The organism is Burkholderia cepacia, from assembly GCF_029962485.1.
In the GTDB taxonomy this organism is placed as follows: Bacteria; Pseudomonadota; Gammaproteobacteria; order Burkholderiales; family Burkholderiaceae; genus Burkholderia.
Genome location: NZ_CP073637.1, coordinates 57,672 through 287,403 on the forward strand (window position 1 = coordinate 57,672; position 229,732 = coordinate 287,403).

Annotated in this window: 197 protein-coding genes, 2 tRNA genes, 2 pseudogenes and 3 riboswitches (2 of these 204 only partly in view); of the genes and pseudogenes, 120 read left to right on the top strand and 81 right to left on the bottom strand. The window is 66.2% G+C overall.

Annotation, left to right across the window (positions count from 1 at the left end):
* A protein-coding gene (locus KEC55_RS00245; protein WP_282506278.1) for an efflux transporter outer membrane subunit crosses the window boundary here: on the top strand, nt 1-227 show its 3' portion. The gene continues 1,345 nt to the left of window position 1, outside the view; 227 of the gene's 1,572 nt are visible here — the last part of the coding sequence; the start codon falls outside the window, past its left edge; the stop codon is at nt 225-227.
* 21 nt (nt 228-248) lie between these two features.
* On the opposite strand, the gene gspN is transcribed toward KEC55_RS00245, so the two are convergent.
* Genes gspN through gspG form a run of 8 tightly spaced genes read right to left on the bottom strand, consistent with a single transcriptional unit; the run spans nt 249 to nt 6,244 of the window.
* Nucleotides 249-1,037 carry a type II secretion system protein N gene (gene gspN, locus KEC55_RS00250; RefSeq protein ID WP_282506279.1) on the bottom strand — a complete coding sequence of 263 codons (789 nt, stop codon included), beginning with the start codon at nt 1,035-1,037 and terminating at the stop codon, nt 249-251.
* 35 nt (nt 1,038-1,072) lie between these two features.
* On the bottom strand, nt 1,073-1,579 hold the full coding sequence (locus KEC55_RS00255; protein ID WP_282506280.1) for a type II secretion system protein M: 507 nt from the start codon (nt 1,577-1,579) through the stop codon (nt 1,073-1,075).
* Nucleotides 1,576-2,949 carry a type II secretion system protein GspL gene (gene gspL / locus KEC55_RS00260; protein ID WP_282506281.1) on the bottom strand — a complete coding sequence of 458 codons (1,374 nt, stop codon included), beginning with the start codon at nt 2,947-2,949 and terminating at the stop codon, nt 1,576-1,578. The genes KEC55_RS00255 and gspL overlap by 4 nt, the downstream gene beginning before the upstream one ends.
* Nucleotides 2,950-2,975: 26 nt before the next feature.
* A complete protein-coding gene (gene gspK, locus KEC55_RS00265) occupies nt 2,976-4,109 on the bottom strand; it encodes a type II secretion system minor pseudopilin GspK (RefSeq protein ID WP_282506282.1) in 1,134 nt (377 codons plus the stop codon).
* 2 nt (nt 4,110-4,111) lie between these two features.
* Nucleotides 4,112-4,771: a PulJ/GspJ family protein gene (locus tag KEC55_RS00270; protein ID WP_176049170.1), complete on the bottom strand. Its 660-nt coding sequence runs from the start codon at nt 4,769-4,771 to the stop codon at nt 4,112-4,114.
* A gap of 7 nt (nt 4,772-4,778) precedes the next feature.
* Complete coding sequence (gspI, locus tag KEC55_RS00275) at nt 4,779-5,186, bottom strand: type II secretion system minor pseudopilin GspI (protein ID WP_415877969.1); 408 nt, start codon at nt 5,184-5,186, stop codon at nt 4,779-4,781.
* Nucleotides 5,183-5,752 (bottom strand): GspH/FimT family pseudopilin, encoded by a 570-nt coding sequence (locus tag KEC55_RS00280; RefSeq protein ID WP_282506283.1) that lies wholly within the window; start codon nt 5,750-5,752, stop codon nt 5,183-5,185. Before KEC55_RS00280 ends, gspI begins: the two co-directional genes overlap by 4 nt.
* A 39-nt stretch (nt 5,753-5,791) precedes the next feature.
* Nucleotides 5,792-6,244, bottom strand: a complete 453-nt coding sequence (gene gspG / locus KEC55_RS00285; RefSeq protein WP_282506284.1) for a type II secretion system major pseudopilin GspG — start codon at nt 6,242-6,244, stop codon at nt 5,792-5,794.
* A gap of 174 nt (nt 6,245-6,418) precedes the next feature.
* On the opposite strand from gspG, the gene KEC55_RS00290 reads away from it, so the two are divergent.
* Nucleotides 6,419-6,829 carry a type II secretion system protein N gene (locus tag KEC55_RS00290; RefSeq protein WP_034188199.1) on the top strand — a complete coding sequence of 137 codons (411 nt, stop codon included), beginning with the start codon at nt 6,419-6,421 and terminating at the stop codon, nt 6,827-6,829.
* Nucleotides 6,830-6,860: 31 nt separating this feature from the next.
* Here the strand turns inward: KEC55_RS00290 and gspF are convergent.
* The 3 genes and pseudogenes from gspF to gspD form a co-directional block, all read right to left on the bottom strand.
* Nucleotides 6,861-8,076: pseudogene (gspF, locus tag KEC55_RS00295) on the bottom strand (type II secretion system inner membrane protein GspF).
* A 4-nt stretch (nt 8,077-8,080) separates the two neighbouring features.
* Nucleotides 8,081-9,580, bottom strand: coding sequence for a type II secretion system ATPase GspE (gene gspE, locus KEC55_RS00300; protein ID WP_176049163.1), 1,500 nt, complete (start codon nt 9,578-9,580; stop codon nt 8,081-8,083).
* Nucleotides 9,577-11,910, bottom strand: a complete 2,334-nt coding sequence (gspD, locus tag KEC55_RS00305) for a type II secretion system secretin GspD (RefSeq protein ID WP_282506285.1) — start codon at nt 11,908-11,910, stop codon at nt 9,577-9,579. The genes gspE and gspD overlap by 4 nt, the downstream gene beginning before the upstream one ends.
* Nucleotides 11,911-12,277: 367 nt before the next feature.
* Between gspD and KEC55_RS00310 the strand changes: the two genes are divergently transcribed.
* Together KEC55_RS00310 and KEC55_RS00315 are read left to right on the top strand one after the other, a co-directional pair.
* Nucleotides 12,278-12,730, top strand: a complete 453-nt coding sequence (locus tag KEC55_RS00310) for a lytic transglycosylase domain-containing protein (protein WP_282506286.1) — start codon at nt 12,278-12,280, stop codon at nt 12,728-12,730.
* A 159-nt stretch (nt 12,731-12,889) separates the two neighbouring features.
* A complete protein-coding gene (locus KEC55_RS00315; protein WP_282506287.1) occupies nt 12,890-14,203 on the top strand; it encodes a GTP-binding protein in 1,314 nt (437 codons plus the stop codon).
* Between the two features lie 129 nt (nt 14,204-14,332).
* Here the strand turns inward: KEC55_RS00315 and KEC55_RS00320 are convergent, their stop codons facing one another.
* Nucleotides 14,333-14,611, bottom strand: a complete 279-nt coding sequence (locus KEC55_RS00320) for an HU family DNA-binding protein (protein ID WP_006401505.1) — start codon at nt 14,609-14,611, stop codon at nt 14,333-14,335.
* A 388-nt stretch (nt 14,612-14,999) separates the two neighbouring features.
* Here KEC55_RS00320 and mnmC point away from each other — a divergent pair, with 388 nt between their 5' ends.
* From mnmC to KEC55_RS00355, 7 genes are all read left to right on the top strand, one after another.
* The gene (gene mnmC, locus KEC55_RS00325) at nt 15,000-16,928 is read left to right on the top strand and encodes a bifunctional tRNA (5-methylaminomethyl-2-thiouridine)(34)-methyltransferase MnmD/FAD-dependent 5-carboxymethylaminomethyl-2-thiouridine(34) oxidoreductase MnmC (RefSeq protein WP_282506288.1); all 1,929 of its coding nucleotides are present in this window, start codon (nt 15,000-15,002) and stop codon (nt 16,926-16,928) included.
* Between the two features lie 671 nt (nt 16,929-17,599).
* The gene (locus tag KEC55_RS00330) at nt 17,600-18,814 is read left to right on the top strand and encodes a cation:proton antiporter (RefSeq protein WP_176049151.1); all 1,215 of its coding nucleotides are present in this window, start codon (nt 17,600-17,602) and stop codon (nt 18,812-18,814) included.
* Between the two features lie 14 nt (nt 18,815-18,828).
* Complete coding sequence (locus tag KEC55_RS00335) at nt 18,829-19,944, top strand: YbdK family carboxylate-amine ligase (protein WP_006490006.1); 1,116 nt, start codon at nt 18,829-18,831, stop codon at nt 19,942-19,944.
* A 507-nt stretch (nt 19,945-20,451) separates the two neighbouring features.
* Nucleotides 20,452-21,090 (top strand): MarR family winged helix-turn-helix transcriptional regulator, encoded by a 639-nt coding sequence (locus tag KEC55_RS00340; protein ID WP_043184842.1) that lies wholly within the window; start codon nt 20,452-20,454, stop codon nt 21,088-21,090.
* A 28-nt stretch (nt 21,091-21,118) separates the two neighbouring features.
* Nucleotides 21,119-21,829, top strand: a complete 711-nt coding sequence (locus KEC55_RS00345) for a glutamine amidotransferase (RefSeq protein ID WP_282506289.1) — start codon at nt 21,119-21,121, stop codon at nt 21,827-21,829.
* A gap of 213 nt (nt 21,830-22,042) precedes the next feature.
* Nucleotides 22,043-23,155: an NADH:flavin oxidoreductase/NADH oxidase gene (locus KEC55_RS00350; RefSeq protein ID WP_282506290.1), complete on the top strand. Its 1,113-nt coding sequence runs from the start codon at nt 22,043-22,045 to the stop codon at nt 23,153-23,155.
* Nucleotides 23,156-23,334: 179 nt separating this feature from the next.
* Nucleotides 23,335-23,865 carry an SET domain-containing protein gene (locus KEC55_RS00355; protein ID WP_282506291.1) on the top strand — a complete coding sequence of 177 codons (531 nt, stop codon included), beginning with the start codon at nt 23,335-23,337 and terminating at the stop codon, nt 23,863-23,865.
* A gap of 143 nt (nt 23,866-24,008) precedes the next feature.
* Here KEC55_RS00355 and KEC55_RS00360 read toward each other — a convergent pair whose 3' ends face one another.
* Together KEC55_RS00360 and KEC55_RS00365 are read right to left on the bottom strand one after the other, a co-directional pair.
* Nucleotides 24,009-25,493: a sensor histidine kinase gene (locus KEC55_RS00360; protein WP_282506292.1), complete on the bottom strand. Its 1,485-nt coding sequence runs from the start codon at nt 25,491-25,493 to the stop codon at nt 24,009-24,011.
* 118 nt (nt 25,494-25,611) lie between these two features.
* Complete coding sequence (locus tag KEC55_RS00365) at nt 25,612-26,304, bottom strand: response regulator (protein WP_006401494.1); 693 nt, start codon at nt 26,302-26,304, stop codon at nt 25,612-25,614.
* 122 nt (nt 26,305-26,426) lie between these two features.
* On the opposite strand from KEC55_RS00365, the gene KEC55_RS00370 reads away from it, so the two are divergent.
* Nucleotides 26,427-26,657 (top strand): DUF3717 domain-containing protein, encoded by a 231-nt coding sequence (locus tag KEC55_RS00370; protein WP_034183818.1) that lies wholly within the window; start codon nt 26,427-26,429, stop codon nt 26,655-26,657.
* 92 nt (nt 26,658-26,749) lie between these two features.
* Here KEC55_RS00370 and KEC55_RS00375 read toward each other — a convergent pair whose 3' ends face one another.
* Nucleotides 26,750-27,058, bottom strand: coding sequence for a 4a-hydroxytetrahydrobiopterin dehydratase (locus tag KEC55_RS00375; protein ID WP_034183819.1), 309 nt, complete (start codon nt 27,056-27,058; stop codon nt 26,750-26,752).
* Between the two features lie 122 nt (nt 27,059-27,180).
* Nucleotides 27,181-28,074, bottom strand: coding sequence for a phenylalanine 4-monooxygenase (phhA, locus tag KEC55_RS00380; protein WP_282506293.1), 894 nt, complete (start codon nt 28,072-28,074; stop codon nt 27,181-27,183).
* A 139-nt stretch (nt 28,075-28,213) separates the two neighbouring features.
* Between phhA and KEC55_RS00385 the strand changes: the two genes are divergently transcribed.
* Nucleotides 28,214-28,699: an Lrp/AsnC family transcriptional regulator gene (locus tag KEC55_RS00385; protein WP_006408082.1), complete on the top strand. Its 486-nt coding sequence runs from the start codon at nt 28,214-28,216 to the stop codon at nt 28,697-28,699.
* A gap of 64 nt (nt 28,700-28,763) precedes the next feature.
* On the opposite strand, the gene KEC55_RS00390 is transcribed toward KEC55_RS00385, so the two are convergent.
* Both KEC55_RS00390 and KEC55_RS00395 read right to left on the bottom strand, forming a co-directional pair.
* Nucleotides 28,764-29,297, bottom strand: coding sequence for a class IV adenylate cyclase (locus KEC55_RS00390; RefSeq protein ID WP_176049141.1), 534 nt, complete (start codon nt 29,295-29,297; stop codon nt 28,764-28,766).
* Nucleotides 29,298-29,427: 130 nt separating this feature from the next.
* Nucleotides 29,428-30,327: a LysR family transcriptional regulator gene (locus KEC55_RS00395; protein WP_282506294.1), complete on the bottom strand. Its 900-nt coding sequence runs from the start codon at nt 30,325-30,327 to the stop codon at nt 29,428-29,430.
* A 184-nt stretch (nt 30,328-30,511) separates the two neighbouring features.
* On the opposite strand from KEC55_RS00395, the gene KEC55_RS00400 reads away from it, so the two are divergent.
* The 25 genes from KEC55_RS00400 to KEC55_RS00520 all read left to right on the top strand — a co-directional run bounded on the left by KEC55_RS00400 (nt 30,512) and on the right by KEC55_RS00520 (nt 60,126).
* Nucleotides 30,512-32,197 carry a GMC family oxidoreductase gene (locus KEC55_RS00400; protein ID WP_282506295.1) on the top strand — a complete coding sequence of 562 codons (1,686 nt, stop codon included), beginning with the start codon at nt 30,512-30,514 and terminating at the stop codon, nt 32,195-32,197.
* 433 nt (nt 32,198-32,630) lie between these two features.
* Complete coding sequence (locus tag KEC55_RS00405) at nt 32,631-33,410, top strand: ABC transporter ATP-binding protein (RefSeq protein WP_282506296.1); 780 nt, start codon at nt 32,631-32,633, stop codon at nt 33,408-33,410.
* Nucleotides 33,407-34,162: an ABC transporter ATP-binding protein gene (locus tag KEC55_RS00410; RefSeq protein WP_175904900.1), complete on the top strand. Its 756-nt coding sequence runs from the start codon at nt 33,407-33,409 to the stop codon at nt 34,160-34,162. Before KEC55_RS00405 ends, KEC55_RS00410 begins: the two co-directional genes overlap by 4 nt.
* A 77-nt stretch (nt 34,163-34,239) precedes the next feature.
* Nucleotides 34,240-35,439 carry an ABC transporter substrate-binding protein gene (locus tag KEC55_RS00415; protein WP_176049133.1) on the top strand — a complete coding sequence of 400 codons (1,200 nt, stop codon included), beginning with the start codon at nt 34,240-34,242 and terminating at the stop codon, nt 35,437-35,439.
* 128 nt (nt 35,440-35,567) lie between these two features.
* Nucleotides 35,568-36,452: a branched-chain amino acid ABC transporter permease gene (locus tag KEC55_RS00420; RefSeq protein WP_034188182.1), complete on the top strand. Its 885-nt coding sequence runs from the start codon at nt 35,568-35,570 to the stop codon at nt 36,450-36,452.
* Nucleotides 36,452-37,426 carry a branched-chain amino acid ABC transporter permease gene (locus tag KEC55_RS00425; RefSeq protein WP_176049131.1) on the top strand — a complete coding sequence of 325 codons (975 nt, stop codon included), beginning with the start codon at nt 36,452-36,454 and terminating at the stop codon, nt 37,424-37,426. The genes KEC55_RS00420 and KEC55_RS00425 overlap by 1 nt, the downstream gene beginning before the upstream one ends.
* Before the next feature lie 1,068 nt (nt 37,427-38,494).
* Complete coding sequence (locus KEC55_RS00430) at nt 38,495-39,652, top strand: ABC transporter substrate-binding protein (RefSeq protein WP_282506297.1); 1,158 nt, start codon at nt 38,495-38,497, stop codon at nt 39,650-39,652.
* Nucleotides 39,653-39,852: 200 nt separating this feature from the next.
* Nucleotides 39,853-40,908: a branched-chain amino acid ABC transporter permease gene (locus tag KEC55_RS00435; protein ID WP_282506298.1), complete on the top strand. Its 1,056-nt coding sequence runs from the start codon at nt 39,853-39,855 to the stop codon at nt 40,906-40,908.
* Between the two features lie 4 nt (nt 40,909-40,912).
* Nucleotides 40,913-42,697, top strand: a complete 1,785-nt coding sequence (locus tag KEC55_RS00440; protein ID WP_176049127.1) for a branched-chain amino acid ABC transporter ATP-binding protein/permease — start codon at nt 40,913-40,915, stop codon at nt 42,695-42,697.
* Nucleotides 42,697-43,452, top strand: a complete 756-nt coding sequence (locus KEC55_RS00445) for an ABC transporter ATP-binding protein (RefSeq protein ID WP_176049126.1) — start codon at nt 42,697-42,699, stop codon at nt 43,450-43,452. Before KEC55_RS00440 ends, KEC55_RS00445 begins: the two co-directional genes overlap by 1 nt.
* 1,028 nt (nt 43,453-44,480) lie before the next feature.
* The gene (gene mnmG / locus KEC55_RS00450) at nt 44,481-46,451 is read left to right on the top strand and encodes a tRNA uridine-5-carboxymethylaminomethyl(34) synthesis enzyme MnmG (protein ID WP_176049124.1); all 1,971 of its coding nucleotides are present in this window, start codon (nt 44,481-44,483) and stop codon (nt 46,449-46,451) included.
* Nucleotides 46,448-47,134 carry a 16S rRNA (guanine(527)-N(7))-methyltransferase RsmG gene (rsmG, locus tag KEC55_RS00455; RefSeq protein WP_282506299.1) on the top strand — a complete coding sequence of 229 codons (687 nt, stop codon included), beginning with the start codon at nt 46,448-46,450 and terminating at the stop codon, nt 47,132-47,134. Before mnmG ends, rsmG begins: the two co-directional genes overlap by 4 nt.
* 51 nt (nt 47,135-47,185) lie before the next feature.
* Nucleotides 47,186-47,965 (top strand): ParA family protein, encoded by a 780-nt coding sequence (locus tag KEC55_RS00460; RefSeq protein ID WP_176049120.1) that lies wholly within the window; start codon nt 47,186-47,188, stop codon nt 47,963-47,965.
* Between the two features lie 31 nt (nt 47,966-47,996).
* The gene (locus KEC55_RS00465; RefSeq protein ID WP_176049119.1) at nt 47,997-48,890 is read left to right on the top strand and encodes a ParB/RepB/Spo0J family partition protein; all 894 of its coding nucleotides are present in this window, start codon (nt 47,997-47,999) and stop codon (nt 48,888-48,890) included.
* Nucleotides 48,891-48,900: 10 nt separating this feature from the next.
* Nucleotides 48,901-50,031: an SLC13 family permease gene (locus tag KEC55_RS00470; RefSeq protein WP_282506300.1), complete on the top strand. Its 1,131-nt coding sequence runs from the start codon at nt 48,901-48,903 to the stop codon at nt 50,029-50,031.
* Nucleotides 50,032-50,600: 569 nt separating this feature from the next.
* Complete coding sequence (locus KEC55_RS00475; RefSeq protein WP_282506301.1) at nt 50,601-51,125, top strand: ATP synthase subunit I; 525 nt, start codon at nt 50,601-50,603, stop codon at nt 51,123-51,125.
* 109 nt (nt 51,126-51,234) lie between these two features.
* Complete coding sequence (gene atpB / locus KEC55_RS00480; RefSeq protein WP_069746380.1) at nt 51,235-52,086, top strand: F0F1 ATP synthase subunit A; 852 nt, start codon at nt 51,235-51,237, stop codon at nt 52,084-52,086.
* Nucleotides 52,087-52,161: 75 nt separating this feature from the next.
* On the top strand, nt 52,162-52,431 hold the full coding sequence (atpE, locus tag KEC55_RS00485; RefSeq protein ID WP_006482730.1) for a F0F1 ATP synthase subunit C: 270 nt from the start codon (nt 52,162-52,164) through the stop codon (nt 52,429-52,431).
* A gap of 129 nt (nt 52,432-52,560) precedes the next feature.
* Complete coding sequence (locus KEC55_RS00490; protein WP_174380344.1) at nt 52,561-53,031, top strand: F0F1 ATP synthase subunit B; 471 nt, start codon at nt 52,561-52,563, stop codon at nt 53,029-53,031.
* A 2-nt stretch (nt 53,032-53,033) separates the two neighbouring features.
* Nucleotides 53,034-53,573: a F0F1 ATP synthase subunit delta gene (locus KEC55_RS00495; RefSeq protein ID WP_059232796.1), complete on the top strand. Its 540-nt coding sequence runs from the start codon at nt 53,034-53,036 to the stop codon at nt 53,571-53,573.
* Between the two features lie 44 nt (nt 53,574-53,617).
* A complete protein-coding gene (gene atpA / locus KEC55_RS00500; RefSeq protein ID WP_021160444.1) occupies nt 53,618-55,159 on the top strand; it encodes a F0F1 ATP synthase subunit alpha in 1,542 nt (513 codons plus the stop codon).
* A gap of 69 nt (nt 55,160-55,228) precedes the next feature.
* A complete protein-coding gene (atpG, locus tag KEC55_RS00505) occupies nt 55,229-56,104 on the top strand; it encodes a F0F1 ATP synthase subunit gamma (protein WP_282506302.1) in 876 nt (291 codons plus the stop codon).
* 66 nt (nt 56,105-56,170) lie between these two features.
* On the top strand, nt 56,171-57,565 hold the full coding sequence (gene atpD, locus KEC55_RS00510) for a F0F1 ATP synthase subunit beta (RefSeq protein WP_174940224.1): 1,395 nt from the start codon (nt 56,171-56,173) through the stop codon (nt 57,563-57,565).
* 153 nt (nt 57,566-57,718) lie between these two features.
* Entirely contained in the window at nt 57,719-58,144 is a 426-nt protein-coding gene (locus KEC55_RS00515) for a F0F1 ATP synthase subunit epsilon (RefSeq protein ID WP_006477288.1), read from the top strand.
* 254 nt (nt 58,145-58,398) lie between these two features.
* Nucleotides 58,399-60,126: an AMP-binding protein gene (locus KEC55_RS00520; RefSeq protein ID WP_282506304.1), complete on the top strand. Its 1,728-nt coding sequence runs from the start codon at nt 58,399-58,401 to the stop codon at nt 60,124-60,126.
* A 733-nt stretch (nt 60,127-60,859) separates the two neighbouring features.
* Here KEC55_RS00520 and KEC55_RS00525 read toward each other — a convergent pair.
* Complete coding sequence (locus KEC55_RS00525) at nt 60,860-61,660, bottom strand: transporter substrate-binding domain-containing protein (RefSeq protein WP_282506305.1); 801 nt, start codon at nt 61,658-61,660, stop codon at nt 60,860-60,862.
* 149 nt (nt 61,661-61,809) lie between these two features.
* Here KEC55_RS00525 and hemE point away from each other — a divergent pair, with 149 nt between their 5' ends.
* From hemE to KEC55_RS00545, 4 genes are all read left to right on the top strand, one after another.
* Nucleotides 61,810-62,904, top strand: a complete 1,095-nt coding sequence (gene hemE, locus KEC55_RS00530; RefSeq protein WP_282506306.1) for a uroporphyrinogen decarboxylase — start codon at nt 61,810-61,812, stop codon at nt 62,902-62,904.
* Nucleotides 62,905-63,355: 451 nt separating this feature from the next.
* Complete coding sequence (locus KEC55_RS00535) at nt 63,356-65,617, top strand: primosomal protein N' (RefSeq protein ID WP_282506307.1); 2,262 nt, start codon at nt 63,356-63,358, stop codon at nt 65,615-65,617.
* A 358-nt stretch (nt 65,618-65,975) separates the two neighbouring features.
* Nucleotides 65,976-69,908 carry a trifunctional transcriptional regulator/proline dehydrogenase/L-glutamate gamma-semialdehyde dehydrogenase gene (putA, locus tag KEC55_RS00540; RefSeq protein ID WP_282506308.1) on the top strand — a complete coding sequence of 1,311 codons (3,933 nt, stop codon included), beginning with the start codon at nt 65,976-65,978 and terminating at the stop codon, nt 69,906-69,908.
* An 84-nt stretch (nt 69,909-69,992) separates the two neighbouring features.
* Nucleotides 69,993-71,132: a branched-chain amino acid ABC transporter substrate-binding protein gene (locus KEC55_RS00545; RefSeq protein ID WP_166963881.1), complete on the top strand. Its 1,140-nt coding sequence runs from the start codon at nt 69,993-69,995 to the stop codon at nt 71,130-71,132.
* 114 nt (nt 71,133-71,246) lie between these two features.
* Here the strand turns inward: KEC55_RS00545 and KEC55_RS00550 are convergent, their stop codons facing one another.
* Nucleotides 71,247-72,755, bottom strand: coding sequence for a class I adenylate-forming enzyme family protein (locus KEC55_RS00550; RefSeq protein WP_282506310.1), 1,509 nt, complete (start codon nt 72,753-72,755; stop codon nt 71,247-71,249).
* A gap of 50 nt (nt 72,756-72,805) precedes the next feature.
* Entirely contained in the window at nt 72,806-74,458 is a 1,653-nt protein-coding gene (locus KEC55_RS00555) for an acyl-CoA dehydrogenase family protein (protein WP_282506311.1), read from the bottom strand.
* 119 nt (nt 74,459-74,577) lie between these two features.
* Here KEC55_RS00555 and KEC55_RS00560 point away from each other — a divergent pair, with 119 nt between their 5' ends.
* The 4 genes from KEC55_RS00560 to KEC55_RS00575 all read left to right on the top strand — a co-directional run bounded on the left by KEC55_RS00560 (nt 74,578) and on the right by KEC55_RS00575 (nt 78,906).
* On the top strand, nt 74,578-75,246 hold the full coding sequence (locus KEC55_RS00560; protein ID WP_282506312.1) for a TetR/AcrR family transcriptional regulator: 669 nt from the start codon (nt 74,578-74,580) through the stop codon (nt 75,244-75,246).
* 211 nt (nt 75,247-75,457) lie between these two features.
* Nucleotides 75,458-76,612, top strand: a complete 1,155-nt coding sequence (locus tag KEC55_RS00565) for a pyridoxal phosphate-dependent aminotransferase (RefSeq protein WP_282506313.1) — start codon at nt 75,458-75,460, stop codon at nt 76,610-76,612.
* Between the two features lie 61 nt (nt 76,613-76,673).
* The gene (locus KEC55_RS00570; RefSeq protein WP_176049093.1) at nt 76,674-77,462 is read left to right on the top strand and encodes an ABC transporter substrate-binding protein; all 789 of its coding nucleotides are present in this window, start codon (nt 76,674-76,676) and stop codon (nt 77,460-77,462) included.
* A 13-nt stretch (nt 77,463-77,475) separates the two neighbouring features.
* Complete coding sequence (locus tag KEC55_RS00575) at nt 77,476-78,906, top strand: FAD-binding oxidoreductase (RefSeq protein WP_282506314.1); 1,431 nt, start codon at nt 77,476-77,478, stop codon at nt 78,904-78,906.
* 45 nt (nt 78,907-78,951) lie between these two features.
* Here KEC55_RS00575 and KEC55_RS00580 read toward each other — a convergent pair whose 3' ends face one another.
* Together KEC55_RS00580 and cadR are read right to left on the bottom strand one after the other, a co-directional pair.
* Complete coding sequence (locus KEC55_RS00580) at nt 78,952-79,524, bottom strand: PadR family transcriptional regulator (RefSeq protein ID WP_282506315.1); 573 nt, start codon at nt 79,522-79,524, stop codon at nt 78,952-78,954.
* Nucleotides 79,525-79,592: 68 nt separating this feature from the next.
* A complete protein-coding gene (cadR, locus tag KEC55_RS00585) occupies nt 79,593-80,024 on the bottom strand; it encodes a Cd(II)/Pb(II)-responsive transcriptional regulator (protein ID WP_011546785.1) in 432 nt (143 codons plus the stop codon).
* An 81-nt stretch (nt 80,025-80,105) separates the two neighbouring features.
* Here cadR and KEC55_RS00590 point away from each other — a divergent pair, with 81 nt between their 5' ends.
* Together KEC55_RS00590 and KEC55_RS00595 are read left to right on the top strand one after the other, a co-directional pair.
* Nucleotides 80,106-82,718, top strand: coding sequence for a heavy metal translocating P-type ATPase (locus KEC55_RS00590; protein WP_282506316.1), 2,613 nt, complete (start codon nt 80,106-80,108; stop codon nt 82,716-82,718).
* Nucleotides 82,719-82,728: 10 nt separating this feature from the next.
* A complete protein-coding gene (locus KEC55_RS00595; RefSeq protein WP_282506317.1) occupies nt 82,729-83,106 on the top strand; it encodes a zinc ribbon domain-containing protein in 378 nt (125 codons plus the stop codon).
* An 83-nt stretch (nt 83,107-83,189) separates the two neighbouring features.
* Here the strand turns inward: KEC55_RS00595 and KEC55_RS35030 are convergent.
* A pseudogene (locus tag KEC55_RS35030) lies at nt 83,190-84,018 on the bottom strand (AraC family transcriptional regulator).
* A 312-nt stretch (nt 84,019-84,330) separates the two neighbouring features.
* Here KEC55_RS35030 and KEC55_RS00605 point away from each other — a divergent pair.
* The 4 genes from KEC55_RS00605 (at nt 84,331) to eutC (ending at nt 89,695) form a co-directional block, all read left to right on the top strand.
* Nucleotides 84,331-85,794: a mechanosensitive ion channel gene (locus KEC55_RS00605; protein ID WP_176049082.1), complete on the top strand. Its 1,464-nt coding sequence runs from the start codon at nt 84,331-84,333 to the stop codon at nt 85,792-85,794.
* A gap of 187 nt (nt 85,795-85,981) precedes the next feature.
* Nucleotides 85,982-87,394, top strand: coding sequence for an ethanolamine permease (gene eat / locus KEC55_RS00610; RefSeq protein WP_282506320.1), 1,413 nt, complete (start codon nt 85,982-85,984; stop codon nt 87,392-87,394).
* A 112-nt stretch (nt 87,395-87,506) separates the two neighbouring features.
* On the top strand, nt 87,507-88,904 hold the full coding sequence (locus KEC55_RS00615) for an ethanolamine ammonia-lyase subunit EutB (RefSeq protein ID WP_282506321.1): 1,398 nt from the start codon (nt 87,507-87,509) through the stop codon (nt 88,902-88,904).
* Nucleotides 88,901-89,695 carry an ethanolamine ammonia-lyase subunit EutC gene (eutC, locus tag KEC55_RS00620; RefSeq protein WP_282506322.1) on the top strand — a complete coding sequence of 265 codons (795 nt, stop codon included), beginning with the start codon at nt 88,901-88,903 and terminating at the stop codon, nt 89,693-89,695. Before KEC55_RS00615 ends, eutC begins: the two co-directional genes overlap by 4 nt.
* A gap of 88 nt (nt 89,696-89,783) precedes the next feature.
* Here the strand turns inward: eutC and KEC55_RS00625 are convergent, their stop codons facing one another.
* Nucleotides 89,784-90,668: a LysR family transcriptional regulator gene (locus KEC55_RS00625; protein WP_282506323.1), complete on the bottom strand. Its 885-nt coding sequence runs from the start codon at nt 90,666-90,668 to the stop codon at nt 89,784-89,786.
* A gap of 155 nt (nt 90,669-90,823) precedes the next feature.
* Between KEC55_RS00625 and KEC55_RS00630 the strand changes: the two genes are divergently transcribed.
* On the top strand, nt 90,824-92,437 hold the full coding sequence (locus KEC55_RS00630; RefSeq protein ID WP_282506324.1) for an MFS transporter: 1,614 nt from the start codon (nt 90,824-90,826) through the stop codon (nt 92,435-92,437).
* Between the two features lie 99 nt (nt 92,438-92,536).
* Here the strand turns inward: KEC55_RS00630 and KEC55_RS00635 are convergent, their stop codons facing one another.
* Nucleotides 92,537-92,965, bottom strand: coding sequence for a pyridoxamine 5'-phosphate oxidase family protein (locus KEC55_RS00635; protein WP_282506325.1), 429 nt, complete (start codon nt 92,963-92,965; stop codon nt 92,537-92,539).
* A 322-nt stretch (nt 92,966-93,287) separates the two neighbouring features.
* Here KEC55_RS00635 and exaC point away from each other — a divergent pair, with 322 nt between their 5' ends.
* The 3 genes from exaC (at nt 93,288) to KEC55_RS00650 (ending at nt 96,779) form a co-directional block, all read left to right on the top strand.
* Nucleotides 93,288-94,814: an acetaldehyde dehydrogenase ExaC gene (exaC, locus tag KEC55_RS00640; RefSeq protein ID WP_282506326.1), complete on the top strand. Its 1,527-nt coding sequence runs from the start codon at nt 93,288-93,290 to the stop codon at nt 94,812-94,814.
* A gap of 179 nt (nt 94,815-94,993) precedes the next feature.
* Nucleotides 94,994-95,539, top strand: coding sequence for a hypothetical protein (locus KEC55_RS00645; RefSeq protein WP_282506327.1), 546 nt, complete (start codon nt 94,994-94,996; stop codon nt 95,537-95,539).
* A gap of 205 nt (nt 95,540-95,744) precedes the next feature.
* Nucleotides 95,745-96,779: a helix-turn-helix domain-containing protein gene (locus KEC55_RS00650; RefSeq protein ID WP_282506328.1), complete on the top strand. Its 1,035-nt coding sequence runs from the start codon at nt 95,745-95,747 to the stop codon at nt 96,777-96,779.
* A 49-nt stretch (nt 96,780-96,828) separates the two neighbouring features.
* Here the strand turns inward: KEC55_RS00650 and KEC55_RS00655 are convergent, their stop codons facing one another.
* Complete coding sequence (locus KEC55_RS00655; protein WP_282506329.1) at nt 96,829-97,926, bottom strand: glycosyltransferase family 9 protein; 1,098 nt, start codon at nt 97,924-97,926, stop codon at nt 96,829-96,831.
* Nucleotides 97,923-99,626, bottom strand: coding sequence for a thiamine pyrophosphate-binding protein (locus KEC55_RS00660; protein WP_282506330.1), 1,704 nt, complete (start codon nt 99,624-99,626; stop codon nt 97,923-97,925). The genes KEC55_RS00655 and KEC55_RS00660 overlap by 4 nt, the downstream gene beginning before the upstream one ends.
* Nucleotides 99,627-100,042: 416 nt before the next feature.
* Here KEC55_RS00660 and KEC55_RS00665 point away from each other — a divergent pair, with 416 nt between their 5' ends.
* Nucleotides 100,043-100,279 carry an antitoxin gene (locus tag KEC55_RS00665; protein ID WP_176049249.1) on the top strand — a complete coding sequence of 79 codons (237 nt, stop codon included), beginning with the start codon at nt 100,043-100,045 and terminating at the stop codon, nt 100,277-100,279.
* Nucleotides 100,279-100,680: a type II toxin-antitoxin system VapC family toxin gene (locus tag KEC55_RS00670; protein WP_282506331.1), complete on the top strand. Its 402-nt coding sequence runs from the start codon at nt 100,279-100,281 to the stop codon at nt 100,678-100,680. The genes KEC55_RS00665 and KEC55_RS00670 overlap by 1 nt, the downstream gene beginning before the upstream one ends.
* Before the next feature lie 87 nt (nt 100,681-100,767).
* Here the strand turns inward: KEC55_RS00670 and KEC55_RS00675 are convergent, their stop codons facing one another.
* From KEC55_RS00675 to KEC55_RS00710, 8 genes are all read right to left on the bottom strand, one after another.
* On the bottom strand, nt 100,768-102,156 hold the full coding sequence (locus KEC55_RS00675; RefSeq protein WP_282506332.1) for an L-serine ammonia-lyase: 1,389 nt from the start codon (nt 102,154-102,156) through the stop codon (nt 100,768-100,770).
* Nucleotides 102,157-102,186: 30 nt separating this feature from the next.
* On the bottom strand, nt 102,187-103,323 hold the full coding sequence (locus KEC55_RS00680) for an alginate lyase family protein (RefSeq protein ID WP_282506333.1): 1,137 nt from the start codon (nt 103,321-103,323) through the stop codon (nt 102,187-102,189).
* A 151-nt stretch (nt 103,324-103,474) separates the two neighbouring features.
* Complete coding sequence (gene gcvP, locus KEC55_RS00685) at nt 103,475-106,402, bottom strand: aminomethyl-transferring glycine dehydrogenase (RefSeq protein WP_282506334.1); 2,928 nt, start codon at nt 106,400-106,402, stop codon at nt 103,475-103,477.
* Nucleotides 106,403-106,462: 60 nt separating this feature from the next.
* Complete coding sequence (gene gcvH, locus KEC55_RS00690; protein ID WP_048247841.1) at nt 106,463-106,843, bottom strand: glycine cleavage system protein GcvH; 381 nt, start codon at nt 106,841-106,843, stop codon at nt 106,463-106,465.
* Between the two features lie 117 nt (nt 106,844-106,960).
* Nucleotides 106,961-108,079: a glycine cleavage system aminomethyltransferase GcvT gene (gcvT, locus tag KEC55_RS00695; RefSeq protein WP_282506335.1), complete on the bottom strand. Its 1,119-nt coding sequence runs from the start codon at nt 108,077-108,079 to the stop codon at nt 106,961-106,963.
* Nucleotides 108,080-108,162: 83 nt separating this feature from the next.
* Nucleotides 108,163-108,296: riboswitch (glycine riboswitch) on the bottom strand.
* Between the two features lie 34 nt (nt 108,297-108,330).
* A riboswitch (glycine riboswitch) is annotated at nt 108,331-108,433 on the bottom strand.
* Between the two features lie 122 nt (nt 108,434-108,555).
* The gene (locus tag KEC55_RS00700; protein WP_011350564.1) at nt 108,556-108,918 is read right to left on the bottom strand and encodes a hypothetical protein; all 363 of its coding nucleotides are present in this window, start codon (nt 108,916-108,918) and stop codon (nt 108,556-108,558) included.
* A gap of 155 nt (nt 108,919-109,073) precedes the next feature.
* Nucleotides 109,074-110,126, bottom strand: a complete 1,053-nt coding sequence (locus KEC55_RS00705; protein ID WP_282506338.1) for an oxidoreductase — start codon at nt 110,124-110,126, stop codon at nt 109,074-109,076.
* 261 nt (nt 110,127-110,387) lie between these two features.
* Nucleotides 110,388-111,095, bottom strand: coding sequence for an SGNH/GDSL hydrolase family protein (locus KEC55_RS00710; RefSeq protein WP_282506339.1), 708 nt, complete (start codon nt 111,093-111,095; stop codon nt 110,388-110,390).
* A 286-nt stretch (nt 111,096-111,381) separates the two neighbouring features.
* Here KEC55_RS00710 and KEC55_RS00715 point away from each other — a divergent pair, with 286 nt between their 5' ends.
* Nucleotides 111,382-113,469 (top strand): UvrD-helicase domain-containing protein, encoded by a 2,088-nt coding sequence (locus KEC55_RS00715; RefSeq protein WP_176049047.1) that lies wholly within the window; start codon nt 111,382-111,384, stop codon nt 113,467-113,469.
* A 99-nt stretch (nt 113,470-113,568) separates the two neighbouring features.
* Here KEC55_RS00715 and KEC55_RS00720 read toward each other — a convergent pair whose 3' ends face one another.
* Entirely contained in the window at nt 113,569-114,453 is an 885-nt protein-coding gene (locus KEC55_RS00720; protein ID WP_282506340.1) for a c-type cytochrome, read from the bottom strand.
* 252 nt (nt 114,454-114,705) lie between these two features.
* Here KEC55_RS00720 and KEC55_RS00725 point away from each other — a divergent pair.
* The 4 genes from KEC55_RS00725 to KEC55_RS00740 all read left to right on the top strand — a co-directional run bounded on the left by KEC55_RS00725 (nt 114,706) and on the right by KEC55_RS00740 (nt 118,882).
* A tRNA-Arg gene (locus tag KEC55_RS00725) sits at nt 114,706-114,781 on the top strand.
* Nucleotides 114,782-115,321: 540 nt separating this feature from the next.
* Nucleotides 115,322-116,446 carry an acyltransferase family protein gene (locus tag KEC55_RS00730; RefSeq protein ID WP_282506341.1) on the top strand — a complete coding sequence of 375 codons (1,125 nt, stop codon included), beginning with the start codon at nt 115,322-115,324 and terminating at the stop codon, nt 116,444-116,446.
* A gap of 406 nt (nt 116,447-116,852) precedes the next feature.
* Nucleotides 116,853-117,182 carry a helix-turn-helix domain-containing protein gene (locus KEC55_RS00735; protein ID WP_282507466.1) on the top strand — a complete coding sequence of 110 codons (330 nt, stop codon included), beginning with the start codon at nt 116,853-116,855 and terminating at the stop codon, nt 117,180-117,182.
* Between the two features lie 140 nt (nt 117,183-117,322).
* Nucleotides 117,323-118,882, top strand: coding sequence for a TIGR04222 domain-containing membrane protein (locus KEC55_RS00740; RefSeq protein ID WP_282506342.1), 1,560 nt, complete (start codon nt 117,323-117,325; stop codon nt 118,880-118,882).
* A 187-nt stretch (nt 118,883-119,069) separates the two neighbouring features.
* On the opposite strand, the gene KEC55_RS00745 is transcribed toward KEC55_RS00740, so the two are convergent.
* The 3 genes from KEC55_RS00745 to KEC55_RS00755 all read right to left on the bottom strand — a co-directional run bounded on the left by KEC55_RS00745 (nt 119,070) and on the right by KEC55_RS00755 (nt 122,576).
* A complete protein-coding gene (locus tag KEC55_RS00745; RefSeq protein WP_282506343.1) occupies nt 119,070-119,369 on the bottom strand; it encodes a flagellar protein FliT in 300 nt (99 codons plus the stop codon).
* Nucleotides 119,370-119,390: 21 nt separating this feature from the next.
* Nucleotides 119,391-120,893, bottom strand: a complete 1,503-nt coding sequence (gene fliD / locus KEC55_RS00750) for a flagellar filament capping protein FliD (RefSeq protein WP_282506344.1) — start codon at nt 120,891-120,893, stop codon at nt 119,391-119,393.
* A 168-nt stretch (nt 120,894-121,061) separates the two neighbouring features.
* Complete coding sequence (locus KEC55_RS00755) at nt 121,062-122,576, bottom strand: flagellin (protein ID WP_282506345.1); 1,515 nt, start codon at nt 122,574-122,576, stop codon at nt 121,062-121,064.
* Here KEC55_RS00755 and KEC55_RS00760 point away from each other — a divergent pair.
* Entirely contained in the window at nt 122,575-122,769 is a 195-nt protein-coding gene (locus KEC55_RS00760; RefSeq protein ID WP_282506346.1) for a hypothetical protein, read from the top strand. The genes KEC55_RS00755 and KEC55_RS00760 overlap by 2 nt on opposite strands.
* 326 nt (nt 122,770-123,095) lie before the next feature.
* The gene (gene rpsU, locus KEC55_RS00765; RefSeq protein WP_006401410.1) at nt 123,096-123,308 is read left to right on the top strand and encodes a 30S ribosomal protein S21; all 213 of its coding nucleotides are present in this window, start codon (nt 123,096-123,098) and stop codon (nt 123,306-123,308) included.
* A 157-nt stretch (nt 123,309-123,465) separates the two neighbouring features.
* On the opposite strand, the gene KEC55_RS00770 is transcribed toward rpsU, so the two are convergent.
* Nucleotides 123,466-125,589 (bottom strand): TonB-dependent siderophore receptor, encoded by a 2,124-nt coding sequence (locus KEC55_RS00770; protein WP_282506348.1) that lies wholly within the window; start codon nt 125,587-125,589, stop codon nt 123,466-123,468.
* 229 nt (nt 125,590-125,818) lie between these two features.
* Here KEC55_RS00770 and KEC55_RS00775 point away from each other — a divergent pair, with 229 nt between their 5' ends.
* Nucleotides 125,819-127,054: a PepSY-associated TM helix domain-containing protein gene (locus KEC55_RS00775; RefSeq protein ID WP_282506349.1), complete on the top strand. Its 1,236-nt coding sequence runs from the start codon at nt 125,819-125,821 to the stop codon at nt 127,052-127,054.
* Between the two features lie 114 nt (nt 127,055-127,168).
* Here the strand turns inward: KEC55_RS00775 and KEC55_RS00780 are convergent, their stop codons facing one another.
* Complete coding sequence (locus tag KEC55_RS00780) at nt 127,169-127,771, bottom strand: DNA-3-methyladenine glycosylase I (protein ID WP_282506350.1); 603 nt, start codon at nt 127,769-127,771, stop codon at nt 127,169-127,171.
* A gap of 143 nt (nt 127,772-127,914) precedes the next feature.
* Between KEC55_RS00780 and KEC55_RS00785 the strand changes: the two genes are divergently transcribed.
* Nucleotides 127,915-128,796, top strand: a complete 882-nt coding sequence (locus tag KEC55_RS00785) for a BadF/BadG/BcrA/BcrD ATPase family protein (protein WP_282506351.1) — start codon at nt 127,915-127,917, stop codon at nt 128,794-128,796.
* Nucleotides 128,797-128,932: 136 nt separating this feature from the next.
* Nucleotides 128,933-129,757 carry a Cof-type HAD-IIB family hydrolase gene (locus KEC55_RS00790; RefSeq protein WP_282506352.1) on the top strand — a complete coding sequence of 275 codons (825 nt, stop codon included), beginning with the start codon at nt 128,933-128,935 and terminating at the stop codon, nt 129,755-129,757.
* Between the two features lie 132 nt (nt 129,758-129,889).
* Here the strand turns inward: KEC55_RS00790 and aqpZ are convergent, their stop codons facing one another.
* Nucleotides 129,890-130,633 carry an aquaporin Z gene (aqpZ, locus tag KEC55_RS00795; protein ID WP_282506353.1) on the bottom strand — a complete coding sequence of 248 codons (744 nt, stop codon included), beginning with the start codon at nt 130,631-130,633 and terminating at the stop codon, nt 129,890-129,892.
* 300 nt (nt 130,634-130,933) lie between these two features.
* Here aqpZ and KEC55_RS00800 point away from each other — a divergent pair, with 300 nt between their 5' ends.
* Nucleotides 130,934-131,230: an H-NS histone family protein gene (locus tag KEC55_RS00800; protein ID WP_174384121.1), complete on the top strand. Its 297-nt coding sequence runs from the start codon at nt 130,934-130,936 to the stop codon at nt 131,228-131,230.
* A gap of 103 nt (nt 131,231-131,333) precedes the next feature.
* Here KEC55_RS00800 and KEC55_RS00805 read toward each other — a convergent pair whose 3' ends face one another.
* Entirely contained in the window at nt 131,334-132,398 is a 1,065-nt protein-coding gene (locus KEC55_RS00805; RefSeq protein WP_059232704.1) for a glycosyltransferase family 4 protein, read from the bottom strand.
* 663 nt (nt 132,399-133,061) lie between these two features.
* Between KEC55_RS00805 and flhD the strand changes: the two genes are divergently transcribed.
* The 25 genes from flhD (at nt 133,062) to metF (ending at nt 158,702) form a co-directional block, all read left to right on the top strand.
* A complete protein-coding gene (gene flhD, locus KEC55_RS00810; protein ID WP_069746442.1) occupies nt 133,062-133,382 on the top strand; it encodes a flagellar transcriptional regulator FlhD in 321 nt (106 codons plus the stop codon).
* A 93-nt stretch (nt 133,383-133,475) separates the two neighbouring features.
* Nucleotides 133,476-134,030: a flagellar transcriptional regulator FlhC gene (gene flhC, locus KEC55_RS00815; RefSeq protein WP_011655680.1), complete on the top strand. Its 555-nt coding sequence runs from the start codon at nt 133,476-133,478 to the stop codon at nt 134,028-134,030.
* 190 nt (nt 134,031-134,220) lie between these two features.
* The gene (gene motA, locus KEC55_RS00820) at nt 134,221-135,081 is read left to right on the top strand and encodes a flagellar motor stator protein MotA (protein ID WP_175930900.1); all 861 of its coding nucleotides are present in this window, start codon (nt 134,221-134,223) and stop codon (nt 135,079-135,081) included.
* Between the two features lie 13 nt (nt 135,082-135,094).
* Nucleotides 135,095-136,114, top strand: coding sequence for a flagellar motor protein MotB (gene motB / locus KEC55_RS00825; RefSeq protein ID WP_176048949.1), 1,020 nt, complete (start codon nt 135,095-135,097; stop codon nt 136,112-136,114).
* Nucleotides 136,115-136,143: 29 nt separating this feature from the next.
* Entirely contained in the window at nt 136,144-136,521 is a 378-nt protein-coding gene (locus KEC55_RS00830; protein ID WP_282506355.1) for a response regulator, read from the top strand.
* A gap of 33 nt (nt 136,522-136,554) precedes the next feature.
* The gene (gene cheA / locus KEC55_RS00835) at nt 136,555-138,789 is read left to right on the top strand and encodes a chemotaxis protein CheA (protein WP_282506356.1); all 2,235 of its coding nucleotides are present in this window, start codon (nt 136,555-136,557) and stop codon (nt 138,787-138,789) included.
* Nucleotides 138,790-138,840: 51 nt separating this feature from the next.
* Nucleotides 138,841-139,356: a chemotaxis protein CheW gene (gene cheW, locus KEC55_RS00840; RefSeq protein ID WP_166963782.1), complete on the top strand. Its 516-nt coding sequence runs from the start codon at nt 138,841-138,843 to the stop codon at nt 139,354-139,356.
* Between the two features lie 37 nt (nt 139,357-139,393).
* Nucleotides 139,394-141,349: a methyl-accepting chemotaxis protein gene (locus tag KEC55_RS00845; RefSeq protein ID WP_282506357.1), complete on the top strand. Its 1,956-nt coding sequence runs from the start codon at nt 139,394-139,396 to the stop codon at nt 141,347-141,349.
* A 3-nt stretch (nt 141,350-141,352) separates the two neighbouring features.
* Complete coding sequence (locus KEC55_RS00850) at nt 141,353-142,345, top strand: CheR family methyltransferase (RefSeq protein ID WP_282506358.1); 993 nt, start codon at nt 141,353-141,355, stop codon at nt 142,343-142,345.
* The gene (gene cheD / locus KEC55_RS00855) at nt 142,342-143,121 is read left to right on the top strand and encodes a chemoreceptor glutamine deamidase CheD (RefSeq protein WP_282506359.1); all 780 of its coding nucleotides are present in this window, start codon (nt 142,342-142,344) and stop codon (nt 143,119-143,121) included. The genes KEC55_RS00850 and cheD overlap by 4 nt, the downstream gene beginning before the upstream one ends.
* Entirely contained in the window at nt 143,118-144,209 is a 1,092-nt protein-coding gene (locus KEC55_RS00860; protein WP_282506360.1) for a protein-glutamate methylesterase/protein-glutamine glutaminase, read from the top strand. The genes cheD and KEC55_RS00860 overlap by 4 nt, the downstream gene beginning before the upstream one ends.
* Nucleotides 144,210-144,276: 67 nt before the next feature.
* Nucleotides 144,277-144,672: a chemotaxis response regulator CheY gene (cheY, locus tag KEC55_RS00865; protein ID WP_006485893.1), complete on the top strand. Its 396-nt coding sequence runs from the start codon at nt 144,277-144,279 to the stop codon at nt 144,670-144,672.
* 1 nt (nt 144,673) lies between these two features.
* Entirely contained in the window at nt 144,674-145,405 is a 732-nt protein-coding gene (cheZ, locus tag KEC55_RS00870) for a protein phosphatase CheZ (protein ID WP_282506361.1), read from the top strand.
* 260 nt (nt 145,406-145,665) lie between these two features.
* Nucleotides 145,666-146,169 (top strand): DUF2844 domain-containing protein, encoded by a 504-nt coding sequence (locus KEC55_RS00875; protein ID WP_124456924.1) that lies wholly within the window; start codon nt 145,666-145,668, stop codon nt 146,167-146,169.
* Nucleotides 146,170-146,185: 16 nt separating this feature from the next.
* Nucleotides 146,186-147,421, top strand: coding sequence for a DUF3443 family protein (locus tag KEC55_RS00880; protein ID WP_282506362.1), 1,236 nt, complete (start codon nt 146,186-146,188; stop codon nt 147,419-147,421).
* 162 nt (nt 147,422-147,583) lie between these two features.
* Entirely contained in the window at nt 147,584-148,081 is a 498-nt protein-coding gene (locus tag KEC55_RS00885) for a VOC family protein (RefSeq protein WP_282506363.1), read from the top strand.
* Between the two features lie 298 nt (nt 148,082-148,379).
* Nucleotides 148,380-148,760, top strand: a complete 381-nt coding sequence (locus KEC55_RS00890; RefSeq protein ID WP_282506364.1) for a DUF805 domain-containing protein — start codon at nt 148,380-148,382, stop codon at nt 148,758-148,760.
* A 320-nt stretch (nt 148,761-149,080) separates the two neighbouring features.
* Nucleotides 149,081-150,280, top strand: coding sequence for a flagellar biosynthesis protein FlhB (gene flhB / locus KEC55_RS00895; protein WP_282506365.1), 1,200 nt, complete (start codon nt 149,081-149,083; stop codon nt 150,278-150,280).
* Nucleotides 150,277-152,376 carry a flagellar biosynthesis protein FlhA gene (gene flhA, locus KEC55_RS00900; RefSeq protein WP_282506366.1) on the top strand — a complete coding sequence of 700 codons (2,100 nt, stop codon included), beginning with the start codon at nt 150,277-150,279 and terminating at the stop codon, nt 152,374-152,376. The genes flhB and flhA overlap by 4 nt, the downstream gene beginning before the upstream one ends.
* Nucleotides 152,373-154,148, top strand: coding sequence for a flagellar biosynthesis protein FlhF (gene flhF / locus KEC55_RS00905; RefSeq protein ID WP_282506367.1), 1,776 nt, complete (start codon nt 152,373-152,375; stop codon nt 154,146-154,148). The genes flhA and flhF overlap by 4 nt, the downstream gene beginning before the upstream one ends.
* Nucleotides 154,141-154,959 carry a MinD/ParA family protein gene (locus tag KEC55_RS00910; protein ID WP_282506368.1) on the top strand — a complete coding sequence of 273 codons (819 nt, stop codon included), beginning with the start codon at nt 154,141-154,143 and terminating at the stop codon, nt 154,957-154,959. Before flhF ends, KEC55_RS00910 begins: the two co-directional genes overlap by 8 nt.
* Before the next feature lie 22 nt (nt 154,960-154,981).
* On the top strand, nt 154,982-155,716 hold the full coding sequence (locus KEC55_RS00915; protein ID WP_176048920.1) for an RNA polymerase sigma factor FliA: 735 nt from the start codon (nt 154,982-154,984) through the stop codon (nt 155,714-155,716).
* Between the two features lie 87 nt (nt 155,717-155,803).
* Nucleotides 155,804-155,931: riboswitch (S-adenosyl-L-homocysteine riboswitch) on the top strand.
* 32 nt (nt 155,932-155,963) lie between these two features.
* A complete protein-coding gene (gene ahcY / locus KEC55_RS00920) occupies nt 155,964-157,382 on the top strand; it encodes an adenosylhomocysteinase (protein WP_282506369.1) in 1,419 nt (472 codons plus the stop codon).
* Nucleotides 157,383-157,483: 101 nt separating this feature from the next.
* A complete protein-coding gene (locus KEC55_RS00925) occupies nt 157,484-157,837 on the top strand; it encodes a phage holin family protein (RefSeq protein WP_006477367.1) in 354 nt (117 codons plus the stop codon).
* 34 nt (nt 157,838-157,871) lie between these two features.
* Entirely contained in the window at nt 157,872-158,702 is an 831-nt protein-coding gene (metF, locus tag KEC55_RS00930; protein ID WP_175904793.1) for a methylenetetrahydrofolate reductase [NAD(P)H], read from the top strand.
* Nucleotides 158,703-158,796: 94 nt separating this feature from the next.
* On the opposite strand, the gene KEC55_RS00935 is transcribed toward metF, so the two are convergent.
* Together KEC55_RS00935 and KEC55_RS00940 are read right to left on the bottom strand one after the other, a co-directional pair.
* Nucleotides 158,797-160,275, bottom strand: a complete 1,479-nt coding sequence (locus KEC55_RS00935; protein ID WP_282507467.1) for an amidase — start codon at nt 160,273-160,275, stop codon at nt 158,797-158,799.
* An 81-nt stretch (nt 160,276-160,356) separates the two neighbouring features.
* A complete protein-coding gene (locus tag KEC55_RS00940; RefSeq protein WP_282506372.1) occupies nt 160,357-161,049 on the bottom strand; it encodes a dienelactone hydrolase family protein in 693 nt (230 codons plus the stop codon).
* Nucleotides 161,050-161,272: 223 nt separating this feature from the next.
* On the opposite strand from KEC55_RS00940, the gene KEC55_RS00945 reads away from it, so the two are divergent.
* Complete coding sequence (locus KEC55_RS00945; protein ID WP_282506373.1) at nt 161,273-162,352, top strand: NAD(P)H-dependent flavin oxidoreductase; 1,080 nt, start codon at nt 161,273-161,275, stop codon at nt 162,350-162,352.
* A 419-nt stretch (nt 162,353-162,771) separates the two neighbouring features.
* Nucleotides 162,772-163,914, top strand: a complete 1,143-nt coding sequence (locus tag KEC55_RS00950; protein ID WP_176048914.1) for a branched-chain amino acid ABC transporter substrate-binding protein — start codon at nt 162,772-162,774, stop codon at nt 163,912-163,914.
* A gap of 103 nt (nt 163,915-164,017) precedes the next feature.
* On the opposite strand, the gene KEC55_RS00955 is transcribed toward KEC55_RS00950, so the two are convergent.
* Nucleotides 164,018-165,235, bottom strand: a complete 1,218-nt coding sequence (locus KEC55_RS00955; protein ID WP_176048912.1) for an MFS transporter — start codon at nt 165,233-165,235, stop codon at nt 164,018-164,020.
* Nucleotides 165,236-165,458: 223 nt separating this feature from the next.
* Between KEC55_RS00955 and KEC55_RS00960 the strand changes: the two genes are divergently transcribed.
* From KEC55_RS00960 to KEC55_RS00970, 3 genes are all read left to right on the top strand, one after another.
* On the top strand, nt 165,459-166,118 hold the full coding sequence (locus KEC55_RS00960) for a HugZ family protein (protein WP_282506374.1): 660 nt from the start codon (nt 165,459-165,461) through the stop codon (nt 166,116-166,118).
* A 356-nt stretch (nt 166,119-166,474) separates the two neighbouring features.
* Nucleotides 166,475-166,768 carry an H-NS family nucleoid-associated regulatory protein gene (locus tag KEC55_RS00965; protein WP_006491875.1) on the top strand — a complete coding sequence of 98 codons (294 nt, stop codon included), beginning with the start codon at nt 166,475-166,477 and terminating at the stop codon, nt 166,766-166,768.
* A 241-nt stretch (nt 166,769-167,009) separates the two neighbouring features.
* Nucleotides 167,010-168,167, top strand: a complete 1,158-nt coding sequence (locus KEC55_RS00970; RefSeq protein WP_282506375.1) for a cation diffusion facilitator family transporter — start codon at nt 167,010-167,012, stop codon at nt 168,165-168,167.
* Nucleotides 168,168-168,209: 42 nt separating this feature from the next.
* On the opposite strand, the gene KEC55_RS00975 is transcribed toward KEC55_RS00970, so the two are convergent.
* The 3 genes from KEC55_RS00975 to KEC55_RS00985 form a co-directional block, all read right to left on the bottom strand.
* Nucleotides 168,210-168,680, bottom strand: a complete 471-nt coding sequence (locus tag KEC55_RS00975) for an Lrp/AsnC family transcriptional regulator (RefSeq protein WP_006477376.1) — start codon at nt 168,678-168,680, stop codon at nt 168,210-168,212.
* Between the two features lie 79 nt (nt 168,681-168,759).
* Nucleotides 168,760-169,419 (bottom strand): exonuclease, encoded by a 660-nt coding sequence (locus KEC55_RS00980; RefSeq protein WP_282506376.1) that lies wholly within the window; start codon nt 169,417-169,419, stop codon nt 168,760-168,762.
* On the bottom strand, nt 169,416-170,060 hold the full coding sequence (locus KEC55_RS00985) for an MBL fold metallo-hydrolase (RefSeq protein WP_176048906.1): 645 nt from the start codon (nt 170,058-170,060) through the stop codon (nt 169,416-169,418). Before KEC55_RS00985 ends, KEC55_RS00980 begins: the two co-directional genes overlap by 4 nt.
* Before the next feature lie 656 nt (nt 170,061-170,716).
* Between KEC55_RS00985 and KEC55_RS00990 the strand changes: the two genes are divergently transcribed.
* On the top strand, nt 170,717-171,325 hold the full coding sequence (locus tag KEC55_RS00990) for a septal ring lytic transglycosylase RlpA family protein (RefSeq protein WP_176048904.1): 609 nt from the start codon (nt 170,717-170,719) through the stop codon (nt 171,323-171,325).
* Nucleotides 171,326-171,424: 99 nt separating this feature from the next.
* Here KEC55_RS00990 and rsmI read toward each other — a convergent pair whose 3' ends face one another.
* The gene (rsmI, locus tag KEC55_RS00995) at nt 171,425-172,303 is read right to left on the bottom strand and encodes a 16S rRNA (cytidine(1402)-2'-O)-methyltransferase (RefSeq protein WP_282506377.1); all 879 of its coding nucleotides are present in this window, start codon (nt 172,301-172,303) and stop codon (nt 171,425-171,427) included.
* A gap of 46 nt (nt 172,304-172,349) precedes the next feature.
* On the opposite strand from rsmI, the gene KEC55_RS01000 reads away from it, so the two are divergent.
* From KEC55_RS01000 to KEC55_RS01030, 7 genes are all read left to right on the top strand, one after another.
* Nucleotides 172,350-172,778 carry a YraN family protein gene (locus KEC55_RS01000; protein WP_282507468.1) on the top strand — a complete coding sequence of 143 codons (429 nt, stop codon included), beginning with the start codon at nt 172,350-172,352 and terminating at the stop codon, nt 172,776-172,778.
* Between the two features lie 126 nt (nt 172,779-172,904).
* Nucleotides 172,905-173,489 carry an SIS domain-containing protein gene (locus KEC55_RS01005; protein ID WP_282506378.1) on the top strand — a complete coding sequence of 195 codons (585 nt, stop codon included), beginning with the start codon at nt 172,905-172,907 and terminating at the stop codon, nt 173,487-173,489.
* 17 nt (nt 173,490-173,506) lie between these two features.
* On the top strand, nt 173,507-174,304 hold the full coding sequence (locus KEC55_RS01010; RefSeq protein WP_282506379.1) for a BON domain-containing protein: 798 nt from the start codon (nt 173,507-173,509) through the stop codon (nt 174,302-174,304).
* The gene (locus KEC55_RS01015; RefSeq protein WP_282506380.1) at nt 174,301-174,663 is read left to right on the top strand and encodes a c-type cytochrome; all 363 of its coding nucleotides are present in this window, start codon (nt 174,301-174,303) and stop codon (nt 174,661-174,663) included. Before KEC55_RS01010 ends, KEC55_RS01015 begins: the two co-directional genes overlap by 4 nt.
* Nucleotides 174,664-174,729: 66 nt before the next feature.
* Nucleotides 174,730-174,805 (top strand) — tRNA-Ala (locus KEC55_RS01020).
* A 165-nt stretch (nt 174,806-174,970) separates the two neighbouring features.
* Nucleotides 174,971-175,408, top strand: coding sequence for an Arm DNA-binding domain-containing protein (locus tag KEC55_RS35090; protein WP_432625884.1), 438 nt, complete (start codon nt 174,971-174,973; stop codon nt 175,406-175,408).
* Between the two features lie 9 nt (nt 175,409-175,417).
* Nucleotides 175,418-176,629, top strand: a complete 1,212-nt coding sequence (locus KEC55_RS01030; protein ID WP_282506381.1) for a tyrosine-type recombinase/integrase — start codon at nt 175,418-175,420, stop codon at nt 176,627-176,629.
* A gap of 203 nt (nt 176,630-176,832) precedes the next feature.
* Here KEC55_RS01030 and KEC55_RS01035 read toward each other — a convergent pair whose 3' ends face one another.
* The 9 genes from KEC55_RS01035 to KEC55_RS01075 form a co-directional block, all read right to left on the bottom strand.
* Nucleotides 176,833-178,908, bottom strand: a complete 2,076-nt coding sequence (locus tag KEC55_RS01035) for a phage/plasmid primase, P4 family (protein WP_282506382.1) — start codon at nt 178,906-178,908, stop codon at nt 176,833-176,835.
* A 355-nt stretch (nt 178,909-179,263) separates the two neighbouring features.
* The gene (locus tag KEC55_RS01040; RefSeq protein ID WP_282506383.1) at nt 179,264-179,533 is read right to left on the bottom strand and encodes a helix-turn-helix transcriptional regulator; all 270 of its coding nucleotides are present in this window, start codon (nt 179,531-179,533) and stop codon (nt 179,264-179,266) included.
* Nucleotides 179,534-179,693: 160 nt separating this feature from the next.
* A complete protein-coding gene (locus tag KEC55_RS01045; RefSeq protein ID WP_282506384.1) occupies nt 179,694-180,392 on the bottom strand; it encodes a transcriptional regulator domain-containing protein in 699 nt (232 codons plus the stop codon).
* A 446-nt stretch (nt 180,393-180,838) separates the two neighbouring features.
* On the bottom strand, nt 180,839-181,432 hold the full coding sequence (locus KEC55_RS01050) for a hypothetical protein (protein ID WP_282506385.1): 594 nt from the start codon (nt 181,430-181,432) through the stop codon (nt 180,839-180,841).
* Nucleotides 181,432-181,725, bottom strand: a complete 294-nt coding sequence (locus KEC55_RS01055; RefSeq protein ID WP_282506386.1) for a hypothetical protein — start codon at nt 181,723-181,725, stop codon at nt 181,432-181,434. The genes KEC55_RS01050 and KEC55_RS01055 overlap by 1 nt, the downstream gene beginning before the upstream one ends.
* A 1,116-nt stretch (nt 181,726-182,841) precedes the next feature.
* Nucleotides 182,842-186,102, bottom strand: coding sequence for a type I restriction endonuclease subunit R (locus KEC55_RS01060; protein ID WP_282506387.1), 3,261 nt, complete (start codon nt 186,100-186,102; stop codon nt 182,842-182,844).
* A gap of 21 nt (nt 186,103-186,123) precedes the next feature.
* Entirely contained in the window at nt 186,124-187,410 is a 1,287-nt protein-coding gene (locus tag KEC55_RS01065) for a hypothetical protein (protein WP_282506388.1), read from the bottom strand.
* Complete coding sequence (locus KEC55_RS01070) at nt 187,410-189,524, bottom strand: type I restriction-modification system subunit M (RefSeq protein WP_282506389.1); 2,115 nt, start codon at nt 189,522-189,524, stop codon at nt 187,410-187,412. Before KEC55_RS01070 ends, KEC55_RS01065 begins: the two co-directional genes overlap by 1 nt.
* 470 nt (nt 189,525-189,994) lie before the next feature.
* Nucleotides 189,995-190,570 carry a recombinase family protein gene (locus KEC55_RS01075; RefSeq protein WP_282506390.1) on the bottom strand — a complete coding sequence of 192 codons (576 nt, stop codon included), beginning with the start codon at nt 190,568-190,570 and terminating at the stop codon, nt 189,995-189,997.
* Nucleotides 190,571-191,127: 557 nt separating this feature from the next.
* Here KEC55_RS01075 and KEC55_RS01080 point away from each other — a divergent pair.
* The 3 genes from KEC55_RS01080 to KEC55_RS01090 all read left to right on the top strand — a co-directional run bounded on the left by KEC55_RS01080 (nt 191,128) and on the right by KEC55_RS01090 (nt 194,394).
* Nucleotides 191,128-192,483: a DUF262 domain-containing protein gene (locus KEC55_RS01080; protein ID WP_282506391.1), complete on the top strand. Its 1,356-nt coding sequence runs from the start codon at nt 191,128-191,130 to the stop codon at nt 192,481-192,483.
* Nucleotides 192,476-193,624: an AAA family ATPase gene (locus KEC55_RS01085; RefSeq protein ID WP_282506392.1), complete on the top strand. Its 1,149-nt coding sequence runs from the start codon at nt 192,476-192,478 to the stop codon at nt 193,622-193,624. The genes KEC55_RS01080 and KEC55_RS01085 overlap by 8 nt, the downstream gene beginning before the upstream one ends.
* Before the next feature lie 200 nt (nt 193,625-193,824).
* Nucleotides 193,825-194,394: a hypothetical protein gene (locus tag KEC55_RS01090; protein WP_282506393.1), complete on the top strand. Its 570-nt coding sequence runs from the start codon at nt 193,825-193,827 to the stop codon at nt 194,392-194,394.
* Between the two features lie 336 nt (nt 194,395-194,730).
* Here KEC55_RS01090 and KEC55_RS01095 read toward each other — a convergent pair whose 3' ends face one another.
* From KEC55_RS01095 to KEC55_RS01110, 4 genes are all read right to left on the bottom strand, one after another.
* Nucleotides 194,731-195,042: a hypothetical protein gene (locus KEC55_RS01095; RefSeq protein WP_282506394.1), complete on the bottom strand. Its 312-nt coding sequence runs from the start codon at nt 195,040-195,042 to the stop codon at nt 194,731-194,733.
* A 126-nt stretch (nt 195,043-195,168) separates the two neighbouring features.
* Nucleotides 195,169-196,566 (bottom strand): enolase C-terminal domain-like protein, encoded by a 1,398-nt coding sequence (locus KEC55_RS01100; RefSeq protein ID WP_282506395.1) that lies wholly within the window; start codon nt 196,564-196,566, stop codon nt 195,169-195,171.
* Nucleotides 196,567-196,628: 62 nt separating this feature from the next.
* On the bottom strand, nt 196,629-197,969 hold the full coding sequence (locus KEC55_RS01105) for an MFS transporter (RefSeq protein ID WP_176048892.1): 1,341 nt from the start codon (nt 197,967-197,969) through the stop codon (nt 196,629-196,631).
* 212 nt (nt 197,970-198,181) lie between these two features.
* The gene (locus tag KEC55_RS01110) at nt 198,182-199,156 is read right to left on the bottom strand and encodes a LysR family transcriptional regulator (RefSeq protein WP_282506396.1); all 975 of its coding nucleotides are present in this window, start codon (nt 199,154-199,156) and stop codon (nt 198,182-198,184) included.
* A 40-nt stretch (nt 199,157-199,196) separates the two neighbouring features.
* Here KEC55_RS01110 and KEC55_RS01115 point away from each other — a divergent pair, with 40 nt between their 5' ends.
* The 3 genes from KEC55_RS01115 (at nt 199,197) to KEC55_RS01125 (ending at nt 202,016) form a co-directional block, all read left to right on the top strand.
* Nucleotides 199,197-199,928: a glutathione S-transferase family protein gene (locus tag KEC55_RS01115; protein ID WP_282506397.1), complete on the top strand. Its 732-nt coding sequence runs from the start codon at nt 199,197-199,199 to the stop codon at nt 199,926-199,928.
* 123 nt (nt 199,929-200,051) lie between these two features.
* A complete protein-coding gene (locus KEC55_RS01120; protein WP_282506398.1) occupies nt 200,052-200,666 on the top strand; it encodes a DUF2239 family protein in 615 nt (204 codons plus the stop codon).
* Between the two features lie 15 nt (nt 200,667-200,681).
* Nucleotides 200,682-202,016: a carotenoid oxygenase family protein gene (locus KEC55_RS01125; RefSeq protein ID WP_282506399.1), complete on the top strand. Its 1,335-nt coding sequence runs from the start codon at nt 200,682-200,684 to the stop codon at nt 202,014-202,016.
* Between the two features lie 13 nt (nt 202,017-202,029).
* Here the strand turns inward: KEC55_RS01125 and KEC55_RS01130 are convergent, their stop codons facing one another.
* From KEC55_RS01130 to KEC55_RS01145, 4 genes are all read right to left on the bottom strand, one after another.
* Complete coding sequence (locus tag KEC55_RS01130) at nt 202,030-203,196, bottom strand: ABC transporter permease (RefSeq protein WP_282506400.1); 1,167 nt, start codon at nt 203,194-203,196, stop codon at nt 202,030-202,032.
* Nucleotides 203,197-203,486: 290 nt separating this feature from the next.
* Nucleotides 203,487-204,641, bottom strand: coding sequence for an ABC transporter permease (locus KEC55_RS01135; RefSeq protein ID WP_282506401.1), 1,155 nt, complete (start codon nt 204,639-204,641; stop codon nt 203,487-203,489).
* Between the two features lie 21 nt (nt 204,642-204,662).
* Nucleotides 204,663-205,361 (bottom strand): ABC transporter ATP-binding protein, encoded by a 699-nt coding sequence (locus tag KEC55_RS01140; protein WP_176048879.1) that lies wholly within the window; start codon nt 205,359-205,361, stop codon nt 204,663-204,665.
* A 5-nt stretch (nt 205,362-205,366) separates the two neighbouring features.
* A complete protein-coding gene (locus tag KEC55_RS01145; RefSeq protein ID WP_282506402.1) occupies nt 205,367-206,572 on the bottom strand; it encodes an efflux RND transporter periplasmic adaptor subunit in 1,206 nt (401 codons plus the stop codon).
* 359 nt (nt 206,573-206,931) lie between these two features.
* On the opposite strand from KEC55_RS01145, the gene KEC55_RS01150 reads away from it, so the two are divergent.
* Nucleotides 206,932-207,165 (top strand): hypothetical protein, encoded by a 234-nt coding sequence (locus KEC55_RS01150; protein ID WP_043185133.1) that lies wholly within the window; start codon nt 206,932-206,934, stop codon nt 207,163-207,165.
* A gap of 77 nt (nt 207,166-207,242) precedes the next feature.
* Here the strand turns inward: KEC55_RS01150 and KEC55_RS01155 are convergent, their stop codons facing one another.
* Nucleotides 207,243-208,013, bottom strand: a complete 771-nt coding sequence (locus tag KEC55_RS01155) for a Mut7-C RNAse domain-containing protein (protein WP_282506403.1) — start codon at nt 208,011-208,013, stop codon at nt 207,243-207,245.
* Nucleotides 208,014-208,109: 96 nt separating this feature from the next.
* Here KEC55_RS01155 and KEC55_RS01160 point away from each other — a divergent pair, with 96 nt between their 5' ends.
* Nucleotides 208,110-208,979 (top strand): NAD(P)-dependent oxidoreductase, encoded by an 870-nt coding sequence (locus KEC55_RS01160; protein ID WP_282506404.1) that lies wholly within the window; start codon nt 208,110-208,112, stop codon nt 208,977-208,979.
* 71 nt (nt 208,980-209,050) lie between these two features.
* Nucleotides 209,051-209,692: a LysE family translocator gene (locus tag KEC55_RS01165; RefSeq protein ID WP_282506405.1), complete on the top strand. Its 642-nt coding sequence runs from the start codon at nt 209,051-209,053 to the stop codon at nt 209,690-209,692.
* A gap of 90 nt (nt 209,693-209,782) precedes the next feature.
* Here the strand turns inward: KEC55_RS01165 and KEC55_RS01170 are convergent, their stop codons facing one another.
* Nucleotides 209,783-211,066 (bottom strand): MFS transporter, encoded by a 1,284-nt coding sequence (locus KEC55_RS01170; RefSeq protein WP_282506406.1) that lies wholly within the window; start codon nt 211,064-211,066, stop codon nt 209,783-209,785.
* A gap of 97 nt (nt 211,067-211,163) precedes the next feature.
* Between KEC55_RS01170 and KEC55_RS01175 the strand changes: the two genes are divergently transcribed.
* Nucleotides 211,164-212,093 carry a LysR family transcriptional regulator gene (locus KEC55_RS01175; protein ID WP_282506407.1) on the top strand — a complete coding sequence of 310 codons (930 nt, stop codon included), beginning with the start codon at nt 211,164-211,166 and terminating at the stop codon, nt 212,091-212,093.
* Between the two features lie 184 nt (nt 212,094-212,277).
* On the opposite strand, the gene KEC55_RS01180 is transcribed toward KEC55_RS01175, so the two are convergent.
* The 7 genes from KEC55_RS01180 to KEC55_RS01210 all read right to left on the bottom strand — a co-directional run bounded on the left by KEC55_RS01180 (nt 212,278) and on the right by KEC55_RS01210 (nt 219,772).
* Complete coding sequence (locus KEC55_RS01180) at nt 212,278-213,111, bottom strand: OmpW/AlkL family protein (RefSeq protein ID WP_176048865.1); 834 nt, start codon at nt 213,109-213,111, stop codon at nt 212,278-212,280.
* 18 nt (nt 213,112-213,129) lie between these two features.
* Nucleotides 213,130-214,371, bottom strand: a complete 1,242-nt coding sequence (locus tag KEC55_RS01185; protein ID WP_282506409.1) for a DUF2957 domain-containing protein — start codon at nt 214,369-214,371, stop codon at nt 213,130-213,132.
* 148 nt (nt 214,372-214,519) lie between these two features.
* Nucleotides 214,520-215,938: a DUF2957 domain-containing protein gene (locus KEC55_RS01190; protein ID WP_282506410.1), complete on the bottom strand. Its 1,419-nt coding sequence runs from the start codon at nt 215,936-215,938 to the stop codon at nt 214,520-214,522.
* Nucleotides 215,939-216,371: 433 nt separating this feature from the next.
* Complete coding sequence (gene argC / locus KEC55_RS01195; RefSeq protein ID WP_282506411.1) at nt 216,372-217,322, bottom strand: N-acetyl-gamma-glutamyl-phosphate reductase; 951 nt, start codon at nt 217,320-217,322, stop codon at nt 216,372-216,374.
* Between the two features lie 161 nt (nt 217,323-217,483).
* A complete protein-coding gene (locus KEC55_RS01200) occupies nt 217,484-218,056 on the bottom strand; it encodes a flavodoxin family protein (RefSeq protein WP_282506412.1) in 573 nt (190 codons plus the stop codon).
* A gap of 192 nt (nt 218,057-218,248) precedes the next feature.
* A complete protein-coding gene (locus KEC55_RS01205) occupies nt 218,249-218,845 on the bottom strand; it encodes a YbhB/YbcL family Raf kinase inhibitor-like protein (RefSeq protein WP_282506413.1) in 597 nt (198 codons plus the stop codon).
* Between the two features lie 240 nt (nt 218,846-219,085).
* Nucleotides 219,086-219,772, bottom strand: coding sequence for an orotate phosphoribosyltransferase (locus KEC55_RS01210; protein ID WP_006482887.1), 687 nt, complete (start codon nt 219,770-219,772; stop codon nt 219,086-219,088).
* Nucleotides 219,773-220,232: 460 nt separating this feature from the next.
* Between KEC55_RS01210 and KEC55_RS01215 the strand changes: the two genes are divergently transcribed.
* A complete protein-coding gene (locus tag KEC55_RS01215; RefSeq protein ID WP_282506414.1) occupies nt 220,233-222,503 on the top strand; it encodes an NADP-dependent malic enzyme in 2,271 nt (756 codons plus the stop codon).
* Between the two features lie 153 nt (nt 222,504-222,656).
* Here the strand turns inward: KEC55_RS01215 and KEC55_RS01220 are convergent, their stop codons facing one another.
* On the bottom strand, nt 222,657-226,247 hold the full coding sequence (locus KEC55_RS01220; RefSeq protein WP_282506415.1) for an indolepyruvate ferredoxin oxidoreductase family protein: 3,591 nt from the start codon (nt 226,245-226,247) through the stop codon (nt 222,657-222,659).
* Nucleotides 226,248-226,577: 330 nt separating this feature from the next.
* Between KEC55_RS01220 and KEC55_RS01225 the strand changes: the two genes are divergently transcribed.
* Entirely contained in the window at nt 226,578-226,772 is a 195-nt protein-coding gene (locus KEC55_RS01225; RefSeq protein ID WP_046547411.1) for a hypothetical protein, read from the top strand.
* 131 nt (nt 226,773-226,903) lie between these two features.
* On the opposite strand, the gene hppD is transcribed toward KEC55_RS01225, so the two are convergent.
* Entirely contained in the window at nt 226,904-228,001 is a 1,098-nt protein-coding gene (gene hppD, locus KEC55_RS01230) for a 4-hydroxyphenylpyruvate dioxygenase (protein ID WP_176048851.1), read from the bottom strand.
* A 211-nt stretch (nt 228,002-228,212) separates the two neighbouring features.
* Between hppD and KEC55_RS01235 the strand changes: the two genes are divergently transcribed.
* Nucleotides 228,213-228,737, top strand: a complete 525-nt coding sequence (locus tag KEC55_RS01235; RefSeq protein WP_059528294.1) for an Lrp/AsnC family transcriptional regulator — start codon at nt 228,213-228,215, stop codon at nt 228,735-228,737.
* Between the two features lie 57 nt (nt 228,738-228,794).
* On the opposite strand, the gene KEC55_RS01240 is transcribed toward KEC55_RS01235, so the two are convergent.
* Nucleotides 228,795-229,442, bottom strand: coding sequence for a GNAT family N-acetyltransferase (locus tag KEC55_RS01240; protein WP_282506416.1), 648 nt, complete (start codon nt 229,440-229,442; stop codon nt 228,795-228,797).
* A 234-nt stretch (nt 229,443-229,676) separates the two neighbouring features.
* Nucleotides 229,677-229,732 carry the end of a TetR/AcrR family transcriptional regulator gene (locus KEC55_RS01245; RefSeq protein WP_282506417.1) on the bottom strand. It continues 550 nt past the right edge of the window, so only the last 56 of its 606 coding nucleotides appear in the window; its start codon lies off the right edge, out of view — the gene reads right to left on this strand; it ends in the stop codon at nt 229,677-229,679.

Consider the following 229,732-nt stretch of genomic DNA (forward strand, 5'->3'; position numbering starts at 1 on the left):
CCGCGCAGACCACCGCGTTCACCGCGCAGCAGAAGCTCGCGACGATCGCCGGCCAGCGGATGGTATCGTCGGTCGGGCTCGTGAAGGCGCTCGGCGGCGGCTGGGATGTGTCGGACATCGCGCGCGAGAACGGCGGCATGGCGGCGCCGGCACCCGTGCCGGCGTCCGGTGCGGCCGCGCCCGCAGCCACCGCACCGTCGGTCGCGACGCCGCTCGCGCAAAAGTAAGGGAAGCGTGCGACGCGCGCGTCAGCGCTGCGCGTCGCCGAAGATCAGCGACACCTCGTTGTTTCCGATCGGGTGGCCGAGCAGATTCAGCAGCCCGGCGAGGTTCGCCTGCTGCTCGGGCGCCGCATGCGCGGTGCCGCGGAACGATCCCTGGCCGGGACCGAAGTTGCCGTGCCCGTCGAGGAACAGCGGGCCCTGCGTCGTCGACACGTCGAGATCGGCGCCCGCGCCCTTCGCCTGCAGCACCGCGAGGTACGAACCGAGCGGCTTCACGCGCGACACGCGCGAACTCATCGAATCGATCGTCACCGTCAGCTGGCCGAACGCGTTGTTGCCGAACAGGCGCCAGTCGCTCCAGCCAACCCGCACGTCGCCCTGCAGGTCGAGCGTGTTGAACGGCGTGCCAAGCCCGGCGAGCAGCGACGCGGGCACGGCCATCGTGCCCGCCGACAGCACCGCGCCACGCCACGTCGCATCGAGCGTCACGGCATCGGGCATCGCCTCGGTCTGCCGCATGCGCATCTGCACGCGCCCGGTCAGCAGCGGCCAGAAGCGCGTGGTCCATTCGACCCGGCCCGGCAGCAGCGTCGCCGCGCTCTGGTCGGCACCCGGCGCGAGCATCAGCGTGCCCGAGCCGTGCCACAGCGACCCGTCCGGGTCGACGAGATTCACGTGTCCGCCGGTCGCGCGCGCGAACTGCGGCGCGATCCACGCGGCCGGTGCGAGCGCGACGAGTGTCACCGCCGTCGCCAATCCGCCCGCCAGTACCCACGGCAATACGGCGGTGAGCCGCTTCATCCCCGGCCTCATCGGCCGACCGCCGCTTGCGTCATCCACTGCGTCATTTATTTCTGTACGGAAGGTTGCATCACGGCCGTCAGGTCGACCTGGCCGTCGTCCTTCAGCGCGGTCGCGTGCGCCTCGCCGACCTGCACCTTGAACTGCCGGCGCGCATCGTCGAGCCACTGCGTCCACGCCGGGAACGACACGTTCTTCATCTGCACCTGCACACCGTTGCCGACGATCTGCACCTGCGCACCCTGCAGCCCGTGATCGGACAACGACGCGGTCAGCGCGTCCTTCAGCGCGAGGCCGGTCGGCGCGACGCCTTGCGCGGCGGCCGCCAGCGACTTCGCCTCGTTAGCCTGTGCGGTCATCTGCGCGAGTTCCTGACGCATCGCCGGCAGCGCGCGCTGGATCCGGGCGCGGCCTTCCTGCGCGGGCGACCACAGCACCGAATACGCAATCGCGACGGCCAGCACGGCGCCGCCCCAGCCGAGCAGCGTCTTCTCGCGCGGCGAGCGCTCACCCCAGAACTGGGCCAGCGTCTGGTTCAGTTGTTCGGTTTTCATGAGCGGCTCCGGATCGTCCATTTGCCCGTGTTGCTGTCGACTTCGCCGGACAGGCCGTTACGCGCGAGGCGCTGCGTGAAATCGGGATCGACCTTGACCTCCGGCTTGAAGCCGACATCGAGCCGCCGGTCGTGATAGTCGAGCGACGCGATGCCGTTCAGCGGCAGCGCGCCCATCGAACGCGACAGCCCGCTCGACAGCGAGAGGAAATCGTTCGGCGACAGCTCGCCGGCCGCGAGCCGAAGCTGGTCGAGCTGGCGCTGCATCTGCGCGGGCGGATCGAGCACCGTCGTCGTCTTCGGGAAGGCGGACAGCAGCGTTTCGGTGATCTGCGCGGACAACGCATCGCGCTCGCGCGACAGCTTCCACCAGTGCAGGTTCATCCCGATCACCGCGACACCGAGCGTCGCCGCGACGAGCGCGAGCGGCACGCGCAGGCGCTTCACCGTCGCGCGGTCGAAGCGCCACGGCTGCGACTCGAATTCGAACTGGCACAGATCGAACTTCTCGGCGAGCGCACGACGCGCAAACGTGTCGAACGGCAGCGGGGCGGCGCCCGGCAACAACGCCGAGTCAGATCGGCTGACCGACGCGAGCCGCGGCTCCGCGCCCGGTTCGCCGAGTTCGTACAGTTCGACGTCGCCGCCACGTGCGAGCGCGGTCAGCGTGCCGGCCGCGCGCGCCGCGGGCGCCACGAAGCCTTCGCCGAGTGCGCCACGCGCCACTGCGAGTTCCAGGCGCGGCGCACCGGCCACGGCCGGCTGCGCGCCAGCCTCGACGAGCACCGGTTCGACCGACGTCGCGAGTCCGAGCACCGCGGCGACCGTCGCCGGACGGGCGGCCGGCTCGGCGGCATCCTTGGCGAGCGCGGCAGCGTCGGCGCGCTCGCCGTCGGCCGGCGCAATCAATGCCGTTTCCGCCGGCGCGCGCGGCGCCGGCAGGCAGCGCGTTGCGGGCACCGCGCTCAGGTGCCGGTGGCCGGCCGCCGTGAACGCTTCGCAGATCGTGCGGAACCACGCGCGATCGACGACGGCCAGCACGCGGCGCCCGTCGGGCAACGCGGCCGGATCGAGCGCGATGTGGCAGCCGAGCGGATCCTGGATCAGTTGATCCTCGACGATGTTCGGCAGCGCCTGGCGCAGCTTCGGCCCTTTCAGCGGCGGGACGGTCGCGGCCAGCAGCAGCACGTCGCGCGCGGCGACGATCAGGACCGTCGCGTTCGCGCGCGGCAGCAGCGCGAGCGCGGCGCGGCCGGCGCGCTGCACCTGGCCGGCCTTGTCGACGAGCGTGAACGGCAGCTCGGGCCACTGCCATTCCTGCAACGGCACGGCAGGCTCGCGCGGCGGCAAAGAAACAATCAACGTGCTCACAAGAGCTCCTCTCCCGATTGGCGTCGTTATAGCTGGTCGCGGATACGCACGACCCGCGTCGAGTGCGTGGTCGGATCACGATACACGAGCGAGGTGCGGTCGACCTCCGCGCGATCGTGCTGGATCCGGCCATGCACGATGAAATAACTCGAATTGACGTCGACGAGGCTCGAATCGATCGTCACGTTCGGCGCGCCGGCGCCGCGCAGCGCAAGCTGCACGTCGCCAACGTTCCGGAAAAATACGGTCTCGCGGCGCGACACGAGCGCCTGCGCGGACGACACGCTCATCCCCGGCACCAGCGACGCGATCACTTCGGCCGGTGCGGTGTTCATGTTCACCGGCGTCGTGGTCGGCAGCACGGTGACGAACGGGCGCAGCCGCGCCACCATCTCGGGTGTCACGCCATCGACGTCGAGCAGGCTGTCGACGCTCGTCATCATCAGCGGTGCGGGCCCGCGATCGCCGCCGGACATGCCGGGGTCGTCGGTGAAATCGCCGCCGCCCTGCTGGTCGGTCGTGACCGGCGCGGTCGCGGCGTTCGCCGCGGTACCGCCGCCGCCGGGCAGGTTCGGCATCTGGAAGCGCGTCGCCGAATGCAGCAGGCCCGCGCGCACCTGCAGCGCGATGCGCTTCGCGAACGCGCCGTCGTAGCCGAGCGTCGTCAGGAGGCGCTGGAACGCCTGGAGTTGCGTGACGTTCAGCTGCAGCACGCCGGGCGCCGGCGACGACACGAGGTTGCGCAGGTTGAACTTCGCCTGCGCGTCCTCGATCGAGCCGGAGATATAGGTGTCTTCGCCGCCGCCATCGTTGGGCGCGCCGATCCGGCCGAGGAAATCCGACAGCTTCGTCTTCGCGATCGGCACGCCCCAGATCCCGCCGAGATAGGTGATGCCGGGCGCCGTGTCGCCTTCGGAGCGCAGGATCATCCGCGTCCAGTCGAGCGCGCCGCGCGCGACCCACTGCGCCTGCGCGATCACGCGCTGGTTTTCGATGCGGCGGATCTGCACCTGCTGGCGCCACAGCATCCCCGAGACGAGGATCGCGGACAGCGCGACGACGAGCAGCGCCGTGATGATCGCCGCGCCACGCTGGCGGCGGGTACGCGCGCGACCGGCGGCGCGGTTGAAGAAGGGGGGACGGAAAGGGCGCGCGCGCATCGTCATTCCCCGACGAGGAAGATGCGCGTGACCGGCACGCGCAGCGACGTCGCGCCGATGCTGACCTGCAACCCCGTCACCGCGCGGGTGGGCGGCGCGTTGCCGATCTGCGGCACCTTGAGCGCGTCGTTGTTCTGCGCGAGCGCGTCGTCGGCCGTCTGCAGGTTGGTGGTCCAGCCCACGCGCGGCACGTACAGCTTCGCGTCGATCGCGCCGACGCCGCCCATCAGCGCGACCCAGCTCCAGCCTTCGACGCTGCTGTCCTTCAGCGTGCTGCGCAGCCGGTTCGCGTCGTCGATCGGCGGTGATGCATAGCGCACGACGCGCCCGCCGGCGATCCGGTAGCGGACCACCTGCAGCCGCGGCGCGGCGCCCGGCACCTCGAGTTCGCGCACGATCTGCAGCGTATTGCCGGCGACGCCGATCGCCGGCTGGCCGGCTTCATCGTCGGTCGCGGCGAGCCGCGCATCGATGCGCATCTGGTCGAACATCTGCGCGAACACGCGCTCGTCTTCCATCGCGGACGCCACCTTGTCGCGGCCGCGCATGATCTGGTCGAGCCCGCGCCACGCGAGGATCGCGACCACCGCGAGAATCGCGATCGCGATCATCAGCTCGATCAGTGTGAAGCCGCGGGCGCGGCGGGCGGACGGGCGTCGCATCGGCATGTCAGAGCGGACGGCTGGTTTCATTCGCGACCACCGTCACCATCTGTGCAAGCACGCCGGAATGGCCGGGCATGCTCACCGAAATCCGGACGCGCCGGAACACCGGGTTCGGCGTCGTGCTTACGCGCTGCGTGCAGACGAGCTGCACGTTGCCCTGCGAGCAGTCGAAGCTCTGCTCGCCGACCTCCGGCCATGCGTGCGTGAGCCGCAACTGCGCGAGCGCGTTGTCGGCGCTCCAGCCGGCCAGCAACCGGCGGTGCAGGTCGGACGCGTTGGTCGCCATCGTGCCGACCGCCCGGATCGACGCGGCGAGCGCGACCGCGATGATCGCGAGTGCGACGAGCACCTCGATCATCGTGAAACCGCGCGATGAGGAAATGGAAGAGGGCAGGCGACGACGCATCGTCATTGCACCTCGTAGCGGCCGTTGCCGGTGCCGACGATCGTCGCGCTGCCGACGGCCGAGTGCAGCGTCACGCGCACCGGCGTGTCGATGCTCTCGGTGCCGAACACGACGCGGCTCGCGTGCGTGTCGGAACCCGGATAGTCGATGTCGGCGCCGGTGACGCCGCCGTCCCAGTCGCGCGGGCGCAGCAGGTCGTCGCGCAGCGTGCGCCAGCCGTCGGGCGAGCTCACGTCGAACCGGAAACCGTGCGCGGTCGGCTGCCATGCGATCGGCCGCGCGCGCACCTGCGCTTCGTCGCCGGCCGTCTCGAACAGCAGCGCGACGCGTTGCGCTTCTTCACGCAGGTCGGTGCGCGGATTGCGCGTCAGCGACAGCGACGCGAGCGACACGAGCAGCCCGGCGATCATCAGCACGACCAGCATTTCGAGCAGCGTGAAGCCGTGCGCGCGATGACGCGGCGCGCCGTGCTTCATCGGCCCGCCGTCGGCTCGCGCCGGTATGGACGACACCGCGCCGCGACGCACACGGCGATCGCGACCGCAGCGGGAGGTCGTGCGAATGGCGGGCATGAAGAACGGGAATGGAACGTCGGGCCGATCAGTGCCGGCTTACTGCCACGAACCGATATCGGAATCGTTGCCTTCGCCGCCTTCCTTGCCGTCGGCGCCGTAGCTGAACACGTCGATCTCGCCGTGCACGCCCGGGTTCAGGTACTTGTACCCGTTGCCCCACGGGTCGTTCGGCAGGCGTTCAAGATAGCCGCCGTCCTTCCAGTTGTTCGGGATCGGATCGGTGGTCGGCTTCTGGGTCAGCGAATTCAGACCCTGCTCCTGGGTCGGATAGCGGCCGTTGTCGAGACGGTACAGCTTGAGTGCCTGCATGATCGTGCCGATGTCCTGCTTCGCGGCGATACGGCGCGCCTCGTCCGGGCGGCTCATGATCTTCGGCACGATCAGCGCCGCCAGGATCCCGAGGATCGCGACCACCACCATGATCTCGATCAGCGTGAAACCGCGCTGACGACGCACGGCCGCGTTGCGGCAAGTGATCCACGTTTGCATGACTGACTACCTCTTCCAAAAAATGTCGTCGATTGAGTGACGCATCCCGCGCACCGGGCGATTGCCTGACAGCAAGCTTCCGGTCCCGCGGGCGCGGAGCACGCATTGTAAGGCGCGCATCGTCGAGGGCTTTCACCCAACGCAAATTTCATATACATCCGTACAATAGCGCGCATGAACGCGCTCTCGATCCGGATCCTTTCCCTAGCCCTCTTCGCGGGTTTGTGCGCGACGGCCACCTACTGGGTCGTCACGCTGTCGGCCCGCGAAGCGCCGCTGCCCGCCGCTGCCGCGCGGCTGCCGATCCGCACCGAGGACGCGGCCGCGCTCTTCGGCGGTCAGCTCGACAAGAATCCCGTCCAGGACATCCACCTGTTCGGCATTCTCGCGCTCGATCACGGCGGTGCGGCGATCGTCGGCGTCGGCGGCGAACCGCCGCGCGCCGTGTCGCTCGGCGCGGACGTCACGCCCGGCGCGAAGCTCGCCGAAGTCCGCCCGCGCTCGATCATCGTCGACCGCAACGGCGCCCGCGCCGAAATCCAGCTCCCGGCGAACACGCCGTCCCCCGCGATCTACATGCGTTGAGCGGCGGCGGCCTGACAGTCAGGCCGTCACGTCACTGCACCATGTTGTTCAGCTCGATGATCGGCAGCATCACCGCCAGCACGATCACGAGCACGATGCCGCCCATCGCCAGGATCAGCAGGCTCCAGCAGGCTCGTCAGGAACATCGTGCGGCGTTCGAGCTCGCGCGCTTCGCCTTCGGCCGCGCGATCCAGCATCGTCGTCACGTCGCCCGTCGCTTCACCCGAACGGATCAGGTGCACGAGCACCGGCGGAAACGTCTTCACGTTGTTCAGCGCGCGCGACAGCGCGGAGCCTTCGCGCACGCGCACGATCGCGTCGTCGATGTTCGCGCGCATCGCGCGGTTCGACAGCGTCTCGCCGGCCGCCTGCAACGCGCGCAGGATCGGCACGCCGGCCGCGGTGAGAATGCCAAGCGTGCTCGCGAAGCGCACCGTGTTGTAGCCGCGCACGAGCTTGCCCGCGAGCGGCGCGGTCAGCACCCAGCGATCGAACGCGAGCCGCGGCCCGTCGCGCGACAGCGTCGCCTTCACGAACCACACGACCAGCACGAACGCGATCAGGATCGCCCACCACCAGTGCCGCACGAAATCCGACAGCGCCATCATCACGACCGTGAGGACAGGCAGCTGCTGTTTCGTACTCGCGAACACGTTGACGACCTGCGGGACGACGTAACTCAGCAGGAACGTGACGATGCCGAACGCGATCAGCGTGACGATCCCCGGATAGGTGAACGCCAGCAGGATCTTCTGCTTCAGCGCGTTGCTCTGCTCGATGTAGTCGGCCAGACGCGACAGCACGATACCGAGCTTGCCGGTGTGTTCGCCGGCCGCGACGAGCGCGCGGTAGATTTCCGGAAAATCGCGCGGATGCTGGCCCAGCGCATTCGCGAGCGAATGGCCGCCGAGCACCTCCGCGCGGATCGCGGCCATCAGTTCACGGATGTAGTCGCGCTCGGCCTGCTCGGTCAGCACGCCGAGCGCCTCGTCGAGCGGCAGCCCGGCGATCAGCAGGCTCGCGAGCTGGCGCGTGAGAATCGCCTGTTCGCGCTGCGACAGCTTGCGGCCGAACGCGAGCCGCTGCGAACGCGCCCCGCGCGTCGCGCTGGCGGCTGGCTCGACGACGAGCGGCGTGAGTCCCTGCGTGCGCAGCTGGCCGCGTGCGGCGCGCGCGCTGTCGGCGTCGATGACGCCTTTCTGCGCGCGTCCCGCCGAATCGATTGCTTCGAAACGGAATGCCGGCATCGCGCTATGCGCCTCCCGTCACGCGCAGCACTTCCTCGAGCGACGTCGCGCCGGACGCGAGCCAGCGCTCGGCGTCGTCGCGCAGCGTGCGCATGCCTTCCGCACGGCCGGCGGCGAGAATCTCGGCATCGGCCGCGTTGCGGTGGATCAGCGAGCGGATCGAATCGTCGACCAGCAGCAATTCGTAGACACCGCGCCGGCCCGAATAACCCGAATGCCCGCACTTGTCGCAGCCGACCGGATGCCACACGGTGCGGCCGTCCTCGTGCCGCTCTTCCTTGCAGACGGGGCAGAGCTGGCGCACGAGCCGCTGCGCGAGCACGCCGAGCAGCGACGACGCGAGCAGATACGGCTCGACGCCCATGTCGGTCAGGCGCGTGACGGCGGAAGCCGCATCGTTCGTGTGCAGCGTCGCGAGCACCAGGTGGCCCGTCAGCGACGCCTGCACCGCGATCTGCGCGGTCTCGAGGTCGCGGATTTCACCGATCATGATCACGTCCGGATCCTGGCGCAGGATCGAACGCAACGCACGGGCAAAGGTCATCCCGATCCGCTCGTTCACCTGCGTCTGGCCGATGCCGCCCAGGTCGTATTCGATCGGGTCCTCGACGGTCATGATGTTGGTCGTCGCGGTTTCGAGCCGCGACATCGACGCATACAGCGTCGTCGTCTTGCCCGAACCGGTCGGACCCGTGACGAGCACGATGCCGTGCGGGCGGCCGATCAACTTGTCGAACTGGACAAGCGTGTCGCGGCCCATCCCGAGCGCTTCGAGGTTCAGGCGCTGCGCATCCTTTTCCAGGAGACGCAGCACCGCGCGCTCGCCGTGCCCGGTCGGCAGCGTCGACACGCGCACGTCGACCGGCCGGCCGCCGACGCGCAGCGTGATGCGGCCGTCCTGCGGCAGGCGTTTCTCCGCGATGTCGAGCTGCGCCATGATCTTGATCCGCGAGATCAGCGCGCCATGCAGCGCCTTCTTCGGACGCACGACGTCGCGCAGCGTGCCGTCGACGCGAAAGCGCACGACCGACGCATTCTCGAACGGCTCGATGTGGATGTCCGACGCATGTTCTCGCGCCGCTTGCGTGAGCAGCGCGTTGATCATCCGGATGATCGGCGCGTCGTCTTCCGACTCGAGCAGATCCTCGACTTCGGGGATGTCCTGCATCAGCCGCGACAGGTCGACTTCGCCTTCGACCTCGCCGACTACCTGCGCGGCGCTGCCGTCCTGGCGCGCATATGCCTGGTTGATCGCCTGCGCGAGTTCGTCGGCCGGCACGTGGTGCACGGCGATCGAGCCGAAGTTGCGCGCGATCTCCGCGAGCGCGGCATCGCTCGTGCGTTCGCTGATCCACACCTCGAGCGTGTCGTCGAGCTGGTGCGCGATCAGCACCTGGCCGCTCTTCGCGAAGCCGTACGGCAACAGCCGCGCGGCAAGCGGCGACGGCGGCTGGCGTTCGCCCGGCGCGCCGTCGTGGGCGGAAGACGCGAGCACGTCGCTCACTGCGAGGCTCCCGGCGTGGCGGTCAGCGGCTGTTGCGGTACCGCTTGCTGCGGCACGCCCTGCGACTGCACCGGTTCCGGTGCGGGGACCGGCGCCGGCGCGGGCGCGGGTGCCACCTGGCGCTGCAGCTGCTGACGGCGCATCTTGTCGAGGTCGAACAGGTTGCCGGCCGGCGTGCCGCCCTGGCTCGGACCCAGCGGCATCGGCGGAACGATCGGATCGTCCTTGTCGCGGATCACGTTGTTGTCCGACTTGTACGCACCTGTCACGCCCTGGATGTAGTCGTAGCGGTTGGCCGTGACCTGCTGCGCGGTGCTGCGATCGGAGATGATCACCGGGCGCAGGAACACCATCAGGTTGGTTTTCTGGCGCTGCTTCGATTCCGAACGGAACAGCTGGCCGATCCACGGAATGTCGCCGAGCAGCGGCACCTTGCTGTTCGACACCTGGTAGTTGTCCTGCATCAAGCCGCCGAGCACGATGATCTCGCCGTTGTCGGCCAGGATCGTCGACTGGATCGAGCGCTTCGTGAAGGTCGGGCCCGTTTGTGCGGTCGTGGTGCTGCTGACGACTGCCGAATCCTCGGTGTAGAGCTGCAGCTTCAGGATCCCGCCGTCGGTGATCTGCGGCTTCACGTGCAGCGTCAGGCCGACGTCGCGACGGTCGTACGTATTGAACGCGTTGCTCGTCGTGCCGCTCGTCAGGTTCGAATACGAGCCGGTTGCGATCGGCACGTTCTGGCCGACGACGATCTTCGCTTCCTCGTTGTCGAGCGTGATCAGGTTCGGCGTCGACAGCACGTTCGCGTCGCTCACGCCCGCGAAATACTGCAGCAGCGCGCCGAGGCCCTGCACGCCGAACATGTTGTGCAGCCAGCCGACGTTGAGGCCCTGGTTCAGGTTCGCGAGATTCGCCGCGAGGCCGGCCCCGGTGGTGCCCGCCGTGCCCGTCGTCAGGTTGATGATGCTGTTGCCCGCGACGGAGCCGGCCGTGGCCGCCAGGTTCGTGCCGCCGAGAAACTGGCCGCTCGCCACCTGCCATTGAATCCCGAGGTTCCCGGACGTCGTCGAGTTCAGTTCGACGATCAGCGCTTCGATATAGACCTGCGCGCGCCGTGCGTCGAGCTGGTCGATCACCGAGCGCAGGTTGCGGTAAACCGGATCGGACGCGGTGATGATCAGTGAGTTGGTCGCCGCGTCGGCCTGGATCATCCCGCCTGGCTGGTTGTCGTCGCCCTTGTCCTTGTCGCCGCCGAGCAGGCCGCCCGTGCCGAGGCCGCCGCTACTGGACGAGCCGCCGTACGACGACGAAGACGACGAGCCGCCGAGGCCGCCCGACGGCAGCGGCGGGGTGCCGGACGAGCCGGTCGAGAAGTTGCCGCTCGACGACGAGCCGCCATTCTGGTTGAAGCTGTTCGCATCGTTGGACGACGCCGACGAGCCGCTGTCGTTACCGCCCTTGCCGAGCATGCCGCGCAAGGTCTTCGCGAGCTTCACCGCATCGGCGTTGCGCAGCGGCACGACGTGCATGTTGCCGGGCACGCCGCTCGGCGCGTCGAGCTGCTGCACGAGGCGCTTCGCGGCCGCGAGGCGCGACGCGCTCGACGCGCGCAGCATCAGCGAGTTGGTTCGCGGGTCGGCCGTGACCGACACCTTCAGCGTCGCGTCGCTGTTGCCGATCGCGCCCGGGTCGAGCATTTTCTGCAACTGCGCGGCGAGGTCGATCGCGTTCGCGTTGCGCAGCGTCACGACCTGCACCTGCGCGCCGGCGGCGCTGTCGACGCCCGAGATGATCTGCGCGATGCGGCGCACGTTGTCCGCATAGTCGGTCACGACGATCGTGTTGTTCGCCGGGTAGGCCGTCACCGTGTTGTTCGGCGAGATCAGCGGCCGCAGCACGGGCAGCAGGTTGTTCGCCGATTCGTTGTGCAGCTCGAACACCTGCGTGATCACCTGGTCGCCGCGGGCCTGCGGCGCGTTGCCGACGTAGGTCGGCACGCCCTGCAGCTTCGCATCGGCTTCCGGCACGACCTTCAGCACACCGTGATCCTGCACGAGTGCGAAGCCCTGCATGCGCAGCGCCGACTGCAGCGTCTTCAGCGCCTGGTCTTCCGGCACCGGACGTTCGGCCACGAGGTTGAGCTGCCCCTTCACGCGGGGGTCGACGATGATGGTCTTGCCGGTTGCGGCGCCGATCGCTTTCGCGACCTGGTCGATATCCGCATTCACGAAGTTGAGCGTGACCTGAGCGTAGGCGGCCTGCGAGACGATGATGCCGGCGACGAAGAGGGTCGTGGCAATGCGCCGCATAACGAAGCGATTTCTTGTCATGGATGAATGGGTCGATGCCGGCTCAGGCCACTTCCGGCGGTAGTGCTGGGATCCAAGTCCGAAAGAGGCGACATTAGCAGTTTTTCATGTCCGAAATATCACATTGATCCGAGGACTGTCTCACATACGACATGTGTCCGGCGAATCGTATGCAATATGTAAGAATGGGCGCGGCCCTTCGCATGCCGGCCATCGCCCCCGATTCGCGATGAACCGACATGGAAATGCGGTATAACCGGGCTGCCGTATTCCTGCATGTCGCAATCTGACGGTCTGCCGGTATGATACGGGCGGCGCGTTTCTCGTCGCACTAATAACAGGCACGGGTTTTCCCGACCTTCGCGCAATTCCTTTTCGTTTTCGCACGATGAACAGACGACGGTACGCTTCGATCGCGTTGATCGCCGCTGGCGCGTGGTTCGCCAGCGCAAACGCTCGTGCGGATTGTTTCGACGAAGCCGCTAAATATCAGCAGGTCAATCCGCTGATCCTGCGCGCCATCGCGTGGCAGGAATCGCGCAACCGGCCCGGCGCACTGAACAAGAATACGAACGGCTCGGTCGACTACGGCCTGATGCAGATCAATTCGATTCATCTGCCCGCGCTGTCGCGCTACGGCATCGGCCGCGACACGCTGATGGAGCCGTGCAAGAACGTCTACATCGCAGCGTGGCATCTCAAGCAGAAGATGAACCGCTACGGCAACACCTGGCAAGCCGTCGGCGCCTATCATTCCGAAACGCCGTCGTTGCGCGACAAGTATGCGCGGCAGATCGCCGGCATCCTGTCGCAGTGGAAGCTGCTGCCGCCCGTGCAGTGACGTTGCGCCGCATTGCGGCCTGACGCGGTGCCGGCCGGCCGGCGCGCGTTTGATGCACAATGCGGATCTCACGCCGCAACTTCGCCCGTCCGCGGGCCGATCGCGCCCCGGAAGGGCGCCGCGGCCGCTTTTTCATCTTTTCCGTTGGTGCATATCATCATGAATCCGGCAATGAACCAGCCGTTGCCCGTCACCGTGCTGTCCGGCTTCCTCGGTGCCGGCAAGACCACGCTGCTCAACCACGTCCTCGCGAACCGCGCCGGCCTGAAAGTCGCCGTGATCGTCAACGATCTCGCGGCGGTCAACATCGACGCGTCGCTCGTGCGCGACGCGCAGGCGCTGTCGCATGTCGAGGAACGCCTCGTCGAAATGTCGAACGGCTGCATCTGTTGCACGCTGCGCGACGACCTGCTCATCGAGATCCGAAACCTCGCATCCGAAGGTCGCTTCGACGCGATCATGATCGAATCGACCGGTATCGCGGAGCCGATGCCGATCGCCGAAACGTTCACGTTCGTTGACGACGACGGCGCGTCGCTGTCGACCATCGCGCGGCTCGACACGCTCGTTACCGTGGTCGACGCGTACAACTTCCTGCGCGACTACGGCTCCGACGACGCGCTCGCGACGCGCGGCATCGCCGCGTCGGAAGACGACGACCGCACGCTCGTCGAGCTGCTGATCGAGCAGATCGAATTCTGCGATGTGCTGGTGATCAACAAGGCCGATCTCGTCAGCGCCGACGATCTCGCGCGCCTGCAGCACATCCTCGCGCGACTCAATCCGCGCGCGCACCAGGTCGTGTCGACGTTCGGCAACGTGCCGCTCGACGAAGTGCTGAACACCGGCCGCTTCGATTTCGACGAAGCCGCGAACGCGCCGGGCTGGCTCGCATCGCTCGATCACGATCACACCCACTGCGACGATCCCGACTGCCATGACGAACATCATGCGCACGTGCACGGCGAAGCCGACGAATTCGGCATCGGCAATTTTGTTTACCGCGCGCGCCGGCCGTTTCACCCGGCACGACTCTGGGCGCTGCTGCATCAGGAGTGGCCGGGCGTGCTGCGCAGCAAGGGCTTCTTCTGGCTCGCGACCCGCAACGACATCGCGGGTTCGCTGTCGCAGGCGGGCGGTGTCTGCCGGCATGGCCCGGCGGGTCTCTGGTGGGCCGCGCAGGATCGCGCGGAATGGCCGGACGACGACGAGCTGCTCGGTGAAATCCGCGCCGAATGGCTCGGCGATCTCGACGATCGCACGGTCGGCGATCGCCGTCAGGAACTCGTGCTGATCGGCATCGCACTCGACGCCGATGCGTGGCGCGCAAAGCTCGATGCATGCCTGCTGACCGATGCGGAATTCGCACTCGGCGCGACGCAGTGGATCGCGTTCGACGATCCGTTCCCGGCGTGGGATGTCGATTCGCACGACGACGACGATCACGGCGACACGCAGATCGTGCACGCTTGAGCGCGTCGTAACGGCTTGTAAAAGTAACCGTTAACTTTTGCAAGAGCGGCGCGGACTGTGGCAAAAATGCCGCGCGCGCCCAACAAAAAACCCGCCGAAAGGCGGGTTTTTCTTGGAACAGGCGCTGGTTTAACGCTTGTTGACGGCGTCCTTGAACGCCTTGCCAGCCGTGAACTTGACCGTCTTGGCTGCCGGGATCTTGATGGTTTCGCCGGTCTTCGGGTTGCGGCCCGTACGTGCTGCGCGCTTGCCCGAACCGAAGCTGCCGAAGCCGATCAGCTGAACCGCATCACCCTTCGACACGGCCTTCTTGATGACTTCGAGCAGCGTGTCCAGCGTTTCGCCGGTTTGAGCCTTGCTGGCGCCCGTTTGGGCGGCGACGGCGTCGATCAGTTCCTGTTTGTTCATTAAGGTTCCTTTATCAGGTTAGGTTGACACGAACAGCGCGAACGCGCCGATTATACGTGCGCGAACCGTGCCGTCGAGAGTCAGACTCCGACGGCACAGCGCCGAATCCTGGCCCGCGCGACGTGCCGTCCGGCTTGCCGGCGGCCACCCCGCGGTACGGCGTTGCTATGATAGCGCAGCGCAAACCCAATAACGACAAGGGTTTCAAAGATTTTCATCGGTATTTCGCCGAATGAATCGTCGATTGCCCGTTTTTTGACCTGCGCCAACCGGACAGGATACGCAGCGCCGTCCGCCCATGCGCCGCCCCGTTGCCCTTTTCCAACGGCCGGTCGGACGGCTCCGCGCAATCCCTTGCCAGGCTTGGCTGCCACGTTTTTTGTTTCGCATGCCCGACCGACTTGTACCCGCCACGCTCGCGCTTCGCGACGACGGCACGCTCGTCTCGCCCGAGTTCGGCGAGCTCCATCGCAGTGCCTCGGGCACGCTCGCGCATCACGCGTTCGTCGCGGAAAACGGGATGCCGGCGCGCTGGCAGCAGCGTCGCACGTTCACGATCGTCGCGACGGAATTCGGCGCGGGCGCCAGCTTCCTCGCAACCTGGGCCGCGTGGCGCGACGATCCCGTGCGCTGCGAGCGACTGCATTTCGTCGCGGTCGAACCGCATCCGTTCTCACGCGAAGACTTGCGTCGCGCGGTTTCCCATATGGTTGCACACACAACCATATCGGCAGACGCCGATGCATTGATCGACGCATGGCCGATGCTCGTGCCGGGCCTGCACCGGCTCGAATTCGACGAAGGGCGCGTGGTACTCACGCTCGCGTTCGGCGATGAGGCGCTCGACCTGTTGAAGAAGCTCGTCGTGCGCGCCGATGCGTTCTATCTCGATGGCGCGACGTCATCGACCGACGTGATCCGCGCGCTCGCGAAGATGGCCGGCGACGATGCAACGTTTGTCTCGCATGCACGTTCCGACGACATAAAGCACGCATTTGGCGAAACAGGTTTCACGTGTCGCGAAGTCGACGATCGTCTCGTCGGCGAATATGCGCCGCGCTGGCGTTCGCGCCGGCACGAACCGCCGCGCGCACTGCCCGTTACGACGCGTCGCGCGATCGTGATCGGCGCGGGCCTGGCCGGTTGCGCGGTCGTCGAACGCCTGGCCGCGCGCGGCTGGGACGTCACGCTGATCGAGCGGCACGAACGGATCGCGAGCGAAGCATCCGGCAATCCTGCCGGCGTATTCCATCCGCTGATGACACGCGACGACAACGTCGCGAGCCGGCTTACGCGCAGCGGCTTCCTGCACGCGATTGCACGCTGGCGCGCACTCGAACGCGCGGGACATGCGTTCGCGCGCAGCACGCACGGGATGATGCATCTCGCCGAATCGGCCGACGACTTCGCGCGGATGCGTGACGCATTCGATGCGTTCGGCGCACCGTCCGACTATGTGACGCTGCTCGATACCGATGCCGCGCGTGCGCATCTGAACCTGCCGGTCGCGCATGGCGGCCTGCTGTTTCCGCACGGTGGCGCCGTCTGGCCGGCCGGGCTGTGTGCCGCGCAATACGCGGCGGCCGGCGAGCGCGTACGCCTGCTTGCCTCCACCGGCGTGGCGCGGCTCGAGCGGCGCGGCGATGCATGGCATGCACTCGACGATGCAGGCGGCACGCTGGCCGAAGCGCCCGTCGTCGTGCTCGCGAACGCGGGCGACGCCGCGCGTCTTGCCGGGTTGCAGCATGTCGCGCTGCAACCGGTACGCGGCCAGCTCACGCTGCTGCCGCCGGGCACCACGGCGCCGCTGCCATGCCCGACGATCGGCGACGGTTACGCGGTGCCGCTCGACGACGGCACGCTGCTGATCGGCGCCACGTTCGAACCCGACGACGTCGATCCCGCGATGCGCACGGCCGGCCACGTCGAAAACCTCGATCGCGTTCGGCACCTGCTGCCGGGCCTGATCGGCGACCTGCCGGATCCGGCCACGCTGGGCGGCCGCGTCGCGTTCCGCTGGGTCGTCGGCGACCGCCTGCCGCTCTTCGGCCCGCTCGCCGACGAAGCGCAGGCCCTCGCGAACGCACGCGCGCTGGGCGGTGCGCAGGCGCGCGATTTGCCACGAACACCCGGCCTCTATGGCGCATTCGGCTTTGGCTCGCGCGGCCTCGTATGGGCCGCACTCGGCGCCGAACTGATCGCGTCGCAACTCGAAGGCGAGCCGTGGCCGCTCGAGCGCGAACTTGCCGACGCCGTCGACCCCGCACGCTTCCTGATCCGCGCCCTGCGCGCGCGCCGCGTCGGTTCCGCCGGCTGACCGGCACGCGAATCGCTCACAGTCTCCCGATTTTTTCGCGCAAGGTTATCCACGCCACGCTGTGGATAACCGCGCGGAATCCGCGCGCAGTTCGTGTGCAATCACAGTGGACGTAAACTGGGCAACTCGGCACAGCTGTGAAGCGGCCCGAAAGTTGCTCAACTCAAATGTCTGTGCACGAACAGCCTGTGCAACCGGTTATGGTTTCGCCAAGGCCTTGATCCGTCAGCGTAAACCGAAGTTATCCACAGAACTGTGCGCCCTTTGTTAACTTCTACTACGTATATATACAAGTAAACCTTTGAAACCAAAGACCTGCGGTGCCGCACAGGGCCGCGAGTCGATTCAATCGGTTCCAGAGCGAAAAAGCTGTGGCACAATCGGTTTCCTTCGCGATCGTTCGGCCAGGCGCCGGACATGCTTCAATGGAACGGTCGGCACGATTTCGAATCTGAATCTTCGAGACTGCGCAGTCCGTTCACACACCAGGCCGACAATCCAGATCGGCAACCTGTACGACGTTCCGCCCGATGGCGGAACAGGCGGATCCCATGTACCGCCGTCGTCGACCACAACAATCACATTCGGGGCGATTCCCAGCCGGCGCGCATCCATTTCTGACGCTTGACCCCGTGTCGCTGGCGGTTGCTTCCAAAGGAGAAGTCACCACGATGAAGTCGGCGTTCTCATTCCTGCCCAACTGGCCGCTTGCGCCGGATGCCGTGTTCTGGGCCGGGCTCGCGCTGTTCGCGGCCGGCCTGTGTGGCGAGCTGTGCTACCGCGCGTGGCGTCTGCCGCGCATCACCGGTTACGCGGTGATCGGTCTGATTGCCGGTTCGTTCGGATTCGGCGTGATCGATGCCAGCACCGACGAAACGTCGCGGCTGCTGATGGATGTCGCGCTCGGCCTGCTGCTGTTCGAACTCGGCAGCCGCCTCGACCTGCGCTGGATCCGGCGTAATCCGTGGCTCGTCGCGTCGAGTCTCGCGGAAGCCACGCTGACGTTCGTGCTCGTGCTGTTCGTGATGCTCGCGCTCGGCGTGTCGGGGATGGTCGCGCTCGTGCTGTCGGCGATCGCGATCGCCACGTCGCCGTCGATGGTGATCCAGCTCAAGACCGAGCTGCGCGCGGAAGGGCAGGTGTCGCAACGTCTCATCACGCTCACCGCGCTCAATAGCGTGTACGCGATCGTGCTGACCAAGCTCGTGACGAGCTGGCTTCACCAGGAAGCGTACGGCAACGTTTTCGCGACGATCCTGCAACCGCTCTACCTGATCGCCGGTTCGTTCATCGTCGCGTATCTCGTCGCGCGTTCGTGCAACTACCTGTTCCGCCACATGACCGCGACGATGCGCGACGAGCATTCGTTCGTCGCGCTGTTCGGGCTCGTGATGCTCGCGATCGCGGTCGCACAGGCATTGAAGCTGTCGACGCTGCTCACGCTGCTGCTCGCCGGCATCATCGTGAAGAACCTCGAAGCGCGGCCGCAGCTGTGGCCGGAGCATTTCGGCACGGCCGGCTGGCTGCTGACGGTGGTCCTGTTCGTGCTGACGCTCACGTCGTTCACCTGGGGCGACATCGCGCTCGGCGGGCTGCTCGCGATCGTGCTGATCGTCACGCGGCTCGCCGCGAAGCTGGCCGGCGTCGTCGCGTTCGCGAAGCCGAGCGGCCTCGGGATGAAGCAGGGCATTGCGCTCGGCATCGCGCTGACACCGATGTCAGCACTGTCGTACCTGCTCGTCGACGATACGTACCAGCTCTACCCGAATTTCGACCCGCACCTGCGCGCGATCGTGATGTGCTCGATCGTGATCCTGCAGCTCGTCAGCCCGTTCGTCGTCTACCGCTGCCTGTCGGCGGTCGGTGAACGCAGCGACAGCAACTGATTCCGGAACCTGCCATGGCACTCGAAACCTTCGTCAATTCCGAACCGTTCACGTTCGGCGTCGAACTGGAGATCCAGGTCGTCAACACGCACAACTACGACCTGACCAAGGCTGCATCCGACCTGATGCGCCTGATCCAGGGCGAGACCTTTCCGGGCAACATCACGCCGGAAATCACCGAGAGCATGATCGAGCTGTCGACCGGCATCTGCCATTCGCACGAGCAGGCCGTCAGCGAGCTGCATGCGATCCGCGACGTGCTCGTGAAGGCGGCCGACCAGCTCAACGTCGGGCTTGCCGGCGGCGGCACGCATGCGTTCCAGCAATGGAGCGACCGGCAGATCTACGATGCGCCGCGCTTCCAGTACATCTCCGAGCTGTACGGCTATCTCGCGAAGCAGTTCACCGTGTTCGGCCAGCACGTGCACATCGGCTGTCCCGATCCGGACAGCGCGCTGTTCCTGCTGCACTCGATGTCGCGCTTCATTCCGCACTTCATCGCGCTGTCCGCATCGTCGCCGTTCGTGCAGAACGTCGACACGGGCTTCCATTCGGCACGCCTGAATTCGGTGTTCGCGTTCCCGCTGTCGGGCCGTGCGCCGTTCGTGCTGACCTGGGACAGCTTCGAGGAGTACTTCACGAAGATGGTGAACACGGGTGTCGTCAATTCGATGAAGGACTTCTACTGGGACATCCGCCCGAAGCCCGGCTACGGCACGATCGAGGTGCGCGTGATGGATACGCCGCTGTCGGTCGACCGCGCGGCGGCGATCGCCTGCTACATCCAGACGCTCGCACGCTACCTGCTGACCGACCGGCCCCTGAAGCTGTCGGAGGACGATTACCTCGTCTACACGTTCAACCGTTTCGAAGCGTGCCGCTTCGGGCTAGAGGGCACCTGCGTGAATCCTCAGACGGGTGAGCGCCGTACGATCGCGGAAGACATCCTCGACACGCTCGACCGGATCGCGCCGCATGCAGCCGCGCTCGGGTCGCGCGCGGCGCTCGACGAGATCGGCGCGCTCGCGAAAGCACGCGTGAACGACGCATCGTGGTTGAGAACCGTTTTCAAACAGGAAAAATCGCTGAACGAGACGGTCCGGCAGCAGTGCTTACGTTGGCGTGAGTGAAAAAATGTTTTGCAGATTGCAGGCTCGACCGCGTCGCGATTCGCTGAACGCCGGTTGGCGCCATTTCAGGCCGTAATCGTTGCCAGGCGTCCTGAAAATCTGTGGATAACCCGATATTCCGCTGCAAAGTCAACGATCTGTGCGCGGGATAACCCGGTGGATCAAACCCACCGGATCGATGGCCGATCCGAACAGGAAAATGCTGGCGCGCCCCGTTCCGCGGGCGCGCGGCATAACAGGCACAACGAAAAATTTCAGTTATCCAGCGATTTTCCACAGAATGCAGGGGATAACTTAGCTGTGCGATTTTCCGCTCTCGCTTAGAATATCGGCTTTGCGGACACCGGAACGACGCGTGTCTCTCCGGTCGCCGCGAACGCGACCGCCGCGTGTGCCTCGCGACGGCCGTGCTGACGCACTCGAGAGAGCGCGTCTGTTTTGAGATAGACATTCGATCTCCACACTACGGCCGCTCGGCAACCCGGGCGGCGGCAAAGCGAAAAGACTATGAGCGAAGGCGTTTACGGGAACCAGGCTTCGGGACGTGTGACCCACAGCCTGCTGCGGTTGAGTACGGCCATGCGAAGCCAGGCATGGGATTGGGCGGAGGGCGCTGGCCTCACGCCGACGCAGGGCGAGATTCTCGTGCTGCTGCTGCAGCGCAAGGGCCCGATGCGGCTCGGCGAGATCGCGCGCGAGACTCAGCTCACCGCGGCAACCACGAGCGATGCGGTCAGCACGCTCGAGACGAAGGGGCTCGTCGAGAAGCGCCGTGCGCTGGACGACGGCCGTGCACTGGCCGTGCGTCTGTCGGCGCGTGGCCGGACCGCCGCGAAGAAGGCGCTGCAATGGCCTGAATTCCTGACGAAGGCGGTCGGCAAGCTCGGCGCGGACGAGCAGGGCGCGCTGTACCGCGCGCTGCTGAAGACGCTGCGCGAGCTGCAGGTGGCCGGTGCGACGCCGCCGCAACGCATGTGCGTGACGTGCGCCCACTTCCAGCCGGGCAAGCTGTCGAAGAAGACCGTGCATCACTGCGCGGCGCTCGACATCTCGATGTCGGACAGCGATCTGCGTCTCGACTGCTCGGTGCAGGAAGAAGCCGACGCGGCGACGCAGAAGAAGACCTGGAAGATTTTCGCCGGCTGACGTCCGTCGATCGACCGGGAGGCCGATGATGAACGCTGAAGTCGTGGCGATCCGCCATGTGCATTTCGAGGATCTCGGGAGCTTCGAGCAGGTGCTCGGCGAACGGGGGAGGCGGGTGCGCTATGTCGACGTCGGATCGTCGCGGGTCGAGGTGCTCGACGTGCTCGAGCCGTCGCTGTTCGTCGTGCTCGGCGGGCCGATCAGCGTCTACGACGATGCGCAGTATCCGACGATCGCGCCGCTTCTGACGCTCGTCCGGCAGCGCATCGACGCAGGGCTGCCGATCCTCGGCATTTGCCTCGGCGCGCAGTTCATCGCGCGGGCGCTCGGTGCACGCGTCTATCCGGCCGCGCAGCACGAACTCGGCTGGGCGCCGCTGGCGCTCACCGATGCAGGCCGCGCGTCGCCGCTGCGTCATCTCGATGGCGCGGCGACGTCGATGCTCCACTGGCACGGCGATACGTTCGACCTGCCGGGCGGCGCGATCCATCTCGCGTCGACGCCGGCGTGCCGCCACCAGGCATTCGCTTGGGGGCAGCACGTGCTGGCGCTGCAATGCCATCCGGAAATCCGTACCGACCGTTTCGAACCCTGGCTGATCGCGAACGCCGGAGAAATCGCGGCGATGCCCGGTATCGATGCACGCCAGTTGCGTGCCGATACCGCGCAGCACGGCCCCGTGCTCGAAACGGCTGCGCGACGCATGTTCGGGGAGTGGCTCGACAGCGTCGGGCTCTGACGCCGCGCGCGGCGCTGTTTGCCGCGAAGGTCCAGCCCGGCCTGCATCGATTGCAGGCCGGCGCCTCGCTGTACGCCGCGCATTTGACGCATCGCCGGCCCCCCTTCACTTGCCCTGCCTGACCATCCGCTTACTGCCGGTTGCGCCATCTGCAGGCTTTGGGGCTGCGTGCTACGCTCGTCCGCTCATTCCCTTTCCAGGCGAGCGGCTTCCATGACTGCGCTGTTTTCTCCATTCACGCTGCGCGGCGTGACCCTTCCGAACCGGATCGTGATCTCCCCGATGTGCCAGTACTCGGCCGAACGCGGTGAAGCGACCGACTGGCACATGATCCACCTCGGCCATCTCGCGCTGTCGGGCGCGGGGCTGCTGTGCATCGAGGCGACGGCAGTGGAACCCGACGGGCGCATCACGCACGGCGACCTCGGTCTCTGGGACGACGTGACCGAAGCCGCGCTGAAGCCCGTGCTGGCCGCGATCCGCAAGCATTCGCCAGTCCGCGTCGCGATGCAGCTGTCGCATGCTGGGCGCAAGGCGTCGAGCGCCGTGCCGTGGGAGGGCGGCCAGCTGATATCGGTTGCCGACGGCGGCTGGCTGCCGCACGGGCCGTCGGCCGTGCCGCACAAGGACGGCGAGACGCCGCCGCTCGCGCTCGATGCCGCGGGCCTGAATCGCATCCGCGAAGCGTTCGCGGCGTCGGCGAAGCGTGCGGCACGGCTCGGCATTGACGCGCTCGAAGTACATGCGGCGCACGGCTATCTGCTGCACCAGTTCCTGTCGCCGCTCGCAAACCAGCGTACCGACGAATACGGTGGCTCGCGCGAGAACCGGATGCGTTTTCCGCTCGAAATCTACGAGATCGTGCGCGCGGCGTTTCCGGAGGACCGGCCGGTTGGCGTGCGCGTGTCCGCGACCGACTGGGTCGAAGGCGGCTGGGAGCTCGACGATACGATCGCGTTCGCGCACGAGCTGAAGCGGCGCGGCTGCGACTGGATCGACGTGTCGTCCGGCGGCGTGTCGCCGCTGCAGAAGATTCCGCTGTCGCCCGGCTACCAGGTGCCGTTCGCGCAGGCGGTGAAACGCGCGGTCGGCATGCCGACGATGGCGGTCGGCCTGATCAACGAGCCCGAGCACGCGAACCGGCTGATCGAAGCCGGCGATGTCGACTTTATCGCGATGGCGCGCGCGATGCTGTACGACCCGCGCTGGCCGTGGCATGCGGCGGCCGAGCTCGGCGCGCAGGTGACGGCGCCGCCGCAATACTGGCGTTCGCAGCCGCGCGAGCACAAGGCGTTGTTCGGCGACATCGCATTCGGCCAGCGTTGAGCGTCCGGCGTGCAATATTGCGCGCGATGTTGAACGAAGCAATCGTGAACGTGTAGGATGCGGGTGATTCGCCGCATGCCCCGACGCGGCACCAACCGGTGCCGCGTTTTCGTTTGGCGCGACGCCAGGCCGCGATCGCGGCCGCTTTCATTCAAGTCGTCTTCACAAGGATTCGTTCGATGAGTTCACGCAGGATCGCGGTGCGCCGCTCGGGAGTACACGGCAAGGGCGTGTTCGCCGTGGCGCCGATCAAGGCCGGCGAGCGCGTAGTGGAATACAAGGGCGAGCGAATCTCGTGGAAGGAAGCGCTGCGCCGCCATCCGCACGACCCGAGCGAACCGAACCATACGTTCTACTTCGCACTGGACGAAGGCGGCGTGATCGACGGCAAGATCGACGGCAACAGCGCGCGCTGGATCAACCATTCGTGCGCGCCGAACTGCGAAGCCGAGGAAGTCAAAGGCCGCGTGTTCATCCACGCGCTGCGCGACATCGGGCCGGAAGAGGAGCTGTTCTACGACTACGGCCTCGTGATCGACGCGAAGCTGACGAAGACGCTCAAGCGCGAATACGCGTGCCATTGCGGTGCGGCGTCGTGCCGCGGCACGCTGCTCGCGACGTCGGATGAAGGCGGGAAGAAGAAAAAGAAGAAGGACAAGAAGGACGGCAAGTCCGAGTCCAGGTCGAAAGACAAGAAGAGCAAGAAGTAAGGCAGGCGGCGGCGCACCATGCGCCGCCGTTGTCGTTTTGGCGGGCGGTTGCCGCGCCGTGATCGTCCTTCCTGCTTCCCGTATCCGGCGGGCGGCCCGGCCAACGGGCCGGCGGTTGCCGCCGCGAATCGTTCAGCTCAAGCTCAGTGCGTCGACGCCGCAGCGGGCGTTTCGCTGGCCGGCTTCTCCGTCTGCAAGGCGAGCGGCACGCGCACCACGAAGCGCGAACCACCCTCCGACGCGTCCTGGTACGACACGGTGCCACCGTGCATCGCGATGATGTCATGCACGATCGCCAGGCCAAGCCCGGCACCCGTCTCGACGCCGTTGCCGCTTTGCGCGTCGCCGCGGAAGAAGCGCTTGAACAGGTCGGCCTGCTGGTTCGCGGGCACGCCGGGGCCGTTGTCTTCCACGACGATCTCGGCAGCCGGCTGGCCATCCTCGAGCGCGCCGCGCGCGACATTCACCGTGATCCGCGCACCGTCCGGCCGCGCGAGCGGCACGTATTTCAGCGCATTGTCGAGCAGGTTCGCGATCACCTCGCGCAGCAGCACGGGGTTGCCGCGCACGGTCAGCTTTTCGTCGTCGTCCGCGCCGTCGGTGCGCTGGAAGCCGAGATCGACATGCGACGCGAGCGCGCGCGGCACCCATTCGGCACCGGTCTCGAACGCCATCGCCGCGAGGTCGACGTCGACGAAGCGTGCGGCCTGTTCGCCGGGTTCCGCGCGGGCGAGCGACAACAACTGGTTGGACAGGCGCACCGCACGGTCGGCGGCCGCGCGCAACTCGCGCACCGCGGCGAAGGTCTGGTGCGGATCGCGCGCGACGGCGGCCTGCTCGGCATGCAGCTTCACGGCCGTGAGCGGCGTGCGCAGCTGGTGCGCGGCATCGGCGATGAACTTGCGCTGCGCGTCGAGCGCGGTCTTCAGGCGGCCGAGCAGGGCGTTCATCGCGCTCGTCAGCGGCCGGATTTCCAGCGGCACCTCGGTTTCGTCGACCGGTTCCAGCGACGTGTGGGTCTGCCGGTTCAGCGAATCGGCCAGATGCGTGAGCGGGCCGAGCTGCTGGTTCACGACGCGCCACACGATGCCCCAGCCCGCGAGCAGCAGCAGCAGCAGCGGCATCATGATCGCGACGAGGAATTCGGCCGCGATCCGGTAGCGGTGCCGCACCGGCTGCGCGACTTCGACGACCATCGGCTTGCCGCCCTCGACGTCGTCGACGCGCACCTGCGCGACGCGCACCGCGCGGTTGTCGTACTCGGCCTCGAACACGTACGCGTGATGCATGCGGCGCACGTTGATGCCCTGCAGCGGCAGCTTCGGATCGCCGGCAAGTTCCTGCTCGCCGTCGCTGATCCGGTAGATCAGCGCTTCGGCGGGATCGGAGAACATCGCCTGCGCGAGCGGCGGCACCGTGAACGGCGCGTCGGGGCCGGCGATCTGGATCTGTTTGGAGATGGCGGTGGCGAGATCGGCGAGCGAGCGGTCGATCACGTGCTGCGTGTATTGCCACGCGAGCCAGTAGGCGATCAGGCCGCTCATCAGCGCGAGCATCGACAGCGGGGCGGCGAGGCGCCGGAGCAGCGAGCGGCGCAGGCTGGTGGTCACAGCCGGATCAGGAGACATTTCGACGGGCAAATGGATAAGCGCCGCTCACGGGGAGCGGCGCGGTCGTGCGCCGGGCGGCGACGCGGAGCAGGGCGCACACGCCGGCGGCACGCGGCCGGCCGGCGCGCGGCGCCGCTCAGACGCTCGCCGTCTGGCGGATTTCCTGCAGCAGGTAGCCGAAGCCGCGCACCGTGACGATTTCGACACGGCACTGCTCGAGTTTCTTGCGTACGCGGTGCACGTAGACTTCGATCGCGGTGTCGCCGAGATCGCCGCCGAAGTGCGTGAGGTGATCCTGCAGCTGGGCCTTGCTGACGACGCGGCCGTGGCGCAGCAGCAGCATCTCGAGCACCGCGAATTCGCGCGGCGACAGCTCAAGCGGCTTGTCGTCGTTGAAGATGCGGCGATCGACGCCCGACAGGCGGACGCCGCCGAGCGACACTTCCGGGCGCGGCATGTCGCTGTGCGGGCCGCTGCGGCGCATCACCGCGCGGATGCGCGCCTCGAGCTCGGCCGGCTCGAACGGCTTGAGCATGTAGTCGTCGGCGCCCGAGTTCAGGCCCTGGATCCGGTCGTTCAGCTCGTCGCGTGCGGTCAGCACGATGACGGGCGTGTGGCGGTTGGTCTGGCGGAAACGCGTGAGCAGCGTCATCCCGTCGATGCCCGGCAGGCCGAGGTCGAGGATCACGAGTTCGTGGCGGTTTTGTGCCAGCGCCTGTTCGGCAAAAATGCCGTCATGCACCATGTCGACGGTGAAGCCAGCCTGCTCGAGGCTGCTCTGGATACCGCGTGCGATGGGGCGGTCGTCTTCGATCAGAAGGAGTCGCATGAAGTTCGCTCAAGTACAATGGGTTGGCGGTTCAGGCACGCGGACAGCACGAAGCCGTTTCCACAGGGGCGCCGCATCGCGTGACATCAAGCATGGCGGCCAGCGAACGATTAAATCCAATCATGTCCGATATTTCGATCAACGACCTTGAAGCCGCGATCAATTTCTGGCGCGCCCGCTCGCCGTCGAGCGGCGACGAACTCAAACTCTGCGAAGAGGCCAGCGCGCTCTCCAAGCCGTATGCGCTGCTGATTGTACAGCGCGAAAGCGCGCTGCAACTGGAAGGTTTGGACCCCAAGGCACGGAAAGCATACGAGACTTACGTGCGCCTTAAGGATGGCTTGGAAAGCTGAAGGCTTTCGCTGACTACATCCTAGAAAACGTTCATCGAAATGAAAAGTTGACGCGCCGCGCATCGAAAGACGCGCGGCGGTAGAGGAAAGCCTCAGGCGGCCGGTTTTGCGTGCGCGCCGGCACGATCGATGAACAGGGCCAGTTCGATATCGCGTTCGGTCAGGCCGTCGGCGTCGTGGGTCGACAGCGTGACGTCGACGCGGTTGTACACGTTGAACCATTCCGGATGGTGGTTCATTTCCTGCGCCTTGATCGCCACGCGCGTCATGAAGCCGAAGGCTTCGTTGAAATCGGCGAAGCGCAGGCTGCGCTGGATCGCGTCGCGGCCCGGCACGGCCGTCCAGAGCGGCAGGCCCTCGAGCCGTGTCTTGCGTTCTTCTGATGTGAGCTTGTGGATCATCTTGCACCTCTCGTTCGGTAGCGGCGCCCGCGCACGGCTGCGCCGCGCGGCGAAGCCGGCACCGGTCATTGTTTCATAGTTGCGGGAAGGGTGACGGGCGCCGGCCTCGGCGCCCTGAAGCGTCACGCGTCGGCGTCGTCGGGCCAGCCTTCGCCCGTGCCGCGGTGCAGCACGCGATCGGTATCGAGCACCGCGCCGGCCGCGAACTCGGGCAGCGCCGCCAGCCGGTCGGCCAGCGCGCGGCCGTCGACGTCGGCGAGCGCGAACAGTTGCGCGAAATCTTCGATCACGAAGTAGGTCTTCTGGAACGTGTCGATCCGGTACTTCGTGCGCATCACGCGCTCGAGGTCGAAACCGAGCCGGTTCGGCGCCGCGCTTTCGAGGCTGTACAGGCTTTCGCCCTTGCTCGACACGATCCCGGCGCCGTAGATCGACAGCCCGTTCGTGCCGCGCGGGTCGCGGATCAGCCCGAATTCCACCGTATACCAGTAGAGCCGCGCGAGCCGCGCCAGCGCCGCTTCGTCGTCGGCGACCGCGAGCGCGGTGCGGCCGTACGCCTGCATGTAGTCGGCGAACACCGGGTCGATCAGCAGTGGCACGTGGCCGAACAGGTCGTGGAAGCAGTCGGGTTCCTGCAGGTAGTCGAGCTGGTCGGGGCGCCGCATCCACCAGGTGACCGGGAAGCGCCGGTTCGCGAGGTGCTCGAAGAACACGCGATCGGGCACGAGGCCGGGCACCGCGACGATCTCCCAGCCGGTCGCGGGCTTCAGCTGGCGGTTCACGTCGGCGAACGACGGCACGCGGTCGGCCGGCAGGTCGATCTTGCCCAGCCCCGCGACGAATGCGTCGCACGCGCGACCGCGCAGCAGCGCCGACTGGCGTGCATAGAGCTGCTTCCACACCGCGTGGTCGACCTGGCCGTAGCGCTGCAATGGCTGGTCGATGGTGAAATCTGCACGGGTTTCGAGGCCCGCGTCGAACTGCTCCTGCAGTTTCGCGGTGACGACGGTGGACATGATCAGGCTCTGCACGCTGTGGTGGGTAACCATGCAAGTGTAGAGCGGGCCGTGCGCGGAATGGGCGCATAGTTGGCGTTGATTTGCCGGTTGATGCGATAATCGCGCATCAACTCACGAATCAATGCGGAGAATGCTCATGCTGGAACTCGATCACTTCGATCTCGCGCTGCTGGACGTGCTGCAGCGCTTCGGTCGCGCGACGCATCAGCAGCTCGGCGAGGAGGTGCCGCTGTCGCCGTCGCAGATCGGCCGGCGGCTACAGCGGCTCGAGGCGGCCGGCGTGATCGAAGGCTATCGCGTGATGCTGCGGCCCGAAAAGCTCGGGCTTGGCGTCACAGCGTTCACCAGCCTGAAGCTCAAGCACCACGGCGATTCGATCATCGAGCAGTTCCAGCAGCAGATCGACGTGCTGCCCGAAGTGCTCGAATGCCATGCGGTGGTGGGCGATGCCGACTACCTGCTGCGGATCGTCGCGCCCGACCTGAACGCGCTGTCGCAGTTCGTGATGAAGAAGCTGATGCGCGTGCCGGGCGTCGACAGCGTGCGCTCGAACATCGTGCTGACGACCTTCAAGCGCAACGGCGCGCTGCCGCTCGCGCACTTGGCGCCCGGCGCCGCTTGAAGCAGTGATGAGGCGGCGGCAGGGCTGAAGGCGGCCGTGCCGCACCGCCCGTCGTGGGGACGGATCAGGCCGGTTCGTGCTGCGTGTCGGCGTTCAGCAGGTCGACGTATGCAACCGCGACGAGATCGTCCTGCGCCACGCCGAGCTTCGCGAACACGTCGTGCGCTTCGGCTTCGCCGCCGGCTTCATCGTCGTCCGGGCCGAGCACGACTTCCAGTTCGATGAAATCGCCGAGACCGTCCACGCGGTCGAGGTGGATGCGCGTGCGGCCCGCGAGGTACACGTGCCGTTCCTTCGTCACGATTCCGCGCGTGGTCAGCGCGGTCGCGAGCAGCGAATGCATCGCGTCGGGGTTCGTCACGGGGCTGCGCGTGTAGTACGACGCCTTCGGGCCGTCGCGGTCGTCGCGCTGATAGAAGATCAGCTCGGCCGGCGTGCCGTCCTCGAAGCGGCGCAGCTTCAGCCGGCCGCGCGGCACGTCATAGAAGAAATCCTGCTGGCGGTAGAACAGCGGCGCTTCGGTCGCGAGCTTGGCAGCCTGTTCGCGCAGCCGGTCGAATTCACGGGCGCGGGCTTTGATCTCGATGTTGCGGGCCATGCGGGTCTCCTTCAATCGGGGTCTCGCGGTGTGCGAACGCACAATCTAGCAAAAACGCGGAGACGCTGGCGTGACGGCCGGTGTGGCGCGATGACGCGTCCGCGCGCGGAAGCTGCTTCATCAGCGCCGCTCATATCGCCCACTGGGCCTCGATCAGCCGCAGCGCGGCCGCGATCGCCGGTTCGTCGCGCCGCTCGGCGAGCGTCACGAACGTTAGCTCGGTGGGCACCGTCACGCGCTCGACGATCGTCAGTGCGTGCGCGTGCGCTTCGGCCAGCGCGGTCGAGTCGCGCGCGAGCGTCAATCCGATCCCCGATTTGACGAGGTCGAGCATCGACTGCTCCTGGTCGACTTCGGCGACCTTCACCGGTTGCGCGCCGGCATCCGCGAAGCGCCGCGACAGCAGCCGGTGGTGCGCGGACGCCGGCGGCGTCCAGATCCACGGCAGCGTGGCGAGCGCGCGCCAGTCGTGCGCACGCTGCACGCGCTCCTTCCAGCCGGCCGGCGCGAGTACGCGGTACTGGAAATGCGTGAGCGTGACGGTGTGGAACAGTGTGCCGTCGAGCGAATCGTCCTCGCCCGGACGGCCGATGTAGTAGCCGACGTCGAGCGCGCGTGCGCGCACCTGTTCGATCACCCAGCCCGACATCCCGTGCCGCAGCGCCGTCTCGATCTGCGGATGGGTTTCGACCAGCGCGCGCAGGAAGCCGCCGAGCCGCAGGAAGCCCGGATCGAGGATCGTGCCGACACGCAGCCGGCCGCGCACCTCATGCCGCAGCGCAGCAGCGGCGCGCTGCACGTCGGCGGCCGCGGCGAGCGCGCGTTCCGCGTGCGGCAGCAGCGTCTGGCCGTCGCGCGTGAGCGCAAGCCCGCGCGACGTGCGCGTGAACAGCGTGACGCCGAGCAGTTCCTGCAGATGCTTGATCTGCAGGCTGACGGCCGGCTGCGTCAGGTGCAGCTGCGCGGCGGCGCGCGTCAGGTTGCCTTCGCGCGCGACCGTCGCGAACGCGCGGAGCAGGGTGAGATCCATCGTCGTGATATGAGCGCAGCTTATAACGCAGTTCAGCATAACTCATTGGATCGGCGGCCGGCGGCGGGAGTACGCTTCCTCGGGTCGCGGCGCGCGGCCGCCAGCGCGGCCCGCGACGCACTATGCTGAAAATGCGCGCGGCACCGCGCCGCGCGCCGTACAACAAGGAAGAAGGGGACACGCCGTGAGTACTCCACGCACGCTCGAAGGCGAATTCGATTACGTGATCGTCGGCGCGGGCACCGCGGGTTGCGTGCTCGCGAACCGCCTGACCGAGGATCCCGACATCCACGTCCTGCTGCTCGAGGCAGGCGGCAAGGACGACTATCACTGGATCCATATCCCGGTCGGCTATCTGTATTGCATCGGCAACCCGCGCACCGACTGGCTGTACAAGACGCAACCCGAAGCGGCGCTCAACGGCCGCGCGCTGTCGTATCCGCGCGGCCGCGTGCTCGGCGGCTGCTCGTCGATCAACGGAATGATCTACATGCGCGGCCAGTGCGAGGATTACGACAGCTGGGCGGAGGCCACCGGCGACGCCGGCTGGTCGTGGGACAGCGTGCTGCCGATCTTCAAGCGCAGCGAGGACCACCATGCGGGCGCGAGCGATGCGCACGGCGCGGGCGGCTACTGGCGCGTCGAGAAACAGCGGCTGCGCTGGGAAATCCTCGAATCGTTCGCGCAGGCCGCGCAGCAGACGGGCATCCCCGCCACCGACGATTTCAACCGCGGCGACAATACCGGGGTCGGCTATTTCGAGGTGAACCAGAAACGCGGCGTCCGCTGGAATACGTCGAAGGCATTCCTGCGTCCCGCAATGGCCAGGCCGAACCTGACCGTGATCACCGGCGCTCAGGCGCAGCGCGTGATCTTCGAGGGGCGGCGCGCGGTCGGCGTCGAGTATCGCGGCGGCGGCACCGATTACGTCGCGCGGGCGCGCTCGGAAGTGCTGCTGACGTCCGGCGCGGTGAATTCGCCGCAACTGCTCGAACTGTCAGGGATCGGCGACGGCCGTCGGCTGCAGGCGCTCGGCATCGACGTCGTGCAGGATTTGCCGGGCGTCGGCGAAAACCTGCAGGATCACCTGCAGTTGCGGATGGCGTTTCGCGTCGAGGGCGTGCGCACGCTCAATACGCTGTCCGCGCACTGGTGGGGCAAGCTGATGATCGGCGCCGAATATGCGTTGCTGCAGCGCGGGCCGATGTCGATGGCGCCGTCGCAGCTCGGCGCGTTCGCTAAATCCGATCCGGATGATCCTGCGCTCACGCGCCCAGACCTCGAATACCACGTCCAACCGCTGTCGCTCGAACGCTTCGGTGAGCCGCTGCACAGCTTCAACGCATTTACGGCGTCGGTCTGCCATCTGCGGCCGACATCGCGCGGCAGCGTGCATGTCACGAGCGCCGATCCGGGCATCGCGCCGGCGATCGCGCCGAACTACCTGTCGACCGACCACGATCGGCAAGTCGCCGCGAACGCGCTGCGCCTGACGCGCCGGATCGCATCCGCGCCGGCGCTCGCGCGCTATCGTCCCGCGGAAATCCTGCCGGGCACGCAATACCGGAGCGAAGCCGAGCTGATCGAGGCGGCCGGCGCGGTCGGCACGACGATCTTCCATCCGGTCGGAACCTGCCGGATGGGGCGTGCCGACGATGAGCGCGCGGTGGTCGACAGCCGGCTGCGCGTGCGCGGCATCGCCGGGCTGCGAATTGTCGATGCGTCGGTGATGCCGTTCATAACCTCGGGCAACACCAATTCGCCGACGCTGATGATTGCCGAGCGCGCGAGCGACATGATCCGCGCCGATCGCCGTGCGGCGCGCGATGCGACGACGGTGCGAACCGAGCCGGCGGTGACAGCCGCGTGACGGCGCGCTGACACGCGCGACAGCGGGCCGTCATGAAAGCGCCCGCTGATTCGCTATGCGAAACAAGCTGCCGTTGCGTTTGTTCGAACGGCACGCACCTTGCAAGCCGCGCAATCGCGCGGCTTTTTTCATCGTTTGCGTGCCGTGCATGTCGGAAGGTCAACGCGCGATGATGCACGTGTCAAAAAAGCATGGCGAAAAATCGCGCACAGCCGCATGCGACAGGGCGGCCAGCCCTATAAGTGCAAATCCCGATGATTGCACTGCACCAACGGCGCGACAATGTTGCGCAATGTGCATACGCGTCGGCGCGGGAGACCAACCCTCGAGGCGTACCACGGCGCCCGGGGGCAGCCCGCTGATCCGCTGACCTGTTCGCGGCCGCTTGCGCCAGGCATCCCGGTGCTTCGCCTGACTTCGTACGGAAGGGAACATGATTCTCGGCGACACGATTCTGGAAACACGCGGACTGACAAAAGAATTCAGGGGCTTCACCGCCGTGAACGGCGTCAACCTGCGTGTGCGTCGCGGCGCGATCCACGCACTGATCGGGCCGAACGGCGCGGGCAAGACCACCTGTTTCAACCTCCTCACCAAGTTCCTGACGCCGACGGCCGGCCAGATCGTCTTCAACGGCATCGACATCACCAACGAGCGGCCCGCGCAGGTTGCGCGGCGCGGCATCATCCGCTCGTTCCAGATCTCGGCCGTGTTCCCGCACCTGAGCGCGCTGCAGAACGTGCGTATCGGCCTGCAGCGCGCACTCGGCACCGAATTCCATTTCTGGCGTAGCGAAAGCACGCTGAAACGGCTCGACGATCGCGCGATGGATCTGCTTACGCAGGTCGGTCTCACCGATTTCGCGCATGTGCCGACCGTCGAGCTCGCGTACGGCCGCAAGCGCGCGCTCGAGATCGCGACGACGCTCGCGATGGAACCCGAACTGATGCTGCTCGACGAGCCCACGCAGGGGATGGGCCACGAGGACGTCGACCGCGTGACCGCGCTGATCAAGAAGGTCGCGAACGGCCGCACGATCCTGATGGTGGAGCACAACATGAACGTGATCGCGGGCATCTCCGACACGATCACCGTCCTGCAACGCGGCGAGGTGCTGGCCGAGGGCTCGTATGCGGAGGTATCGAAGAATCCGCTCGTCATCGAGGCCTACATGGGCAGTGCCGACGCGGCGCTCGCGGGGGCGCACGCATGAAGCACAGCGAACGGGAGGAACGCGAATTGAGCGGCGTCGAGAGCGGTACGCCCGCGCTGGAGATCACGGGCCTGGAGGCCTGGTACGGGGAATCCCACATATTGCACGGTGTCGACCTGACGGTGCATCGCGGCGAGGTCGTCACGCTGCTCGGCCGCAACGGCGCGGGCCGCACGACGACGCTGCGCGCGATCATGGGCCTCACGGGCCGCCGCAGCGGGTCGATCAAGGTCGCGGGCAACGAGACGATCGGCCTCGCGACGCACCGCATCGCGCATTTCGGCATCGGTTACTGCCCGGAGGAGCGTGGGATCTTCTCGAGCCTGTCGTGCGAGGAGAACCTGATGCTGCCGCCGCTGATCGGGCCGCGCGAGCACGCGATGTCGCTCGACGAGATCTACGCGATGTTCCCGAACCTCGCGTCGCGCCGGCAGAGCCAGGGCACGCGCCTGTCCGGCGGCGAACAGCAGATGCTCGCGGTCGCGCGGATTTTGCGCACCGGTGCGAACCTGCTGCTGCTCGACGAGATTTCCGAAGGCCTCGCACCGGTGATCGTGCAAGCGCTCGCACGGATGATCGTCGCGCTGAAGGCGCGCGGCTACACGATCGTGATGGTCGAACAGAATTTCCGCTTCGCCGCGCCGCTTGCCGACCGTTTCTACGTGATGGAGCACGGCAGCATCGTCGAGCATTTCCAGGCGGCCGAACTGGAAAGCAAGATGCCGACCCTGCACGACCTGCTCGGGGTGTGACGCCGCCCCGTTTCCCTTGCCGCTAGCCGTGGCGGCCCTCGAATAACCACAACGCATCAGAACAACAGGAGACGTCAATGAAAATGAAGACCCTCGCACAGGCCTGTCTCGCGCTCGCGACCGCCGCGTTCACCGCCGGCGCCGCACACGCGGCGGATACCGTGAAGATCGGCTTCATCACCGACATGTCGGGGCTTTACGCGGATATCGACGGGCAGGGCGGCCTCGAAGCGATCCGCATGGCGGTCGCCGACTTCGGCGGCAAGGTGCTCGGCAAGCCGATCGAAGTCGTCTACGCCGACCACCAGAACAAGGCCGACATCGCCGCGTCGAAGGCGCGCGAATGGATGGACCGCGGCGGGCTCGACCTGCTGGTCGGCGGCACGAACTCGGCCACCGCGCTATCGATGAACCAGGTCGCGGGCGAGAAGAAGAAGGTCTACATCAACATCGGCGCGGGCGCCGACACGCTGACCAACGAGCAGTGCACGCCGTACACGGTCCACTACGCGTACGACACGATGGCGCTCGCGAAGGGCACCGGTTCGGCGGTGGTGAAGCAGGGCGGCAAGTCGTGGTTCTTCCTGACGGCCGACTACGCGTTCGGCAAGGCGCTCGAGAAGAACACGTCGGATGTCGTGAAGGCGAACGGCGGCCAGGTGCTCGGCACCGTGCGCCACCCGCTGTCCGCATCGGATTTCTCGTCGTTCCTGCTGCAGGCGCAGGCGTCGAAGGCGCAGATCCTCGGCCTCGCGAACGCGGGCGGCGACACGATCAACTCGATCAAGGCCGCGAAGGAGTTCGGCATCACGAAGACGATGAAGCTCGCCGCGCTGCTGATGTTCATCGACGACGTGCACAGCCTCGGCCTCGAGACGACGCAGGGCCTCGTGCTGACCGACAGCTGGTACTGGAACCGCGACGCGGCGTCGCGCCAGTGGGCACAGCGCTACTTCGGCAAGATGAAGAAGATGCCGTCGAGCCTGCAGGCGGCCGACTATTCGTCGGTGACGACCTACCTGAAGGCGGTCCAGGCCGCCGGCACGACCGACTCCGACAAGGTGATGGCCGAGCTGAAGAAGATCAAGATCAACGACTTCTACGCGAAGGGCTACATCCGCACGGACGGCAGCATGATCCACGACATGTACCTGATGGAAGTGAAGAAGCCGTCGGAATCGAAGGAGCCGTGGGACTACTACAAGGTGCTCGCGACGATTCCGGGCGAACAGGCGTTCGGGACCAAGCAGGAAACGCGCTGCGCGTTGTGGAAGTAAGCAGGGCGTAGCGGCGCGCACGGGCGCGCCGCTCGGCGGCGGCCGCAGCGATGTGCCCGCTGCGCCGCCCGCGTGCATGATGCAGAAAGGTTGCGCACGCAACGAAACTCATTCTGACGGCTAAGTCGATGGAAATCTTTGGCATTCCGTTGCCGGCGATGCTGAGCCAGTTGCTGCTCGGGCTCGTCAACGGCTCGTTCTACGCGATCCTGAGCCTCGGGCTCGCGGTGATCTTCGGGCTGCTCAACGTGATCAACTTCGCGCACGGCGCGCTGTTCATGCTGGGTGCGATGCTTGCGTGGATGGGCCTGTCGTACTTCGGGCTGCCGTACTGGGCGATGCTCGTGCTCGCGCCGCTGGTGGTCGGCGCGTTCGGGATCGCGATCGAACGCTCGATGCTGCGCTGGCTGTACAAGCTCGATCACCTGTACGGGCTGTTGCTCACGTTCGGCCTCACGCTGGTCGTCGAAGGCGTGTTCCGGTCGATCTACGGATCGTCGGGCCAGCCGTACGACGTGCCGTCGCAGCTGTCCGGCGCCACCAACCTCGGCTTCATGTTCCTGCCGAACTATCGTGCGTGGGTCGTCGTCGCGTCGCTCGCGGTGTGTCTCGCGACGTGGTTCGTGATCGAGAAGACGCGTCTCGGTGCGTACCTGCGCGCGGGAACCGAGAACCCGAAGCTCGTCGAGGCGTTCGGCGTGAACGTGCCGATGATGATCACGCTCACCTACGGCTTCGGCGTCGCGCTCGCCGCATTCGCGGGCGTGCTGGCCGCGCCGGTGATCCAGGTGTCGCCGCTGATGGGGCAGCCGATGATCATCACCGTGTTCGCGGTGGTCGTGATCGGCGGGATGGGCTCGATCCTCGGCTCGATCGTCACGGGCCTGCTGCTCGGCGTGATCGAGGGCTTCACGCGCGTGTTCTATCCCGAAGCGTCGGCCACGGTCGTGTTCGTGATCATGGCGATCGTGCTGCTGTTCCGCCCGGCGGGCCTCTTCGGCAAGGAAAAATGATGCAGAGAAAAGTGCTCTACGGCCTGCTGCTCGCCGCACTGCTCGCCGCGCCGTTCATCGGCGCGTACCCGGTGTTCGTGATGAAGGTGCTCACGTTCGCGCTGTTCGCGGCCGCGTTCAACCTGCTGATCGGCTATACGGGGCTGCTGTCGTTCGGCCATGCGATGTTCCTGGCGACAGCCGGCTACGCGACCGGCTATTCGATGCAGACACTCGGTTTCACGCCGGAACTCGGCGTGCTGACCGGCACCGTTGCCGCGACGCTGCTCGGGCTCGTCGTCGGGCTGTTCGCGATTCGCCGGCAGGGCATCTACTTCGCGATGATCACGCTCGCGTTCGCGCAGATGGTCTACTTCATCTACCTGCAGGCGCCGTTCACGCACGGCGAGGACGGCCTGCAGGGCGTGCCGCGCGGCCACCTGTTCGGGCTGCTCGACCTGTCGAACGACGTCGCGCTGTATTACGTGGTGCTCGCGGTGGTCGTCGCCGCGTGCGCGTTCATCGTGCGGGTCGTCCATTCGCCGTTCGGCCAGGTGCTCGTCGCCATCAAGGAGAACGAAGCGCGCGCGATCTCGCTCGGCTACGACACCGACCGCTTCAAGCTGCTCGCGTTCATCCTGTCGGCGGGGCTCGCAGGGCTGGCCGGCTCGCTGAAGGTGCTCGTGCTCGGCTTCGAGACGCTGTCGGACGCGTACTGGACGATGTCGGGCCTCGTCGTGCTGATGACGCTGGTCGGCGGGATGGGCACGCTGTTCGGGCCGCTGCTGGGCGCGGCGCTGATCGTCGCGCTGGAGGACCGGCTCGGCGATATCGGCGAATGGCTCGCGTCGACGACGGGCGTCGCGTGGTTCCACTCGCTCGGCGAATCGGCGACGATCGTCACGGGGCTGATCTTCATCGCGTGCGTGCTTGCGTTCCGGCGCGGCATCGTCGGCGAGATGGTCGCGCGGATCAAGCCGCTCAGGGCGTCCTGAATGCGTGCGGCGCGCGTCACCGGGGCGTTGATGCGAAGCACCATCCGGCCCGCTCCGGAAGGGCGTTGCAGCGGGCTCGGGCCGGCGCCGCGCGGCCCGCTGATGCCCCATTTTCGTGCGGCGATGCACCATAGGGGTAAATGCTAAGTTGCCGCGGTGCTTAAGCCTCTTTAAGATTCACCCTAGTTCTGATGCACCGCGAAACGAATTTGCAGGTGGAGAACGAGGAGACAATCGAGGCACAAAGTGCCCGGACCCCAAAGCGCTGTTGGACGGAATCCAACAGCGCTTTTTCATTTGCGTGCACGGATTTCCCCCGATGGTGCATCGGCCTGCGCGATCATCCTGTCGCGCGCCTGCATTCGCACCGCCTCTCTTCCGCGCTTCGCGTCGTCCCTCCGCTTTTCCCGTTGCCGTTATTCGTTCGCAGACAGCACGCCATTGCGCACACGCTGTCCGGGCTTACCCGGTTGGCGTGCGCGAAACGCGTCCGTTACACTCAGCTTTCGCCGACCGAGCGGTCGGGAAAACGGTCGGCAGTTCTCCTACAAGCAGAATGCAGAAGAGGGAGTACGGTTGGATGAGCAGCGCAGGACGATGGTTCGGGGCAGGAGGGGCGGCTGGCGCCGCTCGTTCGTCGCGGGGTGTGGGACGGGCTATCCCGGGCCGTTCTGCGGCCTGTATGCGCGTTGCGACGCCATCGCGGGTCGTTGCGCTCGCATCCGTATCCGCATCCTCATGACCGGCCGGTTTTCCGACGTTTCGCCGTTCGCTGGCCCGGCCCCGTCCGGCCGGATCGGCGTGCCTTCCCGCTATCGTTGCGCCCGCATCGATCTCCCGCACGATCCTGCATTTCTTCGCCTTCTTCATCCTGACGACATTGCTGTTGCGCATCGTGACGGTCGAACGACCGTTTCGGCCGGCAAGGGGCGCATGGGTGCGGCGTTTCACGGGAAAACGAGCATGGGCGCGGCTGAGCGAGATAATTAAGATATTAAATTGTTTTGGGGACCGGGAGCCGCCCGAGCGACCCGTGGCTTTTTCGAGCAGCGTTTGGAGACAACGTAAATGAAGATGAATCGATGGATGGAGGCCGTGCTTGCCGCGGGCCTCGTGTGCGCGGCGGCAACGGCGTCGGCGCAGGTGAAGATCGGCGTGACGCTGTCGGCCACCGGGCCGGCCGCATCGCTCGGGATTCCGGAAAAGAACACGATCGCGTTGCTGCCGAAGGAAATCGCGGGCAAGAGCGTGCAGTACATCGTGCTGGATGACGCCTCCGACACGAGCCGCGCGGTGCAGAACGTGCGCAAGCTGATCGACGAGGATCACGTCGACGCGATCATCGGTTCGTCGGTCACGCCGAACTCGCTCGCGATGCTCGATCCCGTGTCGCAGGGCAAGACGCCGACGATCTCGCTCGCGGCGAGCGCGCAGATCATTGCGCCGATGGACGCGAAGCGTGCGTGGATGTTCAAGGTGCCGCAGAACGACCAGCTGATGGCCGACGCGATCGCCGGCTACATGGCGAAGCACGGCGTGAAGACGGTCGGCTTCATCGGCTTCGCCGATGCGTACGGCGACAGCTGGTACAACACGTTCAACGCGGCGGCCGCGAAGAACGGCCTGAAGGTCGTGTCGAACGAGCGCTTCAACCGCACCGACGCGTCGGTGATGGGGCAGGTGCTGAAGCTGATGGGCTCGAACCCGGATGCGGTGCTGATCGCCGGCTCGGGCACGCCGGCGGCGCTGCCGGCGAAGACGCTGAAGGAGCGCGGCTACAAGGGCAAGGTGTACCAGACGCACGGCGTGGCGAACAACGACTTCCTGCGGGTGTGCGGCAAGGATTGCGAAGGCGAGATCCTGCCGGCCGGCCCGGTGCTCGTGACCGACCAGCTGCCCGATTCGAATCCGGTGAAGAAGCCGGCGCTCGGCTACAAGGCCGCGTATGAGAAGGCCTACGGCGCGGGCTCGCTGGCGACGTTCGGCGGCCATGCATGGGATGCGGGGCTGCTGCTGCAGCGTGCGATTCCGGAAGCGCTGAAGAAGGGTCAGCCGGGCACCGAGGCATTCCGCGAAGCGCTGCGCGCGTCGCTCGAAAACGTGAAGGATCTGCCCGTGTCGCACGGCGTGATCAACATGACGGCGACCGATCACAACGGCTTCGACACGCGTGCGCGCGTGATGGTGCAGATCGTCGACGGCAAGTGGAAGCTGCAGGCCGAGTAAGCATCACGTGAAACCGGCGTGCGCGGCGCGAACGGCGCCGCGCATGCCGTCGGCAGGGCGCCGGGCCGGATGGGCCCGCACCCGTGCCGCCTGGAACGTCCGGGGCCCGGCACATGGCGCGTGACGCGCCTGTCGTGTCGTCCGCGCCCCGGCCGTATCCGTCTTTCGTTTCTCCGCAGCATTCTCGATACACGAAACGTATGGATCTCTCGATTGCGGCGATCCTCGCGCAAGACGGCATCACGACCGGCGCCATTTATGCATTGCTGTCTCTGGCGCTCGTGCTGGTGTTTTCCGTCACGCGGGTGATCTTCATTCCCCAGGGCGAATTCGTCGCCTACGGTGCGCTGACGCTAGCCGCGTTACAGACGCAGAAATTCCCCGCCACCTGCTGGCTGCTGTTCGTGATGGGCATCGCGTGCTTCCTGCTCGAAGTCGGCGGCCTGATTCGGCATCGCGAACGCCGCCATCAACTCGGCCGCACGCTCGCGACGCTCGGTAGCCGCTACATCCTGCTGCCGCTCGCGGTGTTCGCGATCACGCGCAGTTTTGCCGCGCAGCCGATGCCGATGCTTGCGCAGATTGCACTGACGCTCGCGATCGTCGTGCCGATGGGGCCGTTCGTCTACCGGCTCGTCTACCAGCCGATCGCCGAAGGCACGACGCTGCTGCTGCTGATCGTGTCGGTTGCCGTCCACTTCGCGATGGTCGGCCTCGGGCTCGTGATGTTCGGCGCGGAAGGATCACGCACCAACGGGTTCTCGGATGTGTCGCTCGCGATCGGCAGCATGACGGTGTCGGTGCAGAGCATCTTGGTCGTCGTCACGGCGCTCGTGATGATCGGTGCGCTCTACGTGTACTTCGGCCGCACGATCGCCGGCAAGGCGCTGCGCGCGACGTCGGTGAACCGGCTCGGCGCGCGGCTCGTCGGCATCGGCACGACCGAAGCGGGGCGGCTCGCGTTCACGTTCGCAGCGGGGCTTGGCGTGCTGTCCGGGATCCTCGTCGGCCCGCTGACGACGATCTACTACGACTCGGGTTTCCTGATCGGCCTGAAGGGCTTCGTCGGCGCGATCATCGGCGGGCTCGTCAGCTATCCGCTCGCGGCCGCCGGCTCGCTGCTCGTCGGCGTGCTCGAATCGTATTCGTCGTTCTGGGCGAGCGCGTACAAGGAGGTCATCGTGTTCACGCTGATCATTCCGGTGCTGCTGTGGCGGAGCTTCGTGACGCCGCATGCGGAAGAGGAAGAGGAGTGACGCGATGAAGACCATGGTACGCAACAAGACCTTCTGGGTGTTTCTCGTGGTGCTGTTCGCGTTGCCGGTGCTGCCTGGCGCGCTGCAGGTGCCCGAGTACTGGATCACGCTGCTGAACTATATCGGCCTCTATGCGATCGTCGCGATCGGGCTCGTGCTGCTGACGGGCGTCGGCGGGATGACGAGCTTCGGTCAGGCTGCGTTCGTCGGCATCGGTGCATATGCGACCGCGTTCCTGACGACGCGCTACGGCGTGTCACCGTGGCTCGCGCTGATCGTCGGCGTCGTATTGACGGCGATTGTCGCGCTCGTGCTGGGCGCGGTGACAATGCGGCTGTCCGGCCACTTCCTGCCGCTCGGCACGATCGCGTGGGGCCTCGCGCTGTTCTACCTGTTCGGCAACCTCGAACTGCTCGGCAAGTACGACGGGATCAACGGGATTCCGGCGCTGAACCTGTTCGGCATCACGCTCGAAAGCGGCCGCAGTCTGTACTTCCTGATCTGGGCCGTCGTGCTGGCCGCGATCGTGTCGGTGCAGAACCTGCTGAACAGCCGCCCGGGACGCGCGATCCGCGCGCTGCGCGGCGGCGGCGTGATGGCCGAGGCGATGGGCGTGAACACCGCGTGGATGCGCGTGGTGATCTTCGTCTACGCAGCGGTGCTGGCAGCCGTGTCGGGCTTTCTGTACGCGCATCTGCAGCGTGCGGTGAACCCGACCCCGTTCGGCCTGAACCACGGGATCGAATTCCTGTTCATGGCCGTGGTCGGCGGTGTGTCGCACGTGTGGGGCGCGGTGCTCGGCGCAGCGATCCTCACCGTGCTGCAGGACTACCTGCAGACGCTACTGCCGAAGCTGCTCGGCTCGGAGGGCAACTTCGAGATCATCGTGTTCGGCGTGCTGATGGTGCTGCTGTTGCAGTACGCGCGCCAGGGCGTCTGGCCGTTCGTTGCGAGGCTGTTCCCGCGCGGGCCGCGCGCGCACGTGCCCGAGCAGGCCGATCCGCTGCCGCAACGTGCGAAGCCGGTGGCCGGCGAGCCGCTGCTCGTCGTCGACAACGCGCGCAAGCAGTTCGGCGGGCTCGTGGCCGTCAACGACGTCAGCTTCGATGTGAAAGCGGGGCAGATCATCGGGCTGATCGGCCCGAACGGCGCCGGCAAGTCGACCACGTTCAACCTCGTGACGGGCGTGCTGAAGCCGACGGGCGGCACGATTACGTTCCGTGGCGAGCGCATCGACGGGCTCACGTCGCGCCAGATCGTCCGCCGCGGCATCGGCCGTACGTTCCAGCACGTAAAGCTGCTGCCGGCGATGACGGTGCTCGAGAACGTCGCGATCGGTGCGCATCTGCGTGGCCATACGGGCGTCTGGCGCAGCATCGCACGGCTCAACGCACACGAGGAGGCGCAGTTGCTGGCCGAAGCCGCACGCCAGATCCGCCGCGTAGGGCTTGAAAAGCACATGTACGACGAAGCGGGCAGCCTCGCGCTCGGCCAGCAGCGGATTCTCGAAATCGCACGCGCGCTGTGCTGCGATCCGACGCTGCTGCTGCTCGACGAGCCGGCTGCGGGGCTGCGTTACCAGGAGAAGCAACAGCTCGCCGACCTGCTGCGACGGCTAAAGGCCGAAGGCATGAGCGTGTTGCTCGTGGAACATGACATGGACTTCGTGATGAATCTCACCGACAGGCTGGTGGTGATGGAATTCGGCACGCGGATCGCGGAAGGGCTGCCGCAAGATGTGCAGCAGGATCCGGCCGTGCTCGAAGCGTATCTGGGCGGGGTGGAGTGATGACGGGCACGACAATGCCGATTCTCGAAGTGCGCGGGCTCGCGGTCCGGTACGGGAAAGTGGAAGCACTGCACGGCGCGGCGATCAAGGTCGGCGCCGGGCAGATCGTCAGCGTGATCGGCCCGAACGGCGCCGGCAAGTCGACGCTGCTGAACGCGATCATGGGTGCGTTGCCGGTGACGGGGCACGCGTCGGGTGCGGTCGTGTATCGCGGCAACGATGTCGGCGCGTTGCCGGTCGAGCAGCGTGTCGCGCGCGGGATGTGCCTCGTACCGGAAAAGCGCGAGCTGTTCAGCACGATGACGGTTGAAGACAACCTCGTGTTGGGTGCGTATCGGCGCAAGCTGGCTGGCGAATCGAACTTCCTCGACCAGCTCGATCACGTGTTTGCCCTGTTTCCGCGGCTGAAGGAGCGCCGCAAGCAGGCGGCCGGCACGCTGTCAGGCGGCGAGCGGCAGATGCTCGCGGTCGGCCGCGCGCTGATGGGCAAGCCCGACCTGCTGATGCTCGACGAGCCAAGCCTCGGGCTCGCGCCGCTGATCGTGAAGGAGATCTTTCATATCATCAGCGCGTTGCGCGGTACAGGCGTCGCGACGCTGCTGATCGAGCAGAACGCGCGGGCTGCGTTGCAGATCTCGGACTACGGCTATGTGCTGGAGACTGGTGAGTTTGCACTGGAAGGGCCGGCTGCCGAACTCGCGCAGAATCCGCGCGTGATCGAAACGTACCTTGGGCTGGCGAAGAAGACGGCTTGATGGTTGGGCAGTTGGCGGGAAACGGGCGGCGTGTTTCACGTGAAACACGCCGTTTTTGTTTGTGGGGCGCCGGTACACGACGGCTAGTGACCGGGGATAAGTGCCAGGGAAACAGTCGAAAGTTCTGTGTAATAGCGCTGGTCGAGGCGCCTACAGCGCGGATGACGGTTCGACGCATCGTTCGCGGAGGGCTGCCGCTTGTTCCGCAGGCCGAGGATGTGCCGGGCCACAGGGGACAAGTGTCGGGCGAACCGTCGGAAAATCTGTGAGGAAGAGGGCGGGCGCGGTCGCACTGGATGTTCCGTCCGGGTTGTCGTGCGGAGCACGGGCATAGTCGTGCCCGGGGGATAAGTGGAGGGAAGCAACCGGAAGTTCTGTGCAATCGCACTGTTCGAGGCGCCCACAGCGCGGATGACGGCCCGACGCATCGTTCACGGAGGGCTGCCGCTTGTTCCTCGGAACGAGGATGTGCCAGGTCGCACAGGGTGTTCCGTCCGAGTTGTCGTGCGGGGCACAGGCATAGTAGTGACCGGGGGATAAGTGCGAGGGAAACAGTCGGAAGTTCTGTGCAATCGCACCGTTCGAGGCGCCCACAGCGCGGATGACGGCCCGACGCATCGTTCACGGAAGGCTGCCGCTTGTTCCTCGGAACGACGATATGCCAGGTCACAGGGGATATGTGCCGAGCGAACCGTCGGAAAATCTGTGGGGAAGAGGGTGGGCACGGTTGCACAGAATGTTTCGTTGGTGTTGTCGTGCGAGGCCCGGGTATCGAATGGGTGTGTGTTCCACGTGGAATTTCCCGGCAAGCGAATCTTCGCACAGGTGCCACAATGTGCTGATGATGGGCTGGAAGCGTTGCCGGAGCAGGCTCTGCGCCACAGATTCATCGGCCGATGACCGAAAAATCGACGAAATGCACAGACCCTACCATTCGGACGGCATTCGGGTGAAAAGCGAACCCGCTATAATTCGCCCCATACATTTCTCTGATAGGTTCGTGCGCAGCTCTGCGTGCGGAATCCACCATGCTTTTTCCCACAGAATTTGACGTCATCGTCGTCGGTGGCGGCCATGCCGGCACTGAAGCCGCGCTGGCGTCCGCCCGTATGGGCGCGAAGACGTTGCTGCTGACTCACAACATCGAAACGCTCGGGCAGATGAGCTGCAATCCGTCGATCGGCGGTATTGGCAAGGGCCATCTGGTCAAGGAAGTCGACGCGCTGGGCGGCGCAATGGCCGCGGCGACGGACGAGAGCGGTATTCAGTTCCGGATCCTCAATTCGTCGAAAGGCCCGGCCGTGCGGGCGACGCGTGCACAGGCCGACCGCATCTTGTACAAGGCGGCAATCCGCCACCGGCTCGAGAACCAGCCGAACCTGTGGCTGTTCCAGCAGGCCGTCGACGACCTGATGGTCGAAGGCGACCGTGTGGTGGGCGCCGTCACGCAGATCGGCATCCGCTTCCGCGCCCGTGCTGTCGTGCTGACCGCCGGCACGTTCCTCGATGGCAAGATCCACGTCGGCCTGAACAACTACACGGGCGGCCGTGCAGGCGATCCGGCGGCCGTGTCGCTGTCGTCGCGCCTGAAGGAGCTGAAGCTGCCGCAGGGCCGCCTGAAGACCGGTACGCCGCCGCGCATCGACGGCCGGACGATCGACTTTTCGCAGCTCGACGAGCAGCCGGGCGACCTCGATCCGATCCCCGTGTTCTCGTTCCTGGGCCGCGCGGAGCAGCATCCGCAGCAGTTGCCGTGCTGGGTTACGCACACGAACGAGCGCACGCACGACATCATTCGCGGCGGCCTCGACCGTTCGCCTATGTATACAGGCGTGATCGAAGGTGTCGGGCCGCGCTATTGTCCGTCGATCGAGGACAAGATCCATCGGTTCGCATCGAAGGAATCGCACCAGATCTTCCTCGAACCGGAAGGGCTGACGACCAACGAGTACTACCCGAACGGGATCTCGACGAGCCTGCCGTTCGACGTCCAGCTCGAGCTTGTGCATTCGATGCGCGGCCTCGAGAACGCGCACATCCTGCGCCCCGGCTACGCGATCGAGTACGACTACTTCGACCCGCGCGCGCTGAAGGCGTCGCTCGAGACGAAGGCGATCAACGGGTTGTTCTTTGCGGGCCAGATCAACGGCACGACGGGCTACGAAGAGGCGGCAGCACAGGGCCTGCTGGCCGGTCTCAATGCGGGCCGCTACGTGCAGGAGAAGGACGCGTGGTGTCCGCGTCGCGACCAGGCCTACCTGGGCGTGCTGGTCGACGATCTCGTGACGCGTGGTGTGGCCGAGCCTTATCGGATGTTCACGAGCCGCGCCGAGTATCGCCTGAGCCTGCGTGAAGACAATGCCGACATGCGCCTGACCGAGATTGGCCGCGAACTGGGGCTCGTCGACGACGCGCGCTGGGACGCATTCAGCCGGAAGCGCGACGCTGTTTCACGTGAAACCGAACGCCTGAAGTCGACGTGGGTCACGCCGAAGACGCTGCCGCCGGAAGAGGCGACTGCGCTGCTGGGCAAGGCGATCGATCACGAATACAGCCTCGCCGAGCTGCTGCGCCGCCCGGGCATCAGCTACGACGGTGTGTGCGGCCTGAAGGGTGGTGAGTGCGGCCCTGCGGAGCCGCTGAGCGACGATCCGGTGCTGCTCGAGCAGATCAAGGAGCAGGTCGAGATCGGCATCAAGTATCAGGGCTATATCGAGCGCCAGGCATCCGAGATCGAGCGCAACGATGCGAACGAGAACACGCGTTTGCCGGACGGCATCGATTACCGCGAAGTGCGCGGGCTGTCGTTCGAAGTGAGCCAGAAGCTGAACGAGTTCCGGCCGGAAACGATCGGGCAGGCTTCGCGTATCTCGGGCGTCACGCCGGCGGCAATCTCGCTGCTGATGGTGCACCTGAAGCGTCGCGGCCTGGGCCGCCGGAATGGCCCTGCCACTGAGGCAACGGAGCAGGGGGACGGCGCTGTCCCGACGCAACAATGACGGCGCGTCGCGCGCCGGCGGTTAATCGGGACGTACTGGAACAGATGCTTGTCGAAGGCACGACGGCGCTCGGCCTCGCGCTGACGGATGCACAACGCAACCAGCTGCTCGACTATGTCGCGCTGCTCGGCAAGTGGAACGCGGTCTACAACCTGACCGCGATCCGCGACCCGAAGCAGATGCTGATTCAGCACATCCTCGATTCGCTTTCAATCGTTCCGCATCTGCGTGGCCGCGCATCGGCACGCGTGCTCGACGTCGGCTCGGGCGGCGGGCTGCCGGGCATCGTGCTGGCAATCGTCGAGCCCGACTGGCAGGTCACGCTGAACGATATCGTGCAGAAGAAGTCTGCATTCCAGACGCAGATGCGCGCGGAGCTGAAGCTGGCGAACCTGTCGGTCGTCACCGGCCGGGTCGAATCGCTGCAGCCAGGTGTCGAAGTGCCAGAAAAATTCGACATGATCGTATCCCGCGCTTTCGCGGATCTATCCGACTTCGTTAAACTTGCTCGACATCTCGTCGCGCCGGGCGGATCGATCTGGGCAATGAAGGGCGTTCACCCGGATGACGAAATTGCGCGCTTGCCGGAAGGCAGCCGCGTGAAGCAGACGATACGGCTGGCGGTGCCGATGCTCGATGCCGAACGGCATCTGTTCGAAATGGCCGTCGACGACGCGAATTGAAGGCGCGCGGTAGCGCGCCGTTTGTTTGAAGGTAAAGGGAACACACCAACGATGGCAAAGATCTTCTGCGTTGCGAACCAGAAGGGGGGCGTCGGCAAGACGACGACATCGGTCAATCTCGCCGCAAGCCTTGCAGCGCAGGAGCAACGAGTCCTGTTGATCGATCTCGACCCGCAGGGCAACGCGACGATGGGCAGCGGGATCGACAAGGCCGCCTGCGAATCGACCGTGTACGAAGTGCTGATCGACGGCGTGTCGGTGACCGACGCGCGCATCCGCCCGGACGGCGTCACCTACGACGTCCTGCCCGCGAATCGCGAGCTGTCGGGTGCCGAGATCGAACTGATCAGCATCGACAACCGCGAGCGCCGGCTGAAGGCGGCGCTCGAGCACGTGGCCGACGACTACGATTTCGTGCTGATCGATTGCCCGCCGACGCTGTCGCTGCTGACGCTGAACGGGCTGTGCGCGGCACACGGCGTCGTGATCCCGATGCAGTGCGAGTACTTCGCGCTGGAGGGGTTGTCGGACCTCGTCAACACGATCAAGCAGGTTCACGCGAACATGAATCGCGACCTGAAGATCATCGGCTTGCTGCGCGTGATGTTCGACCCGCGTATCACGCTGCAGCAGCAAGTCTCCGATCAACTGAAAGCGCACTTTGGCGACAAGGTGTTCGACGCGGTGATTCCGCGCAACGTGCGCTTGGCGGAAGCACCGAGTTACGGGTTGCCGGGCGTCGTGTTCGACCGCAACTCGCGTGGTGCGCAAGCGTATCTCCAGTTCGGTGCCGAGATGATCGAGCGCGTGCGCGCGTTCGAGGTGTCGTGATCCGGACATGAGCGAAGCGAGGAAGAAAGACATGAACGCGGTACCAAAGAAGAAGGGCTTGGGACGTGGCCTCGAAGCGCTGCTCGGCGGCAGTGCCGATATCACCGAAGCGGTGAAGATCGAAGGGGCGCCGAACACGCTCGCGCTCGGCAAGCTGCAGGCCGGCAAGTACCAGCCGCGGACGCGGATGGACGAGGGTAGCCTGCAGGAGCTCGCGGCGAGTATTCGCGCGCAGGGCGTGATGCAGCCGATCCTGGTGCGGCCCATTTCATCAGACAAATACGAGATCATCGCGGGCGAGCGGCGTTTCCGCGCGGCGCGCCTGGCCGGCCTCGATGAAGTGCCGGTGCTCGTGAAGGACGTATCCGATCAGGCCGCCGCCGCGATGGCGCTGATCGAGAACATCCAGCGCGAGGATCTGAACCCGCTTGAAGAAGCGCACGGTATCCAGCGCCTGCTCGACGAATTCGGTTTCACGCACGAACAGGCGGCCGAATCGGTCGGCCGTTCGCGCAGCGCGGTGTCGAACCTGCTGCGCCTGCTGAACCTCGCGTCGCCGGTGCAGACGATGCTGCTGGCCGGCGATCTCGACATGGGCCACGCGCGTGCGCTGCTCGCCGTCGATGCGGCGACGCAGATTACGCTCGCGCATCAGGTCGTCAACAAGCGCATGTCGGTGCGCGAGACCGAGAAGCTGGTATCGCACACGACGAAGGAAGCGCCGGCCGTGAAGGCACGCGCGAAAGACGACGGCGGCCGCGACACGCGCCGTCTCGAGGAGGAGTTGTCTGACCTGCTCGCGTCGACCGTGAAGATCAAGCTCGGCCGCCGCGGGCGCGGGCAGGTATTGATCGACTTCGGCAGCCTCGACGCGCTCGAGGGCATTCTCGCGCGGCTGCGCGGCAACGTCGCAACCGAAGAGTAACGCGGTGCCGATGGAGAAGGCCGGCGCACCTGCGCCGCGCCGGTGGCTCGGCTGGCTTGCGCAGGAACCGGTTCTGTCGGTGCTTGCGCTCGGCCTGATCGTGCTGCAATGGGTGCGCCCGCAACCATTTGCGGTACTCGCCGGTCGCGTCGACTGGCAAACCGTCGCGACGCTCGCGGGCCTGTTGATGCTGACCAAGGCACTCGAGTTGTCCGGCTGCCTGATGTGGCTCGCACATCGCATCGTTCATCACGTGCACTCCGAACGCGGACTCGCGATGCTGCTCGTCGGGTTCGCCGCGGTGCTGTCGATGTGGCTCACCAACGACGTCGCACTGTTCGTCGTCGTGCCGTTGATGGTGTCGCTGCGTGCACTGACACCACTGCCGTTCCGGCGCCTCGTGATCGTCGTCGCGCTGGCCGTCAATGCAGGGTCCGTCGCGACACCGCTCGGCAATCCCCAGAATCTATTCCTGTGGCAATTGAGTGGCGTGTCGTTTGGCCGTTTCGTGGTCACGCTCGGACCGCTCGCGCTCGCGCTGATGGGGCTGCTGCTTGTGCTGACCGCATGCGTGTTTCGCGCGAAGCCGCTCGACCTGTCCGGCGACGCCACCGCGTTGCCCGTACAACGCATGCACGCGCTGATCGCGGCGGCGCTGTTTGCGGCGTTCGTGCTGCTCGCCGATGCGCATCATCCGCTGCCCGGTCTCGTCGGTGTCGCCATCGTGCTGCTCGCCGTCAAACGCGACGCAGTCCTAAAGATCGACTGGCTGCTGCTGCTGATTTTTGTACTGATGTTCGTCGTGCTGCGTACTGCGGCTGCGCTGCCCGTCGTGCACGACACGATTGCGAATGCGCAACTCGATTCGCCGCTGCGTGTCTATGCCGCCGGCGCGCTCCTGTCACAGGTAATCAGCAATGTACCGGCCGCGATCCTGCTGTCGGAATTCACGCACGACTGGCGCGCGCTCGCATTCGGCGTATCGGTCGGCGGTTTCGGTTTCGCGATCGGCTCGCTCGCGAACCTGATCGCGGTGCGTCTCGCGAAGGAGCCGCGCATGTGGCTGCCGTTTCATCTGGTGTCGATTCCGTTCGCGCTCGTGAGCGCGATACTCGGTGCGTGGCTGCTCGTTCACGGTTGAGCGAGGCGGGTGCGCGCGGCACAGATGTGCGAGTCGGGTGGTTGGGAGGAGGGCACAGCGTTCGCTGTTGCTATAGGTTGTTGATAAGTGCCGCAACCCACAGTCGAGCATCTGTGGCGGCGCGACAACTGATTGGACTTATCGATGCATGAGCGTCGGATCGAAATTCGCACGTTGCGTGCGGTCGATCGGTCACAGCCTTTCGTGTGTTCCGGGGCGTCGCGCGGCGTCATTCCGGATCGCTGTTCCACCGCACGTTTCCCGCGGCGATCGCGCCGCTCCGTCCGGGCCCGCATCGGACGTCGTTTCCCTGTCATTCCCGCCGTCACCGGCTTTTTTCGTGCAAGAAATACCGGTGCAAAAAATTGACCTTACAACTGTCATCGTACGTCGTCGAATCGGGCGTTTTTTCACATGATGAGGCGTCGTTTTATGCAGGTTTTTGTCGCTTCTAAAGCCTTGAATCACTTGCAACTATCGCTTACAATCGCCCGGATTTGTTAGCTAGGCACCCCTGAAAGCTTTCAGAAAGCTTGGGGTCGGGTTCAAGGACTTTGCGGAAGATTGCGATGGCGGGTCAGGCGCCGGACGACAGGCACGATGATCAGCGCACGCAACGCACCGCTTCGGCGGCCGGCGAGTGGCGCGAATCCGACGATGACTGGGATGTCGAGCAGCAAGATAACAACATCGTTCCGCTTACACGGACAGAAGCCGAGAGGCTGTTCGGTCCGGACGTGAGCAAGCCCTCGCGCGTGACCCCCTATAAGGTGGTGTTCGCGCAAGTGGTCCTGTCCCTGGTTGCAACGCTGGCGTGGTGGCTGTTTTCGAGGTCGCCGGGCGCCGCTGCGCAATCCGCGTTTCTGGGCGGAGCGATCGGCTGGGTGCCAAGTGCGGTATTCGTGGCACGACTGAAGGCAGGTGGCTCGGCCACCGTGATGAGCTGGGTGATGGGCGAAGCCCTGAAGCTCGCTCTGACGATCGGGATGTTCACTGCAGTGGCGTTCGGCTGGGCCGGCGTGCACTGGGTGCCGTTCCTCGTCACGTACCTCGTCGTGCTGAAGACGTACTGGATCGCGCTGGCCTGGCGGTAAGGAACAAGCAGCGTGCGGTTTCGACAACGAACCGCACCGGCCCGTTCCCGCAATAGCGTGTTGCGGAACAGGCAAAACGATTTTCGACAATTTGGGTGGCATTAACGATATGGCAGCTAGCGAAGGCACGCGCGGTCCGGATCCGTCCGAGTACATTGCGCACCACTTGCAGAATTTCTCCACCTCGCATCAGACGTCGATTTTCGACATTCACGTCTGGAATCTCGACACGCTGTTCTGGTCGATCGTTTGCGGCATCGTGACGTTCGTCCTGCTGCGTCTGGCTGCCCGCAAGGCGACGTCGGGCGTGCCGGGCCGTTTCCAGTGCGCAATCGAGATGCTCGTCGAAATGGTCGAAGACCAATCGAAGGCCATCGTCCACGGCAATCGTACCTTCATCGCTCCGCTCGCCCTCACGGTGTTCGTGTGGGTCGCGCTGATGAACGCCCTCGACTTTCTCCCGGTCGACCTGCCGGGCCGCGTGATCGGCCTGCTGGGTCTGTCGGACGTGATTTCCCACCATCGCATCGTCCCGACTGCCGACCTGAACGGCACGCTCGGCATCGCGCTCGGCGTGTTCGTCCTGATGATCTACTACAGCATCAAGATCAAGGGCGCGGGCGGCTTTGTGCATGAGCTGCTGTCGGCCCCGTTCGGCGCCCACCCGCTGCTGTGGATCCCTAACCTCGCGCTCAACATCGTCGAATATCTCGCAAAGACCGTCTCCCTCGGTATGCGGTTGTTCGGCAACATGTACGCGGGTGAGCTGTTGTTCCTGTTGATCGCCCTGCTCGGCAGCATGTGGAGCTTCGGTGGCGATGCAACGTTCCTCGGCTTCGTTGGCCACGTGATCGCGGGCAGCGTCTGGGCAATCTTCCACATCCTGATTGTTCTGTTGCAGGCATTCATTTTCATGATGCTGACGCTGGTGTATCTCGGCCAGGCGCACGACAAGCACTAAGCGCGGCGTGCAAGAAAGAGTTTCCGTTTTAGTTTTTTAAATCTCAGTTCCAAGTCTTTTCACAAAGGAGTGATCATGCAAGCTTACATCGCCAACATCCAGGGTCTGACCGCCATCGGTATCGGCATCATCATCGGCCTGGGTGCAATCGGCGCCTGTATCGGTATCGCGCTGATGGGTGGCAAGTACATCGAAGCCTGCGCACGTCAGCCGGAACTCATCAACCCGCTGCAAACGAAGATGTTCCTGCTGGCTGGTCTGATCGACGCGGCATTCCTGATCGGCGTGGGTGTTGCAATGCTGTTCGCGTTCGCGAACCCGCTCCTGTCGAAGCTCGCAGGCTAAGGTTCCTCGGAAATATGCGTCCGGCGCAAGCCGGCGCAGGGCGGAACGGAGACTTGGGGCGCTGATCGAATGCAACTCGATGAGCGCCTTACCGTTTCATTTTTCCGGAATAGCAGATAAGGAAACACCGTGAATCTCAACGCAACTCTGTTTGCGCAAATGGTCGTGTTCCTGGTCCTCGCGTGGTTCACGATGAAATTCGTGTGGCCGCCGTTGATCAACGCCCTCGACGAACGTTCGAAGAAGATCGCCGACGGCCTCGCCGCCGCCGAAAAGGGCAAGGCGGAACTCGACGCAGCGCACAAGCGCGTGGACCAGGAACTCGCGCAGGCCCGCAATGACGGCCAGCAGCGCATCGCCGACGCTGAAAAGCGTGCCCAGGCGGTCGCCGAGGAAATCAAGGCCAACGCCCAGGCTGAAGCCGCCCGCATCGTCGCTCAGGCGAAGGCGGAAGCAGAACAGCAAATCGTGAAGGCGCGCGAAACGCTGCGTGGCGAAGTCGCCTCGCTGGCCGTGAAGGGCGCCGAGCAGATCCTGAAGCGCGAAGTCGATCAAACGGCCCACGCCCAACTGCTGAATCAACTGAAAGCCGAGCTCTGATCATGGCCGAACTTGCAACCATCGCCCGCCCTTACGCAGAAGCGCTGTTCCGCGTGGCCGAGGGCGGTGACATCGCCGCCTGGTCCACGCTCGTGCAAGAGCTGGCCCAGGTTGCGCGTCTGCCGGAAGTGCTGTCGGTCGCGTCGAGCCCGAAGGTGACGCGCACGCAAGTAGCCGAGTTGCTGCTTGCTGCGGTGAAGTCGCCGCTCGGGGCTGGCGCCGAAGCGAAGAACTTCGTGCAGATGCTGGTCGACAATCATCGCATCGCGCTGCTGCCGGAAATTGCCGAGCAGTTCGAGGCGCTTAAGAACGAACGTGAAGGTGCAGCCGACGCCGAGATCGTGAGCGCGTTCCCGCTGAACGGCGCGGATCTCGACAGTCTCGTCTCGGGCCTCGAACGCAAGTTCAAGCGCAAGCTGAAACCGACGGTCGAAGTCGATTCGTCGCTGATCGGCGGCGTGCGCGTGACGGTCGGCGACGAAGTGCTCGACACCTCGGTTCGCGCGCGCCTCGCATCGATGCAGGCTGCCTTGACCGCCTGAGCGCCACGCCGGCACGCAACAGAATTGACTATCAGGAGCGAATAATGCAACTCAATCCCTCTGAGATCAGCGAGCTGATCAAGAGCCGGATCCAGGGCCTTGAAGCGAGCGCAGACGTTCGCAACCAGGGCACCGTGATCTCCGTGACCGACGGTATCGTGCGTATCCACGGCCTGTCGGACGTGATGCAGGGCGAAATGCTCGAGTTTCCGGGCAACACGTTCGGTCTCGCGCTGAACCTCGAGCGCGACTCGGTCGGCGCGGTGATTCTCGGCGAATACGAACACATTTCGGAAGGCGACATCGTCAAGACGACGGGCCGCATTCTCGAAGTCCCGGTTGGTCCGGAACTCGTCGGCCGCGTGGTCGACGCGCTCGGCAACCCGATCGACGGCAAGGGCCCGGTCAACGCCAAGCTGACCGACGCGATCGAAAAGATCGCCCCGGGCGTGATCTGGCGTAAGTCGGTGTCGCAGCCGGTGCAGACGGGCATCAAGTCGATCGACGCGATGGTGCCGATCGGCCGTGGCCAGCGTGAGCTGATCATCGGCGACCGTCAGTGCGGCAAGACCGCGGTGGCGCTCGACGCGATCATCAACCAGAAGGGCAAGGACCTGATCTGTATCTACGTCGCGATCGGCCAGAAGGCTTCGTCGATCATGAACGTGGTTCGCAAGCTCGAAGAAACGGGCGCGATGGAATACACGATCGTCGTCGCCGCTTCGGCTTCGGATTCGGCAGCGATGCAGTACCTCGCACCGTACGCCGGCTGCACGATGGGCGAATACTTCCGCGACCGTGGCCAAGACGCGCTGATCATCTATGACGACTTGACCAAGCAAGCCTGGGCATACCGTCAGATCTCGCTGCTGCTGCGCCGCCCGCCGGGCCGTGAAGCATACCCGGGCGACGTGTTCTATCTGCACTCGCGTCTGCTGGAACGTGCGGCTCGCGTGTCGGAAGAGTACGTCGAGAAGTTCACGAACGGTGAAGTGAAGGGCAAGAGCGGTTCGCTGACGGCACTGCCGGTCATCGAAACGCAGGCTGGCGACGTGACCGCGTTCGTTCCGACGAACGTGATCTCGATTACCGACGGCCAGATCTTCCTGGAAACCGACCTGTTCAACGCAGGCATCCGCCCGGCAATCAACGCCGGCGTGTCGGTGTCGCGAGTCGGTGGCGCCGCTCAGACGAAGGTCGTGAAGAAGCTGTCGGGCGGTATCCGTACCGACCTCGCGCAGTATCGTGAACTGGCCGCATTCGCGCAGTTCGCATCGGACCTCGACGAAGCGACCCGCAAGCAGCTCGAGCGCGGCCGCCGCGTGACGGAACTGCTGAAGCAGCCGCAGTACCAGCCGCTGCAGGTCTGGGAACTGGCCGTGTCGCTGTACGCCGCGAACAACGGCTACCTCGACGACCTCGACGTCAAGCAAGTGCTGTCGTTCGAGAAGGGCCTGCGCGAAAACCTGAAGACCAGCCACGCTGACCTCATCAAGCGCATCGAAGACACCAAGGATCTCTCGAAGGACGACGAAGGCGCACTGCGCTCGGCGATCGAATCCTTCAAGAAGTCCGGTGCCTATTGATCCGCGAGTGACACACTGAGGCGGCGCGGGTGCTGAGGCGCCCGCGCCGCTTCGGTCAAGGAGCAAGCTATGGCTGGAATGAAGGAAATTCGCGGCAAGATCAAGAGCGTGCAGAACACGCGCAAGATCACGAAGGCGATGGAGATGGTGGCCGCATCGAAGATGCGTCGCGCGCAGGAACGCATGCGCGCCGCTCGTCCGTATGCAGACAAGGTCCGTGCCATCGCCGCGCACATGAGCCGCGCGAACCCGGAGTACCGCCACCCGTTCATGGTGGCGAACGAAGGCGTGAACACGGCCGGCATCATTCTCGTCACGACGGACAAGGGTCTGTGCGGCGGTTTGAACACCAACGTGCTGCGTGCGACGGTTCAGAAGTTCAAGGAGCTGGAAGAGAAGGGCCAGAAGCTCGAAGCCACCGCGATCGGTAGCAAGGGCCTCGGGTTCCTGAACCGCTTCGGCGCGAAGGTGATGTCGCAGGTCGTGCACCTCGGCGACACCCCGCATCTGGACAAGCTGATCGGCGCCGTGAAGACGCAGCTCGATCTGTACTCGGAAGGCAAGCTGTCGGCGGTTTATATCGCTTACACGCGCTTCGTCAACACGATGAAGCAGGAAGCTGTGATCGAGCAGCTGCTGCCGCTGTCGTCGGAACACTTCGAAGCCGATGACGGTACGCCGGCCACGTCGTGGGACTACATCTACGAGCCGGACGCGCAGGCAGTCGTCGACGAACTGCTCGTGCGTTACGTCGAGGCGCTGGTGTACCAGGCCGTCGCGGAAAACATGGCGTCCGAGCAATCGGCGCGCATGGTCGCGATGAAGGCCGCGTCCGACAACGCGAAGACGGTGATCAGCGAACTGCAGCTCGTGTACAACAAGAGCCGTCAGGCCGCGATTACGAAAGAACTGTCGGAGATCGTCGGCGGCGCAGCCGCTGTTTAAGCGCGCGCCACGGACGACAACTGCGCCTTTGCGCGAGTAAAGAATCAGGTATTTAAAGGAAAAGCGATGAGTACTGCTGCTTTGGTAGAAGGCAAGATCGTACAGTGCATCGGCGCCGTTATCGACGTGGAATTCCCGCGCGACAGCATGCCGAAGATCTACGACGCGCTCATTCTCGATGGCTCGGAACTGACGCTCGAAGTCCAGCAGCAGCTGGGTGACGGCGTGGTCCGTACCATTTGTCTGGGTGCATCCGACGGCCTGCGCCGCGGCCTGACCGTGAAGAACACGGCAAAGCCGATCTCGGTGCCGGTCGGCAAGCCGACCCTCGGCCGGATCATGGACGTCCTCGGCCGTCCGATCGATGAAGCTGGCCCGATCGAAAGCGCAACGACGCGTTCGATCCACCAGAAGGCTCCGGCGTTCGACGAACTGTCGCCGTCGACCGAACTGCTCGAAACGGGTATCAAGGTTATCGACCTGATCTGCCCGTTCGCAAAGGGCGGCAAGGTTGGCCTGTTCGGCGGTGCTGGCGTGGGCAAGACCGTCAACATGATGGAGCTCATCAACAACATCGCGAAGGAACACGGCGGTTACTCCGTGTTCGCGGGCGTGGGCGAGCGTACCCGTGAAGGGAACGACTTCTACCACGAAATGAAGGACTCGAACGTTCTCGACAAGGTCGCGCTGGTGTACGGCCAGATGAACGAGCCGCCGGGCAACCGTCTGCGCGTCGCGCTGACCGGCCTGACGATGGCCGAGCACTTCCGTGACGAAGGCCTCGACGTGCTGTTCTTCGTCGACAACATCTACCGTTTCACGCTGGCCGGCACCGAAGTGTCGGCACTGCTCGGCCGTATGCCGTCGGCAGTGGGCTATCAGCCGACGCTGGCTGAAGAAATGGGCAAGCTGCAAGAGCGCATCACGTCGACCAAGAAGGGCTCGATTACGTCGGTTCAGGCCGTGTACGTCCCTGCGGATGACTTGACCGACCCGTCGCCGGCTACGACCTTCGGCCACTTGGACGCAACCGTCGTTCTGTCGCGTGACATCGCTTCGCTGGGTATCTACCCGGCGGTCGACCCGCTCGACTCGACGTCGCGCCAGATCGACCCGAACGTGATCGGTGAAGAGCACTACTCGATCACCCGTCGCGTTCAGCAGACGCTGCAGCGCTACAAGGAACTGCGCGACATCATCGCGATTCTGGGTATGGACGAACTGTCGCCGGAAGACAAGCTGTCGGTCGCGCGCGCTCGTAAGATCCAGCGTTTCCTGTCGCAGCCGTTCCACGTCGCTGAAGTGTTCACGGGCTCGCCGGGCAAGTACGTGCCGCTGAAGGAAACGATCCGCGGCTTCAAGATGATCGTCGACGGCGAGTGCGACCACCTGCCGGAACAGGCGTTCTACATGGTCGGCACGATCGACGAAGCCTTCGAAAAGGCCAAGAAGATCTCGTAAGGGACAGGCGTAACGCAGCGGGCGCCGGTCCGTTCGTGAGGGATACCCTGACGGTATCCGTTCGCGAACAGGCGCTCACGTAATACGCTCAACCCGCCGTGCATGGGATCGGAGTAAGCGCTAAAGCGTGCACTCCGATCGACAGGAGTCGATATGGCAACCATCAAAGTAGACGTCGTCAGCGCGGAAGAGCAGATCTTCTCGGGCGAGGCGAAATTCGTCGCGCTGCCGGGCGAAACGGGTGAGCTGGGCATTCTGCCGGGTCACACGCCGCTGATCACGCGGATTCGTCCGGGTGCGGTGCGCATCGAAGTCGAGGGCGGCAACGACGAATTCGTGTTCGTCGCGGGCGGCATTCTCGAAGTGCAGCCGGGCGCCGTGACGGTGCTCGCCGATACCGCGATCCGCGGCAAGGACCTCGACGCGGCGAAAGCCGAGGAAGCGCGCAAGCGTGCCGAGGAAACGCTGCAGAACGCGAAGTCGGATCTCGACCTCGCGAAGGCGCAATCCGAGCTCGCGACCGCAATGGCGCAGCTCGAAGCGATCCAGCGTCTGGCGAAGATCCGCAGCCGGCACTAAGCCGCGCCGCGTATCCCGCGAAAGAAAGCAGCCTCCGGGCTGCTTTTTTTTCGCCTGTCGTTTTCGTCTGTTTTTTGCGGGCCGGATCATTCCGTCCGGTCGTGCTATTTCACCCGTCTGCCGCGATTCGATGTCAGAGTGTCGTCAGCGGAGCGCGGCATCATCCGCGGTGAGGCTGTCCGTCGCGATCAGGCGGCGGAGGCGCGCGCAGCAGGCGCGCGCGGGCCGATCAGACAAAAAGGACGGAGACATTCATGGCAGCAGACCTTGGCGTGGGCGCGCTGATCGCGCCCGAGAACGGCTTGTCGTACGTGCGTGGCGCGACCGACGTACCGCTATCTGAAGCGACGATCGGCCGGTTCCTGCGCGATACCGCCGGCCGCTTTCCCGACCGTCCGGCCGTCGTGTTCCGCGAGCAGCAGGTGCGCTGGACCTGGCGCGAGTTCGCGAACGAGGTCGACGTGCTCGCGGCCGGCCTGGCCGCGCTCGGCATCGTGAAGGGCGACCGCGTCGGCATCTGGTCGCCGAACCGCAGCGAATGGCTGCTCACGCAGTTCGCGACTGCGCGGATCGGCGCGGTGCTCGTCAACCTGAATCCGGCCTATCGGCTCGCCGAGCTCGAATACGCGCTGAACAAGGTCGGCTGCAAGGCCGTGATCACGGCCGAACGCTTCAAGTCGTCGGCCTACGTCGAGATGCTGCAGACCATCGCGCCGGAGCTCGCGACCGCGACGCCGGGCGACTTGCACGCGGCACGCGTGCCGAGCCTGCGCACGGTCGTGTCGATGGGCGACGTTGCACCGGCCGGCATGTTCCGTTTCTCGGACGTGATGACGCGCGGCCGCCAGGCGGTCGATCCCGCGTTGCTCGATGCGATCGGCGCGACGCTCACGGCCAACGAGCCGATCAACATCCAGTTCACGAGCGGCACGACGGGCAGCCCGAAGGGCGCGACGCTCACGCACCGCAACGTCGTCAACAACGGGCGCTCGATCGCGACCGCGATGCGTTTCACCGAGCAGGACACGCTGTGCATTCCCGTGCCGCTGTACCACTGCTTCGGGATGGTGCTGGCCGTGCTCGCATGCGTATCGAAGGGCGCGGCGATGGTGTTCCCGGGCGAAGCGTTCGACCCGGTCGCGACGCTCGCGGCCGTGGCCGGCGAGCGCTGTACCGCGCTGCACGGCGTGCCGACGATGTTCATCGCGGAACTCGATCATCCGGAGTTTTCGAAGTTCGACCTGTCGACGCTGCGCACCGGGATCATGGCCGGCTCGCCGTGCCCGATCGAGACGATGAAGCGCGTCGTGTCGCAGATGCACCTGTCGGAGATCACGATCGCGTACGGGATGACGGAGACGAGCCCCGTGTCGTTCCAGAGCTCGACCGATGATCCGCTCGAGAAGCGCACGACGACGGTCGGCCGCATCCAGCCGCACCTGGAAGTGAAGATCGTCGATGCGAGCGGCGACATCGTGCCGGTCGGCGCGACGGGTGAGCTCTGCACGAAGGGCTATTCGGTGATGCTGGGCTACTGGGACGACGACGCGAAGACGCGCGAGGTGCTGGTCGACGGCTGGATGCATACGGGCGACCTCGCGACGCTCGATGCGGACGGCTACTGCAACATCGTCGGCCGCCTGAAGGACATGGTGATTCGCGGCGGCGAGAACGTCTATCCGCGCGAGATCGAGGAGTTCCTGTTTCGGCATCCGAAGATCCAGAGCGCGCAGGTTTTCGGCGTGCCCGATGCGAAGTACGGCGAGGAGCTGTGCGCGTGGATCGTGCTGCGCGCGGACGAGCAGATGACGGAGGACGACGTGCGTGCGTTCTGCAGCGGGCAGATCGCGCACTACAAGATTCCGCGCTACATCCGCTTCGTCGACGAGCTGCCGATGACGGTGACGGGCAAGGTGCAGAAGTTCGTGATGCGCGACCGGATGATCGAGGAACTGAAGCTCGACGTGCAGAAGACCGCTTGAAGCGGTATGGCGGCGGGAAACCTGCGGGAAAAACGTGGCGGCCTGCGGGCCGTTACGCTTTCGATGGACGAAAAAAAGCGGGCTTATTAGCCCGCTAAAAACCACACGCTACGGGGTTAGCGCGAGGAGACCAAAGATGAAACCGAATCCGGCGGGGGGCCGGAAACGACTCCAACAAGGATGCCCCTCGGAAGGGCTTCGGTACGTGACCGACTGGCTCGCAGCGCTTCGCGTCCGCTCACACTTGGCACACGAGACCGCATCCGTGTTGAAACCGTTGAGGCCATTGTGGGCGAATTAATGACCCGTCGCGGTAACAAAGTGTTTCAGGTTGTAACGCCCGCCAGATAAGGCTTGGCGGGATTTTTTGCTGTTTTCGGGATCCTGAAAAAGGTCATTTTTACCCATATTTTCCGCAGCGTTTTCAGCGCATGCGCACGATGCGTTTTTCATGCGTATCAGGCGCGATGAATTGCCGATTTTCACGCGAGAAAGTGCACGGCATGACCGATACCGCGCATGACGATTCATTCGTCAGAAAGATTTTGAAACGTGATTGGAATGCGCGGAAGTCGGACGAATGGCCGATTCGGGTGGTTTCGCGCCGGTTGCAGGGCGTGGCGGCGCGATGGCGATGTGTAACGGCGGCACGTTTGCCACCGCCGTGCCACGCATTCCGCAGGCGGCGGCCACGGGGTCGATGCCCGTTATCGGCCGCCGCGGGCGGGCGCGCCTACTTCAGCCACTTGTCCGAAATCGCCTGGTATTCGCCGGTCGACAGCGCGAGATGCAGCCACTGGTCGACGTACTGCTGGAACACGACATCGCCGCGCGGCACCATGTACGCCTTCTCGCCGAACTGGAACGGCTTGTCCGGATGCACCGAGCACAGCCCCGGATTCAGCTTTTGCTGCAGCTGCGTCTCGGACGCGTCCGTCACCATCACGTCGGCCTTGCCCGCGAGGATCTGCTTGAAGATCGTCACGTTGTCCGGATAGACGGTCAGGTTCGCATGCGTGAAGAACTGTTTCGCGAACCGCTCGTTGGTACCGCCCGGGTTCACGATCACGCGCGTCTCGGGCCGGTCGATCTGCGCGACGGTCTGATACTTGTCGGCGTCCGCGCAGCGCACGACCGGCGTTTTGCCGTCGACGACATACGGCTGCGTGAAGAACACGCGCTTCTGGCGCTCGAGCGTCGTCGAGACGCCACCGACCGCGATATCGCATTTCGCGACGAAATCGGCGGTCAGGTTCGGCCAGCTCGTCTTGACGAAGTCGGTCTTCACGCCGAGCGATTTCGCGAGCGATTCGGCCATGTCGATGTCGATGCCCTCGAAGCGGCCGTCCGCGCGGTAGTACGAATACGGCTTGTAGTCGCCCGTCGTGCACACGCGCAGCGTGCCGCGCGCGAGCACGTCGTCGAGCCGCGAACCGGCGCCCGGCGCGGCGGCGGCGGTGCCCGCGGCGGTCTGCGCGTGCGCGGTGGCGCAGCAGAGCAGCGCGGCGGCGGCCAGCGTGGCGAATGTCTTCATCGGTCTCCTCCTTCGTTTCGTTCGATATGAGCGTCCGATCATAACGGAGCCATCGCGCGCGTCATATGGCCGCCATCGCGTCGGCATACGCAGCCTGAGGGCGGCTGTCCGGTAAAATGCCGCTTTGCCTTCGCATCGTCGCTCCTACCGTGGCCCATAACCTGCTCAACGACACCTTCCTGCGTGCACTTCTGCGCGAGCCGACCGACTACACGCCGATCTGGCTGATGCGCCAGGCCGGCCGCTACCTGCCCGAATACAACGCGACGCGTGCGCGCGCCGGCAGCTTTCTCGGTCTCGCGAAGAATCCCGACTACGCGACCGAGGTGACGCTGCAGCCGCTCGACCGATTCCCGCTCGACGCCGCGATCCTGTTCTCGGACATCCTGACGATTCCCGACGCGATGGGGCTCGGCCTCGACTTCCAGGTCGGCGAAGGGCCGAAGTTCGCGCATCCGGTGCGTACCGAGGCCGACGTCGCGAAGCTCGCGGTGCCGGACATCGAGGAAACGCTCGGATACGTGACAGGCGCCGTGCGCGAGATCCGCCGTGCGCTCACCGACGGCCAGGGCCGCCAGCGCGTGCCGCTGATCGGCTTCTCCGGCAGCCCGTGGACGCTCGCGTGCTACATGGTCGAAGGCGGCGGGTCGGACGATTTCCGTACGGTGAAGTCGATGGCGTATTCGCGCCCCGACCTGATGCACCGGATCCTCGACGTGAACGCGCAGTCGGTGGCCGCGTACCTGAACGCGCAGATCGAAGCGGGCGCGCAGGCCGTGATGATCTTCGATACGTGGGGCGGCGCGTTGGCCGACGGCGCATACCAGCGCTTCTCGCTCGACTACATCCGCCGCGTGGTGTCGCAGCTCAAGCGCGAGCACGACGGCGAGCGCGTGCCGGTGATCACGTTCACGAAGGGCGGCGGGCTGTGGCTCGAGGAGATCGCGGCGACCGGCGTCGACGCGGTCGGGCTCGACTGGACGGTCAACCTCGGCGCCGCGCGCGAGCGCGTGGCGGGGCGCGTCGCGCTGCAGGGCAACCTCGATCCGACGATCCTGTTTGCGCCGCCGGCCGCGGTGCGCGAACAGGCGCGCGCGGTGCTCGACAGCTACGGCAACCATCCGGGCCATGTGTTCAACCTCGGCCACGGCATCTCGCAATTCACGTCGCCCGATCACGTCGCCGAACTCGTCGACGAAGTGCATAGCCACAGCCGCAAGATCCGTAGCGGAGCCGCCGGCTGAACGCAAGCGCTGTCATGCTGCACTGCGGGGTGACAGCGTTTCGCTGCCGGCACTAAACAGGGCGCAACCCCGCACCCGTTGCCGATTCGGTGCTTGTCAAGACTTGACTTATACACATTTTCCACGTTGCAGCGCGGTAGAGCCCTGTATCGGTCAATTTGTCTGGCTATGGTTCGGTAATTTGAATAGCAGCCTTATGGAATAAGGCTCCGCGGGGCGGTGCAATGCACGGCGAAAAACAGCGGAAAGCACGGCCCCGCGTGCGTTGCGGCCATTGAGCGGCGAGTTCTCAACAAAGTTATCCACAGGCTGGGCAGGGTATACGGCGATTCCTAATGCGAATCCAAAACTTAGCGCCGAATCTGAAGTTTTACTTTAAGTGCGCTGTCGCGATGCGGGCGCGGATGCAAGCCGCCTGTATTTCGCGTATCGCTGCCGCCGGAGCGCCGCAATGAGCGGCACCTACCTGCGCGTCGCGCTCGATCATCCGCTCGCGACCCTGTTCGACTACCGCTGCGACGCGCAGCCGACACCGGTGCCCGGCACGCTCGTGCAGGTGCCGTTCGGCAAGCGGCAGGCCGTCGGACTCGTCTGCGAAGTGACGACTCACACCGATGTGCCGCCGTCGCGGCTGCGTGCGGTCGACGCGATCTGCACCGATCTTCCGCCGCTGTCGCCCGACTGGCTCGCGCTCGTGTCGTTCGCCGCTGATTACTATCAGCGCGGGCGCGGCGAGGTCGCGCTGCCGGCGCTGCCGCAGGCGCTGCGCGACGCCGGGCGCTGGGGGCGGTTGCTCGCGCCCGAAGTGCGCTACCAGCCGACGGAAGCCGGCCGTGCGGCGCTGCCCGATGCATTGCCGGCACGCGGCGCCGCGCTGCGGCGGCTCGCGCAGGCGCTCGTCGATACCGGCTCGCTGACGCTGCCCGACGCGCGCGCGCTGCATCCGAAGGCGGCCGCGACGCTCGACGACTGGGCGGCGCGCGGCTGGGTCGAGGTCGAAGAGATCGGCTGGGCCGATGCGCCTGTGCCCAAAGCTGTGGATAACCTGTCGACAACCGGTGGACGAACTGTGCCGCCGGCGCTGAACGACCAGCAGGCCGAGGCGCTCGACGCGATCCGCGCGGCGGAGGGCTTCGCGCCGTTCCTGCTGCACGGCGTGACGGGCAGCGGCAAGACCGAGGTCTATCTGCATGCGCTCGCGGCGCTGCTCGAGGCGCGGCCGGACGCGCAGGCGCTCGTGCTCGTTCCCGAAATCAACCTGACGCCGCAGTTCGAGGCCGCGTTTCGCGCGCGCTTCGCGGGCGCGCTCGCCGACGACGCGATCGTCACGCTGCACAGCGGGCTCGCCGAGGGCGAGCGGGCGCGCAACTGGCTGGCCGCGCATACGGGGCGCGCGCGGATCGTGCTCGGCACGCGCCTCGCGGTGCTCGCGTCGATGCCGACGCTCGCGCTGGTCGTCGTCGACGAGGAGCACGAGCCGGCGTACAAGCAGCAGGAAGGGCTGCGCTATTCGGCACGCGATCTCGCTGTCTGGCGCGCGAAGCAGCTCGGCATCACGGTCGTGCTCGGCTCGGCCACGCCGTCGCTCGAAAGCTGGTGGCAGGCCGAGCAGGGGCGCTACACGCGACTCACGCTGTCGCGCCGCGCGGTGGCCGACGCGACGTTGCCGACCGTGCGGCTGATCGATCTCGAAGAGGAGCGGCGGCGCGGGCGCGCGTCGATGGGCGGGCTGTCGGGGCCGCTCGTCGCGGCGCTGAAGGCGCGGCTCGAACGCGGCGAGCAGAGCCTCGTGTTCCTGAACCGGCGCGGCTACGCGCCGCAGCTCGCGTGCGACGCATGCGGCTGGGTCGCCGGCTGCCCGCGCTGCAGCGCGTACGTCGTGCTGCACAAGCCCGAGCACGCGCTGCGCTGCCATCACTGCGGCTGGGAAGCGCGCATTCCGCGGTCGTGCCCCGAGTGCGGGAACGTCGACATCGCACCGCTCGGGCGCGGCACGCAGCGTATCGAGGAGGCGCTCGCGGAGGCCGTGCCGGGCGCGCGCGTGCTGCGGATCGACGCGGACAGCACGCGCCGCAAGGGCAGTGCGCAGGCGCTGTTCTCCGACGTGCACGCGGGCGAGGTCGACATCCTGGTCGGCACGCAGATGATCGCGAAGGGGCACGACTTCCAGCGTGTGTCGCTCGTCGGCGTGCTCAATGCCGACACGGCGCTGTTCTCGCACGACTTCCGCGCGAGCGAGCGGCTGTTCGCGCAACTGATGCAGGTGAGCGGCCGTGCGGGGCGTGCCGGGCTGCCGGGCGAGGTGATGGTGCAGACGCGCTACCCGCGTCACGCGCTGTATCACGCGCTCGGGCGGCAGGATTACGTCGGTTTCGCGAATTCGACGCTCGGCGAGCGCCGCGATGCGCACCTGCCGCCGTTCGTCTACCAGGCGCTGTTGCGCGCCGAAGGGCGCACGCTCGACGCGGCGCTCGCGTTCCTGCTGCAGGCCGCGGCCGTCTTGCCGGGGCTGCCGGGCGCCGATCGCGTGACCGTGTACGACGCGGTGCCGATGACGATCGTCAAGGTCGCGAACGTCCATCGCGCGCAATTGCTGCTCGAAAGCGCGTCGCGGGCAGCGCTGCAGCATGCGCTGCGGGCCTGGCAGCCGGAGCTGCGCGCGCTGAAGGGCGTGCTGCGGTGGAGTGTCGAAGTCGATCCGCTGGATATCTGAGCGGCGCGCTGCCGTATTGAAGCTGCCCGGCCCGCCGGGCAGCACCCAACTGTCTCCCGTCGTGCGCCCGAACCGGGCCCCACCTCCCGTTATCCCACCCAGTGCAACCCGTTTTCGGCCGCATCCGTGCGCACCGAAGGTTGCACACGTGCGTCGAATCGGCCCGATCAGGGAAAACACCGATCCGCCGACCACGGGCAACCCCTAGGTTGCAACCGCATAAGTGGCTGATTATATTGACTAACTTGTGGGTGCAACCTATCTCGTAATTTGGTTGCACCTTTTTATTGCGTGCCGTAGGATTTCGCGCATCCTCTTACACCACATTGCCGGGCTCGCACCGGCGCACGAACCCACCATGGCAAGCACGACTCTCGGCGTCAAAGTCGACGACCTTCTCCGCTCGCGCCTCAAGGACGCCGCCGCGCGTCTCGAGCGCACTCCCCACTGGCTGATCAAGCAGGCGATCTTCGCGTATCTCGAGCGGATCGAGCACGGCCAGCTGCCGCCCGAGCTGTCGGGCAACAGCGGCGTGACGGAGCTCGCCGACGGTCAGGTGGCGGATGGCGACGACGACAACTCGCCGCATCCGTTCCTCGAGTTCGCGCAGAACGTGCAGCCGCAATCGGTGCTGCGCGCGGCGATCACGGCTGCATACCGTCGACCCGAGCCGGAATGCGTGCCGTTCCTCCTTGGCCAGGCGCGCCTGCCGGCGAACCTGCAGGCGGACGTGCAGGCGCTCGCGACGAAGCTCGTCGAGGCGCTGCGCGAGAAGAGCTCGGGGGGCGGCGTCGAAGGGCTGATCCACGAGTTCTCGCTGTCGAGCCAGGAAGGCGTCGCGCTGATGTGCCTCGCCGAAGCGCTGCTGCGCATTCCCGATCGTGCGACGCGCGATGCGCTGATCCGCGACAAGATCAGCAAGGGTGACTGGCGCTCGCACGTCGGCCACGCGCCGTCGCTGTTCGTGAACGCGGCGACCTGGGGGCTGATGATCACCGGCAAGCTCGTGACGACCAACAGCGAAGCGGGCCTGTCGTCGGCGCTCACGCGCCTGATCGGCCGCGGCGGCGAGCCGCTGATCCGCAAGGGCGTCGACATGGCGATGCGCCTGATGGGCGAGCAGTTCGTCACCGGCGAAACGATTTCCGAAGCGCTCGCGAACAGCCGCAAGTACGAAGCGCGCGGCTTCCGCTACTCGTACGACATGCTCGGCGAAGCGGCGACGACCGAAGAGGACGCGCAGCGCTACTACGCGTCGTACGAGCAGGCGATCCACGCGATCGGCAAGGCGGCCGGCGGCCGCGGCATCTACGAAGGCCCGGGCATCTCGATCAAGCTGTCGGCGCTGCATGCGCGCTACTCGCGCTCGCAGCAGGACCGCACGATGAGCGAGCTGCTGCCGCGCGTGCGCGCCCTTGCGCTGCTCGCGCGCCGCTACGACATCGGGCTGAACATCGACGCGGAAGAAGCCGATCGTCTCGAACTGTCGCTCGACCTGCTCGAGGCGCTGTGCTTCGATCCGGATCTCGCGGGCTGGAACGGCATCGGTTTCGTCGTGCAGGGCTACCAGAAGCGCTGCCCGTTCGTGATCGACTACCTGATCGATCTCGCGCGCCGCAGCCGTCACCGCTTGATGATCCGCCTCGTGAAGGGCGCGTATTGGGATACCGAGATCAAGCGTGCCCAGGTCGACGGCCTCGAAGGCTACCCGGTCTACACGCGCAAGATCTACACCGACGTGTCGTACCTCGCGTGCGCGAAGAAGCTGCTTGCGGCGCCGGACGCCGTCTACCCGCAGTTCGCGACGCACAACGCGCACACGCTGGCCGCGATCTACCAGCTCGCGGGCCAGAACTACTACCCGGGCCAGTACGAATTCCAGTGCCTGCACGGGATGGGCGAGCCGCTGTACGAGGAAGTCACGGGCCGCGACAAGCTGAACCGTCCGTGCCGCGTGTACGCGCCGGTCGGCACGCACGAGACGCTGCTCGCGTACCTGGTGCGCCGCCTGCTGGAAAACGGCGCGAACACGTCGTTCGTGAACCGCATCGCGGATAAGGCCGTGCCGGTGAAGGAACTGGTCGCCGATCCGGTCGACGAAGCGTCGAAGGTCGTGCCGCTCGGCGCGCCGCACGCGAAGATCCCGCTGCCGCGCAACCTGTACGGCGACGAGCGCCCCAACTCGATGGGCCTCGACCTGTCGAACGAACACCGTCTCGCGTCGCTGTCGTCCGCGCTGCTCGCGAGCGCGCACTTCCCGTGGCGCGCGGCGCCGATGCTCGACGACGACACGCTCGTCGACGCCCCGGCGCGCGACGTGCGCAACCCGGCCGATCAGCGTGACCTGGTCGGCACGGTCAGCGAAGCGACGGCCGAACACGTGAGCGCGGCGCTCGCGCATGCGGTGGCCGCCGCGCCGATCTGGCAGGCGACGCCGGTCGACGCACGCGCCGACTGCCTGGTGCGCGCAGCCGACCTGCTCGAAGCGCAGATGCACACGCTGATGGGCCTGATCGTGCGCGAAGCCGGCAAATCGCTGCCGAATGCGATCGCCGAGATCCGCGAAGCGGTCGACTTCCTGCGCTACTACGCGGCGCAGATCCGCGACGAATTCTCGAACGACACGCACCGTCCGCTCGGGCCCGTGGTCTGTATCAGCCCGTGGAACTTCCCGCTCGCGATCTTCATGGGCCAGGTCGCCGCTGCGCTCGCCGCCGGCAACACGGTGCTCGCGAAGCCGGCCGAACAGACGCCGTTGATCGCGGCACAGGCCGTGCGCCTCCTGCGCGAGGCCGGCGTGCCGGCCGGCGCGGTGCAACTGCTGCCGGGCACCGGCGAGACCGTCGGCGCGGCGCTGGTCGCCGATCCGCGCACGCGTGCGGTGATGTTCACCGGCTCGACCGAAGTCGCGCGCCTGATCAACAAGACGCTGTCGGCGCGCCTCGACCCGGACGGCAAGCCGATTCCGCTGATCGCGGAAACGGGCGGCCAGAACGCGATGATCGTCGACTCGTCGGCGCTCGCGGAGCAGGTCGTCGCGGACGTGATGCAGTCGTCGTTCGACTCGGCCGGTCAACGGTGTTCGGCGCTGCGCGTTCTGTGTCTGCAGGACGATGTCGCGGACCGCACGCTGACGATGCTGAAGGGCGCGATGCACGAGCTGGCGCTCGGCAACCCCGACCGGCTGTCGACGGACGTCGGCCCGGTGATCGACGGCGAAGCGAAGCAGACGATCGACACGCACGTCGCGGCGATGAAGGACAAGGGCCACGCGGTCACGCAACTGCCGTCGCCGGAAGCGTGCGCGCACGGCACGTTCGTGCCGCCGACGCTGATCGAGATCGGCACCATCGACGAGCTGAAGCGTGAAGTGTTCGGCCCGGTGCTGCACGTGGTGCGCTACCGCCGCAGCCAGCTCGACAAGCTGCTCGAGCAGATCCGCGCGACCGGTTACGGGCTGACGCTCGGCATCCACACGCGGATCGACGAGACGATCGCGCACGTGATTTCGAACGCGCACGTCGGCAACATCTACGTGAACCGCAACGTGATCGGCGCGGTGGTCGGCGTGCAGCCGTTCGGCGGCGAAGGGCTGTCGGGCACGGGCCCGAAGGCCGGCGGCGCGCTGTACCTGCAGCGCCTGCTCGCGACGCGTCCGTCGGGCCTGCCGCGCTCGCTCGCGCAGACGCTGATCGCGGACGGCGCGGTCGAAGGCGATGCGCGCGGCAACCCGGCGGCAGCGCTCACGACGCTGCGCGACTGGTTGATCGAGCAGCGCGAGCCGGTGCTGGCCGCACGTTGCGACGGCTATCTGGCCCAGGTGCCGGCCGGCGCGACCGCGGTGCTGAGCGGGCCGACGGGTGAGCGAAACACGTATACACTCGGCCCGCGCGGCACGGTGCTGTGTGTCGCGGCCACGCCGGGCGGTGCGCGCGCGCAGTTCGCGGCGGTGCTGGCTACGGGCAACCGCGCGCTGTTCGCCGGCGCGGCCGGCGAGGCGCTGGTCGCCGCGCTGCCGGCGTCGCTGAAGGCGCATGCGAGCGTGCGCAAGCAGGCCGACGCGCCGTTCGACGCGGTGCTGTTCGAAGGCGACAGCGACGAACTGCAGACGCTCGTGAAGGACGTCGCGCAGCGACCGGGCCCGATCGTGTCGGTGCAGGGCGTGTCGGTGGGCGCGTTCGAGAACGGCGATGCGGAAGATTACGCGCTGGAACGGCTGCTGACGGAACGCTCGGTGAGCGTGAACACGGCGGCGGCCGGCGGCAATGCGAATTTGATGACGATCGGCTGATCATCCTTGCCGTTCGGATCAAACATAGGAAGCGGCAAGGCGATCCCGAAGCCGCTCCATTTACCCTGGTACCAAGGAGATGCTATGCAACACACGATGAAAAAGCTGGCAGGCGCGACGTTTGTCGCCGTCATGTCGCTGGCGGGGACGGCCCATGCAGATGACGTGAAGATCGGTTACGCAGGGCCGATGACGGGCGCGCAGGCGCACTACGGCAAGGATATGCAGAACGGGATCGTGCTCGCGCTGGAAGACTTCAACGCGACGAACCCGAAGATCGGCGGCAAGCCGGTGAAGTTCGTGCTGAACACGCAGGACGACCAGGCTGACCCGCGCACGGGTACGACGGTTGCGCAGAAGCTCGTCGACGACGGCATCAAGGGCATGCTCGGCCACTTCAACTCGGGCACGACGATTCCCGCCTCGCGCATCTACGCGAACGCGGGCATTCCGGAAATCGCGATGGCGACGGCGCCGGAATACACGCAGCAGGGTTACAAGACGACCTTCCGCATGATGACGTCCGACACGCAGCAGGGCTCGGTGGCCGGCACGTTCGCATCGAAGGATCTCGGCATGAAGAAGATCGCGATCGTCGACGACCGCACGGCCTACGGCCAGGGTCTCGCCGACCAGTTCGAGAAGGCCGCGAAGGCCGGCGGCGCGACGATCGTCGACCGTGAATTCACGAACGACAAGGCAGTCGACTTCAAGGCGATTCTGACCAAGATCAAGTCGACGAAGCCGGATCTCGTCTACTACGGCGGCGCGGATTCGCAGGCAGCGCCGATGGTCAAGCAGATGAAGACGCTCGGCATCGCCGCACCGCTGATGAGCGGCGAAATGGTGAAGACGCCGACGTTCCTGAAGATCGCGGGCAACGCGGCCGACGGCACGATCGCTTCGCTGGCCGGCCTCCCGCTGGAAGAAATGCCGGGCGGCAAGACCTACGCCGACAAGTACAAGAAGCGTTTCGGCGAAGACGTGCAAACGTACTCGCCGTACGCGTACGACGGCGCGATGGCGATGCTGAACGCGATGAAGAAGGCTGACTCGACCGATCCGGCGAAGTACCTGCCGGTGCTCGCGAAGTCCGACATGGCCGGCGTGACGTCGACGCACGTCGCGTATGACGCGAAGGGCGACCTGAAGAACGGCGGCATCACGATGTACAAGGTCGAGAAGGGCGAGTGGAAGCCGCTGAAGAGCATCGGCGGCAAGTAAGCAGCCTGATGTGAGGTGACGCGCGGGCGGTGGCGCAGGTCGCTGCCCGGCCGATCATGAAAAAGCCACCGGGCCGTCGAGGCCCGGTGGCTTTTTTATTGCCGAGGGCCGGCGCTAGTCCCGGCGCACGCGCAGCAGGAATTTCTGCAGCTTGCCGGTCGGCGTGCGCGGCAGCGCCTGCGCGAACGTGAACTCGCGCGGAACCTTGTATGCGGCCAGCCGCTCGCTGCAGAACGCGCGCAGCTCGTCCGCGTCGGGCGCCGCGTTCGCGCGCAGCACGACGTGCGCGACGACCGTCTCGCCCCAGTCGGGATGCGGGACGCCGACGACGGCGGCCTCGGCGATGTCGGGGTGCGCGCCGAGCACGTCTTCGACTTCCTTCGAATAGACGTTCTCGCCACCCGTGACGATCATGTCCTTCAGCCGGTCGACGATGAACAGGTAGCCATCCTGATCGATCCGCGCGATGTCGCCGGTGCGATACCAGCCGTCCGGCGTGAACGCCGCGCGCGTCGCGGCCGCGTCGTCGAGGTAGCCGAGCATCATGCAGTCGGCCTTCAGCCAGATCTCACCGGTCTCGCCCGGCTGCGCGTCGATGCCGTCCATTCGCACGACACGCAGGTCGACGCCCGGGCCGCCCTGGCGGCCGATCGAACCGGCCTTCGCGATCTGCTCGTCCGGATACAGCGTCGTGCCGGCCGGGCCCGTTTCGGTCATCCCGTACACCTGGAAGAACGCGTGGCTGCGATACGCCTGGGCGAGCCGTTCGGCCTGCGCGGCGCCGATCGGGCCGCCGCCATACAGCCACGCGCGCACGCTCGACAGGTCGAACGCGCCGAAGCCGTCGATCGTGTCGAGCGGCAGCGTGTACGACACCGGCGCGCCGAAATACATCGTCACGCGCTCGCGCTCGACGGTTTGAAGGAAGCGCAGCGGATGGTATTCGCGCAGCAGCACGACGGTGCCGCCGGCGAACAGCGTGCCGCCGAACCAGTTGTTCAGCGGCGACGAATGCCAGATCGGCATCGCCATCAGCGTGCGCTCGTTGCGGCCGATGCCGGTCGCGAGCGCCGCCTGAATCGCCGCGAGCGTCACGGTGCGATGACTGTGCACGCAGCCTTTCGGGCGGCCGGTCGTGCCGGACGTATAGAGGATCTGCGCGATGTCGCCGTCGGCCGGTTCGATGCCCGCGAGGCCGTCCCGTGTCGCGCACATCGTGTCGAAGTTCGCCACGCCGTCCAGCTCGCCCTCGGTCACGAGCCGCCGCGCCGGATGCACGAGGCGCTCGACCACCGGCGCGAGCGTCACGTCGAACAGCAACGCCTTGCAACGGCTGTGCTCGAGCACGTAGTCGACTTCCGGCGCCTGCAGCTTGTGGTTGATCGGCACGAACGCCGCGCCGAGCCGCCATGCGCCGAACATCAGGTCGACGAACGCCGGCGTGTTGAAGCACATCGCGGCGACGCGGTCGCCGGCCGCGACGCCGAGTGCGCTCAGCACGGCCGCCGCGCGGTGCGAGCGCTCACGTGCGGCGGCATAGGTGATCGTCGCGGATTCGCTGACGAGGAACGGCTTGTCGGGCGTCGCACGGGCGGCGCGGTCGAGTGCGGCGACGAGGTTCATCGGGGCTCCGGGCGGGTGAACGAAGGCGAACGAAGGTGAGCGAGCCGGCGTCAGGCCGGATACGCGCGCTGCAGCAGCGCGGCGACGTCGATCGCGCGCGGATCGAAGCCGCCCGCGATGCGGCCCCAGTCGGGCGCGGCGAGCCGTGTCGCGACGAATGCGTCGGCGACGGCGGCCGGCGCATCGCGGCGCAGCAGGCACGCCTGCGCGACGAGCGCGAGCCGCTGCGCGAACACGCGGGCCGACGCTTCGAGCGTGTCGGCCGGCGTGGCGAGCATCGCGCGCAATGCGTCGAGCGCGGCGCGGATGCGCGGTTCGTCCGCGCCGAGGCCGGCGAGTTCGTCGAACAGCGCGGCGGCCGCGTCGGGCTCGCGCGATACCGCGCGCAGCACGTCGAGGCACATCACGTTGCCGGAGCCTTCCCAGATCGAGTTGACGGGCGCCTCGCGGAACAGCCGCGCGATCGGGCCGTCGTCGACATAGCCGTTGCCGCCGAAAACTTCCATCACTTCGCCGGTCAGCTCGACCGCGCGCTTGCAGACCCAGAATTTCGCGGCGGGCGTGACGATCCGCTTCCACGCGCGTTCGAGCGGCGAGTCGTCGCGTTCGAACGCGTCGGCGAGACGCATCGCGAGCGACAGCGCGGCCTCGCTTTCGAGCGCGAGATCGGCGAGCACGGTGCGCATCAGCGGCTGTTCGGCGAGCGCGCGGCCGAACGCGTGGCGCTGGCGCGTGTACGCGATCGCCTGCACGACGCCCTGGCGCAGCATCGCCGCGCTGCCGAGCACGCAGTTCAGCCGCGTGTAGGTGGCCATCTCGATGATGGTCGGGATGCCGCGGCCTTCGTCGCCGAGCATGATGCCCCACGCATCGTTCAGCTCGATTTCGCTGCTGGAGTTGCTGCGGTTGCCGACCTTGTTCTTCAGCCGCTGGATCTCGACCGCGTTCTTCGTGCCGTCCGGCCGCCAGCGCGGCACGTAGAAGCACGACGGGCTGCCGGCCTTGGTGCGCGCGACGACGAGGTGCGCGTCGCACATCGGCGCGGAGAAGAACCACTTGTGGCCGCGCAGCCGGTATTCGCCGCCGCGCCCGCCCGCGCCGACCGGCGTGGCGAGCGTCGTGTTCGCGCGCACGTCGGAGCCGCCCTGTTTCTCGGTCATGCCCATGCCGAACCAGATCGCGCGCTTGTCGGCGACCGGCACGTCGCGCGGATCGTAAGCGTCGCTATAGAGCTTGTCGCGCAGCAGCTCCCACAGCGCGGGTTCCTTCTGCAGCACGGGGATCGCGGCCTGCGTCATCGTCGCGGGGCACAGCGTGCCGGCCTCGATCTGCCCATGCAGGTAGAAGCCGGCGGCGGTCGCGGCCCAGCGGCCGCGGCGCGACTCGCGGAACGCGAGCGACACGAAGCCTTCGTGGCGGTACTGCCCGAGCAGCGCGTGCCATGCCGGGTGGAAGTCGACGCGGTCGATGCGCCGGCCGCGCCGGTCGAACGTGTTCAGTTCCGGCGTGTGGCGGTTCGCTTCGTCGGCGAGCCGCGCGGTGTCGGCGCTGCCGAGCCGTGCGCCGTACGCGTCGAGCCGCGGCACGGCCCAGTCGGCGCCTGCCCGGGCGAGCGCGTCGCGCAGCGCGATATCCGTCGCGAAGAGGTTATAGTCGACGAGTTCGTCGAACTGGTTCGTGACGGCGTGAGTCGATTCGGTCATCGGGCGTGTCTCCGGTCTCATGCTTCGCGGGCAGTCGGCGTCGTGCCGCCCGGAGGGCACTTCGGCGCGGGTTCCGGCTCCCGGTAAACGTATTCCCTGCTGATTTCAGAGTAGCAAATATGCCGCCGCGACATGTTCAGGTTCCGGCGCCGGCCGGCCAGCCGGCGGCGCAACCCGCGCCCGCCTTGCGCCGCCGGCCGCGCCAGTCGCGCGCGCAGGCGAGCTCCGACGCGTTGCAGCAGGCGTTCGTTCAGCTTTTGCTCGAACGCGGCTATGCGAAGGCGACGATCCGCGAGATCGCGGCCGTCGCGGGCGTCAGCATCGGCACCTTCTACGAGTATTTCGGCGACAAGCAGAGCCTCGCGGCACTTTGCATCCACCGCCGCGTGCTGGCGCTGGCCGACCGGTTGCGCGACGCGGTCGAGCGCTTGCGCGGCGTGCCGCGGGCCGAACTCGCGGCCGCGCTCGTCGACCTGCAGGTCGACGCGATCGCCGCCGACGCGGCGCTGTGGGGCGCGCTGTTCGTGCTGGAGCGGCAGGTGTCGCCGCTCACCGCGTACCGCCGGCATTACGACGCGTATGTCGCGCTGTGGCGCGACGCGCTGGCCCATGCGGCCGATCCGCCGCCGGCCGCGCGGCTCGACGGGCTCGCCCGGATGGCCCATGCGATCTGCTACGGCGGCCTGTCGCAGGCCTTGCTGACGCTCGGGCCCGCGCTCGATTTCGCCGTGCAACGCCGCGAACTGCGGGCCGTGCTGCTCGCGTACCTGGCGGATGCGGACGCGTAGCGCCGCCTAGGGGAAATGCCTGATGCGCATGTCGGGCCGGTCGGTCAGCCTCGCCGTCCCGTGCTTCTCCCAGCGAGCCATGAGAAAAACGCATGGCCGCCATGACGAACTTTCGATTGTCCGCCGATATTGACTCGGGCTAAATCATGCGGCAGATGCTGGGCCGCGCACGTCGCGCGGGCCTGCCCGAAGGACATCAGAAGGAGAAGTCATGCGAAGCGCCACCGCGCCCCGTTCGAAATTGCCCGACGTCGGAACGACGATCTTCACGGTGATTGGCCAGCTGGCCGCTCAGCACGATGCGTTGAACCTGTCGCAAGGCGCGCCGAATTTCGCGCCCGATCCGGCGCTCGTCGAAGGCGTCGCGCGCGCGATGCGCGACGGCCACAACCAGTACGCGCCGATGGCCGGCGTGATGGCGCTGCGCGAACGGCTCGCCGAGAAGACGGAAGCGCTGTACGGCACACGCTACGACCCGGCCACCGAGATCACAGTGATCGCGAGCGCGAGCGAAGGGCTGTACGCGGCGATCAGCGCGCTCGTGCATCCGGGCGACGAGGTGATCTACTTCGAGCCGTCGTTCGACAGCTATGCGCCGATCGTGCGGCTGCAGGGCGCGACGCCGGTGGCGATCAAGCTGTCGCCCGAGCATTTCCGCGTGAACTGGGATGAAGTGGCCGCGGCGATCACGTCGCGCACGCGGATGATCATCGTCAACACGCCGCACAACCCGACCGCGACCGTGTTCTCGGCCGACGATCTCGAGCGGCTCGCGCAGCTCACGCGCGACACGGGCATCGTTGTGCTGTCCGACGAAGTCTACGAGCACGTCGTGTTCGACGGCGCGCAGCACCAGAGCGTCGCGCGCCACCGCGAGCTGGCCGAGCGCAGCGTGATCGTGTCGTCGTTCGGCAAGTCGTTCCACGTGACGGGCTGGCGGGTCGGCCATTGCCTCGCGCCGGCCGAACTGATGGACGAGATCCGCAAGGTGCACCAGTTCATGGTGTTCTCGGCCGATACGCCGATGCAGATCGCGTTCGCGGAGATCCTCGCGCGGCCGGAAAGCTATCTCGGCCTGTCGGCGTTCTACCAGGCCAAGCGCGACCTGCTCGCGCGCGAGCTGGCCGATTCGCGTTTCGAGCTGCTGCCGAGCGAAGGCTCGTTCTTCATGCTCGCGCGCTTCCGGCATTTCTCGGATGAAAGCGACAGCGATTTCGTGCTGCGCCTGATCCGCGACGCGCGCGTCGCGACGATTCCGCTGTCGGCGTTCTATACCGACGGCACCGATGCCGGCGTGATCCGGCTCAGTTTTTCGAAGGACGACGCGACGCTGGTCGAAGGCGCGCGGCGGCTGCGTTCGCTGTAAGAAACCGGCGACGGGCATCCGGCGACGGGCGCGTCGCATCGACCAATCACAGGAGATCACGATGAAGCATACGGCTACCCTGAAACTCGCGTTTGCACTCGCATGCGCAATCGGCTCCGGCGCGGCGCTCGCTGACGCACAGACGCTGCGTTTCGGCCTTGAAGCGCAATACCCGCCGTTCGAATCGAAAGCGCCGAACGGCGACCTGCAGGGCTTCGACATCGACGTCGGCAATGCCGTCTGCCAGACGGCGAAGCTGTCGTGCAAATGGGTCGAGACGTCGTTCGACGGCCTGATTCCCGCACTGAAGGGCCGCAAATTCGACGCGATCAACTCGGCGATGAACGCGACCGAGCAGCGGCGCCAGGCGATCGACTTCACGACGATCATCTACCGCGTGCCGACCCAGCTGATCGCCCGCACCGGCAGCGGCCTGCTGCCGACGCCCGAATCGCTGAAGGGCAAGCGCGTCGGCGTGCTGCAGGCGTCGATCCAGGAAACCTACGCGAAGGCGCACTGGGAGCCGGCCGGCATCGCGATCGTCGCGTACCAGGACCAGAACCAGGCGTACGCGGACCTGGTCGCGGGCCGCCTCGACGCGACGCTCGTGCTTGCGCCGTCCGGCCAGCGCGGCTTCCTGTCGCGCCCGGACGGCAAGGGCTTCTCGTTCGTCGGCCAGCCCGTGCACGACGACAAGATCCTCGGCAGCGGCATCGCATTCGGCCTGCGCAAGGGCGACGACGCACTGAAGGCGAAGCTCGACGCGGCGATCGACAAGCTGAAGGCGGACGGCACGGTGAAGACGCTCGGCCTGAAGTATTTCGGCGATATCGACATTTCGACCAAGTAAGCGGGGCCGCGCGATGCAGAACCGGGAGACGGTTGCCGCGGGCGGCGAACCGCGCGACGTGCGGCTGTCGGGCGAGGCGCTCGACGGCGTGCTTGTCGCCGAACTGGGCGAGGCGCTCGTCACGCGTTCTGCCGACATCGATCCGCGCTACTTCACGGCGTACAACGAGCCGGCCGGCGTGCGGCCGCGCGCGCTGGTACGCCCGCGCAGCGTCGACGACGTGTCGCGCACGCTCGCACTGTGCGCGCGGCTCGGGCAGCCGGTCGTGCCGCAGGGCGGGCTGACCGGGCTCGCGCATGGCGCGGTCGCGCTCGGCGGCGAGGTCGTGCTGTCGATGGAGCGCTTTGCCGGTATCGAGGCGATCGACGTGGCGGCCGGCACGATGACCGTGCGCGCGGGGACGCCGCTGCAGACGGTGCAGGAAGCCGCGGAAGCGGCGGGTTTCACGTTCGGCGTGGATCTCGGCGCGCGTGGCTCGTGCCAGATCGGCGGCATGCTCGCGACCAATGCGGGCGGCACGCGCGCGATCCGCTACGGAATGATGCGCGAGCAAGTGCTCGGGCTCGAGGCCGTGCTCGCGGACGGCACGGTCGTGTCGTCGATGAACCGGATGCTGAAGAACAACGCGGGCTACGACCTGAAGCAGTTGTTCATCGGCAGCGAGGGGACGCTCGGCGTCGTCACGCGCGCGGTGTTGCGGCTGCATCCGCTGCTCGCCGTGCCGGCTACCGCGCTTTGCCGTGTGCGCGATTACGACGCGGTGGTCGCGCTGTGGAACCGCGTGCGCACGTTGCCGGAAGTCGTCAGTTTCGAAGCGATGTGGCCGGCGTTCTACGATTACGTCGCGCGTCATACGCCGGGCGTCTCGGCGCCGTTCGTCGGCGACGATGGCTTCGCGGTGCTGATCGAATGCGCGACGAGCGCACCCGGCGGCGATGCGCACGAGGCGCTGGAAGCGGGCCTCGCGGCCGGGTTCGATGCCGGGCTGGTGGACGACGCGGTGCTCGCGACGTCGGAGCGGCAGGCGCGCGACCTGTGGACGCTGCGTGAAGGTCTCGCAATCGATGCGCTGCCGCATCTCGTCAATTTCGACGTGAGTTTGCCGACGGGTGAACTCGGCGCGTTCGCCGAACGCTGCGAGGCGGCACTGCGGGCGCGTTGGCCGGACGTCACATGCCTGTTCTTCGGCCACGTCGGCGATGGCAACGTGCATATCGGCGTATCGCTGGCCGGGATGAGCGACGCGGACCTCGATGCGCTCGATCACTGCGTGTACGCGGTCGTGCGCGACATGGGCGGCTCGGTGTCGGCCGAGCACGGGATCGGCGTGCTCAAGCGCCCTTATCTCGCGCACACGCGCAGCGATGCGGAAATCGGGCTGATGCGACGCCTGAAGGCCGCGCTGGACCCGCACGGCATCCTCAATCCCGGCAAGGTACTTTGACAGGGTCGATTCCCGTGACTGACGGGAATCGACCTGCGTGACACGTCAGCCGTCCACCCAGCGCAGCGCGCCGATCTTCAGGTGTTCGACGACGCTGCGTGCCCAATCGAGCTCCGCATTGAGCAGCACCAGCGCATGTTCGTTCTGCAGCAGGAACAGGCGCGGCACCTGGTCGGCCTGCGCGGTGGCGCGCAGCGCTTCCAGCCGTTCGCGTTCGGCGTCGAGCCGCGCGATCCGCAGTTCGAGTTGATGGCGGGCATCTTCGGCATCGAGCAGCGGCAGGAACGCGAGGCCGGCGCCGAACACCGGGAATTCACGCGCGGGCTCCGCGAGCAGCGCATGCAGCCACGCCTGTCCCGCCGTGTGCCCGGCTTCGGTCAGCGCATACAGCGTGCGCTCCGGAAACGCGCCGTCGCGCTCGGTGTCGTGCACGGCGATCAGCCCGTCGCGCAGCAACCGGTCGATCGTCTGGTAGAGGCTCGTGCGCTGCCGCACGTTGACGACTTCGTCGTGTCCGCGGGCCTTCAGTTGCTGCAGCATCCCGTACGGATGCATGGGCGTTTCGGTGAGCGTCGCGAGGACGGCCAGCGCGAGCGGGGATGGGCGGCTCGTGGACATGAATAGTTAGTTAATATCTAGTAAGAATATAACTATTCTCATCGATACTATCTTATTTCACAAGGGTTTCAGCCGAGGTGCGATCGCTTGGCAGCCGGCGCGACGGTTTCCATCGTCGCGAGACCATGCACGATTCCGCAATCCTCGACCGAATGCTCGCCGACGCATTGGCGGCGCAATTCGGTGAGCTGGTCGCGCAGATGCGTGAGTTCCGCGAGGCGCGCATCGACGTGCCCGATGTGATCGTCGAGCAGCGAATTGATCGAATCGCAGCGGTCGGCCGGGGTGTCGGTGAGCTGCAGCAGCGCGCGGATTTCATCGTGCGCCATGTCGAGCGCGCGGCAGTTGCGGATGAAGCGCAGCCGTTCGACGTGCACGTCGGTGTAGTTGCGGTAGTTCGAGTCGGTGCGCTCCGCATCCGGCATCAGCCCCTCTTTCTCGTAGAAACGGATCGTCTCGGGGGTGCAACGGGCCGCTTTGGCCAGTTCGCCAATCTTCATGCCTTTCTCCCGTGTAAGGGTTGACCTTGTAGTGGCTTCAGGGTGTTAACTCTACACCGTCAAGCCACAAAGGAGGTTGTCATGACCGACGCCAAGCGTCCCCACGACCCACGACACCGTCATGCCGGCGGCGCCGATGCGTGCTGCGCCGACCCGCGCGACACGCAGACGGCGACCGTAGCCGACGCGGCGCCGGCGGCCGGCGAGCGCGCGCACGGCGAGGCTGCATCGCGCGGCCACGACCATGATCACGATCATTCGCACGGCGGCGCGCACCAGCACGGCGCGACGTCCGCGCACGATCATGCCGCGCACGACGAAGCGGGTCATGACCACGACCACGACCATGATCATTCACGCGGCGATGCGCATGTGCACGGCGCGACGTGCTCGCACGACCACGCCGCGCATGACCATTCCGGTCACGACCACGACCACGACCACGACCACGACCACGACCACGACCACGACCACGACCACGCGGCCGGCGACTGCTGCGCGCCTGCGGCACTGACGCTCGCGCCGCTGCCGGTCGCGCAGGCGACGGCGTCGGGCCACGTGCGCTCGGCGTTCCGGATCATGCAGATGGACTGCCCGACCGAGGAAACGCTGATCCGCAAGAAGCTCGGCGGGATGAACGAGGTGTCGGCGCTCGAATTCAACCTGATGCAGCGGATGCTGACCGTCGAGCACGTGCCCGGCGCACAGCCGGCGCTCGAAAGCGCGATCCGCTCGCTCGGGATGACGCCCGAGGCCGCGACGGCCGGCGCACCGGCGGCGCGCGTCGCCGACGCGCCCGCGAAGCCGTGGTGGCCGCTGGCGCTGGCCGGCGTCGCCGCGATCGCATCCGAAGGCGCGACGTGGGCCGGGCTGCCGGTGTGGCTCGCGGCGGCGCTCGCGCTCGCCGCGGTGCTTGCGTGCGGGCTCACCACGTACAAGAAGGGCTGGATCGCGATCCGCAACGGCAACCTGAACATCAACGCGCTGATGAGCATCGCGGTGACGGGTGCGATGGCGATCGGCCAGTGGCCGGAAGCCGCGATGGTGATGGTGCTGTTCACGATCGCCGAGCTGATCGAGGCGAAGTCGCTCGATCGCGCGCGCAATGCGATTCAGGGCCTGATGCAACTCGCGCCGGACACCGCGACCGTGCAGCAGGCCGACGGCTCGTGGCGCACGATCGAGGCCGCGCAGGTCGCGCTCGGCGCGGTCGTCCGCGTGAAGCCGGGCGAGCGGATCGGGCTGGACGGCGAAGTCGTCGCGGGACGCTCGACGGTCAACCAGGCGCCGATCACCGGCGAGAGCCTGCCCGTCGAAAAGACGACCGGCGACGCCGTGTATGCGGGCACGATCAACGAATCGGGTTCGTTCGAATACCGCGTGACGGCCGTCGCGGCGAACTCGACGCTCGCGCGGATCATCCACGCGGTCGAGGAAGCGCAAGGCGCGAAGGCGCCGACGCAGCGTTTCGTCGACCAGTTCGCGCGCGTCTACACGCCGATCGTGTTCGCGGTCGCGCTGCTGGTGGCGGTGGTGCCGCCGCTCGTCATGGGCGGCGCGTGGCACGACTGGATCTACCGCGCGCTGGTGCTGCTCGTGATCGCGTGCCCGTGCGCGCTGGTGATCTCGACGCCGGTGACGATCGTGTCGGGTCTCGCGGCTGCCGCGCGGCGCGGGATTCTCGTGAAGGGCGGCGTCTACCTGGAAGAAGGGCGCAAGCTCGCGTGGCTCGCGCTCGACAAGACCGGCACGATCACGCACGGCAAGCCGGTGCAGACCGACTTCGACGTGCATGCGGACGACGCCGATGCAGCACGTGTGCGCCACCTCGGTGCGAGCCTTGCGGCGCGCTCCGATCACCCGGTGTCGCAGGCGATCGCGGCCGCGGCGCGCGATGCCGGCACGGCGGCATTCGCCGATGTGCAGGACTTCGAAGCGATCGTCGGGCGCGGCGTGCGCGGCACGATCGACGGCACGCGCTACTGGCTCGGCAACCACCGGCTCGTCGAGGAGCTCGAGCGCTGCTCGACGGCGCTCGAAGCGAAGCTCGACGCGCTGGAGCGGCAGGGCAAGAGCGTCGTGGTGCTGGTCGACGAAGCGCGCGTGCTCGGCATCTTCGCGGTGGCCGACACGATCAAGGACACGAGCCGTGAAGCGATCGCCGATCTGCACGCGCTCGGTATCCGCACCGCGATGCTGACGGGCGACAACCCGCATACCGCGCAGGCGATCGCGCAGCAGGCCGGCATCGACGACGCACGCGGCAACCAGTTGCCGGAAGACAAGCTCGCGGCGGTCGAGGAGCTGTCGGCCGGCGGCGCGGGCGCGGTCGGGATGGTCGGCGACGGGATCAACGATGCACCGGCGCTCGCACGTGCCGACATCGGTTTCGCGATGGGTGCGATGGGCACCGACACGGCGATCGAGACGGCCGACGTCGCGCTGATGGACGACGACCTGCGCAAGATTCCCGCGTTCGTGCGGCTGTCGCGCGCGACGCACCGCGTGCTGGTGCAGAACATCGGCTTCGCGCTCGGCGTGAAGGTCGTGTTCCTCGGCCTCACGGTCGCGGGGCTCGGCACGATGTGGATGGCGGTCTTCGCCGACGCGGGCGCGAGCCTGATCGTCGTGGCCAACGGCTTGCGGCTGCTGTCGTCCTCGGGGGCGTTCGGCGGTACGCAGGCCAAGCGTTGAGGAGCGGGCGATGAGCTTTCTGAAACGAATCCTGGGCGGCCACGGCGGTGGCCATGGCAGCGGGCACGGCAACGGCGGCAGCGGTGGTCACGGCGGCGGCGGGCATCACGGCGGGCAGCGCCGGGACGGGCAGGGTGGCCACGACGCACGCGGCCGCGATCGCCATGGCTGGGGCTGGCAGGCGCCGGCCGACGCGAATGGCGGGCAGGGCGGCAACGTGCCGCTGAGCCAGCTCGCGTGTGCGGGCTGCGGCGCGCTCAACGCGGCGGACGCGCGTTTCTGCGCGCAGTGCGGCGCGGCGCAACGCAGCCGGGCTTGCGGCCGCTGCCACACCGCGCTGGCGGCCGACGCACGCTTCTGCCCCGGGTGCGGGACGCAGGCGACGTAACAAGCATGCTGCTCATTTGCGCCGGCCGGGCATGAACATCGGCCGGCGCGCTTCGTTTCACGGCCGGCGCAGCGGCCCGTCGCTCAGCGCAACGGCAGGTGGATCTCGGTACGCAGGTCGGCCGGCGCCGCGTCCATCGGCGTATTGAGGTAGAGCTCGAACGGCGGCGCGTCGACGGCCTCGCGGCCCGAATGACGCAGCCAGTCGCCATAGAGCCACTGGTAGGCCGACTTCAGGTCCGCATACGGCCCCGTATGCAGCAGCACCGCGTATTCGCCGCCCGCGACCGTCGCGCGTTCGACCGGCGGCACGGGCTCGACGTCCGGCGCGCCGTCGGCCGGCATGAAGCACGCCTTCGCGCGCAGCTGCGCTTCGGGCGTCGTGTCCGGATCGTCGTAGAAAATACCGATCATCTTCGCGCCCGGGCCGATCAGCCCATGCTGCCCGACCCAGGCGCCGATCCGCCCGAACGCCTCGCCGACCTTCATGTACGCGCCGGTGTGCGTCACCGCGTAGCCACGCAGTTCCGGCAGCCGCCGGATTTCGACTTCGTGCTTGAACATGTCTTCCTCTCCTCTCTGTAGCGGATAGATCGGCCGGTGGACGCCGGCGCGCCGGTGCTGCGCAGGCGGCACGGAACGCCCGCGCGAACGCGTGCGCCGAACCGTAGCCCGCCCGCCGCGCGATCTCGTCGATCGGCCGTGCAGTGCACACGAGATCCTCGAACGGGCGCACGGATCCGCATCCGCCGCACCGCCAGCACGATCGACTCGCCGTACGGCGCGCGGTACACGCGTTGCCAGTGAACCGGCGACAGGCACGCGACTTCGGCAAGCCGGTTCAGGTCGAGCGGGCCGTCGAGATGCGAGCGGACGGTTTCCGAACGCGCGCCACGCGCGCCGCATAGCGGATCCACGCGGGTTTGTCGGCTTTCGTTTCGGCTGTCGTCGACGTGTCCGGGCAAGAACCGAAGCCACGGTATCACGGGCCGAATGGATAAATCTTGCGGAAATGCGTAGTCATCCTGAATCCGCCCCTTTTTAATTTTGCCGAAATGGGGTCTTGCCCCCCTGCGATCTATGACTAAAGTTAAAGACGGTGAAATCGGGTGATCGCGTCATTTTTCTCGGGTAAGTTGCTCGAACCGGTCAGCACGCTTTTCGAAGTACGCAGGTAGTTCGTCGATGTTCAATCGCAACACCACGTTTTTCGGGAGAAGAAGAAATGGATGCTTCCAGCTTCATCACGTCGCTGCAGGCCACGCTAGGCGGATACCTGCCCAAGATCGCCGGCGCGATCGGCATCCTGGTGATCGGCTGGCTGATCGCCGTGGTGGTGCGGGCCGGCGCGCTGCGCCTGCTCAACGCGCTGAAGGTCGACAAGCGGATCACCGACAGCACCGGCCAGGGCGCGTGCGTCGAGCGCATCATCGCCGGCGGGCTGTTCTGGCTCGTGCTGCTCGTCACCGCGGTGGGCATCTTCAACGTGCTCAACCTGTACGCGGTCTCCAATCCGTTCTCGCTGCTCGTCACGCACATCGTCAACTATCTGCCGAACCTGATCGGCGGCGCGGCGCTGACGCTGATCGCGTGGCTGATCGCGTCGCTGCTGCGCAGCCTCGCGAACCGCGCGCTGAAGGCCAGCAAGATCGACGACAAGCTGTCCGAAGGCGCCGGCATGCAGCCGATGAGCGGCTATCTCGGCGACGTGCTGTTCTGGCTCGTGATCCTGATGTTCCTGCCGGCGATCCTCGCGTCGTTCGCGCTGTCGGGCCTGCTGTCGCCGGTGCAGGGGATGGTCGACAAGCTGCTCGCGATCGTGCCGAACCTGTTCGCGGCCGCGGTGATCGGCTTCGTCGGCTGGATCGTCGCGCGCGTGCTGCGCGGTCTCGTGACGAACCTGCTCGTCGCCGCCGGCGCCGATCGCCTCACGCAGCGTCTCGACAGCCCGACGCCCGTGCGCGTGTCGAGCCTGATCGGCACGATCGTCTACGTGTTCGTGTTCGTGCCGACGCTGATCTCCGCGCTCGACGCGCTGAAGATCGAAGCGATCTCGATCCCCGCGACCAACATGCTGAACCAGTTCCTCGGCGCGGTGCCGGACATCGTCGCGGCGATCGTGATCGTGCTCGTCACGTTCTACTTCGCGCGCTTCGTCGCCTCGCTCGCGCAGAAGCTGCTGGAAGCCGCCGGCGTCGACGGGCTGCCGACCGTGCTCGGCGTCGAGCGCGTGTTCTCGGGCATCCTGCAGCCGTCGGTGCTGGTCGCGCGGCTGATCGTGTTCTTCGCGATGCTGTTCGCGTCGGTCGAAGCCGCGAACCGGCTCGGCTTCTCGCAGGTGCGTGACGTCGTCACGCTGTTCATCGAATTCGGCGGCCACGTGCTGATGGGCGGCGTGATCCTCGTGATCGGCGTGTGGCTCGCGGGCCTTGCGCGCCGCGTGATCGAGCAGGCCGACCGGGAACACAGCGTGCTGTTCGCGCGCATCGCGCAATTCGCGATCCTCGGCCTCGTGTTCGCGATGGGGCTGCGCGCGATGGGCATCGCGAACGAGATCGTCCAGCTCGCGTTCGGCCTCGTGCTCGGCGCGATCGCGGTGGCGGTGGCGCTGTCGTTCGGCCTCGGCGGCCGCGAGGCGGCCGGCAAGCTGCTCGACCGCTGGTTCAACCAGCGCGGCGGCGGGCAGTAAGCACGGGCGATCCGGCCCGCGTCGTGCGGCCGGATCGTCGTTGCAACCCGCGCGGCCGGTGTTTCCGCAAGCGAAATGTCAGCCGCGATCTTTGCCGAATTTCGATAACACGTCGTTTAATGACTCTCTAGCATCGATTCTCAGTCGCGCTGGCCGGCAGGCCCGGCGCCTTTGAGGAGAGAGTCCGATGAAAGCAGAGTCGAATGGCCGGCCCGCCGCCGGCGCCAAGTCGTCCGGCCAGCCCGCGCTGCAGCAGACGCTCGGGACCTGGCAACTGTGGGGCATCGCGGTCGGCCTCGTGATTTCAGGCGAATACTTCGGCTGGAGCTACGGCTGGGCGAGTGCCGGTACGCTGGGTTTCGTCGTCACCGCGCTGTTCGTCGCGGCGATGTACACGACCTTCATCTTCAGTTTCACCGAGCTGACGACGTCGATCCCGCACGCGGGCGGCCCGTTCGCGTATGCGCGCCGTGCGTTCGGCCCGACCGGCGGTTATCTCGCCGGCGCCGCGACGCTCGTCGAGTTCGTGTTCGCGCCGCCCGCGATCGCGCTTGCGATCGGCGCGTACCTGCACGTGCAGTTCCCGGGCCTCGAGCCCAAGCATGCGGCGATGGGCGCGTATCTCGTGTTCATGGCGCTGAACATCGTCGGCGTGCAGATCGCGGCGACCTTCGAGCTGGTCGTCACGCTGCTGGCGATCTTCGAGCTGCTGGTGTTCATGGGCGTCGTGTCGCCGGGCTTCGCGTGGAGCAACTTCACGAAAGGCGGCTGGTCGGGCGCAGATCATTTCAGCGTCGGCGCGTTCCACGGGATGTTCGCGGCGATCCCGTTCGCGATCTGGTTCTTCCTCGCGATCGAAGGCGTCGCGATGGCCGCCGAGGAAGCGAAGAACCCGAAGCGCTCGATTCCGATCGCCTACGTGGCCGGGATCCTGACCCTCGTTGCGCTCGCGATCGGCGTGATGGTGTTCGCCGGCGGCGCGGGGGACTGGACCAAGCTCGCGAACATCAACGATCCGCTGCCGCAGGCGATGAAGTACATCGTCGGCGCGAACAGCGGCTGGATGCACATGCTCGTGTGGCTCGGGCTGTTCGGGCTCGTCGCGTCGTTCCACGGGATCATCCTCGGCTATTCGCGCCAGATCTTCGCGTTGGCCCGCGAAGGCTACCTGCCGGAGTGGCTCGGCAAGGTGCATCCGCGCTTCAAGACCCCGCACCGCGCGATCCTCGCGGGTGGCGTGGTCGGCATCGCGGCGATCTACAGCGACGAGCTGATCCAGTTCGGCGGGCAGACGCTCACCGCGAATATCGTGACGATGTCGGTATTCGGTGCGATCGTGATGTATATCGTGAGCATGGCGTCGCTGTTCAAGCTGCGCCGCACGCAGCCGAACATGGCGCGGCCGTTCCGCGCGCCGCTGTACCCGATCTTCCCGGCCTTCGCGATCCTGGCGGCGCTCGTCTGCCTCGGTACGATGGTGTACTTCAACGGGTTGGTCGCGCTGGTGTTCCTGGGCTTTCTCGCGGTCGGCTACGCGTACTTCCTCGCGACCCGTTCGCAGCGCGAGAGCGCGCCGGGCGACGCGCTGCTGGAGGAGTGAGCAGGGTGAAGGTGAAGGTAAAAGTGGCAGGCCGTTTCTGACGGTATCCGGCGCGCCCCGTCGAACGGGCGCGCCGTCGGCTTTTGGCTAGGATGGGCAAGGAGGCTCGCAGATGTCCTACACGGAGACGATCGGTCCGCGCACGTACCGCTTCGCGGACCTGAAGACGCTGCTCGCGAAGGCGAGCCCGCTGCGTTCCGGCGACCAGCTCGCCGGCGTCGCGGCGGCGAGCGAGGAGGAGCGTGTGGCCGCGAAGATCGCGCTCGCGGGCGTGCCGCTGAAGGCGTTCCTGAACGAAGCGGTGATCCCGTACGAAGACGACGAGGTCACGCGCCTCATCATCGACGATCACGATGCGCAGGCGTTCGCGGAAATCTCGCACCTCACCGTCGGCGATTTCCGCAACTGGCTGCTGTCGCCCGCGGCCGACGGCGCGGCGCTCGAACGGATCGCGCCGGGCCTCACGCCCGAGATGGTCGCGGCCGTGTCGAAGCTGATGCGCAACCAGGACCTGATCGCGGCGGCGAGAAAGCGCCGCGTCGTCACGCGCTTTCGCAACACGGTCGGGCTGGCCGGCCGGATGTCGGTGCGGCTGCAGCCGAACCACCCGACCGACGACGTGAAGGGTATCGCCGCGTCGATGCTCGACGGGCTGATGTACGGCTGCGGCGACGCGATGATCGGCATCAACCCGGCGACCGACAGCCTCGCGGCAATCGTGAAGCTGCTCGCGATGATCGACGGGTTCCGCGAACGCTACGGCGTGCCGACGCAGTCGTGCGTGCTCACGCACGTGACCAACACGATCGCGGCGATCGAGAAGGGCGCGCCGGTCGATCTCGTGTTCCAGTCGATCGCGGGCACCGAGAAGGCGAATTCGAGCTTCGGGATCTCGCTCGCGCTGCTCGGCGAAGCGCACGAGGCCGCGTTGTCGCTCAAGCGCGGCACCGTCGGCAACAACCTGATGTACTTCGAGACGGGCCAGGGCAGCGCGCTGTCGGCGAACGCGCACTTCGGCGTCGACCAGCAGACCTGCGAAGTGCGTGCGTATGCGGTCGCGCGCAAGTTCGAGCCGTTCCTCGTGAACACGGTGGTCGGCTTCATCGGCCCCGAATACCTGTACGACGGCAAGCAGATCATCCGCGCGGGGCTCGAGGATCACTTCTGCGGGAAGCTGCTCGGCGTGCCGATGGGTTGCGACATCTGCTACACGAACCACGCGGAAGCCGACCAGGACGACATGGATACGCTGCTGACGCTGCTCGGTGCGGCCGGCATCAACTTCATCATGGGGATCCCGGGTGCGGATGACGTGATGCTGAACTACCAGAGCACGTCGTTCCACGACCAGCTCTACGTGCGCGAGGTGCTCGGGCTGCGCCGCGCGCCGGAATTCGAGGAGTGGCTGGAGACGATGGAGATCGCCGACGCGCACGGCGCATTGCGCGCGGCGACGTCGCGCGTGCCGCTTTTGGCCGGCGCGAACGACTGGATGGGGTTGTCAGCATGAGCGACGCCGTCGAAAAGAATCCGTGGGGCCAGCTGAAGTCGTTCACGAACGCGCGGATCGCGCTCGGCCGTGCGGGCAACAGCCTGCCGACCGCACCGCTGCTCGCGTTCAACCTGTCGCACGCACAGGCGCGCGACGCGGTGCACCAGCCGCTCGATTCGGACGCCCTGCGGCGCGAACTGGACGCGGCCGGCTTCGCGACGCTCGGTGTGCAGAGCGCCGCGCCCGATCGCCAGCATTACCTGCGCCGGCCCGATCTCGGCCGCAAGCTGTCCGACGAAGGGCGCGCGCTGCTGGCTGCGCACGGCGACGCGGTGAGCGGCGACGGACCCGATGTCGTATTCGTGGTCGGCGACGGGCTGTCGGCGTTCGCGGCCGCGAAACAGGCGTTGCCGCTGTTGCAGGCCGTGCGGCCGCGGCTCGATGCGGACGGCTGGCGCGTCGGCCCGGTGGTGGTCGCGACGCAGGCGCGCGTCGCGCTCGGCGACGAGATCGGCGAGCTGCTGCGCGCGAAGGTCGTGGCGATGCTGATCGGCGAACGGCCGGGGCTCAGCTCGCCGGACAGTCTCGGCGTGTACCTGACGTGGGCGCCGAAAGTCGGCTGCCACGACGCACTGCGCAACTGCATCTCGAACGTGCGGCCCGAAGGGTTGCCGCACGCGGCGGCCGCACACAAGCTGCATTACCTGATGACGCATGCGCGCAGGCTCCAGCTGACGGGCGTCGGGCTGAAGGACGACAGCGATGCGCTGCTGCCGCCGGCGGACGCCGAGCGGATCGGAGCGGACTGAAAAGGGGCGTACGCGAGCCGCTGCCGTGTGGCGGCACGCGCGCCATTCGAGCGGCACGAGGGCGGCCGTCGAGGCGCCCGCTACCCGGCTACCTGAACAGCCGCTCGCACAGAAAATCGACGAATACACGCAGTTTCGGCGACAGCTGCCGGCTCGACGGCCACACGATCGAGAACTGCCCCGGCGCGATCCGGTAGTCGTCGAGCACGGTGACGAGCGCGCCGTGTTCGAGTGCGTCGCGCGCGAGGAAATCGGGCATGTAGCCGATGCCGAGCCCCGCGAGCACGGTGCCGCGCAGCGCTTCCATGTTGTTGCAGGTCATCGCGGTGCGCAGCTTCAGCGGCGTGCCGTCGTCGGCCGCGAGCGCCCAGTCCTGCAGCTTGCCGGTGGTCGGGAAGCAATAGCGCACGCAGTCGTGCGCTTCGAGGTCGCGCGGCGTGCGCGGCGTGCCGGCCTGCGCGAGATACGCGGGCGTCGCGCACAGCACGAACGCGAACGGGCCGAGCCGCCGCGACATCAGGCTCGAATCGGACAGCGGCCCACTGCGGATCACCGCGTCGAACCCGCCTTCGACGACATCCACCATCCGGTCGTTGAAATCGAGATCGAGCTCGACGTCCGGATAGCGCTGCCGGAATTCGGGCAGCACGGGCAACAGGAAGCGATAGCCGATCACCGGCAGGCTCACGCGCAGCTTGCCGCGCGGGCGCTGCGCGGAGGCCGTCACGGTCGCCTCCGCATCGCGGAAATCCTCGAGGATCCGCTGGCAGCGTTCGTAGAAGTGCCGCCCCTCCTCGGTGAGCGTGACGCGCCGCGTCGTGCGGTTGAACAGCCGCACGCCGAGCGACTGTTCGAGCTTCGCGATCGTCTTGCCGACCGCCGAGGCCGAGATGCCGAGCGTGCGGCCGGCCGCGACGAAGCTCAGCGCTTCGGCGGTGCGGACGAAGGCGACGATGCCGGTGAGGTTTTCCATTGAGTCGAAGCGTGCGTGCCGACGCACGCGACCGGGAGAATTGCGGAATTTTAGTCCGTTATATGCGGAACTTCGCGTGGTTTTTCGCGAATTGAATCGGATTTATCTTCTGTCGCTCTGACGGCGCATCCGCGCCAGCTTTTCGAGGAGCGATGATGGATCACCCTGTTTCAGCCGTTTCGGCCCGGTCGACGCGCCGGCGCGCTTGGGTGCTGGCCGCCGTCTGCATGGCCGCCGTCGCGCTGCCGTTGTCGTTTTCGGGCGGTGCGGTCGCGACGCCCGCGATCGGCCGCGACCTGCACGGCAGCCCTGTCGCGATGAACTGGATCACCAACGCGTTCATGCTCGCGTTCGGCAGTTTCCTGATGGCGTCGGGCGCGCTCGCCGATCAATTCGGCCGCAAGCGCCTGTTCGCGATCGGGGTCGGCGGCTTCACGCTGATGTCGGTCGCGCTCGCGTTCGCGCCGTCGATGCTCGCGGTCGACCTGCTGCGCGCCGCGCAAGGGCTCGCGGCGGCCGCGGCGCTCGCCGGCGGCACGGCTGCGCTCGCGCAGGAATTCGACGGCGCGGCGCGCACGCGTGCCTTCAGCCTGCTCGGCACGACCTTCGGCATCGGGCTGGCGTTCGGGCCCGTGCTGGCCGGTGGCCTGATCGGGCATTACGGCTGGCGGGCGATCTTCGTGACGAGTGCGGTGGCCGGCGTGTTGTCGCTCGTGTTCGGGCTGCCGCGCATGCACGAGTCGCGCGACCCGCATGCGACGGGGCTCGACTGGCCCGGCACGGCGGCGTTCACCGCCGCGCTGACGCTGTTCACGTTCGGCGTGATCGAGGCACCCGCGCGCGGCTGGACGAGTGCGCTCGTGATCGCGCTGCTGGCCGGCGCGGCGCTCGGCGCCGGTGCGTTCGTGATGATCGAGACGCGCGTCGCGCGGCCGATGCTCGATCTGTCGCTGTTCCGCATCGCACGCTTCGTCGGCGTGCAGGTGCTGCCGGTGTCGACCTGCTGCTGCTACATCGTGTTGCTCGTCGTGCTGCCGCTGCGCTTCATCGGCATCGACGGCTTCAGCGAGATCGACGCCGGCTGGCTGATGCTCGCGATTTCCGCGCCGATGCTGGTCGTGCCGTTCGTCGCGGCGACGCTCACGCGCTGGCTGTCGGCCGGCGTGATCTCGGGGCTCGGGCTGCTCGTCGCGGCGGCCGGGCTCGTGTGGCTCGGTATCGCGCTGCGTGGCGGCGCGGGGCCTGCGGCGATTGCGCCGATGCTCGCGATCGGCGTCGGCGCAGGCATGCCGTGGGGGCTGATGGACGGGCTGTCGGTGAGCGTCGTGCCGAAGGAACGCGCGGGGATGGCGACGGGAATTTTCAGCACGACGCGCGTGGCCGGCGAGGGGATCGCGCTGGCAATCGTCGGTGCGGTGCTGGCCGCGCTCGCGCAGACGCGGCTGGGGCAGGCGGCGGGCGCGGCCGGCACGCCGGACGCGACGCTGCGGGCGGCCGCACGGCTCGCGACCGGCGATCTCGCGGGCGCGGCGGCGGCGTTGCCGGGCGTCGGGCACGCGGCGTTGATCGCGAGCTACACGCATGCGTTCGACCGGTTGCTGACCGGGCTGGCGGTCGTCACGGTGCTGTGCGCGGTGGTGGTGTTCGTGTTCCTCGGCGGGCGGCGAGCGGCCGCCGAAGCGGGCGACGACACCGACGGGCACGCACATGCCGATGTACCGGTGCCCAGCCGGATCGCAACGGCTTGTCCGGAGGCGCACGGGCGTTGAGCGTCGCGTCGGCGCGCACGGGCGCTTCGGCCTCGGCAGCCGGAGCGCCGCCTCACTTCGTCATCGCTGCATTCGCACGCCGACGATCCGCCACGCGCATCACGCCAGCACCAGCGGCGGCAGCGCCGCATCCGGGCGTGCCTGTGCGTGTTCCACCTCCACCACCACGTAGCGCCGTGCGTCCGGCCACAGGTGTGCGCGGCTTCCCGCATCCTCGTCGATCGTCGCGCGGCCCTGCACGAGCCAGGTCGTCTGGCGCACGAAATCGACGAACAGCAGCGCGACGGCCGGATTCACGAGCAGGTTGCCGATCGTGTTGAACAGGTTGTTGCCCGCGAAGTCGGGCAGCACCAGCGCGCGGCGGTCGGGCATGTGGACGAGCGGCTCGAACGACCCGTCGCCGCGCGGCTGGCGGCCGCGGTACGAGCAGTCGCTGTTGCCGGCCGCGTCGGCGGTCGCGACGATCAGGAACGCCTGCTCGCGGATGAATGCGATGGCGTCGTCGGTCAGCGGGCCCGGGTCGTTCATGGTGTCGGTCGGCGCGAATGCCGTGGCGTGTCGATCGTCGATTCGCACGCAAGCGACATGCCACGCGGCGCGGCCCGTATTCGCGTGCGACATGCGCGCTGCGCACTGTGGAAATTTCGAACACCGGCCGCGCTGCTGCGCAATCGCGGTGTTCAGAATCGGCGCACCCGTCGTGCTGCGTGCGTGAACACCGCACGGCGCGTACGCGGGCCGGCCGTGATCGACGTGCTCCCGTCCTGTTTGGCACGCATGTTGCGTAAACGGGTGCAGCGCATTCCAACCGGCGCTGTACTCACACAAGCACGATGAACAGGAGACATGTATGAACCCGTTTGACCTGAAGCAACTGGGCCTCGACGTCGAATACCCGTACCGTCAGCAGTACGACAACTACATCGGCGGCAAGTGGGTGGCGCCGGTGAAGGGCGAGTATTTCGAGAACGTGTCGCCGATCAATGGCCAGCCGTTCTGCCGTGTGCCGCGCTCGGGCGCCGACGACATCGAGCTGGCGCTCGATGCCGCGCATGCCGCGCGCCGCAAGTGGGGCAAGACGTCCGTGGCCGAGCGCGCGAACCTGCTGCTCGCCGCCGCCGAGCGGATGGAAAAGAACCTGAAGCTGCTGGCCGTGGCCGAGACGATCGACAACGGCAAGCCGCTGCGCGAGACGATGGCGGCCGACCTGCCGCTCGCGATCGACCACTTCCGCTACTTCGCGGGCTGCATCCGCGCACAAGAGGGCGGCATCTCCGAGATCGACGACAACACCGTCGCGTACCACTTCCACGAGCCGCTCGGCGTCGTCGGGCAGATCATTCCGTGGAACTTCCCGCTGCTGATGGCCGCATGGAAGCTCGCGCCGGCGCTCGCGGCCGGCTGCTGCGTCGTGATGAAGCCGGCCGAGCAGACGCCCGCGTCGGTGCTGGTGCTGATGGAGCTGATCGGCGACCTGTTCCCGGCCGGCACGATCAACATCGTGAACGGCTTCGGCAAGGAAGCGGGCGAGGCGCTCGCGACCAGCAAGCGGATCGCGAAGATCGCGTTCACGGGCTCGACGCCGGTCGGCAAGCACATCCTGCGCGCGGCGGCCGACAGCCTGATCCCGTCGACGGTCGAACTGGGCGGCAAGAGCCCTAACATCTTCTTCGCCGATGTGCTCGACCAGGACGACGCGTTCCTCGACAAGGCGCTCGAAGGGCTCGCGATGTTCGCGCTGAACCAGGGCGAAGTGTGCACGTGCCCGTCGCGGATCCTGATCCAGGAATCGATCTACGAGAAGTTCATCGAGAAGGCCGTCGCGCGTGTCGAACGCATCAAGGCCGGCCACCCGCTCGACCTGCAGACGATGATCGGCGCGCAGGCGTCGCAGCAGCAGCTCGACAAGATCCTGTCTTACATCGACATCGGCCGCGGCGAAGGCGCGCAATGCCTGACGGGCGGCGAGCGCACGGCGCCGGCTGCCGAACTCGGCACGGGCTACTACGTGAAGCCGACGATGCTGCTCGGCAACAACAAGATGCGCGTGTTCCAGGAAGAGATCTTCGGGCCGGTCGCGTCGGTGATGACGTTCAAGGACGAGGCGGAAGCGATCGAACTCGCGAACGACACGTTCTACGGGCTCGGCGCGGGCGTGTGGACGCGCAACGGCACGCGTGCGTACCGGATGGGCCGCGAGGTCGAGGCCGGCCGCGTGTGGACCAACTGCTACCACCTGTACCCCGCGCACGCGGCGTTCGGCGGCTACAAGCAGTCGGGGATCGGCCGCGAGACGCACAAGATGGCGCTGTCGAACTACCAGCAGACGAAGTGCCTGCTGGTCAGCTACCAGGCCGAGGCGCTCGGGTTCTTCTGATCGCCGGAGCAGGGGCGTAGCGCCGGGGCCGGTCGGTCCCGGTGCTTCGTCCCGTTCGATCCCGACATTCGACGCTTGGCGCGGGCCGCGCTTTCTGGCGGCCGGCACCGGAAACGATACCGGCGGCCGCGTGCTTGCGGCGGCACGGTGCGCCGATACGTGCGACAACAACAACCAGCATGGCAGAACCGCCACGATCCTTTCCGCGTCACCCGGTGTTTCATGCGGGTGAACTCGACGCGCAACACCGTTTTGGCGTCGCCGACGAAGCCGAGCGGATGAGCGACGTCGTGACCACGCGGCTGAGCATCGGCGTGCGGCAGTTCGTCGAGTCGCAGCCATTCATGTTCATCGGCACGGCAAGCGGCGCTCGCGCCACCGTGACCTGCGACATCGTGCAGAGCCTGCGCGATGCGAACGGCGATCTGCTGCCCGTCGTTCGCGTGATCGACACGAAGACGTTGCGGTTCGCGTTGCCCGCCCATGACGACGACGGTGGTCGGATCGACGTGGCCGCGTGCGACGGCAGCGGTGTCGGGTTGCTGTTCGTCGATTTCGTGCGAGGAGTCCGCTACCGGATCAACGGTCGCGCGACGTTGCGCGTCGATCTGCCTGAAGCGGACGCGGCGCCGTGGGCGGCCGGCAGCGCGATCGTCGAGCTTGCGGTCGCGCAGGCGTACGGCAACTGCGGCACGCGGGTCGTGCGGCTGAAGCCGGCCGGTTAGCCGGTGTCCGGGAGCCGGCCACGGCGCGGATGCGCGGTCGCAGCGCTTGCCGCACCGGCGGCGTGCGCGGGACGCCGCCTTCGGGTGCGCCCCCATGGCGCGCACCGGCCGGGCTGTGTGCAATGACGGGCTGGTCGCCGGGCCGTGCGGTTCGGCACGGGACTTGCGTGAAACGCGCGGTTCCGGGCAGGTGAGGGAGGACACGATGGATCAATACGTGGCGTGCAGGGAAGAACCGACCGCCGAAGACACGCGGCGCAACGCGCAGGGCGACGACGCGCAGGCCGGGCAGGCCGTCGTCAGCGTCGCGCACGATGCGGACGAGCAGGCGCGCAACCTGATCGGATGGCGGCAAACCTATGACCAGCTCGCGGCCGGCCGCTTCGTCGGCACGCTGACCGAGCTGCCGCTCGACACGATGAAGCTGTTTCGCGAATCGACGAGCCACTTGCTGCGCCAGGCGTGCGAGGTGCGCGGCGATGCGTACTGGTTCGGCATCCCGCTCGTGTGCGACGGCACCGCGCGCGTCGATGCATGCCGGATCGGGCCCGGCGCGCTCGCGTTTCGGCCCGGCAACGTCGAATTCGAACTGGTGACACCCGCGCAGTTCTCGATCTACGGCGTTGTCGTGCGCGGCGACGTGCTGCGCCGCTATGCGGAGGAAGTCGAGCACCGGGCGCTCGACGAGCGGCTGTTCACGCAGCGCGTGATGCAGGTCGGTGATGCGCGGCTCGCGCGGCTGTGCGCGCTGCTCGGCCGCCGCCTCGACAGCGCGGTGGCGATGGCCGGCCCGCTGCCCGATGCGCAGCGCGACGACCTGCAGGCCGACGTGCTGGCCGCGCTGTTCGATGCGTGCGCGCAACCTGCCGACGACGGCAGCGGCGCCGCGCCGTCGACGCGCCGCTGGATCGTCGAACAGGCGCGCGACTACGTGCTCGCGCACCGTACGCGCCCGGTCGGCGTGCCGGAGTTGTGCGAGCAGCTGCTCGTGAGCCGGCGCACCCTGCAGTACTGCTTCCAGGACGTGCTCGGGATGGCGCCCGCGACCTATCTGCGCACGCTGCGGCTGAACGGCGCGCGGCGCGACCTGTGCGGCCGCGCGGCCGGCTCGGTGCAGGATGTTGCGGAGGCGTGGGGCTTCTGGCATCTGAGCCAGTTCGCGACCGATTACCGGCGCCTGTTCGGCAAGCGGCCGTCGGAGACGCTGCGCGATCGCGCGGTGATGGTCGCGGCGGGGTGACGAAGGCGGCGCGGTCGGCGTTCCAACCCGGCTGACGCGCCCTGTCTCCTTATCCGCTGGTCGACGCTGCCGCATCGCGCGGCGCGGGCCACGGCAGTCCATCCCAGTCGAACTTCCTGTAAGCGGCATCGACCGCCGCGAGATCGTCCGGCCGCTCGCTGCGGTGCAGCCCGTGCAATTCGGCCGGCAGCTCGAGTTCGACCGGCACGCAATGCGGATAGTCGCGCACGCGCAGCGCCGGCCCGATCGTCGTGAAGCACGCGAGCGTCGGCACGTCGAAACCGTCGGCTAGATGCAGCGCGGCCGTGTCGGGCGCGAACAGCAGGCTGGCGCCCCTGACCCATGCGATGAAGCGCGCGGTGTCGGTGGCATCGCCGCTCACGTCGACGTAATCCGGATGCGCGACCGGGCCGAAGCCGGCCACCGGCAGCCCGTAGCGCTGCACGAGCCGTTCCACGAACGCCGTGCGCAGGGCAGGCGGCACGCTGCGCACGGCGGTAGTCGCGTTCGGGCAGAACAGCACGTATGGCCGCTGCCACGCGGCCGGCAGCACGGGCAGCGGCAGCCGTGCGAGCCAGCGGTTGCGCTTCGCGACGGCCGGCACGGCGGCCGGATCGACGCCGAGCGCATCCAGGAAGAAATCGATCATCGGCAACTGCGCGAACGCGGGCCAGTACAGATGATTGCCGACGTCGATGCACGGTGCATCGGCGGGCAGCGCTTCGACCGGGCACGGCAGCGCGCGCGACGGCGCGACGACGTCGGCCGCGAGCGCATAGAGCGCTTCGACATAGCGCGGTGCGCGGGCCGGCCGGTACAGCGTGAAGCGCAGGCCCGGGCGGGCTGCACGCAGCGCGGCGACGGCGGTCAGCCCGATCACCGAATCGCCGAGCGTGACGCCCATTCCGTTGATCACGTGCACATGCCGCGCGCCGTCGTAGTCGAGCCGGAACGGCCGGTGCGCGGCGTGCAGCAGGCCGAGTGCCGGCGCGGCCGGCACATGGCCGTCGGCACGCGCGCCACCCTGCTCGAGGTCGTACGGCGCGACGAGCGTGCCGTCGGGCGCGAGCAGGGTGCCGGGGCAGGCCAGCGCGTCCTCATGCGACAGCGCGACGCCAGGCGGCGCGGTGCGCGTATCCACCGTCATCCGCCGCGCGCGCGGCGGCCTTGCTCGCGGATCTGTTCGAGCGTCGCGGCCGGCGTGCTGGCGTCCTGCGGAATGCGGATCTCGATCACCGCGGGCAGCCCGCAAGTCAGCGCGCGTTCGAGCGCGGGCGCGAAATCGGCGGTGCGCTCGACCGTCTCGCCATGCGCGCCGAACGCACGCGCATACGCGGCGAAATCGGGATTCGTGAGCCCCGTGCCGTGCACGCGGCCCGGGTAGTTGCGCTCCTGATGCATGCGGATCGTGCCGAAATGCCCGTTGTTGACGACGATTGCGACGATGTTCAGCCCGTACTGCATCGCGGTCGCGAGCTCGTTGCCGGCCATCATGAAGCAGCCGTCGCCCGCGAGCGCGACGACCGCGCGCGACGGGTACAGCGACTTCGCGGCGAGCGCGGCCGGCAGCCCGTAACCCATCGCGCCGCTGGTCGGCGCGAGCTGCGAACGGAAGTGCCGGTACGCAAAGTGGCGATGCAGCCAGATCGCGTAGTTGCCGGCGCCGTTGGTGAGGATCGCGTCGTGCGGCAGGCGCTCGCGCAACTGCACCATCACGTCGCCGAGCTGGACGTCGCCGGGCATCGGCAGCGGCGCATGCCATTCGCGGTACGCGCGATGGGCGTCGGCCGCTGCGCCGGCCCAGGCCGGGCGCTCGGGCGGTTCGAGTGCGGCAAGCGGCGCGGCGATCTCGGGCATCCCCGACACGATCGGCAGGTCGGCCGCATACACGCGGCCGAGCTCGTCCGCGCCCTGGTGTACGTGGATCAGCGTCTGGCGTGTCTTCGGGATGTCGAGCAGCGTGTAGCCGCCGGTCGTCGCTTCGCCGAGGCGCGGCCCGATCACGAGCAGCAGGTCGGCGTCGCGGATGCGTTTCGCGAGCGCGGGATTGATCCCGAGCCCGACGTCGCCCGCGTAGTTCGGGTGCGCGTTGTCGATCGTGTCCTGGAAGCGGAACGCGCATGCGACAGGCAGTTGCCAGCGTTCGACGAAGGTGCGCAGGTTCGCACAGGCTTCAGGCGTCCAGCCGCTGCCGCCGACGATCGCGATCGGCCGTTCCGCGCGCGCGAGCCGCTCGCGCAGCTCGTCGACCTGCCCGGCCGACGGCGCGGCCGCGACGCGTTTCGCGGCCGGCACGACGGGCTGCGACGCGCACGCTTCGGACAGGACGTCTTCCGGCAGCGCGAGCACGACCGGGCCGGGCCGGCCGGACGTCGCGACGTGGAACGCATGGCTCAGGTATTCGGGGATACGGCGCGGGTCGTCGATCTGCGCGACCCATTTCGCCATCTGGCCGAACATCCGCCGGTAGTCGATTTCCTGGAAGGCTTCGCGGTCGAGGTGCTCGCGCGCGCACTGGCCGACGAACAGGATCATCGGCGTCGAATCCTGGAACGCGGTGTGTACGCCGATCGATGCATGGGTCGCGCCGGGCCCGCGCGTGACGAAGGCGATGCCGGGGCGGCCGGTCAGCTTGCCGACCGCTTCGGCCATGTTCGCGGCGGCCGCCTCGTGGCGGCAGACGACCGTCTGGATGCGCGCGGTGTCGTCCGCCAGCGCATCGAGTACGGCGAGGAAGCTCTCGCCCGGCACGCAGAACACGCGTTCGACGTGATTGGCGAGCAACGCATCGACGAGCAGTCGCGCGCCGGTCGTGGCGGACTGCTCGAGATCCTTGGAATGCGACATGGGCTGCCGTCTCCCTGGGTAGCGGGACGTACAGCTTACGCCTGTCGGCGAGGCGCCGGTATGCAGGCCGGTGAAAAGTGTCGGAACGCTGGGTGATTCGGACGGTGCGTCATCCGTGCGCGCCGGGTTCGGCTGGCCGAAAGGACGACTGGTGCGTGATTGCCGGGCGGTGGAAAGTGGCGGCTGCAAGCATCGAACCGGACAGGACGATCCGCTGCCACGGTCAAGCGCGTGGCGAGATGCCCCGGATTACATACCGGTTTGCCGCATTTGACCGGCCGCCGGCATAGTGAATGTCTCCCGCGTATCGCATGCCGCCATCCACGACTGCTTCGGAGTCGCGTACACACATGGATTTACACTGCCTCGGAAATAACCTAAGGTACATCCTTCGTACACACGCATGGGAGATCGACATGCATACCACGAGGGTGTTTCGGAACGGCAACTCGCAAGCCGTACGGATTCCGGCGGACCTTGCTTACGAGCGCAGCGATATCGAGCTCGAAATCGAACGGATCGGCGACGAAATCCGTATTCGGCCGATGCGACGGCCGTTGACCGGCGTGCTCGAGAAGTTCGCGAAATTCGGGCCGGATTTCATGGCCGAAGGGCGTGGCGACCAGGAGCAGGCCGACCGCGAGGGCTTGTGATGCCGCGCTACATGCTCGACACCAACATGTGCATCTATCTGTTGAAGAATCAGCCGGAACAGGTCGCGAGGCGATTTGCACAGTGCTACACGGGGGACGTCGTGATGTCGGCGATTACCTATGCCGAGCTCGAGTACGGTGTGACCGCGTGTACAAGTCCTGCCCAGGAGCGCAGCAATCTCGCCGCGCTGATCGAGGATATTCCGGTCGCGCCGTTCGACGCGGTGGCCGCGCAAGCGTACGGCTCTGTCCGCGAAGCGACCCGCGAACGGAAGAGGGATCATCTCGACAAACTGATCGCGGCTCATGCGGTGTCGCTCGACGTCGTGCTGGTGACCAACAACGAGCGGGATTTCGTGAGCTATCCGGGCGTGCGGCTGGAGAACTGGTTGAACGACTAGCGTGCCCGGCAGGCGTGACGCAACGCGCAACCATGTCCGGCGGTCATGCGGGGTATCGATTCGCCCCGCATGACCGCCGTTACCGCATCAGCACTCGACGATATTCACCGCCAGCCCGCCGCGCGACGTTTCCTTGTACTTCGTCTTCATGTCCGCACCCGTCTCGCGCATCGTCTTGATCACGGAGTCGAGCGACACGTAGTGGGAGCCGTCGCCGCGCAGCGCCATGCGCGCCGCGTTGACGGCCTTCACCGACGCCATCGCGTTGCGTTCGATGCACGGAATCTGCACCATCCCGCCGACCGGGTCGCAGGTGAGGCCGAGGTTGTGTTCCATCCCGATTTCGGCCGCGTTCTCGACCTGCTGCGGCGTGCCGCCGAGCACGGCGGCAAGCGCGCCGGCCGCCATCGAGCATGCGACGCCCACTTCGCCCTGGCAGCCGACTTCCGCGCCCGAGATCGACGCGTTGAGCTTGTAAAGAATGCCGATCGCGGCGGCCGTCAGCAGGAAGTCGATCACGCCTTGCTCGTTTGCACCGGGCGTAAAGCGCGTGTAGTAGTGCAGCACGGCCGGGATGATGCCGGCCGCGCCGTTGGTCGGCGCGGTGACGACACGGCCGCCGGCCGCGTTTTCCTCGTTGACCGCGATCGCGTACAGGTTGATCCAGTCGATCATCGACAGCGGATCCTGCAGCGCGCGCTCCGGGCTGCCCGTCAGCGTGCGGTACAGCTGCGGCGCGCGACGCTTGACCTGGAACGGGCCGGGCAGGTTGCCGTCGGCATCGGGGTTGCCGATCCCGCAGCCGCGCGACACGCACGACTGCATCACGGCCCAGATCTTCAGCAGCCCGTCGCGCGTCTCTTCCTCGGTGTGCCACGCGCGCTCGTTGTCCCACATCAGCTGCGCGATCGACTTGCCGGTCGACTCGGTCAGCGCGAGCAATTCGGCGCCGGTGCGGAACGGGTGCGTCATCTGCTCGGCCGCGCTCAGCACCTTCGTGTTCGGCGCGCCGGCCGTCACGACGAAGCCGCCGCCGACCGACAGGTAGGTGCGCTCGACCAGTACCGCGCCGTTCGCGTCGGATGCACGCAGTTTCATCCCGTTCGGATGCTCGGGCAGCGCCTGGCGGTAGAACGCGATGTTCTCCTTCAGCACGAACGGCACCGGATGCGTACCCAGCAGCGCGAGCTTCTTCGACTTGCGGACGTCTTCCAGACGTGCGTCGATGGTTTCGGGATCGACGGTGTCGGGCGCATCGCCGAGCAGGCCGAGCATCACGCCGCGGTCGGTACCGTGGCCCTTGCCGGTGGCGCCGAGCGAGCCGTACAGCTCGACCTTCACGTGGGCCGTTGCGTCGAGCTGCCCGTCGCGCTCGAGGCCCTGGACGAACATCAGCGCCGCGCGCATCGGTCCGACCGTGTGCGAACTGGACGGACCGATGCCGATCTTGAAGAGGTCAAACACGCTGACTGCCATTTCGATACCTGCCTTGCTTTAAGAGTAGTGCTAGCGCGCCTGTAATGGCAGGCACGCGGCGAGCCATGCGGGCGGCGTTGGGGATAGTTGCTGCGCGACGCGGGCATAGCGCCCGTCGAGCCGCGCGGCCAGATGAAAGAGTTCGGTGGCGTTTTTCGGGTCCCACTGCCCCGTGTAACCCGGCAGGCCGGCCTCGCGGCGCTTCGCGTCGAACGGCACCGGCGAATTCACGAATTCCTCGTGCGTCTTCTCGCCGAGCGCGTACGGCACGAGCCAGTCGAGCGCGGCCGCGAGCGTCGCGCCGTTCGCGCCGCGCTCGCGCAGCCAGTTGCGGTTGAAGCGGCGCGCGGCGAGCGCGGCCGTCACCAGCGGCTGCAGGTCGTAGACCGCGTAATGCAGCGCATCGCGTTCCTCGAAGTCCCACGTCTTGCCGTCCGGCCCGATGTTGTCGGCGAGATGCTCGACGAACAGCCGCTGCGCGGCGTTCATCATCTTGCGGTCGCCGAGCGTGAACGCGGACAGCGCGATCAGCTTGATCCGGTGGCTCTGCCAGTTGTTGCGCCACGTGCCGGTGAGCGGGCGCTTCTGCGCGTCGATCTGCGCGACATAGCCGGCGCCGAGCTTCGCGATGAACGCGGCCGTCGCGTTGCGGGTCTTCACCGGCAGCGCGCTCGCGGTCATGTCGTACGCGACGATCAGGCTCTCGAAGCGCGTTTCGTCGATCGGATTGAAGCTCGGCTGGTAGGTCGAGACCCACGCGGACAGGAAGCGGTCGACTAGCTGCAGGTAGCGCGGCGCATTCGTCACGCGCCACGCGAGCGCCGCGTCACGCATCAGGTCCATGTCCTTCAGCGCGGCCGCACTCTGGTCGTAGATGCCTTCATGCGGCAGCGTGCCCTCGGTGTGCACGCGCGCCATCGCCTTTGGCTGCTCGCCGATGCGCGCGTCGACGCTGCGGATCAGCGCCTGCACGCCCGGCTCGGCCTGTGTCGTCTCGCTCGCCTGCAGTGCCGGCGCCGCGCAGAAATTCATCGCCGCGCGCGCGCTGCCGGCCGCGCCGAGGCCGGCAGCGGCCAGCGACAGCGAGGCGACGAGCATCGGTACGACGCGGCGCGTGCGCGGCCGCCTCTCTGTTGCACCATGGCCCGGAAACATCGGACGCACCATGCGGAACTCCTTCATTGGCTGGATCGCGTGTGATGTTAGCCGGATTGGCGGACGAACGTGAACCGGTTCGAGTGGCGCACAAAAAAACCGCACGCAACCCCGGGTTGCGTGCGGTGTGGTCACCATCGGTCGGTTCCTGGCCTGGCGTGCGTTATGCGTATTCCGACATCGGCACGCACGAGCAGAACAGGTTGCGGTCGCCGTAGACGTTGTCCGCGCGGCCGACCGGCGGCCAGTACTTGTTCGTGCCGAGCGACGCGACCGGGTACGCGGCCTGCTCGCGCGAGTACGCGTGCGGCCATTCGTTCGCGGTGACGACGGCCGCCGTGTGCGGTGCGTGACGCAGCGGGTTGTCCTCGCGATCGGCGCGGCCTTCCTCGACCGCGCGGATTTCGTCGCGGATCGCGATCATCGCGGCGATGAAGCGGTCGAGTTCTTCCTGCGATTCCGATTCGGTCGGCTCGACCATCAGCGTGCCCGGCACCGGGAAGCTCATCGTCGGCGCGTGGAAGCCGTAGTCCATCAGGCGCTTCGCGACGTCGTCGACGCTGATGCCGCTCGATTCCTTGATCGGACGCAGGTCGAGAATGCACTCGTGCGCGACCAGCCCGCCCGGGCCCGAATACAGCACCGGGTAGTGCGGCGCGAGGCGCTTCGCGATGTAGTTCGCGTTGAGGATCGCGGTTTCCGTTGCGGCGGTCAGGTTCTTCGCGCCCATCATCGCGATATACATCCACGAGATCGGCAGGATCGACGCCGAGCCGTACGGCGCGGCCGACACGGCACCGATGCCGTTTTCGTCGCGCGAGTAGCCGGTCGAACGCTGGTTCGGCAGGAACTTCGCGAGGTGCGCGCCGACCGCGACCGGGCCGACGCCCGGGCCGCCGCCGCCGTGCGGGATGCAGAAGGTCTTGTGCAGGTTCAGGTGCGACACGTCGCCGCCGAACTGGCCCGGCGCGGTCAGGCCGACCATCGCGTTCATGTTCGCGCCGTCGACGTACACCTGGCCGCCGTGCGCATGGACGATCTCGCAGATCTCGCGGACGTTCTGCTCGAACACGCCGTGCGTCGACGGGTACGTGATCATGATCGCCGCGAGGTCCTTCGCGTGCTCGTCGGCCTTCGCCTTCAGGTCGGCGATGTCGACGTTGCCCTGCGCGTCGCAGGCCACGACCACGACCTTCATGCCGGCCATGTGCGCGGACGCCGGGTTCGTGCCGTGCGCGGATGCCGGGATCAGGCACACGTCGCGGTGCGCTTCGCCGCGCGACGCGTGGTACGCGTGGATGATCAGCAGGCCCGCGTACTCGCCCTGCGAGCCCGCGTTCGGCTGCAGCGACACGGCCGCGTAGCCGGTGGCCGCGACGAGCATCTGCTCGAGCTGGTCGATCATCTCGCGGTAGCCGACGGTCTGCTCGGCCGGTGCGAACGGGTGGATGCCGCCGAACTCGGGCCACGTGACCGGCAGCATTTCCGACGTCGCGTTCAGCTTCATCGTGCACGAGCCGAGCGGGATCATCGAGCGGTCGAGCGCGAGATCCTTGTCCGACAGGCTGCGCAGGTAGCGCAGCATTTCGGTTTCGGAATGGTGGCGGTTGAACACGTGGTGCGTCAGGTACGCGCTCGTGCGCTCGAGGCCGGCCGGCAATGCGGCGACGCCGCCAAGCCCTGCGTCGAGGGCGTCGACGGCCGGTGCGGTGCCGCCCGCGGCTTGCGCGAACACGGCGAGGAGATCGGCGAGGTCGTCGCGCGTCGTCGTTTCGTCGACCGACACGCCGACTTGCGTGTCGCTCACGCGGCGCAGGTTGATACGCTTGGCCTTCGCGAATTCGTGGACCTGCGCGGTGCGCGCGCCGGTGTCGATCGTCAGCGTGTCGAAGAACGTGTCGTTGACGGTCGCGAAGCCGAGCTGCTTCACGCCGGCGGCGAGCAGCGCCGCGATGCGGTTCACGCGCAGCGCGATCGTCTTCAGGCCGTGCGGGCCGTGATAGACCGCGTACATGCTGGCCATGATCGCGAGCAGCGCCTGCGCGGTACACACGTTCGACGTCGCCTTCTCGCGGCGGATGTGCTGTTCGCGCGTCTGCAGCGCGAGGCGCAGCGCGGGCTTGCCCTGTGCGTCGACCGTCACGCCGACGAGGCGGCCCGGCATCTGGCGCTTGAATTCGTCACGCACCGCGAGGTACGCGGCGTGCGGGCCGCCGAAGCCCATCGGCACGCCGAAGCGCTGCGTGTTGCCGATCGCGACGTCCGCGCCCCATTCGCCGGGCGGCGTCAGCACGGTGAGTGCGAGCAGGTCGGCCGCGACGACCACGTGGCCGCCGGCCGCGTGAATCGCTTCGGTGAGTGCGCGGTAGTCGCGCACGTCGCCGTTCACGCCCGGGTACTGCAGCAGCACGCCGAACGCGTTGGCCTGCGCGGCGTCGGCGGCCGGGCCCGTCTTGACCTCGATGCCGACCGGCAGCGCGCGCGTGCGGATCACTTCGAGCGTTTGCGGCAGCACGTCGTCGGCGACGTAGAACACGTTCGACGTCGGCTTGCCGGTGCGCTGCAGCAGCGTCATCGCTTCGGCCGCGGCGGTTGCTTCGTCGAGCAGCGACGCGTTCGAGATCGCGAGGCCCGTCAGGTCGGCGACCATCTGCTGGAAGTTCAGGAGCGCCTCGAGGCGACCCTGGGAAATTTCAGGCTGGTACGGCGTGTAGGCCGTGTACCACGCCGGGTTTTCGAGCACGTTGCGCAGGATCACGGCCGGCGTGTGCGTGTCGTTGTAACCCTGACCGATATACGAGCGGAACACCTGGTTCTTGTCCGCGAGAACCCGCAGCGCGGCGAGCGCTTCGGCCTCGCTCTTCGGCTGCGCGAACGGGCCGAGCGGCAGCGTTTCGGCGCGGCGGATCGAGGCCGGGATCACGGCGTCCATCAGGGCGGCGCGCGACGCAAAGCCGAGCGTGTCGAGCATGGCCTGCTGGCTGGCGGCGTCGGGGCCGATATGGCGTTCGGCGAACGCGTCGTGCGTTTCGAGCGCGGCGAGCGAGAGGGGCGTGCGGTTCATCAGGCGGTCCGGGTGTTCGAGCTTCATGGCGTGACTCTGGTCCCGCGCGGGCCGGCTGGCCGGCGCCGCGCGGTTCGGGTAGGGGAATTAGTCGATCAGCTTGCTGTAGGCGGCTGCGTCGAGCAGGCTGTCGGTCGATGCGCCGGCCGCCAGCTTGACCTTGAACAGCCACGTGTCGTACGCGTCGCTGTTCACCTCTTCCGGCGTGTCGACTGCATCCGCGTTGATCGCGACCACCTCGCCCGACACCGGCGAATAGATGTCCGACGCGGCTTTCACGGATTCGACGACGCCGATCGCGTCGCCTGCCTTCACCTGCTTGCCGACGGGCGGCAGTTCGAGGAAAACGATGTCGCCGAGCGTGTTCTGCGCGTGATCGGTGATGCCGATCGTCAGCGTGCCGTCGGCTTCAGTGCGGATCCACTCGTGTTCGTCGGTGTACTTCAGATCGGCCGGGACGTTGCTCATCGGATGCTCCTGATAAAAGGGTTTGTTCGTTTTGCTGACGCGCCGTCGGGGCGCGCCGGGTGTGGTGTTGCGCCGGGCGCCATCTCCCGGCTTCCCGGGAGGCGGGCCTCCCGGCCGTTACGCAGCGAGGACCTTGCCGTTGCGCACGAACGGCAGTTTTACCACGCGCGCGGGAAGATTCTTGTCTCGAATTTGCACCTGGATGAGGTCGCCGATCTGGACGGCGGCCGGCACGCGCGCGAACGCGATCGATTCCTGCATCGACGGCGAGAACGTGCCGCTCGTGATCTCGCCTTCGCCGTGCGGCGTGACGACCTTCTGGTGCGCGCGCAGCACGCCGCCCGCCTTGCCGTTTTCCTTCTGCAGGATCAGGCCGACGAACGCGGCGCGGGTGCCGTTGGCTTCCAGTGCGGCGCGGCCGACGAACTCGCGCGGCGCGGCGAGGTCGACCGTCCACGCGAGGCCCGCGTCGAGCGGGGAGACGGTGTCGTCCATGTCCTGGCCGTACAGGTTCATGCCGGCTTCGAGGCGCAGCGTATCGCGCGCGCCGAGCCCGCACGGGCGCACGCCGTTTTGCTGCAGTGCGGCCCACAGCGCTTCGACGTGCACGGCCGGGACGATCACTTCGAAACCGTCTTCACCGGTATAGCCGGTGCGCGCGATGGTGAGATCGCCGAACGGCGTGGCGGCGACCTGCGCGGCGTTGAACGGCTTCAGCTCGCTGGTCGCGGCACGTGCGGAAGGCACGGTCGTCCAGACCTTTTCGCGGGCGTTCGGGCCCTGTACGGCGACGATCGCGAAATCGCGGCGCGGCGCGATCGTGAGGCCGAAGCTGCCTTGCTCGTTCAGCTGGTTGAACCACGCGATGTCTTTCTCGGCCGTGCCGGCGTTGACCACGACGCGGAAGAATTCTTCGGTGAAGTAATAGACGATCAGGTCGTCGATGACGCCGCCCTGCGGGTTGAGCAGGCACGAGTAGAGTGCCTTGCCGGGCGTCTTGAGCTTGCCGACGTTGTTCGCGATCGCGTGCTCGAAGAACGCGCGCACGCGGCTGCCGGTGAAATCGACCACGCACATGTGCGACACGTCGAACATGCCGGCGTCGGTGCGCACGGCTTCGTGTTCTTCGATCTGCGAGCCGTAGTTGACGGGCATGTCCCAGCCGCCGAAGTCGACCATGCGGGCATTGAGCGCGCGGTGCGCGGCGTTGAGCGGGGTGTGATTCAGTGCAGTCATCGAGGCCTCAGGCAAGGCGCTTGCGCGCGGATCAGAACGGCCATGTGCCGACCGCCGTGGCCGATGGCCGCCAGCGATCCGGTACATGCCCCTCTGTCCTCGATACCTGAGAGATTGCGCTGCCGGCAAAGCCTGGCGAACGCGCGCCCCTTCGGTGGGCAGCTTGCCCGCGCAACCAGTGCGCTGCGGGCTACTGCCGCTCTCCAGAGTGCGGGGAGAGTGTGGCCCGCGCAATGCGCGGACGCGATTCCCCGACGCGGTCGGTCCTTTTGCCTGAGAGTTTGCGGGTGTGCCCCTTCGGCGGCGCAACCGGTGTCGAAACCACCCGGTTACACGCTCTCCCGACGCGTGCGGGCGACTGTACGCGAGCGGGTGAGCCTTGTCAATTTGGGCAAAAGAATGTCGCTTCGCGACAAGCGGCGGCGTGGGGCGCCGCCGCTTTTTGCCGGCACCGGCAGGTGCCGGCGTTGCCGGGATTACTCGCCGATCGCGCGGGCGGCCGTGTCGAGTTCCTGGTTCAGCACGCGCTGCTCGTCGCCGGACAGGCCGCCGCTATGCTGCGCGGACATGTCGTTCGATTCCTGGCGGATCACGTCGAGGCGGTGGTGAAGCTGCGCACCGTACGGTGGCGGATAGTAGCCACCGTTCACGCGCGCATCGATGCGGCGGTGCAGGTTGTCGATCCGGCCCTGGATCTGCTGCATCCGCTCGTTCGCGACGACCTGCGGATTCGGCCGCGGCGGGGGCGCCGGGCGGACCGGCTGCTGCGGCTGCACGATACAGGCCGCAAGCGAGGAAACCAGGACGCAGCACGCCGCTGCGCGAATCAACCGTTGCATCAACATTCTCCTGACGGATTGGTGTCGGATCGACTTTTTTGAGAAACGCATCAGACCGGTCGGACGCTGACTTTCGTTCCCCCGGCATTTGTAACCGAATGTTCGGACATGATCCACGCGCACGCGTGCCGGCCGCGACCGGCCGGCGCGCGGCGTCAGACCGTGCGGCGCACGAACGGCAGCCGGCGGCCATCGTGCTCGCTTTTCGCGGCGAGCTCGATGATGGTCATCACGTCGACGGCGTCCTGCGCGGTGACGGGGAACGGCGCGCCGTCGCGGACCGATGCGGCGAGCGCACGGTAGAACTCCGCGTACTGGCCGTCGAGCGTCGGAACCGGGCGTTCGACCTCGATTTCGCCGTCGAGCACGCGCAGCAGGCCGGGCGGGTTGCCGCCGCCGAATTCGACGTCGTCCGCGGTGAGGCCGGCCTTGAGCTGGTCTTCCTGCGTGTCGAGGCCGAACTTCTGGTAGCTGCCGCGCGTGCCGTGCAGCGTGAAGCGGGCCGGTTCGATCGCCGACAGCGCGCTCGCATGCAGCGCGACGTCCTTGTCCGGATAGCCGAGCAGCAGGTGCACGAGGTCGGGTGCCGTGCCGTTCTCGCGACGCGTCTTGACGGTCGCGCTCACCGTTTCCGGCAGGCCGAACAGCGCGAGCGCCTGGTCGATCAGGTGCGGGCCGAGGTCGAGCAGCAGGCCGCCGCCGCGGGCCGGCTCCTCGCGCCAGCGCGTGCGCGGCGTCGGTCGGAAGCGGTCGAAATGCGACGCGAAATAGGTGAGGCGGCCGAGTTCGCCCGATTTGACGATGTCGCGCACGGTGAGGAAATCGCCGTCCCAGCGGCGGTTGTGGAACGGCGCGAACAGCCGGCTGCGCGTGTTCGCGAGCCGTGCGAGCGCAAGCGCCTCGTCGGCGGTGAGCGTGACGGGCTTGTCGACGACCACGTGGCGGCCGGCTTCGAGCACCTGGCGCGCAAGCGTGAAGTGCGTGTCGTTCGGCGTGGCGATCACCACGCACTCGATGTCGTCGAGGCCGAGCAGCGTGTCGAGGTCGGGGACGACGCGCGCGCCCGGATACGCGGCCTGCGCGCGATCGGGCTGCCCCGTCGCGATCGCGGCGACTTCAGTGCGGCCGCTCGTGGCGATCACGGGCGCGTGGAACGTCGCGCCGGCGAAACCGAAACCCATCAAACCAATCCTGAGCAATGACGACATGGCAATTCCTGGCTGCGAAGGAAACTAAAGGATGGCGCGCCGAAACGGCGCGAAGACGACCGGCTATTTTGGCATGGCGCCGCTGCTTGCACAGACGCGTTGGGCGAAACGCGCGATGCGCAACGGCGCTTGCGCAAGGAAGGGCGGCATTTTGCGCAAGGCTGAGCGCCGCGCGCCGCGCGCCGCACGCCGCACGCCGCACGCCGCACGCGGCATGGCCGGCTGCCCGGTGAACGGCCGGCGCGCGGCCGACGCGCCGCGTCACGCGGTTGCCCGCTGCCGCACGGCCGCCGCGACCTGCGCGGCCCACGCCGCGCATGCGGATTCGCCGGGATGAAAGCCGTCGGCGGCCATCAGGTGGCGCTCGAGCGGCAGGTCGACCCGCAGGAACGTACAGTGCGGCTGCGCGCCGGCCCAGCCGGCGAGCGCCGCGTTGAGCCGCTTCGCACGCAACCCGAGATACCACGCGAGCGGCTGCGGCAGCGCTGGGAAGCGCTCCATCGGCGGCACCGCCGACAGGATCGCGTGCCCGACCCGGAAGCGTGCGGCCAGCAACCGGACCAGCTCGGCCTGCTGCGCCAGCCAGCGCGCGGGCGCCACGCCGCCCGTCACGTCGTTGACGCCGAGCGACGTGACGGCCACGTCGAACGGTTCGGCCGGCTCGGCGGCGAGCCAGTCGACGAGCTCCCGCGTGGTGAGGCCCGTGCGCGCGAGCAACTTCCAGCTCACGCGGTGGGTGGCCGCCAGCGCATGCGCCAGTTGCCCGGACAGCGCGTCGCGCTGCGTCGTGACGCCGACGCCCGCGGCCGCCGAATCGCCGACCACCAGGACACGGAGCGGCGGGCCGTCGCCAGCCACGCCGTCGCGCGGGCCGGCCGCTTCGGGCAGCCGCGGCGTGACGCGCCGCACGTAGCGCCCCTGCGCGAACAGCAGCGGGCCGAGGGCGGCAGTGGCGAACGGGTATCCCATGAGGTCGATCCGGTGGTGATTCAGACGAATGAAATCGGGCCGGAGCGGGCGGCGCCGGGGGATACCTATTGTGGCCGATCGGAGCGTGGACGGGGCCGGATTGGCCGGACGGACAGGGTGCGACCGGCCGGTCGGCCCGCGCGGCCCCGTCCGGCGGCGCTCCCGAAATGCACGCCGCCGACGTGTTAACATGCGCGTCCTGCCCGCGTGTCCGCCTGCTTCGCCAGCCTGTCGCGCACGGCATCCTCCAGGCGTCCCGCCGTCAACCGCAACACCATCCGCCATCATGTCCGCAGGCCTCAATCCCGCTCAGAACGAAGCGGTGCGCTACCTCGACGGTCCCTGTCTCGTGCTCGCCGGCGCGGGCAGCGGCAAGACCCGCGTGATCACGCAGAAGATCGCGCACCTGATCGAAGCGAAAGGCTTCGAGCCGCGCCATATCGCCGCCGTCACGTTCACGAACAAGGCGGCCGCCGAAATGCGCGAGCGGGTGTCGAAGCTGCTCGAGGGCAAGACGCTCACCACGCCCGGCAAGGAAGGCCGCAAGGTGCCCGTCAACCAGCTCACCGTCTGCACGTTCCATTCGCTGGGCGTGCAGATCCTGCGACAGGAGGCCGAGCACCTCGGCCTGAAGCCGCAGTTCTCGATCATGGATTCGGACGACTGCTTCGGGATGATCCAGGAGCAGCTCGGCACGACCGACAAGGGGCTGATCCGCAAGATCCAGAGCATCATCTCGCTGTGGAAGAACGGCCTGATCATGCCCGACGAGGCGATGGCGATCGCGGCGAACGAGGACGAGCACCAGGCCGCGATCGTCTACCGCAACTACGTCGCGACGCTGCATGCTTACCAGGCGGTCGATTTCGACGACCTGATCCGCCTGCCGGCCGAGCTGTTCGCGAAGAACGAGCAGGTGCGCGACCGCTGGCAGAACAAGCTGCGCTACCTGCTGATCGACGAGTACCAGGACACCAACGCGTGCCAGTACGAGCTGGTGAAGCTGCTCGCAGGCCCGCGCGCCGCGTTCACGGCGGTCGGCGACGACGACCAGGCGATCTACGGCTGGCGAGGCGCTACGCTCGAGAACCTCGCGCAGCTCGGCAAGGATTTCCCGAAGCTGCACCTGATCAAGCTCGAGCAGAACTACCGGTCGACGGTGCGGATCCTGACGGCCGCGAACAACGTGATCGCGAACAACCCGAAGCTGTTCGAGAAGAAGCTGTGGTCCGAGCACGGGATGGGCGACTCGATCACCGTCACGCCTTGCAACGACGAGGAACACGAGGCCGAATCGGTCGTGTTCCGGCTGTCTGCGCACAAGTTCGAGCGGCGCGCGCAGTTCCGCGACTACGCGATCCTGTACCGCGGCAACTTCCAGGCGCGGATCTTCGAGCAGGTGCTGCGGCGCGAGCGGATTCCGTATGTGCTGTCGGGCGGCCAGTCGTTCTTCGACAAGGCCGAGATCAAGGATTTGTGCGCGTACCTGCGGCTGATCGCGAACGCCGACGACGATCCCGCGTTCATCCGCGCGATTACGACGCCGCGCCGCGGGATCGGCAACACGACGCTCGAGGCGCTCGGCTCGTTCGCGGGGCAGGCGAAGGTGTCGCTGTTCGAAGCCGTGTACATGGGCGGAATCGAGGCACGGCTGTCGGCGCGCCAGGTCGAGCCGCTGCGGATGTTCTGCGACTTCATCCAGCGCCTGACCGAGCGCGCGGACAAGGAGCCCGCGACCGTCGTGCTCGACGACATGATGGAGGCGATCCACTACGAGGCGTACCTGTACGACGCGTTCGACGAGCGGCAGGCGCAGTCGAAGTGGCAGAACGTGCTCGAGTTCCTCGAATGGCTGAAGCGCAAGGGCACCAAGCCCGAGACGGCGGCGGTCGACGGCGAGGCCGAAGGTTTCCACAACGCGGACGGGCTCGCCGATACGGGCAAGAACCTGCTCGGCCTGATCCAGACCGTCGCGCTGATGTCGATGCTGGAAGGCAAGGACGAGGATCCGGACGCGGTGCGACTGTCGACCGTCCATGCGTCGAAGGGGCTCGAGTATCCGCACGTGTTCCTGGTCGGCGTCGAGGAAGGCATCATGCCGCACCGCGGCGGCAGCGAGGACGACGGCCCGATCGACAGCGAGCGGATCGAGGAAGAGCGCCGGCTGATGTACGTCGCGATTACGCGCGCGCAGCGCAGCCTGCACCTGAACTGGTGCAAGAAGCGCAAACGGGCGCGCGAGACGGTCGTGTGCGAGCCGTCTCGTTTCATCCCGGAGATGGGGCTCGACGAAGCGCCGCCGCCGACACCGGAAGAAGCGCCGATGTCGCCGAAGGACCGGCTCGCCAGCTTGAAGGCGCTGCTGCAGAAGTGAGGCGGCGGTCCGGCGGACCTTTGTACCCGCGGACCGGAAAGACAAAACCCCCGCGATGCGTATGCGTCGCGGGGGTTTTTTGCGGATGGCCCGGCGTGGTTACTTCGACGCGTTGACCATGTAGTCGACGGCCGCCTTCACGTCGGCGTCGGACGCGGTCGAGCCGCCCTTCGGCGGCATCGCGCCCTTGCCGTGCAGCGCGTAGTTGTAGACCGTATCCATCGAGTCCTTCAGGCGCGGTGCCCAGTCTTCCTTGCTGCCGAACTTCGGTGCGCCGAGTACGCCGGCCCCGTGGCAGGCCACGCAGGTCGACGAGTACAGCGCCTTGCCGGCCGTTGCCGCATCGGCGCCGGCCAGTGCGGCCGCGGGTGCTTCGCCGGCCTTCGGGATCGCGGCGATCGCAGCCATCGCGGCGGCGGCCTGTGCGTTCGACGCGTCGGCGCCCGATGCGGCGGCGCCGGCGGCGGGCGCCGCATTGGCGGCCGGGGCGGCCGGTTCGGGGAAGTTCGCGCCGTCGTTGTTCGCCATGTAGACGATCGCGCGGGCGATTTCATAGTCGCTGACGTCGTCGGGGCTTGTGCCGCCGCGCGGCGGCATCGCGCCCTTGCCGGCGAGGGCCGTCTTCAGCAGCGTGTCGAAGCCTTGCGAGATGCGCGGCGCCCAGTCGTCCTTGTTGCCGAACTTCGGTGCGCCGGCGGCGCCCGTGCCGTGACAGGTTACGCAGACGGCCTTGTAGACTTCCTCGCCGGTCTTGTACGTGCGGGGCGCGTTGGCGTCCTTCACGTCGACCTTCGCGAGTGGCGCGATACGCGCGGCAACCTGTTCGTCGGATAGGGCATCCGTGCCGGCACCGGAACGGAACGCATGGTTCGCATAGTTGGCGAACAGGACGATCAGGATGATCGGAATCGCGAACGACGCGATGATGACGGCAATCAGCTGCCCGGGTGTTTTGACGGGGGATTCGTGGGGTGCTTCGCTCATGCTTGCCTCGTCTCCATGAATAGGAATTGTGAGCGCGGTGCAACGGCAAAATGGCAGTCCAATGAAGCACGGACGATTATAGACGGAACGTTTACATCACGGCGAGCGGTGCGATGGCGCGTGTTTACCCGCACGCAGCATGGCCAGGCGGCCATTCGTCGGGCAAGGTGGACGCTTCATGGGAAACCGGGTATCCTTGCCGTCTTGCCAATCGTGGGCGGCCTTTATATTGGGGTCGCTTCGCTGTCTCACGCGCCCGTAGCTCAATGGATAGAGTACTGCCCTCCGAAGGCAGGGGTTGCTGGTTCGATCCCAGCCGGGCGCGCCAAGAATTTCTTTAAGATCAATGGGTTACGGAGAACGCCGCTAGCCTGTTTCGATCCTCGGCTTACACCCTGCGTCCTATACGAGTCCGACGATTTCTGCTTGATTGCCCTGAGCGGGAATGCTCGGGTGCCACTATTTTACTCTGCCGGACTCGGTAGGCAGTTCTGCCGGGTCGGATGTGGTACATAGATTCCTCTACCGCTCTGACCACCAGAACGAACGCATTGTGGAGTTTTTGCCCGGCCTGCGGTGAGGTACGGCCTCGGCATCACAGCCTCGCTGAGACAATCGTCAGCCACGGGCCGCGCGGCGATTGGCGGGCCGATTCTTCTATTCACTTTTATGCGCTCTGGTTATGCAGTCTCTGCGCTTAGTGGCCTGCTTTCGGCGGTTCGGCCATAATCGCCGCACACGCGGCACCGGCTTCGTGCAGTAAGAGCCTGCCCCAAGTGCCAGCCGGCCGCGCAAGCGGCATATGGGGATGGACGGTGTTTGCGTGAACGTCGGGCCGACGCGTTCCCATATCCAACAAGATCCGACCGTGAAGTTTTCCCGAATTCCCGAGCTTGACCTCCTTCGCTTCATTGCCGCCGTTGCCGTCGTGTTCTATCACTACGCATTCCGAGGCTACGCCGGCGACGACCTGACGACCATGCACTATCCGGCGCTTGAGCCGGTCGCGCTGTACGGGTTCCTGGGCGTGCACCTGTTTTTTATGATCAGCGGCTTTGTGATCCTGATGACGGCGGGCGACGGAAGCATCAAGCGCTTCATCGCGTCACGCGCGTCTCGCCTGCTACCTGCGTTTTGGGTCTGCTGCACGATCACCTTTTTCGTGACGCTCGCGATAGGCGGCGATCGTTTCGTCGCGACGTGGCCGCAATATCTCGTGAACATGGTGACGCTCGGTGGTGGCTTCGGCGCCGATCCGATCGACGGCGCGTACTGGTCGCTCGGCGCAGAGCTGCGGTTCTACCGCCTGGTCGGCATTCTGCTCATCATCGGCCAGATCCATCGGGCCGAGAGATGGTTGTACGTATGGCTGATTGGTACGGTGCTCGTCGAGCTGTTCCAGTTGAGCAAGCTCAAGGGCCTCTTGGTGACGGACTTTGCCGGCTTCTTCATCGCCGGCGCCGCGTTCTTTCTCATCCGCGCACACGGCCTGTCGCGATCGCGCATCGCGCTCGTCTGCGCCGCGTGGGCGCTCTCGCTCTATCACGAATCCCAGCTCCTGCCGTACTTCAGCGAGCACTTCGAGAAGCCTCTGAATCCGGCGGTCGTAGCGGCCGTGATGACCTCGTTCTACGTCGTGATGCTTGCGCTCGCGTTGCGCCGCACGCCGATGCTTACCAGCTCGCGATGGGTCTGGTTCGGCGCGATCAGCTATCCGCTCTACTTGATCCACCAGAACGTTGGCTACATGTTGTTCAATGAAGTCGGTTCGGCCGTCGACCAGGTCGTGATGTTTTGGGGCGTCGTTGCCGCGGCGATCGGGGCTGCGCTGCTGTTGTACGTTGCGGTCGAAAAGCCCGGCGCGGGGCCGCTGAAGCGATGCGTGTTGCGTGCGCTCGACGCGCTGCAACGCTACGTTCCTGTGCGCGTTGCGCGCTGGCGGCATGACAAAATCCGGCGCGGTGGAATGGCCGGCCGTGCGCCGCGAAAGTAGAACGCGGTGCAGCTAAATTGCAGCTTGGATGAACTGGATTGGCCTTGATTGACTTTGTGCAGCCTTGATTTTGCAGTTTGCGAGTTGCGTAAGGCTTTGATTTAAAAGGATGTGGTTGCGCGCTGGTAAAGCTCCGAAGGCAGGGGTTGCTGGTTCGATCCCAGCCGGGCGCGCCAAAACATGCCTGTTCAGGCGTTCAGCGGTTTCTCCGCATCGTCGTTTTCCCGTTTGCAGTAACATCCCGGCCGATTGGCGGCATGGCGGTTGTCGATCGCGTGCGCATCCGGTCCGGCGAAACCATTCGCCGCTCCGGTTCGACGTGCTCGAGGCCCGCCTGAAGACGCTGATCGAACCTATCGACCGAAACCAGGAGTCGCCGCATCGCACTGCGACCGGCAATCACCGGATGAGCAAATCACTTTCCGTTCAGATCATCAACGGGCCGGACGGGGCGCCGGCCTTCGTCGTGATTCCGTACGCCGACTATGTCGCGCAGCAGCGGGTCGCGCGCGACCCGGTCCCGCACGAGGTCGTGACGCGCGCCGTGTTCGACGGCAGCTCGCCGGCACGCGCGTGGCGCGAGTATCTCGGGCTGACGCGGGCCGAGGTCGCGCAGCGGATCGGCATCGGTCGAGCGGACTACGCGAAACGGGAAAAGCGCGAGAAGCTGCGCAAGCCGATGCGCAGGAAGATCGCGGCAGCGCTCGGCATCACGCTTGCGCAGCTCGATTTCTGATCGGTTGACGTGCGGCGCGGTGAACGCCTGAGGTGTGCCGCGTCGCGGTGTCGCGCTGCCCCGCCGTTGTGCGAGAATCGCCCGCAACGACAACTCAAGCGTCGATCGCGGCGGCCGTCCGCGCATCGCGCCGACTCCCGATGGCTGCCATTCCGTCTCCCTCGACCGCAGTCGATGCCCGCACGCTGACCGATGTGCAGCAGGCGCTGCTCGCGCGTCTGAACGCGTATTCCCCCGACGATCCCAATGCACCGCTGCCGTACAGCCGGCGCCTCGCCGAAGCCGAGGGCTGGTCGCAGGCCCATGCGCTGGCAGTGATCGACGAATACAAGCGCTTCGCGTTTCTCGCGCAGGCGGCCGGGCACCCGGTCACGCCGTCGGTCGCGGTCGATGCCGCGTGGCATTTCCACCTGCAGTACACGCTCGAATACTGGGATGTCTTCTGCGCCGGCGTGCTGCGCGCGCGGCTGCATCACATGCCAGGCACGGGTGCGCCGGACGAGGGTGCCGTGTACGCGCAGCGCTATCGCGACACGCTCGACAGTTATCGACGGTTGTTCGGCTGCGAGCCGCCGGAATCGATCTGGCCGCGGCTCGAGAATTTGCGCACCGACACCGATTCGTCGCGGGCGGGAGACGGCCCGGCAATTGGGTGTCCTGGCGAGCCCGCGGCGCGTAGCACCTGGCGCAACCGACTACCGAAACTCATGTGGCCGGCCGCCGCCGCGAGCGTGGCCGCGACCTGTGCATCTGCGCAGGACTTCGACGTGCTGAACTACACGGGACCGCAGTTTCTCGCGTTCTACATACCGGCCTGCATCGTTGCGCTGCTGCTGATCGTCGCCATGCAGCAGATCGAATACCGTTGCCGGCGCAGGGGCGTATTCACTCGTGAAGCGATACCGGACCTGACGGCCGAAGAAGTTGCGTATATCACGGGCCAGGAGTCACGGGTTGTGCAGGTCACGACGCTGTCGCTGATTCATGCAGGCGCGATCGACCTCACGATGGCCGGCCGGCTCGGCGGCCGCGTACGGATCGGCGATCCGGCGCGCGCGGGTGCTTACGTGGACGAATGCGAATGGCTCGCCGCGCAGCCGGGCGGAGAGGCGAGCTTTGGCGCGTTCCGCCAGCTTCTGGCGCGCCGCGCGTCCGAATACGCGGATGCGACGCGCCGGCGCGGCTGGTTTTGGTCTCCCGGGGAGATGCTCGCGGCGCGGCTGGCCGCGCGCGCGATCGTACTGGTCGTGATGGGTACGGGCATAGCGAAACTCGCGGTCGGACTGAGTCGCGGGCGACCGGTGCTGCTGCTCGGCATCAGCATGGCGGTGTTTGCGATCGCCTACCGAATGATCGTGCGGCGCATGACCGGTTTCGGGCGCGGCGGCCTGTCGGTCGGCGCACGGGCGACGCTCGCCGCGTACCGGAGCGATCGCCAGGACGAACGCAATACGCCGGACGACTTGCTGTGGTCCACCGCGCTGTTCGGCGCGGGCGCGCTGGCCGGCACCGCATGGGCCGCGCATTCGATGGTGCTGATGGAGCCACCGCCGTTGGCGCCGGCCGCGGTGCGCACGGGTGGGGCGACCGGTTCCACGTACAGCTCGAGCGACTCCGGAACGAGTTGCTCGTCGTCAAGTTCGTGCAGCTCCAGCTCGTGCAGTTCGAGCAGTTGCGGCGGGTGTTCATCGAGCAACTGAGCACGCTCGACGCCGCGCGGCGCCATCTGGACGGGGCGGATCCCGCCGACGGGCCCGCCGGTCGGATCGAACGGGCAAAAAAAAGCCCGCGCGAGGCGGGCATGAGTCGAACGAGCACGCCCTCACTTCGGCGTGTAGTGCTTGTTGTCCGTGCGGTGCGCCGTTGCGGGCGCCCCCGTGGGCGCCGTTACAGGCGCGCCATGTCGTGATACTCGCTGACGGCCTGTACGCGGCCCATCGCGGCGTGATATTCGTCGGTGAGCTCGCGCTGGGCGAGGTGCGCGCCGGCGAAAACCCGGTCGTTGCTGGCCTGAATGCGGCGAATCGTGGCGAGGCCTTCCGGAGACAGGTTTGCGGTCAGTGCCATGACGAGCGCTGAGCGGGCCTCCGCAACGCGTGCGGCCTCTATCCAGTCGGCCATCGATGCCGCGTGTTCGATGTCGTCGGTGAGCGCATTCAGCCGTTCGATCAGTTCGTGCTGTTCCATGGTTGGTCCCGTTCGCGTCGCTTACTTGTTGTTCGACAGCGCGCCGGCGCTGTTCTGGCCGCCGAACAGCTGCGTCAGATATTGCGAATTGTTGTTCATCGTCGCCATCAGCGTATTGAGCGCCGTGAATTGCGCCTGGTACTGGTTCGTCAACTGCGTTGCATAGTTCGACAAGTTCGTTTGTTGCTGCGCGATGCTCTTCAGGTCGGCGTTGAGCGCGGACGTCCGCAGGTCGATCAGGCCGCCCGTCTTCGTGAAATTGGAGATGGCCGTCGACATTTTCGCGCCGAGGCCGCTCGTCGAATTGAACAGCGCGGCGACGCTCGCCGGGTTGTTCTGCAGGGCCGTATTGAGCTTGGTGCTGTCGGCCTTCAACGTGCCGTCGGCTTGTAGCGTGATGCCGATCGACGACAGCGTGAGCGTCGAATTGCCGCTCTTTACGCCCTGGGTGACCAGCGACGCGAGCGTGTTCTTGACCGTGTTCAGCGTCGAATCGCCGAGCAGCGGGCCCTGCGTCGTCGCGCCGGCCGTGAACTGGGTGAGCGTGCCCATCGTCGTGACGAGCGTGTTGTAGAGGCTCACGAAATTGTTGATCGCCGTTGCCTGCGACTTCGTGTCGGGCGCGATCGTCAGGGTCTGCGCCTGCGCGCTGCCGACCGCCGCGGACGTGAGGTTCAGCGTGACGCCGGCGATCGCGGTGGTGACCGTGTTGGACGAGCTCGTCGCGCTGATCCCGTTGATCGAGAACGCAGCGTTCTGGGCGGCCGTGCTTTGCGACCACGCGGCGTTGCTGTTTGCGGACGTGAAGGTCGACGGGCCGCCATTCTGGCCGGGGACCGACTTGACGCCGAGATTCGACAATCCGGCGTCGCCGCTCAGATTGCTGACCGCGACGCTGATGGTATTGGATGCGCCGGTTGCCGCCGAGCTCAGCACGAGGTGCGCGCCGTCGCTGCCGGTGACGACCGTCGCCGTGACGCCCGGGTTGCCCGACGCGCCGTTGATCGCGGCGGCGATGCCCGACACCGTGTTGTTCGAGCTGTCGACGTTGACGGCGAACGACTGGTTGCCGAGCGACAGGGTCAGCGTGCCGTTGCCGAGGCCCTTCGTCGGGTCGGTGAAGCCGACGGACGACAGCGCCTGCGCGGATGCAATCTGGCTCACGCTCACGCTGTAGGTGCCGGCGACGGCGCCCTGGCCGGCCGTTGCCGTGAGGCCGTTGCCGCTTGGCGTTGCGGTGAAGGTGCTCTGCAGCGAGCCGTTGGTGAGCGTCGTCAGGCTGGCCTGGAGCGCGCTCAGTGCGGACGACAGTGTGCCGTAGGCGGAAATCTGGGTGTTGTCGGCGGTTTGCTTGGCGGTCAGCGCGGCGGTCTGACCGGCCGTTTTCGCATTCACGAGCGCCGTCACGAGCGAGTTGACGTCCATCGTCGAGTTGCCGGTCGAACCGCTGATGATCGATTGCGCTGCCTGCTGAAGCGCGCTGTTCGCGTTGGCGCTGGACGTGCTGGTGTTGACGGTGGACATATGACGGCTCCGTGCCCCGGATGAGCGATGCGTATCTGGTTGTCGAACGTGTATTGCGAAGGCTTTGGGCTGTCGCGATTCAGGCTGCTATCGATTCGCGCAGGCCAAAGCGCCCGGGGCGCCGCGCGATGCGTTGCGCGAGGCCCCGGGCGAGACGGCGGGAAGCGATTACTGCAGGAGCTTCAGGACCTGCTGCGGCAGCGAGTTCGCTTGCGCGAGCACCGAGATGCCGGCTTGTTGCAGCACCTGTGCCTTGCTCAGGTTCGCCGTTTCCTGCGCGAAGTTCGCGTCCTGGATTTGCGACTGGGCTTGCGACAGGTTGGTCGACTGCGCTTGCTGCGTCGTGCTGATCGCGGTGAAGCGGTTTTGCGCGGCGCCGAGCGTTGCCTGGATGTTGTTCACCGTTGCCAGTGCATTGTCGATCGATTCCATCGCCTGGTTGGCGCCGGCCGTCGTGCTGATGTTGATGTCGGCGACGCGCGGCGGCACGTTGGCGAGGTTGGCCGAGCCGATTGCGCTCTGCGAAGCCAGGCCTTGGGTCGTTGCGTTGGTCGTCGCGCTGCCGATGGTGGCATTCAGCGTAAGCGAAGCGCCGGCCGTCGTCGTCGCGGCGGTGACGCTGAACACCTTGCTTGTGACGCCGGCCGCCAGTGCGTTGCCGTTCTGATCCTGGAACGTGAAGCCGCCGGCGCCGTCCGACAGCACGGAGATCGACGTGATGGTTGCACCCGACTCGTTCGGGGCGATAAAGCCGCCGTTCGAATCCAGGCTGAGGCCGGTGATCGTGCCAAGCGCGGTGCCAGCGGCCGCGCGGCCGGCTACGGTGGAGCCGTTCCCCGCGTTGGTGGCGTTGATCGCGGTCACCGAGCTGGTCGTCGCGGTGGATGCTGCTGCCGGAACGCTGGTGATCGAACCGAGTGCGCCGGTTGCCAGCGGGGTCAGCGAAAGTGCCGTGCCCGAGCCGGTCGTATTGGCGCCGAACAGGCTCGTGACTGCCCCGCTAGCCAGCGCCTGGTTGTTCTGATCGGTAAACTTGAAACCGCCTTGGCCGTCGGACAGGATGTTGATCGTCGTGACCGCGGGTGTTTGCGTGCCCGTCGTCGCTGCGCCGGCGCTCGTCAGGCTCAGGCCCGTGAGCTGGCCGAGCGTCGCACCGTTCGTCGGCAAGCCGGTCCCGAGGCTCGCTGCCGATACGCTTTGAGACAGGTTCAGCGAAATGGTTTGACCGACGTTGGCACCGACCTGGAAGCTGACGTTGCCGGCCGAACCGTCGAGCAGGTTCTTGCCGTTGTAGTTCGTCTGCGAAGCGATACGGTTCACTTCCGAGATCTGCTGCGAGACTTCCTGTTGCAGCGCCTGCTGGTCGGTCGGCGACAGCGAGCCGCTCGATGCCTGCACGGCCAGCTGGCGGATACGCTGCAGGCTCGACGTGATCTGCGACAGGCCGCTCGATGCGGTCTGGATCATCGACACACCGTCGTTGGAGTTCGACACGCCCTGGTTCAGGCCGTTGATCTGCGTCTGCATGCGGGTCGCGATCGCGAGGCCTGCTGCATCGTCCGCCGCGCTGTTGATGCGCTTGCCCGACGACAGGCGGGTGATTGCCTGCGACAGGGCGTTTTGCGAGCCGCTGAGGTTCTGTTGTGCAACCAGCGAGTTGATGTTGCTGTTAATTCCGAGCATGGAAATTCTCCTGTTTAAGCCGAAAGCCCTGAAAAGCCGTTTTGGCGTCGGCGGAAGCACTCGTTCATTGCTGGCCGCCTCAGAGCAGGATTTCGGCGTGCCAAAACAAAACTTGAGGGGCGTGTTGAGATTCGGCCCGATTTTTTATCTTTCTTTGTCATTTCGAACGGGTCCTGCCCGGCGGCTCAATTAACAGGGGCAGATGTCGGTTTGCATGGAGAGTGCGAACGCTGTGCACACACGGTCGACAAAAGGATGGTTTTGTCTGTGATTCCCTGCTATGATGGCGGGCTGAATTGAGATTTCTGTCGAGGCTCTGCCGTTTTCGGCATGTCTGCTGGCAGTCAAACGCGGCGCTGCACGCAGCTTGTGAAGCGTACTCGCGGTGCTTTCCGCCTCTCTTTTCCGGCCTCCGAGGCCGTATTTCCGCTCGTTTCGCCTGTTGTGGGGACGCCCGGATGGCCGGTGCGTGGCGCTTGGCCGCTACGTTTTTGACCGTTTAAGCAATTTAGGAACGACATGACGACGATTCTTCTGAAAGAAAACGAGCCGTTCGAAGTGGCGATTCGCCGCTTTCGTCGCGCTATCGAAAAAAATGGCCTGATCGCTGAACTGCGTGAGCGCCAGTCTTACGAAAAGCCGACCGCAGTCCGCAAGCGCAAGAAGGCAGCAGCCGTCAAGCGCCTGCACAAGCGTCTGCGCAGCCAGATGCTGCCGAAGAAGCTCCACTAAGAGCGTCTGACGGTTTGCCGCGAAACGGCGGAGTGTGCCTCGAAAGAGGCCGCTCCGCCGTTTTGCTTTTGGGGGCCGGGAAAATCCCGAGGCCGCCGTGGGCGGCCGTTCCTGCCAAGGGTTGATCGTCGGCGGTGTGCGGCCGCCGGCGCGGGGTTCAGAAGTCGATCTTCGCGTTCAGGCTCACCGTGCGCGGGTCGCCCGGCTTCACGTAATCCGCGTACTGGTATTCCCAGTAGCGGCGGCCCAGCACGTTGTCGATCGACGCGCGCAGCGTCACGTCGTGGCGGCCGACCCGCGTCAGGTAGCGCGCACCCGCATTGACGACGAGAAAGCCCGGCGCGTCGAGGCCGCCGGCCGCGCGCAGCGGTGTCGCGCCGGTGAATTTCGCGTCGACGCCGAGCGTCAGCCCCGGCACGCCCGGCACCGCATAGCCGACGTCGCCGGCGAGCACGAAGCGTGGCGCGCCTGCAACGCGATTGCCGTTGTTGCCGACCCCGTTCGCATACCACGCGTCGAGCAGCATCGCGTCGACGCCCGCGTTCCAGCGCGAGCCGAGCTTCGCGCGCGCGCCGAATTCGATCCCCTGGATGATCGATTTGCCGTCCTGCACGTAGACGTTCGCGGCATTCGCATACTCGGCGCTGCGTTCGATGCGGAACAGCGCGGCCGTCGCGCTCCAGCGCGCATGCTCGCTCTTGATCCCAAGCTCGTATTGCTTGCTGCGCAACGGCTTGAGCACCTGGCCCGCGTTCGCGTAGACGTCGTTCACGCGGCTGCCGGGCTCGAGCGATTCGGCGTAGCTGGCATACGCGGTGGTCGTCGGCGCGAGCTTGAACATCACCGCGAAGGTCGGCGTCACGACGCCGTTCTGGCGGTAGCCGGGATCCTCGGCGCCGCTCGCCTGGAACGAACGCTGCTCGTAGTTCATGTAGCGCACGCCGGCGAGCACCGACCAGCGCTTGGTGAGCTGCACGGTGTCGCTAGCGAACAACGATTTCTGCACGATCTCGCTCGTGCGGTACTGGATGAAGCCGTGCGGGCGCTCGTAGCGGTATGGATTCGGCGCATAGAGGTTGCCCGCGCCGAGCGGTACGAACACGCTGTTCGCCGAATAGTCGTTCGCCTGCTTCTGCCACGACGCGCCGAGCACGATCTGATGGCTGAACGGGCCGGTGCGCACCTTGCCCTCGACCATCGCGCGCCACTGGCTGAAGCGGTGATCCTCCATCCCGACGTAGCGGCTGTCGGTGTAGTTGCCGGCCGCGTCCTGCAGGTACAGCGTGCTTTCGTTGCGGCGGCGCGTCGCCTTGCTGTAGCTGTACGCGACGTCGAGCTGCCAGTCGGGCGCGAGCTGGTATTGCAGCCCCGCCGTGTACAGCTGCAGGTTCGTGTTCAGGTACTGGTCCTTGCCGCCGAGGTTCGTCGAGCCGCCGCTGATCGTTGCGGGCAGCGCGCCGCCCGGATAACTGCCGGTGAAGATCGATGGCGTTTGGCCCGTCGTGCGGCGGTCCTGGTACAGCGCGCCGAACGACACCGACAGGTCGCGCGTCAGGTTCGCCTGCAGCGCGAGCGACACGCTGTCGCGGCGGATGTTGCCGTCGTTGTACGTCTTGCCTTCCTCGTGCGTCGCGTTCAGCCGCGCGCCGAACATGCCGTTCGGCCCGAAACGCTGGCCGAGATCGACGTGCTCGGTCCATACGTTGGTGCTGCGGTAGCCGACGTCGACGCTGCGCACGGGCTCGGTACCCGGCTGCTTCGTCACGTAGTTCACGACGCCGCCCGGCGTCACGAAGCCGTACAGGAAACCGCCGAGCCCCTTCAGCAACTCGACGCGCTCGAGTTGCTCGTACGGCATCGTGATCCCGTACGTGACGAACGGCAGCCCGTCGATCTTGTAGCCGTTCTGCCAGTCGAGCTGCATCCCGCGTACGGTCATGTAGCTTGCCCACGCGCTGTACGCGCCGCTGTTGTCGGACACCGACGCGTCGTTCGCGAACACGTCGCCGAGCTTGTACGGCTGGCGCGCCTCGAGCTCCTCCGACGTGACGATCGTCGTCGAGAACGGCGTGTCGAGCTGGCGGCGCGTGCCGAGCGCGCCGGTCGAGATCGTGTCGGTCAGGTGTTGCGGCGAATCGTGCGCGGCCGTGATGTTGAGGGCCGGCAGCACCGCGGCGTCGCCGGGCGACTCGTCGGCATGCGCGAGCGACGCGGCGAGGCAGGCAAGGGCAGCGGCCACGCGGCGTGGACGGACGGGAGGTCGGGCGAGGCTGGCGGTCATGGCGAGTGAGTAAAAATGCAAGTAAGAATCATTCGCATTGCGTTAAAATGTCGCGCATCGTATCAAAACCCGCCGAACGCGCAACATTTCCATGCCGCGTACAAGGGCATCCGGCCTCGCCTGGCGTGACCGGACGGCGCTTGCGCGGCATTCGACATCACATGACCTGCCTCCCGTCGAACCGGGGCCGCCGCCTGGGCCGGCCCGCTTTCCTGTCGCCGTGCACGCGATGAATGCGTTCCTGCGACCTTTTCTCGTCCGCCTGCATCGCTGGTTCGGGCTCGCCATCGCGCTGTTCCTGTTCGTCGCGGGGCTCACCGGCGCGCTGATTGCGTGGGACCACGAGCTCGACGCCGCGCTGAATCCGGATTTCTACGTCGCGCACAGCGGCGCGGCGCCGCTTCCGCCGCTCGAGCTGGCCGCGCGCATCGAGGCTGCCGACCCGCGCGTGCAGGTGACCTACCTGCCGCTCGCCGTCGAGCCGGGGCACACGCTGCAGGCGGGCGTGATACCGCGCACCGATCCGGCGACCGGCCAGCCGCACGCGATCGACTTCAGCCAGATCGCCGTCGATCCCGCGACCGGCGCGGTGCAGGGCCGCCGCGAATGGGGCGAGCTGTCGCTCGCGCGGCTCGACCTGATGCCGTTCATCTACCGGCTGCATTACTCGCTGTTCCTGCCCGAGTACCGCGGGATCAACTTCGGGTTCTGGGTGATGGGCGTCGTCGGCATCGTGTGGGCGATCGACTGCCTGATCGCGCTCGTACTTGCGTTCCCGAACCTGAAAAGCTGGCGCAAGTCGTTTGCGTTCCGCGTGCGGCGCGGCGGCTATCCGCTCGTGTTCGACCTGCACCGCTCGGGTGCCGTATGGGTGTGGGGGCTGCTGCTGGTCGTTGCGGTCACATCGATCTCGATGAACCTCGCCGTGCCCCTTGTGCGCCCGCTGGTGTCGCTGGTATCGCCGCTGGCGGAGACGCCTTATACGAATCCCGGGCACTTCCCGCCGGCTCCGCCGGGCAGCACCGTGCTGCCGCGCGAGCGGATCGTCGAGATCGCGCGCGCGGCCGGGCGCGACGCGGGGATTACTGCGCCGCCCGGTGCGCTGCTGTTCGCGCCGGCGATGAACGTCTATGCGGTCGGATTCTTCACGCCCGGCAACGACCACGGGGACGTCGGGCTCGGCAATGCGTGGTTGTACTGGGATGCGGTGACCGGCAAGCCGGTCGCGGCCCAGGTGCCGGGCCGCGGCTCGGCCGGCGACCTGTTCATGCAGATGCAGTTTCCGCTGCACTCGGGGCGGATCGCCGGCGTCGCGGGCCGCATCGCGGTCAGCGCGCTCGGCATCGTCATCGCGATGCTGAGCGTGACGGGTGTCTGCATCTGGGTGAAGAAGCGCAGCGCACGTGTGCGGGCGGCGCGGAGCGCGCGGCCGGTCGTGCCGGCGTCGTCACGCGCCGCGCGGTAAGTGACGCGCGGTAAGTGACACGCGATGAGTGACGGGTGGCGCCGGTGCCACCGTCGCCGCGGGCGGCGGTGAAGGACGGGCGCCCGACTTGCGCCGGCGCCTTCGCCTGCGCCGTCAGCCCGCCTTGCGCTTCCGGGCCGGCTGTTTGCCGCCGAGCGCCGCGCACTGCGCGTGGCACGGGCAGCCGACTTCGTGATCGTTGACCATGCCGGTTGCCTGCATCAGCGCGTAGCAGATCGTCGAGCCGACGAACTTGCAGCCGTATGCCTTCAGCGCCTTGCTGAGCGCGTCGGACTGCTCGGTCGACGCGGGCGCGTCGCGATACGACTGCCATGCATTCTGGATTGGCGTATCGCCGACGAACGACCACAGGAACGCGGCGAGCGACCCGTGTTCCTCGCGGATGCGCTGCACGGCGCGTGCATTGGTCACCGCCGACTCGACCTTCGCGCGGTTGCGCACGATGGCGGGATTCTCCAGCAGCTTCTCGACGCGCTTCGGCGTGAAACGCGCGACGGCGTCGACGTCGAACTCTGCGAACGCCTCGCGATAGCCCGCGCGCTTGTTCAGGATCGTCGACCACGACAGCCCGGCCTGCGCGCCTTCCAGGATCAGCATTTCGAACAGGTGGCGATCGTCGTGCGACGGCACACCCCACTCGGTATCGTGATAGTGAGCGTCCGCTTCCGTCTTCACCCAGTTACACCGCTGCGACATCGTCTGCCCCGTGTTCAGTGTCGATTTGAACGTGCCAGCATAGCGGAAGCCCTTTTCACGGGATAGCCGGCCGAAAGGCAGATGGGCGTGCGGCGCCGATCCGGTTAAGCTTGGCGCCTGTTCGAATCAGCGGGATTGAAGGCATGGCGGCATTACTTTTTGCGATCGGCATCGACGGCGGCGGCACGGGCACGCGCGCGGTACTGGCCGACCGGCACGGGCGCGAACTCGCGCAGGGGCGCGGCGGCCCGTCGGGGCTCGGGCTCGGCATCGAGCGCGCATGGGCATCGATCGGCGCGGCATGCGCGGACGCATTCACGCAGGCCGGCTTCGCGTTCGACTGGTCGCAGTGCGCGCTCGGCTGCGGGCTCGCGGGCGTCAACAATGCGGCGTGGCTCGCCGCGTTCCGCGCGCAGGCCCCGCTCGGCGCGCTCGCGATCGAGAGCGATGCGTATACGACGGTCGTCGGCGCGCACGGCGGCGCGCCAGGGCTGATCGTCGCGCTCGGCACCGGCAGCATCGCGGCGGCGCTCGACGCGGCCGGCGCGTGCCGGATCGCCGGCGGTTTCGGCTTTCCGTCCGGCGACGAGGCGAGCGGCGCGTGGCTCGGCGTGCGTGCGCTCGCGTACGCGCAACAGGCGCTCGACGGCCGCGTGCCGCGCGATGCGTTCGCCGATGCGCTGCTCGCGGAAACGGGCGCGCAGGATCGAGACGCGCTCGTCCAGTGGTCGTGCGATGCGAACCAGACGATCTACGCGCGCCTCGCGCCGATCGTGTTCGCGCACCGCACGCATCCGGTCGCGGGCGCGCTGATCGCGCAGGCCGGCGACGAGATCGGCAAGATGATCGATGTGCTCGATCCGCAGCAGGCGCTGCCGGTCGCGCTGTGCGGCGGGCTGGCGGACGCGCTCGCACCGGCCGTGCCGGCGCGTCACGCCGCACGGCTGCGCGCGCCGCTCGACGATTCCGCGCATGGCGCGCTGCGGCTCGCGCTGCAGGCGCTGCGGGCGGCAGAAGGCGGTTGAAGCCAGGCAAGGCGGGGTGGAGGGTGCGTTGACGCCGCACCGAAGGCGGCGCTTGAACGGGAACCGTCCGGCGCGCCGCCGGCCACGACGTTAAAATGGCGGTTCCGCAGAGCCCTAAGCGCCATTCTCCCGTCCCATGTACAAAGTCATCGCCACCGATCTCGACGGTACCCTGCTGAACAGCGACCACCAGCTCGACCCGTACACGATCGACACCGTCCGGCGGCTCGACCGCGACGGCCTGCAGTTCGTGATCGCGACGGGGCGCCACTATGCGGACGTCGCCGGCATCCGCGACGTGCTCGGCATCCGGCCGTACCTGATCACGTCGAACGGCGCGCGTGTGCATGCGCCGGACGATACGAGGATCCACGCGCAGGACATCGATCCCGCGATCGTCCGTGGCCTCGTGCAGCCGGACGTCACCGGCGCGCATGGCCGTGTGATCGTCAACCTGTTCACCAACGACGGCTGGCTGATCGACCGCGATGCGCCGCACCTGCTCGACTTCCACCAGGATTCGGGCTTCCGGTACGACGTGATCGACATGGCCGCGCACGACGGCGCCGGCATCGCGAAGGTGCTGTATATCGGCGAGCCGGCCGATCTGGCGATCGTCGCCGAGCAGATGCGCGTGCGCTTCGGCGATGCGCTGTACGTCACGTACTCGCTGCCCGATTGCCTGGAAGTGATGACCGCGAACGTGTCGAAGGGCCGTGCGCTGCGCACGGTGCTCGCGCGGCTCGGCGTCGATACCGGCCACTGCATCGCGTTCGGCGACAACATGAACGACATCGACCTGCTCGAAACCGCCGGTCACGCGTTCATGATGAACAACGCGAACCCCGACCTGGTCGCGCGGCTGCCGCACATCCCGCGGATCGGCAACAACTTCGATGCGGGTGTCGCCCGTCACCTGCGCACGCTGTTCTCGCTCGAGGGCAACGTCGCCGCGTCCTGAGCGCCCGTTCCCGGGCGCGTTTCCCGAGCGGCAATGAAAAACGGGCGCCAATGGCGCCCGTCGAAACTACCTGCCTCGATGTTCTTGGACAGCGTGAGGCTCGCTGCTCTGCTCGCTTGACCCCGTAGTGTTTTATTCGCTTGTGCGAGCCGATGCCGGCAGCCGGTCGACGGCGTCGTCACGCCCGGCGACCAGCGGGTAAATGATCCCTGCGAGTACCGCGCCGATCAACGGCGCAACCCAGAACAGCCAGAGCTGGCCGATCGCGTCGCCACCGACGAACAGCGCCGGGCCGGTCGAGCGCGCCGGGTTCACCGACGTGTTGGTGACCGGGATCGAGATCAGGTGAATCAGCGTCAGGCACAGGCCGATCGCGATCGGCGCAAAGCCGGCCGGCACACCGCGCTTGTCGGTCGCGCCGAGGATCACGAACAGGAAGAAGCCCGTCATCACGACTTCGCAGATGAACGATGCGGTCAGCGAGTAGTGGCCGGGCGAGCGATCGCCGAAGCCGTTCGTCGCAAAGCCGCTGCCGACGACGTCGAAGCCCGGCTTGCCGGTTGCGATCAGGTACAGCACGAACGCGCCGAGCGTGGCGCCGACGACCTGCGCGACGATGTACGGTACGAGATCGCGTGCCGGGAAGCGGCCGGCGACGGTCAGGCCGACGCTCACCGCCGGATTCAGGTGGCAACCCGAGATGTGGCCGATTGCGAATGCCATCGTCAGCACGGTCAGGCCGAAGGCAAGTGCGACGCCGGCAAAGCCGATGCCAAGGCCCGGAAAGGCGGCGGCCAGCACGGCGCTTCCGCACCCGCCGAGCACCAGCCAGAACGTGCCGAATACCTCTGCAGCGAGACGCTGAGAAAGATTCATGTAAGGACCTTGTTCAAGTGGGTTGAAGACCAACGGACGACACGACGGATTTATTCGATCGCCCGGAATTGGTCTGGATTATAGGAAATGAATCGCGTCCGGGAGGGTCAACGATTGTTAAATTTGAATGGCTGACGAATGCCTTTTATTAGAATAAGTCCGCATTCTCGATATAGCCAAATCGGTTAAAGATGACAGCATTTATTTCGAAGGGCAGGGCGGCAGTGCGGATGACGTAACGGGTGTTGGCATCCTGGCCGGATTCGCCGGGGCCGCATCATCGAAAAGGGGAGTCAAAAAATGTCTCAATACGCGAAACTCAAGGCGCAGATCGCCGATCTGCAGGCCCAGGCGGACGACGTGCGCCGCCAGGAAGTGGCGGCGGTCATTGCCGACGTCCAGCGAATGATTGCGGAATACGGCCTGACGGCCCAGGACCTGGGCTTCGCGGAACGGGCGCGGCGCGGGCGCCCGCCGAAGAAGGCGCCGCTGCCGCCGAAATACCGCGATCCGAAGTCGGGTGCAACCTGGAGCGGGCGCGGCAAGCCGCCCAATTGGATCGTCGGGAAAAACCGCGATCGCTTCGTGATCGAATGACCGGAAGCCAAAAAGAAAGAGCCGCATCGTCGATGCGGCTCTTTTGTTTTACACGCCGATTTTGGCGCGGATTTTACCGAATATTTCGGCGTGGATTTCCGCGTCAGGCACCCGCGACCCGGCGCAATACCGGTTGCTTGGTCGCCGTGCAAAGCGATTCGTAAGTTTCGACATAACGCTGCGCCATTGCCTTCGAGCTGAAACGCGTGTCGAAACGCTGGCGGATCGCGGTGCGCGACAGCGTGTCGATCCGGTGCAGCGCGCCGACCGCGCCCTGCACGTCCTCGACGATGAAGCCGGTCACGCCGTCCTCGATCACTTCCGGCACCGAGCCGCGGTTGAACGCGACGACCGGCGTGCCGCAGGCCATCGCCTCGATCATCACGAGGCCGAACGGCTCCGGCCAGTCGATCGGGAACAGCAGCGCCTTCGCGCCGGACAGGAACGCGGGTTTCTGCGCCTCGTTGATCTCGCCGATGAACTCGACGTGCGCCTCGCCGAGCAGCGGCTCGATCACTTCCTTGAAATAGTCGGCGTCGGCCTTGTCGACCTTCGCGGCGATCTTCAGCGGCAGCCCGCTTTGCGCGGCGATCCGGATCGCGGTGTCGACACGCTTTTCGGGACAGATCCGGCCGAGGAACGCAAGGTATTCGGGCTTCACGCCGGGCTGCGGCGTGAGCAGCGTGTCGGGCAGCCCGTGATACACGGTGCCGGCCCACGCGGCCTGCGGCAGCGGCTTGCGCTGGTTGTTCGAGATCGACACGACCGGCGCGTCCGGGAACGCGTCGAACACCGGCTGCAGCTCCGGCAGGTCGAGGCGGCCGTGCAGCGTCGTCACGTACGGCGTGTCGAGGCGCGACATCAGCGGGAACGGCAGGTAGTCGAGGTGGAAGTGCAGCACGTCGAATTCGTGCGCGACGCGGGCGACCTGCTCGAGGAGCCGCATGTGGGGCGCCATCGAATCGCGAATCGACGGGTCGAGCCGCAGTGCGCGCGGCCACGCCGCCTCGAGACGGGCCGACGTGACGGAGTCGCCGCTGGCGAACAGCGTCACGTCGTGGCCGAGTTCGACGAGCGCCTCGGTGAGGTAGGACACGACACGCTCGGTGCCGCCGTAGAGTTTCGGCGGAACGGCTTCGTAAAGCGGCGCGATCTGGGCAATTCGCATGGGTTTCTCCGGTTTCGATCCGTGGGCGCCGTGGCGCCGGTATGGATCCCATCCAACGTTGCGGAACTCGCCGACGCACGCGTTTGGCGTTACGTGGCCGGGCCCTGGACGGGGTGCGCGGGGCGCCGGACGGCAAGCTGCGGGGCGGGCCGGCACGGCTCGCGCCGCCGCCCATTGGAGTCCATTATCGATATCGCCTTGCGGGGTTCGAGTGTTTTTTCAAACACTTAAGGCTTGTTACACGATGAAATACGCGAAAACCCCGAGAAAAAGGGCGGGGAATCATGAATCGAGATGACCGCAACTATTGTTGCGCTATCGTGAAAAACCACTATAATTTTTACCGATCCGATTGTCGGCAGCCCTGCCGGCAAGCCTTCCGCTACCGAGCGGCGGCCATCGGCACCCGCACAGCCGAATTCGCGCTGTCACCCGTCTTCCCGATTGCCTCTTTAAATTCGCTTTGTCGGAAAAATTCCTACACGGTTTACAGACAAATCCTGCATGGCATACGCCACTTCGCTGATACCGGCATAAATGCCGTTTGGCCAAAATTCGCCCTGTAAGACTATAAACGAGCCGACCGAGCGCCCAGAGCGCTCCGAGCGAGCAAACGTTTTCATAACACGATTGGCCAAAGCAAAGCTCTTTAACGGGGGAATCATGAGCGCTACCAGCGAAATGCTCAGTGAGATCAAAGAGGTCAACCTGTCGTACCTCCTCCTCGCGCAACGCCTGCTGCGGGAAGACAAGGCGATGGGCATGTTCCGCATGGGAATTTCCCAGGAACTCGCCGACGTGCTCGCCAACCTCACGCTCGCACAGACCGTGAAGCTTGCCGCGTCGAACCAGATGCTGTGCCGCTTCCGCTTCGACGATCACGCGTTGCTGTCGTCGCTCGCCGACAAGGGCCGTAGCGATGTCGTCGCGCACGCCCACTCGGCCATCCTGATGGCCGGGCAGCAGGTCGAAAGCGTCCGCTGATCCATCCCGCCTTGCGTTGTGTCCCGGCGTGCCGCGCCGGAGGGCAGCGTATTGGCCATCCATCCGAACAACGTCAAGCGGACGGTTATCACCATGGCAAGCAAAAGCGTCGTGATCGAGGTGAAGGAAATCACCCTCGCCATCGAACTGATCGAACTGGGCGCCCGGCTGCAACTGCTGGAGGCGGAGACGAGCCTGTCGCGGGACCGTCTGATCAAGCTGTACAAGGAACTGAAGGGCGTGTCGCCGCCGAAGGGGATGCTGCCGTTCTCGACCGACTGGTTCATGACGTGGCAGCCGAACATCCACTCGTCGCTGTTCTACAACATCTACCGGTTCATGCAGGACCACGGCCGCTGCGATCCGATCCAGTCGATCGTGAAGGCGTACCGGCTCTATCAGGAGCACGTGAACCTGTCCGGCGACGAGGCCGCGCTGAGCCTCACGCGGGCGTGGACGCTCGTGCGCTTCTTCGATTCGGGGATGCTGCAGATGACCCCGTGCACGCGCTGCGGCGGCCACTTCGTCGCGCATGCGCATGATCCGCATCAAGGTTTCGTGTGCGGCCTGTGCCAGCCGCCGTCGCGCGCGGGCAAGACCCGCAAGGCCGCCGCCGCGCGCGCCGAACTGGCTGCCGCCGCGGCCTGAGCGCCGGGCAGGGCGGGGCAGGGCGGGGCAGGGCGGGGCGCGGGCGGTTGCCGCGGGCCGCGCGAATCGTCCCTGCATTGCTGGTAAACACCGTCGGGCCGCGGCCGGGCGGCCGCGAAAGTTTTCCTGCCGACTGCCGTAAACCTGTTTAACGGCGGTCTCCCCGCCGGTCTTTCGTGAGGGACAGGCAGTGCTGATTATCGTGGGAACACTCGTGACGCTGTTGTCCGTCTTCGGCGGCTATGCGCTGGCAGGCGGGCATCTGGGCGCATTGATCCAGCCGGTCGAGATCCTGATGATCGCGGGCGCCGGCGTCGGCGCATTCATCCTCGGCAATGGCGGCAAGACCATCAAGGCCACGCTGCGCGTGCTGCCGACGCTCTTCAAGGGCTCGAAGTACACGAAGGACGTCTATATGGAGCTGATGGCGCTGCTTTACGTGCTGCTGGCGAAGGCACGCAAGGAAGGCACGCTGACGCTCGAGGCCGACATCGACGATCCGGAAAAGAGCCCGATCTTCACGCAATACCCGAAGATCCTCGCCGATCATCACATCGTCGAATTCCTGACCGACTACCTGCGCCTGATGGTGGGCGGCAACATGAACGCGTTCGAGATCGAGAGCCTGATGGACGAGGAGATCGAGACGCACCACGCGGAAGGCGAAGGCCCCGCGCATGCGCTGATGCGCGTCGGCGACGCGATGCCGGCGTTCGGCATCGTCGCGGCCGTGATGGGCGTGGTGCACACGATGGCGTCGGCCGACAAGCCGCCCGCGGTGCTCGGCGCGATGATCGCGCAGGCGCTGGTCGGCACGTTCCTCGGGATCCTGCTGTCGTACGGGCTGATCGGGCCGCTCGCGAGCCTCGCGGAGCAGCGCGTCGCCGAGTCGACCAAGATGTTCCAGTGCATCAAGGTGACGATCCTCGCGACGCTGAACGGCTATGCGCCGGCGATTGCCGTCGAGTTCGGCCGCAAGGTGCTGTTCTCGACCGAGCGCCCGTCGTTCTCGGAGCTCGAAGAGCACGTGCGCCGCGTGAAGGCGAAGTGACGCGGAGCGCACGATGAGCAAGAGCAAGGATCGCGCGATCGTCGTCAAGCGGGTGGCCCCGGCGAAGAAGGGCCACCATGGCGGCGCATGGAAGCTCGCGTACGCGGACTTCATGACCGCGATGATGGCGTTCTTCCTGCTGATGTGGCTGTTGAGCTCGGTCACGCCGGTGCAGCTGAAGGGAATCGCCGAGTACTTCAACACGCCGCTGAAGGCCGCGCTGCTCGGCAGCGGCGACCGCAATTCGCAGGATTCCAGCATCCTCAACGCCGGCGGCCGCGACCTGTCGAGCGTCGACGCCGGCACGCTGCGCCGCACCGACGGCACGACGCAACTCGCCGATCGCGTCGCGAAGGCCGGCGACGACAACACGCGCTCGCAGGCGCAGGGCGCGCAGGACCGGCTCGAGCAGGCGCGCCTGCATGACCTGCAGATCAAGCTGATGGCCGCGATCGAGGCCAATCCGACGCTGCGCCAGTTCAAGCAGCAGATCCGCATCGACTCGACGCTGATGGGGCTGCGCATCGAGATCGTCGATACGCAGAAGCGGCCGATGTTCGCGATGTCGAGCGACAACGTCGAGCCGTACATGCGCGACATCCTGCGCGAGATCGGCAAGACGCTGAACGACGTGCCGAACCGGATCATCGTCCAGGGCCATACCGATGCCGTGCCGTACGCGGGCGGCGAGGGCGGCTACAGCAACTGGGAGCTGTCGGCCGACCGTGCGAACGCATCGCGCCGCGAGCTGATCTCCGGCGGCATGGACGAGGCGAAAGTGCTGCGCGTGCTCGGCCTCGCGTCGACGCAGAACCTGAACAAGGCCGACCCGCTCGATCCGGAAAACCGCCGGATCAGCGTGATCGTGCTGAACCGCAAATCCGAAGAGGCGCTGATGCGCGACGACGCGACGACCACGACGCTGTCGGCCGATGCGGCCGGCTCGAAGCAGCTCGCGCAGCAGCTCGGCGGCGCGGCGCCGGCCGTGCGCCCGGCGCTCGCGGCGTCCGCCGTCGCCGTCCCGAAACCCTGATATCGACAAGACAAGCTTCCGAGACAGACATGATCCGAACCATTCTCGCCATCGACGACTCCGCGACCATGCGTGCACTGCTGCAGGCGACGCTTGCACAGGCCGGCTATGACGTGGCGGTGGCGCCGGACGGCGAAGCCGGCTTCGACATGGCCGCGACCGCGCCGTACGACCTGGTGCTGACCGACCAGAACATGCCGCGCAAGAACGGGCTCGAGGTGATCGCCGCACTGCGCAAGCTGACCGCGTATGTGGACACGCCGATCCTCGTGCTGACGACCGAGGGCAGCGATGCCTTCAAGGATGCCGCGCGCGACGCGGGCGCGACCGGCTGGATCGAGAAACCGATCGACCCGGCCGTGCTGGTCGACCTGGTCGCGACGCTGTCCGAGCCGGCCGCCTCCTGACATGAACGCGACGAATTCAACCGGTGACCGGGCATGACTCTCGACATCACTCAGTTCTACCAGACCTTTTTCGACGAAGCGGACGAGCTGCTCGCGCAGATGGAGCAGCTGCTGCTGAATCTCGACGTCGATGCGCCCGACCCCGAAGACCTGGCCGCGATCTTCCGCGCCGCGCATTCGATCAAGGGCGGCGCGGCGACGTTCGGCTTTTCCGCGCTGACCGATACGACGCACATCCTCGAATCGCTGCTCGACCGCGCGCGCAACCATGAGCTGACGCTGACCAAGGACATGGTCGACGCGTTCCTCGAAACCAAGGACGTGCTGTCCGACCAGCTCGCCGACTACCGCGCGAGCGCCGAACCGGACGCGGCCGCCGCCGCGACGATCTGCGCGAAGCTCGAGCGGCTGAAGGCCGAGAGCGGTGCGGGTGCGCCGGCTGCTGCAGCCGCGCCGGTCGCCGCTGCCGTTGCCGTTGCACCGGCCGTCGAACCGGCCGCCGGTGGTGACCGTGCGCCCGATCACGTGGTCGAGCAGGCTGTCGCGGCCGCGCATCCGGCGAGCGATGCAGGCGCCGGCGGCCCGCACCTGAAGATCACGCTGGTCGGCGTCGACGCGAAGGACCAGGAACTGCTGACCGAAGAGCTCGGCAACCTCGGCCGGATCGTCGGCCGCGAGCAAGCGGGCGCCGACCTGTCGCTGTGGCTCGAATCCGACGTGCCGTCCGACGACATCGTCGCCGTGTGCTGCTTCGTGATCGACGAAAGCCAGATCCGCGTCGCGCATGGCACGGCGCCGGCCGCACCGGCAGCCGCGCTGGCCGCTGCTGCGCCGGCTGCCGAACCGGCCGCCGCCGCGCAACCCGCGCGCGTCGAGGTGTTCGCGCCGCAGGCTGCCGCGCCGCAGGCCGCACCGGCGCCGGCACCCGCCGTGCCTGCCGCCGCCGTCGCACCGGCCGAGCCGCAGCCGCCCGCGCAGCAACCGCACGCCGAACACGCGGCGCCTGCCGCCGCGCACCACGACGACAAGCGTGCGCGCCCGGCCGCCGCGGCCGCATCGGGCGCCGAAGGCAGCTCGATCCGCGTCGGCGTCGAGAAGGTCGACCAGCTGATCAACCTCGTCGGCGAACTCGTGATCACGCAGGCGATGCTCGCGGAGACCGCGAGCGCGTTCGATCCGGCGCTGCACGACCGCCTGTTCAACGGGATGGCGCAGCTCGAGCGCAATGCGCGCGACCTGCAGGAAGCGGTGATGTCGATCCGCATGATGCCGATGGACTACGTGTTCAGCCGCTTCCCGCGCCTCGTGCGCGACCTCGCCGGCAAGCTCGGCAAGCAGGTCGAGCTCGTCACGTTCGGCCAGGCGACCGAGCTCGACAAGAGCCTGATCGAACGGATCATCGATCCGCTCACGCACCTCGTGCGCAATAGCCTCGACCACGGGATCGAGACGGTCGACAAGCGCGTCGCCGCCGGCAAGGACGCGGTCGGCCAGCTCGTGCTGTCGGCCGCGCATCACGGCGGCAACATCGTGATCGAGGTGAGCGACGACGGCGCGGGCCTGAACCGCGAGCGGATCCTCGCGAAGGCCGCGAAGCAGGGCATGCAGGTGTCCGACAACATCAGCGACGACGAAGTCTGGCAGCTGATCTTCGCGCCGGGCTTCTCGACCGCCGAGACGGTGACCGACGTGTCGGGCCGCGGCGTCGGGATGGACGTCGTGAAGCGCAACATCCAGTCGATGGGCGGCCACGTCGAGATCACGTCGCTGGCCGGCCGCGGCACGACCACGCGGATCGTGCTGCCGCTCACGCTGGCGATCCTCGACGGGATGTCGGTGAAGGTCGGCAACGAGATCTTCATCCTGCCGCTGAACTTCGTGATGGAGTCGCTGCAGCCGTCGAACGACGACATCTACACGGTCGGCAACGGCGAGCGCGTGGTGCGCGTGCGCGGCGAGTACCTGCCGCTGGTCGCGCTGCACGAGGTGTTCTCGGTCGAGGATGCGCGCACCGACCCGACGCAGGGGATCGTCACGATCATGGAAACCGAGGGACGCCGCTTCGCGATGCTGATCGACGAGCTGGTCGGCCAGCAGCAGGTGGTCGTGAAGAACCTCGAAACCAACTACCGCAAGGTGCATGGCATCTCGGCGGCGACCATCCTCGGCGACGGCAGCGTCGCGCTGATCGTCGACGTCGCGGCGCTGAACCGCGAAACCCGTGCGACGCACGGCGCCCGTGCGGGCGCCGAGCTCGCGATGTTCTGATGACTCTCGCCATTCAACCGATTGGGGGCAAACGTGTCTGCTGAAGTCCAAATGATCAATCCGGCCGCGGCGAACGCGGCAACGAGCCGCCGCGACGCGGCGCAGGGCGACGCGACGGGCCAGGAATTCCTCGTGTTCACGCTCGGCGACGAGGAATACGGGATCGACATCCTGAAAGTGCAGGAAATCCGCGGCTACGACAGCGTCACGCGCATCGCGAACGCGCCGGAGTTCATCAAGGGCGTGATCAACCTGCGCGGAATCATCGTGCCGATCGTCGACATGCGGATCAAGTTCCATCTCGGCCGCGTCGAGTACGACCACCAGACCGTCGTGATCATCCTGAACGTCGCGCATCGCGTGGTCGGGATGGTGGTCGACGGCGTGTCGGACGTGCTCACGCTGCAGACCGACCAGATCATGCCGGCGCCGGAATTCGGCGCGACGCTGACGACCGAGTACCTGACGGGCCTCGGCACGGTCGACGGCCGGATGCTGATCCTGATGGACATCGAGAAGCTGATGTCGAGCCGTGAAATGGCGCTGATCGAGTCGCTCGGCGGGTAAGTGCGCCGCGTGCGCAGGAATTTCGGGAGAATCTGCAATGTTGCATAACTGGTCGATCCGCACGACGCTCACGGCGGTCGGACTCATCCTCGTGTGCCTGGCCGCCGCGGTCGGCGGGCTCGGCCTCTACGCGCTGAATCACGCGAGCCGCTCGCTCGACGAGATCGCGCACGTCGACCTGCCGGCGATCCACACGCTCGACGACACGTCGTCGTACCTGCTGCGCGCGCGCGTGTCGCTCGACCGCTTCCGCTCGCTGACGGAAGCCGGCAACACGGCCGAGGCCGCCAAGGTGCTCGACCGCGCGCAGGAGCTGTTCGCGAAGTCGAACCAGAACTGGCAGGCATTCCAGTCGACCCCGAGGCTCGGTGTCGAGCAGGCGCTCGTCGACGAGCTGACCGCGCGCTACACGACGATCGTGAAGGAAGGCGTCGAGCCCGAATTCGCGGCCGCGCGCGCGGGCGACATGGCCGCGTTCCACGCGGTCGCCGACACCAAGATCAGCCCGATGTTCGTCGCCTACGGCGACGCGTCGGCGGCCGTGGTCGCCGCGCTGCAGAAGCGCGCGGAAGACCGCCAGGCCGCGACGCAGTCGCAGATCTCGCTGATGGTCGCGCTGATCGCGGCCGGCATCGCGCTCGCGTTCGTCGTCGTGATCGCGATCCGCTTCGCGCTGCGCGGGCTGATCGTGAAGCCGCTCGAGGACGCGATCGCGCACTTCGAGCGCATCGCCGGCGGCGACCTCACGCAGCCGGTGAACGTGTTCAGCACGAACGAGATCGGCCGCCTGTTCGGCGGCATCAAGCGGATGCAGGACGCCGTCACGACGATGGTGCAGGCCGTGCATCGCGGCACCGAGTCGATCGACGTCGGCGCGCGGGAGATCGCGACCGGCAACATCGACCTGTCGCAGCGCACCGAGGAGCAGGCCGCGTCGCTGCAGGAAACCGCATCGAGCATGGAGCAGCTGACGGGCACGGTGCGGCAGAACGCGGAGAACGCGCGGCAGGCGAGCCAGCTCGCGGTGAACGCGTCGGACATCGCGACGCAGGGCGGCGAGGTGGTCGGCCAGGTCGTGTCGACGATGCAGGACATCGCGGCGAGCTCGGGCAAGGTCGTCGACATCATCGGTACGATCGAGGGCATCGCATTCCAGACCAACATCCTCGCGCTGAACGCGGCGGTCGAAGCCGCGCGCGCGGGCGAGCAGGGCCGCGGCTTCGCGGTCGTCGCGGGCGAGGTGCGCTCGCTCGCGCAGCGCAGCGCGAGCGCCGCGAAGGAAATCAAGCAGCTGATCGGCGATTCGGCCGGGAAGGTCGAAAGCGGGTCGGCGCTCGTGTCGCGCGCGGGCTCGACGATGGACGAGATCGTGCAGGCCGTGCGCCGCGTGACCGACATCATGGGCGAGATCAGCGCCGCGTCCGACGAGCAGTCGACCGGCATCGAGCAGGTCAACCGCGCGGTCGGCCAGATGGATTCGGTCACGCAGCAGAACGCGGCGCTCGTCGAGCAGGCGGCCGCCGCGGCGGCGTCGCTCGAGGAGCAGACGCGCCAGATGAAGGCGATCGTGTCGGATTGGCGCGTCGCGGGCGGCATCGTGCTCGCGCCGGCGCGCAGTGTGGCGCGGCCGCTCGCGCATGAACCGGCGGCCGTGCCGGCACTGCCGTCCGAGCCGCGGGCGCCAGTCGCCGCGCTGCCGGCCCCGCAGGCAGCCGCGCAACCGGCACGCCGCGCCGCGCCGGTATCGCGTGCGGCTGCGTCGGGCGCCAGCCACGAGCCGAAGCGCGCGGCCGACACCGCCGCGCACACGCAGAAGGATGCCCCGGCTTCCCGCGGCACCGCCGCGGGCGGCTATGGCCCGCGTCTCGCGAAAGCGGCCGCGCCGGCGGACAAGCCGGCCGCGAAGCCCGCGCTCGTGCGCCCGGCGCTGAACGGCGAGAAGCCGGCGCTGGCGGCAGCCGGCACGTCCGACGACGACTGGGAGACCTTCTAAACCATGCCGCACGCGCGCGCGCCGTTTCGACCCGATGCACCGGATGCCTCGCCCCGCGCGGGCGAGCCGGGGCGCGACTTCGCGTTCACGGGCGCGGATTTCGCACGCATCCGCGCGCTGATCCACCAACGCGCGGGGATCTCGCTGTCCGAGCACAAGCGCGACATGGCGTACAGCCGTCTCGCGCGGCGGCTGCGGGCGCGCGGCCTCGACACGTTCCGCGACTACCTCGACCTGCTCGAGCAGGAAGACGATCCGCTCGAGTGGGAAGCGTTCACCAACGCGCTGACGACGAACCTGACCGCGTTTTTCCGCGAGTCGCACCATTTCCCGATCCTGTCGGATTTCGTGAAAGGGCGGCCGGCGCCGGTGTCGGTCTGGTGTTCGGCGGCGTCGACCGGCGAGGAGCCTTACTCGATCGCGATCACGCTGATCGAGGCGCTCGGTGATTCGGCCGCGCGCGGCGCGTCGATCCTCGCGACCGATCTCGACACGCAGGTGCTCGCGAAGGCGGAAGCCGGCATCTATACGTACGACCAGGTCAAGCATTTGTCGCCGGAGCGGTTGAAGCGCTTCTTCCTGAAGGGCACGGGCCCGCAGGCCGGCCGCGTGAAGGTGCGCCCCGAGCTGCGCGCGATGATCCGTTTCGAGCAGCTGAACCTGACCGATGCGGACTACGGGATCGCGAAGCCGTTTGACGCGATCTTCTGCCGCAACGTGATGATCTATTTCGACAAGCCGACGCAGGGGCAGGTGCTGTCGCGCTTCGAGCCGCTCGTGAAGCCGGGCGGGCTGCTGTTCGCCGGCCATTCGGAAAACTTCACCTACGTGACGCAGGCGTTCCGGCTGCGCGGGCAGACGGTGTACGAACTGACCCGCGACGCCGCGCAGGGTGCGCGGCCGCGTGGCGCGCAAGCGCCTGCGGCGGCCGCGATGCCGTCGCCGGTGCGCGCACGGGCCGCGGGCGCCGCGCCCGCCTTTGGAGAGCGCGGATGAGTGCGCTGCCGATCGCGACCAATCGCTACTTCGACAACCACTTCGGCCTGCCCGGCGTGAAGCTGCTGCCGAACGAGTTCTACACGACGTCCGAGGACATGGTGCTGATGACCGTGCTCGGCTCGTGCGTCGCCGCGTGCATTCACGATCCGTACGCGGGCATTGGCGGGATGAACCACTTCATGCTGCCCGACGACGGCGCCGATGCGGGCGCGGCCGCATCCGACTCGATGCGCTACGGCGCGTACGCGATGGAAGTGCTGATCAACGAACTGATCAAGGCCGGCGGACGCCGCGAGCGCTTCGAGGCGAAGGTGTTCGGCGGCGCGGCCGTACTGGCCGGGATGACGACGATCAACATCGGCGATCGCAACGCCGATTTCGTGCGCCGCTATCTGGCGCTCGAACGCATCCGCATCACCGCCGAGGATTTGCAGGACGTCCATCCGCGCAAGGTCGCGTTCATGCCGCGCACGGGGCGCGCGATGGTGAAGAAGCTGCGGCTGCAGGTGCCGGGCGTGACCGAGCGCGAAGCCGCGCTCGCGCGCGAGGCCGACCGCCTGCGCGCCGCGCGGCCGCGCCCGCACGTCGAGCTGTTCGCGGCCAAGCGGCCGGCGGCGCCGCAGCCGGCGCGTCCGCGCATCGAGCTGTTTGGCGCGCGCGGCGCGGCGCCGGCCGGCTCCGGGAGCGCGGCGGGCGCCGGCGGCACGCGGGCGGCGAGCCCGTATGCCGGGAGCCCGGGTGCGGCGAACCTATCAAGAAAGCAGGAGGCATGACCGCAGTGCAGAAGATCAAAGTATTGTGCGTCGACGATTCGGCGCTGATCCGCAGCCTGATGACCGAGATCATCAACAGCCAGCCCGACATGACGGTGTGCGCGACCGCGCCCGATCCGCTCGTCGCGCGCGAGCTCATCAAGCAGCACAACCCCGACGTGCTCACGCTCGACGTCGAAATGCCGCGCATGGACGGGCTCGACTTCCTCGAGAAGCTGATGCGCCTGCGGCCGATGCCGGTCGTGATGGTGTCGTCGCTGACCGAGCGCGGCTCGGAAATCACGCTGCGCGCGCTCGAACTCGGCGCGGTGGATTTCGTCACGAAGCCGCGCGTCGGGATTCGCGACGGCATGCTCGACTACGCGGAAAAGCTCGCCGACAAGATCCGCGCGGCGTCGCGTGCGCGCGTGCGCCAGGCGCCGCAGCCGCAGGCCGTCGCACGCGCGGCGGACAGCCACGCGGCCGCGCCGATGTTCAACAATCCGCTCGTCAGTACCGAGAAGCTGATCATCATCGGCGCGTCGACGGGCGGCACCGAGGCGATCCGAGAAGTGCTGACGCCGCTGCCGCCGGATGCGCCGGCCGTGCTGATCGCGCAGCACATGCCGCCGGGCTTCACGAAGTCGTTCGCGCAGCGGCTGAACGGCCTGTGCCGGATCGCGGTGAAGGAAGCCGAGCACGGCGAGCGCGTGCTGCCCGGTCACGCGTACATCGCGCCGGGCCATGCGCACCTGTTGCTGGCGAGAAGCGGGGCGAACTATATTGCGCAACTGTCGGACGAGCCGCCGGTGAACCGGCACCGCCCGTCGGTCGACGTGCTGTTCCGCTCGGCGGCGACGCACGCGGGCAAGAACGCGATCGGCGTAATCCTCACCGGGATGGGCCGCGACGGCGCGGCCGGCCTGCTGGAAATGAAACGCGCGGGCGCTCACACGTTCGCGCAGGACGAAGCAAGCTGCATCGTGTTCGGGATGCCGCGCGAGGCGATCGCGCTCGGCGGCGCGGACGAGATCGTGCCGCTCGCCGAGATGAGCCGTCGCGTGATGGCGCGCCTGGCGACGATGGGCGACCGCGTGCAGCGCGTTTGAATGGAATGTCACGGGGCGCGTGCCACGATACGCGTCCCGACGGAAACGAATCTGGAAAGGAACGACGATGGACAAGAGCATGAAAATCCTGGTGGTGGACGATTTCCCGACGATGCGCCGGATCGTCCGCAACCTGCTCAAGGAACTGGGCTATTCGAACGTCGACGAGGCCGAGGACGGTCTGGCCGGCCTCGCGCGGTTGCGCGGCGGCGGCTACGACTTCGTGATTTCGGACTGGAACATGCCGAACCTCGACGGCCTCGCGATGCTGAAGGAAATCCGCGCGGACGCGACGCTCACGCACCTGCCGGTGCTGATGGTCACGGCCGAGTCGAAGAAGGAGAACATCATCGCGGCCGCGCAGGCCGGCGCGAGCGGCTACGTCGTGAAACCGTTCACGGCCGCGACGCTCGACGAGAAGCTGAACAAGATCATCGACAAGATGGCGAAGGCCGGGAGCTGACGTGAACGAGCCGATCCATGCGGCGCTCGCCGGCGCGGGGTTCAGCGCCGACAGCCATCCAGAAGGCGCCGATTTCGCGAGCGACCGCATCCTCGCGCGCATCGGCCACGTCACGCGCACGCTGCGCGATTCGATGCGCGAGCTCGGGCTCGACAAGCATGTCGAGCGCGCGGCGGAAGCCGTGCCCGATGCGCGCGACCGGCTGCGCTACGTCGCGACGATGACCGAGCAGGCTGCCGTGCGCGTGCTGAATGCGATCGAGGTCGCGAAGCCGATGCAGGAGCGCATCCAGAACGAGGCCGAGGCGCTCGACGCGCGCTGGGCGCAGTGGTATGCGGCGCCGATCGAGCACGCGGAAGTGCGCGAGCTGATGGACGATACGCGCACGTTCCTGCGCGCGCTGCCCGAATCGACGTCGGCGACCCGCGCGCAACTGCTCGAGATCATGCTCGCGCAGGATTTCCAGGATCTCACCGGGCAGGTGATCAAGAAGATCATGGACATGGTCTACCTGATCGAGCAGCAGCTTCTCACCGTGCTCGTCGAGAACATCGCGCCCGAGCGGCGCGAACAGTTCGCGGCCACCGCGGCCGCGCTCGCGGCCGAGCAGATCAGCCCGACCGGCAGCCCCGAGTCGCTGCTGAACGGCCCGCAGATCGCGCCGGAAGGCAAATCCGACGTGGTCCAGGACCAGGGGCAGGTCGACGACCTGCTCGCGAGTCTGGGCTTCTGACCCTGCCGCCTCGCATCGGCGCGCCCCGTCCCGCGGGGCCGCCCGATGCGCGCATTTCCCGTTCCCGCCTCGTTTCCCCGTGCGCGCCGCGTCCCCGCGGCGCGGCGTGATCCTGCGTCAAATTGACACTTCGCCACACTCAGCAGGCATACTACGCGTCAGCAGCAACGTAGCGTCATTCGTACGATTCATAGGTTGGCAGGCGGTGCGGGCCCGACGGCGGCGCCGCCGGCAACGAAGCCAGTCCCTTGGGGGGGAACGTGAAGCTGAAACGCTTGGGCTGGACCGTCGCGCATGCGACGGCTGCAATGGGTGTGCTGTGGGCCGTCCACGCACACGCCGAACTGGGTGGCGCACCGATGTCGCCGCCCGCGGACGATCAGGCCGCCACCGTGCGCGCGCTGCAGCGCGCGATGCGTTCGGCGGACGGCGTGCAGACAAGCACGGCCGGCTACACCGTCCGCGAGATCACGCTCGGATCGGGCACGGTCATCCACGAATACACGTCGGCCGCCGGCAGCGTGTTCGGCCTCGCCTGGAGCGGGCCGACGATGCCGGATCTCGCGTCGCTGCTCGGCAGCTATTTCCCGCAGTACACCGCAGGCGTTCAGGCCGCGCACAAGGCGCGCGGCTGGCGCGCGCCCGTGGCCGTCGACACAAGCGGCCTCGTGATCCGGACGGGCGGCCATATGGGCGCGTTCTCGGGCCAGGCGTGGCTGCCGGCGGCATTGCCTGCCGGCCTGGCCGGCACCGACATCCAGTGACAGCGGGAGAGCGATCTTGAGCATTCATCGTACATTCAAGCGCTGGCTCTGCGTGCTGGGCCTCGCGGCCGCGACGGCCGTGCTCGTGACGGCCTGCGGCGGCGGCGACGGCGGCAGCGGCAACAGCAGCAACTCGGGCAACAACGGCAACAGCGGATCCGACGGCAATAGCGGGAGCACGGCCGTCATCACGGTCGGTGCCGGCGTCGCGAACGTGATCAACATCCCGACCGTCAGCGTGAAGGTCTGCGTGCCGGGCACATCGAACTGCCAGGTGGTCAACAACGTGCTGGTCGATACCGCGTCCTACGGGCTGCGGCTCGTCGGCAGCGCCGTGTCGGGCGTGCTGAGCACCCTGCCGCAGGTGACGAGCGGCGGCGCGCCGGTCGCCGAGTGCGGCAAGTTCGTGTCGAGCTATACGTGGGGGTCGGTGCGCACGGTCGACCTGTCGATCGGCACCGAGCAGGCGGCCTCGCTGCCCGTGCAGATCATCGGCGACCTCGGTACGACGAATGTGCCGAGCTCGTGCACGAACGGCGGTGCATCGGCCAACTCGGCGGGCGCGCTCGGCGCGAACGGGATCCTCGGCATCGGGCCGGCGCCGTACGACTGCGGCACGACCTGCGCGACGTCGACGTCGTCGAGCAACAACTACTATGCGTGCCCGAACGGCGACAACGCGAGTTGCGCGGTGACGCTCGTGCCGCTGGCGCAGCAGGTGGCCAACCCGGTTCATCGTTTCGCGAACAGCGACGGCGTGAGCGTGCAGATGCCGGCCATCTCGGATAGCGGGCAGGCGAGCGCGACCGGGACGCTGACGTTCGGCCTGCCGAACCTGAGCGGAAAGACGGTGCTGACATCGACCACGACGGGCGACGTCAGCGCGACGTTCCAGGGGCGCAACGTAACCGCGTTCTTCGATACGGGTTCGAACGCGTATTTCTTCAACGATTCGACCGGGGTTTCGAAGACGTGCCCGCGGAACACGGAGTTCTACTGTCCGACGCCCGCGACCAGCTATCCGGCGACGCTGAGCGGCCAGAACGGCGCATCGGGTACCGTGACGATGCCCGTGTCGAACGCCGATTCGCTGTTCTCGAACTCGTCGACGTTCGCGTTCAACGACATCGCGGGCCCGTTCGGCTCGTCCAGCTGGCTCGACATCGGCATGCCGCAGTTCTACGGCAAGACGATCTACTTCGGGATGGACAAGACCGCGAGCGGCGGCGCGCAGCCGTTCGTCGCGTTCTGACGCGGCACGGCCGCAGGCAGGAACAAGGGGGCGAGCGATCGCCCCCTTTTTTTATCCGGCGGCCGGGCGAGCGCGCCAAGCCGGATTCCCGCCATCCGCGGGCGCAGCGCCTACGATGTAAGACCGGCACCAGTGCCGGCACGACATCGAGGAGACAACGCCATGAGCCCGCGAATCCAGCGCATCACGCCGTTCCTGTGGTTCGACCGCGACGCCGAGGCGGCGGCCAGCTTCTACGTGTCGGTGTTCGACAACGCGCGCATCGTGCACGTCGCGCGCTACGGCAAGGCCGGCGCGCACGCGTCCGGCAGCGCGGAGGGCGCGGTGATGACCATCGCGTTCGAGCTTGACGGGCAGGCGTTCGTCGCGCTGAACGGCGGCCCCGTGTTCCAGATCACGCCGGCCGTGTCGTTCGTCGTCAACTGCCGCGACCAGGACGAGATCGATCATTACTGGGCGCGCCTGGGCGAAGGCGGCGACGAGCGCGCGCAGCAGTGCGGGTGGCTGCGCGACCGCTTCGGCGTGTCGTGGCAGGTCGTGCCGGTGCAGCTGTCCGAACTGATGGCCGGCGATGCCGCGCGCGCCGAACGCGTGATGGCGCAGGTGATGACGATGAAGAAGCTCGATCTCGCCGTGCTGCAACGGGCGGCGGCCGGTTAATCGAACGCCGCACATGCGCTGATTATCGATCGTGCCGAATTTCATTCGGTTGTAATCAAGTACTGGATTATGGGGGCTGTCGTTTCTGTCAGGTCTTCAAGATTATTAAAATGACGCGACATGCCAATCCGTGGCGCCGCCTTATGCTGCTGTGGCCTTTTCCGCGCTGTATCGGCGTGCTGCTCAAGCGGGCTGGCGGGCTGGCGCACAAGCGAAAAGAATTGGAATCCGGCGAAATTCAAACATATAATTCCGGCGTTGTTTCCGGGGTGCCAATATAAAACAGGAGGGTAATAAGATGGGTTTTTCCGAAGCCGTTCGTACCGTACTCAATAAATACGCGACATTCGAAGGCCGTGCGCGTCGCGCCGAATACTGGTATTTCACGCTGGTGAGCGTCATTCTTTCGATCGTGGTGCAGATCATCGGCGCGGTCGGCCGCGAAGGGGGCCTGATCACACTGTTGCTGCTCGGCATCATCTGCCTGGTTTCGCTGGCGCTGATCATTCCGGGCATCGCGGTGAGCGTGCGTCGCCTGCACGATACCGGCCGCTCGGGCTGGTTCCTGCTGATCGCGCTGATTCCGATCGTCGGCGGCATCCTGCTGCTCGTGTGGATGTGCTCGCGCGGCACCGACGGCCCGAACCGCTTCGGCGCCGATCCGATCCCGGCGGTCTGACCGACGCCTGCCCCGGCGCGCGACGCCGTCGCGCCGGGGCCTGAATGCCCCGCCTTTCCCGCCCGTCGTTTCTCCGTTTCCCCGCTTCCCGCCGTCGGCATCCTGCCCGCGGCCGGCATCTCGCCAGCGCGCCGATCGGCACGTTTTTCCGCCTTGCCGCGCCTCGCTGCGCCCCGCGCCGGCCGCGTTCGCGCCGGCTCGCCCGATTCCCCGAAATACCCCCCTTTCCCGGCTTTGCTCGACCGATCGGCGTTTGACGCCTGCATGAATAATCGGTGTCACTGGAAAGCGGCATTCCGCCGTACCCGACTGGAGGCCCCGTGGCAGACGAGAGCGATCTCGACAAGACCGAAGCCGCCACTCCCAGGCGCCGCGAGAAGGCGCGCGAGGAGGGGCAGGTCGCGCGTTCGCGCGAACTGGCTTCGTTCGCGCTGCTCGCGGCCGGGTTCTACGGCGCATGGCTGCTCGCGGGCCCGTCGGGCGCGCATCTGCAGACGATGCTGCGCGGGGCGTTCACGTTCGATCGCGCGACCGCATTCGACACGAACCGGATGCTGTCGGCGGCCGGCAGCGCGAGCCTCGAGGGGCTCACCGCGCTGCTGCCGATCCTCGCGCTCACCGGCCTCGCCGCGCTGCTCGCGCCGATGGCGCTCGGCGGCTGGCTGATCTCGCAGAAGACGTTCGAGCTGAAGTTCGAACGCCTGAACCCGATCTCGGGCCTCGGCCGGATCTTCTCGATCCAGGGGCCGATCCAGCTCGGGATGTCGGTCGCGAAGACGATCGTCGTCGGCGGGATCGGCGGCGTCGCGATCTGGCGCAGCAAGGACGAACTCCTCGGCCTCGCGACGCAGCCGCTCGGCGTCGCGCTCCCCGACGCGCTGCACCTGGTCGCCGTGTGCTGCGGCACGACGGTCGCCGGGATGCTGGTGGTCGCCGCGCTCGATGTGCCTTACCAAATCTGGCAGTACAACAAGAAGTTGCGCATGACGAAGGAAGAAGTGAAGCGCGAGCATCGCGAGAACGAAGGCGATCCGCACGTGAAGGGGCGGATTCGCCAGCAGCAGCGCGCGATCGCGCGCCGCCGGATGATGGCGGCCGTGCCGAAGGCCGACGTGGTCGTCACGAACCCGACGCACTTCGCCGTCGCGCTGCAATACACGGACGGCGAGATGCGTGCGCCGAAGGTCGTCGCGAAGGGCGTGAACCTCGTCGCCGCGCGCATCCGCGAACTCGCGGCCGAACACAACGTGCCGCTGCTCGAAGCGCCGCCGCTCGCGCGTGCGCTGTATCACAACGTCGAACTTGAGCGCGAGATTCCCGGTTCGCTGTACTCGGCCGTCGCCGAAGTGCTCGCGTGGGTCTACCAGCTCAAGCGCTTCCGTTCGGAAGGCGGTGCGTTCCCGGCAGTGCCGGTCGATCTCGACGTGCCGGTCGAACTCGACAAGGGCGCGTCGGTACCCGCCGACGACGAACGCGAAGAAGCCGAAGACACACTGGGCAAGCAAGGAGCTTCCGCATGAGCACCCCGACCGGCCTGCTCGGGAAGCGCCCGAACCCGTTCGCGGGCACCAACCTGCGCGCGCTCGCGGGCCCGATCCTCATCTGCATGATCCTGGGGATGATGATCCTGCCGCTGCCGCCGCTGCTGCTGGATCTGCTGTTCACGTTCAACATCGCGCTGTCGGTGATGGTGCTGCTCGTCAGCATGTACACGATGAAGCCGCTCGACTTCGCGGCGTTCCCGAGCGTGCTGCTGTTCTCGACGCTCTTGCGCCTGTCGCTGAACGTCGCGTCGACGCGCGTCGTGCTGCTCGAAGGCCACACCGGGCCGGACGCGGCCGGCCAGGTGATCGAGGCATTCGGCCACTTCCTCGTCGGCGGCAACTTCGCGGTCGGCATCGTTGTGTTCGTGATCCTGATGATCATCAACTTCATGGTGATCACGAAGGGCGCGGGGCGGATCGCCGAAGTGTCCGCGCGCTTCACGCTCGACGCGATGCCCGGCAAGCAGATGGCGATCGACGCCGACCTGAACGCGGGCCTCATCAACGAGGATCAGGCCCGCAAGCGCCGCCTGGCCGTGTCGCAGGAAGCCGAGTTCTACGGGTCGATGGACGGCGCGTCGAAATTCGTGCGCGGCGATGCGATCGCCGGCCTGATCATCATGGCGATCAACGTGATCGGCGGGCTGATCGTCGGGATGGTCCAGCACGACATGTCGTTCGCCGCGGCCGGCACGAACTACACGCTGCTGACGATCGGCGACGGCCTCGTCGCGCAGATCCCGTCGCTCGTGATCTCGACCGCGGCCGGCGTGATCGTGTCGCGCGTCGCGACCGACGAGGACATCGGCACGCAGATCACCGGCCAGCTGTTCACGAACCCGCGCGTGCTGACGATCACCGGCGTGATCATCGTGGTCATGGGGCTGATCCCCGGCATGCCGCACTTCGCGTTCCTCGGGCTCGGCGGCGGCGCGATCTGGCTGGCCCGCACGCAGACCAAGCGCGCGGCGGCCCGCAAGGCGGCCGGCGACGTGACCGACATCGCGCCGCCCGCGGTGCTGCCGACCGACAGCCACGAGGCGACCTGGGACGATGTGCAGCTGATCGACCCGCTCGGCCTCGAAGTCGGCTACCGGCTGATCCCGCTCGTCGACAAGGGCAGCGACGGCGAGCTGCTCAAGCGCATCAAGAGCATCCGCAAGAAATTCGCGCAGGAAATCGGCTTCCTGCCGCCGGTGATCCATATCCGCGACAACCTCGAACTGCGGCCGAACGCGTACCGGATCGCGCTGAAAGGCGTCGAGATCGGCGTCGGCGAAGTGTTCCCGGGCCAGTGGCTCGCGATCAACCCGGGCCAGGTGACGGCCGCGCTGCCGGGGGCAGTCACGCAGGATCCCGCGTTCGGCCTGCCGGCCGTGTGGATCGACGTCGCGCTGCGCGAGCAGGCGCAGGTGTACGGCTACACGGTGGTCGACGCGAGCACGGTCGTCGCGACGCACCTGAACCATCTCGTCGTCCAGCACGCGGCCGAACTGCTCGGCCGCCAGGAAGTGCAGGCGCTCATCGAGCGCACCGGCAAGGACGCGCCGTCGCTCGTCGAGGACCTCGTGCCGAAGACGATCTCGCTGACGACGCTGCAGAAAGTGCTGCAGAACCTGCTCGAGGAAGGCGTGCCGATCCGCGACATGCGCACGATCCTCGAAGCCGTGTCCGAACACGCTGGCCGTGGCGACGCGTACGAGATCACCGCCGCGGTGCGGCTCTCGCTCGGCCGCGCGATCACGCAGCAGTGGTATCCGGGCGCCGGCGAAATGCAGGTGATGGGCCTCGACGCGAATCTCGAGCGCGTGCTGTCGCAGGCGCTCGCCACCGGCGCGAACCCGGGCCTCGAGCCCGGCCTCGCGCACAACCTTCTGACCGGCACGCAGCAAGCGATGCTGCGTCAACAGAATCTCGGGCTGCCGCCCGTGCTGCTCGTGCAGCACGCGCTGCGCGCGATGCTCGCGCGTTTCCTGCGCCGCAGCCTGCCGCAATTGAAAGTGCTGTCGTATGCCGAAGTGCCGGACACACGCACGATCAAAGTCGTTAACGTCATCGGGGGTTCCGCTTGAACATTCGCAAATTCACCGGCGCAACGAGCCGCGACGCACTTCGTCTCGTGCGCGAGGCGCTCGGCGCCGACGCGGTCGTGCTGTCGAACCGCACGCTCGATGACGGCAGCGTCGAAATCGTTGCACTCGCCGATTCGGACCTGGCCGCGGTGACGCCGCCGGCCGCCCGCCCGCGCCTCGCCACGCCGCGCCTGCCGGAATCCGTGCCGGCCGCCGCGATGTCCGGCATCGTGTCGCGCCCCGGCGCCGCACCGGCTCGCCCGGCCGTCAATCCCTACGCTGCCGGCGAAGGCGGGCTGCCGGACGTGTTCTCGTCCGTGTTCGGCGCGAGCGCCGATGCGGACGAGGCGAGCGCGCATGCGTCGGCGATCGACGCGGACACGCTGGCCGGCACACCGGCGGTTGCGGGCTCGCCGGCGAGCGCCGCATCCGCTGCCGGTATGCCCACTGCCGATACGCCGGCCGCCGGCGCATCCGAACCCGCACCGTGGCTGGTCGAGCACGCGAAGCGCCTGACGCAGCAGCGCGACGCGCTGATCGCACGCGCGCAGGCGCCGGCCGCGCCGCCCGCGAGCGCGCCCGCGCCGCAGGCCGCCGCGCGCGCGACGCCGCCCGACTGGGCGCGCGACATCGTGCGCGACGCCGAGCGCCGGATGCCGGCCGCCGCCACCCGCGCGCCCGATACGAGCGCCGCGCACGCGGCGAAGACGGCCGAGCGCACGCGCCTGCCCGCCGACGCGGCCGCCGCGGTGGCCGATGCGGTGAAGTCGCGCATCGAGCGGATCGTCAACGACACGGTGATGCAGGAACTCGGCGAATTGCGCGGCATGCTGGAAGAGCAGTTCGACAGCCTGAAGTGGCACGATCGCCAGCGTCGCAGCGCCGTGCACGGCGCGCTGACAAAGCACCTGTTCGCGGCCGGTTTCTCCGCGCAGCTCGTGCGGATGCTGGTCGACAACCTGCCGTCCGGCGACGGCGCGCAGACCTTCGAACAGGCTGCCGAATGGGCGCAGTCGGTGCTCGCGTCGAACCTGCCGGTGCTCGACAGCGAGGATGCGCTGATGGAGCGCGGCGGCGTGTTCGCGCTGATGGGGCCGACGGGCGTCGGCAAGACGACCACCACCGCGAAGCTGGCCGCGCGTTGCGTGATGCGCTTCGGCGCGAGCAAGGTCGCGTTGCTGACCACCGACAGCTACCGGATCGGCGGCCACGAGCAGCTGCGCATCTTCGGCAAGATCCTCGGCGTGCCGGTGCACGCGGTGAAGGATGCGGGCGATCTCGCGCTCGCACTGTCCGAGCTGCGCAACAAGCACATCGTGCTGATCGACACGATCGGCATGAGCCAGCGCGACCGCGCGGTGTCCGACCAGATCGCGATGCTGCATGGCGCGAACGCGCCGGTGCAGCGCCTGCTGCTGCTCAACGCGACGAGCCATGGCGACACGCTCAACGAAGTCGTGCAGGCGTACCGCAGCGCGGGCGAACATCCGGACCTAGCCGGCTGCATCCTCACGAAGCTCGACGAAGCGACCCACCTCGGCGGCGTGCTCGACACGGTGATCCGCTACAAGCTGCCGGTCCACTACGTGTCGACCGGCCAGAAGGTGCCGGAGAACCTGTACGTCGCCTCGACCAAATTCCTGCTGAAGAGCGCGTTCTGCGTGCCGCGCGACGGTTCTCCCTTCGTGCCGCAAGACGAGGACATGCCGACGCTGCTTTCCGCACTGACCGCACGTTCCACTGCCGAGCTGCACGAGGTGCGATTTGGATAAACGGATCATCGACCAGGCCGAAGGGCTGCGGCGCCTGCTGGCCGGGCGCGCGTCGCGCATCGTCGCGGTGACGGGCGGGCCGACGGGTGTCGGCTGCACGTCAACCATCGTGAACCTGGCTACGGCGCTCGCGTCGCTCGGCAAGGACGTGCTCGTCGTCGACGAGCGCGCCGACGTGCATTCGGCCAGCGCGACCCTGGCGGGCGCATGGCTGCGCGACGGCGAACGCACGCGGGTGGCCGCCGGCTTCGGCCTGTGCGCGGCGGCGCGGCTCGCGCGCGCCGGCTACAGCGACGCGCAACTGAGCGATTTCATCGACGGGCCGGCCGACATCGTGCTGGTCGACACGCAACTCGGCGCCGACGGTTCGTTCTCGGCGCTCGCACGCGAAGCGCACGACGTGCTGGTCGTCACGCGGGTTGCCGCGCAGGCGATCACCGAGGCGTACGCGTGCATGAAGCGGCTGCATTTCGCCCACGCGTTCGCGCAGTTCCGCGTGCTGACCAATCACGTCGGCAGCCACGCGGACGCGAAGACGGCCTTCGACAACCTCGCGGGCGTCGCGAGCCGCTACCTGACCGTGTCGATCGCCGACGCGGGCTGCGTGAGCGCCGATCCGCTCGTCGAGCATGCGCGCGAACTGATGCATGCGGTGGTCGACGCGTTCCCGTCGTCGGCGGCCGCGCGCGATTACCGGCAGATTGCCGCCGACCTGCTGTACTGGCCGATGCGCCCGCGTTCGGGCGCGGGGCGCGCGGTCCACGCGGGCGGCAAGCCGTCGTATGAGGCGGGCGCGGCACACGCCGCGTGAGCGCCACCGGAAGGAGAGAGCCATGATGTACAACGCTCAAGGAAAGATGTCCCAGGCCGACGTGCTCGCGCAATATGCGCCGCTCGTGCGCCGCCTCGGGCTGCAGCTCGTCGCGAAGATGCCGGCGAGCGTCGACCTCGACGACCTGATCCAGGCCGGCATGATCGGCCTGATGGACGCGGCCGGCCGCTACAAGGAAGACCAGGGCGCGCAGTTCGAGACCTACGCGACGCAGCGCATCCGCGGCGCGATGCTCGACGAGCTGCGCAGCAACGACTGGCTGCCGCGCAGCCTGCGCAAGACGTCGCGCGAGGTCGAGCACGCGGTGCACCAGGTCGAGCAGCATCTCGGCCGCTCGGCGAGCGAGACCGAGATCGCGGAGCACCTGAAGATGCCGCTCGACGAATACCAGGGGATGCTGCAGGACCTGCACGGCAGCCAGCTCATCTACTACGAGGATTTCGACCGCGCGGCCGACGACGAGCCGTTTCTCGACCGCTATCGCGTCGATCACGCCGATCCGCTGTCGTCGCTGCTCGACGAGCATCTGCGCGAGGCGCTCGTCGAGGCGATCGAGCGGCTGCCGGAGCGGGAGAAGCTGCTGATGTCGCTGTACTACGAACGGGGTCTGAATCTGCGCGAGATCGGCGCGGTGCTCGAGGTGAGCGAGTCGCGCGTGTGCCAGCTGCACAGCCAGGCCGTCGCGCGCCTGCGCGCGCGGCTGCGCGAGCAGGCCTGGGTCGGCGCGGAGTCCTGACCCTTTCAGGGCGGCCATGCGCGCCGACGCCGCGCGCTTGTGCCGTGCTCGCGCATTTCGCGCGCCGATTTGCTACAATCCCCTCCGTTTTCCGAGGAGCGTTGCGACGGACCCTCTGCGTCCGCCAGGCTCGGAAGGCTTCACCAAGCAGCCGTGCGGCGCGCGTTCAGCGTGTTGTCGCGCCGGCCCCGCTTCCTGAACGGCGCTCACGTCACCAATCTAGAAACTTTTTAGAAAGGAGGGCGTGATGAACGCCATTATCGATTCTAAGGCTTCCCACGATTACGTCGTCGCCGACATGGCGCTGGCCGGCTGGGGCCGCAAGGAACTCAACATCGCCGAGACCGAAATGCCGGGCCTCGTGCAGATCCGTGACGAATACAAGGCGCAGCAGCCGCTGAAGGGCGCGCGCATCGCCGGTTCGCTGCACATGACGATCCAGACGGGCGTGCTGATCGAGACGCTGAAGGCGCTCGGCGCGGACGTCCGCTGGGCCTCGTGCAACATCTTCTCGACGCAGGATCACGCCGCGGCCGCGATCGTCGAAGCCGGCACGCCGGTGTTCGCGTTCAAGGGCGAGTCGCTCGACGAATACTGGGAGTTCTCGCACCGCATCTTCGAATGGCCGAACGGTGAATTCGCGAACATGATCCTGGACGACGGCGGCGACGCAACGCTGCTGCTGATCCTCGGCTCGAAGGCCGAGAAGGACCGTTCGGTGATCGCGAAGCCGACCAACGAGGAAGAAGTCGCGCTGTACAAGTCGATCGCGAAGCACCTCGACGCGGACCCGACCTGGTACTCGACGCGCCTCGCGCACATCAAGGGCGTGACCGAAGAAACCACGACCGGCGTGCACCGCCTGTACCAGATGGAAAAGGACGGCCGCCTGCCGTTCCCGGCGTTCAACGTGAACGATTCGGTCACGAAGTCGAAGTTCGACAACCTGTACGGCTGCCGTGAATCGCTGGTCGACGGCATCAAGCGCGCGACCGACGTGATGATCGCGGGCAAGGTCGCGGTCGTTGCCGGCTACGGCGACGTGGGCAAGGGCTGCGCGCAGTCGCTGCGCGGCCTGGGCGCGACCGTGTGGGTCACCGAAATCGATCCGATCTGCGCGCTGCAGGCGGCGATGGAAGGCTACCGCGTCGTGACGATGGAATACGCGGCCGACAAGGCCGACATCTTCGTGACGGCGACCGGCAACTTCCACGTGATCGGCCACGACCACATGAAGGCGATGCGCCACAACGCGATCGTCTGCAACATCGGTCACTTCGACTCGGAAATCGACGTTGCGTCGACGCGCCAGTACCAGTGGGAAAACATCAAGCCGCAGGTCGACCACATCATCTTCCCGGACGGCAAGCGCGTGATCCTGCTGGCGGAAGGCCGCCTCGTGAACCTCGGCTGCGCGACCGGCCACCCGTCGTTCGTGATGTCGAACTCGTTCGCGAACCAGACGCTCGCGCAGATCGAGCTGTTCGTGCGCGGCAACGAGTACGAGAACAAGGTGTACGTGCTGCCGAAGCATCTCGATGAAAAGGTCGCGCGCCTGCACCTCGCGCGCATCGGCGCGAACCTGTCCGTGCTGTCGGACGAGCAGGCTTCGTACATCGGCGTGCAGAAGGACGGCCCGTTCAAGCCGAACCACTACCGCTACTGATGCGTCGCGGCCGCCGCCGCGCCGTGCACGCCCCGCTGCGGGGCACACGGCGCGGCGGTGGCCGCTGATCGTACAGATCGACAACCGAACCGGAGCACTCCATGAGCGTCATCCTCACCTGGGTCATCAACGCGCTCGCGCTGCTGATCATCACGTATCTCGTGCCGTCGATCCACATCAAGAGCTTCGGCACCGCGCTGATCATCGCGGTCGTGCTGGGCCTGATCAACACGGTGATCCGTCCGGTGCTGATCCTGCTGACGCTGCCCGTGACGATCGTCACGCTCGGGGTATTCATCCTCGTCGTGAACGCGCTGTGCTTCTGGTTCGCGTCGTCGCTGCTGAAGGGCTTCGAGGTGTCGGGATTCTGGTCCGCGTTCTTCGGTTCGATCCTGTACAGCATCGTGTCGTGGCTGCTGTCCGCCCTGATCTTCGGCCAGCGCGACATCGGCTGAGGGCCGGCGGGCGCAGGCCCAACCCCATCGAATCATGAAACCGATCGAACTTTCGTTTGAATTCTTCCCGCCCAAGACGGCGGACGGCGTCGAAAAGCTGCGCGCGACGCGTGCGCAGCTGCTGCCGCTGAAGCCGAAATTCGTCTCCGTGACGTTCGGCGCCGGCGGCTCGACGCAGCAGGGCACGCTCGATACCGTGCTCGACATGCAGAAGGACGGCCTCGAGGCCGCGCCGCACCTGTCGTGCATCGGCTCGTCGCGCGACAGCCTGCGTGCGATCCTCGACCAGTACCGCTCGCACGGCATCCGGCACATCGTCGCGCTGCGCGGCGACCTGCCGTCGGGGATGGGCGAGGTCGGCGAGCTGCGCTATGCGTCCGAGCTCGTCAGCTTCATCCGCGCCGAGCATGGCGACTGGTTCCACATCGAAGTCGCCGGCTATCCGGAGTACCACCCGCAATCGCGCTCGCCGAAGGCCGATCTCGAGAATTTCGCGCGCAAGGTGAAAGCCGGCGCGAATTCCGCGATCACGCAGTACTTCTTCAACGCCGACGCGTATTTCCGCTTCGTCGACGATGCGCGCAAGCTGGGCGTTGACGTGCCGATCGTGCCGGGCATCATGCCGATCACGAACTTCTCGCAGCTGATGCGCTTCTCCGAGATGTGCGGCGCGGAAGTGCCGCGCTGGGTCGCGCGCCGGCTCGAAAGCTTCGGCGACGATCGCGAGTCGATTCGCGCGTTCGGCGCGGACGTCGTCACGGGCCTGTGCCAGCGCCTGATCGATGCGGGCGTGCCGGGGCTGCATTTCTATACGCTGAACGCAGCGACCGCCACGCGGACGATCTGCGAACGGCTCGCCGTGTAAGCGCGGTCACGCGGTTGCATGCGCAAAAGCCCCGCCGGGTTCGCCGGCGGGGCTTTTTTTCGATCGTGACGAAGGGCGAAAGCGCCTGCGCGCGTCAGCGCTGCGCCTGCATCAGCGGCGGGCGGCGGTCGAACCACGGCCGCGCCTGTTCGAGCTGCCGTGCCAGCTTGAGCAGCAGCGCTTCGTCGGCGTGGCGCGCGGCGAACTGCACGCCGATCGGCAACCCGCGCGCATTCCAGTACAGCGGCACAGACATCGCCGGCTGGCCGGTCAGGTTGAACAGCTCGGTGCAGCCGGCCCACGCGAAAGCCTTCTCCGATGATTTCGCGAGCATTTCCTTCAGCAGCGGCTTCACCGGCAGCGCGGCAACCAGCTTCATCTGTGCGGATTCGAACGGCGTCGGCTGCAGCTCGCCGATCTTCACCGGCGGCGCCGCGAGCGACGCGCACAGGATCGCGTCGTAGCGCGACACGAGGCCGGAAACCTGCACGGTCAGCTGACGTTGCCATTCGAGCACGTCCGGCAGGCGCGTGCGGGCGAGCCGCCGGCCGACCACGGCCATCGCCCATGTCGCTGCTTCGAATTCGCCGCGTCGCGGCGTGCGGCCGGTCAACTCGCGCGCGCCGAGCACCATCTCCTCGGCGATCGTCGCCCACAGCGTGAGGAAGGTTTCGGCCGCGCGCGCGTAGTCGACATGCAGCGTGGCCGGTTCGACGTGATGGCCGAGCGATTCGAGCAGCGCGGCCGCATCGTCGAGCGCGGCGCGCGTGTCGTCGGCGAGTGCCGGCGCGAGCATCGGATCGACGACGAGGCCGATCCGCAGCGGGCCGGGCGGCGTGTCGAGCGCGCCGAGGAAGGTGCCGGGCGCGCCGGGCGGCAGCGTCTGGCCGGTCGTCACGTCGAGCAGCAGCGCGCTGTCGCGCACGCTGCGCGATACCGCATGCTGGACGACCAGCTCGCCGTTCGACGGCAGGTCGACGAGCACCGGGTTGCGGCTCGGCTTCAGGCCGAACAGCCCGCAACACGATGCGGGGATACGGATCGAGCCGCCGCCGTCGGACGCATGCGCGAGCGGCACGATGCCGGCCGCGACGGCTGCCGCGGCGCCGCCGCTCGAGCCGCCGGGCGTGTGGTCGAGATTCCACGGGTTGCGGCACGCGCCGAACAGCTCGGGTTCGGTGTACGGCATCTGGCCGATTTCCGACGTGTTGGTCTTGCCGAACACGTTCAGGCCCGCCGCGCGGCTGCGCGCGATCACCGGCGAATCGTCGGCCGGCACGAAATACCTGTAGTGCCGGCTGCCCATCGACAGCGGCAGCCCGGCGACGGCCGCGCCGAGATCCTTGACGAGGTACGGCACGCCCGCGAACGGCGCATCGGCGCCCGGTTCGGGCGTGGCGGTCGCGCGCTGGCGCGCGGCTTCGTAATCCTGCAGCACGATCGCGTTGATCGCGCCGTTGACCGCTTCGGCCTGGCCGATCGCGGCGTCGAGCAGTTCGCGCGGGCTGGCCTTGCGGTCGCGCACGAGCGCCGCGAGGCCGATCGCGTCATGCGCGAGATAGTCCGAGTGCATCGCAGTCACCCCCGTTGTGACTCGTGGCGATGATGGGAGCATAACGCGGGCCCGGCGCGCCGGGCCCGCAGCCGCGCACGATTACAGGTGCTCGGCGAGGAACGTCAGCGTGCGGCCATGCGCGAGCGCCGATGCGCGCTGGTTGTACGACGCGCGGTCCGTGCAGTTGAAGCCGTGCTCGGCGCCCGGGTACACGTGGAAAGACGCGTGACCATGGCCGGCGAACGCGGCCTTCACTTCGTCGACGGCCGTCAGCGGGATGCCGTGGTCGTTTTCCGCGTAATGGAACAGGATCGGCTGCGTGACCTTGCCGGCGAGGTCGAGTGCATTCTGGATGCCGCCGCCATAATAGGACACCGCCGCATCGAGCTTGCCGGTCGCGGCGGAGCGGTACGCGAGCTGGCCGCCGAAGCAGTAGCCGATCGCGGCGACCTTGCCGGCCACTTCGGGGCGTGCGCGCAACGCGTCGGCTGCCGCGCCGATGTCGGCAACCGCGAGACCCACGTCGGTCTTCTTCATCAGCTCGATGCCCTTGTCGCGATCCGCGCCTTCGTAGGTCAGCTCGACGCGCGGCTGCGTGCGCCAGAACACGTCCGGCGCGAGCGCGACGAAGCCGTCGGATGCGTACTGGTCGGCGACCGCGCGGATGTGCGAGTTCACGCCGAAGATCTCCTGGATGATGATGACGGCAGGGCCCTTGCCGCGCTTGGGCAGCGCGAGATAGCCACCGAAGCTGTCGTTACCGGTCGGGATGTCGATCCATTGGGCAGTCACGTTCTGAACTCCTGGCGAACGGGATGCGCGGTGCGCACCCCGGGGTGAAAGAGGGCGGCCTAGTGTGCCATCAATCGTCGGGTGATGCAGGGCGCGCGCCTGCTTCTCGCGCAGCGATCGTTTCGATCTCGATTATTCATTTTTCGGCGCCGCGCCGCTTCGATAGAGTCGATGTGCCGGCCTTTACAAAGCGCTTTCGCGCATCGTCATCGAAGGATTCGCCATGTCTGCCCGTCTGTTTTCCACCCCCTTTTCCGAACGCTTCGGCCTGCGCCTGCCGCTCGTGCAGGCGCCGATGGTCGGTGCGACCACGACCGCGATGGTCGCCGCCGCATCGAACGCCGGCGCGCTCGGCAGCCTCGGCGCCGCCGCCTTCGCGCCCGAGCGCCTCGCCACCGAAGTCGACGCCATTCGCGCGGCCACCGATCGCCCGTTCGCGGTCAACCTGTTCGTGCTGCCGGATGCCACGCCCGATGCGGCGACCGTCGCGCGGGCACTGGCCGCGATCGACCCGCTGAACGCGGCGCTCGGCTTGCCGCCGGGTACCGCGCCGGCCCGCTATGCGCCCGACTTCCGCGCGCAGCTCGATGCGCTCGTGGCGCTGCGCGTGCCGGTCGCGAGCTTCACGTTCGGCGTGCTCGACGCGGCCGACGTCGCGCGCCTGAAGGCGGCCGGCACCTATGTGATCGGTACCGCGACGCACGTGGCCGAAGGGCTCGCGTGGCAAGCGGCCGGTGCCGACGCGCTGTCCGCGCAGGGCGCCGAGGCGGGCGGCCATCGTGGCACGTTCATCGGTTCCGCCGACGATGCCCTGATCGGCACGCTCGCGCTCGTGCCGCAGCTCGTCGACGCGACCGGCCTGCCCGTGCTCGCCGCGGGCGGCATCATGGACGGCCGCGGGATCGCGGCCGCGCTCGCGCTCGGCGCGCAGGGCGCCCAGCTCGGCACCGCGTTCCTCACCTGTATGGAAAGCGCGATCGCGGCGGACTGGAAGGCGCGCCTGCTCGCGAGCACCGATACGTCGACACAGGTCACGCGGGCGATTACCGGCCGCCATGCGCGCGGGTTGCGCAACACGCTGATGGCGCGGCTCGGTGAACATGTGGCCGACGTCGCGCCGTACCCGGTGCAGAACGCGCTGACGCAGCCGCTGCGCCAGGCCGCCGCGCGCGCGAACGACGGTGATTACCTGTCGTTGTGGGCCGGGCAGGGTGCGCCGCTTGCGAGGCGGCGCGGCGACGCGCTGACGACGTCACAGCTCGTCGCGGCGCTCGATGCCGAATGGCGTGCATCGGCCGCCTGAATCGTTCATATCGGACGACGAAACGCGCGTGTTGTCACGCGCGTTTCATTCAATGATCCCGGGCACAAAATACCGAATCGAAATGACCCGGGAATCTTTTAAAACGACCTTTCATCGGGTCGCCATGAATTAGCGGAAACCCTTATCCAGCGGGGCTCGCGGCGATATTCGAGTAGTCATTCCAAAGTGTGCATATCAGTAGTGTTACCACTACCCCAAAAAAGTCCCACAAATTAATTTGATCACCTACACTTGCGCGCAAGTACGGACGGGTGGCTGCTAAAAGCGGCTGTTTTCACGTGCTTGAGGCCAAGTGCATGAACGATGCAACCGGCGAATCGTCCAGTGATTGCAAACACAGGGATGGCAGCGGGGCACCGGGCGATGGCGTTTTATTGGGACCGAAACTGGAGACTTACATGAATATCAAGATGCAAAAGCTGTTGCCGATCACCGCCGCGGCGATGCTGTGCGTTGCAGCTGCAAGCAACGCGGCCGCCGATCAAGTCGTCAAGATCGGCCACGTCGCGCCCTTGACGGGCGGTATTGCACACCTGGGCAAGGACAACGAAAACGGCGCACGTCTCGCAGTTGAAGAGATCAACGCGAAGGGTCTCACGGTCGGCGGCCAGAAAATCACGCTGCAACTCGACCCGCAGGATGACGCGGCCGACCCGCGGCAGGCCACGCAGGTTGCGCAGAAGCTCGTCGACGACAAGGTCGTCGCCGTGGTCGGCCACCTGAACTCGGGCACGTCGATCCCGGCCTCGAAGATCTACAGCGATGCGGGCATCGTGCAGATCTCGCCGTCGGCGACCAACCCGGCCTACACGCAGCAAGGCTTCAAGACCACGTACCGCGTGGTCGCGACCGATGCGCAACAGGGCCCGGCACTGGCGAACTACGCGCACTCGAAGGGTATCAAGAGCGTGGCGGTGGTCGACGATTCGACCGCCTACGGCCAGGGTCTCGCGAACGAGTTCGAGAAGAAGGCGAAGGCGCTCGGCCTGAAGGTGATGTCGCATGACGCGACGAACGACAAGGCCGTCGACTTCCGCGCGATTCTGACCAAGATCAAGGGCGAGAATCCGGACGCGATCATGTACGGCGGCATGGACGCCACCGGCGGCCCGTTCGCGAAACAGGCAAAGCAGCTCGGCCTGCGCGCGAAGATCCTCGCGGGCGACGGCGTGTGCACGGAAAAGCTGGCCGACCTGGCCGGCGACGCGACCGACAACGTGGTGTGCTCGGAAGCCGGTGCTTCGCTCGAGAAGATGTCGGGCGGCGCAGCGTTCAAGGCGAAGTACGAGAAGCGCTTCGGCCAGCCGATCCAGATCTACGCACCGTTCACGTATGACGCCGTGTACATCATCGTCGATGCGATGAAGCGCTCGAACTCGACGGATCCGGCGAAGATCCTCGCCGCGATGCCTGCGACGAACTACTCGGGCGTGATCGGCACGACGACCTTCGACTCGAAGGGCGACCTGCAGCACGGCGTGATCTCGCTGTACAACTACAAGGGCGGCAAGAAGTCGCTGCTCGACGAAGTGAAGATGTAACGCGCCTAGCGGCCGACAGAAGGGGTGAAAGCGCGCATGCGGCAACGCATGCGCGCTTTCTTTTTGGCCGCTCGGGCCGCTCGGGCCGATGAGCGCCGTGCCGTCAGATTTTCAGGTGGGCGAGCACCTTCGGCGCGATGATCGCGACGAGCGCCGCGCATAGCGCGACGACGGACAGGCCGATCGTCAGGTTCGCGGCCTGCGCGACCGCACCGATCACGACCGGACCGAACAGCAGTCCGAAATACGCGAGTCCCGCCACGTGCGCGAGCCCTTCGGCCGCGTGGATGCCCTTGACGCGCGCGGCGGCGGCGAACAGCACGGGCATCATGTTCGCGAGGCCGAGGCCCATCAGCGTGAAGCCGGTCAGCACCGCGACGGGATTCGGCAGCAGCAGCGCGCCGATCATCCCCGCGCATGCGAGCGACGCGCTCGCGAATACGAGCTGCGGCGCGCCGAAGCGCGCCCGCACGGCGTCGCCCGCGAAGCGCGCGATGGCCATCCCGCCGGAGAACGCCGCATAGGCGGCGCTCGCGAGTGCGGGGCTCGCCGCGACGACGTCGCGCATGTAGACCGTCGCCCAGTCGTACATCGCACCTTCGGCGATCAGTGCGATCAGCGCGATGCCGCCGAGCATCCACAACGCGGGCGAGCGCCAGCGGTTGCCGCCGCCGTGCGCGTGTTCGTGGTGCGGCACATGCGGCAGCACGGCCGGGCTGGCGGCCACGAGTACCGCGGCGCTCACGGCTGCCGCGAGCGCGAGATGCACGGCCGGCGCCATGCCGGCCGACAGCAGCGCGCCGCCGGCGGCCGCGCCCGACATCCCGCCGATGCTGAACATCCCGTGCAGCGACGACATGATCGGCTTGCCGAGCGCGATCTCGACCGCGCTGGCCTCGGCGTTCATCGCGACATCGAGCGTCGCCATCGAGAAGCCGAACAGCGCGAGCACCGCGAGCAGCATCCAGTAGTCGGGCACGACGAGGATCAGCGCCGCGCACGCGGACATCACGAGCCCGCCCGTGACACATGCGGTGCGCGAGCCGACGCGGGTGATCCAGCGCGCGATGGTCAGCATCGCGGCGATCGAGCCGCCGGCGACCGCGAACAGCGCGATCGACAGCAGGCCGGGGCTCAGCGCGAACTTGTCGCGCACGGTCGGCACGTGCACGCCCCATGACGCGTACATCATGCCGGCAACGAAGAACAGCGCCATGGACGCCGTGCGCGCGCGCTGGCGGGCCGGCAGCGGCAGCACGCGATGCGCGTCGGGCGGCGCGGCGAACGGGGACGACGATTCGGGAGAAGAGGATTCGGACACGGGAAGGCTCGTCAAGAAATGCACGGACGCACGCAGCGTCCGTCGGAATCGTCCGATTCTATCGAACCGCTTACGATCCTGCCGGGTGCTGTCCGTTCGACCGACGATCGGGCGGCCGGGCAACATCGGCCGTTCGACCGATGCGCGGCGCGCCGCGTCGGCGGGTAACATCGAAGCGCATGCGGCACGAACGATGCGCCGCCCTTCGACCGCAGGAGTCCTCTTGAACATCGATCCCGCCCTCGCGCTGCATCTGCTGCACCGTTGCGCGCTCGGCACGCTCGCTACCCATACGCGCGAACCGCAGGGTTTCCCGTACCCGACGGTCGTCCCGTTTGCACCCGATGCAAGCCATCGTCCCGTGATTCTCGTCAGCGGCCTGGCCGAGCACACGCGCAATCTCGCCGCGGATCCGCGGGCGGGCTTCCTGGTCGTCGACGCGCCGGATGGCGACGTGCTGAACGCCGAACGAGCGACGCTGCTCGGCCGGTTCGTGCCGCTCGCCGCCGATCCGCATGTCGCCGCGCGCTACCTGCGCTACGAGCCGGACGCCGCGCGTTATCTCGCACTTGGCGATTTCACGTTCTGGGCGCTCGATATCGAGCGGCTGCGCTATATCGGCGGTTTCGGGCGGATGGGCTGGGTCGACGGCACGCATCTCGACGGACTGCCGCCGCTCGCGTTCGACGACGAGCAGGCTCTGTGGAACGCCTACGATACCGGCGATGCGCGCCGCGACGGGCTCGACCTGCTCGGCGTCGATCGCCACGGCGCCGACTGGCGATACGACGGCCGTCGCGTGCGTACGCCATTCGATATGCCGTCGGCCGATATTGGCGCGCTGCGCGACCGGCTGATTGCATGCGCTAGGGATGTGACGTGACGTCGCGGGTCAGTCATTTGTGCGTTTGGCAAACCGCGTCATGTGGTTTTAGCAAAGCTGTCGTCCGATGAGAGCTTCGATTTTCCCGAATACAGGGTAATTGCGTATGTTGATAGCCCTAATAGGCAATCACTAATGTCCTAATCTCTGTACAGGGACGTAAAAATTTGAGAAAAGGCCGCGGCCGGTCAAAATGACATGCGCGAATTACAATGGGTCTCGGGATTTTCGTGAATCTCGCTTCTATCAAATCTTTTTTGTGCTAATCTCTGCCTTCGAAAATCCGAGGCACATATATTTCATGAATGGTGAGCTGGCTGCAGACCGGCGCCATTGGTCAGATAGAAAGGGAAACTATGTCTTCTTACAAGGACCTGCTGGCCCAGCGGGAAAAGCTGGAGAAGCAAATCGAAGAAGCGAAGTCGCGTGAATACGCTGAAGTGCTGAATGACGTGAAGCAGAAAATTGCCGACTACGGCTTTTCGCTCGCTGAACTCGGTCTCAGCCGCGCGAAGGCAGGCAAGGTTGGCCGTCCGCGCGCAGGCGTGGCCGCGAAGTACCGCGATCCGGAAACGGGCGCAACATGGTCGGGCCGTGGCAAGCCGCCGCGCTGGATTGCCGGCAAGAACCGCGAGCAGTTTGCGATTTAAACGTTTGTTTAAGTCGTCTGCGCTTCAAAAGAGCCGCGTATCCGTTCAGGAGCGCGGCTTTTTTGTTTCCGGGCACCGCCGGCGCACAAGCGTTGTCATGAAAGTGTAATAATGGCGTGTGAATGAAAATGCGACACGTTCGTATAAGCGATTGATTTAAATAAGAAATTTGTGGGTATTGGGCGGATTCGCGGGGCGCGTTTGATAGAATTGCGCATCGCAAACCGATATCCCATATTTCATGTCCACGTTTTCCGGCGACGCGCAGAGCGCAGATAAGCACGCGGTTGCGCGCAAGAGCACGCTCGTCAGTATTGTGCTGAATGTCGTGCTTGCGACATTTCAGATCGTCGTCGGTACGATTGCGCATTCGCAGGCATTGATTGCTGACGGTGTGCATTCGATATCCGATTTGATCTCGGATTTTGTCGTGCTGGTTGCGAATCGCCATAGTGGTGCATCGCCGGATGCCGACCACAATTACGGCCATAGCCGCTACGAAACGGTCGCGTCATTGTTTCTCGGCGCGATCCTGATTGCGGTCGGGATCGGCATGCTCTGGCGCGCCGGCGATCGCCTCGTTAATCTCGAAAACATTCCCGCTGTCCATTTCTCCGCGCTGATCGTCGCGCTGACGGTGCTCGTGTCGAAAGAGGCGCTGTTTCGCTACATGCTGCGCGAGGCGCGGCGCGTGCGTTCGGCGATGCTCGTCGCCAACGCGTGGCATGCGCGCTCGGATGCCGCGTCGTCGCTGGTCGTTGCGATCGGCATCGTCGGCAGCCTGGCCGGCGTGAAGCTGCTCGACCCGATCGCGGCCGCGATCGTCGGCTTCATGGTCGCGCGGATGGGCTGGACGTTCGGCTATGACGCGCTGCAGGACCTGTCCGACCGTGCGCTCGACACGGCCGACACGGCCGAGATTCGCGCGCTGCTTGCGGCGACGCCCGGTGTGCGCGACGTGCACGACCTGCGCACGCGCAAGATGGGCGACGCCGCGCTCGTCGATGCGCACATCCTCGTCGATCCGAAGATCTCCGTATCCGAAGGGCACTACATTGCCGAGACCGCGCGTGCGCGCGTGCTGTCCGATCCGCGCGTGCTCGATGCGCTGATTCACGTCGACCCGGAGAACGACGCGGCGCGCCGCCCGGCGCTCGCGCTGCCGCCGCGCGGCGAGATCGCGGCACGGCTCGAAGCCGCGCTCGCGCAGCGCGGGCTGCGTGCGACGGCGATCAACCTGCATTACCTGAGTACGGGGCTCGAGATCGACGTCACGCTCGCCAGCGATCCGCACGATACCGATGCGGCGCTGGCCGGCCGGATCGACGTCGGCGCGCTGCAGCGCGAGTTCGGCGCGCGCCGGATCGGCTTCACGCGCGCGATGCCCGCGCAGGCGTGACCGGCGGCTGGTCGCCGTGAACGCCGCGCGCCGGCCCGCGCGTTACAGCGGCAGTTGCGTGTCGAACTTGATTTCGCGCAGCACGACGCTCGTGCGCACCTGCGACACGGCCGGGATCTTGAAGATGCGTTCGTGCAGGAAGACGTCGTAGGCCTTGATGTCAGGCGCGACGATCTTGAGGATGTAGTCGGCTTCGCCGGTCGTGCTGTAGCACTCGGTGACTTCCGGGCAGGTCGCGATCTCGCGCTCGAACTGCTCGACGCCGCCTTCGTTGTGGCGCGTCAGGTGCACGTGCGCGAGCGCGCAGACGTGCAGGCCGAGCTTCTCGCGATCGAGCAGCGCCGTGTAGCGCTGGATCACGCCCGACTGTTCCATGTCCTTGATGCGACGCCAGCACGGCGTGCTCGACAGGCCGACCTGGTCGGAAATTTCCTGAACGGAACGGCGCGCGTCGAGCTGCAACAGGCGAAGGATTTTTTGCGAAAAGGAATCGAGCGTCACCTGCGCCTCCATGCGGCAGCAACAACATGCTGAATGTTAGAGGGCCGGGAAAGGAAAGGCAATCTGGCGTGCCGCCGGTGAGCGAGATTCGCTAATTTGCTCGCGGATCCGTGGGATTTTGCCCCGACTCCGTGGTTTCCGACCGATCGGTGTCCGCGACGGCGAGGTCCGCGAGCGCGGCCTGCTGCCGGCGCAGGTCGGCGAGCATGTTGCAGAACAGCGCGCCTTGCTCGATCGCGTCGTCGAGCGCGACGTGCGTATGCGGATGGTCGTCGAACCAGTGCTTCGGAAAGCGCGGCTTGATCGCCTTGCGGTACGGCAGCCCCGTGATCGCGAACGCGAGCGTCTTGATGTCGAGCGCGGACCACGAGAACGGGCAACGTCCCGTGAAGCGCATCATGTACCAGAACATGAACGTGAAATCGAAGCCGGCCGGCATCGCGACGAACACGGGCTTGCCGGGCAGCGCCTCGACCCAGTCGACGTACGCGAGCAGCGCCGCCTCGGGCGCCTGCAGGTCGCGCCGGCACGCGGCCCACGCTTCGGGCTCGGTCTTCCACCACGCTTCCTGTACCGGGTGCGCCTGCGCGCCGGGCAGCGTCTCGAGGTTGGCCGAGAACGTCGCGATCAGCTGCTTGTTCTCGGTATAGGCGGCCGACGCGAAGCTCAGCATCGAGTGCGGGCCGGGAATCGGGCCGTCGGCCTCGACGTCGGTGCTGACGTAGATTTCCGGGATGGCGGTCTGGTTCATCCGAATACCTTGTCGGACACGAACGGGTTCGTGCGGCGCTCGTCGCCGAACGTCGACACCGGGCCGTGGCCCGGCACGAACGTCACGTCGTCGCCGAGCGGCCAGAGCTTCTCCTTGATCGAACGGACGAGATCCTCGTGATTGCCGCGCGGGAAATCGGTCCGGCCGATCGAGCCGGCGAACAGCACGTCGCCGACGATCGCGACGCGATGCGCGCGGCTGAAGAACACGACATGGCCGGGCGTGTGGCCCGGGCAGTGATAGACCTCGAGCGTTTCGTCGCCGAACTGCACGGTGTCGCCGTCGTTCAGCCAGTGGTCGGGCTCGAAGGCGTCGGCGGCCGGGAAGCCGAAGCGCTCGCTCTGCATCGGCAGCTTCTCGATCCAGAAGCGTTCTTCTTCCTGCGGCCCCTCGATCGGCACGCCGTAGTGCGTCGCGAGCGTCTTCGCGCCCGCGCAGTGATCGATGTGCCCGTGCGTGAGCAGCACCTTCTCGACCTGCACGTTCTGCCGCGCGACTTCCTGCTGGATCCGATCGAGATCGCCGCCCGGATCGACGACGGCGGCACGGCCCGTTTTCTCGCAGACGAGCAGCGAGCAGTTCTGCTGGAACGGCGTGACCGGAATGAGCGTGACTTTCATGGAGACACCGGCGGCTAAAAGGAGCGATTGTACCGGTCGCGCGCGCCGCCTGCCGTTCGCTCGACGCGTGCCGCGACGCGCGGATGAGGGCATTCCCGGAGCATGTCGATTGTTACAGCCATAGTGAGAATCAATGGTCCTTCGGGGGTGCTTTCCGGGTAGACCTTTTGGTTTATGTATAATGCGCCCCATTGAGCGTGAATTTCACGCCATTCGCTGGTGTTTCGGCCCCGTTAAAAAAGGGCGTCGGAAGCACCGTCAAGCATCAGCCGCCGGGGAGTCCGGCGGTGTATCCAGCACCGAGCATTCGGTGCTCACGTCTTGTCCGGCCGGGTGCTGCGCGCCCGCCTGCGGCCCTGCTGCCGCGCCGCCGGATGAGGCCTGTGCCGCCGTTCCTGTGCGTTGGTCGTATCGACGCGCGCGAACTTGAAGCCATGTTCGATGGCGGCATGTGGGGTCTGGTCAGGCTGTTGGGGACAGGTTGCGCCAGACGTGAAAGCTAATCAGGACGGTTGCGGCATAGACGAAAGCCGCGCCCATGCTAGCCGCCTGCTCGCATTCGAGCGGGGCGTGCACGCATTTGCCGTCCGGGCCGCGAGTCTGCGCTGTGAAGCAGCGTGATGTAGGAGCGGCCCGAACCAGAAGGCGACACGTCGATGAACGTACGATTTCCGAGCCGATTCGGGACCATTGCATTATTTTTTGCGTTGACGGGCTGTGCGGTGCCACCCAGCCAGACCACCGGAAGCGCGAACCAGAAGAACGCGGTCGACAAGACGGCCGCTGCCGCGAAAGCGGACAACGACAAGCAACTGAATTTCGATTCCGCACTGGCATCGATGCCGGCTGCCGACGCCAAGGACGCGAAGAAGTCGTCGCTGGCGGACGCCGAGCCGATCGACGGCAAGGACGTGTCCGACTTCCGTCAGACGGGCCGCGCATCGTGGTACGGGCGGGATTTCCACGGCCGCCGCACCGCGAACGGCGAACGCTTCAACATGAATGCGCTCACCGCCGCGCACCGCACGCTGCCGCTGTCGTCGTACATCAAGGTGACGAATGCGTCGAGCGGCAAGTGGGTCGTCGTGAAGGTCAACGATCGCGGGCCGTTCAAGCGCGGCCGCGTGCTCGACCTGTCGTATGCCGCTGCCAAGATGATCGGTCTCGTGCATGCCGGCACGGGCCGCGTGAAGATCGAAGGGCTGTCGCCGCAGGAAGCGCGCGAGGCACGCGACGAAATGTTCGCGTCGATCTCGGCGAAGTAACGCGGCGGTTCGTCCGCTCACGCATCAGGTATCACGCATCAAGTACAAAGGGCTGCCTTCCGGCAGCCCTTTGTCGTTTCGGCGCGGCGTTGTCGCGCGTCAGCCTTCCTTCAGCGCGAGCGCACGCGCATACAGCGTGTTGCGCGATGCGCCCGTCAGCGCGGCCGCGAGCTTCGCGGCACTCTTCACCGGCACTTCTTCCAGCAGCAGCCTGAGCAGCGCGTCGTGCGCGGTGTCGTCGGCTTCGCCGCTCGCCGCCGGCGCGCCTTCGACGACCAGCACGAACTCGCCGCGCTGCCGGTTCGCATCGCCGGCAAGCCAGGTCTGTCCTTCGGCCAGGGTGCCCTGGAACAACTGCTCGTGTAGTTTGGTGAGTTCGCGCGCAATCAGCAGCCGGCGCGCGGGGCCGAACGCATCGGCGAGTGCGGTGATGGTTTCGGCGATCCGGTGCGGCGCTTCGTAGAACACCAGCGCATACGGATGCGACACCAGCGCCTGCAGCGCGGTTGCGCGCTGCTTGGCCTTCGGCGGCAGGAAGCCGGCGAACGTGAACGCGCCGGCCCATTCACCGGCCACGCTCAGCGCGGTCACGGCCGCGCTCGCGCCCGGCAGCGGGATCACCGCGAAGCCGGCCGCGCGCACCGCGTCGACCAGCCGCGCGCCGGGGTCCGAGATGCCGGGCGTGCCGGCGTCCGAGACGTAAGCCACGCGTTCGCCGCCACGCAGCATGTCGATCACGCGCTGCGCGGCTTCGCGTTCGTTGTGCTCGTGCACGGCCAGGAGCGGCTTCGAGATCCCGTAGCGGGCGAGCAACTGGCCGGTGTTGCGGGTGTCTTCGGCCGCGATGCGGTCGGCGAGGCCGAGCACGTGCAGCGCGCGCAGCGTGATGTCGGCCGTATTGCCGATCGGCGTGGCGACCACGTAAAGCGCGGCGTCCGGGTAGTGCTGCGTATGCGCGAGTTCGAGGAGGGCAGTCATGGCAGGCAATGCACGCAATCGCGGCGCAAGCGGAACAAGGTCGGCATTGTGCCACGCGGCGCCGGCCGGCCCGGGCGACGGGCGCGGTTTGCCGCGCGCGGGCGACAACTTTTCCGGCGCGGCACAATCAAAACCGGTCGGCGCGGCGTTCGAGCTGCGCGCGCGGCAATTTCTCGAGCGGCGCGGCCTCGGGTTCGTCGCGGCGAACGTGACGATGCGCGGCGGCGAGCTCGATCTCGTGATGCACGAGCCCGACGGCATGCTCGTGTTCGTCGAAGTGCGCGCGCGGCGCAGTGTCCGGCATGGCGGCGCGGCGGCGAGCGTCGGCTGGCGCAAGCGGCGGCGTCTCGTCGCGGCGGCGTTGCAGTTCTGGGCGCGGCACGGTGCCGGTGCCGCGTGCCGGTTCGACGTCGTCGCATTCGAGGCCGGCCGGCTCGTGTGGCTGCGCGACGCATTTCGTACCGACGATGTGTAGCCGCGACGTGTGACGAGATGTAAAGAGTTCTTGCCGGACCCCCGGAGAGGGTGCCGGAGTACGGTAAACTCGCCGCACCCACGATGTCGCGCGATATGTGCCACGCGCCCAGTTCACCAGGAATCGATGTCAGTCGAACGTATTCAGCAACAATTCCACGACAGCGCCGCGCTTCACGCCGAAGCGGCAGATGCGCTGGCGTTGCCGATCGCAGCCGCGGTCGATGCGATGTTCGCCGCATTGGCGAACGGCAACAAGATCGTCGCGTGCGGTGAAGGCCCGTCGGCCGCCGCCGCGCAGTACCTCGCCGCGTCGCTCGTCGGCGGCTTCGAGCGCGAGCGTCCGGGCCTGCCCGCGATCGCGCTGGCCACCGATGCATCGCAAGCCGGCCTCATGGGGGCGATGGCCGCCGAGCAACTGTTCGCGCAGCAGGTGCGCGTGCTCGGCCAGACGGGCGACATCCTGCTGGTGCTCGATTCGGGCGGCGCGTCGCCGCGTGTGCTGGCAGCGATCGACGAGGCGCACGAGCGCGAGATGACCGTCGTCGCACTGACGGGAGGCAACGGCCATGCAGTTGCGGCCGTGCTGTCCGATACCGATATTCCGATCAGCGTGCACGCCGTTCGCGCGGCACGCATCCACGAAGTCCATCTGCTGACCATCCACTGCCTGTGCGACGGCATCGACGCGATGCTGCTGGGTGAGGATTGAACGAAGGAGAGCTGTCGATGAATCAAAGCCGCGTCAAACAGACGCTCGTCAGAACCACGCTGCTCGCCACGCTGATGGCGGGCCTCGCCGTGTCGCTGCAGGGTTGTGTGCTCGGGATCGTGGGTGCGGCGGCCGGCGGCGGCGCGCTGGTCGCGACCGACCGCCGGACGCTCGGCGCGCAGACGGAGGACCGCGAGATCCAGGTCAAGTCGCTCTCGCAGATCAACAACGGGCTGCCCGACCAGTCGCACGTGAACGTGACGGTGTTCAACCGCCGCGTGCTGCTGACGGGTGAAGTGCCGAACGATGCGTCGAAGCAGCGCGCCGAGGAAATCGTGCGCGGCATCAACAACGTGAACGGCATCGTCAACGAGCTGTCGGTCGAGCCGGCGGCGTCGCTGTCGTCGCGTGCGAACGACTCGTACCTCGAAGGGCGCGTGAAGTCCGAGCTGATCGCGACGAAGGGCATCTCGGCGAACTACTACAAGGTCGTCAGCGAGCGCGGCAACCTTTACCTGATGGGCCTCGTGACGGTGGACGAAGGCAATCGCGGCGCGGAAGCCGCGAGCCAGGTGCCGGGTGTCGAGAAGGTCGTGAAGGTGTTCCAGTACGTGAAGCCGCAGGACGCGCAGGCGCTGCAGGACGCATCGCCCGCGAGCGGTGCGTCCGGCGCGCCGGCTGCCGCGCCGGCGGACAGCGCGACGGTCGGCGCCGTGCCGGACGCATCGGTGCAGTCCGCGCCGCTGCAGTCGCCCGCGCCGATCTCGAATTCGTCGAGCGTCCACCCGGGCAACCCGAAGGCGCCGGCGCAATGAAGAGTGTGCAGATGAAGCAGATGAAACGCTGGATGGTGCAGGGCGCCGCGGCCGCGGCGCTCGTGGGCGGCACGCTGGGCGCAGCGCACGCGGACGTCGGCGACGGCCTGAAGGTTGCGCGCGGCAACGCCTGCATGGGCTGTCACGCGGTGGACCGCAAGCTCGTCGGCCCGTCGTTCAAGGATATCGCCGCGCGCTACAAGTCCGATCCGCAGGCCGTCGCGAAGCTGTCGAAGAAGGTGAAGGAAGGCGGCTCCGGCGTCTGGGGTGCGATTCCGATGCCCGCGCATCCGCGCATGAGCGACGCCGACGTCCGTTCGGTGGTCGAATGGGTGCTGGCTGGCTCGCCGTCAAAGTAACGCTTCGGGGGGCACGTAACCCCTATTGCCAAGCGCAGAAATGCGTGTGTATGATAATTGACTGTTGGGGCGGTAGCTCAGCTGGGAGAGCGTCGCGTTCGCAATGCGAAGGTCGGGAGTTCGATCCTCCTCCGCTCCACCAAGAATACATACGAAGAAATCCGAGAAAGTCCGAAAAACCCCGTAAGATCAAGCCTTACGGGGTTTTTTATTACCTATAGGGTCCGAACTCGTCCATTGACATCCGCACCCGAAAGGGGAAAACTTTTGGGGCAACTGTCCGTCCAGCTAACCCAGTATTCCCCAAATGGCGCTGACCGATACCGCCATCAGGAACGCGAAGCCCGCCGAGAAGCCCAGAAAGCTGTTCGACGGTGGCGGCCTTTATTTGCTCGTCGTTCCTAGCCGGGCCAAATACTGGCGGCTCAAATACCGGTTCGGCGGCAAGGAGAAAACCCTGTCGTTCGGCGTCTACCAGCAAGTGACGCTCGCAGCGGCGCGGAATCGGCGAGACGAGGCCCGGGCGCTACTTGCCGCAGGAGTCGATCCAAGCGAGGTACGAAAGGAGGAGCGCGCTACCCAGCGGGACGAAGCCGTTCGGCTGGAGGCGGCAATGCGCTTTTCCGTGGATAGCGATGGTGCGCTGTCGATCCGCCTTGGCGCACGTCGCATGAATCTGAGTCCGTCGGAGACGGCCCAGCTTCGCGCCTTTCTTGATGCAACGCGCACTGTGCTCCCCAAGTAGTAAACGAGCATGGCACTGACTGACGTACGCGTTCGCAACGCGAAGCCGACTGGCAAGCTCTATCGTCTATTCGATGAGCGAGGTATGTACCTCGAGGTTTCCGCTACCGGCGGCAAGTGGTGGCGCTTTAAGTACCGATTCGAGGGCAAGGAGAAGCGGCTATCACTTGGCGTTTACCCGGATGTCGGCCTAAAGGACGCACGCGAGCGCCGGGACGAGATGCGCAAACTGCTCACGCAGGGCATCGACCCTGGCGAGCACAAAAAGGCCACGAAGGCGGCGACACTTGAGCGAGCCGCGAATTCGTTCGAAGTGGTCGCGCGTGAATGGTTCGCCCGCCAGTCGCCCACCTGGGCTCAAAGTCACGCGGATAAGGTAATCCAGCGTCTCGAAAAAGACATCTTCCCCTGGCTCGGCAACCGAGCTATCGCTGAAATTGCTGCCCCGGAGCTGCTGGCGGTCATTCGGCGGATCGAAGAGCGCGGGGCGAAGGATACGGCCCATCGAGCATTGCAGAACTGCGGACAGGTGTTCCGCTACGCCGTGGCGACAGGGCGAGCCGAACGTGATCCGTCGGCCGACTTGAGAGGTGCCCTTCCGCCAGTTCGGCACGAGAATTTCGCATCCATCACCGAGCCCACGAGGGTGGCCGAGTTGCTGCGTGCAATCGATGCTTTTCGCGGGACGTTCGTCGTGAAGAGTGCGTTGCAGTTGGCCCCGCTTTTGTTTGTGCGCCCCGGTGAATTGCGTAAGGCTGAATGGGCGGGCTTCGATCTCGATAAGGCGGAGTGGCGTTATCTCGTAACCAAAACGAAGACCGAGCACCTCATTCCTCTATCTACGCAAGCGGTGGCGATCTTACGAGAACTGCATGCGCTGACAGGGCAGAAGACTTACGTGTTTCCCGGACGCGACACGCGGAAACCGATGAGCGAGGCGGCGATCAACGCGGCGCTGCGGCGGATGGGATACGACACAAAGACGGAGATCACTGGTCACGGATTTCGGGCGATGGCTCGCACAATTTTGCACGAGGAACTGCACGTAAAGCCGGAAGTTATCGAGCATCAACTTGCGCACAAGGTTCCGGACGCGCTAGGCACCGCATACAATCGCACCAAATTCCTAAAAGAACGGCGAACCATGATGCAACAATGGGCGGACTACTTGGCCGCGCTAAAAGCGGGAGAACCCCTCGCGGCGATCGAGGCGCAAACCTAGGGGGCGGAAAGGGAATGCGGCACCTCTGATGTGGGCCGCGCTATTTTGACACTGCAGTGTCCGGCGAGTCGCTGCGCCTACCGGGTCCGGTCGCTTTCGTCTGTAGTCGCGAGGTCCGCGTAATGGCGCGAGCGCGAGCAACCTGTGAACGCAGGGGGATGGATGAAAGAAGACCGGGGCTAACTACTACCCCGTGCGTCGGGTCAGTCGCGCTTCAGGACGAAGCCCTTCCAGCCATTGAACGCGGCGCGACGAACATGGTGCATTCCACGCTGTTCAAGCTTGGCGTTGAACTTGGCGATCGGCAGGGCCGCGCGTCCGTTGTTGCGGGTGTGTGCCACGTAACTGCGGTACACCTCGTTCGCTCCCTGAATCGGTGCGCCGTTGCGTACAGTGCAACAGGAGCTGAGCCACGAGCGGACGGTGTCCGAGCGCGTCCGCAACTGCTCGGTCGTATGTGTCACTTTGCTGCACGTGCCGAGTTTGCGCGCGTGATACTGTCGCGCCCCCTCGATGAGCCAGTTAAGGATACCCGGCAGTTCGTTGGCGAGCTTCGCGTCGAGATCGGGATCGCAGTCTTCGCCGTTAAAGCGACGCATCAACGGAATAACTCGAATGCGACGCCACATGGCGGCGTTGTCATAGGCGATCTCGGGATCGGAGTTCAGCGACAGCCAGAGCTTGCCGACCGGCGTGAACGTTTCCTGCTCCCCGAAGTTGCTTCGGCCTGTCAACACGTCGCTGCCGCTGAGCTGCTTGACGAATGCTTCGTCAAAACGCTTCTGCCCGTCGAATTCGGTGCAAGCGTACAGGCGCGCGCCCTTCAACGCCATGACCGCCGGGCTCGGCGAGTTCGGATTGCTGGCATACGCGCGTTGCAGTAGATTCGGTGCGACCGTCTTCCCATAGTCGCCGAGAGCCTTCGTGATGGCGCGCAGCAGTACCCCCTTGCCGTTGCCGCCCGGACCGATAATCAGGAAGAACACTTGCTCGCGGGTATGCCCGAACGCGCTATAGCCGAGTGCGCGCTGGACGTACCGGGCGAATTCCTTGTCACCCTCGGTAATGCTGTCGATGAACCTTGCGAACTCGGGGCACTTGGCTTCTGCGTCATAGGCAGCACCACAGCGTTGCGTGATGAAATCGTCGGGGCGAGCGCAGCGATGCTGTCCGGTGACGAGTTCAATCACGCCGTTCTCCACCCCCAGCAGGTCCGGGTTGATATCGAAACGCGAACCTGACGTCTCCATGTCGGCGTCCAGGGAGGCGTGACGCAGGATCGACGTGAGCGAAGACGCTGTCGCCTGACGTTGGATGGACGACAAGAGGCCGCTCTGTTTTTCGGAGCGAACACCGCGCACCGTTTCGATCAGGGCTTCGACCATCGCTTTGCAATGGCGCAGCGCCAGATGCGGCGCCTTCTTCCAGAGGCCGTCGAATACCCACCAAGTAGCAGTACCGTGGTCGAACGCGACCTGGCCTTTGTACGTCGAAACGAACAGCTTCGCGAGATCGGCTTCAGCGGTCGGCACGTCAACCTGCTTGACGCCGCGCGATGACTGGTTCGCGTAGAAGAAGAGCGTCTGCTTCGTAATGCCGCCGTTCGGTTTGAAGTTGCGCCATGCTCGATCTTGCTCCGCCTGATCGAACTTCCCGGGAGCCGTCTTGGACCATTGGTCCCACAGCGCCTTCCCCTGATCGTTCGGCATGAACGAGTGCAGTGCCATGCCGACCGTAAGCCAGATGGGCCGATCCTCGGCGGAAATCTTCTCCAAGGTACCGCGCACTTCTTCGAGGTCGTGCGTTTCGACGATATGCGTCTGCTTCTGCGAAATAGGCCTGCGCTTTGGTTTCATGCCGAACGCACGCTTGAACTCGCTAAACGCGATCGGCTTGAGCGCTTCGCCTTGAGCAACCGAAACGATCCTAACCACATGATTTTGCCCGTTTTTCCGGTTGATCGTGCCCGCGAGTCGCATGCAACGCGTCACGTCGGTCACGTTGAGATCGCCGCCCAGTTTTTTGGCGAGGAACGCCTGCACGTGACGATACACTTCGACCGGGCAACCGGCGACGAGCCAGACCACATGGAAATGGTCGGGCGACGTTTCAGTAACGATGTGCGGCTTGATCGGAAACTGGTCGATGGTATCGAGGGAGACGCCGCCGTCGAGATCGACGAAGAACGCGTTGATACGCGTGACGCGATCTGCCCGGCGGATACCGTCGCGGAACTCGTTCAGGGCGATGCCTACCGCCAAGCCTTGGCGTACTGCCATTACAATCCTCGGGCCGCATGCCTTCAAGTTTCCCGAAAACACCTCAGCATCCCCGACGCGCCCTTTCTCAGGGTAGGCTTGGAAAACGACCGGGCGGGAGCCATGCAGTAATTGCTTATGAAGTTTCAAGTCAGTCTTGTTCATTTTAATGCGTAGGTATCCTATATAAGTGAGGTGGTTCCTTCCCTCTTCGACAAAAAAACGGGCAGGTCGTGAAGGTGGAGGAGGTGGAGGGTTTTTCTGAGTTGATCCGGGGTAAAGCGTAGCTTTTTCTAAGATCAGAAATTGAAAAACACTTCCACTCCTTCCACTCCAGCCGGAGGGATAGCTCTTTTTACAGTTCCGACGGGTTCGCTCAGGTGGTAGCCTGCTCCGAATCACGGGCAGCGATGCAAGACGCGATGAACGCGTCCACTTCGTCCTCGACCCATGCGGACGTGCGGCCACCGGTCGGCTTTACGGGCTTCGGGAAGCGGTCCTGCGCGATGAGTTCGTACATGACCGTATTGGACAGACCGGTGCGTTCCAGCACTTGCTGGCGCTTGAGCAAACGACGGTTAGCGCGGTTGCCGAGCGGGGAGTCTGCCGCAGTTGCGGCACGGGATTGTGCGAGCGGGTAAGCCATATATCCTCCTTGCGAACGATCCGCCACCGCGGCGGATTGCTGAGGATTATTCAGGTCAGGCCCGGCGTTGTCGAAAGGGTTTAGCAGGCCCAGTTAGTGCCGGTCGTCGGCACTAATGGCCCAGGTTAGCGTCGACGACCTCGAAGTCGTGAATAACGTTCTACTTGCGCGGTGGACGATCATCCCCCATTGCGGCGAGAAGCAAATAATCGTTCGTGGCGACGTTCATTGCGTCATCCAAGGAGTCCGTCAATCTCTTTGCGGGTGCTCCCGGACCCCATACGAGTGCGGCCTGCTCAGCAAGAGTGCCAGCTTGAGTTCGTGCGTCGAGAATTTTTAGCTGAAGGAGTAACCGCGGCATTGGCCGTTGTCGACCCTTCTTCGGGACTATCTCTTCGGCTTTGCGCCATTGATCTAGTTGTTTCTCAAGGATTTTTCGTGCGGTCTCGACCTGCGCGTCGAGAATCCTATCGTCTGCAAGGGCAAGACGCAGATCGAAACGAAGGGCGAGCTGCCCGGGTTGGATTGTTACCGGACGGGTCCAGCGACCGTCACGTTGGCGTTGAGGTCGGATCGTTGATACAGCTTTTGAGATGAACATCGGCTCAGTAGGTTCGCCGTTGCCAGACTTGAACGGCTCGTCATAGTGCTTGAACTCAGCCAACCCAAATTTTCTGGCGATGGCCCGCTTCTTTTGCGGCGTCGCGTCTTCGTCAAGTCCATCGCACGCCGCTCGGAATCCGGCGTTGCGCAGCAAAAATTCCCAAGCCCACCGCTTGTTGGTCCACGTTTCGTGGCCTTCATATCTGGCCGGATCGAGTGGAGGCAGTGGAAGCGAATCGTTCTTTTGTCGGGGCATGGCGTGTTCGCAGGCAAGGTCGAGCGGAAGTTGTGATTATCACCTCGCTTGCATAGCCGTAGTGCGCCGCCGAGCAGCAGCGCGTTGAAGTCACGCGGGCGTACGAACGAACGGCCGCATTCATATCACGCGCCGTTTCGGCGGACATGGTCCGGGTGTGCCGGATCGAGGCGGACAAGTCGCAGGAGGAACTAGCGCTACGAAGCGCGTCTTGACGGGACACGCGTCAGTGTTATCGAACGCGGGATTTGCAATCCCACGATCGAGACACTGGCGACCGTCTGCTACGTACTAGGGATCACGCTCTCAGGCCTCTTCGAACCGCTAAAACTGGCGTTCAAGTCCTCTGGCGAACATTGCACGGATTCAGCACCACCGCCAAAACGCAGGCCGTTGCGGTAGCTACGGCGGCTTTCCGCTTCGGATCGACATCGCGCCCGCGAGCACTACCTTGCGGCGCTCGAACGCTGGGCGTATTCGGCCTTCCTGCCGCGTCCTGTTGGCCAGGTCAATCGCGCGTTGTAAACCGCAAGGATTGGCTCGGTCTCAGCGGAATCAATCAGCAGCAGCGTGTGCCCTTCGAAGGTCCGGCTGGTCTGCCGCCCTTCGATGCCTACTGCGAGTACCGCATGCAAGGTCGCCCGATGTAATTCGCGCCACGTCACGATCACCGGTCGTCCATGTAGCACTTCGCGCTCACTGAATCGGAGGACGTGCGCATGCGTTCCTTCGTAGACGGTAGATCGCAATCCCCAGTTGAGCTCCCGGATTAGCGTTTGCAGTTCGTCTAGCGAAATTCCGGTGTGCCAGAACGGTGCCGCTTTTCTGACATATTCGGCTTCGCGACTACTTCGCCGCGACAGCGCACGTAGCGGGTTTGTCACGCACCCATGCATCGCTAACGCCATTGCTGCCGCATGCAAGGCGCACGTCGAATCGAAACTGCCCTGGAAGCTGAAGGTCGGAACGTTCGAACCAACAATCGTGAGGCGACGTCCGGGCCGCAAGGCGGGATGAAGTTTCTGAACGGTAGACTCCATCAATATTCCTCCGGCATGATCAGGGTCGTCACGCGCCGATCAGCCTCGGTGATGATCCATACTCGCTCACGTCTATCGCCCAGTTCATAGGCCGAAAGAAGGCGCATTCCGTTCGTAACGGCCAGATCGTTTGAGCGAGCATCGGCGAGGCAGACGGCTCCCCAGTCCCCGCACTGATGCTTACGCAATAGCTCGGCCGCGTTGGTGCCGATTCGGTCGAGAAGGTCGAGCGCGCCCGGCGTCGCCACCGTTCGGCCGAGAGAGAAAAGAGGTGTAGGATTTTTCCTGTTCATAATCAGGCATCCTTAATTATCAAGGCGAGCGTTATCGCCGGATGGATATCCGGTGAAAAGCTCAGTAGGTGGGCAAAGCGAAAACGCGAGGCTACTGCAGTGCGTTTCAGGAACGTGACGATGCTGCGGGTGTGATTTGCAAGGCGCGTCGGCGCGTAGCGCTCAGGCGGTGGAGAAAATCACGCAAGCAACGGAGAGGTCGACATGTCGGGAGCGGAGTTTGACCAAATACGGGCGGGAATCACCCGAAAACGCCGGTCTGGCAGAAAAAATGTAGCACAGACCGGCCAGACGCGCCAAAGGGGCAGATCAAATATGCGCAAATCGGTAACTTCTACCCCTATTACCAATTCTAGGGACTTTCGCCCGCTCTCCCGGCGTCGAGAATCCCCTTCCGGCCCGTTTTCCGGCCCGCGGGCGGCTTCGTGCGACCCGGCCAAGGGTTACGCGGGTCCCGCCCCGGCGGTCGCTATCAGGGCCGCGCTTCTCAATTTGAAAGCTTTGTAATGTGCGGTACGCCGTAACAATCGGCGTTTCCTGGCCGTTTCGGGGGCTGGATCGGCGTGCTTTGCTCATTTTTTAAGCAAATTGACCCATTTCAGGCGCTTGGCACTGCGAAACCTTTAGTTGAAGTGTCCCTGGCCGCCCGGACGCGACACTTTCAGATGCTGCTACTTTTAACTCGTCGTGAATGCGCTGGTCGAATATTGCCTCAGTCATATGAGTTCCCGATTTTGTGTTTTCGGCTTGGTAGGTGCTATTCGTTGATCCAGAGCGGTGATCCTAGCATCACGTTAGCGTGGGGGTAACGGTGAGTTGATGCTGCCGGGTCGCTACTCCGACGGATTAGACAACGCTCAGCGTCGGGAGTCGGACAACCGATTGCTATGTTGGAGCCGTCGCCGGAACGTAAGGACTGTCGTTCGAACGGCAGCCTGGAGTTATGAGCCAGCGTTCGTAGTTGGCCGCGTGCCGCCTCACGCAATGTGCACACTTACCCCAAGCGGTCGGTGGCGATTCACAAATAAACGGTCGCGAAACTGATAACAGCGGTCAGTCGTAACCAAAACAATACGAGACCTCGATTGCGGGCCTCCGTTTTCTTGCGCTAGAGTATCAAGCGGCCCAACGACGATGGTGGTTCGCGTAATCAACTGCAAGATCGAAAACGTTGTCGCACTTCTGCTTAAACGTGGCTCGGTCGTAGCTCTCTGGGAGTGCCTCATCGAGCACACGCTCGATTTCCGACCGTACCTGTTGCATGGACTGACGATCCTTGAACCAGTCCTGCACCAACAGCTTGGGATACTCCTCGACCAAACGCTTCAACAAGCGCTTAGCCGAAAGCTTCACGCGCTGTATTTCCTCCTGGGTCATCGTATCCTTCTTCAACAGATCGAACAGCTCAAGCTCATCCTCGCTGAGGCCTTCGCGAATGTGGCGCTCCGCCTCCTCCTTGAGCGCCTCGGCAAACGCCGACAGTTCCTCGTAGTAGTTCTCCGTTGCGGTCGCACCGGAGTTGTACGCATCGATCACGGTCTGCAGTCGCTGCAAAAAATCGATACGTGTCGTGTTCTGCGCCAGCATCTCGGCCAGCTTTTTTTGAAGGAAAGCCCGCAGATCGGCGATGGCGATATGTTTAAAAGGCGCCTGCTTGAATTCCTCACGCAGTTTTTCCACATTAACCTTGCTCAAGTCCCAAGTCTTGCCACGCTGGACGATCTGGTATTCCGCCTGGAACTGCTTGGCCTCGAAGACCTCGGCGTTATCCACCACCACGCTCTCATCGAGCAAGGCAGAGAGTCGCAGTACCGCATTGTCTACGTCCGTCTGTTCGACAATGCTGTCCATTACGCCGCGCAGGTATTGGAAGGCCGAGACCACCCGCCCCTTCCCCTGCCCCAGCACCTCTGGCTTACACGCCTCATAGAGGCTGCTTATAGTGTTTTCATAGACGTTGAAGGACTTGCGCAACTCATCCGTCGCCAGCAAGGTGTCGGCAAACACGTTGAATTGGCCCAGCTTCTCGAAGACATCGCCACGACCAAGCACCCCCCGAAGATTGACGTCCTGTGCGTCGCAAAACACAAGTCCTTGGGCAATGGCCTCATCGAGCAAGGCGAACAACTCCTGCTTGTTGCGGACGGGCATGTCTTCCTCGTCGTCGCCCGGTCCGGCGGCGTAGTCCTTCAACGCCCGCTTCATGCGACGGAACACGTTGTAGTAGTCCACGATCTCGCCGTTGCGCTTCGCAACCCCATTAATCTCATGGCCGGTCACGCGGTTGGCGCGGGCGATGGTCTGCATCAGCGTGTGGCCCTGCATGGGCTTGTCCAGATACAGGGTGCTGACCGTCGGTGCATCAAAGCCCGTCAGCCACATGGCGCAGACGAAGACCAGCTGCAGTGGATGCCCCGGGTCCTTGAAGTTGAATTCGATGTCGTGGCCATGCTTATCGAGCCGGTTCATTCGTTCGCGATGCGGCTTGATGTTGAGGCCGAGTTTTTCGAACTTCTCGTTCTCGCCCGCTTCCTCGCTGACCACGACGGCCATCTCAACATCGCGCATCCAGTCCCGGATTCGCTTCAGGCGTAGGCGTTCGATGTCATTTTGCGTCCCGTTGATGATGCCCGTGAGCTTCTTGATCTCGTCTTTCCACAGCGCCTGCACCTTGTCGTACATAGTCACGGCGGTGAACTTGTCGACCGAGATCACGATTCCCTTGCCCAAATAGCCCCGGCGTGGAAAGTGATAGACGATATCGCGGGCGATGGTATCCAGTCGGTCGTCTACCTTAATCACCGCCATTTCCTGGGCGAAGCGCTTTTCGAGCTTCTGTTGTGCGGCCTCGTCGAGGTTCTCGTCCTCGACGATTTCGGCGAACTCCTGATTGAGGTCATCGTTCTGGATGAGCACTTCCGGCACGCGCTTTTCGTAGAACAATGGCACCGTAGCGCCGTCCTCCACGCTTTGCTGGAAGTTGTACTCCGAAACGTAATCGCCGAACCAGGCGTTGGTCTTGCGCTCTTGGCCCAGCAACGGCGTGCCGGTGAAGGCGAGGTAGGCGGCATTCGGCAGACCCGCCCGCATGTTCTCGGCTAAGCCAGCATATTGCGTGCGGTGGGCTTCGTCGACAATCACCACGATGTCGTCGCGATCCGACAGCAGCGGGTAGTCCTTACCCTTGTCGTAGCGGAACTTCTGGATCAGCGTAAACAGCACACGCTTGTTCTTGCCCAGCATTTCGCGCAACTGGGGACTATTGGTTGGCCGCACATCGTCCTTCGGGCCGATCACACCGGTGTGCAGGAAGTTGCGGTAAATCTGGCCATCGAGATCGTCGCGGTCGGTCACCACCACGAAGCTGAAATTGCCCGTGAGCTTGCGGAAAATCTTGCGGGTGTAGAACACCATCGAGAAGCTCTTGCCCGAACCCTGGGTGTGCCAGAACACCCCCAGCTTGCCTCGTAGCTCACTGCGGCGGACAAATTGGGCGAAGGCGTTGTTGACGCCGATGTACTGGTGGTTTTGCGCGATCACTTTCTGCGTTTCCCGATAGAACACGCAGAAGTTCTCGACGTAATCCAGCAAGCGTTCGGGCATAAGCAAGCCGAGCACGGCTCGCTCCACGCTCAAGCCCTGCTCGGCGATGGTCTTGCGGTCCAGCGCCTCCTTTTCATCATCCACCCGCAGCCAGGAGAAGAAATGCTCCCACTGGGCAGTCAGACTGCCCACCTTGGTTTCGATACCGTTGGACAGAAGGCACAAAGCATTGGCCACGAAGAGCTGCGGAACCTCTGCCTTGTACGTGGTGAGGTTGTCGTCGAAGGCGGCCCGCAGCTTGACGTTGCTGTTCTTAAGTTCGATGAAGACCAGGGGAAGCCCGTTCACATAGAGCAGTACGTCCGGGCGGCGGTAGCCAAACTCACCCCGTATCCACAACTGACTGACGGCCAGATATTCGTTTCGACCGGCTTTAGGGGCGGATTGATCGAAGTCGATCACCTTCAAACGCTCAGTCACCGTCTGCCCTGCCTGGGGCCCGTGCTCGGGCTTGTAGGTGACGGGCACGCCATCGCGGATCAGGCCATCCATCTCGCGATTGGCGGCCACCAGACTCATAGCCGTGCGGGGCTGCAGCAACTCGCCCATGGCCTGATCCACCGCATGGGCCGGGACTTGGGGATTGAGGCGCTCGACCGCTTCGCGTAGCCGGTCGGCCAGAATCACCTCGCGCTTGTCGCCGCGCCCCGAGCCGTCGTTGAGGTCATCGCGCTGGGCGGTGTAGCAGTTCAACGCATCGAAGCCGCACAAGTGCTGCAGGTGCTGGATCAGCCCCTGCTCGATGTCGTCTTCCGAGATGAAGTTCTTTGCCACCCGTTTCCCCCTGTTCCGTCCTTAAGTAGCCTGCACCAACTCCGCCTTCATGCTAAGCGGATATGTTATATCGAGGTGATCGACGCGTAGCCTGCAGGAGATGAGGCGGGGTAGTAACGATTTGGCTTGCTCAGCCAGTATCTCGCTTACCTGGATTAGGGCTGCCATCTCATCCAACATGGGCCTGACTACTTTGATGAACGCCTCCAAAAGGGCATCACTCGGCGTTGACACCTTCAGTTGCTTCAAGAAATCCCAATCCGCTCTAGGCATCTTGGTTCCCTTAGATGCAGTGTTGGCCAGATCGATAAACGTCTCACTGAATATGGTAAACAGAGCAAACTCTCTATAAAGTTCTTTCTTTGCTCTAAGAATCAAGCTGTCGGTTGATGAGATGCCATCGAAATGCGCCAGCGCGACTTTGTGCAGATAGGGGCGAATCTTCGAGAAGAGAATATCGCCACGAGCGAATGCTAACTTGCTACTGTCGACGGACTCGGGGGCGCCGAACATGGACAATGCCAGGGACTTTCTCGAGATATGCTCCAACCCAACATATCTTGAGTAATCTAATAAGTCGCTCTTCTTGACAGGCTTCTTAACTTCACCGACTAAGCTACTCAAGGGCAGGCTAAACCACCCTTTAGGTAGACCCTTGTCAAGCGGGCAATCTGCGTGACCAGGAAACCGCATCCGCACAAACCACTCACGGTAGATTCCTTCTGCCATAGACTCCAGCAAAGCAATGCGGTGCTGGTTGTTGGCGATCAGTTCATCGTAGGTCGCGAGAATGGCCGCAATCTTCGGTTGCGCGTCGTTGTCGTGAAGCCGCAGGCGAGTCTTCGTCCGGAATGCCGTGAACTGAAACCTCGAAACCCCCGTGTGTTGAAGATTGAATACCCCCATGTACCCGGAAGCATAGAGAGCCTGAAGCACGTAGTAGAGGTAGGCTGGATGTACCTTGCTGCGATCTACGCGCAAGTGGCGCGCGAAGCTGGAGCACAACACCGGGCGCAACCCGCGAGAAGCCAGGAAATTCTCTGTGATCAGTGCAGTCCGGCCGGTTGATTGTTTCGCTGTGCCTCCAGCGGTTTCAATCAAGATGTCGCCGGCCTTGAGCTTCTTGCGCTCCGCCAGATGCTCGGGAATCCAGCGCTGCGGCAACTCGATGGACGGCGAATGGAGATCGGCGAAGTCAGTCCCCCGAATCACGTCGCACAAGACGTGACCCGGAGTCTCCTGGCCTTCACCCCATTCACCGTCCTTCGTTTCGAGCAAGAGATCAGAAAAGATAATCGGTTCCTTCATCACCGCGCAGGCTCCTCTCCAAGTAGCGCAGCCACGTTGCAACGAATGACCTCTTGAAGTTGCAGGGCAGTGTCGTTCAACTGCTGAAGTTGATCGCGAGTCTCCGCAAAGTCGCTCAAAAACTCCTCTTCTGTCTTGCCGTCCTCCTCGATTACCACCCCAACATAACGCCCCGGGTTCAATGACCAATCCTGCTCCTCGATCTCCTCCCTGTTGGCCAGCTTGCACAGGCCCGTCACGTCTTCATAGTTGGCCTTGGGGAAGCGCTCATGCAGCCAGCTCACGTGCTGGTAGAACAGTTCGGCCGCCTTCAGCTCGTCATGCAAAGCTTGCACGGCATCCTTCACCGCCTTCGTCTGGCGGTTGCCAGCGACGCGCTTACCCTCTGCCTTAGCGGCTTCGGCCTTGCGTTTGTCCATCTCGCGGATGGCCTTATCCAGCGCTTTTACCGCCGCATGCAGGCCGTCGAAAAATGAGGAGAAGCGGGCCCGTAGCTGGTGCTGGGCGGCGTTGCGGTCTTCAATGCCATGCTTCTGGCCTCGGGCGCGTTCGTGCTGGGCTTGGGCCTTGCCCAAATCATCTAACTGCGCCCATTGGGCTTCGAGGTGCGCAATGGCATCCCGGGCGGCTTGGGTGGCTTTTTCGTCGGCCTCTTCGGCCAGCACGGCCAGCAAGCGCTGGTTCAGGCCAGGCAGGTGTTCTGCGGCCTCATGCAACTGCGCCATGCCTTGGCGCAGATAGCGGTCCACCAGGTCTACGAATTCCTGACGACGGCCCTTGTGCAGGCGCGGGATGATGGCGATGTTCTGAATCTGCTCGTCGCTCAGTTCGCGATGCGCCCGATCTACCTGGGTGAAGATGTTGCGGGCATCGATGAACAATACCCGCTCGTCGGTTTTGCCCTTGTCGAAAAACCAAAGGGTGGCCGGCAGCGTGACGGTGTAGAACAGGTTGGACGGCAGGGTGAGCATGCCGTAGATCAGGTTCTGCTGGATCAGGGTCTGGCGAATCTCGGCTTCCGAATGGCGTGCATCTGAGGCCGAGTTGGCCATGACCAGGGCCGCGCGGCCACCTTCATTTAGCGAGGTGGCAAACAGGTTGATCCAGAGGTAGTTAGCGTTAGGCACCGTATCAACGGCCTTTTCCTTGCCGTCTTTTTCTTTCTTGCCCTTGGTCTTGTTGCGTGGCACGCCATAGGTGTTGAAGCGCCTGTCCTCCTCCACGGCATCCAGCGTCACGTCGTCCACGTTGAAAGGCGGATTGGCCATCACGTAGTCAAAGGCACCAAAGGCGTTGAACGGGTCTTCGTAATAAGTGTTGGCCTGCTTGATGTCGCCGCGCAGGTTATTTACGGCCAGGTTCATCTTGGCCAGCTTGACAGTTTCCAGGGTCTTTTCAGTGCCGCAGACGTACACGTCCAGATCGGCGGCCTTGTCGGCCTGATGCTGGTGGATGAACTCGGCCGACTGGACGAACATGCCGCCAGAGCCGCAGGCAGGGTCGTAGACCTTTCCACCATGAGGCTCGATGATTTCGGTCATCAGCTTGACGACGGAGCGCGGGGTGAAGAACTCGCCCCCGCCCTGACCTTCGCTGAGAGCGAAGTTGGCGAGGAAGTATTCGTAAATTTGGCCGAATACGTCGCCCCCGACATCCACCGGAATATCCGAGAAGAGCTTGAGCAGGTCCTTTGGGATGCCCTTGTTCTTGTCGCTGCGGGTAAAGCGGTCGTATTCCTCCTGGGGCAACACGCCCAGTAGCTCGGGTTTGCTCTTTTCGATGCTAGCCATGGCGCGGCGGATGGCCTTGGCGACGTTCTCCTTCTCGGGTAGTTGGAGCAGATAGTCATAGCGGGCGTAGTCCTGCAGGAAGAAGCCGCATTTTTCGATGGCGACTTCCTCTAGGTCCTTTTCGCGCCGCGTGCCTTTGAGCTTGTCGTATTCCTGCCGGATGGCCGCCTCGTGCTGGCGGTATTTGTTGTCGGCAAACTTTAGGAAGATCAGGCCCAGCACGGGAGTGCTGTATTCGCTAGCCTTTAGGTCGGAGTTGGCGCGCAGCTTGTCAGCGGCAGCCCAGAGGTCGCGCTCCAGTTTTTTGAGTTGCTCTCTATTCATGGGTAGTCGTTGCCTGTAGCTCAGATTCATTTTCGGCTGAGCGGTAGGAGATGATACACATTTGCTAGCAGCAATCGATGATCCAATGACAGGATTGGACGAGCTGTAAGAAATGGTACTTTGGCCATTCTCAGAGGGAGAGCGGACCTTGGAGTGACAGCTATCTGGCATGGGTGGCTGGCTGCTCCTGGCCGAACTCAGCCTGACGGTGTAAGTCACTCGCCGCAAGCGATCATTGGTACTCGGGCGGCGTTCGCCGCCCCTCACAGCGATCATCATCGCGGATATGCGTGTGGATCATATGGGTACACAGTAACGGCCCAGGCTCCGGGGCCGCCAACCCTGGATCAATAGAATCAACCGGGTGCGACCAACACGGTGGAGCTGATCCACCAATTCCAATGATCCCAATCGACGTCCGCTGCACACAAGGTATTCGGCCCGAACTGGCGCGCTAAAGGGCGCTCCGGTTAGCCATGCTGCGCTACTTTCAGGATGGTCGGGTGCGAAACGGCATATTCTTTCGCCAGCCCGCGGGCTGTTGCGCCCGCCGCAAGCTTCATCTGAATCTCCGCCTTTTGCTCTGGGGTTAGTGCGTCTCTACGCCCAAGCTTCTTTCCTTCGGCTTTTGCCCGCGCCAGCCCTGCGTGTGTGCGTTCGATGAGCAAGTCGCGTTCGAACTGCGAGACAGCGGCGAGTACCGTCATGTGTAGCTTGCCGGATGCGCCGGTCAGATCGACCCCTTTGAGTGCCAGGCAATGCACACGAACACCCAGCGCGGCCAACCGGTCAATGGTCGCGACCACGTCGGTCGTATTGCGGCCCAGCCGGTCCAGTTTGGTTACTACCAGTGTGTCGCCCTCGTCCAACCGTTCCAGCAACTTTGAGAAGCCGGGGCGCTCCGCAGTGGGTACGCTGCCCGAAATCGTCTCCGCAATCGTATGGCGCGGCTGGATGGCAAACCCGGCCCCTTCGGCTTCGAGTAGCTGGTTGTCGGTGGTCTGCTCGGCGGTGGACACGCGAGCGTAGAGGAATGTGCGGGACATGATTTCCTCTCGGTAAACAAACGTGGAAATCAGTGTAAGCGGTAATCATTATGTTTACAAGGGATTGTTTACCGCTGCCCGGGCGACTCTCCGGACGGTAAGAAACCGGACGTTTTTCTACCGATAACGACAGCATTGTCTCCGTCGGCACAAGTTGTGCCGACGGAGACACGCAAGTACTAGCTGGCTACGAACGAGGGACTGCGCATGCTTCCCGAGACGAAGAAACGGACACCGCAGACCGCACCCTCGGTGGCAGAATCAGTCGAAACCTGCAGGCGCGCAAGAGGCAAGTGGCGTAAGCTTAATAGCCTCTTGCATCCCCAATTTCGGATTGATTGGGCATCTAGTTGATAGAGCCGGCCACGGGCTCAGCGGAGGCGGCGGCAAACTCGATATGCCCGCTGCGGGGTTGATGTGACCGTTGCAGCAACAGGAAGGATTCGGACAAATAGTGTGTTGGCCCGGCGGTAAAATATCCTCACTCACTCGCAACACTTGCTTCTACATATCGGGCGAGAGTTCGCCGGACGTAGGGACGGATTTTGGAAGATCAAATGTCGACACTGCACGATACAGCGATAGATAAATTGGAACTTGATGGAGTAAGCGCCCGGCTTGTTCGGGCCATCAAGCAGCACGCGACCATCGATATCCATCAACTGAGCCTCATTGAGGGCCCGGACTTGGCCGGCGAAGTCGGCATACCAAGCTTCGACGAGATTCTGGATCGGCTGTTGCAAGCAGGCTGGATCGTGCGCAATGGCGACATGTTGAGTTTGAGTGAGAAGGGGGAAGTAAGCTTCGCTGATGCAACCACGGAAGCTTCTACCGAGGAAGAAGTTATAGGTCTCGACGATGGACCGACGAAACCCTACGACGTAGCAAAACTCAAGGTCGAACAACGTACTCTGAGTGTTTTTCAGGCGCTTCGAAAGATCGAAAAAAAAGAGATCATACTGAATCCCGATTTTCAGCGCGCGTTTGTATGGGATGCCGTAAGACAAAGCAGACTGATAGAATCAATTTTGATACGCATCCCTCTGCCAGCGTTTTATTTGGACGCAACGGATGCCGTGCAGTGGAATGTTGTTGATGGATTGCAGCGCCTCAGTACGCTTTATCGCTATTGCCGTGGCGTAAGCTTTCCTCTCACAGGTTTGGAATTTCTCGTTGAGCTCACAGGAAAAAAATTCTCAGAGCTTCCTCAGAAATATCAGGTCATGATTGAGGACGATACGCAGCTAATCTTCAATAACCTGTTGCCCGGAACTCCAGCAAAAGCCAAATTTACGATTTTCTCGCGAGTGAATACTGGAGGAATGCAGCTGACTGCTCAAGAGATTCGGCATGCACTAAATCAGGGGCCAATTACCAATTTGCTGGGGCGAATCGCATTGAGCGCCAAATTTTTGGAGGCGACAGATCGTGCAGTTGACTCCCGGCGAATGTCAGACCGCGAACTGATTTTGCGAACTTTGGCATTTTCGCAATTCGGCCTGGCGAAATATCCGGAGTTCGGCGATCTTGATGCTTTTTTGGTCGATGCTATGGAGACATTTAATGAATTCTCCAAAGCGCAACTCGCTCAGGTTGAAGCAGAATTCTTCGAATCCTTGGGCAAGGTGAGAGCAATCTTTGGACGTTATGCCTTTCGGAAATTCTATGAGCGGGGCGGCCGGCGAAGCCCCCTCAATAAGGCCTTGTTTGAGGCATGGTTATCGAATGTTCGGGGATATTCGCACAATACATTGGTGGCAAACCGAGAAAAAATTATCGATCTGTTTGTGGATGCAATGAACAAGGATGGATTGTTCGTCAATTCCGTAACTTACGGGACAGGCAAAGTTAGCGCCGTCAGGACACGTTTCAATAAAATAAAAGGCATTGTTGAGGAGGCTCTCGGTGATTAACGAAGCTACTGTCAAAGGCTTTAAAAGTCTTAAAGATGTAGAATTCGATCTGGGAAATTTGAATATACTTGTCGGCGCGAACGCTAGCGGAAAATCAAGTTTTCTACAAGTGCTGCTATTGCTTCGTCAGTCGAGTACTGCGGAAGGTGTTGTGCCATCGCTGCAACTCTCTGGCGATCTTTTTGAGGGAGGTACGGCTACTGATGTCTTACATCCCGAGGCTGAGCGGAAAATTGAGGTCGTCATTCGCGAAGGACGAGATGCCACGAGCTTCGTATTTGAGGCGCTACGTAGCGACGCCGACCCGAACCCGCGAGTACTATCGTGCGGGGCGACTTCTGACTCAAAGCTTCCCAAAGGGTTATATCAACGTGGGGGCGCATTTTGCTACCTAAATGCGGAGCGTTTAGGGCCTCGTGTCAGCTATCCACTTCCTCCTGCAGAAGCCAAACTTAGCGGGTTTTTGGGGAAGCACGGAGAATTCACAACGGCCTTTCTCGCACGTGCTCATGCTTCGAACCTTACAGTCCCAGGCTGGGACAGTCAGCTAAATGCGTTGGCTGCTGTTGGAGAGGGAATCGACCAAGCTGATATATCATTTGCACAGAGTCAAATGAGTGCGGTAGCGAACATTCTGCTTGCATGGGTTATTCCTGGTGCATCCTTCGATGCGAGTGAGCATTCCGCTATGGATATGGCCCAGTTGGGATTTACGCGTGATGCAAAGGGCACGAAAAGCAGCGTGCGCCCAACTCATATCGGTTTCGGTCTTTCGTATACGCTTCCAATTATCACTGGACTTCTTGCAACCCCGAAGTCGGGAATGTGTATTGTGGAAAATCCAGAGGCTCATTTACATCCATTTAGCCAATCCCGTATGGGCTCGCTCCTAGCGGCTGCCGCTGGGAATGGCATACAGCTGTTTGTTGAGACTCACAGTGACCATGTCGTAAATGGAGTCCGACTTGCGGTTAAGAACAAATTAATCGACGCCTCCGATGTTCGCATATTTTTCTTTGAAAAGGACCCTGATTCTGATAGCACGTCATTGACAACACTTAAGGTCGACCAGGATGGTGCTCTAAGCGATTGGCCCACAGGTTTTTTTGATCAAATTGAGATTGACCTGTCGAGGCTATGACAAAAAATAATACGATTTCCGTATGTATAGGCCCATTGTCAGCTAATCGGCACTGCAAAAGTAGAGAAGAAGTGCAGGCCGCTTTTAATGCGATGATTGGATGCATTAATGCCTTGTTGCCAGCGCTAAGTGTTGGTGCTGCTCAGTTAATATATGACTGGACGACCGATGGTCAGAGCCTTCACTTAGACGCTGTTAATATGGCAGATCAGCTGAATTGGATTCATCCTCAACAAAGACGGCAATGGTATTTGTTTACGAAAAGCCGCGCGAGGAAGGCCTCAGCAAACCTAACTTCGGTGTCTGCATCTGCCGCAAATTCAAAAGACAGTATAACGGGCGAAATCTCCGAGGATTTGCTCGATCCGAAGAAGCACTGGCTAAGCTTTGGCATGACCGGCGTTTTTGACAGCGATGTTGTCACCATACAGCCGGATCAGGGAGCGAGCATCGATGTTCTAAACGCCTCAACCGCTGAGGGATGCGATAAATGGTTTCCGCGGTTTGAGGCTTCCCCTAAGCATGGGGGCAAAGAGTATGTTCGAGCATCCGGTGACACGGTGGCGGTGATGGACCTTGATGACGAACATGCGCAGCGGGCATTGCTAGTGTCGATCGAGGATGGGAAAAATCGTTACGCGACCGTAAAAGGCCGCTTCTACCGATTTGTTCCCACTCGGCCGGACAGTGCTCCCCCGCTCTACCACGGGTTCCAAGTAAGCGAAAAGGAGGTACCCGCCGAAATCTTGAAATTGTTGACGCCGAAGTAATGCCCTTGCCACTCGTGACAGGGCCATCGACGCTAGCGGAACGCCATAGACGCTGCTTGGCAATGCGGCATTCGGCACGCGCTTTAGATGCTCATCGCCCAGCTCGTCGCGTGACATGCAGTCTCTAGCGGCAAAAACGAAGCCGGCACGGGGTGAGGGGGCAACTATGGGGGCAACTAGCCGGCTGGTGTGTGGCTGGCCTTTATATGACGGGACGTTGCTGGCTTTGTTTGATAGTCCTCCGCCCAACGGAATTCGAAAGGCCCGATCGCAAGATCGGGCCTTTTTGTTTTGGGAACCCGCGGGCATGCGCGGCATTCGCAAACGCGTGGCCCGCTAGTTCAGCAGGTCATGGATTTCCTTGAGCGTCGGCACCGACAGCGCTGCGAATGTCACCGCGATCAAGACGAGCGGCACGATCTTTTTCCGCATTAGCACGCAGATGCCGATTCCCAGCGCGAAGAACGCGCAGCTCAGCAGCATCGTGAGCCAGAGCCATGCGTAACCGGCGCCCCCCTCGAAGCGCGAGACGTTCTCGGTCATCCGGAGGGCGACATAGCCGGCGACGGTCATGCTGGCCGGCAGGCACAGGATCGAACAGGGTACGAGGAGGGCGATCTGTCGCGGTGTCGGATCGGGAGACGTCATGACGGGCGCTTTTCCTTCGAGTGGACGGGGCGCCCGACCGTGCGCCGCGCGGGCCGGTTCAGGCAGCCGGCAGGATGCGGGCGTTTTCCGCGTTTGGCAACAGCCACCCGCCATCCAGCCTTCCCGTCACCCCCGCCCGAAACTCGGCCGCTTCGGATCGTACGTCCACCCCGGCACCAGGTACCGCATCGCGACCGCGTCATCGCGCGCGGTGCCGCCCACCTCTTTGTACAGCGCATGCGCGGCTTCGACCTGCGCCATGTCGATCTCGATCCCGAGCCCCGGCCGCTCCGGCACGGCTACCTTGCCGCCGACGATCTCGAGCGGTTCGCGCGTGAGCCGCGCATCGCCTTCCTGCCAGATCCAGTGCGTATCGATCGCGGTGATCGTGCCGGGCGCGGCTGCCGCCGCATGTGTGAACATCGCGAGCGACACGTCGAAGTGGTTGTTCGAGTGCGAACCCCACGTGAGCCCCCAGTCGCGACACAGCTGCGCGAGCCGCACCGAGCCCTGCATCGTCCAGAAATGCGGGTCGGCCAGCGGGATGTCGACCGCCTGCAGTCGCACCGCGTGATCCATCTGCCGCCAGTCGGTCGCGATCATGTTGGTCGCGGTCGGGATCCCCGTTGCGCGGCGGAATTCGGCCATGACTTCGCGGCCCGAATAGCCGCCTTCCGGCCCGCACGGATCTTCCGCATACGCGAGCAGGTGGCCTTGCCCGTGGCACAGCGCGACGGCCTCGTCGAGCGACCACGCGCCGTTCGGATCGAGCGTCGTGCGCGAATCGGGGAAGCGCGCCTTGATCGCCGCGATCGCTTCCATCTCGTCGGCGCCGGCCATCACGCCACCCTTCAGCTTGAAATCGGCGAAACCGTAGCGCTCGACCGCGGCTTCGGCCTGCCGCGCGATCGCGGCCGGCGTGAGCGCTTCCTCGTTGCGCAGCCGGAACCACGGGGAGCGCGCCTGCGCCTCGTCGCGATACGGCAGGTCGGTGCGGCCGCGATCGCCGATATAGAACAGATAAGCGAGCATCGGCACCGCGTCGCGCTGCTGGCCTTCGCCGAGCAGTGCCGCGACCGGCACGTCGAGATGCTGGCCGAGCAGGTCGAGCAGCGCGGCCTCGATTGCCGTGATCACGTTGTCGAGCCGCAGGTTGATCTCGTGCGGCTGGCGCAGCACCGCTGCCTCGCCGGCCGACGTCACCTCGTGCCGGATCGTGCGGCCCGCGCCCGCGCCCGCACCGGACAGCGCCGCGCGCACCGCGTTGAGCGTCGCCTGGTAGCGCCCGATCGACTGGCCGACCACGAGATCCGTCATGCGCTCGAGCGCCAGGCGAATGCCTTCGCCGCCCGGCACTTCGCCGACGCCCGTATGCCCGCTGCTGTCGTCGAGGATCACGAGGTTGCGCGTGAAGTACGGCGCATGCGCGCCGCACAGATTGAGCAGCATGCTGTCGCGGCCGGCGACGGGAATCACCTGCATGCGCGTGACGCGCGGCGTGCCGGCACGGCTGGGTTCGGACATCGGTTCGCTCCTGGTTCCGGTGGCGCGCGGGCCGCCGGACGTGCCGGCGCGGCCCGCGCCGTTCATTGAAGCTCGACGCGGCGGATCTCGCCGACGACGAACAGGTAGCAGATCACGGCGACGAGCGCGTGCGCGACGACGTAGACGAGCGCGCCGTTGAACGAGCCGCTGCGGTCGACGATATAGCCGATCGCGATTGGCGTCGTGATGCTGGAGAGGTTGCCGCACGTGTTGAGCAGCGCGCCGCTCAGCCCCGCGATCTGGCGCGGCGCGGTGTCGGCGTTGACGGCCCAGCCGAGCGCGCCGAGCCCCTTGCCGAAGAACGACAGCGCCATGAACAGCACGACGAGCACGTGCGAATCGGTGTAGTTGCAGACGATCATCGACATCGACAGCAACATGCCGAACACGATCGGCACCTTGCGCGCGACCGACAGCGAGCGGCCCTGCTTGAGCAGCGCATCGGACACGACGCCACCGAGAATCCCCCCGAGGAACCCGCACACGGCCGGGATCGACGCAACGAGCCCCGCGTTCAGGATCGACATCCCGCGCGCCTGCACGAGATAGACGGGAAACCACGTGATGAAGAAATAGGTGAGCGCGTTGATGCAGTACTGCGCGACGTACACGCCGACCAGCATCCGGTTTCTCAGCAGTGCCTTGACGTGGCGCATCGACGGGCCGCCGTCGCGCCCGCCCGTCGCCTGGTCGATGTTGACGAGCGCGCCGCCTTCGGCGAGGTAGTCGAGTTCCGCGCGGTTGATGTTCGGGTGGTCCTTCGGGTCGTACATCGTGCGGTTCCACACCAGGACGAACGCGAAGCCGAGCACGCCCATCACCGCAAACACCGACTGCCAGCCGAACGCGTGCACGAGCCAGCCCATCAGCGGCGCGAACACGACGGTCGCCGCGTACTGCGCGGCATTGAAGATCGCCGACGCGGTGCCGCGTTCGGCGGCCGGGAACCACGCGGACACGATCCGGCTGTTGGCCGGGAACGACGGCGCCTCGGCCGCGCCGACCAGGAAGCGCAGCCCGAACAGCAGCGCGAACGCGGCCGCGCCGCCGAAGAAGCCGATTCCGCCCTGCAGCAACGTGAACAGCGACCAGAAGAAGATGCTGAATGCGTAGACGATGCGCGACCCGTAACGGTCGAGCAGCCAGCCGCCCGGCAGTTGCGCGATCACGTACGACCAGCCGAACGCGGAGAAGATGAAGCCGATCTGTACGTGGCTCAGGTGCAGCGCGCGGGCGAGGCTCGGGCCCGCGATCGCGATCGCCGCGCGATCCGCGTAGTTGATCGTCGTGACCGCGAACAGGACGGTCAGCACGAGCCAGCGCACGCGCGTGCGCCGGGCCGTTGCCGACGCGGACGCCGGCAGCGCGTGAAGCGGATTCATGACTTGTCTCCTCCGAAGGGCGGAAGGTGCCGCCGTGCGGCCGGCGCGTCGGTGCGCGCGTGATGTGTGCGGTTGCCGCCGGCCGGAAGCCGGGCCCCGGACGCCGTTACGGGCAGGGCGTCCGGACCATTCTGTCATGTCGAAATTTGCGCTTTCATGCCAATTGCTGACTTGATCGATTCAGCATTTGAATCGATCGGCGCCGCGATCGGTCACGCGCTCGCGTCGTCCGCGCCGGTGCCGTGATGGTGCGCCACGTGCTGCGCGAGAAACTCGACGGCGACGCGCACGCCGGGCAACTGGCCGCGCCGGTGCGGCATCAGCAGTGTCGTCGTGACGGTGCCCGCGCGCCAGCCGGGCAGCACGCGCACGAGCGCGCCGGACGCGAGCGCGGCGCCGGCGATCCAGTCGGGCAGGCATGCGATGCCGAGGCCGGCTGTCGCCGCTTGCAGCAGCAACGTCGATTCGTCGGCCTGCAGGCGGATGCGCGGCGCCACGTCGACGGTGTCGTCGCCACGCTGCAGCCGCCACGGCTGCTGGCTCGGGTGCAGGCCGTCGTGCCGCGCGAGATCGGCGGGTTCGTCCGGGATGTCGGCGCGTGCGAGATAGGCCGGCGACGCCACGGCGATGATGGGCGACGTCGCGAGCGGCCGCTGCACGAGCGCGGAATCGGGCAGCGGCGCGAAATGGCTGCGCACCGCGATGTCGAAGCCTTCCTGAGCGATGTCGACGAGACGGTCGCTCGCATGCACCTGCAGCAGCAGCTTCGGATGCGCGATGGCCAGCGCCGGCAGGCAGGGCGCGAGGATGTGCTGCGCGACCGGCACCGAGCTCGTGATCCGCACGACGCCGGCCGGTTCGGCGGCCTGCCGCAGTACCGCGTCGCGCGCGCTGTCGGCCTCGATCACGGCCGCGCGTGCGTGCTCGAAGAATTCGGTGCCGACCGGCGTCAGCCGGAAGCTGCGCGACGTGCGATGCACGAGCCGCGCGCCGAGCGTGCGCTCGAGCTCGGCCACGCGTTTGCTGACCGTCGATTTCGGCAGGCCGAGCCGGCGCGCGGCCGCCGACATGCTGCCCGCATCGACGGCCTGCACGAACAGATAGAGATCGTTCAGGTTCACTTTCAGCGTCCACATGAAGAAACGACGGGTTTCAATTTTAGCGGCTACTGCGCCATCGTTCGCCATGGGAGCATGACTGCTCGTTCAACTTCTGCGGAATCTCCCGATGTCCTCGATCCTTCTCTACGGCATTCCCGCCGGCTGCTCGTTCGGCTCGATCGTCGCGCTTGAATGGGCCGGCCGCCCGTACCGGCTGTCGCGCATCGCGATGCCGAGCGTCGCGACGAGCGACGCGTATCTCGCGCTGAACCCGGTCGCCGAGACGCCGGCATTCGTGACCGCGAACGGCGAGGTGCTGACCGAAAGCCTCGCGATCCTCGGTCACATCGGCGCGCAGGCGCTCGACACCGGCCTCGCGTTTCGCCAGGGCAGCGCGGATTTCGACCGGCTGAACCGGATGCTCGCGTGGCTGAACACGACGTTCTTCAACGCGTTCGGCGCGCTCTGGTACGTGTACGAACACGACACCGAGGGCGCCGAGAAAGCGGCGCTGCAGGCTTATGGCCGCGGCAAGGTGCTGAAGGCGCACCGGCAGCTCGAGGCGCTGCTCGAGCGCGGTGACGGCCCGTGGCTGCTGGGTGCGCGGCGCACGCTGGCCGACGCGTACTTCTCCGGGATCGCTCGGTGGGCCGACTACCACGCGGTATTCGAGCGCGACGCGTTCCCGCGCATCGCCGCGCTGCGTGCGCGGCTTGCCGACGATGCGGGCGTGCAGTTCGCGCACGCGATCGAGGAAAACCTGCCGCCGCCGGCGTCGCTGGCGTTCGAAGGGCATGTGTCGCTCGACGACGCGCTGGCAAGCGCACGCGGCATCGCGGCGCCGGCCCGGGCGGCCTGACCGGCAACGCGGTTGCCCGAAGGGAGAATTCGTGACGGTGCTTTTTTACCCGGATAATATTGACATCCATTAATACCCGGATAAAAATAGCGTCATTCTGATTCCTGCCTCCGGGTGACCACGATGACAACCTCCACGCTCCTTCCTTCGTACACGGCCTTCGACGGCCACCGGCGGCTTGCGTCGGGCGCGCTCGCAACGGTCGCGCTCGCGGTCCGGCAGGCAGCTGGCGACGCGATGCCCGGCGCGATCCTGATCTTCGATGACGCGACGGGCCGCTCGATCGACCTCGACCTGCGCGGCACCGAGGACGACATCCGCGCGCGCTATGCGCCGCCGTCAGGCGCCACGTCCGGCGCGGCAGGCGCCGGCGAACAGCGCGGCCGCGGCCGGCCGAAGCTCGGCGTCGTGTCGCGTGAAGTCACGCTGCTGCCGCGTCACTGGGAATGGCTCGGCGCGCAGCCGGGCGGCGCGTCGGTGGCGCTGCGCAAGCTCGTCGAGGACGCGCGGCGCACGCATGCGGCGGCCGACCGGCACCGCGACGCGCAAACCCGCGCCTACCACTTCATGTCGGCGATGGCGGGCGACCTGCCCGGTTTCGAGGAAGCCGCGCGGGCGCTGTATGCGAACGATCCGGCTCGGCTCGCCGAGCTGGCCGCCGGCTGGCCGGACGACGTGCGCGACCATGCGCTCGCCCTGGCGCGCGGCGACCTGCCGCCGTCCGCCGAAGACTGTTGACGGAGCACCGATGCAATGACCGTATTCGATCTGAACCGCGGCGCGATTGCGCCGGTTGCCGACGAAGTCGATGTCGTCGATCTGCGCGTGACGGGTGCCATCCCGTGCGAACTCTCCGGCACGTTGCTGCGCAACGGCCCGAATCCGCCGGGCGGCCGCTTCGAAGGCAACGACATGCTGTCGTGGTGGCCGGAAGCCGCGATGCTGCACGCGATCGCGTTCGACGACGGCCGCGCGGCCGGCTACCGGAACCGCTGGGCGCGCACGCAGCGCTGGGCCGCCGTGCATGCGCCCGAGCAGGCGCCGCATCTGCCCGACACCAACCCGAACGTGAACGTGCTGCAGCATGCGGGCGAATTGCTCGCGCTGGCCGAGGGCGGCGCGCCGCTCGCGATCACGGCCGAACTCGATTCGCTCGGCGTGCCGGCGCGGCATGGGGGCTTCGACGGCGGCATGACCGCGCATCCGAAGGTCGATCCGGTGACCGGCGAGCTGATGACGTTCCGCGCGGACTGGCGCGCGCCGTGGCTGCGCTACGGCGTGATCGACGCGCACGGCGTGCAGCGTGTCGACGTCGAGATCGACCTGGGCGCGCCGTCGATGATGCACGACCTCGCGATCACGGAAACCCGCAGCCTGTTGCTCGACCTGAACGTCGGTTACGACTTCTCGCTGCTGAAGCAGGGCCACCGGATGCCGCTGCGCTGGCACGACGACCGGCCCGCGCGCATCGGCGTGATTCCGCGCCACGGCGGCGCGGTGCGCTGGTTCGGCGTCGAGCCGTGCTTCATCCAGCACGTCGTGAACGCGTACGACTGCGACGAATCGTGCATCGTGCTCGATGCGGTGCGCTATCCGTCGTTCCTGCGGCTCGACGCGCGCACGGGCCGCTTCGCCGACAACCCGGTCGGTGAGCTGTGGCGCTACGTGATCGATACGGCGAACGGGCTGATCGACGAAGGGCCGCTCGCCGACGGCGGCATCGAATTGCCGCGCATCAACGAAAGCCGGACGGGGCGCCGCTATCGCTACCTGTACGCGGTCGAGCAGCCGAACAACGCGGAAATGCGCGGCGTGATGCGCTTCGATCACGTGCGCGGCACGTCGACGCGCTACGCGGTGCCGGCTGGCGACCAGAACGGCGAGCCGGTGTTCGTGCCGCGCCCGGGCGGCCTCGACGAGGACGACGGCTGGCTGCTGGTGATGGTCTACCGCGCGGCGACGGATACCAGCGACGTCGTGATCCTCGATGCGCGCGCGATCGACTCGGAGCCGGTCGCGACCGTGCATCTGCCGCGCCGTGTGCCGGCCGGGTTCCACGGCGCGTGGGTGCCGCGCGCGGGCGGATGAATGGCTGCGCGCGTCACTGCGCGCGCAGCGCGTCGACGATCTTCAGCCGCGCGGCGCGCATCGCCGGCAGGAACCCGCCGACGAGCCCCATCACGAGCGAGAACAGCAGCGTCTTCACGACGATCGCGGGCGTCAGCACGAAGCGGAACGACAGGTCCGAGAAGGTCTGGAAGTTGGTCGTCGAGAACGACGCGAACTGCATCAGCGACGCGCACGCGAGCCCCGCGACGCCGCCGACGAAGCCGAGCAGCAGCGCTTCCAGCAGGAACGCGGCGAGCACGTTCCTGCGCTTGAAGCCGAGCGCGCGCAGCGTGCCGATCTCGGCCACGCGGTTCGCGACCGACGCATACATCGTGATCATCGCGCCGATCATCGCGGCGATCGAGAAGATCGTCGACAGCGTGATGCCGAGGATATTGATGAACGTCGACAGCGACTTCGACTGGTCGCCGTAGAACGTCTGCTCGCGCTTCGCTTCGTCGGTCAGCCGTGGGTCGACGTCGATGTCGGCCTTGAAGCGCGCGAAGCCGTCGGCGCTCGGGATGCGCAGCACCATCGACGAATAGCTGGTGCGCCGGAACGACTGCATCAGCTGGTCGACGTCGCCCCAGATTTCCGAATCGAAGCCGCTGCCGCCCGCGTCGAAGATCCCGACGATGGTCCAGTCGCGCTGCGCGAAATGCAGGCTGTCGCCGAGCTGCGTGCCGCTGAAGCCTTTCGCGATCGCGCTGCCGACGATGATCTCCGACGAGCCGGGCGCGAACATCCTGCCGGCCATGAGCTTCACGTGCGGGCGCAGCGCGAGCCCGGCGGGCGACACGCCGCGGATCACGACGTTCGACGGTTTGCCGGTCGACGTCTTCACGAGCGAGATCAGCACGACGGCTTCCTTCGACACGAGCGGCCGGCCGTCGGGGCCGAGCGCGACGGCCGGGTGCATCTCGAGCGCGTTGGCCTGCTGGTGGTCGATCGAACTCTGGATCTCGGTCTCGGCGCCCTTGCGGATCACCACGGCGTTGTCGGGCTCGCCGGTCGACACGAGCGTCTGCGTGAGCCCCGCGTCGAGCATCTGCACCGTCGCGAATACGAAGATCACGAGCGCCATCCCGCCCGCGGTGAGCGCGGTGGTGAGGCGCCGGGTCCACAGGTTGCGCGCGATGTAGTTGAGCGGGATCGCCATTAGGGTCTGTTTCCATATGGAACGTGCATGCGTTGCCACGAGAACGGCCGCTCGCGAGGCGCGCGACGCTGCGAATACTGGACGTATTCGCAAGGAGCGCAACGCGGCGAGCGGCCGTTCTCGTGGCAACCCCAAATTAAAAAATTCATGTCACGGGAATGCCCGAAATCGCCCGTATGGCGGCGTCGTTCGTCGCTTGTTTGGCGCGGCCAAACGGCGCTCCTCACTCCTTGCCCTACGAGCGATTTCGGGCATTCGCATGCACGTTCCATATGGAAACAGACCCTCGTCTACCCGATTGCCCGCAGGCCTTCGACCACACGTACGCGCGCGGCCTGCCACGCCGGCACGATCGCGGCTGCGAAGCCGACCGCGACCGAGCACGCGGCCTGCAGCACGACGGTCTCGGTCGATACCTTGAACACCGGGAAGATGCCGCCGGCCGCCTGCTTGAACAGGCTTGCGGCCGGCGGTGTCGCGAGGATCCCGAGCCCGCCGCCGGCCACCGCGATCACGACCGATTCGCCGAACACGATCAGCGCGAGAAAGCCGGGGCCGAAGCCGAGCGCCTTCAGCGTCGCGTATTCGGACGTGCGTTCGCGCGCGCTCATCGCCATCGCGTTGGCCATCACGGCCATGATGATCAGGATCACCACGTACGACACGAGACGGATCGCCGCGATGATCTGGTTCGACATCGCGACGAAGCCGAGCTGGAACGCCTGCTCGGTCTCGGTCAGCGTCTCGGCGAGCGAGTTCTTGAACACCGCGTCGACGTTGCGCGCGATCGATGCGCCGTCGTCGGGGTTCGCGACGCCGAGCACGAACACGCCGACCTGGTCGGCCTGCTTCGGCGTGCGCTGGCGCACCGTTTCGTTCAGGTAGTCCCAGTGGAATACCAGTTGGCGCGTGATCGTCGAGTCGTCGCGGCCGTCGAGGATCCCGCGCACGACGAAATCCCATGTGCCCGGATAGATCGTGCCCTTCAGCGGGATCACGTCGCCGATCTTGAAGCCGAACTGATCCGCGAGCTGGCGCCCGACGAGGCAGCCGCGGCGGTCGCGGTTGTAATCGGCGCGCTGCTGCTCCGGCACGATGTATTCCGGGTACAGGTCGAGGTAGTTGTCCGATACCGCGAAGCTCGCGAAGAAGTTCTTCGGGTCGCGGTAGATGCCGCCGAACCAGTTCGAGCGGACCACGGACGTTACACCGTCGACGCCGCGGATCCGGTTCTCGTAGCTCACCGGCAGCGCAAACACGAGCGAGATCGCGTTGCGCGTGACGAGCCGCCCGCTGGACGCGGCGGCCGCGCCCGCGTACCACGCGTCGACCACGGTGTGCAGCAGCCCGAACGCCAGCACCGCGATTGTGAGCCCGAGCACGGTCAGCAGCGTGCGCAGCCGGTGGCGCAGCGCGTTGCGCGCGATCAGCTTCAGCACGTACATCGCGCGCGCTCCCGCAGCCGGTCAGCCGGCGTGCCCATCGATCAGCTCCCCTTTTTCCAGATGGACGAGCGCGCGCGCGGCGCCGGCCGCGTGCGCGTCGTGCGTCACCATGATGATCGTCTTGCCGAGCTCGGCGTTCATCCGCTGCAGCATCGCGAGCACGTCGGTGGCCGACGCGCGGTCGAGGTCGCCGGTCGGCTCGTCGGCGACGATCAGCACGGGGTCGGTGATCAGCGCGCGGGCGATCGCGACGCGCTGCTGCTGGCCGCCCGACAGCTCGGACGGGTAGTGGCTCGTGCGGTCGCCGAGATTCACCATGTCGAGCACGAGCTCGACGCGCTCGCGCCGCTCGCGGCGCGACAGGTGCGTGAGCATCAGCGGCAGCTCGACGTTCTCGAACGCGGTGAGCACCGGCATCAGGTTGTAGAACTGGAAGATGAAGCCGACGTTCGCCGCGCGCCATTCGGCCAGTTGCGCCTCCGCGAGCTGCGAGATGTCGAGCCCGCCCACGCGCAGCTCGCCGCTGTCGGGCCGGTCGATGCCGGCCACCAGGTTCAGCAGCGTGCTCTTGCCGGAGCCCGATGGCCCCATCAGCGCGACGAAGTCGCCTTCGCCGATGTCGAGCGTGATGTCGGTCAGCACGGGCACGATCTGGTTGCCGCGCCGGTACGACTTCGCGACGTGGCTGATCTCGACGAGGGGCGGCGAGGCGTCGTTCACGCGCGTTACTTCTTCGCGACGGTCACGTTCGCGCCGTCCTTCAGCTTCACGCCTGGCGCAAGCACGACCGTGTCGCCGGGTTTCACGCCACGGACCGCGACGAGTTCGCCGATCCGCATGCCGCGCGTCACGGCCGCCGCGTGCACGATGTCGTCCTTCACGACGAACACCACCGGCCGGCCGTCGCGCTCGACCACGGCGCTTGCCTGCACGGCCGTCACGGGTTGCCGGTCCTGCGCTGACACGGGCTTGGACAGGAACGCGATTTTCGCGCTCATGTCGGGCAGTACGCGCTCGTCGCGGTCGACGAAGCGCACCTTCACGAGCACGGTGGCCTTCGAGCGGTCGACGGTCGGCACGATGCGCGACACGCGGCCCGCGAAGCGCATGTCGGGCAGCGCGTCGAGCTGGATCTCGCACGGCTGCTCGGCGCGGATCTTCGCGATGTTCGATTCGGCGACATCGGCCTCGACTTCGAGCGTGTCCATGTCGGCGATCGTCACGACGGCGCCCTTGCTGTCCGACGCGGACGAAAACGGCGTGATGTTGTCGCCGACGTTCGCGTGCTTCGCGAGCACGATCCCGTCGAACGGCGCGCGGATCACCGTCTGGTCGACCGCCACTTGCGCGGCCTGCGCGTTGGCGTCGGCGGACACGATCGCGGCCTCGCCGCTGCTGAGCGATGCGCGTGCCTTGTTCACGCGTGCCGTGTCGATGTCGAGTTGCGCGGCCGGCACCGCGCCCTTCGGCGCGAGCGCCGCGGTGCGGCGCAACGCGATTTCGGCGTCCTTCAGCTCGGCCTGCTGCACGCCGAGGTTCGCGCGGGCAACCTTCGCCTGCGCGAGCGCCTGCGCCAGCGACGCTTCCACGTCGCGGCTTTCCAGGCGCGCGATGATCTCGTCCTTCTTCACGCGCGTGCCTTCGAGCACGCCGAGCCATTCGACGCGCCCCTGGCCCTTCGATGCGACGGCGGCCTTGCGCTGCGGCACGACGTAGCCGGTCGCATTGAGCTGCGTGTCGTTCTGGTACGGGTAGGCGGACGTGACGGACGTGGTTTCGACGGTCGGCCGGCCGGTGAGCGCAATGCCGGCGACGATCGCGACGACGACGAGCGCGGTGGCGGCCACATAGCGTACCCACCGGCGCCGGCGGGGCGCCGGTGCGATCGGACGCCGGTCGATTTTCAGTTTGTCCAGATTGTGATCGGGCAATTTGAGCGCCTCGAGACGGCGGCGGTCTGGCGACGGCCGCGATCCGGTTTCCGGGGAAAGGGACGGATGGACGCCAGTATAAGCGTCGTCCCGATGGCGCGCGAGCCGGTTTGCAGCGCTGCCGTGGCGGCCGCCGCAGCGGCTACGGACATGGGAATACGCGTGCTCCCCCGGGGAAACCCGAGGGACGCAAGCAACGTGTCAACTTGCCGCGAACACGATGCGTTATGGAACCAGTGCGTCAGGTTTTGTCGCGACGGAACGGCGAAAGCCGGCCTCGCGGCCTGGGGCTCCGATGCGAATGCCTCGCATCTTTACCTACCGGTACGTTTGATTTTTTCTCCGCTAAAGGAAGAACAATGAAGAAGACGCTCGCTTCGATCATCGCCGCAGCATTCGCACTCGCATCGGTTTCGGCATTCGCACAGGCGTCCGCGCCGGCAGCCGACACGTCGGCAGCTGCTCCGGCACCGGCCAAGAAGGATCACAGCAAGCCGAAGCACCAGCTGAAGCACCACGGTTCGGCCAAGGGCAAGGCGAAGGCCGCCGCCGCTTCGGCAGCCGGCACGAACGACGCAGGCGCAGCAAACTAAGCGCTTCGCCCGGGGCCGGCACCGCCGGCCGCCCGTCGCGAGACCCCGCATGTTTCGGCATGCGGGGTTTTGTTTTTTCAGGCGTCGCGTTCGCCGGGCAGCGGCGCTGACGACGGCGGTGGCGTACGCATCGCATCGACCACCGCGCGCATGCGCCGCCAGTGCGAACCTTCCCAGAACACGCGCCGGCACACGTCGCACGCGGCGAAACGGCGGTGCCGCTGCCGGACGCCGTCCGGCACACGCGGCGCGGCGGCGGCCGCGTCGAGCGGATGTAGCGGCGCGTTGCAGCGCAGGCACAGCCGGAACGGCCGCATGTGCGGTGCGAGATCGAGCCGCTCGAACAGTTCGCGCAACTGGTCGGCCGGCTGCAGCGCGTGCAGGTAGCAGCCGCGCACGACCGCGCGCCGCTTGAGCAGTTCGCGGTCGCGGGTCAGCACGATCCGGCCCTCCCGCGTGGCCAGCGCCGCGAGCTCGTCGTCGCGGTAGTGGTTGTCGTAGCAGGTGTCGAAGCCCGCGAGGCGCAGCAGTTGCGCGAGGCCGCCGAGATGCGCGTCGGCGACGAAGCGCCACGGCGCCGCTTGCGGCGCGGTTGCACCGTTCGCCACCGGCTGCGCGCGTTCCGGAAAGGCTTCGACGCGGTGGCCGTCGCCGAGCGGCTGGTCGAGCGCGGCCGGCGCGTCGTTCACGTAAAGCCGGCCGATTTCGGTATGCGGGACGCCAAGCGCCTCGATCGCGTGCTTCACCGTCGCGTCGCGCGCACACGCCTGCCCGAACGCGCGGTCGCGCTGCGCGCGCGGGAGAAAGGCGTTCAGTTCGCCGTGGAAGCGGAAGGTCGCGGTCGCCATCCGTCCAGTATCGCACCGCGCCCGGCCGGCGGCAGGCGCTGCAGACGGCCGGCATCTGTGTTTAACTCGCGGCTTCACGGAGCGAAGGAGCGGGCAATGGATCTCGGGTTTATCGGGCTGGGCGAAATGGGGCAGGCGATCGCGACGAACCTGCTGAAGGCGGGCCACACGGTGCGGGTCTGGAACCGGTCGCGCGAGCGTGCCGAGCCGCTCGCGGCGTTCGGCGCGCAGATCGTCGACACGCCGGCCGACGCGTTTCGCGGCGACGCGGTGTTTTCGATGCTCGGCGACGATGCCGCCGCGCGCGCGGTGTTCGACGACGCGCTGCTCGCGCAGGCGCCGCGGGGTCTGATCCACGTGAACATGGCGACGGTGTCGGTCGCGCTCGCCGAATCGCTCGCACATGCGCACGCATCGCGCGGCATCCACTATGTCGCTGCTCCCGTGATGGGGCGGCCCGACGTCGCCGCCGCCGCGCGCCTGACGATCATGGCCGGCGGCCCGGCCGAGGCGATCGACCGCGTGCAGCCGCTGTTCGACGCGATCGGCCAGAAGACCTGGCGGTTCGGTTCGCTGCCGCAGCATGCGAACGTCGCGAAGATTGCCGCGAACTTCACGCTCGCGTCGGCGATCGAGACGCTCGGCGAGGCGTCCGCGCTGCTGGGCGCGCACGGCGTCGCGATGCGCGACTTCCTCGACGTGATCACCAGCAGCGTGTTTCCGGGCCCCGTCTACGCCGGCTACGGCTCGATGATCGCCGAGCGGCAATACGAGCCCGCGCGCTTCAAGGCCCGGCTCGGGCTGAAGGACGTCCGCCTTGCGCTGGAAGCCGGCGACGCGACGTCGGTGCCGCTGCCGATCGCGAGCGTCGTGCGCGACAGCCTGCTCGATGCGCTCGCGCACGGCGGCGGCGACCAGGATTTCGCGGTGCTGGGTGAGGTCGCGCTGCGCCGCGCCGGCCGCTGACGCGCGACACAAGCGCCGTGCTCACGGCATAATCGACGTTTCGTTTTCCCGACATTCAGGCAGAGGCGGTCATGAACTTGCATACGTGGTGGCTTTTCGTGGCGACGGTGTTCGTCGTATCGGCGATTCCGGGTCCGAACATGCTGCTCGTGATGACGCACGGTGCGCGGCACGGGCTGCGGCGTTCGGCGTGGACGATGGCCGGCTGTCTTAGCGCGCTGGTACTGATGTTGTCGGTGTCGGCGGCGGGTCTCGGTGCCGTGCTCGAGGCGTGGCCGGCGATGTTCAATACGTTGCGCTTTGCGGGCGCGGCCTACCTGATCTACCTCGGCGTGAAGGCGTGGCGCGCGCGCGTCGACGACGAGCAGCCTGCCGACGACGTCGAAACCGTGTCGCGCCAGGTCGCGCCGGCATCGCGCGGGACGCTGTTCCGCAACGGTTTCCTGGTCGCGGGCAGCAATCCGAAGGCGATCCTGTTCGCGGCCGCGCTGCTGCCGCAGTTCATCAACGCGGCCGAACCGACGCTGCCGCAGTTCGGCATCCTCGTCGTCACGTTCGCGGTGATCGAGGTGAGCTGGTATCTCGTCTACGCGTCGTTCGGCACGCGCATCGGCGCGACGCTGAAGAGCCAGAGCGTCGCGAAGGTGTTCAACCGGCTGACGGGCGGGCTGTTCGTCGGCTTCGGTGCGATGATGGCGCTGGTCCGTCACTGATTTCGACCTGACCGGATTCGGGTGTGCCGAACGCCCCGTCCCTCGCAAGAGGGCGGGGCGTTCGGCTTTTCGGGGCCGCTTCAGGTCGGTCTACGCCCGCGGGCGAGTCAACGCAGTGTCGCCGGCCCCGCGTCCGGCCGCGAGCCCGAACACGGCGGCTGCGCCTGCGAAAGCGAAGCCTGCGCCGCACACCGCGCTCCATCCGCCCCAGGCCCACGCGCTACCCGCGAGCGCTGCCCCAAGTGCGCCGCCGACGAAGAACAGGCCGACGAACAGCCCGTTCAGGCGGCCGCGCGCGGCCGGGTTCAGCAGGTTGATCTCGCGGCGGCCGATCGTCTGGTCGACGATGACGCCCGCGTCCAGCAGCGCCGCACCGCCGGCCAGCAGCGCGAGCGCGACACCGCGATGCGCATGCGCGTCGAAGCCGAACCAGCCGGCGCCGGCGATGCCGAGCACGACGAGCGCGGCGAGCATCGTGCCGTGCGCGATCCGCTGCGCGGCCGGGCCGTGGCCATGGTCGCCGGCGCGGCCGGCGAGCGGCGTGACGATCGCGCCGCTGGCGCCGGCGAACGCGAACAGCGCGATCCCGTGCAGGTCGAGCGCGAACGGCGGCTGCGCGAGCCGCAGCCCGACGGCCGTCCAGAACGCGCTGAACGCGGCCATCGCGAGCGCGGCCGACAGCGCGTGCCGGCGCAGTACCGGTTCGTCGGCGAGCAGGCGCCCCATCGACGCGAGCAGCGCGCGGTAGCCGGCCGTGACCGGCGGGGTACGCGACGGCAGGCGCAGCGCGAGCACGACGGCGATCGCCGCATTCGCGACCGCCGCCAGCAGGTAGAACGCGCGCCAGCCGGCCGAGCCCGCGATCAGGCTCGCGAGCGGCCGCGACAGCAGGATGCCGAGCATCAGCCCGCTCATCACGTTGCCGACCGCGCGGCCGCGCTGCGCCTCGGGCGCCATCGACGCGGCCATCGGTACGAGCATCTGGATCACGCTCGACGCGGCGCCGGCTACGAGCGTCGCGAGCAGGAATACGGTGCCGGACCGCGTGAACGCGGGCAGCGCGAGCGCGGCCGCACACGCGGCAAGCGTCGCGATGATCAGGCGGCGGTTCTCGAGCAGGTCGACCAGCGGCACGAGCAGCACGAGCCCGGCCGCGTAGCCGAGCTGCGGCAGCATCGCGACGAGCCCGGCGAGGCCGGGCGGCAGCTGAAGGTCGGCGCTGATCGGGCCTGTCAGCGGTTGCGCGGCGAACAGGTCCATCACGATCACGCCGACCGTCGCGGCGAAGAACAGCGTCATCCCGGTGCTCAGCGCGGGTGGCGCGGCGACGGACGGAGGAACGGCGGCGGGGCAACGGTTGGCAGGGCAGTTCATCGGAAGCCTGGGAGAGGGGGCGAGGGAATCCCCATCGTAGGTGCCCGATGTTTATGCGACAATTGAAATATGTCTAACATGATTATGCGAGTTTGTTTTGAATACGCGTGATCTCCTGGCGTTCGTCGCGGTGGTCGACAGCGGGTCGATGGTCGCCGCGGCCGCGAAGCTCCACCTGACGCAGCCGGGCCTGACGCGGCGCGTGCAGAACCTCGAAACGCTGCTCGGCGTGCCGCTGCTCGAACGGCAAAGCAAGCCGCTGAAGCCGACCGCCGCCGGGCGAGACGTCTACGCGCTCGCGCGCAACGTGCTGGGTGCGGTCGACGAGCTGATGGCGGCCGGTGCGCCGGACAGCGAGCCGTCGGGCGAGTTGCGCATCGGCGTCCCGCCGTTCCTGTCCGAGCTGGCGCTCGAGCGGCCGATCGACCGGCTGCGCGACGCGTTCCCGCGCCTCACGCTGCGCGTGACGGCCGGCTGGTCGCCGGCACTGATGCAGGGCATCGAGCGCGGCGCGCTCGACGTCGCGGCCGTGATGGTGCCTGCGAGCGCGGTGCTGCCCGACGCGTTCACCGCGACGCTGCTCGCGACGCAGCCGACGGTGCTCGTCGCCGCGCGCGACTTTCCGCTGCCGGACGGTCCGCTGTCGCTTGACACGCTGTCGGGTTTTCCGTGGGTGCTGAGCCAGGACGGCTGCGGGATGCGTTCGGCGCTGAGCCGCGCGCTCGGCGCGGCCGGGCTGCCGTTCGACGTCGCGGTCGAGGCGTTCGGCTCGGAGCTGCAGCTGTCGCTGGTCGCGCGCGGCGCCGGTATCGGCATCGCCGCGCCGAATGCGCTGGCGCGCAGCGCGCATCGCGATGCATTGAGGGTCGTGGAAACGGCAGGGCTGGAAACGCGGATCAACGTGTGGATCGTGCACGGCACGCTGCCGGGCCGGCTGGTGCGGCCTGTCGCGCTGCTGCGCGACGCGCTGGGCGAGGTGCTTGACCGAGAGAACGGGAGAGGGTCGGATGCGCTAATGGCGAACTAGAGGCAGCATTCGAGGGAAAATCCTTATTTTCTCTACGGAAATGTTGCAATGCGGAAACCGATTCGCTAGAATTGCACCTGTCTCCTCCATGTCTCCTCTGATATGGATTCAGCCCGCCTCTTAGGCGGGCTTTTTTTTGCCTGCGATTTTGCCGCGGCAATCCATTCGCCGGCGCTTGCCGGCGTCAGAACTTGTACGTCATCCCGACGTAGCTGATGATCGGGTCGGCTTTCAGGTCCGATTTCGACTCGGCGAGCACCGAACCGTCGGCCGCCTTGATCGTCACCGTCGACGTCGTCTTCAGCGGGATGTAGGTCACCGACGCGACCAGCCCGAAATGCTCCGTCATGTTGTACTGCAGGCCCGCGTTGAACACCGGCTGCCATGACGACGACGCCTTCGCTTCCACCGATGTCGTACCCGGCTTGCCCGCACCCGCCGCGAGGATCGCGCCGAGGTTGTCCTGCGTCTGCTTGATGAAGTTCGTGTTGAGCTGCAGGTCGCTGAACCAGTTGTACGACACGCCGAGGCCGAGGAACGGCCGGAACTTCGCGGTCGCCTGCCCGAAGTAGTACTGCAGGATCACCGCGGGGCTCCACTGCCGCACGCTCTTCACGATCGGGTTGACCGAGCCCAGCCCGATGTTCTGCGTGCCGAGCGCGCCGGCAGGGCCGGGCGGCTTGATCGTGCCCTGGCCCGACACCTTGAACACCGGCGGCACGCCGGCCACCGACGTGACCGCGATGTGGTCGGTCAGGAAGTGGCTGACCGTCAGGCCGACGGTGTCGGCGCCGCTCGTGCGCAGCCCGGTGCCCGGCGACGTGAACGACGGCGGCAGCCGCAGCGGCGTGTTGATCGGCGTCGGCGCGACGTTGGTCGTCATCGGCGTGCTGCTCTGCTGCGGCATCACGTGGAACCAGCCCAGCGTGACGACGTTGCTGCCGGCGCTCTGTGCGTGCGCCGCGAGCGGCGCCAGCACGGCGGCGCCGGCCGCCGCGCGGAGAAGGGTTTTCTTCATCACGGCTTCCGCCTCCGCTTACTGGACGAACGCGCCGATCGTGAAATACGGCGTCGATCCCGCGTTATCGAGGAAACCGAACACGCCACCCGTGAAGATGAACTTGCCGGTCGGCGACGTGCTGCCCGAACCCGTGTGAATCGTCGTGACGGTACCCGGCACCTTCTGCGTATAGTCGAGATCGAGCGCGGTCGCGAGCGAGGCTTGCGACGGCTGGAACGGATCGAGCAGCGTGGCCTGGTTGTTGATCAGCGCGGTGGTCCGGTAGTTGAACTGGCTGTCGACGCCCACGTACTCGCCGTTCTGCGAACCGGCCGCGATGGCCGTTTGCGGTGAAAGGATCGAGATGCTCGATTCGTCGTCGGCGGTGAGGCCCGGCACGCCGTTGCTGTCGGGCGTCGGGTTCGGGTTCGCGACACCCGTGCGCACCAGGATCGGCACGAGCTGGTTGCGCAGCTTGCCGACGATCATGAAGCCCTTGCCCTGCGGCGTTGCCGACAGCGTCGGCTTCAGCTGGCTCGCGTAGTTGTTCGACTGGAACGCACCGCTGCCGTCCGCGGATTGCGCGAAGTTCGTGCCTTGCTGCGTGCACGCGCCGCCGGCGAACTGGCCGGTCGAATCGCACTTGGTCCACGAGCCGTCCGCGTTGATCGTCACCTTCGCGTCGATCGATGCGGGCGCGAAGTTCTGCGACGGCACTTCGCCGAAGCCGATATGGCTGTACGTCCCGGTAACCTTCGTGATGTCGGTTTCGATCGACGAGAAGCCGATGAACGGGTAGTACGGGAATTTCGTGTCGGGCACCGCGGCCTGGCCGAGCACGCCGTTGAACTGGATTTCCTTGCCGGGGATCGTGCCGCCCGCGACGCCTTCGCCGACGAAGATCCGCGCCGGGCGCGACGGATCGAGGCTCGCGCCGTTCAGGCGGAACGCGCACTGGTTCAGCTTGTTGGTCGGCAGCAGCGTTTCCTGCGTGAGCGTGCCGCTGTCGACGGTGCCCGCGCGGGTCGGCGTGACGGTGCCGGTCGTGCGCGGCACGGCCGATTCCACGTACGTCACCTGCCAGGTCATCTTGGTCGTGTCGAGCTGGACCTTCGCGAGTTCACCGCTGCCCGCGCCGCCCGTGAACACGGTGCTGTAGTCGAGCGTGGCGGGACAGAGCCGGTCTTCGACGAGCGGGGGCGGGTTGTCGCTGCCGCCGCCGCAGGCGGAAAGAAGGGGGGCGGCAAGGGCCGCCGCCAGAATGAGGTTGCGCTTCATGTTGCTCCTCCAGATTTGTCTTGTGCGGCGGCCAGCTCCCTGTCGGCCGCTTCTGTTGGTGGTGCTCGTCCTGCCTGCGCCGTGCCGCGCGCGTCGTGCCGCCGTGCGTTACGCGACGGCGGGCCAGCCGCCGCCGCGTCCCCGTTCGCTACTTGCTGATCTGCGCACCCACGCCGAAGTACGGTGTCGACGAGGTCGTCGAGTTCGCCGACGTCGACGTGACGCCGCCGTTCACCGTGCCCTGGACCAGTGCCGCGTACAGCCCGCCCGTCGCGATCACCACGCCCGATGCGGACGGGTAGCTCGCGCCGCTCGGGGGCGTCGTCTTCGCGTTCAGCAGGCCCGGCGTCGCCTGGCCGTAGTCGAGCGTGAAGCCGTCTTCCTCGGCCTGCGTGCTCGGGTTGATGAACGACGCGTTGCTGCCGCGAATCAGCGCAGCCGTGTACTTGAAGTTCGAGTCCGCGCCCGCGTAGCCGCCGTCGATCGCGCCCGACGTGATTGCCGTTGCCGAGCCGAGCACCGCGATGCCCGATTCGTCGTCGACCTGCGCATCGAGGTGCAGCGGCGGCGTGCCGAGGTTCACGTTGCCCGTACGCACGATCACCGGCACCGTCGCGCCGTTGAGCTGGCCGATCACCATGTGGGCGGTCGCCGACTTGCCGGTCGCGCCGACGATCGGCAGTTGCGTCTGCGGCAGCGTTTGCGGCGCCTTCGTGCTGTCGAAGTAGCCGCCGTTCGCGCTCGTCTTCCACGGATCGCCGGTCGTCTGGCAGCCACCCGAGCCGCTCGACGTGCACGCGCCGTTCGCATCGAACGTCTCGCTCGAGTTCGTGCCTTTCGTCGCGTAGTTGCCCGACGGCACGAGGTGATAGATCAGCGCGTTGTACGTGCCCGGCAGCTTCGACAGGTCGGTGGTCGTGCTCGCGAAACCGAGGAACGGATAGAAATCGAAGTGGCGGTTCGGCACCTGGCCGACGTTCTGCACGACGCCGGGGATGATCGTCAGCCCGTCGTACTGGATCGTCGCACCGGGAATGCCGCCGCCTGCGACGCCCATGCCGACCAGCAGCATCGGCGGGTTCGCCTGGTTGAAGTCGGCGGCCGTCGAATAGGTCGAGCCGTCCGACGCGGGGCCCGTGCCCGGCGTGAGGACGAACGCGCAACGCGTCTGCTCGGCGGTCGGCAGCGTGCCGGTCGGCGGATGGATGACCTTGCCGGCGATCGTCGTGCCGACGCGACTCGGCGTGACGGTGCCCGTCTTCAGCGGAATCGGCGATTCGAGCCACTTGAGCGTGTACGTCATCGCGACTGCGTCGATGTTGACGCTGACGATCTCGCCGCTACCTGCGCCGCCGAGATACGTGCTCTTCACGATGTCGGCGTTGGCCGGGCACAGCGCGCCGTTGACGGGCTGCGAAGGCGGCGGCCCTTGCGTGCCGCAGCTCGATCCGGAACATTGGGGCGCGTTGATCGGCGCAGGTGCGCCGCCGTCCCCCCCACCACATGCAACCAGGAAAGGGGCAATGGCAAAGGCCGTTGCCACCCCCTTCGATAAGGCGTGCGACATGCCGCTGTCTCCAATCGTTTAATTGTGCGAGCTAATGTCGCCGCCTTGATTTTTGCTGTCAATTGATGAACCCGTCTAAAAAAGGCGATTGAAACGGGTATCGGGTATTGGTTCCTTGCCGGATACGGCATTCGGTAAGAATTTAAACGCCAAAGAGGTCACCGCAAGCTGCGGGAGTGGGGGATGTGCCACGCTTGGCAGGCTGTCGAAGGGCCTTCCTGCGTATAACGGCAGCGTTTAAAGCGGCGGTATCCGGTCTATCCCTATTCGGGATTGACTGGATAAAGAAGGAGGGAGTTAATCCGCTGGTAATCGCGCAATGGAAAGCTTGTAAATATTTGTAAATGCGCGATCCGGGATTTTTATTTATTGCCTGATACGGGTAAATAAAAAGCCGGCCAGTGGCCGGCTTTGCATTGCGTGCGATGTTGAATCAGCGTTTGAGACCGGCGTCCTCGGCCGCGCCGATGCTCAGGTTCATGCACTGGATCGCGGCGCCCGACGCGCCCTTGCCGAGGTTGTCGAGGCGCGCGACCGTGACGAAGCGCTCGGCGTTGCCGAACACGAACAGGTCGACACGGTTCGTATCGTTGTTCGCCTGCACGTCGAAGAAGCCGCCGTCGAGGTTCGCGTCCGCGTCGAACGGTGCGACGCGCACGAACGCTTCGTCCGCGTAGTACTCGGCGAACACGCGCTGCACGTCCTGCGGCGTTGCGCGCTTCGCAAGCTGCTCGGGCGTGAAGTAGGTCGTCACCGCGAGGCCCTTCAGGAACGGGCCGACGATCGGCGTGAAGATCGGTGCGTTCGCGAGGCCCGTATGCGCGGCCATTTCCGGCAGGTGCTTGTGCGCGAGGCCGAGTGCGTACGGACGCGGGCTCGCGAGCTTGCCGCCCGGCGCAGCATTTTCGTAGTCGGCGATCATCGACTTGCCGCCGCCGCTGTAGCCGGTGATCGAGTAGCTGTGCGCGGCGAACGTCGGCGCGACGATGCCGGCATCGACGAGCGGACGCATCGCGAGCACGAACGCCGATGCGTGGCAGCCCGGCACCGCGATGCGCTTCGATGTACGAATCTTCTCGCGCTGGGCGCGGGTCAGTTCCGGCAGGCCGTAGGCCCAGTCGGCGCTCGTGCGGAACGCGGTGCTCGCGTCGATCAGCGTCGTGTTCGGGTTCTCGACGAGCGAGGCCGATTCGCGCGACGCGACATCCGGCAGGCACAGGAACGTGACGTCCGACGCGTTGATCAGGCGGCGGCGCTCGTCGACGTCCTTGCGCTTCGCTTCATCGATACGCAGGATTTCGATGTCGTTGCGTGCCGACAGGTATTCGAAGATCTTGAGGCCGGTCGTGCCTTCCTGGCCGTCGACAAAAACTTTGGTGCTCATTTCGCTCTCACTGAATGAAACGCGGGCCCGCGCCCGGAAACCGCCATTTTAAGACGTCATCCGGCGGGTCTGCGCCGCGCGGGGCGAAAAAAGACGGCCGGCGGGCCGTCTTGTGTCCCTTTGATGCCCGCCGCTGCGGGCGCGCGGGCGTCGGGGCGGGCTCAGCGGGCGCCGGCGTCCCAGCGTGCGGTCGCTTCGGCCACGCGCCGGCCAAACGCCTTGCCGGTCTCGAGGTCGCCCGGCAGCGGGCCCTCGTCGGGCGTCGCATCGGCCGGCGATTGCGCGAGCAGGCCCGTGGAGCCGCCGAGGTAGTTGATGTCGTTGCGCGTGGCCGCCTTCGAGTTGGCCGGCATCAAGCTCGTGCCGACCCACACCATCCCATGCTGCATCGCCAGCGTGACGAAATATTGAATCGTCGAGAACTTGTCGCCGTTCATCGTCGCGGAGTTCGTGAAGCCCGCGGCGATCTTGTCCTTCCACTTCTGCGTGAACCACGCTTTCGACGTGGCATCGGCGAATTGCTTGAACTGCGCCGACGGGCCGCCCATGTAGGTCGGCGCGCCGAAGATGATCGCGTCGGCCGCGTCAAGCGCGGCCCAGCCCGCGTCGTCGAGGTCGCCGACGGCGATCAGGCGCACGTTCGCGCCGGCATCCTGCGCGCCGGCATGCACGGCCTCGGCCAGTTTCTGCGTGTGACCGTAGCCGCTGTGATACACGATGACGATGTTCGACATGAAGCGTTCTCCGGAAAGGGACGGGAACGGCGGACCGCAGGCTCGCCGCGTCACGCGTCGCCGGCGGGCGGCGCGACGGATGCGCGGCGTGGCGCCGCGACCGGTGACCACGAGTCTAGCAAGCCGAAATGACGGGAAAACGCGCGCAGGCGACGCACTGAAATTCCCGGCGGCCGGCAATCGCGGCGGCCGTTACTGCCCGTAGTTGACCGTGAGTTGCGCGGTGCCGATCGCCAGCGTGCCGATCTCGTGCTCGAACATCGGCGCGGGGCGGCCCTGCGACACGCGCAGGTCGGTGCCCTTCAGCGCGTAGACGGTGACCACATAGCGGTGCGGCTTGCCGGGCGGCGGGCACGGGCCGCCATACCCGTCGATCCCGAAGTCGTTGCGCGCCTCGCTCGCGCCGATGCGCCGCAGGAAGCCGGACGCGCTCGCGTCGGCCGGCAGGCTCGTAACGGTGCCCGGGATGCCCGCGACGGCCCAGTGCCACCAGCCGTGGCCGGGCGCGTCGGGATCGAAGATCGTGACCGCGTAGCTGCGCGTGCCGGGCGGCGGGTTGTGCCAGGTGAGCTGCGGCGAGCGGTTCGCACCCTTGCAGTCGCCGCGGTCGAACACGTTCGCGGCGCGTACGCGCCCACCCGGCGTCAGGTCGTCGCTCGTCACGGTGAAGGGGCTTTGCGCATGCGCGGGCAGCACCGCGAACACGGCGGCGCAGACGAAGACGAAGAGGATGGACGGAGACGGGCGACCCGATGGCGCAGGCGGAGTGATCCGGCGATCCACACGCATATGGCGCTTCTCCCGTCACGTGGGCCGGGCCGATGCTCCCGGCGTTGTTGGCGTTGTGCGTTGCCCGCGCAGCTGAGGGCGGCGACGGTTCAAGTCTAGCATTAGGGTTCGATGAGCGACGCATGCCGCAACCCGCGATTGCGATCGGTCATCGTGCGGATCGGCGGACGAAAAAAAACCGCCCGCGATCGAGCGGGCGGTTTTTTCAGCCAGGACGCCGGCATGCATGCCGGCGCGGCGTCATTCCTTCGGGGCCGTGGCGCCGCCGTGCGCAGCCGACCACTCGGCCGGCGCGTGCAGGAATTTCTCGACTTCGTCGAGCGTCTTCGTCTCGAAGTAGCCCGACGCCTTCGCGACGCGCAGCACGTCCCACCACGTCGCCAGCGCATGCAGGTCGACGTCGATGTCCTTCAGGACCGACACGCTTTCCTTGAAGATGTTGTAGTGGAACAGCACGAAGCAGTGGTTCACCGTCGCGCCCGCGGTGCGCAGCGCGTTGACGAAGTTGATCTTGCTGCGGCTGTCGGTCGTCAGGTCTTCCACCAGCAGCACGCGCGAGCCTTCTTCCAGATGGCCTTCGATCTGCGCATTGCGGCCGAAACCCTTCGGCTTTTTGCGCACGTACTGCATCGGCACCATCATCCGGTCCGCGATCCAGGCCGCGAACGGGATACCGGCCGTCTCGCCGCCCGCCACCGCGTCGATCTGTTCGAAGCCGATGTCGCGCGTGATCGTCGTTTCCGCCATTTCCATCAGCGCCCGGCGCACGCGCGGGTACGAGATCAGTTTGCGGCAGTCGATATAGACGGGGCTTGCCCAGCCGGACGTGAAGATGAACGGTTTTTCGGCGTTGAAGTGCACCGCCTGCACTTCGAGCAGGATTTTGGCGGTCGTATCCGAGATCGACTGACGATCGTAGCCTGTCATGGGCATTCCTTGGGTGTTGAGCGAGGAGCGGGCGCGGGCCCGGTGGCGCAGCAAGGGGAACCTGCCCTGGGGGCCGGGGCGCGATCGGAGAACCAATCGCATCGCTGCGCGCGTAGCCCGACATTTTACCCGATTCAGGCCGGTTTTCGGCGGAATTCGCGCAGGTTCGCGCCCCCGCTCACCACCGGCGAAACAAACGGGGCCCGACCACCCCGACGCTGATGCCAGGGATGCGGCGCTGCACCAACGGAGGTCATTTAGGGGGTGTACACTAGGCGACCCTTAGAAATCGTTCAGTACTTTGTACTTTCCTCTTGCCACCCGCCAAGGTTCGATGGCGTGCCGACCCGGCGCGTCGCGTGCCGTCTCGCAGTCGACCATCCCCTCGATTCAAGCAGACGCGGCTGAAGGTGCTGTGTACTGAGCCGTCAATATTTCGCATGTCTCTCGCAGGTCAATCATGGACGAACAACTGAAGCAGGCCGCTCTCGCTTATCACCAGAATCCGAAACCCGGCAAGATTTCGGTCACCCCGACCAAGCCGCTGTCGAACCAGCTCGATCTGTCGCTCGCGTATTCGCCGGGCGTCGCCGCGGCGTGCATGGCGATCTTCGAAGAGCCGCTCGACGCGCAGAAGTACACGTCGCGCGGCAACCTCGTCGGCGTCGTGACGAACGGCACGGCGGTGCTCGGCCTCGGCAACATCGGCCCGCTCGCGTCGAAGCCGGTGATGGAAGGCAAGGGCTGCCTGTTCAAGAAATTCGCGGGCATCGACGTGTTCGACATCGAACTGTCGGAGACCGATCCGGACAAGCTCGTCGAGGCGATCGCGATGCTCGAGCCGACGCTCGGCGGCATCAACCTCGAGGACATCAAGGCGCCGGAGTGCTTCTACATCGAGCAGAAGCTGCGCGAGCGCATGAAGATCCCCGTCTTCCACGATGACCAGCACGGCACCGCGATCATCGCGTCGGCCGCGATCCTGAACGGCCTGAAGGTCGTCGGCAAGAAGCTGTCCGAAGTGAAGCTCGTGTGCTCGGGCGCCGGCGCCGCGGCCATCGCGTGTCTGGACCTGCTGGTGAACCTCGGCCTGACGAAGTCGAACATCCTCGTCACCGATTCGAAGGGCGTGATCTACGAAGGGCGCGGCAACCTCGATCCGTCGAAGCAGCGCTATGCGGCGACCACCGACGCGCGCACGCTCGCCGACGCGATCGTCGGCGCGGACGTGTTCCTCGGCTGCTCGAGCGCGGGCGTGCTGAAGCAGGACATGGTCAAGACGATGGGCGACCGCCCGCTGATCCTGGCGCTCGCGAACCCGGAACCGGAAATCCGCCCGGAAGACGCGAAGGCCGTGCGCCCGGACGCGATCGTCGCGACCGGCCGTTCGGACTACCCGAACCAGGTCAACAACGTCCTGTGCTTCCCGTTCATCTTCCGCGGCGCGCTCGACGTCGGCGCGACGACGATCACGGAAGAAATGAAGCTCGCGTGCGTGCGCGCGATCGCCGAGCTGGCCGAGGAAACCGACCAGAGCGAGGAGGTCGCGAAGGCGTATGAAGGCCACTCGCTCGAATTCGGGCCGGACTACCTGATTCCGAAGCCGTTCGACCCGCGCCTGATCATCAAGATCGCGCCGGCCGTGGCGCAAGCCGCGATGGATTCGGGCGTCGCCACGCGTCCGATCCAGGACATGGACGCGTACCGCGAGCAGCTCGGCGCAACCGTCTACCGCACGGGCATGGTGATGCGCCCGGTGTTCGCGACCGCGAAGCAGAAGCAGGCCCGCATCGTGTTCGCCGAGGGCGAGGACGAGCGCGTGCTGCGCGCCGCGCAATTCGTGCTGCAGGAAAAGATCGCCAAGCCGATCATCGTCGGCCGTCCGTCGGTCGTCGACATGCGCCTTGCGAAGATCGGCTCGAAGCTGAAGGCCGGCGTCGATTTCGAAATCGTCGATCCGGAAGACGATGCGCGCTACCACCGCTACTGGCAGGCGTATCAGGAAATCGGTGCGCGCGACGGTGTCACGCCGGAAGTCGCGAAGGCCGCGATGCGCAAGTTCAACACGCTGATCGGCGCGATGCTCGTGCACCTGGGCGACGCGGACGGGATGATCTGCGGCATGATCGACACGTTCCACAGCCACCTGAAGTTCATCGAGCAGGTGCTGGGCCGTGCGAAGGGCGCCGAGCACTTCGCCGCGATGAACCTGCTGATGCTGCCGGGCCGCAACCTGTTCGTGTGCGACACGTACGTGAACGAACTGCCGAGCGCCGAGCAGCTCGCCGACATGACGATCCAGGCCGCGGCCGAGATCGAGCGCTTCGGCATCGCGCCGAAGGCCGCGCTGCTGTCGAACTCGAACTTCGGCAGCGCGCCGTCGGCGTCGTCGCGCCGGATGGCCGAAGCCCGCAAGCTGATCGTCGAACGTGCGCCGAACTTGGAAGTCGACGGTGAAATGCACGGTGACGCAGCGCTGTCGGAACTGATCCGCAAGCAGGCGTTCCCGGGCACGACGCTGTCGGGCGAAGCAAACCTGCTGATCATGCCGAACGTCGAAGCGGCGAACATCGCGTACAACCTGCTGAAGATGGTCGGCGGTGAAGGCGTGACGGTCGGCCCGTTCCTGCTCGGCGCAGCCAAGCCGGTCCACATCCTGACGCCGGCCGCGACCGTGCGCCGGATCATCAACATGACGGCTGTTGCCGCCGCGAATGTGAACACGAAGTAAGTCCACGCCCGCGTGCGCCGCGCTCAACGCGCGGCGCAATGAAAAACGCCACGGAACCTGCGTTCCGTGGCGTTTTTTTTCGCATGAACCACCACGGGCGGTGCGGGCGGGGCGTCCTGAACGCGAACGCCTCGCCTGCCCGGCCACGTTTCGTTACGCGACCTGCTGGTGCGACTGGCCGCCTGCCGGCGAGCGCCACTTCGTCAGCAGCGTGTTCCACTTCTGGCGTACCGCGCGCAGGTTGTTCTCCTTCACGTGGCCGTAGCCGCGAATGCCGTCCGGCAGCGCCGCGAGTTCGAGCGCGAGCGGGCGGTTGGCCGCGTTCAGCTTGGCCATCACCTCGTCGATCAGCGCTTCGTACTCGCCGATCAGCGCGCGCTCGGTGCGACGCTCTTCGGTGCGGCCGAACGGGTCGAGCCCCGTGCCGCGCAGGAACTTCGCCTTGGCGAGCAGCCGGAACGCCGACATCATCCACGGGCCGTATGCCTTCTTCACGAGATGGCCGTGGGCGTCCGTCTTCGCGAACAGCGGCGGCGCGAGGTGGAATTTCAGCTTCCAGTCACCTTCGAACTGCGCGGTCAGGCGGGCGAGGAACGCGGGGTCGGACTGCAGCCGCGCGACCTCGTATTCGTCCTTGTACGCCATCAGCTTGAACAGGTTGCGCGCGACCGCTTCGGTCAGCTGCTCCTGCACCGTGTCGCCGTCCGCCAGCGCGCGCTCGGCGGCGCGCACCTTGTCGACGAAGGCTGCATAGCGCGATGCGTACGCGGCGTTCTGGTACGCGGTGAGGAATTCCACGCGCTTCGCGATCAACGCATCGACCGCCTTCTTCGTGTGCAGCGCGATCACCGTGGCGCCTTGCGCGGGGCGTGCATCGCCGGCCGCGGCCTGCTTCACGCTGGCCAGGTCGTAGGCGGCGCGGCGGCCCCAGTCGAATGCCGCGCGGTTCTTCTCGACCGACACCGCATTCAGCTCGATCGCGCGGACGAGCGACGCGAGCGTGAGCGGCAGCCAGCCTTTCTGCCACGCGTAGCCGAGCACGAACGGGTTCGTGTAGATCGCGTCGCCGAGCAGCGCGACCGCGAAGCGGTTCGCGTCGATGAAATCGACGGCTTCACCTGCCGCCGCGCGGATGTCGTTTTCGGCGGACAAGCCGGGGAACGCCCAGTTCGGGTTCTTGATGAACTCGGCGGTCGGCGTCTGCGCGCTGTTGACGACCACGCGCGTCGTGTCGTGCCGCATCCGCGACGTGCACTCGTCGCCGGCCGTGACGATCGCGTCGCAGCCGATCACGAGGTCGGCTTCGCCCATCGCGATCCGCGTTGCGTGGATGTCGGTCGGCGCGTGCGAGATCTGCACGTGGCTCATCACGGCGCCGCCTTTCTGCGCGAGGCCGGTGACGTCGAGCACGGTCACGCCCTTGTTTTCCAGGTGTGCGGCCATCCCGAGCAGCGCGCCGATCGTGACGACGCCCGTGCCGCCGACGCCCGTGACGAGCACACCATATGCGCGGTCGATGTCCGGCAGCGTCGGTTCAGGGATCGGCGGCAGCGCGTTGCCGTCGACCGACACGGCCTTCGGCTTCTTCAGCTGGCCGCCTTCGACCGTGACGAAGCTCGGGCAGAAGCCCTTCACGCACGAGAAGTCCTTGTTGCAGCTCGACTGGTTGATCTGGCGCTTCGTGCCGAATTCGGTTTCCAGCGGCTCGACCGACAGGCAGTTCGACTGCACCGAGCAGTCGCCGCAGCCTTCGCATACCGCGTCGTTGATCACCACACGCTTGGCCGGATCCGGATACGTGCCGCGCTTGCGGCGGCGGCGTTTCTCGGTCGCGCAGGTCTGGTCGTAGATGAGGATCGTCGTGCCTTCGATCTCGCGCAGCTCGCGCTGCACGTCGTCGAGCTGGTCGCGGTGATGGATCGGCACGCCCGGCGCGAGCAGCGCCTTCTGGCTGTCGTACTTCTCCGGCTCGTCGGTGACGATCACGATCTTCTTCGCGCCTTCGGACGCGAGCTGATGCGTGATCTGCGGCACCGTCAGCACGCCGTCGACCGGCTGGCCGCCCGTCATCGCGACCGCGTCGTTGTAGAGGATCTTGTAGGTGATGTTCGCCTTCGACGAGATCGCCGCGCGAACGGCCAGCAGGCCCGAGTGGAAGTAGGTGCCGTCGCCGAGGTTCGCGAATACGTGCTTCTCGTCCGTGAACGGCGCCTGGCCGATCCACGGCACGCCTTCGCCGCCCATCTGGCTGAAGGTGCTCGTGCTGCGGTCCATCCACACGGTCATGTAGTGGCAGCCGATGCCGGCGATTGCACGCGAGCCTTCCGGCACGTTGGTCGACGTGTTGTGCGGGCAGCCCGAGCAGAACCACGGCTTGCGCTCGGTCTGCACGTGCGGCTTCGCGAGTGCCATTTCCTTCGCGTTGATCACCGCGAGCCGCGCGGCGATGCGCGCACGCACGTCGGACGGCAGCTCGAACTTCTCGAGGCGCGTCGCGATCGCCTTCGCGATGATCGCGGGCGACAGCTCGTAGTGCGCGGGCAGCAGCCAGTTGCCCATCGGCACCGACCATTCGCCGCCGGCGCCGTCTTTCTCGTCGAACTTGCCGAACACGCGCGGCCGCTGGCCGTCCGGCCAGTTGTACAGTTCTTCCTTGATCGCGTATTCGAGGATCTGGCGCTTTTCCTCGACGACGAGGATTTCATCGAGGCCGCGCGCGAATGCCTGCGCGCCCTGCGCTTCGAGCGGCCACACGCAACCGACCTTGTAGAGCCGGATGCCGATCCGCGCGCAGGTTTCGTCGTCGAGGCCGAGGTCGGTCAGCGCCTGGCGCACGTCGAGGTACGCCTTGCCGCCCGTCATGATCCCGAAGCGCGCGCTCGGCGAATCGATCTCGATCCGGTCGAGCTTGTTCGCACGCACATAGGCGAGCGCCGCGTACCACTTGTAGTCGAGCAGCCGCGCTTCCTGCACGAGCGGCGGGTCGGGCCAGCGGATGTTCAGGCCGCCTTCCGGCACGATGAAGTCGGTCGGCAGCACGATCTCGGTGCGATGCGGGTCGATGTCGACCGACGCCGACGATTCGACGACGTCCGTCACACACTTGAGCGCGACCCACAGGCCCGAATAGCGGCTCATCGCCCAGCCGTGCAAGCCGAAATCGAGATATTCCTGCACGTTGGACGGGAACAGCACGGGCAGCCCGCAGGCCTTGAAGATGTGTTCGGACTGGTGCGCGAGCGTCGACGATTTCGCCGCATGGTCGTCGCCGGCGAGCACCAGCACGCCGCCGTGCTGCGACGAGCCGGCCGAGTTCGCGTGCTTGAAGACGTCGCCGGTGCGGTCGACGCCCGGGCCCTTGCCGTACCACATGCCGAACACGCCGTCGTGCTTCGCGCCGGGGTACAGGTTCACCTGCTGCGAGCCCCACACGGCGGTGGCGGCGAGATCTTCGTTGAGGCCGGGCTGGAAGACGATCTGGTGGGCCGCCAGGTGCTGCTTGGCTTTCCAGAGCGACAGATCGAGGCCGCCAAGCGGCGAGCCGCGGTAGCCGGAGATGAAGCCGGCCGTATTGAGACCGGCGGCGCGGTCGCGTTCCTGCTGGAGCATCGGCAGGCGTACGAGGGCCTGAATGCCGCTCATGTACGCGCGACCGCGTTCCAGTGTGTATTTGTCATCAAGCGTGACGGACTTCAGCGCGGCTTCTAGCGACGCGCGTTGGCCTGCGTCTAGCGGGGCATTCATTAACAGTCTCCTCCACCCAGTTTGGGATCACCAAAACTCGACTGCGTCGGGCGTCTTGTGGACGCGTCGGCAGTGGCCGGCATGTTCGCCGGTTTTAAGCGATGGTAGCACTGGGGCAAACCCGCCGGCCATCGGTTGGAATGCGGGTGGAATTGCGGCGGTGCATCAGAAAAAAGGGCGTGATGATGCGTTACATCATGTAAAAGCATGTAAAGCCGCGTCCATCTGCGGGCAAGTGCCGTTAATCTTGTCGGCCTGCCGGAGGTGCCCGGTCGCGTTGATTCGTTTCGATGCAACCGGGGAGGCGCCGGCAGTTTTACAGGAGGTGCAATGAACACACGTCATATCCAGAGTTTCCTGATCGTGTCCGCCGCGTTTTTCTCGATGACCGGCCCGGTGCACGCGCGAGGCGCGAGCGCACTGGCGGCAGCCGGCGCACAGATGCAACAGATCGTGCCGGCCCAGGACGCCGTCGCGCAGCCGTCGGCCGAGCGTGCCGTCGAGTCGAAGGCGAACGCGCGTTGATCCGGTCGCGCGGCCGGCAGGCCGCGCCGGAATGAAAAAAGGGCGGGAATCCTTGGATTCCCGCCCTTTTTCTTTGTGCTGCCGGATCGTGCGGCCGGCCGGTTGCCGGCGGCGGCCGCTTGCCGGATGCGTCAGGCCTTGTCCTGCACGACGCCGCGGCGGATCTGGTCGAGTTCGATCGATTCGAACAGCGCCTTGAAGTTGCCTTCGCCGAAGCCCTGGTTGCCCTTGCGCTGGATGATCTCGAAGAAGATCGGCCCGATCTGGTTCTCGGTGAAGATCTGCAGCAGCAGGTCGTCGCGTGCGCCGTCGATCAGGATCTTGCGCTTCTTCAGTTCGTCCAGCGATTCGCCGTGGTTCGGCACGCGGCGGTCGACCAGTTCGTAATACGTGTCGATCGTGTCGAGCAGCGTCACTTCCTTGCTGCGCAGGCCGTCGACCGCCTGGTAGATATCGCTCGCGCCGAGCGCGATGTGCTGGATCCCTTCGCCGTGATACGCGTCGAGGTATTCCTGGATCTGGCCGGCCGTTTCCGAGCCTTCCTCGTTGATCGGGATGCGAATCTTGCCGCACGGCGACGTCATCGCCTTCGACTTCACGCCCGTCACCTTGCCTTCGATGTCGAAGTAGCGCACTTCGCGGAAGTTGAACAGGCGCTCGTAGAACTCGGCCCATTCCTGCATGCGGCCGCGGTGCACGTTGTGCGTCAGGTGGTCGATGTACGTGAGGCCGTGGCCGACCGGGTTCGGGTTCGCGCCGGCGATCGGCTCGAAGTCGACGTCATAGATGCTGATGTCGCCGATCGCGCCCGGTTGCGCGCCGTTCTTGCCGCGCCAGCGGTCGACGAAGTAGATCAGCGAATCGCCGATGCCCTTGATCGCCGGGATGTTCAGCTCCATCGGGCCCGTCTTGTTGTCGAAGCCCCAGGCGCCGAGGTCGAGCGCGTGCTTGTAGGCCTTCGCGGCATCCTGCACGCGGAATGCGATCGCGCAGATCGACGGGCCGTGCAGGCGCGCGAAGCGTTGCGCGAACGAATCGGGTTCGGCGTTGATGATGAAGTTGATGTCGCCCTGGCGGTACACCGTCACGTCCTTGTGGCGGTGGCGCGCGATCGCGGTGAAACCCATCCGTTCGAACAGTTGTCCGAGCGCTTTCGGGTCCGGTGCCGTGTATTCGATGAATTCGAAGCCGTCGGTGCCGACGGGGTTGTCCCAGTTGGGGATCTGCATGTCGTGTCTCCTGTGCGGGGCGATCGGCCGGGGCGACGTGCGCCTGCCTGGCCTGTTCGATGTCGAAGGCGCACACGCGTGGGTGTGTGCGGCGAATCGGTACATGCGACAGAGTGTAGCGGGCGACCGCGAGCGAAAACTTGCGAACTTAATCGCCGGCCCCTACGATGGCGCAATTTCCAGTCTTGAAATAATCATTGGAGGGCAGAAGATGGCGCAAGCCGAATTGGATGCCATCGATCGGCGGATTCTCGCGATTCTTCAGGAGAACGGGCGCTTGTCGAACCAGGAGATCGCCGAGCGCGTGAACCTGTCGCCGAGCCCGTGCCTGCGGCGGATCCGGAGGCTCGAGGAGATCGGCGTGATCACCGGCTATGTCGCGCTGCTGAACCCGCAGAAACTCGGGCTCGACCTGCTCGCGTATGTGAGCGTGCGGCTCGAGAAGCGCGGCGGCTTGGCGCCGGTACGGGTCGACGAGACGTCGGCGCGCGCGGGCGCGACCCATGCGGAGCTGTTCCGCGCGGCCGTGCAGACCTGGCCGGAAGTGGTCGCGTGCCACGCGATGACCGGGGACATGGATTACCTGCTACGCGTGCAGGTCGAGGACATGGCGCATTTCTCCCGCTTCGTGCAGGAGCATTTGCTGCATCACCCGTCGGTGATCGACGTGAAGACGAGCTTCTCGCTCGAATGCTTCAAGGAGACGACGGCGTTGCCGATTCGCTCGGTGCGCTAGCGGGGAGGGGAAGGAGGGCGGCCGGGCGCGCCAAGGACGCGGCCCGGCTGGCCGATGTCATGCCGTCAGTGCGGCGGGCATCAGCGATGCGATGAACTTCGTCGTGCGGTGCGCCTGGCGCTTCATCGCGTAGTCGAACACGGCGGCCTGTTCCTGCAGCATCTCGGCGATGATCGTCGAGTGGTCGGCCGGCGGCAGCGACAGGTACGCATCGGCTTCGCCGTACGCGTACTCGATCCGCATCCCGGACTTCTTCGCGATGTGCATCATCGTCGCGTTACGCGACAGGCAATGCATGTACAGCATCGTCACGCGCGTGTTGCGGCTGCGGATCGCCGCGCGCTCGAACAACTTCGAGCCGACGCCGCGGCCGCGTGCGCTTTCGAGCACCGACACGCCGAATTCGGCCGTGCGCTTGTCGCCCTCGGCCGGCAGATAGGCCAGGTGGCCGACGCCGATCAGTTCGAGGTCGTGGTCGAACACGCCGAACACGGTGTCGCGACCGAAGTCGATCGTGCGGACATAGTTCTCGATCACGTGGTCGGGCACCATCTGGCCGAAGCGCAGCAGGCGATCCTCTTCGTCGAGCGAGAGAAAGTGGGTGAGCATCTGCTCACGGTCTTTGGAAGCCAGTTCCCTGACGAGAACCGGCGCACTACCGACCGTGCCGACGACTTCGGCAGGGCCGTTGAATTGCGTGTTCATCGTGGGTTCCTCAGTGTGTGGCTGCACAAACGGGTTGTGCAATGCAACAGCATTTTACCCGACGGGGTTGGGGAAAACCCGTATTTGACGTTATTTGTGCCGAGGGGAAATTCTAAATCCGCTTAGTTAATTCTGTATCTATATGATTTTTAACGGATTTAAAATTCGTCATATGAAATGAGCGACGGGCGGTCGCAGTGTCCCCGTCACGCAACGCATGCTGCTGCGCGGCAATCAGGCTGCCGTCGACAGCCCGCGTTCGATCAGGTCGATCACCTGTTCGGCGAAGT

Excerpts from the sequence above, each read along its gene's own strand:
- gspN (WP_282506279.1), bottom strand. The coding sequence starts at position 1,037 with ATGAGGCCGGGGATGAAGCGGCTCACCGCCGTATTGCCGTGGGTACTG.
- KEC55_RS00255 (WP_282506280.1), bottom strand. The coding sequence starts at position 1,579 with ATGAAAACCGAACAACTGAACCAGACGCTGGCCCAGTTCTGGGGTGAG.
- gspK (WP_282506282.1), bottom strand. The coding sequence starts at position 4,109 with ATGCGCGCGCGCCCTTTCCGTCCCCCCTTCTTCAACCGCGCCGCCGGT.
- KEC55_RS00270 (WP_176049170.1), bottom strand. The coding sequence starts at position 4,771 with ATGCGACGCCCGTCCGCCCGCCGCGCCCGCGGCTTCACACTGATCGAG.
- gspI (WP_415877969.1), bottom strand. The coding sequence starts at position 5,186 with ATGACGATGCGTCGTCGCCTGCCCTCTTCCATTTCCTCATCGCGCGGT.
- KEC55_RS00280 (WP_282506283.1), bottom strand. The coding sequence starts at position 5,752 with ATGCCCGCCATTCGCACGACCTCCCGCTGCGGTCGCGATCGCCGTGTG.
- gspG (WP_282506284.1), bottom strand. The coding sequence starts at position 6,244 with ATGCAAACGTGGATCACTTGCCGCAACGCGGCCGTGCGTCGTCAGCGC.
- KEC55_RS00290 (WP_034188199.1), top strand. The coding sequence starts at position 6,419 with ATGAACGCGCTCTCGATCCGGATCCTTTCCCTAGCCCTCTTCGCGGGT.
- gspD (WP_282506285.1), bottom strand. The coding sequence starts at position 11,910 with ATGACAAGAAATCGCTTCGTTATGCGGCGCATTGCCACGACCCTCTTC.
- KEC55_RS00310 (WP_282506286.1), top strand. The coding sequence starts at position 12,278 with ATGAACAGACGACGGTACGCTTCGATCGCGTTGATCGCCGCTGGCGCG.
- KEC55_RS00315 (WP_282506287.1), top strand. The coding sequence starts at position 12,890 with ATGAATCCGGCAATGAACCAGCCGTTGCCCGTCACCGTGCTGTCCGGC.
- KEC55_RS00320 (WP_006401505.1), bottom strand. The coding sequence starts at position 14,611 with ATGAACAAACAGGAACTGATCGACGCCGTCGCCGCCCAAACGGGCGCC.
- mnmC (WP_282506288.1), top strand. The coding sequence starts at position 15,000 with ATGCCCGACCGACTTGTACCCGCCACGCTCGCGCTTCGCGACGACGGC.
- KEC55_RS00330 (WP_176049151.1), top strand. The coding sequence starts at position 17,600 with ATGAAGTCGGCGTTCTCATTCCTGCCCAACTGGCCGCTTGCGCCGGAT.
- KEC55_RS00335 (WP_006490006.1), top strand. The coding sequence starts at position 18,829 with ATGGCACTCGAAACCTTCGTCAATTCCGAACCGTTCACGTTCGGCGTC.
- KEC55_RS00340 (WP_043184842.1), top strand. The coding sequence starts at position 20,452 with ATGAGCGAAGGCGTTTACGGGAACCAGGCTTCGGGACGTGTGACCCAC.
- KEC55_RS00345 (WP_282506289.1), top strand. The coding sequence starts at position 21,119 with ATGAACGCTGAAGTCGTGGCGATCCGCCATGTGCATTTCGAGGATCTC.
- KEC55_RS00350 (WP_282506290.1), top strand. The coding sequence starts at position 22,043 with ATGACTGCGCTGTTTTCTCCATTCACGCTGCGCGGCGTGACCCTTCCG.
- KEC55_RS00355 (WP_282506291.1), top strand. The coding sequence starts at position 23,335 with ATGAGTTCACGCAGGATCGCGGTGCGCCGCTCGGGAGTACACGGCAAG.
- KEC55_RS00360 (WP_282506292.1), bottom strand. The coding sequence starts at position 25,493 with ATGTCTCCTGATCCGGCTGTGACCACCAGCCTGCGCCGCTCGCTGCTC.
- KEC55_RS00365 (WP_006401494.1), bottom strand. The coding sequence starts at position 26,304 with ATGCGACTCCTTCTGATCGAAGACGACCGCCCCATCGCACGCGGTATC.
- KEC55_RS00370 (WP_034183818.1), top strand. The coding sequence starts at position 26,427 with ATGTCCGATATTTCGATCAACGACCTTGAAGCCGCGATCAATTTCTGG.
- KEC55_RS00375 (WP_034183819.1), bottom strand. The coding sequence starts at position 27,058 with ATGATCCACAAGCTCACATCAGAAGAACGCAAGACACGGCTCGAGGGC.
- phhA (WP_282506293.1), bottom strand. The coding sequence starts at position 28,074 with ATGTCCACCGTCGTCACCGCGAAACTGCAGGAGCAGTTCGACGCGGGC.
- KEC55_RS00385 (WP_006408082.1), top strand. The coding sequence starts at position 28,214 with ATGCTGGAACTCGATCACTTCGATCTCGCGCTGCTGGACGTGCTGCAG.
- KEC55_RS00390 (WP_176049141.1), bottom strand. The coding sequence starts at position 29,297 with ATGGCCCGCAACATCGAGATCAAAGCCCGCGCCCGTGAATTCGACCGG.
- KEC55_RS00395 (WP_282506294.1), bottom strand. The coding sequence starts at position 30,327 with ATGGATCTCACCCTGCTCCGCGCGTTCGCGACGGTCGCGCGCGAAGGC.
- KEC55_RS00405 (WP_282506296.1), top strand. The coding sequence starts at position 32,631 with ATGATTCTCGGCGACACGATTCTGGAAACACGCGGACTGACAAAAGAA.
- KEC55_RS00410 (WP_175904900.1), top strand. The coding sequence starts at position 33,407 with ATGAAGCACAGCGAACGGGAGGAACGCGAATTGAGCGGCGTCGAGAGC.
- KEC55_RS00415 (WP_176049133.1), top strand. The coding sequence starts at position 34,240 with ATGAAAATGAAGACCCTCGCACAGGCCTGTCTCGCGCTCGCGACCGCC.
- KEC55_RS00420 (WP_034188182.1), top strand. The coding sequence starts at position 35,568 with ATGGAAATCTTTGGCATTCCGTTGCCGGCGATGCTGAGCCAGTTGCTG.
- KEC55_RS00425 (WP_176049131.1), top strand. The coding sequence starts at position 36,452 with ATGCAGAGAAAAGTGCTCTACGGCCTGCTGCTCGCCGCACTGCTCGCC.
- KEC55_RS00430 (WP_282506297.1), top strand. The coding sequence starts at position 38,495 with ATGAAGATGAATCGATGGATGGAGGCCGTGCTTGCCGCGGGCCTCGTG.
- KEC55_RS00435 (WP_282506298.1), top strand. The coding sequence starts at position 39,853 with ATGGATCTCTCGATTGCGGCGATCCTCGCGCAAGACGGCATCACGACC.
- KEC55_RS00440 (WP_176049127.1), top strand. The coding sequence starts at position 40,913 with ATGAAGACCATGGTACGCAACAAGACCTTCTGGGTGTTTCTCGTGGTG.
- KEC55_RS00445 (WP_176049126.1), top strand. The coding sequence starts at position 42,697 with ATGACGGGCACGACAATGCCGATTCTCGAAGTGCGCGGGCTCGCGGTC.
- mnmG (WP_176049124.1), top strand. The coding sequence starts at position 44,481 with ATGCTTTTTCCCACAGAATTTGACGTCATCGTCGTCGGTGGCGGCCAT.
- rsmG (WP_282506299.1), top strand. The coding sequence starts at position 46,448 with ATGACGGCGCGTCGCGCGCCGGCGGTTAATCGGGACGTACTGGAACAG.
- KEC55_RS00460 (WP_176049120.1), top strand. The coding sequence starts at position 47,186 with ATGGCAAAGATCTTCTGCGTTGCGAACCAGAAGGGGGGCGTCGGCAAG.
- KEC55_RS00465 (WP_176049119.1), top strand. The coding sequence starts at position 47,997 with ATGAACGCGGTACCAAAGAAGAAGGGCTTGGGACGTGGCCTCGAAGCG.
- KEC55_RS00470 (WP_282506300.1), top strand. The coding sequence starts at position 48,901 with ATGGAGAAGGCCGGCGCACCTGCGCCGCGCCGGTGGCTCGGCTGGCTT.
- KEC55_RS00475 (WP_282506301.1), top strand. The coding sequence starts at position 50,601 with ATGGCGGGTCAGGCGCCGGACGACAGGCACGATGATCAGCGCACGCAA.
- atpB (WP_069746380.1), top strand. The coding sequence starts at position 51,235 with ATGGCAGCTAGCGAAGGCACGCGCGGTCCGGATCCGTCCGAGTACATT.
- atpE (WP_006482730.1), top strand. The coding sequence starts at position 52,162 with ATGCAAGCTTACATCGCCAACATCCAGGGTCTGACCGCCATCGGTATC.
- KEC55_RS00495 (WP_059232796.1), top strand. The coding sequence starts at position 53,034 with ATGGCCGAACTTGCAACCATCGCCCGCCCTTACGCAGAAGCGCTGTTC.
- atpA (WP_021160444.1), top strand. The coding sequence starts at position 53,618 with ATGCAACTCAATCCCTCTGAGATCAGCGAGCTGATCAAGAGCCGGATC.
- atpG (WP_282506302.1), top strand. The coding sequence starts at position 55,229 with ATGGCTGGAATGAAGGAAATTCGCGGCAAGATCAAGAGCGTGCAGAAC.
- atpD (WP_174940224.1), top strand. The coding sequence starts at position 56,171 with ATGAGTACTGCTGCTTTGGTAGAAGGCAAGATCGTACAGTGCATCGGC.
- KEC55_RS00515 (WP_006477288.1), top strand. The coding sequence starts at position 57,719 with ATGGCAACCATCAAAGTAGACGTCGTCAGCGCGGAAGAGCAGATCTTC.
- KEC55_RS00520 (WP_282506304.1), top strand. The coding sequence starts at position 58,399 with ATGGCAGCAGACCTTGGCGTGGGCGCGCTGATCGCGCCCGAGAACGGC.
- KEC55_RS00525 (WP_282506305.1), bottom strand. The coding sequence starts at position 61,660 with ATGAAGACATTCGCCACGCTGGCCGCCGCCGCGCTGCTCTGCTGCGCC.
- KEC55_RS00535 (WP_282506307.1), top strand. The coding sequence starts at position 63,356 with ATGAGCGGCACCTACCTGCGCGTCGCGCTCGATCATCCGCTCGCGACC.
- putA (WP_282506308.1), top strand. The coding sequence starts at position 65,976 with ATGGCAAGCACGACTCTCGGCGTCAAAGTCGACGACCTTCTCCGCTCG.
- KEC55_RS00545 (WP_166963881.1), top strand. The coding sequence starts at position 69,993 with ATGCAACACACGATGAAAAAGCTGGCAGGCGCGACGTTTGTCGCCGTC.
- KEC55_RS00550 (WP_282506310.1), bottom strand. The coding sequence starts at position 72,755 with ATGAACCTCGTCGCCGCACTCGACCGCGCCGCCCGTGCGACGCCCGAC.
- KEC55_RS00555 (WP_282506311.1), bottom strand. The coding sequence starts at position 74,458 with ATGACCGAATCGACTCACGCCGTCACGAACCAGTTCGACGAACTCGTC.
- KEC55_RS00560 (WP_282506312.1), top strand. The coding sequence starts at position 74,578 with ATGCCGCCGCGACATGTTCAGGTTCCGGCGCCGGCCGGCCAGCCGGCG.
- KEC55_RS00565 (WP_282506313.1), top strand. The coding sequence starts at position 75,458 with ATGCGAAGCGCCACCGCGCCCCGTTCGAAATTGCCCGACGTCGGAACG.
- KEC55_RS00570 (WP_176049093.1), top strand. The coding sequence starts at position 76,674 with ATGAAGCATACGGCTACCCTGAAACTCGCGTTTGCACTCGCATGCGCA.
- KEC55_RS00575 (WP_282506314.1), top strand. The coding sequence starts at position 77,476 with ATGCAGAACCGGGAGACGGTTGCCGCGGGCGGCGAACCGCGCGACGTG.
- KEC55_RS00580 (WP_282506315.1), bottom strand. The coding sequence starts at position 79,524 with ATGTCCACGAGCCGCCCATCCCCGCTCGCGCTGGCCGTCCTCGCGACG.
- cadR (WP_011546785.1), bottom strand. The coding sequence starts at position 80,024 with ATGAAGATTGGCGAACTGGCCAAAGCGGCCCGTTGCACCCCCGAGACG.
- KEC55_RS00590 (WP_282506316.1), top strand. The coding sequence starts at position 80,106 with ATGACCGACGCCAAGCGTCCCCACGACCCACGACACCGTCATGCCGGC.
- KEC55_RS00595 (WP_282506317.1), top strand. The coding sequence starts at position 82,729 with ATGAGCTTTCTGAAACGAATCCTGGGCGGCCACGGCGGTGGCCATGGC.
- KEC55_RS00605 (WP_176049082.1), top strand. The coding sequence starts at position 84,331 with ATGGATGCTTCCAGCTTCATCACGTCGCTGCAGGCCACGCTAGGCGGA.
- eat (WP_282506320.1), top strand. The coding sequence starts at position 85,982 with ATGAAAGCAGAGTCGAATGGCCGGCCCGCCGCCGGCGCCAAGTCGTCC.
- KEC55_RS00615 (WP_282506321.1), top strand. The coding sequence starts at position 87,507 with ATGTCCTACACGGAGACGATCGGTCCGCGCACGTACCGCTTCGCGGAC.
- eutC (WP_282506322.1), top strand. The coding sequence starts at position 88,901 with ATGAGCGACGCCGTCGAAAAGAATCCGTGGGGCCAGCTGAAGTCGTTC.
- KEC55_RS00625 (WP_282506323.1), bottom strand. The coding sequence starts at position 90,668 with ATGGAAAACCTCACCGGCATCGTCGCCTTCGTCCGCACCGCCGAAGCG.
- KEC55_RS00630 (WP_282506324.1), top strand. The coding sequence starts at position 90,824 with ATGGATCACCCTGTTTCAGCCGTTTCGGCCCGGTCGACGCGCCGGCGC.
- KEC55_RS00635 (WP_282506325.1), bottom strand. The coding sequence starts at position 92,965 with ATGAACGACCCGGGCCCGCTGACCGACGACGCCATCGCATTCATCCGC.
- exaC (WP_282506326.1), top strand. The coding sequence starts at position 93,288 with ATGAACCCGTTTGACCTGAAGCAACTGGGCCTCGACGTCGAATACCCG.
- KEC55_RS00645 (WP_282506327.1), top strand. The coding sequence starts at position 94,994 with ATGGCAGAACCGCCACGATCCTTTCCGCGTCACCCGGTGTTTCATGCG.
- KEC55_RS00650 (WP_282506328.1), top strand. The coding sequence starts at position 95,745 with ATGGATCAATACGTGGCGTGCAGGGAAGAACCGACCGCCGAAGACACG.
- KEC55_RS00655 (WP_282506329.1), bottom strand. The coding sequence starts at position 97,926 with ATGACGGTGGATACGCGCACCGCGCCGCCTGGCGTCGCGCTGTCGCAT.
- KEC55_RS00660 (WP_282506330.1), bottom strand. The coding sequence starts at position 99,626 with ATGTCGCATTCCAAGGATCTCGAGCAGTCCGCCACGACCGGCGCGCGA.
- KEC55_RS00665 (WP_176049249.1), top strand. The coding sequence starts at position 100,043 with ATGCATACCACGAGGGTGTTTCGGAACGGCAACTCGCAAGCCGTACGG.
- KEC55_RS00670 (WP_282506331.1), top strand. The coding sequence starts at position 100,279 with ATGCCGCGCTACATGCTCGACACCAACATGTGCATCTATCTGTTGAAG.
- KEC55_RS00675 (WP_282506332.1), bottom strand. The coding sequence starts at position 102,156 with ATGGCAGTCAGCGTGTTTGACCTCTTCAAGATCGGCATCGGTCCGTCC.
- KEC55_RS00680 (WP_282506333.1), bottom strand. The coding sequence starts at position 103,323 with ATGGTGCGTCCGATGTTTCCGGGCCATGGTGCAACAGAGAGGCGGCCG.
- gcvP (WP_282506334.1), bottom strand. The coding sequence starts at position 106,402 with ATGAAGCTCGAACACCCGGACCGCCTGATGAACCGCACGCCCCTCTCG.
- gcvH (WP_048247841.1), bottom strand. The coding sequence starts at position 106,843 with ATGAGCAACGTCCCGGCCGATCTGAAGTACACCGACGAACACGAGTGG.
- gcvT (WP_282506335.1), bottom strand. The coding sequence starts at position 108,079 with ATGACTGCACTGAATCACACCCCGCTCAACGCCGCGCACCGCGCGCTC.
- KEC55_RS00700 (WP_011350564.1), bottom strand. The coding sequence starts at position 108,918 with ATGCAACGGTTGATTCGCGCAGCGGCGTGCTGCGTCCTGGTTTCCTCG.
- KEC55_RS00705 (WP_282506338.1), bottom strand. The coding sequence starts at position 110,126 with ATGTCGTCATTGCTCAGGATTGGTTTGATGGGTTTCGGTTTCGCCGGC.
- KEC55_RS00710 (WP_282506339.1), bottom strand. The coding sequence starts at position 111,095 with ATGGGATACCCGTTCGCCACTGCCGCCCTCGGCCCGCTGCTGTTCGCG.
- KEC55_RS00715 (WP_176049047.1), top strand. The coding sequence starts at position 111,382 with ATGTCCGCAGGCCTCAATCCCGCTCAGAACGAAGCGGTGCGCTACCTC.
- KEC55_RS00720 (WP_282506340.1), bottom strand. The coding sequence starts at position 114,453 with ATGAGCGAAGCACCCCACGAATCCCCCGTCAAAACACCCGGGCAGCTG.
- KEC55_RS00735 (WP_282507466.1), top strand. The coding sequence starts at position 116,853 with ATGAGCAAATCACTTTCCGTTCAGATCATCAACGGGCCGGACGGGGCG.
- KEC55_RS00740 (WP_282506342.1), top strand. The coding sequence starts at position 117,323 with ATGGCTGCCATTCCGTCTCCCTCGACCGCAGTCGATGCCCGCACGCTG.
- KEC55_RS00745 (WP_282506343.1), bottom strand. The coding sequence starts at position 119,369 with ATGGAACAGCACGAACTGATCGAACGGCTGAATGCGCTCACCGACGAC.
- fliD (WP_282506344.1), bottom strand. The coding sequence starts at position 120,893 with ATGTCCACCGTCAACACCAGCACGTCCAGCGCCAACGCGAACAGCGCG.
- KEC55_RS00760 (WP_282506346.1), top strand. The coding sequence starts at position 122,575 with ATGGAAATTCTCCTGTTTAAGCCGAAAGCCCTGAAAAGCCGTTTTGGC.
- KEC55_RS00755 (WP_282506345.1), bottom strand. The coding sequence starts at position 122,576 with ATGCTCGGAATTAACAGCAACATCAACTCGCTGGTTGCACAACAGAAC.
- rpsU (WP_006401410.1), top strand. The coding sequence starts at position 123,096 with ATGACGACGATTCTTCTGAAAGAAAACGAGCCGTTCGAAGTGGCGATT.
- KEC55_RS00770 (WP_282506348.1), bottom strand. The coding sequence starts at position 125,589 with ATGACCGCCAGCCTCGCCCGACCTCCCGTCCGTCCACGCCGCGTGGCC.
- KEC55_RS00775 (WP_282506349.1), top strand. The coding sequence starts at position 125,819 with ATGAATGCGTTCCTGCGACCTTTTCTCGTCCGCCTGCATCGCTGGTTC.
- KEC55_RS00780 (WP_282506350.1), bottom strand. The coding sequence starts at position 127,771 with ATGTCGCAGCGGTGTAACTGGGTGAAGACGGAAGCGGACGCTCACTAT.
- KEC55_RS00785 (WP_282506351.1), top strand. The coding sequence starts at position 127,915 with ATGGCGGCATTACTTTTTGCGATCGGCATCGACGGCGGCGGCACGGGC.
- KEC55_RS00790 (WP_282506352.1), top strand. The coding sequence starts at position 128,933 with ATGTACAAAGTCATCGCCACCGATCTCGACGGTACCCTGCTGAACAGC.
- aqpZ (WP_282506353.1), bottom strand. The coding sequence starts at position 130,633 with ATGAATCTTTCTCAGCGTCTCGCTGCAGAGGTATTCGGCACGTTCTGG.
- KEC55_RS00800 (WP_174384121.1), top strand. The coding sequence starts at position 130,934 with ATGTCTCAATACGCGAAACTCAAGGCGCAGATCGCCGATCTGCAGGCC.
- KEC55_RS00805 (WP_059232704.1), bottom strand. The coding sequence starts at position 132,398 with ATGCGAATTGCCCAGATCGCGCCGCTTTACGAAGCCGTTCCGCCGAAA.
- flhD (WP_069746442.1), top strand. The coding sequence starts at position 133,062 with ATGAGCGCTACCAGCGAAATGCTCAGTGAGATCAAAGAGGTCAACCTG.
- flhC (WP_011655680.1), top strand. The coding sequence starts at position 133,476 with ATGGCAAGCAAAAGCGTCGTGATCGAGGTGAAGGAAATCACCCTCGCC.
- motB (WP_176048949.1), top strand. The coding sequence starts at position 135,095 with ATGAGCAAGAGCAAGGATCGCGCGATCGTCGTCAAGCGGGTGGCCCCG.
- KEC55_RS00830 (WP_282506355.1), top strand. The coding sequence starts at position 136,144 with ATGATCCGAACCATTCTCGCCATCGACGACTCCGCGACCATGCGTGCA.
- cheA (WP_282506356.1), top strand. The coding sequence starts at position 136,555 with ATGACTCTCGACATCACTCAGTTCTACCAGACCTTTTTCGACGAAGCG.
- cheW (WP_166963782.1), top strand. The coding sequence starts at position 138,841 with ATGATCAATCCGGCCGCGGCGAACGCGGCAACGAGCCGCCGCGACGCG.
- KEC55_RS00845 (WP_282506357.1), top strand. The coding sequence starts at position 139,394 with ATGTTGCATAACTGGTCGATCCGCACGACGCTCACGGCGGTCGGACTC.
- KEC55_RS00850 (WP_282506358.1), top strand. The coding sequence starts at position 141,353 with ATGCCGCACGCGCGCGCGCCGTTTCGACCCGATGCACCGGATGCCTCG.
- cheD (WP_282506359.1), top strand. The coding sequence starts at position 142,342 with ATGAGTGCGCTGCCGATCGCGACCAATCGCTACTTCGACAACCACTTC.
- KEC55_RS00860 (WP_282506360.1), top strand. The coding sequence starts at position 143,118 with ATGACCGCAGTGCAGAAGATCAAAGTATTGTGCGTCGACGATTCGGCG.
- cheY (WP_006485893.1), top strand. The coding sequence starts at position 144,277 with ATGGACAAGAGCATGAAAATCCTGGTGGTGGACGATTTCCCGACGATG.
- KEC55_RS00885 (WP_282506363.1), top strand. The coding sequence starts at position 147,584 with ATGAGCCCGCGAATCCAGCGCATCACGCCGTTCCTGTGGTTCGACCGC.
- KEC55_RS00890 (WP_282506364.1), top strand. The coding sequence starts at position 148,380 with ATGGGTTTTTCCGAAGCCGTTCGTACCGTACTCAATAAATACGCGACA.
- flhA (WP_282506366.1), top strand. The coding sequence starts at position 150,277 with ATGAGCACCCCGACCGGCCTGCTCGGGAAGCGCCCGAACCCGTTCGCG.
- KEC55_RS00915 (WP_176048920.1), top strand. The coding sequence starts at position 154,982 with ATGATGTACAACGCTCAAGGAAAGATGTCCCAGGCCGACGTGCTCGCG.
- ahcY (WP_282506369.1), top strand. The coding sequence starts at position 155,964 with ATGAACGCCATTATCGATTCTAAGGCTTCCCACGATTACGTCGTCGCC.
- KEC55_RS00925 (WP_006477367.1), top strand. The coding sequence starts at position 157,484 with ATGAGCGTCATCCTCACCTGGGTCATCAACGCGCTCGCGCTGCTGATC.
- metF (WP_175904793.1), top strand. The coding sequence starts at position 157,872 with ATGAAACCGATCGAACTTTCGTTTGAATTCTTCCCGCCCAAGACGGCG.
- KEC55_RS00935 (WP_282507467.1), bottom strand. The coding sequence starts at position 160,275 with ATGCACTCGGACTATCTCGCGCATGACGCGATCGGCCTCGCGGCGCTC.
- KEC55_RS00945 (WP_282506373.1), top strand. The coding sequence starts at position 161,273 with ATGTCTGCCCGTCTGTTTTCCACCCCCTTTTCCGAACGCTTCGGCCTG.
- KEC55_RS00950 (WP_176048914.1), top strand. The coding sequence starts at position 162,772 with ATGAATATCAAGATGCAAAAGCTGTTGCCGATCACCGCCGCGGCGATG.
- KEC55_RS00965 (WP_006491875.1), top strand. The coding sequence starts at position 166,475 with ATGTCTTCTTACAAGGACCTGCTGGCCCAGCGGGAAAAGCTGGAGAAG.
- KEC55_RS00970 (WP_282506375.1), top strand. The coding sequence starts at position 167,010 with ATGTCCACGTTTTCCGGCGACGCGCAGAGCGCAGATAAGCACGCGGTT.
- KEC55_RS00975 (WP_006477376.1), bottom strand. The coding sequence starts at position 168,680 with ATGGAGGCGCAGGTGACGCTCGATTCCTTTTCGCAAAAAATCCTTCGC.
- KEC55_RS00980 (WP_282506376.1), bottom strand. The coding sequence starts at position 169,419 with ATGAACCAGACCGCCATCCCGGAAATCTACGTCAGCACCGACGTCGAG.
- KEC55_RS00985 (WP_176048906.1), bottom strand. The coding sequence starts at position 170,060 with ATGAAAGTCACGCTCATTCCGGTCACGCCGTTCCAGCAGAACTGCTCG.
- KEC55_RS00990 (WP_176048904.1), top strand. The coding sequence starts at position 170,717 with ATGAACGTACGATTTCCGAGCCGATTCGGGACCATTGCATTATTTTTT.
- rsmI (WP_282506377.1), bottom strand. The coding sequence starts at position 172,303 with ATGACTGCCCTCCTCGAACTCGCGCATACGCAGCACTACCCGGACGCC.
- KEC55_RS01005 (WP_282506378.1), top strand. The coding sequence starts at position 172,905 with ATGTCAGTCGAACGTATTCAGCAACAATTCCACGACAGCGCCGCGCTT.
- KEC55_RS01010 (WP_282506379.1), top strand. The coding sequence starts at position 173,507 with ATGAATCAAAGCCGCGTCAAACAGACGCTCGTCAGAACCACGCTGCTC.
- KEC55_RS01015 (WP_282506380.1), top strand. The coding sequence starts at position 174,301 with ATGAAGAGTGTGCAGATGAAGCAGATGAAACGCTGGATGGTGCAGGGC.
- KEC55_RS35090 (WP_432625884.1), top strand. The coding sequence starts at position 174,971 with ATGGCGCTGACCGATACCGCCATCAGGAACGCGAAGCCCGCCGAGAAG.
- KEC55_RS01030 (WP_282506381.1), top strand. The coding sequence starts at position 175,418 with ATGGCACTGACTGACGTACGCGTTCGCAACGCGAAGCCGACTGGCAAG.
- KEC55_RS01035 (WP_282506382.1), bottom strand. The coding sequence starts at position 178,908 with ATGGCAGTACGCCAAGGCTTGGCGGTAGGCATCGCCCTGAACGAGTTC.
- KEC55_RS01040 (WP_282506383.1), bottom strand. The coding sequence starts at position 179,533 with ATGGCTTACCCGCTCGCACAATCCCGTGCCGCAACTGCGGCAGACTCC.
- KEC55_RS01045 (WP_282506384.1), bottom strand. The coding sequence starts at position 180,392 with ATGCCCCGACAAAAGAACGATTCGCTTCCACTGCCTCCACTCGATCCG.
- KEC55_RS01050 (WP_282506385.1), bottom strand. The coding sequence starts at position 181,432 with ATGGAGTCTACCGTTCAGAAACTTCATCCCGCCTTGCGGCCCGGACGT.
- KEC55_RS01055 (WP_282506386.1), bottom strand. The coding sequence starts at position 181,725 with ATGAACAGGAAAAATCCTACACCTCTTTTCTCTCTCGGCCGAACGGTG.
- KEC55_RS01065 (WP_282506388.1), bottom strand. The coding sequence starts at position 187,410 with ATGAAGGAACCGATTATCTTTTCTGATCTCTTGCTCGAAACGAAGGAC.
- KEC55_RS01070 (WP_282506389.1), bottom strand. The coding sequence starts at position 189,524 with ATGAATAGAGAGCAACTCAAAAAACTGGAGCGCGACCTCTGGGCTGCC.
- KEC55_RS01075 (WP_282506390.1), bottom strand. The coding sequence starts at position 190,570 with ATGTCCCGCACATTCCTCTACGCTCGCGTGTCCACCGCCGAGCAGACC.
- KEC55_RS01080 (WP_282506391.1), top strand. The coding sequence starts at position 191,128 with ATGTCGACACTGCACGATACAGCGATAGATAAATTGGAACTTGATGGA.
- KEC55_RS01090 (WP_282506393.1), top strand. The coding sequence starts at position 193,825 with ATGGCAGATCAGCTGAATTGGATTCATCCTCAACAAAGACGGCAATGG.
- KEC55_RS01095 (WP_282506394.1), bottom strand. The coding sequence starts at position 195,042 with ATGACGTCTCCCGATCCGACACCGCGACAGATCGCCCTCCTCGTACCC.
- KEC55_RS01100 (WP_282506395.1), bottom strand. The coding sequence starts at position 196,566 with ATGTCCGAACCCAGCCGTGCCGGCACGCCGCGCGTCACGCGCATGCAG.
- KEC55_RS01105 (WP_176048892.1), bottom strand. The coding sequence starts at position 197,969 with ATGAATCCGCTTCACGCGCTGCCGGCGTCCGCGTCGGCAACGGCCCGG.
- KEC55_RS01110 (WP_282506396.1), bottom strand. The coding sequence starts at position 199,156 with ATGGCGAACGATGGCGCAGTAGCCGCTAAAATTGAAACCCGTCGTTTC.
- KEC55_RS01115 (WP_282506397.1), top strand. The coding sequence starts at position 199,197 with ATGTCCTCGATCCTTCTCTACGGCATTCCCGCCGGCTGCTCGTTCGGC.
- KEC55_RS01120 (WP_282506398.1), top strand. The coding sequence starts at position 200,052 with ATGACAACCTCCACGCTCCTTCCTTCGTACACGGCCTTCGACGGCCAC.
- KEC55_RS01125 (WP_282506399.1), top strand. The coding sequence starts at position 200,682 with ATGACCGTATTCGATCTGAACCGCGGCGCGATTGCGCCGGTTGCCGAC.
- KEC55_RS01130 (WP_282506400.1), bottom strand. The coding sequence starts at position 203,196 with ATGGCGATCCCGCTCAACTACATCGCGCGCAACCTGTGGACCCGGCGC.
- KEC55_RS01135 (WP_282506401.1), bottom strand. The coding sequence starts at position 204,641 with ATGTACGTGCTGAAGCTGATCGCGCGCAACGCGCTGCGCCACCGGCTG.
- KEC55_RS01150 (WP_043185133.1), top strand. The coding sequence starts at position 206,932 with ATGAAGAAGACGCTCGCTTCGATCATCGCCGCAGCATTCGCACTCGCA.
- KEC55_RS01155 (WP_282506403.1), bottom strand. The coding sequence starts at position 208,013 with ATGGCGACCGCGACCTTCCGCTTCCACGGCGAACTGAACGCCTTTCTC.
- KEC55_RS01160 (WP_282506404.1), top strand. The coding sequence starts at position 208,110 with ATGGATCTCGGGTTTATCGGGCTGGGCGAAATGGGGCAGGCGATCGCG.
- KEC55_RS01165 (WP_282506405.1), top strand. The coding sequence starts at position 209,051 with ATGAACTTGCATACGTGGTGGCTTTTCGTGGCGACGGTGTTCGTCGTA.
- KEC55_RS01170 (WP_282506406.1), bottom strand. The coding sequence starts at position 211,066 with ATGAACTGCCCTGCCAACCGTTGCCCCGCCGCCGTTCCTCCGTCCGTC.
- KEC55_RS01180 (WP_176048865.1), bottom strand. The coding sequence starts at position 213,111 with ATGAAGAAAACCCTTCTCCGCGCGGCGGCCGGCGCCGCCGTGCTGGCG.
- KEC55_RS01185 (WP_282506409.1), bottom strand. The coding sequence starts at position 214,371 with ATGAAGCGCAACCTCATTCTGGCGGCGGCCCTTGCCGCCCCCCTTCTT.
- KEC55_RS01190 (WP_282506410.1), bottom strand. The coding sequence starts at position 215,938 with ATGTCGCACGCCTTATCGAAGGGGGTGGCAACGGCCTTTGCCATTGCC.
- argC (WP_282506411.1), bottom strand. The coding sequence starts at position 217,322 with ATGAGCACCAAAGTTTTTGTCGACGGCCAGGAAGGCACGACCGGCCTC.
- KEC55_RS01200 (WP_282506412.1), bottom strand. The coding sequence starts at position 218,056 with ATGTCGAACATCGTCATCGTGTATCACAGCGGCTACGGTCACACGCAG.
- KEC55_RS01205 (WP_282506413.1), bottom strand. The coding sequence starts at position 218,845 with ATGCGTGTGGATCGCCGGATCACTCCGCCTGCGCCATCGGGTCGCCCG.
- KEC55_RS01210 (WP_006482887.1), bottom strand. The coding sequence starts at position 219,772 with ATGACAGGCTACGATCGTCAGTCGATCTCGGATACGACCGCCAAAATC.
- KEC55_RS01215 (WP_282506414.1), top strand. The coding sequence starts at position 220,233 with ATGGACGAACAACTGAAGCAGGCCGCTCTCGCTTATCACCAGAATCCG.
- KEC55_RS01220 (WP_282506415.1), bottom strand. The coding sequence starts at position 226,247 with ATGAATGCCCCGCTAGACGCAGGCCAACGCGCGTCGCTAGAAGCCGCG.
- KEC55_RS01225 (WP_046547411.1), top strand. The coding sequence starts at position 226,578 with ATGAACACACGTCATATCCAGAGTTTCCTGATCGTGTCCGCCGCGTTT.
- hppD (WP_176048851.1), bottom strand. The coding sequence starts at position 228,001 with ATGCAGATCCCCAACTGGGACAACCCCGTCGGCACCGACGGCTTCGAA.
- KEC55_RS01235 (WP_059528294.1), top strand. The coding sequence starts at position 228,213 with ATGGCGCAAGCCGAATTGGATGCCATCGATCGGCGGATTCTCGCGATT.
- KEC55_RS01240 (WP_282506416.1), bottom strand. The coding sequence starts at position 229,442 with ATGAACACGCAATTCAACGGCCCTGCCGAAGTCGTCGGCACGGTCGGT.